Origin of the sequence: Myxococcus sp. SDU36 (genome assembly GCF_030168875.1) — a bacterium.
Classification (GTDB): domain Bacteria; phylum Myxococcota; class Myxococcia; order Myxococcales; family Myxococcaceae; genus Myxococcus; species Myxococcus vastator.
The window spans coordinates 2,633,967-2,864,652 of record NZ_CP077414.1 but is presented as its reverse complement, the minus strand read 5'-3'; the positions used below and the strand labels follow the sequence as shown (position 1 = coordinate 2,864,652).

General features: G+C 70.3%; 173 protein-coding genes, 1 tRNA gene, 6 pseudogenes and 1 riboswitch (2 of these 181 only partly in view). Of the genes and pseudogenes, 92 read left to right on the top strand and 88 right to left on the bottom strand.

Annotated features, from left to right (window positions below; genetic code table 11):
* Positions 1 to 71, bottom strand: partial view of a LysR family transcriptional regulator gene (locus KGD87_RS11080; RefSeq protein WP_284667426.1) — the start only. The gene continues 811 nt to the left of window position 1, outside the view; 71 of the gene's 882 nt are visible here — the first part of the coding sequence; its start codon is at positions 69 to 71; the stop codon falls past the left edge of the window.
* A gap of 134 nt (positions 72 to 205) precedes the next feature.
* Between KGD87_RS11080 and KGD87_RS11075 the strand changes: the two genes are divergently transcribed.
* The 7 genes from KGD87_RS11075 to tsaE all read left to right on the top strand — a co-directional run bounded on the left by KGD87_RS11075 (position 206) and on the right by tsaE (position 6,975).
* Positions 206 to 754: a YceI family protein gene (locus tag KGD87_RS11075; RefSeq protein ID WP_284667425.1), complete on the top strand. Its 549-nt coding sequence runs from the start codon at positions 206 to 208 to the stop codon at positions 752 to 754.
* A gap of 86 nt (positions 755 to 840) precedes the next feature.
* Positions 841 to 2,073 carry a dihydropteroate synthase gene (folP, locus tag KGD87_RS11070; protein ID WP_284667424.1) on the top strand — a complete coding sequence of 411 codons (1,233 nt, stop codon included), beginning with the start codon at positions 841 to 843 and terminating at the stop codon, positions 2,071 to 2,073.
* 261 nt (positions 2,074 to 2,334) lie between these two features.
* The gene (gene glmM, locus KGD87_RS11065) at positions 2,335 to 3,729 is read left to right on the top strand and encodes a phosphoglucosamine mutase (protein ID WP_284667423.1); all 1,395 of its coding nucleotides are present in this window, start codon (positions 2,335 to 2,337) and stop codon (positions 3,727 to 3,729) included.
* A gap of 111 nt (positions 3,730 to 3,840) precedes the next feature.
* A complete protein-coding gene (locus KGD87_RS11060) occupies positions 3,841 to 4,566 on the top strand; it encodes a pyridoxine 5'-phosphate synthase (protein WP_284667422.1) in 726 nt (241 codons plus the stop codon).
* A 6-nt stretch (positions 4,567 to 4,572) separates the two neighbouring features.
* Entirely contained in the window at positions 4,573 to 4,953 is a 381-nt protein-coding gene (acpS, locus tag KGD87_RS11055; RefSeq protein WP_284667421.1) for a holo-ACP synthase, read from the top strand.
* A gap of 4 nt (positions 4,954 to 4,957) precedes the next feature.
* Complete coding sequence (locus KGD87_RS11050; protein ID WP_284667420.1) at positions 4,958 to 6,493, top strand: NAD(P)H-hydrate dehydratase; 1,536 nt, start codon at positions 4,958 to 4,960, stop codon at positions 6,491 to 6,493.
* A complete protein-coding gene (tsaE, locus tag KGD87_RS11045) occupies positions 6,490 to 6,975 on the top strand; it encodes a tRNA (adenosine(37)-N6)-threonylcarbamoyltransferase complex ATPase subunit type 1 TsaE (protein WP_163786187.1) in 486 nt (161 codons plus the stop codon). The genes KGD87_RS11050 and tsaE overlap by 4 nt, the downstream gene beginning before the upstream one ends.
* A 16-nt stretch (positions 6,976 to 6,991) precedes the next feature.
* Here the strand turns inward: tsaE and KGD87_RS11040 are convergent, their stop codons facing one another.
* The 5 genes from KGD87_RS11040 to KGD87_RS11020 all read right to left on the bottom strand — a co-directional run bounded on the left by KGD87_RS11040 (position 6,992) and on the right by KGD87_RS11020 (position 12,773).
* The gene (locus tag KGD87_RS11040) at positions 6,992 to 7,855 is read right to left on the bottom strand and encodes a class II glutamine amidotransferase (RefSeq protein ID WP_284667419.1); all 864 of its coding nucleotides are present in this window, start codon (positions 7,853 to 7,855) and stop codon (positions 6,992 to 6,994) included.
* An 89-nt stretch (positions 7,856 to 7,944) separates the two neighbouring features.
* Positions 7,945 to 9,210, bottom strand: a complete 1,266-nt coding sequence (gene hutI, locus KGD87_RS11035; RefSeq protein WP_284667418.1) for an imidazolonepropionase — start codon at positions 9,208 to 9,210, stop codon at positions 7,945 to 7,947.
* A gap of 3 nt (positions 9,211 to 9,213) precedes the next feature.
* Positions 9,214 to 9,951, bottom strand: coding sequence for a hypothetical protein (locus KGD87_RS11030; protein ID WP_284667417.1), 738 nt, complete (start codon positions 9,949 to 9,951; stop codon positions 9,214 to 9,216).
* A 20-nt stretch (positions 9,952 to 9,971) separates the two neighbouring features.
* A complete protein-coding gene (gene hutU / locus KGD87_RS11025; RefSeq protein WP_284667416.1) occupies positions 9,972 to 11,627 on the bottom strand; it encodes a urocanate hydratase in 1,656 nt (551 codons plus the stop codon).
* Positions 11,628 to 11,735: 108 nt separating this feature from the next.
* Positions 11,736 to 12,773, bottom strand: coding sequence for a BON domain-containing protein (locus KGD87_RS11020; RefSeq protein ID WP_284667415.1), 1,038 nt, complete (start codon positions 12,771 to 12,773; stop codon positions 11,736 to 11,738).
* 248 nt (positions 12,774 to 13,021) lie between these two features.
* Between KGD87_RS11020 and KGD87_RS11015 the strand changes: the two genes are divergently transcribed.
* Genes KGD87_RS11015 through KGD87_RS11005 form a run of 3 tightly spaced genes read left to right on the top strand, consistent with a single transcriptional unit; the run spans position 13,022 to position 19,171 of the window.
* Positions 13,022 to 15,400, top strand: a complete 2,379-nt coding sequence (locus KGD87_RS11015) for an FdhF/YdeP family oxidoreductase (protein WP_350102015.1) — start codon at positions 13,022 to 13,024, stop codon at positions 15,398 to 15,400.
* A 15-nt stretch (positions 15,401 to 15,415) separates the two neighbouring features.
* Positions 15,416 to 17,734 (top strand): hypothetical protein, encoded by a 2,319-nt coding sequence (locus tag KGD87_RS11010; RefSeq protein WP_284667413.1) that lies wholly within the window; start codon positions 15,416 to 15,418, stop codon positions 17,732 to 17,734.
* Positions 17,735 to 17,791: 57 nt separating this feature from the next.
* Entirely contained in the window at positions 17,792 to 19,171 is a 1,380-nt protein-coding gene (locus KGD87_RS11005) for a sigma 54-interacting transcriptional regulator (RefSeq protein WP_284667412.1), read from the top strand.
* 5 nt (positions 19,172 to 19,176) lie between these two features.
* Here the strand turns inward: KGD87_RS11005 and KGD87_RS11000 are convergent, their stop codons facing one another.
* The 3 genes from KGD87_RS11000 to KGD87_RS10990 all read right to left on the bottom strand — a co-directional run bounded on the left by KGD87_RS11000 (position 19,177) and on the right by KGD87_RS10990 (position 24,739).
* Positions 19,177 to 20,439 carry a serine/threonine-protein kinase gene (locus KGD87_RS11000; protein WP_284667411.1) on the bottom strand — a complete coding sequence of 421 codons (1,263 nt, stop codon included), beginning with the start codon at positions 20,437 to 20,439 and terminating at the stop codon, positions 19,177 to 19,179.
* Positions 20,440 to 20,588: 149 nt separating this feature from the next.
* On the bottom strand, positions 20,589 to 24,356 hold the full coding sequence (locus KGD87_RS10995) for a serine/threonine-protein kinase (protein WP_284667410.1): 3,768 nt from the start codon (positions 24,354 to 24,356) through the stop codon (positions 20,589 to 20,591).
* 146 nt (positions 24,357 to 24,502) lie between these two features.
* Positions 24,503 to 24,739: a helix-turn-helix domain-containing protein gene (locus KGD87_RS10990; RefSeq protein WP_013940940.1), complete on the bottom strand. Its 237-nt coding sequence runs from the start codon at positions 24,737 to 24,739 to the stop codon at positions 24,503 to 24,505.
* 267 nt (positions 24,740 to 25,006) lie between these two features.
* Here KGD87_RS10990 and KGD87_RS10985 point away from each other — a divergent pair, with 267 nt between their 5' ends.
* From KGD87_RS10985 to KGD87_RS10960, 6 genes are all read left to right on the top strand, one after another.
* Positions 25,007 to 25,414, top strand: coding sequence for a (deoxy)nucleoside triphosphate pyrophosphohydrolase (locus KGD87_RS10985; protein WP_176415125.1), 408 nt, complete (start codon positions 25,007 to 25,009; stop codon positions 25,412 to 25,414).
* Position 25,415: 1 nt separating this feature from the next.
* Entirely contained in the window at positions 25,416 to 26,342 is a 927-nt protein-coding gene (locus KGD87_RS10980) for an SdiA-regulated/phytase-like domain-containing protein (RefSeq protein WP_284667409.1), read from the top strand.
* A 175-nt stretch (positions 26,343 to 26,517) separates the two neighbouring features.
* Entirely contained in the window at positions 26,518 to 28,539 is a 2,022-nt protein-coding gene (gene ftsH, locus KGD87_RS10975; protein ID WP_284667408.1) for an ATP-dependent zinc metalloprotease FtsH, read from the top strand.
* 112 nt (positions 28,540 to 28,651) lie between these two features.
* Positions 28,652 to 28,897 (top strand): RNA polymerase sigma factor region1.1 domain-containing protein, encoded by a 246-nt coding sequence (locus KGD87_RS10970; protein ID WP_095959442.1) that lies wholly within the window; start codon positions 28,652 to 28,654, stop codon positions 28,895 to 28,897.
* Positions 28,898 to 28,976: 79 nt separating this feature from the next.
* On the top strand, positions 28,977 to 29,606 hold the full coding sequence (locus KGD87_RS10965) for a nucleotide exchange factor GrpE (RefSeq protein ID WP_284667407.1): 630 nt from the start codon (positions 28,977 to 28,979) through the stop codon (positions 29,604 to 29,606).
* Positions 29,607 to 29,701: 95 nt separating this feature from the next.
* Positions 29,702 to 31,135: a trypsin-like peptidase domain-containing protein gene (locus KGD87_RS10960; protein WP_284667406.1), complete on the top strand. Its 1,434-nt coding sequence runs from the start codon at positions 29,702 to 29,704 to the stop codon at positions 31,133 to 31,135.
* A gap of 12 nt (positions 31,136 to 31,147) precedes the next feature.
* Here the strand turns inward: KGD87_RS10960 and KGD87_RS10955 are convergent, their stop codons facing one another.
* The gene (locus KGD87_RS10955; RefSeq protein ID WP_284667405.1) at positions 31,148 to 31,789 is read right to left on the bottom strand and encodes a DUF6066 family protein; all 642 of its coding nucleotides are present in this window, start codon (positions 31,787 to 31,789) and stop codon (positions 31,148 to 31,150) included.
* A 167-nt stretch (positions 31,790 to 31,956) separates the two neighbouring features.
* Here KGD87_RS10955 and KGD87_RS10950 point away from each other — a divergent pair, with 167 nt between their 5' ends.
* Positions 31,957 to 32,316 carry a PilZ domain-containing protein gene (locus KGD87_RS10950; RefSeq protein ID WP_176412092.1) on the top strand — a complete coding sequence of 120 codons (360 nt, stop codon included), beginning with the start codon at positions 31,957 to 31,959 and terminating at the stop codon, positions 32,314 to 32,316.
* A gap of 96 nt (positions 32,317 to 32,412) precedes the next feature.
* Here the strand turns inward: KGD87_RS10950 and KGD87_RS10945 are convergent, their stop codons facing one another.
* Positions 32,413 to 33,963, bottom strand: a complete 1,551-nt coding sequence (locus tag KGD87_RS10945) for a Glu/Leu/Phe/Val family dehydrogenase (protein ID WP_350102005.1) — start codon at positions 33,961 to 33,963, stop codon at positions 32,413 to 32,415.
* Between the two features lie 336 nt (positions 33,964 to 34,299).
* Here KGD87_RS10945 and KGD87_RS10940 point away from each other — a divergent pair.
* Positions 34,300 to 34,374: transfer RNA gene (locus tag KGD87_RS10940), tRNA-Thr, on the top strand.
* A 97-nt stretch (positions 34,375 to 34,471) separates the two neighbouring features.
* Here the strand turns inward: KGD87_RS10940 and KGD87_RS10935 are convergent.
* Positions 34,472 to 34,972 (bottom strand): hypothetical protein, encoded by a 501-nt coding sequence (locus KGD87_RS10935; RefSeq protein ID WP_284667403.1) that lies wholly within the window; start codon positions 34,970 to 34,972, stop codon positions 34,472 to 34,474.
* Positions 34,973 to 34,983: 11 nt separating this feature from the next.
* Positions 34,984 to 35,739: a DUF2381 family protein gene (locus KGD87_RS10930; protein WP_284668614.1), complete on the bottom strand. Its 756-nt coding sequence runs from the start codon at positions 35,737 to 35,739 to the stop codon at positions 34,984 to 34,986.
* 105 nt (positions 35,740 to 35,844) lie between these two features.
* Here KGD87_RS10930 and KGD87_RS10925 point away from each other — a divergent pair.
* Positions 35,845 to 37,261: pseudogene (locus KGD87_RS10925) on the top strand (ISKra4 family transposase).
* A 32-nt stretch (positions 37,262 to 37,293) separates the two neighbouring features.
* On the opposite strand, the pseudogene KGD87_RS10920 reads toward KGD87_RS10925, so the two are convergent.
* A pseudogene (locus KGD87_RS10920) lies at positions 37,294 to 37,473 on the bottom strand (DUF2381 family protein); the annotation flags it as partial.
* A 203-nt stretch (positions 37,474 to 37,676) separates the two neighbouring features.
* Here KGD87_RS10920 and sitA5 point away from each other — a divergent pair.
* The 4 genes and pseudogenes from sitA5 to KGD87_RS10900 form a co-directional block, all read left to right on the top strand.
* Positions 37,677 to 38,711 (top strand): annotated as a pseudogene (gene sitA5, locus KGD87_RS10915) (SitA5 family polymorphic toxin); the annotation flags it as partial.
* 1,102 nt (positions 38,712 to 39,813) lie between these two features.
* Positions 39,814 to 40,203 (top strand): hypothetical protein, encoded by a 390-nt coding sequence (locus KGD87_RS10910; protein ID WP_350101691.1) that lies wholly within the window; start codon positions 39,814 to 39,816, stop codon positions 40,201 to 40,203.
* Between the two features lie 106 nt (positions 40,204 to 40,309).
* Positions 40,310 to 40,621 (top strand): annotated as a pseudogene (locus KGD87_RS10905) (AHH domain-containing protein); the annotation flags it as partial.
* A 9-nt stretch (positions 40,622 to 40,630) separates the two neighbouring features.
* The gene (locus tag KGD87_RS10900) at positions 40,631 to 41,212 is read left to right on the top strand and encodes an imm11 family protein (protein ID WP_284667401.1); all 582 of its coding nucleotides are present in this window, start codon (positions 40,631 to 40,633) and stop codon (positions 41,210 to 41,212) included.
* Positions 41,213 to 41,288: 76 nt separating this feature from the next.
* Here KGD87_RS10900 and KGD87_RS10895 read toward each other — a convergent pair whose 3' ends face one another.
* Positions 41,289 to 42,257: a mechanosensitive ion channel family protein gene (locus KGD87_RS10895; RefSeq protein WP_284668613.1), complete on the bottom strand. Its 969-nt coding sequence runs from the start codon at positions 42,255 to 42,257 to the stop codon at positions 41,289 to 41,291.
* Positions 42,258 to 42,548: 291 nt separating this feature from the next.
* On the opposite strand from KGD87_RS10895, the gene KGD87_RS10890 reads away from it, so the two are divergent.
* Positions 42,549 to 43,556, top strand: a complete 1,008-nt coding sequence (locus KGD87_RS10890; RefSeq protein ID WP_284667400.1) for an SDR family oxidoreductase — start codon at positions 42,549 to 42,551, stop codon at positions 43,554 to 43,556.
* A gap of 6 nt (positions 43,557 to 43,562) precedes the next feature.
* Here the strand turns inward: KGD87_RS10890 and KGD87_RS10885 are convergent, their stop codons facing one another.
* Genes KGD87_RS10885 through KGD87_RS10870 form a run of 4 tightly spaced genes read right to left on the bottom strand, consistent with a single transcriptional unit; the run spans position 43,563 to position 46,014 of the window.
* On the bottom strand, positions 43,563 to 44,105 hold the full coding sequence (locus tag KGD87_RS10885) for a DUF421 domain-containing protein (RefSeq protein WP_176415115.1): 543 nt from the start codon (positions 44,103 to 44,105) through the stop codon (positions 43,563 to 43,565).
* A gap of 28 nt (positions 44,106 to 44,133) precedes the next feature.
* Complete coding sequence (locus KGD87_RS10880; RefSeq protein WP_284667399.1) at positions 44,134 to 44,928, bottom strand: sulfite exporter TauE/SafE family protein; 795 nt, start codon at positions 44,926 to 44,928, stop codon at positions 44,134 to 44,136.
* A gap of 26 nt (positions 44,929 to 44,954) precedes the next feature.
* Positions 44,955 to 45,281, bottom strand: a complete 327-nt coding sequence (locus KGD87_RS10875) for a rhodanese-like domain-containing protein (RefSeq protein WP_284667398.1) — start codon at positions 45,279 to 45,281, stop codon at positions 44,955 to 44,957.
* A 31-nt stretch (positions 45,282 to 45,312) separates the two neighbouring features.
* Positions 45,313 to 46,014 (bottom strand): MBL fold metallo-hydrolase, encoded by a 702-nt coding sequence (locus KGD87_RS10870; protein WP_284667397.1) that lies wholly within the window; start codon positions 46,012 to 46,014, stop codon positions 45,313 to 45,315.
* 94 nt (positions 46,015 to 46,108) lie between these two features.
* On the opposite strand from KGD87_RS10870, the gene KGD87_RS10865 reads away from it, so the two are divergent.
* From KGD87_RS10865 to KGD87_RS10820, 10 genes are all read left to right on the top strand, one after another.
* Positions 46,109 to 46,534 (top strand): YeeE/YedE family protein, encoded by a 426-nt coding sequence (locus tag KGD87_RS10865; protein ID WP_284667396.1) that lies wholly within the window; start codon positions 46,109 to 46,111, stop codon positions 46,532 to 46,534.
* A 12-nt stretch (positions 46,535 to 46,546) separates the two neighbouring features.
* Positions 46,547 to 47,017, top strand: a complete 471-nt coding sequence (locus KGD87_RS10860; RefSeq protein ID WP_284667395.1) for a DUF6691 family protein — start codon at positions 46,547 to 46,549, stop codon at positions 47,015 to 47,017.
* A 94-nt stretch (positions 47,018 to 47,111) separates the two neighbouring features.
* Positions 47,112 to 47,639: an RNA polymerase sigma factor gene (locus tag KGD87_RS10855; protein WP_284667394.1), complete on the top strand. Its 528-nt coding sequence runs from the start codon at positions 47,112 to 47,114 to the stop codon at positions 47,637 to 47,639.
* A complete protein-coding gene (locus KGD87_RS10850; protein ID WP_284667393.1) occupies positions 47,626 to 48,384 on the top strand; it encodes an anti-sigma factor family protein in 759 nt (252 codons plus the stop codon). Before KGD87_RS10855 ends, KGD87_RS10850 begins: the two co-directional genes overlap by 14 nt.
* Before the next feature lie 138 nt (positions 48,385 to 48,522).
* On the top strand, positions 48,523 to 48,879 hold the full coding sequence (locus tag KGD87_RS10845) for a rhodanese-like domain-containing protein (RefSeq protein ID WP_284667392.1): 357 nt from the start codon (positions 48,523 to 48,525) through the stop codon (positions 48,877 to 48,879).
* A 100-nt stretch (positions 48,880 to 48,979) separates the two neighbouring features.
* Positions 48,980 to 50,578: a bifunctional metallophosphatase/5'-nucleotidase gene (locus tag KGD87_RS10840; RefSeq protein WP_284667391.1), complete on the top strand. Its 1,599-nt coding sequence runs from the start codon at positions 48,980 to 48,982 to the stop codon at positions 50,576 to 50,578.
* Positions 50,579 to 50,606: 28 nt separating this feature from the next.
* Positions 50,607 to 51,650, top strand: coding sequence for a YeiH family protein (locus KGD87_RS10835; protein ID WP_284667390.1), 1,044 nt, complete (start codon positions 50,607 to 50,609; stop codon positions 51,648 to 51,650).
* Positions 51,651 to 51,675: 25 nt separating this feature from the next.
* Positions 51,676 to 52,140, top strand: a complete 465-nt coding sequence (locus KGD87_RS10830) for a DsrE family protein (RefSeq protein ID WP_284667389.1) — start codon at positions 51,676 to 51,678, stop codon at positions 52,138 to 52,140.
* A 46-nt stretch (positions 52,141 to 52,186) separates the two neighbouring features.
* Entirely contained in the window at positions 52,187 to 53,248 is a 1,062-nt protein-coding gene (locus KGD87_RS10825; RefSeq protein ID WP_284667388.1) for a hypothetical protein, read from the top strand.
* Between the two features lie 84 nt (positions 53,249 to 53,332).
* Positions 53,333 to 54,142, top strand: coding sequence for a sigma-70 family RNA polymerase sigma factor (locus KGD87_RS10820; protein WP_284667386.1), 810 nt, complete (start codon positions 53,333 to 53,335; stop codon positions 54,140 to 54,142).
* 31 nt (positions 54,143 to 54,173) lie between these two features.
* Here KGD87_RS10820 and KGD87_RS10815 read toward each other — a convergent pair whose 3' ends face one another.
* The 5 genes from KGD87_RS10815 to pigA all read right to left on the bottom strand — a co-directional run bounded on the left by KGD87_RS10815 (position 54,174) and on the right by pigA (position 64,601).
* Entirely contained in the window at positions 54,174 to 57,593 is a 3,420-nt protein-coding gene (locus KGD87_RS10815; protein WP_284667385.1) for a TolB-like translocation protein, read from the bottom strand.
* Positions 57,587 to 58,126, bottom strand: coding sequence for a DUF1318 domain-containing protein (locus KGD87_RS10810; RefSeq protein WP_176410332.1), 540 nt, complete (start codon positions 58,124 to 58,126; stop codon positions 57,587 to 57,589). Before KGD87_RS10810 ends, KGD87_RS10815 begins: the two co-directional genes overlap by 7 nt.
* Positions 58,123 to 61,815 (bottom strand): hypothetical protein, encoded by a 3,693-nt coding sequence (locus tag KGD87_RS10805; RefSeq protein ID WP_284667384.1) that lies wholly within the window; start codon positions 61,813 to 61,815, stop codon positions 58,123 to 58,125. Before KGD87_RS10805 ends, KGD87_RS10810 begins: the two co-directional genes overlap by 4 nt.
* 135 nt (positions 61,816 to 61,950) lie before the next feature.
* On the bottom strand, positions 61,951 to 63,465 hold the full coding sequence (locus tag KGD87_RS10800) for an amino acid adenylation domain-containing protein (protein ID WP_284667383.1): 1,515 nt from the start codon (positions 63,463 to 63,465) through the stop codon (positions 61,951 to 61,953).
* Complete coding sequence (gene pigA / locus KGD87_RS10795; protein WP_284667382.1) at positions 63,462 to 64,601, bottom strand: prodigiosin MBC biosynthesis dehydrogenase PigA; 1,140 nt, start codon at positions 64,599 to 64,601, stop codon at positions 63,462 to 63,464. The genes KGD87_RS10800 and pigA overlap by 4 nt, the downstream gene beginning before the upstream one ends.
* 565 nt (positions 64,602 to 65,166) lie before the next feature.
* Between pigA and KGD87_RS10790 the strand changes: the two genes are divergently transcribed.
* The 12 genes from KGD87_RS10790 (at position 65,167) to KGD87_RS10735 (ending at position 108,286) form a co-directional block, all read left to right on the top strand.
* Positions 65,167 to 66,552: an alkaline phosphatase family protein gene (locus KGD87_RS10790; protein WP_284667381.1), complete on the top strand. Its 1,386-nt coding sequence runs from the start codon at positions 65,167 to 65,169 to the stop codon at positions 66,550 to 66,552.
* 52 nt (positions 66,553 to 66,604) lie between these two features.
* Positions 66,605 to 69,148 carry an NAD(P)/FAD-dependent oxidoreductase gene (locus KGD87_RS10785; RefSeq protein WP_284667380.1) on the top strand — a complete coding sequence of 848 codons (2,544 nt, stop codon included), beginning with the start codon at positions 66,605 to 66,607 and terminating at the stop codon, positions 69,146 to 69,148.
* Positions 69,149 to 69,226: 78 nt separating this feature from the next.
* Complete coding sequence (locus tag KGD87_RS10780) at positions 69,227 to 71,437, top strand: beta-ketoacyl synthase N-terminal-like domain-containing protein (RefSeq protein WP_284667379.1); 2,211 nt, start codon at positions 69,227 to 69,229, stop codon at positions 71,435 to 71,437.
* Positions 71,437 to 75,657, top strand: a complete 4,221-nt coding sequence (locus KGD87_RS10775) for a type I polyketide synthase (RefSeq protein WP_284667378.1) — start codon at positions 71,437 to 71,439, stop codon at positions 75,655 to 75,657. Before KGD87_RS10780 ends, KGD87_RS10775 begins: the two co-directional genes overlap by 1 nt.
* Complete coding sequence (locus tag KGD87_RS10770) at positions 75,654 to 84,572, top strand: non-ribosomal peptide synthetase/type I polyketide synthase (RefSeq protein ID WP_284667377.1); 8,919 nt, start codon at positions 75,654 to 75,656, stop codon at positions 84,570 to 84,572. Before KGD87_RS10775 ends, KGD87_RS10770 begins: the two co-directional genes overlap by 4 nt.
* Positions 84,573 to 84,582: 10 nt before the next feature.
* Positions 84,583 to 90,141, top strand: coding sequence for a type I polyketide synthase (locus KGD87_RS10765; RefSeq protein WP_284667376.1), 5,559 nt, complete (start codon positions 84,583 to 84,585; stop codon positions 90,139 to 90,141).
* 7 nt (positions 90,142 to 90,148) lie between these two features.
* Positions 90,149 to 95,656 (top strand): type I polyketide synthase, encoded by a 5,508-nt coding sequence (locus KGD87_RS10760; protein ID WP_284667374.1) that lies wholly within the window; start codon positions 90,149 to 90,151, stop codon positions 95,654 to 95,656.
* Positions 95,653 to 99,960, top strand: a complete 4,308-nt coding sequence (locus tag KGD87_RS10755; protein WP_284667373.1) for a non-ribosomal peptide synthetase — start codon at positions 95,653 to 95,655, stop codon at positions 99,958 to 99,960. The genes KGD87_RS10760 and KGD87_RS10755 overlap by 4 nt, the downstream gene beginning before the upstream one ends.
* Positions 99,960 to 101,039, top strand: coding sequence for a patatin-like phospholipase family protein (locus tag KGD87_RS10750; RefSeq protein ID WP_284667372.1), 1,080 nt, complete (start codon positions 99,960 to 99,962; stop codon positions 101,037 to 101,039). Before KGD87_RS10755 ends, KGD87_RS10750 begins: the two co-directional genes overlap by 1 nt.
* An 18-nt stretch (positions 101,040 to 101,057) precedes the next feature.
* The gene (locus KGD87_RS10745) at positions 101,058 to 102,221 is read left to right on the top strand and encodes an ArsA family ATPase (protein ID WP_284667371.1); all 1,164 of its coding nucleotides are present in this window, start codon (positions 101,058 to 101,060) and stop codon (positions 102,219 to 102,221) included.
* Entirely contained in the window at positions 102,221 to 102,685 is a 465-nt protein-coding gene (locus tag KGD87_RS10740; RefSeq protein WP_284667370.1) for a hypothetical protein, read from the top strand. Before KGD87_RS10745 ends, KGD87_RS10740 begins: the two co-directional genes overlap by 1 nt.
* A 48-nt stretch (positions 102,686 to 102,733) precedes the next feature.
* On the top strand, positions 102,734 to 108,286 hold the full coding sequence (locus KGD87_RS10735) for a type I polyketide synthase (protein WP_284667369.1): 5,553 nt from the start codon (positions 102,734 to 102,736) through the stop codon (positions 108,284 to 108,286).
* 4 nt (positions 108,287 to 108,290) lie between these two features.
* Here KGD87_RS10735 and KGD87_RS10730 read toward each other — a convergent pair whose 3' ends face one another.
* The 9 genes from KGD87_RS10730 to KGD87_RS10690 form a co-directional block, all read right to left on the bottom strand.
* The gene (locus tag KGD87_RS10730) at positions 108,291 to 108,551 is read right to left on the bottom strand and encodes an acyl carrier protein (protein ID WP_284667368.1); all 261 of its coding nucleotides are present in this window, start codon (positions 108,549 to 108,551) and stop codon (positions 108,291 to 108,293) included.
* Positions 108,548 to 109,336 carry a thioesterase II family protein gene (locus KGD87_RS10725; protein WP_284667367.1) on the bottom strand — a complete coding sequence of 263 codons (789 nt, stop codon included), beginning with the start codon at positions 109,334 to 109,336 and terminating at the stop codon, positions 108,548 to 108,550. The genes KGD87_RS10730 and KGD87_RS10725 overlap by 4 nt, the downstream gene beginning before the upstream one ends.
* 30 nt (positions 109,337 to 109,366) lie before the next feature.
* Entirely contained in the window at positions 109,367 to 110,767 is a 1,401-nt protein-coding gene (locus KGD87_RS10720; protein ID WP_284667366.1) for a hypothetical protein, read from the bottom strand.
* Positions 110,768 to 110,911: 144 nt separating this feature from the next.
* Positions 110,912 to 111,058 (bottom strand): hypothetical protein, encoded by a 147-nt coding sequence (locus KGD87_RS10715; RefSeq protein ID WP_284667365.1) that lies wholly within the window; start codon positions 111,056 to 111,058, stop codon positions 110,912 to 110,914.
* 60 nt (positions 111,059 to 111,118) lie between these two features.
* Positions 111,119 to 112,447 carry a JmjC domain-containing protein gene (locus tag KGD87_RS10710; RefSeq protein WP_284667364.1) on the bottom strand — a complete coding sequence of 443 codons (1,329 nt, stop codon included), beginning with the start codon at positions 112,445 to 112,447 and terminating at the stop codon, positions 111,119 to 111,121.
* 3 nt (positions 112,448 to 112,450) lie between these two features.
* On the bottom strand, positions 112,451 to 112,717 hold the full coding sequence (locus KGD87_RS10705; RefSeq protein ID WP_284667363.1) for a hypothetical protein: 267 nt from the start codon (positions 112,715 to 112,717) through the stop codon (positions 112,451 to 112,453).
* A 192-nt stretch (positions 112,718 to 112,909) separates the two neighbouring features.
* Positions 112,910 to 113,695 carry a hypothetical protein gene (locus KGD87_RS10700; RefSeq protein WP_284667362.1) on the bottom strand — a complete coding sequence of 262 codons (786 nt, stop codon included), beginning with the start codon at positions 113,693 to 113,695 and terminating at the stop codon, positions 112,910 to 112,912.
* Between the two features lie 11 nt (positions 113,696 to 113,706).
* Positions 113,707 to 114,198, bottom strand: a complete 492-nt coding sequence (locus tag KGD87_RS10695) for a DUF6624 domain-containing protein (RefSeq protein WP_284667361.1) — start codon at positions 114,196 to 114,198, stop codon at positions 113,707 to 113,709.
* A 122-nt stretch (positions 114,199 to 114,320) separates the two neighbouring features.
* Positions 114,321 to 115,082, bottom strand: a complete 762-nt coding sequence (locus KGD87_RS10690; protein WP_284667360.1) for a GNAT family N-acetyltransferase — start codon at positions 115,080 to 115,082, stop codon at positions 114,321 to 114,323.
* A gap of 1,147 nt (positions 115,083 to 116,229) precedes the next feature.
* On the opposite strand from KGD87_RS10690, the gene KGD87_RS10685 reads away from it, so the two are divergent.
* The 5 genes from KGD87_RS10685 to KGD87_RS10665 all read left to right on the top strand — a co-directional run bounded on the left by KGD87_RS10685 (position 116,230) and on the right by KGD87_RS10665 (position 118,891).
* Positions 116,230 to 116,688 (top strand): hypothetical protein, encoded by a 459-nt coding sequence (locus KGD87_RS10685; protein WP_284667359.1) that lies wholly within the window; start codon positions 116,230 to 116,232, stop codon positions 116,686 to 116,688.
* A gap of 233 nt (positions 116,689 to 116,921) precedes the next feature.
* Positions 116,922 to 117,332 (top strand): imm11 family protein, encoded by a 411-nt coding sequence (locus KGD87_RS10680; protein WP_284667358.1) that lies wholly within the window; start codon positions 116,922 to 116,924, stop codon positions 117,330 to 117,332.
* A gap of 125 nt (positions 117,333 to 117,457) precedes the next feature.
* Complete coding sequence (locus KGD87_RS10675) at positions 117,458 to 117,964, top strand: DUF3291 domain-containing protein (RefSeq protein WP_163777368.1); 507 nt, start codon at positions 117,458 to 117,460, stop codon at positions 117,962 to 117,964.
* 33 nt (positions 117,965 to 117,997) lie between these two features.
* Positions 117,998 to 118,420: a DUF4440 domain-containing protein gene (locus KGD87_RS10670; RefSeq protein ID WP_284667357.1), complete on the top strand. Its 423-nt coding sequence runs from the start codon at positions 117,998 to 118,000 to the stop codon at positions 118,418 to 118,420.
* Between the two features lie 27 nt (positions 118,421 to 118,447).
* Positions 118,448 to 118,891 carry a hypothetical protein gene (locus KGD87_RS10665; protein ID WP_284667356.1) on the top strand — a complete coding sequence of 148 codons (444 nt, stop codon included), beginning with the start codon at positions 118,448 to 118,450 and terminating at the stop codon, positions 118,889 to 118,891.
* 15 nt (positions 118,892 to 118,906) lie between these two features.
* Here the strand turns inward: KGD87_RS10665 and KGD87_RS10660 are convergent, their stop codons facing one another.
* The 5 genes from KGD87_RS10660 to KGD87_RS10640 form a co-directional block, all read right to left on the bottom strand.
* Complete coding sequence (locus KGD87_RS10660) at positions 118,907 to 120,445, bottom strand: pyridoxal phosphate-dependent decarboxylase family protein (protein WP_284667355.1); 1,539 nt, start codon at positions 120,443 to 120,445, stop codon at positions 118,907 to 118,909.
* Entirely contained in the window at positions 120,438 to 121,328 is an 891-nt protein-coding gene (locus KGD87_RS10655; protein WP_284667354.1) for an MBL fold metallo-hydrolase, read from the bottom strand. The genes KGD87_RS10660 and KGD87_RS10655 overlap by 8 nt, the downstream gene beginning before the upstream one ends.
* A gap of 4 nt (positions 121,329 to 121,332) precedes the next feature.
* Positions 121,333 to 122,409, bottom strand: a complete 1,077-nt coding sequence (locus tag KGD87_RS10650; protein WP_284667353.1) for a fatty acid desaturase family protein — start codon at positions 122,407 to 122,409, stop codon at positions 121,333 to 121,335.
* A 3-nt stretch (positions 122,410 to 122,412) separates the two neighbouring features.
* Positions 122,413 to 122,631: a tautomerase family protein gene (locus tag KGD87_RS10645; RefSeq protein WP_284667352.1), complete on the bottom strand. Its 219-nt coding sequence runs from the start codon at positions 122,629 to 122,631 to the stop codon at positions 122,413 to 122,415.
* A gap of 99 nt (positions 122,632 to 122,730) precedes the next feature.
* Positions 122,731 to 123,801 (bottom strand): iron-containing redox enzyme family protein, encoded by a 1,071-nt coding sequence (locus tag KGD87_RS10640; RefSeq protein WP_284667351.1) that lies wholly within the window; start codon positions 123,799 to 123,801, stop codon positions 122,731 to 122,733.
* 194 nt (positions 123,802 to 123,995) lie between these two features.
* Between KGD87_RS10640 and KGD87_RS10635 the strand changes: the two genes are divergently transcribed.
* A complete protein-coding gene (locus tag KGD87_RS10635) occupies positions 123,996 to 125,558 on the top strand; it encodes a helicase-related protein (RefSeq protein ID WP_284667350.1) in 1,563 nt (520 codons plus the stop codon).
* A gap of 64 nt (positions 125,559 to 125,622) precedes the next feature.
* Here the strand turns inward: KGD87_RS10635 and KGD87_RS10630 are convergent, their stop codons facing one another.
* Complete coding sequence (locus KGD87_RS10630) at positions 125,623 to 126,531, bottom strand: serine protease (protein ID WP_284667349.1); 909 nt, start codon at positions 126,529 to 126,531, stop codon at positions 125,623 to 125,625.
* Between the two features lie 192 nt (positions 126,532 to 126,723).
* On the opposite strand from KGD87_RS10630, the gene KGD87_RS10625 reads away from it, so the two are divergent.
* From KGD87_RS10625 to KGD87_RS10605, 5 genes are all read left to right on the top strand, one after another.
* Positions 126,724 to 127,659 (top strand): glycoside hydrolase family protein, encoded by a 936-nt coding sequence (locus KGD87_RS10625; RefSeq protein ID WP_284667348.1) that lies wholly within the window; start codon positions 126,724 to 126,726, stop codon positions 127,657 to 127,659.
* Between the two features lie 222 nt (positions 127,660 to 127,881).
* Positions 127,882 to 129,099 carry a hypothetical protein gene (locus KGD87_RS10620; protein ID WP_284667347.1) on the top strand — a complete coding sequence of 406 codons (1,218 nt, stop codon included), beginning with the start codon at positions 127,882 to 127,884 and terminating at the stop codon, positions 129,097 to 129,099.
* Positions 129,096 to 129,368 (top strand): hypothetical protein, encoded by a 273-nt coding sequence (locus KGD87_RS10615; RefSeq protein WP_284667346.1) that lies wholly within the window; start codon positions 129,096 to 129,098, stop codon positions 129,366 to 129,368. Before KGD87_RS10620 ends, KGD87_RS10615 begins: the two co-directional genes overlap by 4 nt.
* Entirely contained in the window at positions 129,365 to 129,949 is a 585-nt protein-coding gene (locus tag KGD87_RS10610; RefSeq protein ID WP_284667345.1) for an HMA2 domain-containing protein, read from the top strand. Before KGD87_RS10615 ends, KGD87_RS10610 begins: the two co-directional genes overlap by 4 nt.
* A gap of 7 nt (positions 129,950 to 129,956) precedes the next feature.
* Positions 129,957 to 132,419, top strand: coding sequence for a heavy metal translocating P-type ATPase (locus tag KGD87_RS10605; protein ID WP_284667344.1), 2,463 nt, complete (start codon positions 129,957 to 129,959; stop codon positions 132,417 to 132,419).
* Between the two features lie 3 nt (positions 132,420 to 132,422).
* Here KGD87_RS10605 and KGD87_RS10600 read toward each other — a convergent pair whose 3' ends face one another.
* The 9 genes from KGD87_RS10600 to KGD87_RS10560 all read right to left on the bottom strand — a co-directional run bounded on the left by KGD87_RS10600 (position 132,423) and on the right by KGD87_RS10560 (position 139,103).
* Positions 132,423 to 132,938, bottom strand: coding sequence for an SgcJ/EcaC family oxidoreductase (locus KGD87_RS10600; RefSeq protein ID WP_284667343.1), 516 nt, complete (start codon positions 132,936 to 132,938; stop codon positions 132,423 to 132,425).
* 84 nt (positions 132,939 to 133,022) lie between these two features.
* Positions 133,023 to 133,166, bottom strand: coding sequence for a hypothetical protein (locus tag KGD87_RS10595; RefSeq protein WP_284667342.1), 144 nt, complete (start codon positions 133,164 to 133,166; stop codon positions 133,023 to 133,025).
* A 141-nt stretch (positions 133,167 to 133,307) separates the two neighbouring features.
* Positions 133,308 to 133,712: an HYC_CC_PP family protein gene (locus KGD87_RS10590; protein ID WP_284667341.1), complete on the bottom strand. Its 405-nt coding sequence runs from the start codon at positions 133,710 to 133,712 to the stop codon at positions 133,308 to 133,310.
* 147 nt (positions 133,713 to 133,859) lie between these two features.
* Entirely contained in the window at positions 133,860 to 134,351 is a 492-nt protein-coding gene (locus KGD87_RS10585) for an Hsp20/alpha crystallin family protein (RefSeq protein ID WP_284667340.1), read from the bottom strand.
* Positions 134,352 to 134,494: 143 nt separating this feature from the next.
* Complete coding sequence (locus tag KGD87_RS10580) at positions 134,495 to 135,751, bottom strand: hydroxymethylglutaryl-CoA synthase family protein (RefSeq protein WP_284667339.1); 1,257 nt, start codon at positions 135,749 to 135,751, stop codon at positions 134,495 to 134,497.
* Between the two features lie 49 nt (positions 135,752 to 135,800).
* Complete coding sequence (locus KGD87_RS10575) at positions 135,801 to 136,838, bottom strand: alcohol dehydrogenase catalytic domain-containing protein (protein WP_284667338.1); 1,038 nt, start codon at positions 136,836 to 136,838, stop codon at positions 135,801 to 135,803.
* Positions 136,839 to 136,885: 47 nt separating this feature from the next.
* Positions 136,886 to 137,626 carry a CoA-transferase subunit beta gene (locus tag KGD87_RS10570; protein WP_284667337.1) on the bottom strand — a complete coding sequence of 247 codons (741 nt, stop codon included), beginning with the start codon at positions 137,624 to 137,626 and terminating at the stop codon, positions 136,886 to 136,888.
* Positions 137,623 to 138,420, bottom strand: a complete 798-nt coding sequence (locus tag KGD87_RS10565; RefSeq protein WP_284667336.1) for a CoA transferase subunit A — start codon at positions 138,418 to 138,420, stop codon at positions 137,623 to 137,625. Before KGD87_RS10565 ends, KGD87_RS10570 begins: the two co-directional genes overlap by 4 nt.
* On the bottom strand, positions 138,417 to 139,103 hold the full coding sequence (locus KGD87_RS10560) for a TetR/AcrR family transcriptional regulator (protein WP_176422422.1): 687 nt from the start codon (positions 139,101 to 139,103) through the stop codon (positions 138,417 to 138,419). Before KGD87_RS10560 ends, KGD87_RS10565 begins: the two co-directional genes overlap by 4 nt.
* A 153-nt stretch (positions 139,104 to 139,256) precedes the next feature.
* Between KGD87_RS10560 and KGD87_RS10555 the strand changes: the two genes are divergently transcribed.
* The 4 genes from KGD87_RS10555 (at position 139,257) to KGD87_RS10540 (ending at position 143,739) form a co-directional block, all read left to right on the top strand.
* On the top strand, positions 139,257 to 141,365 hold the full coding sequence (locus tag KGD87_RS10555) for a two-component system sensor histidine kinase NtrB (protein ID WP_284667335.1): 2,109 nt from the start codon (positions 139,257 to 139,259) through the stop codon (positions 141,363 to 141,365).
* Complete coding sequence (locus KGD87_RS10550; RefSeq protein WP_284667334.1) at positions 141,355 to 142,713, top strand: sigma-54-dependent transcriptional regulator; 1,359 nt, start codon at positions 141,355 to 141,357, stop codon at positions 142,711 to 142,713. The genes KGD87_RS10555 and KGD87_RS10550 overlap by 11 nt, the downstream gene beginning before the upstream one ends.
* 122 nt (positions 142,714 to 142,835) lie before the next feature.
* The gene (locus tag KGD87_RS10545) at positions 142,836 to 143,249 is read left to right on the top strand and encodes a DNA-binding response regulator (protein WP_284667333.1); all 414 of its coding nucleotides are present in this window, start codon (positions 142,836 to 142,838) and stop codon (positions 143,247 to 143,249) included.
* A complete protein-coding gene (locus KGD87_RS10540) occupies positions 143,242 to 143,739 on the top strand; it encodes a DUF6232 family protein (protein ID WP_284667332.1) in 498 nt (165 codons plus the stop codon). The genes KGD87_RS10545 and KGD87_RS10540 overlap by 8 nt, the downstream gene beginning before the upstream one ends.
* A gap of 26 nt (positions 143,740 to 143,765) precedes the next feature.
* On the opposite strand, the gene KGD87_RS10535 is transcribed toward KGD87_RS10540, so the two are convergent.
* From KGD87_RS10535 to KGD87_RS10475, 13 genes and pseudogenes are all read right to left on the bottom strand, one after another.
* Complete coding sequence (locus tag KGD87_RS10535; RefSeq protein WP_284667331.1) at positions 143,766 to 144,758, bottom strand: sulfotransferase family protein; 993 nt, start codon at positions 144,756 to 144,758, stop codon at positions 143,766 to 143,768.
* Complete coding sequence (locus KGD87_RS10530) at positions 144,755 to 144,961, bottom strand: Nif11-like leader peptide family natural product precursor (RefSeq protein WP_284667329.1); 207 nt, start codon at positions 144,959 to 144,961, stop codon at positions 144,755 to 144,757. The genes KGD87_RS10535 and KGD87_RS10530 overlap by 4 nt, the downstream gene beginning before the upstream one ends.
* The gene (locus KGD87_RS10525; RefSeq protein WP_284667328.1) at positions 144,951 to 145,532 is read right to left on the bottom strand and encodes an aspartyl/asparaginyl beta-hydroxylase domain-containing protein; all 582 of its coding nucleotides are present in this window, start codon (positions 145,530 to 145,532) and stop codon (positions 144,951 to 144,953) included. Before KGD87_RS10525 ends, KGD87_RS10530 begins: the two co-directional genes overlap by 11 nt.
* A 38-nt stretch (positions 145,533 to 145,570) precedes the next feature.
* Positions 145,571 to 147,355: a GAF domain-containing protein gene (locus KGD87_RS10520; RefSeq protein WP_284667327.1), complete on the bottom strand. Its 1,785-nt coding sequence runs from the start codon at positions 147,353 to 147,355 to the stop codon at positions 145,571 to 145,573.
* Between the two features lie 87 nt (positions 147,356 to 147,442).
* On the bottom strand, positions 147,443 to 148,009 hold the full coding sequence (locus KGD87_RS10515; protein ID WP_284667326.1) for a hypothetical protein: 567 nt from the start codon (positions 148,007 to 148,009) through the stop codon (positions 147,443 to 147,445).
* Positions 148,006 to 148,470 (bottom strand): MarR family winged helix-turn-helix transcriptional regulator, encoded by a 465-nt coding sequence (locus tag KGD87_RS10510; protein WP_284667325.1) that lies wholly within the window; start codon positions 148,468 to 148,470, stop codon positions 148,006 to 148,008. Before KGD87_RS10510 ends, KGD87_RS10515 begins: the two co-directional genes overlap by 4 nt.
* Before the next feature lie 186 nt (positions 148,471 to 148,656).
* Positions 148,657 to 150,099 carry a CHASE2 domain-containing protein gene (locus KGD87_RS10505; RefSeq protein ID WP_284667324.1) on the bottom strand — a complete coding sequence of 481 codons (1,443 nt, stop codon included), beginning with the start codon at positions 150,097 to 150,099 and terminating at the stop codon, positions 148,657 to 148,659.
* A 71-nt stretch (positions 150,100 to 150,170) separates the two neighbouring features.
* Positions 150,171 to 151,331, bottom strand: coding sequence for a FecR family protein (locus KGD87_RS10500; RefSeq protein WP_284667323.1), 1,161 nt, complete (start codon positions 151,329 to 151,331; stop codon positions 150,171 to 150,173).
* Positions 151,331 to 158,371 (bottom strand): annotated as a pseudogene (locus tag KGD87_RS37050) (Ig-like domain-containing protein). Before KGD87_RS37050 ends, KGD87_RS10500 begins: the two are co-directional and overlap by 1 nt.
* Positions 158,372 to 158,731: 360 nt before the next feature.
* A pseudogene (locus KGD87_RS37045) lies at positions 158,732 to 159,808 on the bottom strand (DUF3344 domain-containing protein); the annotation flags it as partial.
* A 485-nt stretch (positions 159,809 to 160,293) separates the two neighbouring features.
* Positions 160,294 to 160,674: a response regulator gene (locus tag KGD87_RS10485; protein ID WP_284667319.1), complete on the bottom strand. Its 381-nt coding sequence runs from the start codon at positions 160,672 to 160,674 to the stop codon at positions 160,294 to 160,296.
* 110 nt (positions 160,675 to 160,784) lie between these two features.
* Positions 160,785 to 162,152: a sigma-54-dependent transcriptional regulator gene (locus KGD87_RS10480; protein ID WP_284667318.1), complete on the bottom strand. Its 1,368-nt coding sequence runs from the start codon at positions 162,150 to 162,152 to the stop codon at positions 160,785 to 160,787.
* On the bottom strand, positions 162,149 to 164,272 hold the full coding sequence (locus tag KGD87_RS10475; protein ID WP_284667317.1) for a PAS domain-containing sensor histidine kinase: 2,124 nt from the start codon (positions 164,270 to 164,272) through the stop codon (positions 162,149 to 162,151). Before KGD87_RS10475 ends, KGD87_RS10480 begins: the two co-directional genes overlap by 4 nt.
* Positions 164,273 to 164,459: 187 nt before the next feature.
* Here KGD87_RS10475 and KGD87_RS10470 point away from each other — a divergent pair, with 187 nt between their 5' ends.
* Complete coding sequence (locus KGD87_RS10470) at positions 164,460 to 165,650, top strand: fatty acid desaturase family protein (protein ID WP_284667316.1); 1,191 nt, start codon at positions 164,460 to 164,462, stop codon at positions 165,648 to 165,650.
* A 19-nt stretch (positions 165,651 to 165,669) separates the two neighbouring features.
* On the opposite strand, the gene KGD87_RS10465 is transcribed toward KGD87_RS10470, so the two are convergent.
* On the bottom strand, positions 165,670 to 166,353 hold the full coding sequence (locus KGD87_RS10465) for a phosphoribosyltransferase (protein WP_284667315.1): 684 nt from the start codon (positions 166,351 to 166,353) through the stop codon (positions 165,670 to 165,672).
* A 145-nt stretch (positions 166,354 to 166,498) separates the two neighbouring features.
* On the bottom strand, positions 166,499 to 166,720 hold the full coding sequence (locus KGD87_RS10460; protein ID WP_284667314.1) for a hypothetical protein: 222 nt from the start codon (positions 166,718 to 166,720) through the stop codon (positions 166,499 to 166,501).
* 236 nt (positions 166,721 to 166,956) lie between these two features.
* Between KGD87_RS10460 and KGD87_RS10455 the strand changes: the two genes are divergently transcribed.
* Positions 166,957 to 168,144: an SRPBCC family protein gene (locus KGD87_RS10455; protein ID WP_284667313.1), complete on the top strand. Its 1,188-nt coding sequence runs from the start codon at positions 166,957 to 166,959 to the stop codon at positions 168,142 to 168,144.
* 120 nt (positions 168,145 to 168,264) lie between these two features.
* On the opposite strand, the gene KGD87_RS10450 is transcribed toward KGD87_RS10455, so the two are convergent.
* Positions 168,265 to 170,196, bottom strand: coding sequence for a DUF5829 family protein (locus KGD87_RS10450; protein ID WP_284667312.1), 1,932 nt, complete (start codon positions 170,194 to 170,196; stop codon positions 168,265 to 168,267).
* Between the two features lie 121 nt (positions 170,197 to 170,317).
* On the opposite strand from KGD87_RS10450, the gene KGD87_RS10445 reads away from it, so the two are divergent.
* The 4 genes from KGD87_RS10445 to KGD87_RS10430 all read left to right on the top strand — a co-directional run bounded on the left by KGD87_RS10445 (position 170,318) and on the right by KGD87_RS10430 (position 174,593).
* Entirely contained in the window at positions 170,318 to 171,022 is a 705-nt protein-coding gene (locus KGD87_RS10445) for an ABC transporter ATP-binding protein (protein WP_284667311.1), read from the top strand.
* 10 nt (positions 171,023 to 171,032) lie between these two features.
* The gene (locus tag KGD87_RS10440) at positions 171,033 to 172,460 is read left to right on the top strand and encodes a DUF3526 domain-containing protein (protein WP_284667310.1); all 1,428 of its coding nucleotides are present in this window, start codon (positions 171,033 to 171,035) and stop codon (positions 172,458 to 172,460) included.
* Between the two features lie 20 nt (positions 172,461 to 172,480).
* Positions 172,481 to 173,896: a DUF3526 domain-containing protein gene (locus KGD87_RS10435; RefSeq protein ID WP_284667309.1), complete on the top strand. Its 1,416-nt coding sequence runs from the start codon at positions 172,481 to 172,483 to the stop codon at positions 173,894 to 173,896.
* A 214-nt stretch (positions 173,897 to 174,110) separates the two neighbouring features.
* On the top strand, positions 174,111 to 174,593 hold the full coding sequence (locus KGD87_RS10430) for a MerC domain-containing protein (RefSeq protein ID WP_284667308.1): 483 nt from the start codon (positions 174,111 to 174,113) through the stop codon (positions 174,591 to 174,593).
* 32 nt (positions 174,594 to 174,625) lie between these two features.
* On the opposite strand, the gene KGD87_RS10425 is transcribed toward KGD87_RS10430, so the two are convergent.
* The 4 genes from KGD87_RS10425 to KGD87_RS10410 are packed head-to-tail and all read right to left on the bottom strand — an operon-like array spanning position 174,626 to position 180,719.
* The gene (locus KGD87_RS10425; protein WP_284667307.1) at positions 174,626 to 176,947 is read right to left on the bottom strand and encodes a di-heme oxidoredictase family protein; all 2,322 of its coding nucleotides are present in this window, start codon (positions 176,945 to 176,947) and stop codon (positions 174,626 to 174,628) included.
* Positions 176,948 to 176,986: 39 nt separating this feature from the next.
* On the bottom strand, positions 176,987 to 178,009 hold the full coding sequence (locus tag KGD87_RS10420) for a beta propeller repeat protein (RefSeq protein WP_284667306.1): 1,023 nt from the start codon (positions 178,007 to 178,009) through the stop codon (positions 176,987 to 176,989).
* Positions 178,000 to 178,497, bottom strand: a complete 498-nt coding sequence (locus KGD87_RS10415) for a hypothetical protein (protein WP_284667305.1) — start codon at positions 178,495 to 178,497, stop codon at positions 178,000 to 178,002. Before KGD87_RS10415 ends, KGD87_RS10420 begins: the two co-directional genes overlap by 10 nt.
* Positions 178,494 to 180,719: an NHL repeat-containing protein gene (locus KGD87_RS10410; RefSeq protein ID WP_284667304.1), complete on the bottom strand. Its 2,226-nt coding sequence runs from the start codon at positions 180,717 to 180,719 to the stop codon at positions 178,494 to 178,496. Before KGD87_RS10410 ends, KGD87_RS10415 begins: the two co-directional genes overlap by 4 nt.
* Before the next feature lie 359 nt (positions 180,720 to 181,078).
* Between KGD87_RS10410 and KGD87_RS10405 the strand changes: the two genes are divergently transcribed.
* Genes KGD87_RS10405 through KGD87_RS10395 form a run of 3 tightly spaced genes read left to right on the top strand, consistent with a single transcriptional unit; the run spans position 181,079 to position 184,060 of the window.
* Positions 181,079 to 182,269, top strand: coding sequence for a sensor histidine kinase (locus tag KGD87_RS10405; RefSeq protein ID WP_284667303.1), 1,191 nt, complete (start codon positions 181,079 to 181,081; stop codon positions 182,267 to 182,269).
* Positions 182,244 to 182,957: a response regulator gene (locus KGD87_RS10400; protein ID WP_284667302.1), complete on the top strand. Its 714-nt coding sequence runs from the start codon at positions 182,244 to 182,246 to the stop codon at positions 182,955 to 182,957. The genes KGD87_RS10405 and KGD87_RS10400 overlap by 26 nt, the downstream gene beginning before the upstream one ends.
* A complete protein-coding gene (locus tag KGD87_RS10395) occupies positions 182,954 to 184,060 on the top strand; it encodes a sensor histidine kinase (RefSeq protein WP_284667301.1) in 1,107 nt (368 codons plus the stop codon). The genes KGD87_RS10400 and KGD87_RS10395 overlap by 4 nt, the downstream gene beginning before the upstream one ends.
* Positions 184,061 to 184,086: 26 nt before the next feature.
* Here KGD87_RS10395 and KGD87_RS10390 read toward each other — a convergent pair whose 3' ends face one another.
* The 6 genes from KGD87_RS10390 to KGD87_RS10365 all read right to left on the bottom strand — a co-directional run bounded on the left by KGD87_RS10390 (position 184,087) and on the right by KGD87_RS10365 (position 190,386).
* Entirely contained in the window at positions 184,087 to 185,961 is a 1,875-nt protein-coding gene (locus tag KGD87_RS10390) for a M56 family metallopeptidase (protein WP_284667299.1), read from the bottom strand.
* Positions 185,961 to 186,356: a BlaI/MecI/CopY family transcriptional regulator gene (locus KGD87_RS10385; protein ID WP_163786926.1), complete on the bottom strand. Its 396-nt coding sequence runs from the start codon at positions 186,354 to 186,356 to the stop codon at positions 185,961 to 185,963. Before KGD87_RS10385 ends, KGD87_RS10390 begins: the two co-directional genes overlap by 1 nt.
* Positions 186,357 to 186,440: 84 nt before the next feature.
* On the bottom strand, positions 186,441 to 187,856 hold the full coding sequence (locus KGD87_RS10380) for a sigma-54-dependent transcriptional regulator (RefSeq protein WP_284667297.1): 1,416 nt from the start codon (positions 187,854 to 187,856) through the stop codon (positions 186,441 to 186,443).
* Positions 187,857 to 187,883: 27 nt separating this feature from the next.
* Complete coding sequence (locus KGD87_RS10375; RefSeq protein ID WP_284667296.1) at positions 187,884 to 188,381, bottom strand: OsmC family protein; 498 nt, start codon at positions 188,379 to 188,381, stop codon at positions 187,884 to 187,886.
* 117 nt (positions 188,382 to 188,498) lie between these two features.
* Positions 188,499 to 189,890, bottom strand: a complete 1,392-nt coding sequence (locus tag KGD87_RS10370) for an SLC13 family permease (RefSeq protein ID WP_284667295.1) — start codon at positions 189,888 to 189,890, stop codon at positions 188,499 to 188,501.
* Positions 189,891 to 189,957: 67 nt separating this feature from the next.
* Positions 189,958 to 190,386, bottom strand: a complete 429-nt coding sequence (locus tag KGD87_RS10365) for a CBS domain-containing protein (RefSeq protein WP_284667294.1) — start codon at positions 190,384 to 190,386, stop codon at positions 189,958 to 189,960.
* 209 nt (positions 190,387 to 190,595) lie between these two features.
* A riboswitch (TPP riboswitch) is annotated at positions 190,596 to 190,703 on the top strand.
* Between the two features lie 49 nt (positions 190,704 to 190,752).
* Between KGD87_RS10365 and thiC the strand changes: the two genes are divergently transcribed.
* Both thiC and KGD87_RS10355 read left to right on the top strand, forming a co-directional pair.
* Positions 190,753 to 192,627, top strand: coding sequence for a phosphomethylpyrimidine synthase ThiC (gene thiC, locus KGD87_RS10360; protein WP_284667293.1), 1,875 nt, complete (start codon positions 190,753 to 190,755; stop codon positions 192,625 to 192,627).
* A gap of 116 nt (positions 192,628 to 192,743) precedes the next feature.
* Positions 192,744 to 193,133, top strand: a complete 390-nt coding sequence (locus tag KGD87_RS10355) for a DUF4870 domain-containing protein (protein WP_020478852.1) — start codon at positions 192,744 to 192,746, stop codon at positions 193,131 to 193,133.
* Between the two features lie 83 nt (positions 193,134 to 193,216).
* Here KGD87_RS10355 and moaA read toward each other — a convergent pair whose 3' ends face one another.
* From moaA to thiO, 3 genes are all read right to left on the bottom strand, one after another.
* The gene (gene moaA, locus KGD87_RS10350) at positions 193,217 to 194,221 is read right to left on the bottom strand and encodes a GTP 3',8-cyclase MoaA (protein ID WP_284667292.1); all 1,005 of its coding nucleotides are present in this window, start codon (positions 194,219 to 194,221) and stop codon (positions 193,217 to 193,219) included.
* 15 nt (positions 194,222 to 194,236) lie between these two features.
* Positions 194,237 to 195,472 carry an HD-GYP domain-containing protein gene (locus tag KGD87_RS10345; RefSeq protein WP_284667291.1) on the bottom strand — a complete coding sequence of 412 codons (1,236 nt, stop codon included), beginning with the start codon at positions 195,470 to 195,472 and terminating at the stop codon, positions 194,237 to 194,239.
* A gap of 176 nt (positions 195,473 to 195,648) precedes the next feature.
* Positions 195,649 to 196,767, bottom strand: a complete 1,119-nt coding sequence (gene thiO, locus KGD87_RS10340; protein WP_284667290.1) for a glycine oxidase ThiO — start codon at positions 196,765 to 196,767, stop codon at positions 195,649 to 195,651.
* 299 nt (positions 196,768 to 197,066) lie between these two features.
* Between thiO and hisG the strand changes: the two genes are divergently transcribed.
* The 10 genes from hisG to KGD87_RS10290 all read left to right on the top strand — a co-directional run bounded on the left by hisG (position 197,067) and on the right by KGD87_RS10290 (position 204,972).
* Positions 197,067 to 197,927, top strand: a complete 861-nt coding sequence (gene hisG / locus KGD87_RS10335; protein ID WP_284667289.1) for an ATP phosphoribosyltransferase — start codon at positions 197,067 to 197,069, stop codon at positions 197,925 to 197,927.
* Entirely contained in the window at positions 197,927 to 199,237 is a 1,311-nt protein-coding gene (hisD, locus tag KGD87_RS10330; protein ID WP_284667288.1) for a histidinol dehydrogenase, read from the top strand. Before hisG ends, hisD begins: the two co-directional genes overlap by 1 nt.
* A complete protein-coding gene (locus tag KGD87_RS10325; RefSeq protein ID WP_284667287.1) occupies positions 199,234 to 200,271 on the top strand; it encodes a pyridoxal phosphate-dependent aminotransferase in 1,038 nt (345 codons plus the stop codon). The genes hisD and KGD87_RS10325 overlap by 4 nt, the downstream gene beginning before the upstream one ends.
* Positions 200,268 to 200,861: an imidazole glycerol phosphate synthase subunit HisH gene (hisH, locus tag KGD87_RS10320; protein WP_284667286.1), complete on the top strand. Its 594-nt coding sequence runs from the start codon at positions 200,268 to 200,270 to the stop codon at positions 200,859 to 200,861. Before KGD87_RS10325 ends, hisH begins: the two co-directional genes overlap by 4 nt.
* Positions 200,858 to 201,574, top strand: coding sequence for a 1-(5-phosphoribosyl)-5-[(5-phosphoribosylamino)methylideneamino]imidazole-4-carboxamide isomerase (locus KGD87_RS10315; RefSeq protein ID WP_163776994.1), 717 nt, complete (start codon positions 200,858 to 200,860; stop codon positions 201,572 to 201,574). The genes hisH and KGD87_RS10315 overlap by 4 nt, the downstream gene beginning before the upstream one ends.
* Positions 201,571 to 202,107, top strand: a complete 537-nt coding sequence (locus KGD87_RS10310; protein WP_284667285.1) for an imidazoleglycerol-phosphate dehydratase — start codon at positions 201,571 to 201,573, stop codon at positions 202,105 to 202,107. The genes KGD87_RS10315 and KGD87_RS10310 overlap by 4 nt, the downstream gene beginning before the upstream one ends.
* Positions 202,107 to 202,868, top strand: coding sequence for an imidazole glycerol phosphate synthase subunit HisF (gene hisF / locus KGD87_RS10305; RefSeq protein ID WP_163776997.1), 762 nt, complete (start codon positions 202,107 to 202,109; stop codon positions 202,866 to 202,868). Before KGD87_RS10310 ends, hisF begins: the two co-directional genes overlap by 1 nt.
* Positions 202,865 to 203,644, top strand: a complete 780-nt coding sequence (gene hisN, locus KGD87_RS10300; protein ID WP_284667284.1) for a histidinol-phosphatase — start codon at positions 202,865 to 202,867, stop codon at positions 203,642 to 203,644. Before hisF ends, hisN begins: the two co-directional genes overlap by 4 nt.
* Positions 203,644 to 204,252 carry a bifunctional phosphoribosyl-AMP cyclohydrolase/phosphoribosyl-ATP diphosphatase HisIE gene (hisIE, locus tag KGD87_RS10295; RefSeq protein ID WP_284667283.1) on the top strand — a complete coding sequence of 203 codons (609 nt, stop codon included), beginning with the start codon at positions 203,644 to 203,646 and terminating at the stop codon, positions 204,250 to 204,252. Before hisN ends, hisIE begins: the two co-directional genes overlap by 1 nt.
* A gap of 267 nt (positions 204,253 to 204,519) precedes the next feature.
* Complete coding sequence (locus KGD87_RS10290; RefSeq protein ID WP_163777003.1) at positions 204,520 to 204,972, top strand: DofB protein; 453 nt, start codon at positions 204,520 to 204,522, stop codon at positions 204,970 to 204,972.
* A 14-nt stretch (positions 204,973 to 204,986) separates the two neighbouring features.
* Here KGD87_RS10290 and KGD87_RS10285 read toward each other — a convergent pair whose 3' ends face one another.
* Positions 204,987 to 206,123 (bottom strand): hypothetical protein, encoded by a 1,137-nt coding sequence (locus KGD87_RS10285; protein WP_284667282.1) that lies wholly within the window; start codon positions 206,121 to 206,123, stop codon positions 204,987 to 204,989.
* A gap of 80 nt (positions 206,124 to 206,203) precedes the next feature.
* On the opposite strand from KGD87_RS10285, the gene lpdA reads away from it, so the two are divergent.
* The 5 genes from lpdA to lipB all read left to right on the top strand — a co-directional run bounded on the left by lpdA (position 206,204) and on the right by lipB (position 212,746).
* The gene (gene lpdA / locus KGD87_RS10280) at positions 206,204 to 207,601 is read left to right on the top strand and encodes a dihydrolipoyl dehydrogenase (RefSeq protein WP_163777006.1); all 1,398 of its coding nucleotides are present in this window, start codon (positions 206,204 to 206,206) and stop codon (positions 207,599 to 207,601) included.
* Positions 207,602 to 207,859: 258 nt separating this feature from the next.
* Positions 207,860 to 208,789 carry a lipoyl synthase gene (gene lipA, locus KGD87_RS10275; protein ID WP_163777008.1) on the top strand — a complete coding sequence of 310 codons (930 nt, stop codon included), beginning with the start codon at positions 207,860 to 207,862 and terminating at the stop codon, positions 208,787 to 208,789.
* A gap of 60 nt (positions 208,790 to 208,849) precedes the next feature.
* Positions 208,850 to 210,106, top strand: coding sequence for a dihydrolipoamide acetyltransferase family protein (locus KGD87_RS10270; protein ID WP_284667281.1), 1,257 nt, complete (start codon positions 208,850 to 208,852; stop codon positions 210,104 to 210,106).
* Between the two features lie 136 nt (positions 210,107 to 210,242).
* Positions 210,243 to 211,676 carry a ClpX C4-type zinc finger protein gene (locus KGD87_RS10265; protein ID WP_284667280.1) on the top strand — a complete coding sequence of 478 codons (1,434 nt, stop codon included), beginning with the start codon at positions 210,243 to 210,245 and terminating at the stop codon, positions 211,674 to 211,676.
* Entirely contained in the window at positions 211,673 to 212,746 is a 1,074-nt protein-coding gene (gene lipB / locus KGD87_RS10260; RefSeq protein WP_284667279.1) for a lipoyl(octanoyl) transferase LipB, read from the top strand. The genes KGD87_RS10265 and lipB overlap by 4 nt, the downstream gene beginning before the upstream one ends.
* On the opposite strand, the gene KGD87_RS10255 is transcribed toward lipB, so the two are convergent.
* The 3 genes from KGD87_RS10255 to KGD87_RS10245 all read right to left on the bottom strand — a co-directional run bounded on the left by KGD87_RS10255 (position 212,736) and on the right by KGD87_RS10245 (position 215,643).
* Entirely contained in the window at positions 212,736 to 213,569 is an 834-nt protein-coding gene (locus tag KGD87_RS10255) for an MBL fold metallo-hydrolase (protein ID WP_284667278.1), read from the bottom strand. The genes lipB and KGD87_RS10255 overlap by 11 nt on opposite strands.
* Positions 213,570 to 213,618: 49 nt before the next feature.
* Complete coding sequence (ribA, locus tag KGD87_RS10250) at positions 213,619 to 214,293, bottom strand: GTP cyclohydrolase II (RefSeq protein ID WP_284667277.1); 675 nt, start codon at positions 214,291 to 214,293, stop codon at positions 213,619 to 213,621.
* A gap of 117 nt (positions 214,294 to 214,410) precedes the next feature.
* Positions 214,411 to 215,643, bottom strand: coding sequence for a molybdopterin molybdotransferase MoeA (locus tag KGD87_RS10245; RefSeq protein ID WP_284667276.1), 1,233 nt, complete (start codon positions 215,641 to 215,643; stop codon positions 214,411 to 214,413).
* Positions 215,644 to 215,838: 195 nt separating this feature from the next.
* Here KGD87_RS10245 and KGD87_RS10240 point away from each other — a divergent pair, with 195 nt between their 5' ends.
* From KGD87_RS10240 to KGD87_RS10230, 3 genes are all read left to right on the top strand, one after another.
* Positions 215,839 to 217,233: a protease inhibitor I42 family protein gene (locus tag KGD87_RS10240; RefSeq protein ID WP_284667275.1), complete on the top strand. Its 1,395-nt coding sequence runs from the start codon at positions 215,839 to 215,841 to the stop codon at positions 217,231 to 217,233.
* A 107-nt stretch (positions 217,234 to 217,340) separates the two neighbouring features.
* Positions 217,341 to 220,898 carry a ribonuclease R gene (gene rnr, locus KGD87_RS10235; protein WP_284667274.1) on the top strand — a complete coding sequence of 1,186 codons (3,558 nt, stop codon included), beginning with the start codon at positions 217,341 to 217,343 and terminating at the stop codon, positions 220,896 to 220,898.
* A 49-nt stretch (positions 220,899 to 220,947) separates the two neighbouring features.
* Positions 220,948 to 221,166, top strand: coding sequence for a DUF3185 family protein (locus KGD87_RS10230; RefSeq protein WP_284667273.1), 219 nt, complete (start codon positions 220,948 to 220,950; stop codon positions 221,164 to 221,166).
* 141 nt (positions 221,167 to 221,307) lie between these two features.
* Here KGD87_RS10230 and fghA read toward each other — a convergent pair whose 3' ends face one another.
* The 5 genes from fghA to KGD87_RS10205 form a co-directional block, all read right to left on the bottom strand.
* On the bottom strand, positions 221,308 to 222,159 hold the full coding sequence (gene fghA / locus KGD87_RS10225) for an S-formylglutathione hydrolase (RefSeq protein ID WP_284667272.1): 852 nt from the start codon (positions 222,157 to 222,159) through the stop codon (positions 221,308 to 221,310).
* Positions 222,156 to 223,268: an S-(hydroxymethyl)glutathione dehydrogenase/class III alcohol dehydrogenase gene (locus KGD87_RS10220; RefSeq protein ID WP_176414996.1), complete on the bottom strand. Its 1,113-nt coding sequence runs from the start codon at positions 223,266 to 223,268 to the stop codon at positions 222,156 to 222,158. Before KGD87_RS10220 ends, fghA begins: the two co-directional genes overlap by 4 nt.
* Positions 223,269 to 223,426: 158 nt before the next feature.
* Entirely contained in the window at positions 223,427 to 224,212 is a 786-nt protein-coding gene (locus KGD87_RS10215; protein WP_284667271.1) for a tetratricopeptide repeat protein, read from the bottom strand.
* A 148-nt stretch (positions 224,213 to 224,360) separates the two neighbouring features.
* Positions 224,361 to 225,560: a metallophosphoesterase gene (locus KGD87_RS10210; protein ID WP_284668612.1), complete on the bottom strand. Its 1,200-nt coding sequence runs from the start codon at positions 225,558 to 225,560 to the stop codon at positions 224,361 to 224,363.
* Between the two features lie 105 nt (positions 225,561 to 225,665).
* Positions 225,666 to 226,187: a hypothetical protein gene (locus KGD87_RS10205; RefSeq protein ID WP_284667270.1), complete on the bottom strand. Its 522-nt coding sequence runs from the start codon at positions 226,185 to 226,187 to the stop codon at positions 225,666 to 225,668.
* A 160-nt stretch (positions 226,188 to 226,347) separates the two neighbouring features.
* On the opposite strand from KGD87_RS10205, the gene KGD87_RS10200 reads away from it, so the two are divergent.
* Positions 226,348 to 227,667, top strand: coding sequence for a lipoprotein N-acyltransferase Lnb domain-containing protein (locus KGD87_RS10200; protein WP_284667269.1), 1,320 nt, complete (start codon positions 226,348 to 226,350; stop codon positions 227,665 to 227,667).
* On the opposite strand, the gene KGD87_RS10195 is transcribed toward KGD87_RS10200, so the two are convergent.
* Positions 227,645 to 228,976: a sensor histidine kinase gene (locus KGD87_RS10195; protein WP_284667268.1), complete on the bottom strand. Its 1,332-nt coding sequence runs from the start codon at positions 228,974 to 228,976 to the stop codon at positions 227,645 to 227,647. The two genes, KGD87_RS10200 and KGD87_RS10195, sit on opposite strands and share 23 nt — an antisense overlap.
* A gap of 19 nt (positions 228,977 to 228,995) precedes the next feature.
* Between KGD87_RS10195 and KGD87_RS10190 the strand changes: the two genes are divergently transcribed.
* Positions 228,996 to 229,550, top strand: coding sequence for a response regulator (locus KGD87_RS10190; RefSeq protein ID WP_284667267.1), 555 nt, complete (start codon positions 228,996 to 228,998; stop codon positions 229,548 to 229,550).
* Positions 229,551 to 229,562: 12 nt separating this feature from the next.
* Here the strand turns inward: KGD87_RS10190 and KGD87_RS10185 are convergent, their stop codons facing one another.
* Positions 229,563 to 230,686, bottom strand: the 3' portion of a protein-coding gene (locus tag KGD87_RS10185; protein ID WP_284667266.1) for an ABC transporter permease. The gene runs 82 nt beyond the window's last position; only the last 1,124 of its 1,206 coding nucleotides appear in the window; its start codon lies beyond the right edge, outside the window — the gene reads right to left on this strand; the stop codon is at positions 229,563 to 229,565.

Here is a 230,686-nt window from a genome sequence, read left to right as displayed (position 1 = left end):
CCACGCGCCGCGGCGGTGAAGCTGCCTGCCTGGACCACGCGTGCGAAGACCAGCAACTCGTTGAGGTCCATCTCCCGTCCCTCCCGGGGCGTTGTTCCATGGGTGGAACAGTTCTTCCAGTCTGGCCCATCTAATCAAGCCCGGGGCGCACCGCTACCTTCCTCCTCGTCGAACACACCGCTTCACGCGAAAAGGAAGGCACGTCATGGCCACCACGACCTGGAACATCGACACCACCCACTCCGGCATCCACTTCTCCGTCCGCCACATGGTCATCGCCAAGGTTCGCGGCAGCTTCCGCAAGTACAGCGGCGCCGTCTCCCTGGACGAGCAGGACGTCACGAAGTCCTCCGTCGCCGTCACCATCGAGACGGCCAGCATCGACTCCGGCGTCGAGCAGCGTGACAACCACCTGCGCTCGCCGGACTTCTTCGACGTGGAGAAGTTCCCCACCATCACGTTCAAGAGCACGAAGGTGGAGAAGGCGTCCGGCGACGGGCTGAAGGTGACGGGCCACCTGACCCTCCGCGACATCACCCGCGAGGTGGTGCTGGACGCCGAGCAGCTCGGCGTGGGCAAGGACCCGTGGGGCAACGTCAAGGCCGCGTTCGAGGCGAAGACGTCGGTGGACCGCCGCGACTTCGGCCTGACGTGGAACCAGGCGCTGGAGACGGGCGGCGTGCTCGTCGGCGAGAAGATTGAAATCACCATCGAGGTCCAGGCCGTGAAGGCGCAGGCCGAGCAGGCCGCCTGAGCCACCCGGGCGCGCGCCGGAGCGGTAGGGTAGGCAGGCGCGTCCCGTCCTGGCGGCGGGGCGCGGCCCCCTTCCTGGAGTTCCCGATGATTCGCGCCCGCCTCGTCACCGCCGAGCACCCCGAAGACCTGGTCCTCGCCTTCCGGCGGATGGGGCTGGCCCCCACCTCGCAGGCGGCGCTCCGGGAGTCGCTCCCTCACACGCGGCTGCTCCTCACGGGGCTGGGGACGCAGGCGCTGCACTTCCTCCAGAGGTTGCAGACTCTTTCTGACGCTCCGGCGGAGTTGCCCACCTGGCTCGAAGGGGAGGCCGGGGTACGGCCTGGAACGGGCATGCTGTCGGGGCACGCCGAACAGTTCCGGCTGTTGGTGGCCCTGGCTCGCGGAGGCCGCGACGAGCTGCCGGCGTTGTCCAAGGCCGTGGCTGCCGCGTTGGCCTCGGGCACCGTGCCACCGGCGCTGGTGCTGGGGGACAAGCGCTTCGAGTGGGGCGCGCGCGCCTACGTCATGGGCGTGGTGAACGTGACGCCGGACAGCTTCTCGGACGGTGGGCGCTTCCTCGACCCGGAGGCCGCCATCGCCCATGGGCTCGCCCTGGCGGAAGCGGGGGCCGACCTGCTCGACGTGGGCGGTGAGTCCACCCGGCCAGGCTCGTTGCCCGTCAGCGCCGAGGACGAGGTGGCCCGCGTCGTTCCCGTCATCGAGGGCCTGCGCGCGCGGACGTCCGTGCCGCTCTCGGTGGACACCACCAAGGCCGCGGTGGCGCGCGAGGCGCTGAAGGCCGGCGCGCACCTCATCAACGACATCACCGGCTTCAGCGCCGATGCCGACCTGCCCCGCGTGGTGGCCGAGGCCGGCGCCGCGTGCTGCCTGATGCACATCCAGGGCACTCCAGCCACGATGCAGCGGGCGCCGCGCTACGACGACGTCGTGGAGGACGTGCTGGGCTTCCTGGAGGCCGCCGTCGCCCGGGCTGGCGCGGCGGGCATCCCCCGCGAGCGCATCCTGGTGGACCCGGGCATCGGCTTCGGCAAGACGTTCGAGCACAACCTCTTCCTGCTGCGCCGCCTCCAGGAGCTGCGCGTCCTGGGGCTGCCGTTGCTGGTGGGCACGAGTCGCAAGGGCTTCCTCGGCCGGCTGGCGGGCGGCAAGCCGGCCTCCGAACGGCTGGCGGCGACGCTGGGCTCGGTGGCCTCCATGGCCGCGCTGGGTGGGGCCGACGTGGTCCGCGTCCATGACGTGGTGGAGGCCCGGGACGCGCTGGCCGTCGCGGACGCCATCCGGAGGGCCGAGGACGGAGGGACGCTCTACGCCCGGTAACAAGGTGTGGCTTACAGCCCTCAGCCCGTGGCCGGAACCTTCACCTTCCGCTGGCCGCTCCCCGAGCCGCCGTGTATGGACGGCGACGGTTCGGTTGGTACTGATTTCGCAACCTCTTTTAGTCTGCGTCGGCCTGCACGCCTGGGAGGTTGCCCAGGGAGCAGTGGGTTCCTAACTTCGAGCCCGGGTGGTGGGCGCGGTATAAGCCCCGACGTCGAGAGGCCGGCGCAGGCCCGGCGTGGGAAAGGCGGAGCGGCACACATGGCGTACAGGATGAACATGCCTCCGAAGGAGGCGCGGGCTTCCCAGAAGCTGTTCGGCACGGATGGTGTTCGCGGGAAGGCGAACGTCTATCCCATGACCGCCGAGGTCGCGATGCAGCTCGGGCGGGCGCTCGCGTTCCTCATCCGCAATGGCCCGCATCGCCACCGCGTCATCGTCGGGAAGGACACGCGGCTGTCGGGCTACATGCTGGAGCAGGCGCTGGCCGCGGGCCTCACCTCCATGGGCGTGGACGTGGAGCTCGTCGGGCCGCTGCCGACCCCGGGCATCTCCAACATCACTACCTCCATGCGGGCGGACGCCGGCGCGGTCATCTCCGCGTCCCACAACCCCTACGAGGACAACGGCATCAAGTTCTTCTGGCGCGACGGCTTCAAGCTGCCGGACGAGACGGAAGGCAAGATCGAGGAGCTGGTGTCCAGCGGCTCCATCGACTCCATCCGCCCCACGGCCACGAAGATTGGCCGGGCCTTCCGCATGGAGGACGCGCGGGGCCGCTACATCGTCTTCCTGAAGGCCACCTTCCCGCGCGAGCTGACGCTGGAGGGGATGACCATCGTCGTCGACTGCGCCAACGGCGCGGCCTACAAGACGGCGCCCGCCGTGCTGGAGGAGCTGGGCGCCAAGGTGATTGCGCTCGGCGTTTCGCCGGACGGCAAGAACATCAACCACAAGTGCGGCGCGCTCTTCCCGGAGAACCTGGCCAAGGCGGTGGTGAAGCACGGCGCGCACCTGGGCATCGCCCTGGACGGCGACGCCGACCGCCTCATCGTCGTGGACGAGAAGGGCAAGGTCGTCGACGGTGACGCCATCATGGCCATCTGCACGGGTGAGCTGGTGGCCCGCAAGCAGCTGAAGAAGAAGATGCTGGTCTCCACGGTGATGAGCAACATCGGCCTGGAGCGCGCGGTGGCGCGCTGGGGCGTGAAGGTGGCGCGCACGCGCGTGGGGGACCGCTACGTCGTCGATGAGATGCGCCGCAACGGCTACAACCTGGGCGGCGAGCAGAGCGGCCACCTCATCTTCCTGGACCACACCACCACGGGTGACGGCACCCTGGCGGCGCTCCAACTGCTGGCGGTGATGTGCCGGGCGGGCAAGCCCCTGAGCGAGCTGGCCTCCATCTTCGAGCCCGTGCCCCAGACGCTCATCAACGTCGTCGTGAAGCAGAAGAAGGAGCTGGGCGAGCTCCCCACGGTGATGAAGGTCATCAAGAGCGTGGAGCAGCGGCTGGGCAACTCCGGCCGCGTGCTGGTGCGCTTCTCCGGCACCGAGCCCAAGGCCCGCGTCCTCATCGAGGGCGAGGACGCCGCCAGGAACCAGGCCTACGCGAAGGAAATCGCGGACGCGCTGTCCAAGGCCCTCAGCGTCTGAGGGTCGCTGCGAACGGCGGTTGACTTCCGGACGCTGGCGGCGTGATGAAGGGCCGGCGCGCACCGGGGCCCCTCGACAATCCCACGGCCGCGCACGAGCGAGGTGCGGTCGATGGGACAGCGACTGGGTGTCAACGTGGACCATGTGGCGACGCTGCGTCAGGCGCGGCGCACCCCGTATCCGGATCCGGTGACGGCCGCGGCGCTGGCGGAGCTCGCCGGCGCGCAGCAAATCACCATCCACCTGCGCGAGGACCGGCGTCACATCCAGGACCGGGACTTGCGCATCCTCCGTGAGACGGTGCAGACGCTCCTGAACCTGGAGATGGCCGCCACCGCGGAGATGGTGAAGATCGCCTACGAGTACAAGCCGGACGTGGTGACGCTGGTGCCCGAGCGCCGCGAGGAGCTCACCACGGAGGGCGGCCTGGAGGTCGCCAATCAGCGCGAGCACATCGCGAAGATCATCAAGAACCTGAAGGACGGTGAGATCGCCGTCTCGCTCTTCATCGACCCGGACCTGGACCAGGTGCGGGCGGCGCACAAGGTGAACGCGGACCGCATCGAGCTGCACACCGGCCGCTACTGCGAGGCGCGCAACGAGAAGGAGCGGGCCCGGGAGCTGGCGCGCATCGTCGACGCGGCCAAGGCGGGCACCAAGCTGGGCATGGGCGTGGCCGCGGGCCACGGGCTCAACTATGACAACGTGCAGCCGATTGCGCGCATCGCTGAAATCGACGAGCTGAACATCGGGCACGCCATTGTCGGGCGCGCGGTGCTGGTGGGCTTCGAGCGCGCGGTGCGCGAGATGCTCGAGCTCATGCGCAACCCGGGGTAGGGCGCCATGGGAATCCGCGGCCTGGGCCTGGACATCTGCTCCATCTCCCGCATCCAGCGCATCCTGGACGGGCCTCGCGCGGAGCCCTTCCTGAACCGCGTCTACACCGAGGCGGAGCGGGCCCTGTGCGGCCGGCGCAGCGACGCCGCCAGTGCCTACGCCGCGCGCTTCGCCGCCAAGGAGGCCCTGGTGAAGGCGCTGGGCGCGCCGCCGGGCATCCGCTGGAAGGACATGGAGGTCCGGCGGCAGGGCGGAGCGCCTTATTTCGCACTGTCCGGCGTGGCCTTGCAGGTCATGGACGCGCGAGGGCTGGAGGCCTTCCTCGCGCTGACCCACGATGCGGACGTCGCCGCCGCCACGGTGGTGCTCCAGTCGAAAGGGGATTGAAGCCATGTTGCGCGTCCTCACCGCCGCCCAGATGCGTCAAGCCGAGCAGGCCGCAGAAGCCCGTCACGGCATGCCCTCCGCGTTGCTGATGGAGAACGCCGGGCGGGGGCTCGCGGACGTGGCGCGGGGGCTCATCGGTGCGGGTGGGCGCTACGTGGTGGTGTGCGGGCCGGGCAACAATGGCGGGGATGGGCTGGTGGCCGCGCGCTTCCTCCGGGAGGGCGGCGCCTGCGTGTCGGTGGTGAGGGTGGGTGACGCCGCGAAGCTGACGCCAGAGTCGCGCCGGAACCTGGATGCGCTGAAGGGCTTCGGTGTGACGCCGCGCACCCTGGAGACCGTGCAGGTGCCGGGGCGGGGTGACGTGGTGGTGGACGCGCTCTTTGGCACGGGCTTGAGCCGTGCGCCCGCGGGGGCCTTCGCGGACGCCGTGGCGGCGATTCGCGGCTGGCGGGCCGCGGGGGCCAAGGTGGTGGCGGCGGATGTGCCGTCCGGGCTCCAGAGTGACTCGGGGGAGCCCTTCTCTCCGTGTGTGGAGGCGGATGCCACCGTGGCCTTTGGTTTCCTCAAGCCGGGGCAGGTGCTGGAGCCGGGGGCCTCGCTGTGTGGCCGCGTGCAGCGGGTGGATATCGGCATGGGCGGCGAGTCCTCGAAGGAGGTCTCCGGTCCCGAGCTCTTCGTGGTGGAGGAGGCGGACGCGCGGCGCACGTTGCCGGCGCGGAAGGCGGACTCCCACAAGGGGACCTTTGGGCACGTCCTGGTGGTGGCGGGCAGCCGGGGGAAGACGGGCGCCGCGGCGCTGGTGGCGAAGGCGGCGCTGCGCTCCGGTGCGGGGCTTGTCACCGTGGCCGCGCGAGCGGACGCGCTGGACACCATCCAGGCGCACTCGGCCGAAATCATGGGCATCCCCCTGGAGGCTTCCGGGCCGCTGGGCCTGGGAGACTTGGACGCGCTGGTGGCGGCGGCGGACGGGAAGGATGCGCTCGTCATCGGGCCGGGGATTCCGCGGGGCCCGGAGACGGGGGCGCTGATTGGCGAGCTGCTGTCGCGCGTGGAGGTGCCCGCGGTGCTGGACGCGGACGCGCTCAACGCGGTGGCCTCGGACCTGTCAGTGCTGCGCCGCGCGAAGGGGCCGGTGGTGATGACGCCGCACCCGGGAGAGATGGCCCGGCTGACGGGCAAGCCCACGAAGGAGGTGCAGGCGCACCGGCTTGACGTGGCGCGGCGGTTCTCCGTGGGGCTGAAGGTGACGCTCGTGCTGAAGGGAGACCGGACGCTGACGAGCGACGCGGATGGACGCGTGTATCTCAACACCACGGGCAACCCGGGCATGGCGACGGGGGGCTCGGGGGACGTGTTGTCGGGGATTTGTGGCGCGTTCCTGGCTCAGTCGCTCCCGTTGCCGGCGGCCATCTGGACGGCGGTGTACGCGCACGGGCTCGCGGGAGACCTGGCGGCGGCGAAGCGCGGCCAGCTGGGGCTGGTGGCGGGGGACATCGTGGAGCAGGGGCTGTGCGAGGTGTGGCTACGGTGGGAACGATGAGCGCGGAAGCGTTGGCGGCGCGTGTGCGGACGGTACGGCTGGAGTCTCCCGAGGAGACGCACCGGCTGGGCGTCCGGCTGGGCGAGTTGCTGCAGCCCGGTGACTTCGTGGGGCTGATTGGCGACCTGGGCGCGGGAAAGACGCACCTGGTGCGCGGGGTGGCGGACGGGGCGAACGTGCCTCGCTCCGAGGTGGCGAGCCCCACGTTCGCGATTGTGTACCCGTATTCGGGCCGCATCCCGCTGTACCACGCGGACCTGTACCGGCTGACGGACTACGACGACCTGTACGCCACGGGCTTCCTGGACCTGGAAAGCACCGAGAGCGCGATGCTGGTGGAGTGGTTGGACAAGATTCCGCAGGCCGCGCCCCGCGACTACCTGCGCGTCACGCTGAAGCACGCGGGCGGCGAGGCACGTGAGCTGACGGCGGAGGCGTTTGGCGCACGGCCGGCGGCCTTGCTCGACGCGTGGATGGGCTGACGCGGAAGTCGAGGCCTCAGGCCACGCTGCGCGACGTGTCCGGCTTCGCGGCGGGGCCGAGGTCCAAACCCGCGAGCTCCGGCACGCGCCAGTGGTGGAACACGAGGTTCGCGTCCACGCCGATGACGTCCTCTTCGGCCACCGGCGCCCAGTACGGCCCGCCGCACAGGGACTCACTGGCCACGACGAGCTGCTCCAGCTTCGTCCCCGGTGCCGGCAGCGTCGACACGTCGTCGCGTGCCGGACCCGTGGACACGAACAGCGTCCGGTTGCGCCGAGACGCGACCATCAGCTCGCCGTCGGACACGAGGAAGTTCATCGCCGAGCGACCCTCCTGACCCGCGACATCCGTGATGGCGGCTACCAATGACATCGTCTCCGCCAGCGCACGCGCCACCGCCTCCACCGGAACCTGCCGGTCAATCGGATGCCGGGCCGCCAGGCGGGTGAGGAACAGGTAGAAGCACCGCTCGCTGTCCGTGGTGCCCTGGATGTTCGCCCGGAGGCTCGGGCAGATGAGCGCCTCCACGGCGGCCCGGTGCTGCGCGAACTCCTTCACCGTCCCGTTGTGCACGAACGCCCAGCGGCCATGCAGGAAGGGGTGGGCGTTGCGCAGCTCGACCGCGCCCACCGAGGCTAGGCGGACGTGCGCCACCACCGTGTGGGAAGACACCCGGCTGCTCACCCGCTCGAAGTCCGGGTCGCAGTGCGCGGGCCCCACACCGTGCGCCACCACGGGCGCGGGTTCGGCGCCGTACGCGGCGATTCCCCATCCGTCCTTGTGCTCGCGCGACTGGATGAGGAGCGAGTTCTTCTCCGTCACCAACGAAGGATGAACGGCGGCGGGAATCGCTGAACGGAATCCAAATAGTCGGCACATGGCTGGCAGCGAAAATCCTTAACGTCCGGCCTGTCGGATGTCGTCTCGTCTTTACCCAGTTGGCGCCGCCGTGTCTCTGCGACGCCGGTTCACGCGCAGCCTTCCATTGGCTGCCGGACAGCGATGCGTCCGGCCTTCACCACCACTCGCGCGTGCGCTACCCCTAGATGGTAGGGCAGATGGCGGTACGAAGCACAGCTGAAGACCACCAGGTCGCCCGCGTCACCCACGGCCAGCCTGCCGTGCTGTTGCAGTCCCAAGGACACCGCCGCGCCGCGCGTGGCTCCCCAATACGCCTCTGCCGCAGTAAGCCCGTTTTCCAGGCACGCAAGTCCCAGTGCGAGTGCCGTGTTTTCACTCATGGCGGAACCCGGGTTCACGTTGGTGCCCAACGCGACGTTGAGCCCCGCATCGCGGATGCGGCGTCCGGGTGCGTAGGGCCGCATGCGCAGGAACAGCGTGGAGGTAGGCACGAGCACCGCGGTGACATTCGCGTCCGCCAGCGCCTTGAGTCCCGCGTCCGTCACCTGCTCCAGGTGGTCCGCCGTGGCGGCCCCCAGCTCCGCGGCGAGCTCGGAGGCGCCACACGCGGTGAGCTGGTCCGCATGCAGCCGCGGAACCATTCCCAGTGCCCGCCCCGCGCTCAAGATGCGGCGCGCTTCGTCCACGGTGAAGGCGCTGTCTTCCACGAAGACGTCACAGAAGCGTGCCAGCCCCTCGCGTGCGACGGCGGGGAGAATCTCCTCGATGCACAGCCGCACGTAGTCCTCGCGCTTGCCGCGGTACTCCTCCGGCAAGGCGTGCGCGCACAGCAGCGTGGGCACCAGCTCCAGCGGCGTCAGCGCGCCGAGCCGCCGCACCGCGCGCAGCATCTTCAGCTCCGTCTCCAGGTTGAGCCCATAGCCGCTCTTCACCTCCGCCGTCGTCACGCCCTGCTCCAACAGGCGCTTCGTGCGGGGCAGGGCGAGCCGCACCAGCTCGTCCTCGCTCGCGGCCCGCGTGGCCCGCACCGTGCCGGCGATGCCTCCGCCCGCCTTGGCAAGCTCCAGGTAGGTGGCGCCCTGGTTGCGCAGGTCGAACTCCGCCGAGCGCTCACCGGCGAAGACGAGGTGTGTGTGCGGGTCCACGAAGCCGGGGCCCACGAAGCCACCCTGGGCGTCCACCACCTCGGTGCCGGGGCCCACCGCGCCGGGGGGGAGCTGCGCCTCGGGGCCCACGTAGGCGATGCGGCCTCCGCGCACACCCACCACGGCGCCCGGGCGCGGGGTGAGGGCGTCCTCCGCGCGCTCGCGGTGCGAGCCTTCCACCGTCAGCACTTCGGAGGTGTTTCGCACCAGCAGGTCCAACACGTCCATGGCTCAACGTCCTCCGCGTGCGCCCATAATGGGCACGTTCCAGCTCACACCCTTGCCGACCTTCGCGCGGCCAAACCCGCCCGACAGCTCGAAGTCATTCAGCGCGCCCCAACTGACGCGCGCCGCCACCACGCCGCCGTAATACAGCGCCTGCTCGTTGCGCCCATGCGAGGCCACCGTGTGCCACGACGCGAAGGGCACCAGGCCAATGGACACGTTCTTCTCCGGCTGCATCGTGAGCGCGCACGACACCTCCGCGCCGAAGATGCTGCCCGGCCCGCCGCGCGACGTGAGCAGGCCGAAGTCCGTGGCCCCTCGCAACGACAGCGCCGGAGCCAGCCCCAGCCGCTCCGAGCCCACGTAGTACGAGGCCCCGGCATACACGCCGTACCCCGGCAGCGGCACCGGCAGGAACATCTCGCCCTGAAGCCCCGTGTGCAGGTGCAGCCGTTCGGACAGCGGCAGCGTCAAGGCCGCGTCGAACGCCACGCCCCACTGCTGCGGGGAGAAGCTCGACTCGTTCCCACGGAACGTGTCTCCGGTCCCGACGCCGGGCTGCGTCCCCGCGATGGGCGCGCTCAGCCGGGGGCCGGAGCGCATCCCCAACTGCATGACGTTGCGGTCGGGAGCCCCGGGCCCCATCCGCATCACCATGGGGCCCATCGCCGTGGGGGCGCACCCCGCCAGTCCCACGACGGCGGCGCCCCCCAGTCCGACCCCTGCCGCGCACAAGCGCTTCACTGCGGCCTCCTGCTTCGGCTTCAGGTGGTGATGCCGGGAATCTTCACGCCGCGCGCTTTCGCCACGTCGATGGCCTCCGGGTAGCCCGCGTCCGCGTGGCGCAGCACGCCCATGCCGGGGTCGCTGGTGAGCACGCGCTCGATGCGGCGCGCGGCCTCCGGCGTCCCGTCCGCGACGATGACCTGCCCCGCGTGCAGCGAGTAGCCCATGCCCACGCCGCCGCCATGGTGGAAGGACACCCACGAGGCGCCGTTCACCGCGTTCACCAGCGCGTTGAGGATGGGCCAGTCCGCCACCGCGTCCGTGCCGTCCTTCATCGCCTCCGTCTCGCGGTTGGGCGACGCCACCGAGCCGCAGTCCAGGTGATCCCTGCCGATGACGATGGGCGCCTTCACCTCGCCCTTGCGCACCAGCTCGTTGAAGGCGAGGCCCGCCTTGGCGCGCTCGCCATACCCCAGCCAGCAGATGCGCGAGGGCAGGCCCTGGAACGCCACGCGCTCCTCCGCCATGTTCAGCCAGCGCTGCAGCGAGGCCTTCTGGGGGAACAGCTCGCGCACCACGCGGTCGGTGACGCGGATGTCCTCCGGGTCGCCAGAGAGCGCCACCCAGCGGAAGGGCCCCATGCCCTCGCAGAAGAGGGGACGGATGTAGGCGGGGACGAAGCCGGGGAACTCGAAGGCGTTCTCCATGCCGCCCAGCTCCGCCTGGCCGCGCAGGTTGTTGCCGTAGTCGAAGACGTGGCTGCCGGCCTTCTGGAAGTCGTTCATCGCCTGCACGTGCAGCATCATCGACTCGCGCGCGCGGCGGACGTACGTCTCCGGGTCGCGCTGGCGCAGCTCGGCGGCGGCCTCCAGCGACAGGTCCGTGGGGATGTAGCCGTTGAGCGGGTCATGGGCGCTCGTCTGGTCCGTGACGAGGTCCGGCTTGATGCCGCGGCGGTACAGCTCGCGGAACACCGACGCCGCGTTGCCGATGACGGCGATGGAGCGGCCCACGCGCTGCTCCTGGGCCTCCTTCACCAGCGCCAGCGCGTCGTCCAGGTCCTTGGCGACGACGTCCAGGTAGCGCGTCTCCACCCGGCGGCGGGCGCGGGTGGGGTCGATCTCCACGCCGAGGAACACGGCGTTGTTCATGGTGGCGGCCAGCGGCTGCGCGCCCCCCATGCCACCCAGCCCGCCGGAGAGGATGAGGCGGCCCGCCAGGTCGTCGGTGCCGAAGTGGAAGCGGCCGGCGGCGGCGAACGTCTCGTAGGTGCCCTGGAGGATGCCCTGCGTGCCGATGTAGATCCACGAGCCCGCGGTCATCTGGCCGTACATCATCAGGCCCTTCTTCTCCAGCTCGTGGAAGTGCTCCCAGTTGGCCCAGCGGCCCACGAGGTTGGAGTTGGCGATGAGCACGCGCGGCGCGTCCGGGTGCGTGCGGAAGATGCCCACGGGCTTGCCGGACTGGACGAGCAGCGTCTCGTCGTCGCCCAGGTTCTGGAGGCTCGACACGATGCGGTCGAAGGAGGGCCAGTCGCGAGCGGCCTTGCCGGTGCCGCCGTAGACGACGAGGTCCTCGGGGCGCTCGGCGACGTCCGGGTCGAGGTTGTTCATCAACATCCGGAGCGCGGCCTCCTGGACCCAGCCCTTGCAGGACAGGGTGGAGCCATGGGGGGCGCGGATGACGCGGGACATGAACGGACTCCTAGGGTGTGGCGGACGGAAAGGCCCGGCACACTACCTGAACCGGCGTGCTTCCGGGCCACCGCGATGTCCGCGTCGCGCCGCGTCGCGTCCGCCCCTTCACGAATGCAGCGTGTCGTCGTCGGAGGCGTCCATGCCCGGGACCTGGACGGGCCTCCGAGACGCGGGCCGGTCCACGACGCCGTCCTCGCGGTCGATGCGAATGTCGTTGAGGACCTCCTTCACCCCCAGCACGTCCCGGGCGAGCGCCTCCGTCGCGCGCCGTTCGTCCTGGCTGCGCACCACGCCGGCCAGCAGCACCACGCCGTCCCGCACGCGGATGTCCACGTCCACGGCGTCCACCCAGCTCTGCATCAGCCGGTCGCAGAGGTCCGACAGGATTCGCTCGCTGGAGCGCCGGTAGCCTCGCGGCGCGCGTCCCCGAGGCGGCGCCCTCACACCGCCTTCGGGCCGGTGGCGTCCACCCGAGAAGCCACCTTGCCCCAGGTCGTGGTCGTCCGGCCGTGACGGGCTGGTGCCGTATCCATCCCACGGTGGCGCCATGTTCTCCACACCGGGGCCGTGGCCCGCGGGCTGCGTGCCTCCGTAGCGGACATCCGTTTCGGCCATGCGTCCGGCGGCGCGCCAGGGCCGGCTCCGGTCCATGCCGCCCGCATCCTGGCGGCGGCGCTCGTGGGCGTCGTCGGCGCCCCGGTGGCCATGGTGGTGGCGCCCGTCGTGCCCCCGGCGCTCTGGCGGCTCAGGGCGGCCCCGGCGACCCGTCCCTGTCCCCACGTCCTCCAGGACGCCCAGGTAGGGGGGCTCCAGGCGCCAGTCCTCCTCGACTTCGCGGAACGTGCCGCTCGGGCTGTAGCCGGGCCGTCTGGCGATGCGCTCCGGGTCGAACTGCCGGGCGCGGCGATCCAACTCCCGGCCCTGGTCCAGGGCGCGCGCGGCCCGTCCGAAGGCCACGTCTTGTTGGAAGTCGCGTGGGTCCCGCTCGAAGTCGGGCCCGCGCTCGTAGCCGTGCTCGTCCCATTCCGGGGCGCGGGCCCAGGTGCCCCTCGGGTGGGGGCGTTCGTCCTCCCAGCTCCTCGAGGGCCGCTGCTCCCGCGCCGTGTCTCCCCATCGCCGGTCGTCATCGCGCCTGCCGTTCATCTGGATGGCCTCCTCGCGTCGTGCGTTCGCCCAGGGCGTGTCTCCTGACGTTCTGGACCGCGAACGTTCCTGGCAACGCAGGCAGGCCCCGTCAGGGGCTCGGCCGGGCATGGGGTCCCCGGAGTGGCCGCCGCATGCTGGGGGAGGCGCCAGGCGTTCCATGAGCATTCCCGCGCGGCCGGAGCGCGGTAGAGTCCACAGCCGCGACCGGCCAGCCAGCCGGCCGCGCGATGCCTGGAGGGCGTGCCATGGACGACGGGAGCCGGAACGCACAGGGGCCAGGCGCGCAAGCGTCGTCCGCGCGCACGAAGGCAACGCCCCGCGCCCAGCCTCCCGAGGAGGCCCGTGGCCCTTCCGTGGGGCCCGTCGAGACGGTGGCGGGCGGCATCCCCGCGATCATCTCCGGCCTGCGGCACGTCTACAGTGAGGTGGACGTGGTGCGCGGGACGAAGCTGCTGCTCAAGGTGAACCAGAAGGCGGGCTTCGACTGCCCTGGCTGTGCGTGGCCGGACCCGGGACACCGCTCCATGGCGGAGTTCTGTGAGAACGGCGCCAAGGCGGTGGCGGAAGAGGCCATGTCCGCGCGGGTGACGCCGGAGTTCTTCCGTCAGTGGAGCGTGGCGGACCTCTCCCTCCAGACGGACCATTGGCTGGGCAAGCAGGGCCGGCTGACACACCCGATGGTGCTCCGCGAGGGCGCCACCCACTACGAGCCCCTGTCCTGGGACGCAGCCTTCGCGCTGGTGGCCGAGGAGCTCAACGCGCTCGACACACCCGACGCCGCGAGCTTCTACACCTCCGGGCGCACCAGCAACGAGGCGGCGTTCCTCTACCAACTCTTCGTCCGGCAGTTCGGCACCAACAACCTGCCGGACTGCTCGAACATGTGCCACGAGTCGAGCGGCTCCGCGCTCAACGAGACGGTGGGCATTGGCAAGGGCACCGTCACGCTGGAGGACTTCGACCAGGCGGAGGCCATCTTCGTCATCGGACAGAACCCGGGGACGAACCATCCGCGGATGCTGTCGTCGCTCGAGGCCGCCGCGCGCCGGGGCTGCCAGATTGTCAGCGTCAACCCGCTGCCGGAGACGGGGCTCAACCGCTTCAAGCACCCGCAGGACGTGCTGCACCTCATCGGGCCGGGGACGGCGCTCAACTCCCTGTTCGTTCAGGTCCGCATCAACGGCGACGCCGCGCTGCTGCAGGGCATGGCCAAGGCGCTGTTCGAGCTGGAGGACGCGAACCCCGGCTCGGTGGTGGCCAAGGGCTTCATCGACGACAAGACGCTGGGCTTCGAGGCCTACGCGGCCCACATGCGCGCGGTGAAGTGGGAGGACGTGGAGGAGGGCAGCGGGGTGCCGCGCGCGCAGGTCCTCGCGGCGGCGGAAATCCTCGCGCGCTCCGAGCGCACCATCTTCTGCTGGGCCATGGGCCTGACGCAGCACCGCAACGGCGTGGCGTGCATCCAGGAGATCGTCAACCTGACGCTGCTGCGCGGCGGTATCGGCAAGCCGGGCGCGGGCCTGTGCCCGGTGCGCGGTCACAGCAACGTGCAGGGCGACCGCACCATGGGCATCTGGGAGAAGCCGCCCGAGGCCCTGTTGACGGCGCTGTCGCGAGAGTTCGGCTTCGAGCCGCCGCGCCGCCACGGCATGGACGTGGTGGACACGCTGCTCGCCATGCACGACGGCCGGGTGAAGGTGTTCTTCGCGCTCGGTGGCAACTTCCTCGCCGCCACGCCGGACACGGAGTTCACCGCCGAGGCCCTCCGCCGCACGCGCCTCACCGTCCAGGTGTCCACCAAGCTCAACCGCTCGCACCTGGTCCACGGACGGCGGGCGCTCATCCTGCCGTGCCTGGGCCGCACCGAGCGCGACGTGCAGGCCGGCGGGGCCCAGTTCGTCACCGTGGAGAACTCCATGGGCGTGGTGTCGTCTTCGCGGGGCGCGGTGCCGCCCGCGTCGGAGCACCTGCTCAGCGAACCCGCCATCGTCGCCCGGCTGGCGACGGCGGTGTTGGGGGCGCGCTCGCGCGTGCCCTGGCTGGCGCTGGTGGAGGACTACGACCGCATCCGTGAGCAGATTGCGCGCGTCATCCCCGGCTTCGACGACTTCAACCGCCGCGTGCGGGAGCCGGGCGGCTTCGCGCTGCCCAACGGTCCGCGCGAGGGACGCTTCACCACGAAGAGCGGCAAGGCGCACTTCACGGTGCACGCGCTGCGGCCCATCGCCCTGGAGCCGGGACAGCTCCTGATGATGACGATTCGCACGCATGACCAGTTCAACACCACGGTGTACGGGTTGGACGACCGCTACCGCGGCATCCGAAATGGCCGCCGGGTGGTGTTGCTGCATCCCGCCGACATGAAGGCGCAGGGGCTGGCCGCGGACCAGCTCGTCGACCTGCGGAGCCACTTCGAGGGTGAGACTCGACTGGCGAGCGGCTTCCGCGTGGTGCCGTACAACATCCCGCGCGGGTGCGCGGCCACCTACTTTCCCGAGGCCAACGTCCTCGTCCCCGTGAACAGCTTCGCGGAGAAGAGCCGCACGCCCACGTCCAAGTCGGTGGTCATCAGCATCACCCCGGCCGGAGAAGCGCGGGCCCTGCCCGCTGGCGCGGTGGCATGAGGCGCGTGAGAGAGCATGCAACCCGTCAGTGAAGCCGGGTGGCCGGAGTCGCTCCGGGCCCTCTATGAGGCGGTGACGGGGACGCCCGCGGCGGAGGCCATGGCCGCGTCCACCCAGTGGCGCGAGTCCTTCGCGAGCTGGGTGAAAGGCGCCTCGCTGGATGAGCGCACCCTGGCGCAGGCCGCGGCCTGGAGCCGGTTGGACGAGGGCGAGCGGACCCTCGGCGAGCTGTTGTTCCTGCTCTCCTCGTGCAGTGAGTTGCTGTGGCCCTACGCCGCGCCGCCCCGGGGCCTGCTGCCGCGCTTGATGGCGCGGCAGGAGACGATGCTGGCGGCGTTGCGGGAGGTGGGGGACGCGGACACGGCCGCGCGGGTGCGGCGTGAGACGGAGGCCACCGTCACCACGGTGCTGACGCGCATCCTGAAGCGGCACCCGGACGCGCTCCAGTCCCTGGTGGGCGACGCGCCGTGTACCTTCGACGGCCGGGCCCTGCGCTTCCACGGCGCGGTGGAGGTGGACCTGCGTCAGGTGCTGGGCACCGGCGCGAAGTCCGTCGCGCTGCTGGAGCAGTTGCGCGCGCTGATGCCCGCGACGGCGGCGGACGGGCGCGACCGGCTGGCGGAGTTCATCCGGACGCGGGCCGCGCGGCTGCCGTGGCGGGAGGCGTCGGAGGTGCTGGCCGAGCGGCTCTTCTCGCTGGCGACGTCGCCGGGGGGCCGCGGCGGCATGAGCGGCTTCCTGGCGTGCTACCCCGGGGGACGCAAGGAGCCGGACTGGTGCGCCCGGGCGGGGATGCTGCTGTCGCGCACGCTGGAGGTCGGCGGTCCTCCCGAAGTGGTGGAGAACCTGTGTGAGCTGCTGTCGCGCTTCGATGCGCCACCGGTGGACGGCTTGCGCGGGGCGCTGGGCGCGCTGGTGAACGGCGACTTCGAGGCGTCGGCGGACCTGGGCCCCGTGCGCTTCGTGCTCGACCACTGCCAGGCCACGCTGCGCAAGGGCGAGCCGGGGCTGGTGCTCACGCTGCTGTGGCTGGAGGAGCGGTTGTTCCGCGCCTCCGTGCGCAAGGGCGCGCCGGATGCTTTCGAGCGCCGCAAGCGCGCGCTGTCGAAGCTCAAGCAAGGGTCGCCGGGCTTCGAGCAGCTCCACTGGCTGGCGGAGGAGTGCGCCGAGCTGTGGCCTCGCTTCATGCCTGGCGCCGTGCGGCCCGGGCTGGACGAGCTGGCGGCGTGGCGTCAGGAGGTCGCCGACCGCGTGGGACGCAAGCCCGTGCTGCGCAAGGCGGCCATCGAGTTCTTCCTCTGGTGCGCGCCGGATGCCGCGTCGTCCGAGGCGGAGCTCACGGTGCTGGCGCTGGTCCGCACCGCGACCGACCGGCGTCAGGTGAAGCGGCTGAAGGAGCACCCGTCGTCGCGCGTTCGCCTCCGCGTCCGGACGCTCCAGTCCTGGTTCCAGGGCCCGCCGGCGAAGGGCAAGCCGGGCGCTCCCGTGGAGCCTTCGCGGGGCTCGGGCCCCGCGACGTTGACGGAGGCGCTGCGGCACCTGCATGTGACTCGCGCGGTGCCGCTCGGCGGGCGGACCTGGCTGCGTGACCGGGACCTGGAGGAGCTGCTGCTGGGCGCCTTGGGCCGCGTGGAGGCGGCGTTCTCCTCGCGCTATCCGGAGCGCTTCCGCGAGGACACCGAGGCGCTGGCGGCGGAGCTGCTCAACGCGCTGAGCGCCGAGCTGGCGCGGGTGAAGGCGGACGTGGCCGCGCTGATGGCCCAGGGGCAGCCCTCGCCGTTCGAGCTGTCGATGACGGTCCGGCGCCGTGAGCCAGCGCCCGAGCCCGTGCCTGTGCCGGTGGACGGCGAGGCGGCTCCGGACGCGGTCCCTCAGCCTTTGGCCACCGCGCGACCTGGCGTGGAGGTGGCGTTCGTCCTCGACGTGGCGGTGGGCGACTTCCTGCGCACGCGGCGCGTGGTGTCCGTGCAGGTGGTGAAGCTCGAACAGCGCGGAGAAGGCCAGTGGCTGCCCGCCTTCCGGTTGGGCCGTGAGCACCTGGACGCGCAGTTGCTGCGGACCGATGCCGCGTTCTGCCTGTTCCTGACGCCTCCGTTTCCTCGGGCCGAGTGCTGGGTGGTGCCGTCGCGCACGGTGCGCGCGCTGATGGAGTCGCAGCGCTCGCTGTCGGGCGTGCCGCGAGACGGGGTGCAGCGCGTGGCGCGCTCGCTGTCCCACTGGCTGCTGGGCGACCTCGTCGGCCTGTGGACGGGAGACGAACGGCCGGCGTCGCTTGCCCGGCTGTCCAGCGCGGAGGACGGGCCGGACTTTGTCGTTGAATGGGGCCTCCGGTAGGTCAAGTGGCCACACGGCCCTCAGGCGCGACGTGCTCGGTGATACCGTTGGGTCCTTATGAGTCACACCGAGCGACCCCAGGGGGCGGGCCGTCCAGCCGAGGGGCCTGATTCCATCCAGCAGACGCGGCCCACGGGGACAGGAAGGCCTGGGACCACGGGCGCTGTGCGCCGCTTCCGCTTCACCGTCCTCGAAGGTCCGCAGCTTGGGCAGTCCAAGGACAGCAACGCGGACACGTTCTCCATCGGCTCGCATGGGCTCAATGACTTCGTCATCGAGGAGCCCACCGTCTCGCGCTTCCACTGCGAGGTGAAGGTTGACCACGACGGCGCCCGCCTGCGGGACCTGGACAGCCGGAACGGCACCGTGCTCGACGGCGTCCACGTGCGCGACGCGTACCTTCGTGGCGGCAGCATCCTGCGCCTGGGCCGGGTGAGCGTCCGGTTCGACTTCAGCCCGGAGACGAACCGGCTGCTCATCTCCGACCGCACGACGTTTGGTGAGCTGGTCGGCGCGTCCCCCGTGACGCGCGCCAGCTTCGCCCTCATGGAGCGCGCCGCCGCGAGCGACGCGACGGTGTTGCTGGAGGGCGAGACGGGCACGGGCAAGAGCCGCGCGGCCTTCGCCATCCATCAGGCCAGCGCCCGGGCCTCGGGGCCTTTCCTCACCGTGGACTGCGGCGCCATCCCCGGCAACCTGCTGGAGAGCGAGCTGTTCGGCCACGAGAAGGGCTCCTTCACCGGCGCCATCCAGCGCCGCGTCGGCGCCTTCGAGGAGGCGGACGGCGGCACCATCTTCCTGGACGAGATTGGCGAGCTCCCCGCGGAGCTGCAGCCGAAGCTGCTGCGCGTCCTGGAGAACAAGGAGATTCGCCGGCTGGGCGCCAACGGGTACCAACCCGTCAACGTGCGCGTCATCGCCGCCACGCACCGGGATTTGCGCGCCGAGGTGAACGCGGCGCGCTTCCGCTCTGACTTGTTCTTCCGCCTCGCGGTGGTGCGCATCATCATCCCCGCGCTGCGGGAGCGGCCCGAGGACATCCCCCTCATCGCGGAGCGAATCCTCACCGCCTTCGGGGCCGGCACCGAGCAGCTCGCGGCGCTGAGCACGCCGGAGTTCATCGCGCAGCTCCAGCACGCCGCGTGGCCGGGGAACGTGCGCGAGCTGCGCAACCACCTGGAGCGGTGCCTCGTCTTCCAGGACGCCATGCCGCCGGACGCCGACGAGGTGAGCGCGCAAGCGGTGCTGCGCAGCCTGGTGGACCCGAAGCAGCCCTACGCGGAGGCCCGCCGCCGCGCGCTGGAGGTCTTCGAGCGCGAGTACCTGGATGCGCTCCTCAAGCTCCACGGAGGCAAGGTGTCCCAGGCCGCCACCGCCGCGGACATGGACCGCGTGTACCTGTACCGCCTGCTGCGCCGGCACCGACTGCGGACGTAGCACGCTCAGCGGCTGGCGAGCGCCTCCGACAGCAGGACCTCGCCCGCCGTGCCCCCCGAAGCCCAGGACTCCAGGCGCAGCAACGCACCTCCCGCCAACCTGGGATGGCCCTGGGCGTCCGTGTTCAGCTCACACGGGGCCGCGTGCGCGTAGACGCGGACCTCCACGCTGTCACCCGCGGCCTCGCGGGCTCGCCGCGACAGCGCGTCCGCCACCTGGCGCGCCTCCTCCAGCGTGGCGGCATGGGCCGTGGATGCGGGAGGCAGTGCGCGCCACGCGAGCACGGCATTGCCACTCTCCATGGCGAGCGCCCAGCCACGGGTCTCCAGCTCGGCGCGCGTCGCGTCCATCGCGGCGTCCCTGGCATCCAGCTCCGCGTCGGTGGGCTCGTCCAGGGCCACCGGGAAGCGGAGGTCCACGAAGACCGCCACGGCCCAGAGCTCAGCCGGGGTGGGGGCCAGCGCCGCGCGCAGGGCATCGAGGAAGGTGGGCACGTCCGGCCAGCGGTCCCCAGGGGCCTTCGCGAGACACCGTTGGACCACGGCGTCCAGCGCTGGCGGTGCGTGCCCCCGTTCCGCAAGGTGCGGCGGCGGCGCATGGAGGTGCTGCTCCTCGACCTCCACCGCGCTGGTGCCTTCGAAGGGCAGGCCTCCGGTGAGGAGTTGGTAGAGGAGCACGCCCATCGCGTACAGGTCGGTGCGTGTGTCCACGGCCTGCCCGCGAATCTGCTCGGGGGCCATGGACACGGGCGTGCCGAGCACGGCGCCGCCGGAGGTCAGGCCGGAGAGTCCTTCCGGTGGCTCCACGCGGGCGATGCCGAAGTCCACCAGCTTCACCGTGAAGCCCTCCGTCCGGGGGAGGACCATCACATTCTGCGCCTTGAGGTCGCGGTGCAGGATGCCGTGCCCATGGGCGAAGTGCAGCGCGGCGCCCAGCTCCTCCATCACCGTGAGCGCCTCCGCGAGGGAGAAGGGGCCCCGGTGCGTGAGCCACTGGTCCAGGCTTTCGCCCTCCAGCCATTCCATGGCCAGCCAGGGGCGTCCGTCGCGAAGGTCGCCGTGCTCGAGCACGTCCACGATGTGGGGATGGCGCAGCGCCCCGAGCGTGTCTGCTTCCTGCTGGAAGCGGCGGAGCACGTGCGTGACGTGGTTGAACTCGGCACGCACCACCTTCACCGCGGCGGGCGCCCGGGTGGACAGGTGCGACGCGCGATAGAGCCACGCCGTCACGCCCGTGTGGACGCATGACTCGATGACCCAGTCGCCCACCAGCGCTCCGGGTTGAAGTTCGTCTCCATACAGGGATACGGCGTGTTCGCGTGGGGGCCCACCGGCCATGGGACGTCCCTCCGATTCATTGGCTGCGACCCCCAGTGCTAACACGGTTCACGGCCCCGGGAGCGGGCGCGGCCGCCACGTCATGGGCTGTCGGCTGGGGCCATCAGCGCGCGGACGCGGTCCGTCCACAGCGGCGCTTCGCGTGCGGTCTCCTCGACCTCCGCGACGCGGGCCCGCAGCGTCACCAGGTCTCCGGCCTTGCGCGCCGCGCGTGCCGCCCAGACGAGAATCTCCAGCCGCTCGTCAGGCGTGGCCAACTGGCGTGACGCTTCCACCAGCGCTGCCCAGGGCTCCGCGCCGTAGGGGAGGGCGTCTTGCGCCTCGCTCACGACGCGCCGGACCACGGACAGCATCAGCGCGTCCGGAGGTGACAGGCGCTCCCGCGTGTCCGGCTCCTCGAGCCAGGCGAGCTGACGTGCGACCTCGGGCAGGTCGTCCAGTTCGCAGCACAGGCGCGCCACCAGCAGGGCATCCTGGGCCATGGACCGGGGGAAGAAGCGCTGGCTGAGCACTCCGGCCCGCCGCGCCAGGGGCAAGGCCTCCGCGGCCCGGCCCTGGTAGCCGAGCAGCAGCGCGAGGTTGAAGGCGGAGGTCCGCTCAATCTGCACGTTGCCCAATTCGCGCCCCAGCGTCACCGCGCGCTCCAGGTCCGCGCGAGCGCCCGCCGCGTCCCGGCGCTGGACATGCAGCACCATCCGGTTGTTGAGGGCCACGCCCAGGTGCAGGGTGTCGCCGGTGGCCTCGCACAGGGCGATGGCTTCGTCGAAGCGGCGCGAGGCTTCGTCCAGCCGGTCGGTCCACGCCAGCATCGCGCCCAGCATGGCCAGGGCGATGGCCTCCGTCTCCGAGTCCTCCCCGGACCGCGCGGCCTCCACGGCTCGCTCCAGCGCGGGCACCGCGCCGGTGATGTCCTCCTGCCGCACGAAGACGCGTGCCTGCGCCAGGGCATGGCGCGCGGCCAGCTCCGGGGGGACGTCGTCCTTCAAGCGCTGCAGGGCCTGCTCCAGCAGCGCGGTGGAGCCTGTCGCGTCGTCCTGCCAGTCGAGGGCGGTGGCTTCTTCCAACAGCAAGTCCGCCTCGCGCACCACGTCGCGGTGGGCCTCGGCCAGCAAGCGGGCGGAGCGCAGGTCCTCCACGGCGTCGTCGATGCGCTGGAGGCGGTAGCGCACGCGGCCTCGGCCCGACAGCAGCTCCAGTCGGACGGCCTCCTCGTCGCGATGCACCAGCGACAGGGCGGCCGAATAATGCCGCTCCGCCTCCAGGAGCCGGTGCGCGTGGCGAGCGGCCTCGGCCAGGCCCCAGTGGAGGGACGTGGCCTGCAGGGAATCTCCAGCGGACTCGGCCAGACGCGCCCTTCGGGCCGTGGGCGTGGCGGGCAGGGCGCGCAAGACGGCCGCGCAGATGCGCCGCTTCAGGGGCGGCGGGAGCAGCGCGGTGAAGGCTTCGCGCAGGGTGGTGTGCTCGAAGCGCCAGCGTCGCGGCCCTCGGGGCTCCAGCATGCCCGCGCGAGCCAGCCGCTCCAGCGCGACGCCCGGGTCCAGTGACAGGTCCAGGGACGGGTCCGCCTCCAGGTGGGCGAGCGTGGCGGTGACTTCCTCCAGCCGCACGTCGTCTCCCAGGAGCGCCGCTATCTGGAGCAGGGCGCGCAGGCCAGGGGGCAGGGCCGCGAGGCTGCGTTCGGCGAGCCGCTCATCCGCGCCCGGGCGGTCCGGAGCCAGCCCGTTCAGCGCGTCCGCCGCGAGGTAGCCCCCCCCATCCGGACGGGTCCGGATGGCGCCCGCGCCGCGGAGGGCACGCACCGTCTCCATCATGCGCAGCGGCGAGCCTCCGCAGCGCTCCACCAGCTCGCGCAGCACGCCTTCGGCAATCAGGTCCACCGGGCGCAGCAACTGGCGAAGCAGCTCGCGCGCGTCGTGCTCCGGGAGGGGAGAGAGCTCTTGCTGCTCGGCGTCTCGCGCGCGCTCGCCCAGGTAGGGCCGCAGGCCCAGCAGCCGGTGCCGGCCGGCGAGCACCACGCACAGCGGGGCGCCCTCGCCGGAGAGCGTCGCCAGCTCCAATGCGTCCAGGGCCGTGGGGTCCAGCGTGTGCGCGTCATCGACCAGGAGGACCAGGGGCTGAGCGGCCGCCAGCCGCCACAGGTGCGTGGCGATGGCCCGCGCCACCCACTGCCTGCGCGCCGCAGGGTGCACGGAGCCCACGTCCACCGGGGGACGCGCGTCCGCGAGCAGCCGGCGCAGGGCTTCATCCGAGGGCGTCTGTGAGGGCAGGCCGAGGACGGTGGTGATGAGACTTCGCAGCCCGCTCTCGCTCGCGCTGCCTTCATCGGGGAGCGCCTCGACGAAGCGCACGGAGACGCCGGGCATGCCCTCCAGCTCGCTCCACCACGCCGTGAGCAGGCGCGTCTTGCCCAGTCCTTCTTCCGCCAGGAGGGTGCGCAGGACGGGCGAACCCTGGGCCCGCGCGCGCGACAGGGCTTCGCGCAGCCACTGCCGTTCCGCGTCCCGGCCCAGGAGGACGTCGGGAGGTATCAGCGCGGCCCCCCGCGGCGTGCTGTAGGGCAGGTCGCCCAGGTGCGCTCGGGCACTGGCCGTCAACGTGACGGACGCCGTGGTGAGGGGGGCGTCCGGCGATGGCCACCACCGCTCGGGGCGCTCCACCGCCGCGCCCCCCACGGTCAGCCGGCCCGCACGCTCGCGGATGCGCAGCGGCGCGGAATGAAGCGCGAGCGTTGCGTGGGGGGAGAGGGCGGCGCTCAGCACCTCTGCTGCCCGGAGCGCGGCGCGCAGCCCGGCTTCCACCGAGGCTTCGTGGGGGAACGCGAGGAGGCAAAGGCCCGGCTCCACGCGCGCGAGGAGGACGCCACTCCCCGCGAGGTGGGCCTGCAAGGCCGGTGCATCCAGCGACGACTTCACGCCCAGGAGCGCCACCTCGTGAATCGCTCGGCGGGTGTCGGGTGTCACGGCGGTTGACGGGCCTGTGCTCGTCCCGGGCGTCGCGTGGTGAGCGTGTGTCGCCGGCATGCCCAGCACATCTCCAGCGTCATGAAGCCCGCGCAGCTCCTCCGCCAGCGACCGCGCACTGTCACCCCGGTCCTCGGGCGCCTTGGCCAGCAGCCGCTGCACCCGTGCTTCCACCGCCGCGGGCACAGGCCACGGCGCGAGCGTCCGTAGCGCCGGAGGCCGCCGCGAGACATGCGCCTGGAGCACCGCCGCCGCCTCTCCGACAAAGGGAGGCCGCCCACACAGCAGCTCGAAGAACATGACCCCAAGCCCATAAAGGTCCGCGCGCGCGTCGATGCTCCGCGCGTCCCGGCACTGCTCGGGTGACATGTACTCATGGGTTCCCAGCCGCTGCCCCGTCCGCGTGAGTCCCGGCGAGAGCCCCTCCGCATCATCCTGGGCCGTCAGCCGCGCGAGCCCGAAGTCCAGCAGCACGAGCCGTTCGTCGGACAGCACGACGTTCTCCGGCTTCAGGTCCCGGTGCACCACGCCCGCGGCATGGACCTGGGCCAGCGCCTCCGCCAGGGCTCGCATCAGCGGAGCCGCATCCGCCCAAGGCAGGGCCCCGGCGCCCGGCAGCGTCATCAGCCGCTGAGCCAGCGTCAGGCCCTTGATGCGCTCCATGATGATGACCCGCTCACCGGCGCGCGTCGTGGCCTCGCCCAGCAGCCTTGGCACGGCGGGGGGGCCGATGCGGCGCAGGGCCTCCAGCTCCCGACCCAGCCGCTCTCCCGCGAGCGGCTCCAACACCTTCAGCGCGACGTCCTGCCCATCCACTTCATGCCGCGCGGCGAACACCCGTCCAAACCCACCGCGCCCCAGCGGCGCTCCCAGGACGTAGCCAGCCACCTCCGGAGGCTCCGGCAAGGGGCCTGGGGCACGCGCTTCGACCGGGCCGTGGAGCGCACAGCGCTCAGCCACACGGCGATGGCAGGTAGGGCAGCGCATGGGCGTGGGAGCTCGGGGCCGGGAGCTTGGACGGCCACGCCCGGACGTCAGTCACTCATCTCCGGCAGCTCGGGCAGCACATCCGGGTCCAGCTTCAGAATCACACACAGGCGCGTCAGGGTGGGGATGGTCGGCACCATCACCCCCCGTTCCACCCGAGCGAGCACCTCCACGGGGATTTCCAGTTGCTCGGCGACCTCCTCCATGCCGAGCCCCGCCTGCTGGCGGGCGGCTTTCAGTGCCGCTCCGAGCACCTCGGCCCTTTCCCTACGACTCGTCGTCATGGGCCGAGCATGACGCCTTCTCGCGTTCTCGTCATCCAATTCACCACATGCCGGTGCGCTGGCGCATGGCCCCGAACACTGCCCGGGGGGGCGGGCAGCCGGGGCAAGCCCCCCGGGCGTCGGCGGCGATTGTGCGGTTCAGGGGGAGGGTGGCCGGGCGGTCCGGACGTGCGCAGGCTGGGAGACGGGGGTTGCGGCATTGGCGCCGGGCGAGGGCTGTGTTAGTTCGCCCCTCCCCCGGTGTTCCGCCAGAAAGAGGAGAAGCGAATGGCCCGCCGTCAGGTCCGTGTCGTCGGTGCGATGCTCCAGAACGAGCAGGGGCGCTACCTCATCACCCAGCGCCCCCCCACCGCGTCGCTGCCTCTGCTGTGGGAGTTCCCCGGCGGGCGCGTGGAGGAGGGCGAAGAGGACGCCGAGGCCCTCGCCCGGGAAATCCAGGAAGAGATGGGCGTGGAGGTGGACGTGCTGGGTCAGGCCATGCACACCCACCACGAGTACCCCAACTACGATATCGACTTCCGCGTCTTCCACTGCCGGCTGTCGCGGCCCTCGGAGAAGGTCCAGCACCTGCGCGTGCATGACCACCGCTGGGTGACGCTGGAGGAGATGTCCGCGTACCGCTTCCCGGACGCGGACGCCAAGACGCTGGCGAAGCTGCTCGACCTGGACAGCTGACGTGCCGCGCCGTCTCCTCCTGGCGCTGTTGGCCGGAGTGCTGGGCGCGTGCTCCCGCTCCAAGCCGCCGCCCGCGCCGCCCCCACCGGAGGCGACGAACCAGGTCGCGGCCCAGGGCGTGCCGGGGTGCGCGCTCTACAGCGAACCCCAGCAGTCCGGCGCCGTGCCCGACGTGCTGCCCGAGCTCTCCGGCCTGGCCGCCAGCCAGCGCCACGTGGGCGCCTTCTGGGCGCACAACGACTCCGGCCACGGCTTCGAGCTGTTCGCGATGGACGCGAAGGGGGCCATCCTCGCCCGGCTGACGCTCACTGGCGCCACCCCGCGCGACATCGAGGCCGTCACGGTGGGGCCCTGCGCCCCGGGGGCGTCGCGCGGCTGCGTCTACCTGGCGGACATCGGCGACAACTTCTCGCGCCGGGAGCAGGTGCGGCTCTACCGGCTGCCCGAACCGGAGGCGCTCGAGGACGCCACGGTGCCGGTGGAGGTGCTGCCCTTCATGTACCCGGACGGGCCCCGCGACGCGGAGTCGGTCATCATCGACGCCCGCTCCGGCAGGTTGGCCGTCATCACCAAGACGCTGGACTCCCTGGGTGAGGTCTTCGCGCTGGACGGCCTGCGCGCGGACACCGCCATCCAGGCCCGGAAGCTGGGGACGCTGACGGCGCCGCTGGGAATGGACCGGGCCACCACCGCGGCCTCCCTGCACCCGTCCGGTGAGCGGCTGCTGCTGCGCACCTACTCGCGCGCGTACGAGCTGCGCCGCCCCGGCGCCGCGCGGCTGGAGGACCTGTTGCAAGGACAGCTCGTCGAGGTCCCGAGCGGGAGCCAGGCCCAGGCAGAAGCCATCACCTTCGTGCAAGACGGCAACGGCTATTTGTTGGGCACGGAGTTCACTGGCCAACCCTTGTGGTTGATCGGGTGTCGCTGATTCGCCGCAAGGGCCCGCACACACCGTGAAGCCCGCCTGGCGGGTTGACGGTATGGCAACGGTGAACATCTTTGGCCCGCCAGGGAAGACGCCTCGCGGTCGCGGTGTCCGCGTGTGCGGGGGAGGGGGAGGGTCGAGCGTGCCGACGATGAAGCCACAGGATTTGCCGCCTGGGATGGGCCCACGCGGAAAGAAGACAGACAAGCCAACGCCAACGGGGAAGGGGTTCAAGTTCGGCTCACCGTTGGGCTACATCCTGTTGCTCGTCCTGGGCTTCTTGCTGTTCCGCAACGTCTTCCAGGACGCGGGCGTGCGGCGTGTGAGCTACAGCCAGTTCCGCGACGGGGTGGAGGCCGGGAACTTCAGCCGGGTCCAGATTTCAAACGAGTGGGTGAAGGGCTTCCTCAAGGACACGGCGCAGCCGCCTCCTCCAGCAAACGGGGAGCGCCCGCTGCGCGGCGAGCCGAGCGCCCTGCCGTGGATGGCCTACCGCGTGGAGGGTGACGAGGGGCTGGTGCCGCTGCTGGAGCAGAAGGGCATCCAGTTCGAGGCCGTGCCGCAGTCCGGGCTGGGCGATGCGCTGTGGATATGGCTGTTGCCCCTGGGCATCTTCTTCCTCTTCTGGAGCTTCATGATGCGCCGGGTGGCCGGTGGCATGGGCCAGGGCCCGCAGAGCGTCATGAGCTTCGGGAAGACGCGCGCCAAGGTGCAGGCCGAGGCCGACACCGGCGTGGGCTTCAACGACGTGGCCGGCGTGGACGAGGCGGTCGACGAGCTGCGTGAAATCGTCGAGTTCCTCAAGACGCCCGAGAAGTTCCGCCGCCTGGGCGGGCGCATCCCCAAGGGGGTGCTGCTGGTGGGCCCTCCGGGGACGGGCAAGACGCTGCTGGCGCGGGCCGTGGCGGGTGAAGCGGGCGTCCCCTTCTTCAGCCTGTCGGGCTCCGAGTTCGTGGAGATGTTCGTCGGCGTGGGCGCCGCGCGAGTCCGTGACTTGTTCGCCCAGGCCACGGCGAAGGCGCCGTGCATCATCTTCATCGACGAGCTGGATGCCATTGGCAAGAGCCGCAACTCGGGCGTGGCCGGTGGACATGACGAGCGTGAGCAGACGCTCAACCAGCTGCTCGCGGAGATGGACGGCTTCGACAGCCGGGCGGGCCTCATCATCCTGGCGGCCACCAACCGCCCGGAGATTCTCGACAGCGCGCTGATGCGTCCGGGCCGCTTCGACCGGCAGGTGCTGGTGGACCGGCCGGACAAGCGGGGCCGGGAGCGGGTGCTGGAGATTCACGCCAAGGGCGTGAAGCTGGGCCCGGACGTGGACCTCAAGGCCATTGCCTCGCGCACCCCGGGCTTCGCGGGCGCGGACCTGGCCAACGTGGTGAACGAGGCCGCGCTCCTGGCCGCGCGCCGCAACCGCGACGCGGTGATGCGGGCGGACTTCGAGGAGGCCATCGAGCGGGTCGTCGCCGGTCTGGAGAAGAAGAACCGCCGGATGAACGAGCGCGAGAAGGAGATTGTCGCGCACCACGAGGCGGGCCACGCGGTGGTGGGGTGGATGATGCCTCACGCGGAGCGGGTGACGAAGGTGTCCATCATCCCGCGCGGCCTGGCGGCGCTGGGCTACACCATGTCGCTGCCGCTGGAGGACCGCTACCTCATGTCGCTGGACGAGCTGCGCGACAAGATGGCGGGGATGATGGGCGGCCGGGCCGCGGAGGAGATCTTCATCGGGGAAATCTCCACCGGCGCGTCCAACGACATCCGCCAGGCCACGGAGATGGCCCGGATGATGGTGCGGGACTACGGCATGAGCACGCTGGGCCCGGTGGCCCTGAGCGCGGACCATGGCCCGGGCTTCCTCCGCTCGGCGGGGATGCCGGAGACGCGCAGCTACTCCGAGCAGACGGCGCGGATGATTGACGAGGAGGTGCGCAAGCTCGTCAGTGAAGCGCTGGACAGGGCCCGCCAGGTGCTGACCACCCACAAGGACAGGGTCCAGGCGTTGGCGGCCCGGCTCCTGGCCGTGGAGGTCGTGGAGGAGGACACCATGGTGACGATTCTGGGTCCCAAGGTGTTCGCGCAGCGCGGCCTGCTGCACCCGGAGGCGCGTCAGGTCATCTCCGCGCACCCGGTGGACGTCGGGAGCAGTGACGACCAGACGCCGCCCACGCAGCACTCGGACGCGCTCGACTCTTGAGCCTTCGGCTGGCTGGGCGCCTGCCCTCCAGCCGACCCGAAGCCCACCGCCACCGCGACGTCCTGCGGTGGCCGGTGGGCGAAATTATCTTCAGGAGAAAGGAGGCGTCGCCGTGGAGAACAGGATCGGCAAGAGCTACGTGGCCCGCAAGGCCCTCTTCGCGAAGGGGCTCAAGGAGGGGCGGCTCACGGTTCAGGAGATTGAGGAGGCGCTGCCGGCGGGAACCCTGACGGCGGCGGAGCGGTGGCTCCTCTACTACTCGCTGCGGGCCGCCCAGGTGGAAATCGTCGACGAGGTGACGGGGCAGGTGGACCACGGCTTCATGGCCGAGTCTCCCGCCGCGCCGCAGGAGCACTAGCTCGCTCCCGCGTTGACAGGGGCCGTCTCGCGGTTAGGTTCCGGTCAGCAGCGACACCCACCATCGCCTCAGGTTCGACATGGCCGGCAACACCCGCACCGACGCAGCCACCGAAGCCCCCCAGCAGCCGCCCTCCGCCAACGGAGAGGGGCCTGTTTCCGCCGCCGAGGAGTCTTCCTCCCAGCAGCAGGCTCCGGAGGAGCACGCGGCTCCCGGTCAGGACGCGGAGCGGGAGCGACTGGTGGCGGAGCTGGAGACGCTTCGCAAGAAGTTCGACACCGCCGTCCGCGCGGTGCAGGCCGCGGAGAAGGACCGCGAGGAGTTCAAGCAGCGCGTGACGCGGGAGCGTGAGCGCATGCTGGACGTGGAGCGCGGCAACGTGGCCGTCACGCTGCTGGAGGCCATCGACGAGCTGGACCGGTGCCTGTCCGCCAGCGCGCAGGACACCTCGCCGCTGGCCGAGGGCGTCCGGATGATCCGCGACGTGCTCCTGCGCAAGGCGCAGGACACGGGCATCGAGCGCTTCAACGTCGTGGGGCAGACCTTCGACCCCAACCTGGCCGAGGCGGCGGACATGGAAATCACCGCCTCGCCGGACGAGGACCAGCGCATCGTCGCCGAGCTGCGCGCGGGCTACCGGCTGAAGGAGCGCGTCATCCGTCCGGCCCGGGTGAAGGTGGCGAAGTACATCGCCCCCGCCCAGGCCTGACGCCGCCGTCCAGGGCGCCCCCGTCTCGGGAAGGGGGCGCCGGGCCAGGCTGTTGAGTCCGCTCGACCCTGGTCCGATGTGTAAGCTGCCACTCCGTGCTCTCCCGATTCTTCTCCCTGTCTTTGGTGCTGGCGCTCGTCCCGGTCGCGGCGGCCGCCGAGGGTCCTCTCGACGCGTGGCTTGCCGCGCGGGCCCGCGAGCATGCCGCGTGGTTCACCGCGCAGGCCGCGGGTGTGGAGGGCCAGGCGGGCGGCCTGGGCCTGTGGCGCGAGCGCGCCGACGGAGACCCGGGCATCCCCGACTTCGTGCCCCCGTCCTCGCTGGCGCCGCTGATCCGCGCGGTGGAGGCGGGCGTCGTCAACATCACCACCGTGGGGCCCCGGGCCGGGGGCCTGGAGGGGATGAAGAAGTCCACCGGCTCCGGCTTCGTGCTGACGCCCGACGGGCTCGTCGTCACCAACAACCACGTGGTGGCCAGCGCGCAGCAGATCGCCGTGCGCCTGGCGGATGGCCGCGAGTTCGCCGCCGCCGTGGTGGGCCGTGACGCCTCCACGGACGTGGCGCTGCTGCGGCTCAGCGGCGTGGACCTGGGCGAGCTGCCCGCCGTCTACCTGGGGGACTCGGACCGGATGGCCGTGGGCGACTGGGTGGTGGCCATTGGCAACCCCTTCGGCCTGGACCACTCCGTGTCGCACGGGATGATCTCCGCCAAGGAGCGCGTGCTGGGCGTGGGCCAGTTCGACGACTTCATCCAGACGGACGCGCTCATCAACCCCGGAAACTCCGGTGGGCCGCTCTTCAACATGAAGGGCGAGGTGGTGGGGGTGAACACCGCCATCATCAGCCAGGGCCAGGGCATTGGCTTCGCCGTCCCCAGCAACCTGGTGAAGGAGCTGCTGCCCAACCTCCGGGAGAACGGCAAGCTGGAGCGCGGGTGGCTGGGCGTCGTCATCAATGAGGACGGGAGCAGCGGTGGGGGTGAGCGCCGGGCCCCGCTGGTGAAGGACGTCTACAAGGGCAGCCCCGCCGCGTCCGCTGGCATCCGCCCGGGCGACAGGCTGGTGGCGGTGAACGGGCGGCCCATCGGCTCCTATCTGCAGCTCTTGCGCAAGGTGGCGCTGCTGGCGCCGGGCACCGAGGCGCGCCTGTCGCTGACGCGTGGCACCCAGACGCAGGAGGTGACGGTGCGGCTGGTGGCGCGTCCCGCGCAGGAGGCCACCGAGGGGCTCATCCAGCGGACGGCCAGCGAGGAGGAGCTGGGGCTGGTGATTCGCGACCTCACGCCGGAGGTGGCCGCGCCCCTGGGGGAGACGGCCTGGTCCGGGGTGCTGGTATCGGGTGTCACCCCGCGCGGCCCGGCGGACTCGGCCGGCCTGCGGGCGGGGGACGTGGTGACGGAGGTGAACCGCCGCCGGGTGAAGGACGCGGCCGGCGTGCGCGCGGCGCTGGGCAAGGGGAGCGCCGGGGCCAGCATCCTCCTGCGAGTGAAGCGGGGCGAGGCGCTCCAGTACATCGCCATCGCCCGGTGAGGGGCCGCCCGGCTAGCGCTTCTTCTTCTTGGCGTCCTGGCCGTTGAGCCACAGGCCCATGGGCTGCCCGCTGCGGCCCTCGGTGAGGAAGATGGCCTCGATGCGCGCCGTCACGCCGTGGCTCTTCCCGCCGCCCTTCTTGGGCAGGCTCCACACGCTCTGCGGGGTGAAGACAATCTGCGCCCGCACCGAGCGCGTGGAGAACAGGCGGTTGAACATCTGCAGGTTCCACCCCGCCGGCATGTCACCCGTGACGGTGAGGTAGGGGAGGATGGGGTTGCCGTTGGCGTCCGTCTTCTTGGGCGCCCCGTGGGTGAGCGCCGAGCCGCCGCCGGGGAAGAACGGGGTGATGTTGATGCTGTACTCCCCCGTGCCCGGCGAATAGGGCCCCGGGCTGAGCATGGTGGCGTCGTCCTCGGTGACGATCATGTACAGCCGCTTGCCCTGGTACTTCTTCCGGAACGCCTCCGCGTTGGCCTTGCACTGCGAGTCCACGAAGGGCCCGTCGCAGGCGCCCACGTACTTGTCCAGGAAGGTTCCCAGCCCGCCCAGGGGCTCGGCCTCGTCGCGCAGCCTGGCGAAGCGAGGGTCCGCGTCCGCCAGGGCAAGCGCGGGCACGAGGAGGAAGGCGGCGGCGAGCAGGATGCGGTTCACGAGCGGGGTCTCCGGGAAACAGGGGGTCAGCCCGGAATCGTGCCATGTCGGAAGGCATCCGGCACCCGTTACATGGGTGTGTGGGGGTGGATGTAGGTGAAGAAGTTGCCTACATCTGGCTACCGTGTAGGTTGCGCCTGTCACCACCTGTTCCGGGAGCTACCCCCATGTTCGAGCGTCCTCACGAGCGCCGGTCCCACCTCCGTTTCGACAAGGCCTTCACCGTCTACCTCACCACCCAGGATGGGATGCTTCGGGGTGTGGGCCGCAACATCAGCGCGCGGGGCATGTTCGTGGAGGTCCGGGACCAGGTGGGCCTGGGTGAGAAGCTGAAGGTGACCTTCGCCGGCGAGGACGGGACGGAGATGACGTGCCTGTGCGAGGTCCGCTACCAGGTGGCCCTGGCCTTCGGGCGCAAGGACGGGCGCGAGGGCAGCAGCCGCGGCGTGGGGCTGCGCATCGTGGCCTATGAGACGCAGGACGACGCGCCCTTGCTCCTGGTGGACCGCGAGCGGGTGATGCACTGACGTCCTCCCCGGGGCCCGGAACAAACGAAAGGGCACGGCCTCCCAGAAGGAGGACCGTGCCCTTCGTGTTTCCAGCGGTGGGCTGCGTGCCCGGGGCTACTGCGAGAAGCCCTCGAGGAGGTAGTGGGCCTCGATGCGCTTGAGCGCGAGAATCATGGCGGCGCAGCGGGTGTCCACCGTCTCACCGATGCAGTACTGGCGGCTGTCGTGCATCTCCGTCTTGCGCGGCTGGTTGCGGGAGATGTCGCGGATGATGCGGTAGTTGCGCTTCATGGCGCGCTCGAGCCGCTGGTCGACCTCGGCCTCGCTCCAGCGCTCCATGCGCTTGTTCTGAATCCACTCGTAGTAGCTCACCGTCACGCCGCCGGCGTTGGCGATGATGTCCGGGATGAGCTCGATGCCGCGCTTCTCCAGGATGCGGTCGGCCTCCGGGGTGGTGGGGCCGTTGGCGCCCTCGGCCACCAGCTTGACGCGCAGGCGCTCCGCCACCTCGGCGGTGATTTCGCCGCCCAGGGCCGCGGGGACCAGGATGTCCGCCTGGACCTCCCAGAGGTCCTTCTTGTCAATGCGCTGGGCGCCCGGGAAGCCGAGCACGCTGTGCTTGAGGTTCTTCGGGTCCTGCACGTAGGCGGAGAGCGCGGCCACGTCGATGCCGTCACCATTGAAGATGGTGCCGTCGGCGTCGTTCACCGCGAGCAGGCGGCCGCCCATCTGCGCCAGGATGCTGGCGGCGTGGCTGCCCACGTTGCCGAAGCCCTGGAGGATGAACGTCTTGCCCTTCACGGACTCGCCGCGGTCGGCGTAGTAGTCCTCGATGCAGAAGGCGACGCCCTGGCCGGTGGCCTTGTTGCGGCCCTCGGAGCCACCGATGCGCACGTCCTTGCCGGTGACGATGCCGCGCAGGTTGTGGCGCTCGCGCTCGCCGTCCGAGTACTGGCGGTAGAGCAGGGCCATGATGCCGGGGTTGGTGCCCACGTCCGGCGCCGGGATGTCGATGTCCGGGCCAATCATGCTCTTGAGCCGGTACATGAAGCGCAGGGTGATGGCCTCAATCTCCTCGCGGCCGTACTCGCGCGGGTCAATCTGGATGCCGCCCTTGCCGCCGCCGAAGGGGACCTCGGAGATGGCCGTCTTCCAGGTCATCTCCGCGGCCAGGGCCTTGAAGAGGTCCAGGGACACCTCGCGGTGGTAGCGCAGGCCGCCCTTGTAGGGGCCGCGCGCCTGGTTGTGCTGCACGCGGTAGGCCTTGAAGCGCTGCGACTCACCGGGGACCAGCTGGTACACCTTGCCGTCGGGCAGGCGCAGGTGGCCCTGGCGGATGTCCACGTCCGAGCCCAGCAGGGCGCGGCCGTTGAGGATGATGTTGCCGTTGGCCAGCAGCTCCAGGCCTTCCTTGTTGCGCACCTGCGTCTCGGGCAGGTTGGAGAAGGTCCGCGCCTTCTCCTCGGAGAGCGGGACGAGGCGGTCCTTCAGCTTCGCCGTCACGTAGAAGATGTGCTCGTAGTCCGGCTCCTCCAGCTCGAGGCGGACGCGCTTGTCCAGCGCGATGAGGTCCGCGGCACGATGGAAGATCTCCATCGCCTCGGTGTAGACGGTGCGCTTGGGCGTAGGGGCCGGGGCACGCATGAAATTCTCTTCGCTGGCCATGACGGAAGATGCTCCTTGTCGCGTCGCCGCTCGTGGGCGAGGCACGTAGGGGTAGCGGCGCCCTTATGTGCATAGGCGCTCCGAGAGTTCAACCGCGCCAAGCACCCGTCCACTCACGAGAATCTGGAAAGATAACGGGCACTTATCGCGACGCGATGTGTCAGCGGCGACAGACGCGGTGTGTCATCCGTGTCAGGGTGGTCAACCGTGGGGATGGTTGGAAAACCAACGATGCGGGCGCGCGGAAACGGGCGGGGTGGCGGGGCGGGTGCGTTCCTGCCTTCATTTCTGCTTGCCGGTCATGAGCCGCCATGGTACTCCCCGCGCACCTGTCGCGCCGACATAGCTCAGCGGTAGAGCAACTGATTCGTAATCAGTAGGTCCCCAGTTCAAGCCTGGGTGTCGGCTCCAAGAAGAGAGAAGGGCTGGTTGCTTCAAGCAACCAGCCCTTTTTCTTTGCCGCGGCGATCAACGCGGGGGCCGCGACACGTTCAGCGGCCCTGCTTCCTCACCGGAACTCGTCCACGATGTAGACCCCTGCGCGGGGCGAATCGATGATGGCGGTCCCTGGCTTGGACTCCGGGTGCTTTCGGAGCTGCCCGAATCCAAGTCGAGCCACGGCGCAGAGGGGCACCTGATCTCCGCCATTCATCGGTTGGGCCGCATGGTAGCGGATGACGACTTGGGGGCCGCCTGTCCACACGCGGCCATAGAGCCGAGCGGGTGCTTCAAGGAGCCCGAGGTTCTCGTCCAGCACGCTCTCGATGTTCCCGTCGTACAAGGTGATGGGCCGCGCCCGGGTCTGGTTCGCGTCGAGTTGCACCCAAGCGGACTCTCCCACGAACATCCGGAGGTAGTTCATCACCTCCCGTGACTTCTCGGGGCACGCCTGTGGCCCCGGGCTGCCATCGGGACGGATAGAGACACCTCCCGTCGCGGAGCCGGGGCAACCGGAGGACACGACAAGCACGACAGCGCAGCCCAGGAGCGCGAACTTGGTGGAGGCCATGCTGCTCGCTCTTAACGCGCAATGAGGGCCGGATCTAGCTGGACGAATGTTTGCCGCAGACCATCGTGCCGGTAGACCTCCAGCCAGAGGCTGGTCAACGCGCCTTCGTCCTCGAATGCGCCACCGTCCGCGACAATGGCGAGCACCCCGGACCCGCCGGGCGTGATTGCGCGGACGGACGTGCGAACGGCGACGGTTCGTTCCTGGCCTGTACCCAGGGTGGCGAGCCGAACCCGCTGCACGCTCCAAGGCTGGTCTGGGGCAAGGTTCTTGACCTTGAAGACGACAGCGGCCTTTCCCTTTCCCTGGTACACCTGCCCAGCAATCTCAGCATCGGTGTCTTTGTTCATGAAGCGGTCCACGACCTTGAACGGCGTCTGCGAAACCGCCCCCGACGCGAGCAGGGCGGCCAAGGCGTGGTCCTCCGAGGTCTCCTCCTTGCGGTAGCGCTCGTTCTCTTCGGTCAGGGCGTCGTTCTGTTTGAGCGCATCAACCAGCGCGGCGTGCATCGAGGCGTAGCTGTCCCGGTTCTCGAACACGTCGATCTGCTGGTCGAGAATCGGGGCCCAATCATTTTCCCTCTTCGGCCAAGGTGGTCTCACAAGGAACGGGACCTCCGTGCCATCCGTCAGGGTCACGACCAACGGAATGCCCTCATCGCGGTCGAGATCCCGGATGGGCTCCAGGATGATCTTGTTGCGGACCACCGTGAGTGGTTCCAGCCGACCTTCCCAGCCGATCATCTTCGTCTTACTCGGGGTCTGGATCCGATCCTGAGCGTTGGATGAGCTGACGGGGAATCGAGCGGTTGGGGACCTGCTCGTCAGCACAGTACGAGGCTTCCAGTGGGTTGCATCAAAGGAGGTGTGCCCATGCCCAAGGTAACGCTCGATGTACCGGAGGAAGTCGCGCAGTTGCTCAAGCGCATGGAGGCGAAGCTGCGGCGGGAGGCCAAGGAGGGTCAGAGCTTCGGGGAGGTGGACCCGGACGGCGCGCTGGAGGCCATCGACGAGGCAGCCGAGGCGTTGCAGCGCGATGCGAAGCGGAGGTTGCTTCGAGGCTACGACGTCGACGAGCCCCGCCTCCACCTCGCGGGCCAGGTCCACGCCCGAGTCGGCCGGTACACGGCGACGTACAAGACGCGGCAAGGCCCCGTCGAAATAGAGCGCAGCCTCTACCGGCAGGTGGGGTGAGAAACGGCCCCACGGTGGACACCGTCAGCATGCGTGCCGGGTGCGTGGCCGACGGCTGGTTACCCGAGGCCGCGGTGCCCATGGCGTACCTGCTGGCCCGTGGCACCTCGCGCGAGGCGCAAGCGACGGCGCGCCAGTTGAGCGTGCTGCCCTACTGCCGCGCTTCGTTTGAGCGCGTGGGCCACGAGGTGGGCGGGCTGTACGGCCACCAGCGGCCCCGGGTGGAGGCCGCGCTGGCAGAGGCCCTGCAATCGCCCGGAGGCACGCACAGCGTGAGCGTCAGCATGGACCGGGTGGCGGTGCCCATGCAGGAGCCGAAGAAGCGCCCCGTGGGGCGGCCTCGTCAGGGCGCGCCCAAGCGCCCGGTGGACGTCGTCTGGCGCATGGCCTACGCCGCCTGCCTCACCTTCCACGACGCCCACGGCGAAGCGCTGGGCACCTTCCGCTACGGGCGGATGCCCCAGGGCGATTGCCGTGCGCTGGCCGAGCGCCTGGCTCGCGATGTCCATGCGCTGGTTTCCAGACAGCCCGCACTGCATGTCATCGTCCTCACCGATGGCGCTCCCGAGTTGCACGCGTTGCTGGACGAGGCCCTCGCCGCTCACGCCCCGGCGGCCGACGAAGTGGTGCGTCTGGTGGACTTCTGGCACCTGATGGAGAAGCTCGGGTCCGCAGCCCTCGTGGTTGCAGGGCAGCCGCACGCCTCCGTGCTGTGTGAGAAGTGGAAGCTTTCCTGCTCAACACGCCTGGGGCGGTGTGGACCATCGCCAGTGCACTGCACGCCTCCGGCAAGCGGGACATTGTCCTCGCAGACCGGCGACCGGTGCACGAGGCACTCACCTACCTGGAGAACCATGGCGAGCGGATGCACTACGCCGAGGCACGGGGATTGGGATTGCCCATCGGCAGCGGCAACGTGGAGGCCACCTGCAAGTCTCTCGTCGCCCTGCGTATGAAGCGCCCAGGTGCCCGCTGGAAGGAGGCGTCTGGCCAGCACATCCTGGACCTGCGCGCCCTGGTGCTCTCGGACCGCTGGGATTCCGCCATGAACCTCACGCTCGCGTCGCAGCGCGCGGAGGTGCAATGCGCCGCGTGATCAGTACGAGAGCCACACCCCTTACTCGGGTCAACGGGCTGCTCGAAGCGCAACGTCGTGATGACCTGCCCTTTCACGTAGACGGAGTGGGTCCCGTTCGCCGGATGCTTGGAGAGCAGGATGGACCGCCGAGCGTGGTCGGCGGCCTGTGCACTCAACGTCGCTAGCGCTACGAAAGTCAGGATAGACCTTGTGAATTGGGTAGGTCCCATGGTGCGGACAACCTACCAGGAGCGTGGTGAGGCAATCCACTCTTCACTCATTGTTGCCTGAAAGGCAGTGCAACCTGAGGGGTATGGAACTTTCGTTCAAATGCGTGTAGTAGGGACTGCCGCGCGAACTCCGCTGAAGTTGTCAGACTCTAAAGCCAGGCTGCTGCGCGTCCTGATTCCCAGGGGCACCTTCGGGGGATGCCATGAGATGGGTTGCAGTCGTGTCGTTGCTGCTTCTTTCGACGGGGTGCGCGACCACTCGCGTTGTCCATATCGATGCTGGAAATGGTCAGCGAGTCGTCCACGAGTCGGTGCATGTTGACCCGGTTCAGGTGAGTGAGGACGAGTTCAAGTCCGCCCTCACGCGCCTCATCCTGGATCTGCGGATGGACGTCGCGTTCCGAGAGGCTGATGAGGTGGACGAGCTCGGGTGGTCTCGGTCCAGATCGCTGCTGGCGTCCTCCCAAGGCATCGTCGATTCAGGCTCGGGCGGTTCGCTGGAGACGCTGTCCTCGCGCATTTGTCCTGATGGGGACGATTGCTTGACCCTGGTGGGCGGAACGGGGCTGACGTTCTCGCGCAAGGACCGGACGTTGATGGCGCTGTCCTTCGCGCTCGACACCGTATGGGAGAGCGTCGAGGTCGAGGTCGGCAAGGTGCTGAACCCGGTGGCGCTGAAGGCCATGGTGACATCGGCCGCGCTGGCGCTGCTCCTCACGCTGGCGTTGCCCGAGCCCGTCACCAAGGTCATCGCCGTGGCCTTGACGGCGGCGATGGTGGCCTACCTGGGCGTGGTGCCCGTCTGGGAGATTGGGCGCGGATTCGTCCGGTTGTGGGATGATGCGGGGACGGCGATGAGCGTCATCGAGCTACAAGACATCGGGCATCGGTTCGGGAGGGTGCTGGGGACGAACGGCACGCGCGTCCTGGTGCTTGTCGTCATGACGGCGCTTGGTGGAAAGAACGCGATGGCGGCCCAGGGGCCGAAGCTCCCGGGTTTTCCTCAAGCCGCGCTTCGAGCGCAGGCTGAGTCGGGATTTCAGCTCGGAGCGGCGATGAGCGGCGACGTCACGTCCATCGCGCTTCCCGCTGCGGGTGTGCTGAACGTTGCCCTGGCGCCCGGGGCCGCTGCCGCCTTGGCGATGTACGGGGAAGGGCGGTATCCGGGAGATGACGAAGGGCCGGTCCATCACATCTGCACGAACAAGAACACCCTTGCTGACACTACCGGAGGGCCCAGGCCTGATGCGTTTTCTCGGGGTCGGATTTGAAGAAGGGTCGTCGGGTCGCGGGGTTGCGCGCGGGAGGGGTGAGCGGATTCGTGCACCACCTGACGGGTGCCCTGGATGATCGCCCCCTGGCGGGTGGGTTGTGCTCGAAACTGAGCGCGGCAGCCGGAGGCGGAGGGACGGGGCCGGCGAGCCCCATCCCCCCTATGCCCCGCTCCGCGAGACGCGTGGACCGGGGCGAGAAGGAGTCGAGCATGGGTGGACTTCGAGGACAACAGCGGCGCGTGCTGCGACAGGCGCGCCTGCAGTGGGATGACGCGGTGAGGGACCCGCGAGACGCGCGTGGCACCCGCCATGAGCACCTGGGCCTGTTGGGGCTGGTGGTGGCTGGCTTCGCGGTGGGCAAGAAAGGGTTGAAGCAGGCCGCGCAGCTGGCGGGGGATGTGGGAGCGCGGACGCGCAAGCGACTGGAGTTGCCGCATTCGGTGAGGGGCTCGACGCTCTGGCGTCTGCTGCGCAAGCAGCAGACGGACGGCCTGCGGGAGACGTTGAGGGCCCAGGCGTGCGAGGTGCTGGAGGATTCGAGCGCCCCCCGCCTGCCATTTCCCTTGGGCGTGGTGAGCGTGGACGGCAAGAGCCTGTGGACGACGCACCAGGGCGAGGTGGAGGGGCTGGAGGCCGTCGCCAACGACGAGGAGGGCCGCGCACTGTGGCGACTGGGCGCGCTGCGGGCCGTGCTCACCAGTGCGCTGGCGGCGCCCTGCCTGGACTTGGAATTCATCGGAGCCAAGGAGGGTGAGTCTCCGGCCTTCCGGCAGTTGCTTCCGCGGGTGGTGGAAGCCTTTGGCGAGCACTTTGGGGTGGTGACGGCCGACGCGGGGCTGACGGCCGCGCAGAATGCAGCCTTGGTGCGAGAGCTGGGCAAGCACTACTGTTTCGGGTTGAAGGCCAACCAGCCCACCCTTCACGAGTACGCCATGCGGGCCATCGCCTCCAAGCAGTGCCCAGCCCGCTCGCGCACCGAGGAGCGGGCGCATGGGCAGACAGTGGTGCGCGAGTTGTGGACGCACGCGCTGACGCCCGACGAGGTGGACTTCCTGGAGCGCGCACGTTGCTGCTGGTGCGTCAGCAGCACTGGGACGACGAGGACAACCTCCGGGCGGAGGACTACCGCTACTTCGTCACCTCGCTGGACACCACCGTCTTCAACTTCCACCAACTGCTGCGGCTGGTGCGGGTGCACTGGGGCATTGAGAATCGCCACAACTGGACGCTGGACGTGGTGCTGGGCGAGGACGCGCGCCAGCCCTGCCGCCCAACGCGCACGGCCCTGGAGGTGGTGGCCTGGCTGCGGGCGATGGCCTTCAATCTGCTCGCCTGCTTCAGAACGCGTCTGCCTCCGCAAGGCCGTCACCTCGTGGAGTGGACACGCGCGTGCGAGCTGCTGCGCGACAGCCTCGTCCATGGACGACGACAGACGGCATTGGCCACACCGGACTGAGGGCTCGCCGGCCCTCCCTCCGCTTCTGGCCGCCACTCTCCTCCATGCGCACGGCGCCCCGGCCGAACGGCGAAGCTTTGCCGCACCGCGCCTCACTCTCACGCGGCCTCCTCACGAAATCGCAGACACCCGAGAACGCATCAGGCCTGCCGGAGGGCCTTGGACGCCGAGGTGCGAGGAGGTCTTCAAGAAGGCCGGAATGACTCTTGAGGACGCTGCAAACAAGGTGCGGCTCAATGGGCACGATGGGCCTCATCCTGAATTTTATCACAATGAGGTGCTGCTGCGCCTCAATCGTTCTGTTGCACGCTGCCGAACGACGGGGAGCTGCCGGGCCAGTTTGATGAAGGAACTCGCGAAGATTGCAGATGAGTTGCTCACACCGGGATCAGAATTGCGCAGCTTCATCGTGAAGTAGGAGGGTAGGGTGGAACGGAACTTCTATTGGGTGAGACTTGGTGATGTGCCGCAGTGGCTTCTTGAGACGCCGATACGGGATTCTGGTGAGGCGTTTGACGAGCCTTGGATGTTCGCGGATGGGCGCGTCCTTCCAGATTCTGGTCCCATCAAGGCCCAGATCTCACATCCCGGGATGAAGCGCGCGTTCGTGTTCGCAGGAGTAGAGGGAACTCCCATCGTCAGCGAAGCACTCGCGAACGTTTTCAGGACGCTGGCTCCCGACGATGTTCAGCTCTTTCCGGTGTCGATTGAGAGAGAGTCCGGGCAGTACTTTGTCGTCAATGCAATCAAGGTAGTTGATGCCATTGACGAGGCACGGTGCCGGGAGGTGCATCACTATGACGAACCGTCCCCTGATTACCCAGGCGAGTACAACTGGATCTACGGACTGCGAATCGACCCCTCGAAGACTGAAGGCGCGCATGTCTTTCGGCTGAAGAAGTTCAAGACCGCGTTCATCGTCTCAGAGGAAGTCAAGGACGCGCTCGAACGGGCCGGCAACCTGGGCGTGTCGTTCGAGCGCGTGACAGAGGCTCCCGACTTCCATTGACGGTCGGTCGTGTTCCTTCGGCGAGCGTGCGTGAAGGGCCCTGTCGCCCCCGTCGAACCACGATGAGGGCTCTGCGTCAGTGGTGCGCGGGCAGGGGTTCTTCGACGGCTTCGGGCGCCTCGGTGGTGCGCACCTCGACGCGCGGCAGCCGCACCAGCTCCATCGTGGCGGACGCCAGGTCGATGCCCTCCTCGCGGAAGCGCATGAGCACGCGCCGGGAGATGTCGTCCTTCACCTCGCGCACGCCGTACGTCTTCACGAGGAAGCGCACGCTCAGCTCCACCCAATTGTCCGTGAGCCGCAGGTAGGCGCGTGGATCCAGCTCGCTGGCATGAATGAGGAAACGCTCGCGCAGGTGGGCCAGCTCCCGGTGGCCCTCCTCAATGATGCCGGCGGTGGCCTCGCGCACGGCCGCCAGCACGATGGCCTCGGCGCGCTGGAGGTCCGTGTCGTACCGCAGGGGGAGCCGGAGCTCCTCCCAGAGGAAGTTGAAGCTGCGCGTATAGTTGTACGTGGGCTGCTTGAAGACCTCCGCGTTGGTGACGGTGACGACGCGCCCGGTGTACTGGCGCGCGGACACCCAGTGGTGCGGGTCGGGGTTCAGCAGCGCGGGCACCCCCATCTCCATCACCGTCGTCTTGAGCAGGCCAATGTCCAGCACGTCTCCGCGCACGTCTCCAAGCTGGATGCGGTCGCCCAGGTCGAACGTCTTGCCAAAGACGATGACGAAGTAGCCCGCCACGGACAGCACCGCGTTCTGCGAGGCGAAGGCGAGCCCGCCGGCCAGCAGGCCCAGGAACGTCGCCAGGCGGTTGGGGTTGTCGAACCAGATGGACAGGAGCAGCAGCGCCCCCAGCGCGCCGAACACGAGCCGGACGCCCTTGCGCGCCCAGATGGAGCGGCGAGACACGCCCGTGCCCAGCCCCACCACCACCGTCAGCAGCGCGCGCACACCCAGCACCACCGCGAGCACGGTCAGCGACAGCACCACCTTCTGCAGCGTCTCGGCGTTGAGGCCGAGGACGCGGACGCCGAACAGCTCCATGCCCACAAGCTGTGTTGGCCTCCAGGGCGCCACAAGGATGCGGGCGTCACGAGGCGGACAACCAGACAGGCGCAGGCCCGGCGCCTGGAGGAATTCGGGCCCGAGGTGAGGTCGGAGCGAAAGCACCTGGGCGACGAGGACCGTGCGTTGCCCGACAGCGCTTCCGCATGGGTGCGGACGGAGCGGGTGATGCACTGTTCTCGAGCCGCCACACGGACGCTCGATGAAGCGCGGCGCATTTCGCGGAGGCGGCGTTCCGTCTACCTCCCAGGCTTGAACTGGAGGCAGACCATGGCTTCGGACGACAACAACCCCCCTTCCCGCCGTCAAGTCGTCGGAGGGCTGGCCACTGGCGTTGCAGCGGCGCTCGCCACGCCAGCGTTGGCCCAGGACGGAGGGACGGCACCCGCCGTCGCGGCGCCGCTCCAGAACCCTGTCACGCTGTACCCGAAGCCTCCGTTCGCGAAGCAGTCGCAGCCCTGGCCGGGGCTGTCGAGCAAGATGCAGCCCCGGCCGGACCATGGCGAGAAGAGCTACAAGGGCGCTGGCCGCCTCGCGGGCCGCAGGGCGCTCATCACCGGCGGAGACTCCGGCATCGGCCGCGCCGCCGCCATCGCCTACGCGCGCGAGGGCGCGGACGTGGCCATCAACTACCTCCCCGCGGAGGAGCCCGACGCGCAGGAGGTGGTGGCGCTCATCAAGGCCGCGGGCCGCAAGGCGGTGACGCTGCCCGGCGACCTCCGGAGCGAGGCCTTCTGCAAGAAGCTCATCGCCGACGCCGTGAGCCGGCTCGGGGGGCTCGACATCCTCGTCAACAACGCCGCCCGGCAGCAGAGCCACGACTCCATCCTCGACATCACCACCGAGCAGCTCGACTGGACCTTGAAGACGAACCTCTACGCGATGTTCTGGCTCACCAAGGCGGCCGTGCCGCACCTCAAGCCCGGGGCGACCATCATCAACACCACCTCCGTCGTCTCGTATGACCCGCCGGAGAACCTGCTCGACTACGCGATGACCAAGGCCGGCATCACGAACTTCACCCAGTGCCTGGCCAAGCAACTGGCGAAGCAGGGCATCCGGGTGAACGGCGTGGCGCCGGGGCCTTTCTGGACGCCGCTCCAGGTGACGGGCGGGCAGACGCAGCAGAACCTCGTCACGTTTGGCGAGAACACGCCCATGGGCCGCCCTGGCCAGCCCGCGGAGCTCGCGAGCATCTATGTGGAGCTGGCGAGCCCAGGGACCAGCTACTCCACCGGGCAGATTTTCGGCGCCACCGGCGGGCGTGGCGGTCCCTGAGCCGCCCTACGACGGGCGGCGGGCTGCGTCCCCGTCATCGTGGCGCGCCTGCCTGGGCCGAGGCAGCGTCTCCGGGGGCGCGTCCTGCCGGCGAATCACGGACATGGAGCCGTCGGTCTCCAGCACGACGGCCTCCACCGCCCCGAGCCGGGCCACGCCCTGGTCGCGCAGCACGGAGAGCACCTCCTCCTCCACCACCCGGGCCCGGCGCATGGCCTGGGGAAGGAAGCGGCCCTGGCGCACGAGCATGACCGGCTCGGACTTCACCAGCGTGTTGAAGGCGGGCCACCTTCCCGACGTCCAGGTGACCAGGAACTGGAGGCCGATGAGCACGGCGAAGGCGAGCAGACCCTCGGTCAGGGCCACGTCCTTGGACAGCAGCACCGTGGCCAGCGTCGACCCCAGCGCCACCGTCACCACCAGGTCGAAGGCGTTGAGCTTGGAGAGGGTCCTCGGACCCGAAAGGCGCAGCATCAGCACGAGGGCCACATAGGCCGCCGCGCCCACGAACAGCACCCGGGCCAGGTCATGCCAACTGTCGAAGAACATCGTCCTCCTCCTGGAGTCCTGCGTGACGTCAGTGGGCATCCTGCGTCGTGGAGGCGCCGCCCCCCAGCCCCAACGCTTCCCGGTTCTTGAAGAAGATGAAGACGCCCATCACGACGAGGAAGCCGGAAAAGGCCGCCTTGAGTGTCGCCTGGGAGATGAAGTGGGACGCCCAGGTGCCCAGCAGGATGCCCACCACGGCGATGGCCGTGAAGATGCCCAGGGAGACCCAGGGCACCTCGACGTGGCCGAGGTAGCCGGCGAAGCCCACGAGGGAGTTGAGGGCGATGACGAGCAGGCTGGTGCCCACCGCCTGCTTCATGGGCAGGCCCACCAGCAGCACCAGCGCCGGGACGATGAGGAAGCCGCCGCCCACGCCGACCAGGCCGGTGAGCCCCCCCACTCCGAGCGCGGCCAGCGCCATGAGGGGGAAGGACGCCTTCCGGGGCTCGGGCGCCTGCGCGGCGTCCTTCCGGCCGTTGCGGAACATGAAGACCGCGGAGACGAGCATCACCGTGGCGAAGAGCAGGAGCTGCGTCGTCCCGGAGATGAGCACGGACAGGCGCGCCCCGGCGTAGGTGCCCGCCATGGCCACCGCCCCGAAGACGAGGGCCGCCTTCCACTGGACGTTGCCCTTGCGCCAGTGGCTCGCCGCGCCGAAGAGGCTGGTGACGCCCACCACGGCGAGCCCCATGGCAATGGACTCCTTGGCCCCGAAGCCCAGGACGTACACGAGGATGGGGACGGTGATGATGGAGCCGCCGCCGCCGAGCAGGCCGAGCGACAGGCCCATGAGCGCCGCGAGGGAGAAGCCGAGGAGGGGCATGGTGTCTGTCCTGTCGCGACGCGCGCTCAGCCCTGGGGCCGGGGCGCGGGCGGCTCACGCACGGCGAGCATCCCGCCCGCCAGGTTGAAGAGGTGTTTGAAGCCGCCACGAGCGAGCAGCTCCGCCGCCTGCGCGGAGCGCCCGCCCGAGCGGCAGATGAGCAGCAGCGGCGCCTCGCGCGGCCACGCGGTGGCGGCGGCCTCCAGCGTGCCCAGGGGGACGAGCTCGGCGCCGGGCAGGTGGCCCAGGGGGCCCGTGTACTCGTCCGGCTCGCGCACGTCGATGCGCCGCACCTCGGGGCCGAGCGTGTCGAGTCGCGAGGGCGCGATGTTCTGATAGGGGCGGGGTGTCATGGTCGGGACTCCTGCGAAGGGGCCAAGGAGCTCAGGCGCCCTGGGGTGAGGGCGCCGTGTGTCCGCAGGCGCGGTTGGCCGGGACGGCGGCGTCAATCAGCCTGGGCTTGGGCAGGTTGAGGTTCTCCATGATGTGGATGAACTCCTCCAGGCTCTTGCCGGCCACGCGGGGGTTGTGCCGCTTCTCCTCGGCGATACTCGTCACCGTGCGGCCCTTGTAGTCGTGGGCGGGGTAGACGAGCGTCTCGTCGGGGAGGGCGAAGAGGACGCGCGTGAGGCTGTCGTAGAGCTGGCTCGCGTCCCCGTTCTGGAAGTCGGTGCGGCCGTTGCCGCGCACGAGCAGGGCATCCCCGGTGAAGACGCGGTCGCCGAGCAGGTAGCTGAGGCTGTCGTCGGTGTGCCCCGGGGTGGCGAGCACCTGGAAGACGAGCTGCCCGACGCGCACCTCGTCCCCGTGACGGACCTGGACGTTGGCGCAGCTGGCGCCGTTCACGCTCCCCACCACCGTGGCCTGCGTGCGCGCCCGCAGCGCGCCCGACGCGGTGACGTGGTCGGCGTGGACGTGGGTGTCGAAGACGTGGGTGAGGGTGAGGTCCAGCTCGGCCACCAACTGCAGGTCGCGGTCGGCCTGCTCCAGCACGGGGTCGATGAGGACGGCCTGGCGCGTGGCCTCGTCGCCGATGAGGTAGGTGTACGTCGAGGACTCGGAATCGAAAAGCTGCCGGAAAATCATGTTGAAGCCTCCTGTCCATGAGAGCCCGAGGCGTGGAAGAAGGATTCAGGCCCTCCTGCTGAATCCTCTCCTGGGCACCTGGCTCTCACTCGACATGACCTCCTCCCTCCTCCTTCCTCTCCTCGGCGGAGCCCTCATCGGGCTGAGCGCCTCCCTGTTGCTCCTGGCCAACGGCCGGGTCGCCGGTATCAGCGGCGTGGTGGGCGCGTTGCTGGCCCCCGTGCGCGGTGACATCGCCTGGCGCGTGCTCTTCTTCGCCGGGCTGCTCGCCGGGGGCCTGCTGCTCGCCTGGCTGCGGCCCGGCTCCTTCCCCGCGCCCTCGGCCCCGAGCGCGGGCGGCGTCTGGCTGCTGGCGGGGGCCGGACTGCTGGTGGGGTTCGGCTCGCGGCTGGGCAACGGCTGCACCAGCGGGCACGGCGTCTGCGGCATCAGCCGGGGCTCGGTCCGCGCCATCTCCGCCACGCTCACCTTCATGGCCACCGGCGTCCTCACCGTCTTCCTGGTTCGCCACGTCCTCTAAAGAAAGCCCCCCATGCGTCCCTCCCTCAGTGCGTTCTTTAGCGGCCTCATCTTCGCCCTCGGCCTGGGCCTCGCCGGCATGACGGACCCGGCCAACGTCCTCGGCTTCCTCGACATCACGGGCGACTGGGACTACCGGCTCGCGTTCGTGATGGGCGGCGCCATCGCCGTTCACGCGGCGCTGCGGCCGCTCATCCACCAGCGCGCGCGGCCCCTGTTCGCCGCCAGGTTCCCCTCGTTCTCCGCCAGCAAGCCGGACGCGAAGCTCCTCGTGGGCTCGGCCCTCTTCGGCGTGGGCTGGGGGCTGGGCGGCTACTGCCCTGGCCCCGCGCTCACCGCGCTGGCGACCGGGGCCTTCCCGTTGCTCGTCTTCGTGCCCGCGATGTTCGCCGGCTTCTATCTCGCGCAGGTGCTGCAGGCGCGCGGCGGCGTAGGTGCATCGCGTTCAGGGGCTCCGAGCGTGGGCGCCGCGCCCGCTCCATAGCCCCACCTACGCCGCGTGGAAGACGAGGGCGCTCCGCCTTCCCGAGCGCCCTCGTCCTTCACCGGGAACCTTTCACCCGCTCCACCGTGTCCTCATGCCCGTGAGCGCCCGCGCCTTCATTGAACGTGCCCTGGAGCACCTGCCCGCCCTGAGACGGGTGGGGCGCCGACTGACGGGCAGCGCCGCGGAGGCGGATGACCTGGTGCAGGAGACGCTGGCGCGCGCCTTGGAGCAGCGCGGGGCGTTGAGAGAGCCCGCGCGCCTGAAGGCCTGGCTGCTCGCCGTGCAGCGCACCGTGCACCTCAACTCCCGCCGGGGCCTGCGGCCTCGCCTGGAGGTGCTGGAGGGCGGCCTGGGCCGGGCGCCGCCACCGGAGCCCTCCGCGGACCTGGAGGAGGAGTTGCACGCGCGCACCCTGAGCGCGGGGATGAAGGCGGCGCTCGAGTCCCTGGCGCCGGAGTGGCGCGACACGTTGTGGCTGCGAGAAGTCGAAGAGCTGAGCTACGAGGAGATCGCCCAGGTGCAGGGCTGCCCGGTGGGCACCGTGCGCTCGCGGCTGGCGAGGGCGCGGCTGGCGATGCTCGACTTCCTCGAGAAGGAGAAGGCCCATGGAAGCCTGTAGCCCCCAGTGGCAGGAGCGTCTCTCCGCGTGGTTCGACGGTGAGGGCCAGGCCCATGAGCAGCAGGCGGTGGAGAGTCACATGGCCCGCTGCGCCGACTGTGCCCGGGAGGCGGCCCGCTACGCCTCGCTGCGCCAGGCGCTGAAGGCGGAGGGCGCCGCGGAGGCGCGAGTGCCGCTCGCGCTGGAGGAGCGCGTCACCCGGCTGGCGCCGCGCTCCCGGCCGTCGTTTCCCAGGCGGAGGCTGGCGGCGGGTCTGGCCGCGGCGCTGATGTCGGTGGGCGTGCTCTGGACGTCCTGGCCCAGCGGCATGGGCATGAATGAAGCGCTGGCGATGGACCTCGAGCGGCACCACCTCAAGGCCTTCTCGCGGGTGACGCCCTGCGAGTTCGAGTCCTCGGACCCGGCCGAAGTGAAGGCGTGGGTGGAGCGGGAGGTGGGCTATGCGGTGGAGGTGCCGGTGGTGCCCGGGGCGACGTTGCTGGGCGCCCGTCGCTGCCGGCTGCACGGGAAGCTCTCCGCCTCGCTGCTGTACCGGCACGAGGGCGGCAAGGCGATGACGCTCTTCCTTCCCCTGCCGGGCTCGCCCGCGGCGCGGGAGGCGGCCCGCTTCGCCGGTGACGGGCCCCGGTGTACGCAGGGGCCCGTGGGTGAGCGCATCTGCGTGGCGCCTCGTGGGGGCGCGCTGGTCGTCTCCGAATTGGAGTCCGCGGTGCTCCTGGCCGCGCTGGCCCGCATTGCCCCCTGAGGCATATGGGTGCTCGGGCAGCGGCCGGGACGCTGGGCGGGGAGGGCGCTGAATCCTTTGGCCGCCGCCGCGGCTCTCACCGGGCTGCACGCACTTTCCGGGGGCCCTCTGGCCTCCGGTGCTGGATGGAGCCTCGCCATGAAGGTCGTTCTCGTCATCACCGTCGCCGCGCTCGTGGGTCTCCTCTTCATCGCCTGCGCGCGCCCGCGGCCAGGTGACGCCGCCGTGGGGGCCGAGGCCCGCCGCCGGGTGGAGGCGGGCGCCACGCTGGTGGATGTCCGCACGCCTGATGAGTACGCCGCCGGGCACCTGCCGGGCGCGGTGAACATCCCCGTGGGAGAGCTGGCACGGCGGCTCGGTGAGCTTGGCTCGCCGGGGACGCCGCTGGTCGTCTACTGCCGCAGTGGCGCGCGCAGCGGACGCGCCGAGCGCTTGTTGAAGGCGCAGGGTTTCCAGGACGTCTTCGACCTCGGGCCCATGTCGGCGTGGCCGTGACGCGCGAGGCGTCCGAGGCGCGCCGCCGTTCGGGAACTCCGCGCGGCCCGCCTCGTGTCTCCTTCGCTGTCTCCTTCCTCCCTTCGTGAGGTGCTCCACGATGTCCCGTCTTGTGTCCGCGCTCGGCGCGCTGCTCGTCCTGGCCTCCGGCTGTGCTTCATCCCGACCCCCGGTCGCCGACAGCGCTCCGACGTCCCAGCGACAGCAGCTCACCGTCCTCTACGTGGCGGACCTGCACGCGCAGTTGCGTTCCCACCCCGAGCTCTTCTGGCGAGACGGGAAGGAGCGCATCGAAGTGGCGGGTGGCTTCGCCCGCGTCGCCGCCGCCATCCAGCAGATTCGGGCCGAGCGCGGTGGGGACGTGCTGGTGCTCGACGCCGGTGACACGATTCAAGGCTCGGGCGCGGCGGCCCTCAGCGAGGGCGGGGCGCTCATCGAGCCGCTCAACGCGCTCGGGTTGGACGGCGCGGTGCCCGGCAACTGGGAGGTGGTGTACGGCCCCGCGGTGCTGGGCCAGCGCGCCCGCGAGCTGAAGCACCCGTTCTTCGCGGCCAACCTGCGCGACGCGGCCAGCGGCGAGCGGCTCTTTCCTCCGTACCTGGTGAAGACGGTGGGCGGGGTGAAGGTGGCCGTGGTGGGCTTCACGGACCCGGACGTCCCGCGCCGTCAGCCCCCGGGGTACAGCCAGGGGCTGCGCTACGACGGCCCGGAGGTGTTGCCGGCGCTGGTGCGGGAGGTGCGCGAGCGCGAGGGCGCCCAGGTGGTGCTCCTGATGACACACGTGGGGCTCGCCAAGGCCGTGGGGCTGGCCGCCAGGGTGCCCGGTGTGGACGCCCACCTCTCCAGCGACACGCATGAGCGCACCTATGCGCCCATCGAGCAGGCGGGTAGCTGGGTGGTGGAGCCCGGCGCCTTCGGCTCCTTCCTCGGCCGGATGGACTTGTGGCTGGAGGACGGGAAGGTGGTGGACCGCCGGTGGGAGCTCATCGAGCTGACCGCGTCGCGCTTCCCCGAGGACCCGGAGGTGGCGCGGCTCGTGGACGCCGCGCTCGCGCCTTACGAGGAGGCGCTGTCCACACCAGTGGGGCACACCGGCGTGACGCTCGCGCGCTACGCGGTGGTGGAGAACCCGCTGGACAACGTGCTGGCTGACGCCATCCGCGCAGCGGGCGGGACGCAGATTGGCCTCTCCAACGGCTTTCGCTTCGGCACGCCGCTGCTGCCCGGGCCCGTGCGCGAGGCGGACCTGTGGAGCTTCTTTCCCATCACCAACAAGCTGAAGACGGGCAAGGTGAGTGGCCGCCAGCTCCGCGCCTTCTGGGAGCAGGAGCTGGAGAACGTCTTCGCGAAGGACCCGGAGAAGCGCTTCGGCGGGTGGCTGCCTCGCCCCTCGGGGATGACGCTGCGCTTCCGCTCGGACGCTCCCAAGGGGCGGCGCCTGCTCGCCCTGGAGGTCGCCGGCGAGCCGGTGGTGGACGAGCGCCTCTACACCGTGACGGCCTGCGAGCGGGAAGGGGACTCGCCGGACATGCTCTGCCGCATCCCCGGCGTCCAGGAGCCACGGGTGCTCGAAGTGGACGCGCACGAGGCGGTGCGCCGCTTCCTCGCCGGCAAGCCGCGACTGCGCGCGTCACTGGAGGGCCGCGCGGTGGGCGTGGACCTGCCGGCCGTGCTCCGCACCCAGCAGATCCATCCGTAGGCGCGACTTCCTCCCACCGCCCCCTGACATGACCGCACCTCTCGCCGCTTCCGACTCGATTTCCTCCGCGCCTCAGCCAGGAGGCTCCTGGCGCCGACGGCTGCCGGGGCTCGGGCTCGCCGCTGGGCTGGCGGTGGTCAGCTACGGGCTGGCCACGCTCCCCGGCCTCAAGGTGGTGGGGCCCCTCACGGTGGCCCTGTTGATTGGCATCTCCCTGCGCACGGCCCTGGGGCTGGCCCCTGGCCTGGTGGAGGGCACGCGCTACTCGGCGCGCACGGTGCTGCGGTTGGGCATCGTGCTGATGGGGGCGCGGCTCGACTTCGGGTTGGTGGCGAAGGTGGGCCCGCGCGTGCTGCTGCTGGCCCTGGCCGTCATCGTCGGCGGCATCCTGGGCATCCGCTGGGTGACGAAGCGCTTCGGCGTGCCGGAGAAGCTGGGCACGTTGCTGGCCGTGGGCACTTCCATTTGTGGCGCCAGCGCGGTGGTGGCCGCCAGCTCCGTCACCGGCGCGGAGGAGGAGGACACCACGCTGGCGGTGGGCCTGTGCGGAATCCTGGGCACGGTGGGCGTCCTCTTCTACGTCTTCGTGGGGCCGCTGCTGGGGCTGAGCACCGCGCAGCTCGCCATCCTGTCGGGCGCCACGTTGCATGAGGTGGCGCAGGTCATGGCCGCGGCCTTCACCTGGGGCACCTCCGCCGGGGACCTGGGCACGCTGGTCAAGCTCACCCGCGTGGTGCTGCTGGCCCCCGCGCTCGTGGTGCTGGGGCTGGTCTCCGGCGCGGGCGAGCAGGTGCGCTACTCGCTGCGGGAGCCGCCCATCCCGTGGTTCGTCATCGGCTTCCTCGCGGTGGGCGTGCTGGGCACGGTGGGCGTGGTGCCCGCCGCCGCCAAGGCGTGGCTCTCCACCGCCAGCGTCTTCCTCATGGTGATGGCCATGGCGGCAATGGGGTTGGGCACCCACCTGCGCATGGTCCGCCGCGCGGGCATGCGGGTCGTCTACGCGGGCCTCGTTGGCTTCGCCGCCCTGGCGCTGTCCGCCTGGGGACTCATCCAGTTGCTGTCCATCCAGTAGTCCTCGAACTGATGCGGAGTCCGTCATGATGAATCGCGTCCTGCCGTTGCTCGTCATCGCGCTTGTCACCGCGCCCCTGGCCTCGCTCGCCGCGCCGCCGTCCCAGCCCGCGAAGCAGGAGGTGCCCGCTCGCCAGGGCAAGCTCGTCTTCGTGGCCACCACGGGCCTGGAGGACCTCGGCACCCTGTCCAGCTCCCTCCGGCACGTGAAGAACGCCAAGGAGTCGGGCTACCTCTCGGACGTGGTGTGGCTCACCTACGGCCGCGCGGTGGTGGCGCTGGACCCGACGGTGAAGGCCGTGCCGGCGGAGGTCCGCGAGGCGGCCCAGGCGGCGAAGGCCGCGGGCGTGCGGCTGGTGGCGTGCGCCTCCGCGCTGCGGAAGTTCGGCATCGACCCGAAGACGCTCCAGCCCCAGGCCGACGTGGTGGACGACGGCGTGGCGGAGCTGTCGCGCCTGGTGGCCGAGGGCTACCAGGTCATCCGTTACTAGCGAGTCGTGGCCACCCATGGAGCGCGCGACACACAGGACGCGGACCGTGCTGTCACTCTGCCTGCTGGCCCTGGCCGGCGTGGCGCGGCGGGGCCGGGCCGAGGAGGTGGTGGAGGAGGAGGCCGCGGAGACCGGGCCGCGGCTGGAGCTCAAGGAGGCGCTCCAGGTCCGAATCGACCAGGGGCTGGGCGCTCCGGGCGCCGCCGCCGTGAGCCTGCGACGTGGGCGGGTGGGGCTGCACCTGGCCGGGTCGCCGTGGGTGCGGGGCGGGCTGGAGGTGTCGTTCGACCGGCTCGTCCTCCTGCCCGGGCCGCTCCAGGGCCCGCCGCTGACCCTCCACGAGGCCAGCGCCACCTTCACCGTGCTGCCCCAGCGCGCCTGGTTGAGCGTGGGGCTGTTCCGTCCGCAGGTGGGCCGGGAGAGCCTCACCAGTGGCTTCGAGGTGGACTCGCTGGACAAGGCCATCACGCAAGGACCGCTGCGTGAACACCTCACCGGCACGGAGTCGGGGCGCGCGCCGGGGGTGGACGTGGGGGGCCTGCTCCAGGGGGAGGGCTGGAGCGTGCGTCATGACTCAGGCCTGGTGGTGTACCGCCCTGGGCCGGAGGGGGCGCGGCGACCGCCGCTGCTCGTGGCCCGCGCCGCGCTCACTCTGGGCGCGCCCGAGGCGGAGGCGTATTCCCTCAGCCTGCCCATGAATGACTTCGGCCTCCGGCCGGGCTTCACCCTGGCGCTGCAAGGGAGCACGGAGCCCGGGGGCGACGCGCGCTCCTGGGGCGTGGACGCGCTCCTGCGCCTGCGTCCGCTGGTGCTCTCCGCCGAGCTCCACCAGGTGGCCTCCCCCCAGGGACACGCGCTGCTCGCGCATCTCCGCGCGGGCTTCAACCTGCCAGGACCAGGGGCCACGGTGCTCGAGCCGTGGGCGCTGGTGGCGCGGGTCGCTGGCGGCGCGCTGGAGGACACCCCAGGCGGCGCGCGGCTGGATGCCGGGCTGAGCTGGTATCTCCAGCGGCAGACGCTTCGCGCCACGTTGGGAGGGAGCTGGCGGCCTCCCGGCCACGGCCCGTCCAGCGGTCAACTCGGCCTGTCGCTTCAGCACCGACGCTAGGTCTGGCGCGAGGTAACCTCCTGGCGCCATCCAGGAAGGCATCCTGGTGACCGGGCGTTCTTCCGATGAGGAGGCGATGGTCGGATGTCGACGCGAACCGATGAGCAGTTGATGGAGGCCGTGCGCGCTGGCGACGACAAGGCCCTGGACGAGGTCCTCGCCCGCCACGAGAAGCAGGTGTACCGCTTTGGCCTGCGCATGTGCGGCTCGGAGGAGGACGCCATGGAGGTCCTCCAGGAGACGCTGTTCTCCGCCTTCCGGGGCCTCCACGCGTTCCGAGGGGACGCGGCGCTGTCCACCTGGTTGTACCAGGTGGCCCGCACGCACTGCTTCCGCCTGCGCCGCCGCCGCGTCGGCGCGCCCGAGGACTTCCAGCCGCTCGACGCGCCGTCAGCCACCCACGTCGCGGCGGCGGAGGCGACGCCGGACATGCTCTCCCACGCGCGGCAGATGGGCGAGGTGTTGCAGGCGGCCATCCTCGCGCTGCCGGAGGCGCACCGCGAGGTGCTCATCCTCCGGGACGTGGAGGGGCTCACGGCCGAGGAGGCGGCCAGCGTGGTGGGCATCGAGGTGCGGGCGCTCAAGAGCCGGCTGCACCGCGCGCGGCTGCAGATGCGCGAGCACCTCGCCACCCTCCTGGGGGAGGGCGCCCACGGGCAGCGCGCGGGGTGTCCGGAGCTGGCGCAGGAGCTGTCGGAGTTCGCCGCGGAGGAGGTGGACCAGGCCGCCTGTGTGCGCCTGGAGGACCACCTGTCACGCTGCCCCCGCTGCAGCGAGGCGTGTGACGCGCTCAAGCGCACGGTGTCTCTGTGCCGGCGCATCCCCGGGGATGAGGTCCCCGCGCCCGTGCGCGCGGCGGTGCGGCAGGCGCTGTCACGCGCGCTGCCCTCCTGAGTCCGCTCCCCTGGAGGCCCTGGGGCGCGGTCTACGGGGCCGCGAGCGCCGAGTAGATTTCGAACCACGCCAGGTATGAGCGCCACGCCGGGTCGCGCAGCTCGACGAGGGAGCGTCGTGCCTTGCCCAGGCGCTGGGACACGTCGAAGGGCAACCCTCCGTCGCCCTTCACATCCAGTTGTGCCGCGAACCAGAGCACGTCCAGTTGCCCCGTATCGACGTCCGCGTGCGTGCGGGCAACCAGCGCGTCGGCATGCTTCAGCGCCTCGCCCAGCCACCGCGCTGCCTGGGCGGGGGCCTGCTGGTCCACGGCATTCTCCGCCAGCCGCAGCTCCGCCAGCGTCACGGAGCGGAGGTCCTCATCGCGGTCCAGTTGGTCGAACTGCGCAAGGTACAGCTTGCGCTGCGTTTCGAGCGCCCGCGCCGCGGCGTCCAGGCGTCCCAGCCGGGTCTCCGCGTTCGCGCGCAGGCCCGAGGCGATGAGGCGATACGAGCGCAGGACGTGCTCCGGCGTGGAGTGGGCCCACTTCAGCGCGCTCCGGACAGCGGGCGTCGCCAGGCCGCGCTCGACGTGCTCCAGGTCTTCCAAGGTCCGCTGTGGCTGGCCGGCACCCAGCGCCGCGGCACCCCGCGCCAATCGCACCACCATCCGGTTGCGCAGGCCCTCTTCGTCCTGGGGACTTGCTTCCACGAGCGGCAGCACCCGGTCATAGAGCGTCAGCGCCCGGTCGAAGCGGCCCGCGGCGAGGTGGTAGAGCGCGGCGCGGTCCAGGGCCAGAGGCAGGAACCTGGACAGCCGCTGCGTGGCCTCCACCATGGCCAGGGCCTTGTCCGCCGCCAGCGCCGCATCGGCTGCACGGTCGACGTGCAGCAGCGCATGGGCCCGCGCCATGGACACGGCCAGCCCCGCCCAGTTGTCCACATAGGGCAGCTGGTCCCGCTGCTCGAGGTACCCCAGGGCGATGTGGAAGTTGCCCACCTGCGTGTGCAGCAGCCCCAGCGCGCCGAGAATCATGGCCCGGTAGCGGACGTTGTTCCGCATCAGGTCCAAGGCCACCATGTAGTAGCGGTTGGCGCGCTCGGCGGCGGCGGGGTCGCGGTTGCGCAGGAAGTCCTCGTGATGGATGGCGCCCATGAGCGCCTGCACCACGCGCTGGTTCTTCAGCTCCGGCCACGCGGCGCGCAGCTCCCTCATGGCCGAGGTGACGGCCTGGGCGTGGGCATCCCCCTCCAGCTTGGAGAGCTGGCGCGCGGTGACGTAGGCCTTCACGAAGTGCGCGAGCGGCTTCGCCCTGTTCGGAGCGGTGGTGGTGACTTCCTTCTCCACCACGTCCGGACTCACGCCGGCTCGCAAGCGCAGGTTCATGGCTTCGACGGCGCTCTCCAGCGAGCCCGTCCGCTGCGTCACCAGGTCGAAGTCCTCACGCGCCCTGTCCTGGCGCTGCCGTGCCAGCCGCCGGTAGGCGCGGCCCATCAGGGCGCGGCGAAAGAGCCGCTCGGCGCGGCGGCGCTCTTCGCTCCCCGGTGGCGTGTCGTCGACGTAGACCATCGCCAGTGATTCCATGATGCCATCGGCGCCGAGCTCCGCCGACCGCTCCACGGCGTCCTGAACCAGGACCCTTCTGCGCAGCGGGTCCTGCTGCTGCCGGTAGAAGCCGAGCAGCGCCTCCCGCACGGCACGAGGTGGCCGGTCGCTTCGGAGCGCATTGATGTGGCGGCCCAGCTCCAGCGCGTACGCGTAGGCCGAACCCGCGGGCGCTGTCGTGAGGGCCTGCGCTATCGCCGCGTCCGCTTCGTCGTAGGGCCGTCCCCGGTACAGCGCGCGAACCGCGGCGCGCGCGAAGTCGAGCTGGTCGTCGGCCGGGAAGATGCGGTGCTCGGAGAGCCGCCGGCCCACTTCGACCAAGGGCTCCCGCTCATCGAGCTCGCGGTACAGCGCGTCCGCTCGCGCGTGGTAGGCCTCCAGCACCGCGCGCGGCGTGGTGTCGGCGATTTCGGCCGCCTCCAGCTCCTTCCGGGCCCGCGTGAAGTCCCCCGCGTCATCCGCCAGCTCGCTGCGCACCACCTGCTGGAAGACCGCGGCCGCGGGGCTGCGCGCGTTCGCGGGCTCCAGCGCGGCCATGCGCTGCTGCTCCGCGACACTCAGCTCCTCCACCATGCGGCCCCGCTCGCGCTCCTTCATGGCGCGCCGGTGGTCGATGAGGACGCGCAGCGGCTCCTCCAGGCCCGCGGTGGTGGGGTCGCTCACCGAGCCCAGGTGGCGGGCGTAGAACTCCGCCGCGCTGAAGTCCTCGAAGGCCAGGTGCAGCATGCTCATGCGCATCATCAGCAGGCGGCGGAGCCTGGGCCGTGTCTCGAGCAGCAGCCGGTGGCGATAGAGCAGCAGCTCATCGGCGCGGCGGCCCACCATCCGCAGCTCGGCGCTGAGCCGGCGCGCATCCCATGCACTGGGGACCTGGCCATCCAGCGGCAGTTGGTACACGTCCAGGGACTTCGAGCGTGAACAGGTCGCCGCCAGAGACGTGGCCGCGGGCGCCGGGTACTGGCAGTTCCAGGACTCGCTGGTGAGCTGGTCCGGATGGGCGGCGGCGGCGCGCTCGGCGGCGTCGTCACGCTCCGTCGCGAAGGGCACCCGGAACAGCACGCCGCTGTCGCTGGCATCAATGACGCCATCCGCGTTCGAGTCCGTGAAGAACTGCACCACGTACAGGTAGCGCCCATCCCGGGAGAACGCCGGCTGTCCCGTCTGCCCCGGGATGTCGAGCGGCAGCGGGACGGGCTTCGCGCCGGGAGCATCCAGGCGCAGCGCCTCCAGGTGGGGCGCGGCGCGCGCGGCGAAGCCGGGGCCTACCTGCCGCACGGAGCGCTCGATGGGGACGTAGACCAGCCAGCGCCCATCGGGAGAAACGGTCGGGCTGGTCAGGTTCCGCTCGAGCAGAGGCGTCACGCGCCACGTGCCACCCAGCTCGACTCGCGACAGGTGAAGGTCGCCCTGGATGGTGGCCCGGCTCACCAGCGCGATGTGCGAGGCGTCCATCCACTCCGCCTGGAGGGCGTTGGCGTCTCCTTCGAGGCACCCGCGCTCCTTCGCGGTGGGCAGCTCGCGCACGCACAGCTGGCCGCCGGCCTGGTTCCGGAACGAGATGTAGAGCAGGTGCTTCCCGTCGGGACTGATGCGCGGCCAGGTGACATCCGCGCCTTCGTCGAAGAGCCGGCGCTCGCGGCCGCGCTCCAGGTCCTGCGTGTAGATTTCGGTCGCGATGTTGCGGTTGGACGCGAAGAGCAACGTGTTGCCATCAGGCGCCAGCTGTCCCAGGAACTGGTCCCCCACGCCCACGGTGAGCCGGGTGGGCATGCGCACGCCGCCGTCGTCCTCATCGTCCTGAGCCCAGGCACTGCCCGCGAGAAGCACGGACAAGGCCACGCAGCACCGCAGCCAGCGCGTCAGCACTGCTTCTCTCCCCAGGTCCCATCCTCGGCCTCGACCCAGCCGCCGCAGACGACACCCTCCGCGTGCACCTTGTGCCAGTTGCGGCGCAGCGTCTCTTCCGGGACGTCGGGGCGGGCCGACCGCATCCACTTCCAAAGCTGCTTGCGTGAGCGGTTCACCCGCTCTACCAGGGCCACGTCATCGGCCGTCATGCGCCCGGCCTGGCAGCGGCGCCGGGTATTCGCCAGCAGCCCGTCCCGCCCCTCGCCCACGCAGTGGCGTCGGAGCAGGTCGTCAACGCGGTCCGCTGGCGTCCTGCCGATGTTCTCCACCAGCGGCGTGGGCTGGATGCCCAGCGCCTCCAGTTGATTGGGAGTGAATGGCACCGGCGTGGGGTTCATGCCCGCGCGAGCCAGCCGCTGCTCCACGTCGTTGAACGAGCCCGAGGCCTGTTCCTCGAGCGCCGTCGCGCGGTCGACCATGACAATCTCCGGCGCGCTGATGCACCCGGACGTGGCGAGGGCGGCCCACAGCAGCAACCCACGGTGTTTCATGGCGTCGTCTCCAGAAGCGTCATGGACTTGATGAGCTGGTCGACGATGGGGCCCATGGGGATGCCCCGGATTTCGTCGATGCTGAGCAGCTTCGCCAGGCCGCCCATGGTGATGCGCAGGCTGCCGAAGCCGTGGTTGAAGCTCACCCGCACGTGCTCCGGGTAGCCCAGCCGCAAGGCATAGCGAACCCGGTTGGTGGCGGGGTCGACATGGCGGGGGTCCTCGATGTCGAGCAGGTCCAGCAGGTGGCGGTTTCCAATGCGCAGAATCTCCGCGCGGCCATCGATGCTGCGGTCCTTCGCGGAGATGACCACCGCGGCGTTGCCGTCGAAGGGCTCACCTCGGGACGACTGGACGCCGGTGGCTCGCACGCGGGCCTCCAGGGTGGAGCGCTTGCCTTGCCAGTCCAGGAGCCACTGCCCGGTGATGCGCCCACCGCGCACCCCCATCTCCAACTGCGTCATGGAGACGACGTGCTGGTCGATGGACAGGTTCCCCGCCAGGGGCGCGACGGTGACGAACGGCGTGCTGATGCGCCTGGCGGACACGTACCCGCTGCGGGAGAGCAGGGGATGCTGGTCGGCGAAGCGAAGCATCGGGTACGGGTTCACGTCGATGTCGCTCAGCAGCCGCAGGTGTCCCTGGTTGAACTCGAGGTTCTCGGTGAGCGGGACGTTGCCGTCCATCCCTTCCACCTCGAACCCCTGCTCGGGCAGGCGCAGGTTCAAGTCCTGGAGGAGCAGGTTGGAGACGGTCCGGAAGACGACGAGGTCGGGCGAGCTCACGCGGAAGCCGACGGTGACCTTGCCGCTTCCCTCCAGGACTCCGGGCTGCGTGAGCCGGGCCATGTCCTGCGCCAGCTCGCCCCGGAGCCCCATGCGGCGCCGGTCCTCGCTGAGGTCGAGCCGCCCCCGGACCTTCAACTGGGTGCCGGTCCCCGCGTGGGTCAATTGGAGCTGGGGGACGTGGATGACGCCCGTGGCCTTGCGCCGCGCGGTGAACGTCGCCTCCAGGTCCTGGACCGGATAGGGCAGCGCCGGGTTCTGTTCGAGCGCGCGGAGCGTCAGGTGCTGCTTCAGCTCGATGTCGCCCGCTTCCAGCGCCTCGGTGAAGCTGGCGGTGGTGTCGCTGGTCAGCTCCGAGAAGGCCAGCCGCCGGTCGCTCATCCCGACGGTGAGCTTCTCCACGCGCAGGTCACTGTGGACGGTTCGCTTAAGACCGTCGACGCGAGACGCCAGCTCCCAACGCAGCGTGGGGACGTTGACGAACAGGGCGTCCTGTCGCCAGCGCAGGCCGCGCGCACGCACAGCCGCCGTTCCATCGAAGCTGGCGGTACGCGCCGGGTCCGGGGCAAGTCGCGGCGTGCCATCGGCTGAGACACCCGTGAGCACGCCGCGCAGCGTGCCATGCAGCTCGAGGCCTACCGCGAGCCGCCCGGCGTTCAGCTCCGGGGGCACCCGCGCCATGGCCAGCAAGGGCGCCAGGGTCTCCAGCGGCGGAATGTCGCCCTTCACGTCGATGCGAAGGGCGCGGGCCTTCCGGTCAAACGCCGCCGCGGCGTCCAGCATGACCTTGGGCCCTTCGTGGCTGGTGAGGCCCAACCGGAGCGCGGGCTCCCGGCGGTTGAGGTCCAGGGTCAGCGTCTGGTGCTGGAGCCCCAGGTCCTTCTCACCGGCCTTGAGCCCTTCGACGCGCAGGTCCACGTCGCCCTGGTGGCGCCAGACGTCACCCCGCGAGCGCACCACGACGGCGACGTTGCTGGCCGTCACGTCGTCCCATGCGGGCCGTTGCAGCTTCAGCTCCGTGCGGTGCTCCAGCCGTGGCGCGGAGGAGAAGAGCGCCTTCACGCTGCCCTGGGAGGCCAGGCTCACGCCCAGGCGCCGCCACGGGATGCGCGCCGCGACCGGGTCGGGAATGAAGGGGCGGGCGGCGGCGAGGTCCGGCGTCCGCGCGGCCAGGGTGTAGGCCACCGCGTCGGTGTCCTTGGTGGCATCCAGGGACACCTGCGCGTCGCCGACGTCGAGCACGATCCGCGCGCGGGCTCGGCTGAGCTGGGGCTCGTCGAGCCGCGGGAACGCGTCCGACGCCTCGAGCTTCACGCGCACGGGGCCCTGCAGCAGCGTGCGCCCATCCGGAGACGACACGTGGAGCGCCCCGACGGGCATGTCCGCGCTCAGCGCGAAGGGAGGCGCTGCCGCCAGCGGCGCGCTGAGCTGGAAGCCCAGCCGTTCGGCCTTCGCTCGGAGGTCGGGGGTTCGGAGGTCCAGGGACTCCACCAGGCCTGACAGGCTCGCGTCTCCGGCGACCTGGAGCGGGGATGAGGGCTCCGGGCGGAGCTGGTGTCCCTTCACTTCACCGTGGGCCTTCGGAATCCTCAGCGCGGTGGGGCCTCTCACGTCGAGCCCATCGACTCCGAACGTCAGCTGCGCGGAGAGCCCCTGCCGCGGATCGGGCGTCGCCACCAGGGTGACGCGCCCACCGCCGAGCGCCAGTTGGACTGGCTCCCCCGTCATCCGGAGCGCCGCGACGTCCACGTCCAGGCCCAGCCTTCCACGGGGCCCCAGTTGAGGCACCGCGCTCAGGGTGACGTCTTGTGCGTCCAGCTTCACGTGGCCGCGCACGAGCGTGAACGGACGCCATTCGGAGGGGAGCGCCGCCAGCAGCTTCCCAAGCTCGACGTCCACCCGGGCGCGTGTCACGACCGGGGGCTCGCCCGCGGCATCCGGGAGCACGGCCTGCGCCCGGAGCTCCGCGCTGTCCGTCAGGTGGGTTCGCTCCAGCTCCACGGCGATGTGGCGCTGCTCGACCTCGAACCGCGCGGCCACCGCGCCGTGAAGCAGCGAGCGGAGCGAGAAGCGTGGGTCGAAGGTCTGCCGGGTGACATCGAGGTCCACCTGCGCGCGAGCGGCCGACGCGCCGGCCTCCATTGAAAGGGCGAACGCCAGCTCCGCGAGGGCCGGGGGCGTGGCGAAGCCTTCGTGGCGCAGCTCCAGCGGCAGCGGGGCGCCCGCCTGGCCCAGGTTCGCGAAGACCTTCCATTCCCCGTCGTGCTGCTTCGCTTCGACCCGTGCCGCCAGCCCACGCAGGGACCACCGCTCGGCGACCTCGCCACGCTGGACGCGGACGTAGCTCAGCGACACGCCCGACACGTCGACGTGCCCGACGGGAAGCGGCGTTCGCAGGAGGTCCGCGACCTGCTGGGAGGCCCCCACCGGCGGCGCTTCAACGGGCGGCGGCGCTGGGGCTTCAGGCTCCGTCAGCTTCGAGAGGGAGGTGGCGCCTGACTCGTCAGCGACCAGGGTGAGCGCCACGTCCCTCGCCACCACCCGCTCAATCCGGAGGGGGCCCGTCACCAGCGCACCGGGCGACCAGTGCGCCTCCAAGGTGCCGACGCGCAGCAGGTCGGGCGCGGCGCCGTGGAACGGAGCGGGGGTCCGGACCACCAGGCCTTCCAGCTTCAACCCCGAGAGCAGCTCGACCTGGGCGACCTGGTAGTCCACCTGGAGCCCGGTGGCCGCCTCCACCTCGGAGACAAGGGGCTGCTTCAGCCAGGGGCTGTCGAGGTTGCGCGACACCACCACGGCAGCGACCAGCGCCAGCGCGGGGAGCACGACCAGGATGGTGAAAACCACGCCCGCGATGACTCGGGCCCACCGCCGGCGAGGCCGTTCAGCTGTGGTGGAATCCATGGGGCTCGGTTGACGCGAGCGGCCATCATGGTCGGGGGCCTGTACGAAGTCGAGGAGACGTTGCGGGCAGGCGCGGGGCGGTTGCTCGGACGGTATGAGGACGGCCGCCAGGCGCCCTGGCGGCCGATGACCGGCTCAGGGCGCCTGCGTCAGCTCCCGAAGCGCGCGCCGGTTGAGCTTGCCGTTCGGAGTCCGTGGCAGCTCGGGCAGGACGCGGACCTCGTCCACAATCATGTAGCGAGGCAGCCGCTCCGCGCAGTGCTTCTTCACCTTGAGCAGCGAAGGGGGCTTGCTGGCGCCGCTGACCACGAAGGCCACCAGCCGCGCTTCCAGGCCGGAGCCGGTGGCAATCACGCCTGCTTCGCGGATGTCCGGGTGCGTGAGCAGCGCCGCTTCGATTTCGCCCGCTTCGATGCGGCGCCCGCGCACCTTCAGCATGTTGTCGCGTCTGCCCAGGTATTCGAACGTGCCGTCCGGCAGCTCGCGGCAGCGGTCTCCCGTGGCATACGGCCCGCTCCCGTGGCGAGGCTGGCCCCAGTAGCCCAGCATCACCGTGGGGCCTTCCACCATCAGCTCGCCCACGCCGTCGCCTTCCTCCCGTGCCTCCTCCGAGTCCGGCGGCGGCCGGGCCAGCCACACGCGGTTGCCGCAGCTCGCGCGGCCGATGGGCACCGGCTCGGTGCGGTGAGGTGAGACGTCCGTCACCTCATGGAAGGTGCAGACGTTGGTCTCCGTGGGGCCATAGAGGTTGAAGAACCGCGCGTGCCCCAGGTGCTCCCGGAGCGGGCGCAGGTGCCGGATGGGAAAGGGCTCGCCCGCGAAGAGCACGGCGCGGAAGGGCAGCGGGCCATGCTTCAGCAGCCCCCCTTCCTGCATCATCAGCATCAGCGCCGAAGGGACCGAGTACCAGCAGGTGAACCGCTCGCGGAGGACCAGCTCCACCAGCTTCTCCGGCGCGAAGGCCAGCGCCTCCGGGATGAGCGTGACGGACGCGCCGCCCCGGAAGGCCGCGTACAGGTCCAGCACCGAGAGGTCGAAGAAGAACGGCGCGTGGTTGCTGAAGCGGTCCTCCGGCGTGGTGCCGAGCAGCTCGTGGCACCACTCGATGAAGGCCATCGCGTTGCGCTGGCTGATGCACACGCCCTTGGGCGCTCCCGTGGAGCCCGACGTATAGAGGATGTACGCCAGGTCGTCGTCACCCGCGCCATGCGGCGGCAGCGGCGCGGAGGAGAAGCCGCTCAGCCGGTTCCAGCAGATCTCCGGCCCCTTGTCGTCCACCAGCAGGTAGCGCATCCGGCTCACGCCCGCGTTGTGGAGCTCGGCCGCGCGCGTGGTGGTGGTCACCATCACGTCGATGCCGCAGTCGTCGAGGATGAGCCGCGTCCGCACCGCCGGGTTCAGCGGGTCCATGGGGACGTAGGCGGCGCCCAGCCGGGCGATGCCCTGCATCGCGGCGACGGCGCGCACGGACTTCTCCGTCCAAAGCCCCACGCGGTCTCCCCGCTTCACGCCCAGCTCCTGGAGCGCGCGGGCGACGCGGTTGGCGTGCGCGTCCAACTGGCCGTAGGTGAGGGTCCCGTCGGGACCCTTGATGGCGATGGACTCGGGAGCCTTCGCCGCTGCACGGATGACGATTTGGTCGAGTGTCATAGGCCGAGCTGGTTGGCGATGATGTCGCGTTGGATTTCGGAGGTACCGGAGAAGATGGCGCTGGGGATGGCGTCACGCAGCACGCGCTCGATGCCCGTTTCAGCCACGTAGCCCATGCCGCCGTGAATCTGGATGGCGTCCAGGCCGCTCTGGATGGCGGCCTCGCTGATGGCCAGCTTCGCCAGGGACACCTCCATGACGGCGTCCTGGCCCTGGTCCATCTTCCAGCAGGCCTGGTACAGCAGCAGCCGGGACGCCTCCATCCGCTGCTTCATGTCCGCCAGCTTGTGGGAGATGGCCTGGTTCTTCCCCAGGGCCTTCTTGAACTGCTTGCGGGTCCGGGCGAAGTCCGCCGTCTGTTCGAGCACCCGCTCCATGACACCCACGTAGGCGGCGAAGAGGCACGCGCGCTCCCACTGCATGGAGCGCTTGAACATCGCCGCGCCCTGGCCCTCCGCACCCAGCCGCGCGGACTCCGGGACGCGGCACCCCTCCAGGTAGATGGGGGCGATGGGCGACGTGGACAGCCCCATCTTCTCGAAGGCGCGCCCGACGGAGAGCCCCGGCGTGTCCTTCTCGACGAGGAAGGCGCTCAGGCCCATGTACCCGTGGGCCGGCTGCGTGGCGGCGTAGACGAGGAAGACGTCCGCGGACGGGCCATTGGTGACGTAGCTCTTGCCACCGTCGAGCACGTAGCCGTCGCCGTCCCGCACCGCCCGCGTCTTCAGGGCGAACACATCCGAGCCCGCCTCCGGTTCGGAGATGGCGTTGGCGCCCACCCACTCCCCCGAGCACAGGCGGGGCAGGTACCGGGCCTTCTGCGCGTCATCCCCGCTCTCCAGGATGGGCATCACGCAGGCGAAGAGGTGCGCACCCACGGAGAACACCAGCCCGGTGTCCACGCAGCCGCGCCCCAGCGCTTCCATCACCCGCGCCGTGGTCAGCGTGTCCAGCCCCAGCCCGCCATGCGCCGAGGGCACGGGGAGCCCCAGGAAACCGAACTCGCCACAGCGCTGCCACAACTCGCGTGGCAGGACTTCCTTGGAGGGCCTGGTGGCCTCGGGCAACTGCGCTCGCGCGAAGGCGAGGGCACGGTCATAGAGCTCCACCTGCTCGTGAGTCCAACTGAAGTCCATGTTTTCCTGACGTTCCAACGGGTGACAGCAACGAGGGAGCGCGCTTCGAACGCCTTGCGCTCGCGCTGCATGGCCCTCGGAGGTGGATGGTGAGACGTATGAGGAGTCAGGCGAAGTCTCGCGTGCGCGGGAACGAGCCGTCAAGAACCTCCGGGATGGTTGTCGGCAAGTGTGTCTTTTGAGGTGATGCTGGATGGGATTGAAGCGCGGGGCCCGGCAATTCCTATCTACTGGGTCTGGCCCGAGGTGGACTCAGTGAGTTACAAATGGGCCAGGACGCGGTTTTCCGCCGCCGCGGAGGACCGGGGCTCGGAGGCCCGCCGAGCGCGCCTGATCCACCCTTCCAGACCCTGTATTCCGTTTCGTCTCACTACCCATTGCACTGGGTGCGGTGTCACTCATTCCCGCCGCGAGCGCGCGCGTCAGCGCTTCTCAGCCTATGGCCGTGGTAAAATTCTACACGCGGCTGACCTGGCCGGACTGGCTGAACGCTCCACTCAGACCTGGGTATGGGACAACCTGGTCGGTGATTGACTGGTTTGCCCGTGAGCAGTTTGCTTCGGGCATGGAACGTTGCGTCGTTTTGGATTTGCCTGGATTGAGCGCGAGGTATGTCGGCCCCTCGACGCCAAACATGCAGGCATTCGTGGAGCGGGGGCGCATGGTGCCGCTCCAGCCCGTCCTGCCGGCGCTGAACTGCACCATGCAGGCGACGTTCCTGACCGGAAGATACCCCAGCGAGCACGGAATCGTCGGAGATGGGTGGCTCCACCGGGAGCTGGGAGAGGTCCGCTTCTGGCCCCAGTCCGACGGGCTCGTGCAGACGCCGCAGCTCTGGGATGCCGCCCGCGCGCTCGACCCCAGGTTCACCTGCGCCCGCGTGTGCTGGTTCATGAACATGTATTCGAAGGCGGACTACGCCATCACACCGCAGCCGTCCTTCACCGCGGACGGGCGGGTGCTGCCTGACGTGTTCACGGAGCCGCTCCACCTGCGCAACCCGCTGGTCGAGGCGCTGGGAAACTTCCCCGCGTATGACTACTGGGGGCCCCGCTACAGCATCCGCTCCTCGGAGTGGATCGCCGACGTCGCCATGTGGCTGGAGCGGCGGCACAGCCCCACGCTCTCGCTCGTCTTCCTGCCGCACCTGGACTACACGCCGCACACGTTCGGACCGGACGCGAAGGAGATCCACCAGAGCCTCCGGGAGATCGACGACGTCGTCGGGAAGCTGATTGGCTTCTACGAGTCGCGCGGCGTGCGCGTCATCATCCTCTCGGAGTTCGGCGCGGTCCCCGTGTCCCGGGCCGTCCACCTGAACCGCCTCTTCCGCCGCCGAGGGTGGCTGGCGATTCGGGAAGAGGGCGGCCGTGACGTCGTCTATCCCAGCGGCAGCGAGGCGTTCGCCGTCGCGGACATGCAGATCGCGCACATCTACGTCCGGAACCCGGCGCTGCTGGATGAGGTCAAGGCCCTGGTCGAGGCGGAGCCCGGCGTGGCCCAGGTGCTCGATGCCGAGGGCAAGCGCACCCACCACCTGGACCACCCACGCTCCGGCGAGCTGGTGGCCCTGGCCGAACCGGACGCCTGGTTCACGTACTTCTACTGGCTCGACGATGCGCGCGCGCCGGACTACGCGCGCACCGTCGATATCTACCGCAAGCCGGGCTACGACCCGCTGGAGATGTTCGTGGACCCGAAGCTGGGTCTGCGGGTGCTGGACCTGGGGGGCAGCGTCTTGAAGGAGAAGCTGGGCGTGCGCGCCCGGCTGGAGGTCGTCTCGATGGACGGCACTCTCCTCAAGGGGGCGCATGGCCTGCCCACCCGCCCGGAGAACGGGCCGGTGCTGATGACACGACAAGCAGAGCTGATCGAGGCAGAGACACTCCACGCCACGCAAGTCCACGACCTCATCCTGGCGCACCTGACCGGACAGCAGGCGGCGGCCTGAGGGCCTTCCGCGAGCAACCCGAGCGTTGACGCTGCAAGAGGCGGGACACGGCATGAATAAACTTCCTGGAAGCGCCATTGTCATTGGTGCCAGCATGGGTGGGCTCAGCGCCGCGCGCGTGCTGGCGGACCACTTCGAGCGCGTCACCGTCATTGAGCGGGACGTGCTCCACGACGGCCCGCGCCAGGGGGCGCCGCAGGCCCATCACATCCACGTCCTGCTGCGAAAGGGCGTGGACCTGCTGGAGCAGTACTTCCCCGGCCTCGTCGAGCAGATGAAGGCGGACGGCATCGAGCCCTTCGACTTCACCCAGGACCTGCGGTGGCTGCAGTTCGGTGACTGGATGCCGCGCTACCGCAGCGGCATCGTCCTGTACCCGCAGACGCGCTTCTCCCTGGAGCGCTACCTGAGAGAGCGGCTTCGCGCCTATCCCAACGTGGAGATCCTGGAGTCGACCGCCGTGCGGGCGCTGCTGGCCACGCCGGATGGGCGGCGGATCCTCGGCGTCCAGACGCATGACCGTCACGGGGACGGCGGCGCGGTGACGAACCGGCTCGCCAACATCGTCGTCGACGCGAGCGGGCGCGGTTCGCAGCTGGGCAAGTGGTTGTCGGAGTTGGGGTTCAGCCCGCCAGAGGAGAGCCGGCTGCCCATCAACCTCTGCTACGTGTCACGCCTCTTCGAGCAGCCCGAGAGCGCCAGGGACTGGCGGGGGCTGTGGATCACCCCGCTGCCGCCCGACGAGCCGCGCGGCGGAGCGATGCAGGGCGTGGAAGGCAAGCGCTGGATTGTGTCCTTGTTCGGCTACGAAGGACACCACCCGCCCCGCGACGAGGACGGGTTCCTGGAGTTCGCCCGGGGCCTCCGCGAGCCGGACATCTACGAAGCCATCAAGGACGCGAAGCCCGCCTCCGACGTCCAGGTGTACCGGGTGCCGGACGTGAAGTGGCGCCACTTCGAGCGCGTCCGGGACTTCCCCGCCGGGCTGCTCGTGCTGGGGGACGCGTGGTGCTACTTCGACCCCGTCTTCGGCCAGGGCATGTCGGTGGCGATGCTGGAGGCGAACCTCCTCAACGAGGCGCTGCACCAGCTCGACAGCCTGGAGGCGGTGACGCAGGCCTGGACGGCGTCCTACCTGCGCACGGGCGCGCAGTGGCTCCAGGGGCTCTGGTTCTTCGTGACGGCGGAGGCCATGCGGCATCCCCACGTCCCCGGCGAGCGGACGCGGCTCATCAAGCTGGCCCAGTGGTACGTGGAGGAGCTCTACGCGCTGAACCACGAGCACCCGGAGATCTACCAGGAGTTCCTCAAGCTGATGCACGTCCAGGCGGGGCCGGAGTTCCTCCTGCGCCCGGACATCGCCATGCGGCTCGCGAAGCGCGCCTGGCGGAAGCAGTCCGTGGAGGGTCCGGGCAACGGGGCGCTGTGGCCCGCCAGCCGGGTGGCGCTGGGTGCGCGCTACGTGGGGCGGGTGCTGGCCAACCTGGTGGCGCCTGGAGTGGTGGGCCCGCGGGATCGCATCTGCCACTTCGACACGGAAAAGCTGAGGAAGCTGGACAAGACGTTGGGGTGGTTCGTCCGCGATGCCCTGCGTGCCCAGGGGGTGCTGAGCGAGGCCGCCGAGGCGCGGCGGTTCCTGGAGTACTGGCTCCCGGTGCAGGGCCTGGGCGTCGCGAAGAGGGCGTTGATTGAGTTCTCCTACAACGTGGACGAGCCCGGCCTGGGCTTCATGCTCTACAGCGACAACGGGACTGTCACGCGGGCCTTCCGGGAGTACATGCGCCAGCTCGGCATCTCCAACGAGGGCGTCGAGCGGTCCGTGGCCATCTGCGAGACGTTCCGCTCATCGGACCTGGGCCTGGTGCGCGCGGAGTTCAAGCCCGGAGGCCCCACCCGGTATTCCATTGCCGCCAGCTGGCACTTCGACCCCATGCGCGGGCACTCCGGCTTCGATGAGGCGATGAGCCGCCTGCCGGAGCGCTTCCGGGCGGGGCCCTTCACGGAGCGGGTGAAGGGCCATGCTTCCTCGCTGCGGACCGAGTACTACCCGCTGTTCCTGGGACTGAGCTTCCTGGAGGACGGGACGCTCGAATCCAAGATGTACCTGGTGCGCTTCGACCACAAGCAGCCTCCGTTCCAGCCCGGCTCGGAGCTGTGGCGCTTCCTCCAGGACATGGGCGTGTCCGCCCCGGAGCTGGAGCGGGTCCGCCAGCTCAACGCGCTGCTCTGGGAGCACTCCGCGGACAAGATGACCCAGGTCGCCATCGAGACCTCCGAGTCCCAAGTCCAGCCCAAGCGCGTCAACCTCATCTACAGCGGGATCCAGACCTCCGCGGTTCTGGAAGCCATCTCCCGGTTCGGGTATCCAGAGTCCTCGAAGCAATCCGTCCGGGACTTCGAGCGGATGCTGCAGACCGACCGCGCGAAGTTCGTCGCGGTGCGGGTGGGCCCCGAAGGATTGAGCCCACGCCTCAAGCTGTACAAGCACGCCCTTTTCGATTTCTGCGATCTGTCCGTGGTGGAGGACGGAGGCCTGGGGCCGCGTGATGCCACGCCGGCCGCGGTAAAAGACGTTCAGGAAGTATGTCTTTATTGATTCTTGTTGGTTGAGAATGAAGTTCAAACAGGTGATGAGTCTGAGCGGCTTTCAGGCCGCCAGCGGAGCCGTGCCCTGATGTGGTGTGAACCCATTGCTGTGATTGGACTGGGGCTGCGTCTCCCCCTGTCGGACTGCCCACGTACGCTCTGGCAAATGCTCTGTGATGGGATTGATGCAACGGGAGACATCCCGTCCGGGCGCTGGCCATCGGCCTCGCTCTTCGACGCGGCGCCTGATCGCCCCGGGACGATTCGCAACCGCAAGGCCGGGCTGATTGACGGCGTGGAGCTGGCCGACCCCGCGGCGTTCCGGCTGTCGAAGCGGGAGCTGCGGCAGATGGACCCGCAGCACCGGCTCCTCTTCGAGTGCGCATGGCATGCGCTGGAGGACGCGGGCCTGCCCTTCGACGCCGTGCGAGGGAGCCGCACGGGCGTCTTCATGGGCGTCAACTTCAGCGACTTCCAGCGGATGCTGGCGCGGGACTGGGCCGCGCTGGATGGCTACTCCGTCCTGGGGACGACGGCGTCCTTCGCGGCCAACCGGCTCTCCTACGCGTTTGATTTCCGAGGGCCCAGCACCGTGTCGAGCGTGGGGTGCGCCTCCTCGACGGTGGCCCTTCATGAGGCCTGCCGCAGCCTGATGCTGGGCGAGGTGGAGATGGCCCTGGCCGGGGGCGTCGAGCTGATGTTGTCACCGGACAGCAGCATCATGCTGTCCCAGGCCGGCGTGTTCTCCGAGCGGGGGCAGTGCCGGACCCTGGATGCCCAGGCGGACGGCTACGTGCGCGGGGAGGGCGCTGGCGTCGTCGTCCTCAAGCCCCTGTCCAAGGTCGACCCCAGCGAGCGCGTGTACGCGGTGATTCGGGGCAGCGCCGTCAACCACAACGGCCGGAATGAGTGGATCATGGCGCCCAGCGCCTCGGCGCAGGCGGACGTCATCCGGCAGGCGTGTGCGCAGGGCGGGGTGGCTCCGGCGAGCATCGACTACATCGAGCTGCACGGCTCGGCGTTCCTCAAGGGCGACGCGGCCGAGGCGGAGGCCATCGGCGAGGCGCTTGGACCGCGGCGGAGGGTGCCTTGCAGGCTCGGCGCCATCAGCAACAACGTGGGTTACCTGGGTGCCGCGGCGGGCATCGCGCAGTTCATCAAGGTGTGCCTGTCACTGCACCACCGCACCTTGCCGCCGACGATTCACGTGGATGCGCCCAACCCGCTGGTGGCGTTCGACGCGCTCGGGCTGAGCATCCAGACGGAGCTGGAGCCCTGGGCCGCGCGGGAGCCTGGCGTGCCTCCGCGGGCGGGCATCGTGTCCACCTCCCTGGGCGGTGCCAACGGCTTCGTGGTCCTGGAGGCCGCTCCGGCGGCGGTGCTGGAGCGGACGCCGGCGCCGGTCCATTTCCTGGCGCTCTCGGCGCTCTCTCAGGATGCGCTCCGTCAGCGGGCGCTCCAGCTTCGGGACTTCCTCGCCGCGACGCCGGACTCGGTGGCGACGCTGGAGGACATCTGCTTCACCGCCGCGCTCAAGCGTCAGCACCACCGTCACCGGGCCGCAATAGTCGCGGGAGACCGGGCTGGGCTCGTGGCGCTCCTGGACTCGCTGGCGACGTCGAGCGGGACGACGCTGCTGGCGCAGGAGGGCGTGCCGCTGGACCAGGTGGAGGCCGGGCGTGTCTTCGTCGCGGATGGGTCCGTGCCGCCCGAGGCGTTTCCGGTGCGTGCGGGCCGCTGCGTGAGCCTGCCCGTCTACCCCTTCCAGCGTCAGCGCCTGTGGCCCGAGTGGCTTTCGCCCGATGAAGTCTGCCGCTCACCCAAGGACGCGCGGCCGGAGGCCTCCTCGCTGCTTCAGGCCGCTGCCGTCGCCGCCGGGGATGCTTCCCGCGTGCCCGATGTGCACGGAGAAGCCCAGATGCGGGCGTTCCTGCGTGGGCACCTCGCGGACGTGTTGGAGGTCGAGCCCGCGACGCTCGACGTGCAAGGGCGGACCTTCTTCGAACTGGGCCTGAACTCCATTGGAGCCACGTTGCTGAAGGAGCGTATCTCGCGGGAGCTCGAGCTCCCGCTGTCGACGACGCTCTTCTTCGAGCTGCCTCGGCTGGAGCCGCTGGCGAAGCGGCTGGTGTCCCTGCTGGAGGCGCGGCGTGGCCGCCTGCCGTCGGACTCGGGCGACGTGAGCACGCCCGAGCAGGAGGAGCAGGGCCTGATGGAGCGCATCGCCGGGCTGTCCGAGGACGAAGCGCGCGAGCAGATCGCCCGGACGTTGGCGGAACTCAGCCTAGAGGTCGCGTGATGAACCGGAAAGACGGATTCATGGCGGAGTTGTCGCCGCTCCAGCAGGCGCTGCTGACCATCGAGAAGCTGCAGAAGAAGCTGGCCGCGGCCTCGAATGGTGAGCGGGAGCCGATTGCCATCATCGGCATGGCCTGCCGCTTTCCGGGGGGCGCCACCAGCCCCGCGAGGTTCCGCGACCTGCTGTGGGGGGCGGGGGAGGCGCTGACGGAAACGCCCAGCGACCGGCGCGCGCTCCAGGGGGAGCTGGCCATGCGCCGCGCGGGCTTCGTTGACGAGGTGGACCGTTTCGACGCGGACTTCTTCCACATCTCCCGGCGTGAAGCCGAGGGGATGGACCCGCAGCAGCGCTTCTTCCTGGAGGTGAGCTGGGAGGCCCTGGAGGACGCGGGCCTTCCCCCGCACCAGCTCCTGGGGACGCGGACCGGTGTCTTCGCGGGCGTCCACGCGAAGGACTACGCGTTCATCACGGGGGGCGGGCTGGAGAAGGTGAGCGCCCACTACTCCACGGGTGTGGACGCCAGCTATGTGGCGGGCCGGCTGTCGTATCTCCTCGGGCTGGAAGGGCCGAGCATGGCGGTGGACACCGCGTGCTCGTCCTCGCTGTCCGCCGTGCACCTGGCGTGTCAGAGCCTGCGGACGGAGGAGTCGACGCTCGCCATCGCCGGTGGCGTGAAGCTCATCCTGGCGCCGCAGCTCAGCGTGTTCCTGTCCAAGGCGGGAGCCCTGTCCCCTAGCGGCCACTGCCGCACGTTCGACCGGGACGCGGACGGGATGGTGCAGGGAGAAGGCTGCGGCGTGGTCATCCTGAAGCGGCTGCGGGACGCCGTTCGGGATGGCGACCGCATCCTGGCGACCTTGCGCGGCACGGGCATGAACCACGACGGCGCGAGCGGTGGTCTCACGGTGCCGAACGTCGGGGCGCAGGAGGCGCTGTACCGGCGCGTGTTGCAGCGCGCGGGCATCGAGCCCGGACAGGTGGACTACCTGGAAGCGCACGGGACGGGGACTCGGCTGGGAGACCCCATCGAACTGGACGGCGTGTCGCGCGTCTACGGCGCGTCGCGGCCTTCGGAGCGCCCGCTGTGGATTGGCTCCGTCAAGCCGAACATCGGTCACACGGAGGCCGCGGCCGGCATCGCGGGGCTCATCAAGGCCGTCCTGGTGCTCCAGTCAGGCGAGGTGCCTCCCTCCATCAACTTCGAACACCCGACACCGGAATTCACATGGGAGGGCTCGGGGCTCGCGGTGCCTCGGGCGCGCACGCCCCTGGCGGCGAAGGACGGCCCGCATCGCGTCGCCGTGAGCTCGTTCGGGATGAGCGGTGTGAATGCGCATGCGCTCGTCGAGGCGTACGCGGAGGCCCCCCGTGCCGCCGTGGCGGCCGGGCCGTATGTGTTGCCCCTCTCCGCGCGCTCGGAGCCCGCGCTGCGCACGCTGGCGGCGTCGTGGCTCAAGTACGTGTCAGCGGCTGGCGCTGGGACGCACCTCCAGGATGCGTGCTTCACGGCGGGCGCTGGACGCTCACACCATGCGCATCGTGCGGTGCTCGTGGCGAGGACGCACGAGGCGCTTCGTGCGGGCCTTCACGCTGTCGCGGAGGGGCGGGATGCGCCGGGCGTCACCCGCGGTTCCCGCGAGGGCGAGCCTGTCTTCCTCTTCGGGGGCGCGGAGCCCGAGGCCGGCCGGTTGCTGCGTGAGCTGCTGGGCCGGGACCTCTTCCGGGTCCACGCGGAGCGAGTGGATGCGGTCGTCCAGCAGGTCGCGGGCTGGTCCGTCATCGAGCAGTCCGGCGAAGGACACCCGGTGGGCGTGCTCCTCGTGCTCCAGCTCGCGTTGGCGGAGCTCTGGCGCTCGTGTGGGCTGATTCCCGCTGTTGTTTCGGGTTCCGGCGTGGGCGCGCTCTCCGCGGGGGTGGTCGCGGGAGCACTCAGCGTGGAAGACGCCGTGCGGCTCGCCTTGCAGTTGGCTCCGGCGCAGCCCGTGCGGCCTCAGCCCGTGAAGTCCCCGTTCTTCTCCACCGTCGATGGCACCTGGGTCGAAGCGGGCGCCACGGTGCCGGCCGCGTACTGGGAGAGACAGCGCACCGCCGTGAGCGACCTGACGTCGTCCGTGGCGCAGCTGTGCGCGCGGAACGCGTCGGCTTTCATCCTGGTCTCTTGTGACGCCTCCGTGGGGGAGGTGCTGGAGGCCGCTGCACGAAGCCGTGGAAGCAGCGCCGCGGTCCTGCGCGCGAGCTTGCCCGGTGATGACGCCTGGATGGGTGTCCTGGGAGTCATCGCGGGGGGGTACTCCGCCGGAGGCTCCGTTCGCTTCGAGGGGCTCTACACCGGGGCGCGCAAGACGGTGGTTCCGACGTACCCGTGGCAGCGTGAGCGCTACTGGTGGGACGGAGAGGTGGCTCCTGCGCCGAGCAGCGTGCGGACCGTCCGGGATGTTTCCCCTCGGGACCTCTACTGCGAGCTCGCGTGGCATGCGCGCGCGGTGGGGCAGGGGCCCGTGGACGCGGAGGGGCGCTGGCTCATCGTGAGCATGCAGCCGGCTGCCGCGGAGGCGCTTCGGCAGGCCCTGTCCTCCGCCGGAGGCACGGTGCGCGTGGCCAGCGTGGGCTCCGAGCAGGCGCCGGTGCTGCGGGAGTGGCTGTCAGAGAGCCCGGCGCCTCGAGGAATCATCTACCTGGCGGGTTCGGAGCACCCTGAGTCACTGGAAGGGCTGCACACCTCGGTCCAGCGAGAGGTCCACGCGGCGGCGTCGCTCGTGCAGACCCTGGCGCGGCAGTCGGTGCCCACGCTGCCTCGGTTGTTCCTGGTCACCCAGGGCGCGCAAGTCGCTGGCGAAGCGGCTGGACCCACGGCGATTGCTGCCGCGCCACTGTGGGGCCTGGGGCGCGTCGTCGCCTACGAGCACCCGGAGCTTGCCTGCAAGCGCATCGACGTCGAGCTCGCGGACTTCGGCGCGCTGGTGACAGAGCTGGCGCGCAAGACTCCTGCTGCCGCTGACGATGACGAGGTCGTGCTGCGCGGCGAGCGGCGGCTGGTGCCCTCGCTCACGCAGACGCAAACGATTCCGGAAGGCGTGGGCGCGTTTCGTCCTCGGGGAGACCGCACGTACCTGATTACGGGTGGGCTGGGTGGAATCGGGCTGCGGCTCGCCTCCTGGTTGGTGGAGCGCGGCGCGCGGCACCTTGCCCTGTGTGGACGAAAGGGTGAGACCGATGAGGCCCGGCAGGCCCTGGCGCCGCTGCGCGCGGCGGGCGCGAAGGTGGAGACCTTCCGCGTCGATGTGAGCCGCCCGGAGTCGGTGGCGGAGTTGCTGGCTGCCGTCCGCGGAGGCGGGGCGCCGCTGGGCGGCATCTTCCACAGCGCGGGCGTGCTGGCGGACAGCTCGTTGTTGCAGTGGGAGCCCAAGGACTTCGAGACGGTCATGGGCCCCAAGGTCGACGGTGCCTGGAACCTCCATGCGTTGGCCACCGACGCCACCCTCGAGCACTTCGTCCTGTTCTCCTCGACGGCGTCGCTGATCGGCTCGCCGGGGCAGGCCAGCTACGCCGCGGCCAACGCGTTCCTCGATGCGCTGGCGCACTTCCGTCGCGCACGGGGCCTGCCCGCCATCAGCCTCAACTGGGGAAGCTGGGGCGAGGTCGGCATGGCCGTCGCGGACGCGCGGCGTGGGGACCGGCTGGCGGAGCGGGGCATGTCGCCCATGTCCGTGGAGGAGGCCCTGGCGGCCATGGCGTGGGTGCTCGCGGAGAACCGCGTCACCCGAGGCATCGCGCGCTTCGATGTGGCGCGATGGACCGCCAGCCATCCCTCCATCGTGGCGTCGTCTCTGTTCCGGCCCGCGTCTGCCACCGTTGACGTCCCTGACGTCGCGGAGGCGCCTCGCAAGCTGCGCGAGGTGTTGCTCGCGCTGGAAGGCTCCGCGCGCCGTGGCGTCCTGGAGGCGCGTCTCAAGGAGATGGTCAGCGAGGTCGGAAAGATTCCGACGGCGAAGCTCTCGTCCACGGACTCGTTCGACGCGCTGGGGTTCGACTCCATCATGGCGCTCGAGCTGCGGGACATGGTGTTGGGCGAGCTCGACGTGAGCATGCCGCTCAAGAGTTTCGTCGATGAACATTCCATCGAGCAGGTGACGGCGGAGCTTCTCGAAAAGCTCGCCGTGGCCAGCGTGCTCGGCGCTGCCTCCTCGGAGCGCAATGACTCGAAGCGGGTCCTGCTATGACATTGAATGAGCTTCTTCAGGCCCTGGCTGGGCACGGCATCAAGCTGTCGGTGGAGGGGGACCGCCTGGCGGTGGACTCGCCCACGGGCGAGATTCCGGGAGCGCTGCGCGAGCAGCTCGTGGCGAACAAGGCGGCGCTGCTGACCCTGCTGTCAGAGCAGCGCGTGCCCCAGGCGGAGACCCTGCCGCAAATCACGCCCCGGCCCGAGGAGCGGCATGAGCCGTTCCCGATGACGGAGATTCAGCAGGCCTACAGCGTGGGCCGGCAGGCCGAGCTCGAGATGAACGCGGCGATGCACGCGTACAACGAGATTGACTGCCACGCGCTCGACCTGGCCCGCTTCGAGGACGCCTGGAACCTGCTCATCGCCCGCCACGAGATGCTCCGGGTGGTGGCGCTCCCGGGCTTCCAGCAGCGCATCCTCCCGGACGTGCCGCGCTACGTCCTCCCCGTGGAGGACCTGCGTGGTCGCGAGCAGGAGGAGACAGAGGCTCGCTTCCAGGCCATCCGGGAGCGGCTGTCGCAGCAGGTGCTGGCGCTTGACCAGTGGCCGTTGTTCGAGCTTCGCGTGTGCCAGCTCGACGGAGGGCGTTCGCGCCTCTTCATGAGCATCGATGGGACCTTCATCGACGGCTACAGCTTCCAGATTCTCTACCGGGAGCTCGTCCACCTCTACAAACACCTGGGTGGGGCGCCCGCGCTTCCCGCGCTGGACCTGTCCTTCCGGGACTACGCGCTGGCGGTGCAGCATGCGCGCGGTGCTCGCTACGCGCGCTCGCTCGAATACTGGCGCTCCCGCCTCCCGAGTCTCCCGCCCGCGCCGGACCTTCCGCTCGACAAGGACCCGGCTTCGCTCCGGCGTCCTCGCTTCGGGCGCGTGTTCGAACGGCTGGGACCGGAGGTCTGGCAGCCGCTCAAGCAGCGAGCCCGTGCGCGCAAGCTGACGGAGCCGGAGCTGCTGCTGGCGGCGTACGCGGAGGTCATGGCGCGCTGGAGCCGCAGCCCTCGCTTCACGCTCAACGTCCCGCACTTCAACCGGCTGCCCCTGCATCCCCAGGTCAACGAGCTTGTCGGCACCTTCGCCAGCTTCACGTTGATTGAAGTGGACCACCGGCCGGAGCGGACCTTCACGGAGCGGGCCCTGGCCATCCGGGACCAGCTCTTCCTGGCGCTGGAGCACCGGGAGGTCAGCGGCGTGGAGCTGCTGCGCGAGCTGTTCCGGGCCCAGGGGCGCATCGCGGGCGCCATCATGCCCGTGGTGATGACGAGCTTCGCGTCTCACTCCAAGAGCAAGGACTCGCACTGGGTCGACTTCCTGGCGGAGGAGTTCGGCGAGCTCATCGAGGCGCTGACGCAGACGCCCCAGGTGTGGATTGACCTGCAGATTGTCTACCAGCGGGGCGGCGTCTTCCTGAACTGGGACGTGGCGGAGGAGCTGTTCCCGCCCGGAATGATTGAAGACATGTTCTCCAGCTTCTGCGCGCTGCTGCGGCGCCTGGCGGAGGACGACGCGGCGTGGGACCAGCAGGGGCTGGACACCCGTCCCGTCCGGCAGGTGGAGCTGCTGGCCCGCGTCAACGACACGGCGCGACCGCGGAGCGGGGAGTTGCTCCACACGGGCTTCTACCGCCACGCCGCCGCGCGCCCGGATGCCCTGGCGCTGGCCTCGTCGAGCGTGAGCCTGAGTTATGGCGAGCTCGCCCGGCGCTCCAGCCGACTTGGGCATGCGCTGCGCGAACGTGGCGCCGCGCCTGGCCGCATCGTCGCGATTGTGATGGAGAAGGGGTGGGAGCAGGTCGTGGCCGCGCTGGGCGTCCTTGGCTCGGGGGCGGCGTACCTGCCCATCGACGCGGGGCTGCCGCACGAGCGGCGCGTCTACATGATGCGCAACGGCGGGGCCGAGCTGGCGGTGACGCAGCCGAAGTTCGCCCAGGAGCCCTGGCCCGAAGGGGTGCAGGTGCTCGTCGTCACGCCGGACGCTTTCAGCGAGTACAGCGAGGCGCCGCTGGCGCCCGTGCAGAAGCCCGAGGACCTGGCGCACATCCTCTACACCTCCGGCTCCACCGGCCAGCCCAACGGGGCCATGCTCACCCACGCGGGGATGGTCAACGGCGTGGAGTGGACGAACCGGAAGTTCGGCGTCGGGCCGGATGACCGCGTCATCGCGCTCAGCGCGCTCCACCACGACTTCTCCGTCTACGACGTCTTCGGCACCCTGAGCGCGGGCGCGGCCCTGGTCATGCCGGACGCCTCGTCGCGCAGGGACCCCTCCCACTGGGCCGAGCTGATGTCCCGTCATGGCGTCTCCATCTGGAGCACCGTGCCGGCGATGATGGAGATGCTGCTGACGTACCTTGAAGGCAGCAGCGCCCGGCTGACCTGCCCGCTGCGCCTGGTGATGCTCGGCGGCGACTGGCTCCCCGTCACCATGCCCGCACGGCTGCGGGCGAAGTTCGGTGACGTGAAGCTGATGAGCGTCGGCGGGCCGACGGAGACGTCCCTGTGGAACATCTCCCACCCCGTCGTTGAAGCCGACGAGCGGCGCCGCAGCATCCCGTACGGCAAGCCCATCTCGAACACGAAGTACTACGTGCTGGACGAGCACCTGGACGAGCGCCCCATCTGGGTGCCCGGCGAGCTGTGCTGCGCGGGCGTGGGCGTGGCGCTGGGCTACGTGGGCGCGGGGGCGGGCTCGAAGAAGTTCACCGTGCATCCGCGGACGGGCGAGCGCCTCTACCGCACCGGCGACCTCGGCCGGTATCTGCCGGATGGCACCATCGAGTTCCTCGGCCGCGTCGACTTCCAGCTCTCCATCCGTGGACAGCGCATCGAGCCGGGTGAAATCGAGGCCGCGCTGCTCCAGGAGCCGAGCATCAGCGCGGCGGTGGTCGGGGCCGTCGGCGAGCACCACGAAAAGCGGCTGGTCGCCTACGTCGTCCCCTCCGACACGAAGCGGGGCGTGGACACCCGGCACGTCCGCGAGTTCCTGTCGCGCAAGCTGCCCGAGCACCTGGTCCCAGCGACCTATGTCGTGCTGGAGGCGCTGCCGCTGACCCGCAACGCCAAGGTGGACCGCAAGGCGCTGCCGCACCCCGACGACGTCGCGCGGCCCACGCAGCGCGAGGAGCGCAAGCCCGCCGCGGTCCGTCCCAGTCGCGAAGCTCAGGCGCTTCAGCAGTCCATCGCGAAGGCCGTGGCGGAGGTGCTGGGAGTTCCAGAGGTTCACCCGGACCGGAACTTCTTCGAGCTGGGCGCCAACTCGGTGCACCTCATCAAGCTCCACCTCGAGCTCAAGGAGAAGCTGGGGCTCGAGGTTCCCGTCACGGACCTGTTCGGCCGGCCCACCGTCAAGGTGCTCGCGGCCCGGCTCGCGGCGGCGGGAGGAGACGCGAAGCCCGAGGTGGCACTCGCGCCGCGCGAAGAGCCGCCGCGGACGGAGGATGCGCGGGACATCGCCATCATCGGCTTGAGCTGCCGCTTCCCTGGGGCGTCGACGCCCGAGCAGTTCTGGCAGAACCTGATGCAGGGCGTGGAGTCGGTGGGCACCTTCACCGATGACGAGCTGCTGGCCGCGGGGGTCAGTCCGGAGGCGTTCCGGAACCCCGGGTACGTCCGCGCGTCAGCGGTGATGGAGGGCTTCGACACCTTCGACGCGGAGTTCTTCTCGCTGACGCCTCGCGAGGCGCGCGCGTTGGATCCGCAGCAGCGGGTGTTCCTGGAGTGCGCCTGGGAGGCGCTGGAGCACGCGGGCTATCCGCCGTCGGAGCGCAACGGGCTCGTGGGCGTGTATGCCGGGAAGAGCGTCAGCCACTACCGCTATCCCTACCCGGACCTGACGCGGCCCATCGGCTTCTTCCAGGACCTGATGGCGCAGGACAAGGACTTCCTGGCCACGCAGGTGTCCTACAAGTTGGACCTGCGCGGGCCCAGCATCAACGTCCAGACGGCGTGCTCCACGTCCCTGGTCGCGGTGTCCGCGGCGTGCGCGGCGCTGAATGAGGGCAGCTGCGACCTGGCGCTCGCGGGCGGCGTGGCCATCAAGGTCCCCCACCGCGTGGGCTACCTGTACGAGGAAGGCAGCGTCTTCTCGCGCGACGGCCACTGCCGTCCCTTCGACGCCGGGGCCAACGGAACCATCCCGGGGAGCGGCGCCGGCATCGTGGTCCTCAAGCGCCTGAGTCAAGCAGTGGCGGATGGGGACCGGGTGCTCGCCGTCATCAAGGGCTCCGCCATCAACAACGACGGCCACCGCAAGGTGGGCTTCATGGCCCCCGGCGTCGAGGGCCAGACGGACGTGGTGCGCCGCGCGCATCAGCACGCGAAGGTGGACCCGCGGACCATCTCCTACGTCGAAGCCCATGGCACCGGAACGTCCATTGGCGACCCCATTGAAGTCTCCGCGCTGACGGAGGCGTTTGGGGGACAGGTTCAGGCGCAGTCGTGCGGCCTTGGCTCGGTGAAGGGCAACATCGGCCACCTCGACAGCGCGGCGGGCATCGCGGGGCTCATCAAGGTCGTGCTGGCGCTTCAGCACCGCACGTTGCCGCCCACGCTCCACTACCAGTCGCCCAACCCGCGGCTGGAGCTCCACAAGACGCCCTTCTACGTGGTGGACCAGGCCCGGCCGTGGACCGCGACGCAGGGTGTCCTGCGCGCGGGGCTCAGCTCCTTCGGCATCGGCGGCACCAACGCCCACATGGTCCTCGAAGAGGCGCCACCTCAGGCGACGCCAGCGCAGGACGCGCAGCGGCTGGACCGCTCGCGGCACCTCCTGGCGTTGTCCGCGCGGAGCCCGGAGGCGCTGCGGGAGCTCGCGGGCCGCTACCGGGCGGTGCTCGAGGCGCCGGACGCATCGCTCGCGGACGTGTGCTTCTCCGCGAACACCGGCCGTGCCGCCTTCGACCACCGGCTCGCGGTGGTGGGCGCGGACGCCGCGCAGGTGGTCGCCGTCCTGGGCGCGGCGGAGCGGAAGGAAGAGCACCCGGGGCTCGTGCGGGGAGAGGCCGACGCGAAGCAGGCGGTGAAGGTCGCGTTCTTGTTCTCCGGTCAGGGCTCGCAGTACGTCGGGGCAGCGCGCGAGCTGTACCAGACGCACCCGGGCTTCCGCCGGCGCATCGACGCGTTCGACGAGCTGCTCCGCGCGTACTGGGACCGCTCCCTGCTCTCCGTCCTCTACGCGGAGCCGGGGACGCCATCGCCCATCGATGAGCTCGACTACGCCCAGCCGGTGGTCTTCGTGCTGGAGTACGCGCTGGCCGAGCTGTGGATGTCGTGGGGCATCCAGCCGGACGTGTTGCTCGGACACAGCACGGGCGAGCTGGCCGCGGCCTGCATCGCGGGCGTGTTCAGCGTCGAGGATGGCCTGAAGCTGGCCGTCCACCGCGGCCGGTTGATTCAGCAGCTTCCGGAGGGCAGCAACATCGCGGTCGCCGCCGCGGAGCCGGAGCTGCGCCAGTTCCTCGCGGAGGGCGGTTGGGCCAGCTCCATCGCGGCCGTCAACGGGCCGGACAACGTCGTCATCTCCGGCATCCCCGCGGAGATTGTGGAGATTGGCCGGGCGCTGGACGCGAAGGGCTACAAGGTCAAGCGGCTGAACATCCCGCGCGCGGCGCACTCGGTGATGATGGAGGCCATCCTCCCGGAGTTCCGGGCCGTCGCCGCGACGCTGCGTTACGCGCTGCCGTCGATTCCCATGGTCTCCGGGATGACGGGCGAGCTCATCACCGACGGGCTCTGCACGCCGGACTACTGGTGCAGCCAGCTTCGCAACCCGGTGCAGTTCGGCCGGGGCGTGGAGGCGCTGTACCGCGACGGCATGCGCGTCTTCGTCGAGGTCGGCCCGAAGGCGACCCTGCTTGGCATGGCGGCGCGCTCGGTGCCCGAGGGCGCGGGGACCTGGCTGCCAAGCCTGCGCGTCGATGACGGGGGCTGGCGGCAGATGCTGGAGAGCCTGGCGGCGCTGTATGTGCGCGGCGCTCCGGTGGACTGGGCGGCGGTGGATGCCGGCTACCCACGCCGGAAGGTGGAAGTCCCCACCTATGCCTTCCAGCGTCAGCGCTACTGGGAGGAGGGCGCGGGTCTCCAGCGGCCCAATGGGCGAAGCGTGTCCCGCGCCGAGCACCCGCTGATTGGCGAGCGCGTGCCCCTGGCCGTCCTGGAGTCCGGTGAGCTGTTGTTCGAGGCGACGCTGGGGCCCGCCTCGCAGGCGTTCCTGGGCCAGCACCGCGTCTTCGGAACGCCCACGCTGCCCGCGACGGGCTACGTCGAGATGGCGCTGGCCGCCGGGGCCCGGTTGTTGGGCACGACCGCGCTGGAGCTGACGGACCTGGCCATCCTCAACGCGATGACCTTCCCGAAGGACGCCGAGCGGAAGGTGCAGTGCGCCGTGCGCCGCGACGGAGAGGGCAGGGCCGCTGTTCGCATCTTCAGCCGGACCGGTGAGGGCTCGGAGCGCGCGTGGAGCCTTCATGCGACGGGCACGCTCGCGGTGCTGGGGGATGGCGCACCGGCCACCGGGGCGCACGACCTCGACAGCGTGTTGAGGGACCTGCAGACCCCGCTCCCCGTCGAGGACTACTACCAGCGGGCACGGAGCGCGGGCGTCGACTTCGGGCCGGAGTTCCAGGGCATCACCGAGCTGCGCCGGGAAGGCGAGCAGGTCCTGGCGCGCATCGAGCGCCCGGCGGGCCTCGGGAGCGGCGGTGGCTACCTCGCGCATCCCGCGCTGATGGATGCCTGCCTCCAGGTGGTGGGCGGCGCCTATCCGGACATGGATGGCACCGAGCTGTACGTACCGGTGCACATCGAGCGGCTTCACGTCCTGGGCAGCATCGATGATGGCGTGTGGAGCCATGCCGTGGTTCGGCCGGTGGATGAAGCGGGGAAGCGGCTGCGTGCGGACGTTCGCATCTTCGGAAGAGATGGCGCGCTGCGGGCCTGGGTACTCGGCCTGGAGCTCCAGCGCACGAGCCAGGAGGCGCTGCGCGCCGCGCTCTCCACCTCGCTGGATGAGTGGCTCTACGAGCGGCAGTGGGAGCCCCTCGCCTTGGAGGGGACTCGTCCGGAGACGCGGGCGCCCGCTAGTAGCGCATGCCTGATTCTCTCGGAGCGCGATGGGATGGGGCAACAGCTCGCGCAGACGCTGACGCGCGATGGCCGCACCTGCTTTGTCGCCATCCGTGGCACGGAGCCGCGCCAGATTGATGAGACCACCTTCGAGGTCCCGGATGCGCCCGACGCGCTCGTGGAGGCCTTGCGAGGACTGCCGCTTCCGGCGTCCCTGTCGGACGTCATCCTGTTGTGGGGCTCCACCAGCCCGGAGGCGGAGTCGCTGGATGCGGAGGCGCTGGGGCAGGCCGCACGCGTGACGGGTGGTGGCGCGCTGGGGCTGCTCCAGTTCCTGCTGGACCGCGGGTACTCCGGCACGGTGTGGCTGGTGTCGCATGGCGCGCAGCCCGTGAAGCCGGGCGTCCCGTTGCCTGGGCTCGCGCAGTCGTTGCTGTGGGGCATGGCGCGGCCTCTGGCCATCGAGGCGTCGGAGCTGGATTGCCGGTGTGTCGACCTCGATGCCCACGGCGAACCAAGCGCACAGGTGGCGTTGCTCGCGCAGGAGCTCCGCCACCGCGCGGAGGTGGCGGAGGACCAGGTGGCCTACCGCGATGGCCGCTACGTCGCGCGACTCCGGAGGGTCGAGTCACGCAAACTGGTCGACGCGTCCGCGGAGCGCGTCGAAGGCTTCCGGGCGGACCGCAGCTATCTGGTGGCGGGTGGGCTCGGACGCCTGGGCCTGCTGACGGCGGAGTTGCTGGCGGGCCGGGGGGCACGCAACCTGGTGCTGACGGGCCGGAGCGCCCCGGGTCCACAGGCGGAGGAGCGTCTGGAGCACCTGCGTCAGCAGGGTGTCCGTGTCGAGTACCGGCAGGTCGACATCGCGGAGGCGGAGCCGCTGGCCGCGCTGCTGGACGAGGTGGCGCGGGACATGGCCCCGCTGAGCGGCGTGTTCCACTCGGCCGGCGTGCTGGATGACGGCGTGCTGCGGCAGCAGCGCTGGGAGCGTTTTGAGACCGTGCTTCGGCCGAAGCTGCGCGGTGCCTGGAACCTGCATCGTCTGACGGCTGGCCTGCCGTTGGACTTCTTCGTGCTGTTCTCCTCCGTCGCGTCGCTTGTCGGCTCGGCGGGACAGGCGAATCACTGCGCGGCGAACGCCTTCGAGGACGCGCTGGCGCACCACCGCCGTGCCATGGGCTTGCCTGCCCTGAGCATCAACTGGGGCATCTGGGCCGGTGACGCGGGCGCCCAGGTGTCGGTGAGCGAGGAGGCCCGGACGCCTGGCCTCGGCGTCATTCCGAAGACGCAGGGCCTGCGCGCGCTGGAGCTGCTCCTCACGTCGCGCGTTCCCCAGGTGGGCGTGGCCGCCATCGACTGGGCTGTCTTCGGAAGCGGCCGGTCCACGCCCTACGTCGCGGAGCTGCGCGAGCGGGCAGGGGGCGAGCGGCCGGTGGAGCGCGCGTCGTTCCTGGACACGCTCACGGCGGCGCCCATCGAGAAGCGCCGGCGGTTGTTGATGGACTACGTGCGCGAGCAAGTGGCGTGGATGCGCGGCGCGGGCTCCAGCGAGTCCATCGACCCGGCGCGTGGGTTCCATGAGCTGGGCATCGACTCGCTGGCGGCGCTCCAGCTCAAGAACCGGCTTCAGGGCGGGCTCGGCGTGTCGCTGCCGGCGACGCTCGTCTTCAACTACCCGACGGCGGAGAAGCTCGCGACGCAGCTCATGGACGCGTTCATCCCCCTGGAGTTCACGGAGGAAGCGGGCGTCACGTCGAAGGCAGACGCCCCGGTCGAGAGCCCACTGGAAGGGCTTGCTGAAGCGAACCTCGCGCACCTGCTCTCCGAGCAGCTGTCGAAGATGAACTAGGGACGGATTGATGTCAGCGCAAGGAAGCGACACGAGCTACGGCGAGCTGATGAAGCGCGCGCTCCTGAAGTTGCAGGAGGCGCAGTCGAAGCTCGATGCCCATGAGCAGGAGAAGCACGGGGCCATTGCCATTGTCGGCATCGGCTGCCGGTTCCCGGGGGGCGTCACCAGCCCTTCCGAATACTGGCGCCTGCTCTCCGACGGCGTGGACACCGTCACCGAGATTCCGTCCGACCGGTGGAACGCGGACAGCTTCTTCCACGCCGACCCGGACCATCCCGGCGGCATCTACACGCGCCAGGGGAGCTTCCTGCGGGACATCGACCAGTTCGAGCCGCGCTTCTTCGGCATCTCCCCGCGTGAGGCGGCGCGGATGGACCCGCAGCACCGGTTGTTGCTGGAGGTCGCGTGGGAGGCCGTGGAGCGCGCCGGCCGGAATCCAACGAGCCTGAGCGGGACGCGGACCGGCGTGTTCGTCGGGATGATGGGGCAGGACTACACGCAGATCGCCACCCAGTCCCCGGAGCTCATCGACGCCCACACCGGCGCGGGGAATGGCGCGAGCGTCGCCGCGGGACGCCTGTCGTATTCCTTCGGGCTCGAAGGGCCCAGCCTCACGGTTGATACCGCGTGCTCCTCGTCGTTGGTCGCGGTGCACCTGGCCATCCGCAGCCTGCGCCAGCGGGAGAGCGACTTCGCGCTGGCGGGCGGGGTGAACCTGGTCCTCTCTCCCATCGCGACGCTGATTGAGTCGCGCACGCACATGCTGTCGCCCGATGGCCGGTGCAAGACGTTCGATGCCTCGGCGAACGGCATCGGACGAGGGGAGGGCTGTGGGCTCGTCTTCCTGCGGCGCCTGTCGGACGCGCTCGCGGACGGGGACCCCATCGTCGCGGTGATTCGCGGCTCGGCGGTGAACCAGGATGGCCGGACCAGCGGGCTCACGGTGCCCAACGGGCTCGCCCAGCAGCGCGTCATCCGGGACGCCCTGCGGGACGGACAGGTGGAGCCCGCGAAGGTGGGCTACGTCGAGGCGCATGGGACGGGGACGTCGCTGGGTGACCCCATCGAGTTGGAGGCGCTCGCGTCCGTCTACTGCGCCAGGACGGGGCGACAGCAGCCGCTGATGGCCGGCTCGGTGAAGACGAACATGGGGCACCTCGAAGGTGCGTCCGGCATCGCGGGGTTGATCAAATCCGCGCTGTGCCTGGCGAACGAGGAGGTCCCGCCGCACCTCCACCTGCGCACGCCCACGCCGCATGTGGACTGGAAGCAGCTGTCCATCGAAGTGCCGACCGCGCGCCGCCAGTGGCAGGGAACGGATTCGCGCTTCGCGGCGGTGAGCTCGTTTGGCTTCTCGGGGACGAACGCGCACGTCGTCCTGGAGTCCGCGCCTCGGCCGAAGGCTCCGGCCCGGGAGGTGGAACGCCCGCGTCACGTCCTGGCGCTCTCCGCGCGCTCGAACGCCAGCCTTCGCAGGCTGGCCGGGTCCATGGCGGAGGAGCTGTCGCTGCGTCCCGCGGAAGGGCTCGCGGATGTCTGCCACACGGCGAACACCGGCCGCGGCGCCATGGAAGAGCGCGCGGCCTTCACGGGCTCGACCCCCGAGGAGCTGACGGAGTCGCTGCGCGCGTTCAGCCGTGGCGCGCCCACCGTCCCCGGAACCTGCGTGGAGGGCCGCCGCGACGGCGAGGCACCGCGCGTCGCGTTCCTCTTCACGGGCCAGGGCTCCCAGTACGTGGGCATGGGGCGGGAGCTGTTCGACACGCAGCCCGAGTTCCGCCGGGAGCTCCTGCGCTTCGAGGGCATCCTGAAGCCGCACCTGGAACGGCCGCTCACCGAGGTGCTCTTCCAGGACACGGAAGGGGCGCTGGACGAGACGCGCTACACCCAGCCCGCGCTGGTGGCGCTGGAGTTGGCGTTGGCGCACCTGCTGCGCGCGTGGGGCCTGCGCGCCGACGCGGTCCTGGGCCACAGCGTGGGCGAGTACGCGGCGGCCATGTTCGCGGGCGTCCTGGAGCCCGAGGCCGGCTTGCCCCTGGTGGCCGAGCGCGCGCGGCTGATGCAGGCGCTGCCCGAGCGCGGCGCGATGCTGGCCGTGTTCGCGGCGCCGGCGAGCGTGCTGCCATTCATCGCCGGGCATCCCCGGGTGACGGTGGCGGCCATCAATGGTCCGCGGAACACCGTCATCTCAGGGGACAGCACGGCCATCGGCGCCGTGGTCCAGGTGCTCGGGGAGGCGGGCATCGAGAGCCGGCGACTGAAGGTGTCACACGCGTTCCACTCCCCGCTGATGCAGCCCATGCTGGCGGAGTTCGAGCGGGCCGCGAGCCGCGCCTCCTTCCAGAAGCCGCGCCTTCCCCTCATCTCGAACCTCGACGGACGCGAGGCAGGCGAGGCCATCACCCAGCCGGCCTACTGGTCCCAGCATGTCCTCCAGCCCGTGCGCTTCGAGGAGGGCATCCGGACGCTCCTCCAGCGCGGGGTGCGGGTGTTCCTGGAGGTGGGTCCCAAGCCTTCGCTGTCCAACTTCGCGCGGGACGTGGTGGCGGGTGAAGAGGCGCTGTGGCTGGAGACGCTTCACCCGCGCCGCTCCGACTGGGCCGGCCTGCTCCGGGCGATGTCGGAGCTGTATGTGCGCGGCGCCAGGCCGGACTGGGAGCGCTTCGATGCGGGCTATGGGCGGACCCGCCGGGCGCTGCCGACCTATCCCTTCGAGCGGCAGCGCTACTGGCTGGATGTGCCCGCGCCGTGGACGCGCACGTCGCGCCGAGCCTCGACCCATCCGTTGCTGGGAACGCGTCTGGAATCCGCCGCCTTGAAGGAGGGGACGACCGTCTTCTCCAATGAGTTGTCGGCGGGAACCGTGCCTTTCGTGGCGGACCATCGGGTGTATGGCAAGGCGGTGGTGCCCGCCGCGGCCTACGTGGAGATGGTGGCCTCGGCGGCGGCGCAGGTGCTCGGAACGGAGTCGCTGCGGCTGGAGGACATCTCCCTGCTTCAACCGCTGGTGCTCCCCGAACAGCAGGCGCGAGTCGTCCAGACGTTGCTGGAGGACCAGGGCGAGGCGGGCCTCGCGTGCAAGGTGGTGAGCCGGGGGGATGAGCGCTCGGAGGACGGCGGCGGCGCGCGCGCGGCCTGGGTCACCCATGTGACGTGCCGGGTGTCGGCGCTGCGCGCCGTGGCTCCATCGGTGGAGCGGGAGGCGTGGGGCCGCGACTGCTCGACGCCTGTTTCCATCGATGAGCTCTCCGCCGTCTTCTCGCACCACGGGCTCGACTATGGGCCGTCCCTGCGCGTGCTGACGTCGCTGCATCGGGGGACTGGGGCCGCGCTGTCGTTGGGCCAGGTGGAGGACCGGAGCGGGTACTACCGCGTCCACCCGGCGCTGTTCGACGGCTGCTTGCGCACGGCGGCGGCGGTGTCGCGGCTCACGACGGAAGACGCGCTGCACCTCCCGGTGGCCTTGCAGACGCTCGACCTGTACCGGCCGCTGCCGGAGCGGGTCTGGACGTACGCGACGCAGCCTCCCCGGGAGGGCCAGGAGGGCTTCTCCGCGACGGACCTGACCCTGTGTGACGACGATGGCGCGGTGGTGGCCGTCGTGTCGGGGTTCTCGGTGCGCAAGGCCGAGCGCGACGTGTTGCTGCGCGGGCTCGACAACGACTTCCAGGACTGGCTGTACCGCCTCAACTGGGTGCCGCGTGACGTCACGGAGGAGGGCCGCTCCGCGAATCAACATTGGGCCGTCTTCACCAGCGAGGACGACTTCGCCTCGGAGCTGGTGCAGGTGCTGTCGCAGCGGGGCGAGCGCTGCACATTGGTTCGCAAGGGTGCGTCGTTCAGCAGCACGTCAGAGGGCTTCCGTATCAACCCCGCCGACCCGGAGGACCACGCACGGCTGGTCCAGACGTGGGCGGCTCAACCTCCGACGGGGCTGCTGTACCTCTGGGGGCTCGAAGCGGGGGCCCAGGCGGGTGACGCAGGCGCCTGGCTCGACGCGGCTCAGGAGTCGGGGTGCCTGGGCGCGCTGCGGCTGACGCAGGCCCTGGCGCATGGGCAGGGAGCGCCGCCCCGGCTGGTGCTGGTGACGCGGGGCACGCAAAGCCTGCCCACCGACACGCACGGCGCGCGCGTCGCGCAGGCGCCGCTGTGGGGCTTCGGACAGGCCGTGGCCACGGAGTTGCCCGAGCTGCGATGCCTCCGCATCGACCTGCCCGCGGAGCCCCGGTCCGAAGACCTGGGCACGTTCGTGCGGGCGCTCGCGCTGCCGGATGGGGAGTCCGGCGCGGCCATTCGTGGCGGCGGTCTCTACACCCCCCGGCTCGAGCGGGCCCGCTCACGGACAGTCGCCGCGAAGAAGGTGTCCGTCGTCGCGGAGGCCACCTACCTCGTCGCGGGAGGCCTGGGCGGACTTGGCCTGCGTGCCGCCACCTGGCTGGCGGCCCAGGGCGCGCGGCACCTGGTCCTGATGGGACGCAGCGCGCCGTCTCCCGAAGCTCGCGCCCAGCTCGATGCGCTCGAGGCTCAAGGCGTGCAGGTGCGGGTCGCGCGGGTGGACATCGCGTCGCATGACGCCATGGCGGACCTCTTCGCGAGCCTGCGCGGAGCCCCGCCGGTGCGCGGCATCATCCATTCGGCGGGCGTCCTCCGCGACGCAACGCTCGCGAATCAGACGTCCGAGCAGTTCCGGGAGGTGCTGGCCCCCAAGCTTCAGGGGGCGTGGAACCTCCACGCGCTCAGCCAGGGCATGGCGCTGGATTTCTTCGTCTGCTTCTCGTCGGCCGCATCACTCATCGGCTCACCGGGTCAGTCGAACTACGTCGCCGCGAATGCCTTCCTCGATGCGCTGGTCCACCTGCGCCACGCGGAGGGGCTGCCCGCGCTGACGCTCAACTGGGGCTCGTGGGCGGAGACGGGCATGGCGGCGCGGCTGGAGCGGGCGGCCTCCACGCGGCCGGGGGCGCAGGGCTTCGGCTCCATTCCCGTCCAGCAGGGCTTCAGCGTGCTGGAGCGGCTCATGGGGACCCCACAGGTCCAGTGGGGCGTCTTCCCCGTGGACTGGACGCGGCTGGCGGAGCAGCTGCCAGGGCTCGCGCGGCAGGCGCTCGTCCAGGGCTTGCTGGGGAGCGAGCCACAGCGGGTGCAAGCGCCGGCCTTCCGCGCGCAGTTGGACGCGGCGCCGACGAATCGCAAGCTGGAGCTGCTGCGTCAGCACGTCGCGGGCCAGGTGTCCGCGACGCTGGGCATGCCGGAGTCGGAGCGGCTGTCTGGCAACGAGCGCCTGTTCGAGCTGGGCGTCGATTCGCTGCTGGCCATCGAAATCAAGAACCGGCTCGCGAGCAGCCTCGGGCGAGGCCTGCGTTCGACGCTGATTTTCGACTTCCCCACCGTGAACGGGCTCGTCGCGCACCTGACCGAGGAGCTGGGGCTGGGGGCCGAGGTTCAGAAGAAGCAGGAAGCATCGCGGGAGGCGCAGGGCGCGCTCTCCGCGGAGATTCAAGGGCTGTCGGAGCAGGAGCTGACGTCCCTCATCGACCAGGAGCTGGAGAGCGCGCTCACCAGATGAGACCCTGATGGCGAAACTATCCTCACGCATTTCTGAATTGCCTGTCGTCAAGCTCGCGTACCTCGCGAGCCAGCTGCGCTCGAAGAAGGAGCTGCTGGCGGCCGAGCCCATCGCCGTGGTGGGCATGTCCTGCCGCTTCCCCGGCGGAGGTGACCTGCCAGAGACGTTCTGGGAGCTGCTCGCCGCGGGCCGCGACGCGACACGGGACGTGCCTGCCTCGCGCTGGGACGTCGACGCGTTCTACGACCCGACGCCCGGTGTCCCGGGGAAGATGTACACGCGCCGAGGCGCCTTCATCGACGGCGTCGACCTGTTCGACCCTGGCTTCTTCGGCATCACGCCGCGTGACGCCAAGGGCATGGACCCGCAGCAGCGCATGTTGCTGGAGGAGTGCTGGCGAGCCCTGGAGCGCGCCGGCATCCCGCCCGCCGGCCTCACCGGGAGCCGCACCGGCATCTTCCTGGGGCTGATGCACAACGACTACAACCTGCTGGGCATCGCCGAGGAGCTGGAGTTCCACTCGGCGTCGCTCAACTACCCGTCCGTCGCCGCGGGACGCATCTCCCACACGTTGGGCCTCCAGGGGCCCGCGGTCTCCGTGGACACGGCGTGCTCGTCGTCCGCCGTCGCCATCCACCTGGCCTGTCAGAGCCTCCGCAACGACGAGAGCGACCTCGCGCTCGCCGCGGGCGTGAACCTGAACCTCTCTCCCGTCACGGTGATGGTGGAGTGCCAGAACCGCATGCTGGCGCCGGACGGCCGCTGCAAGACGTTCGACGCCTCGGCGGACGGCTTCGGGCGCGGCGAGGGCTGCGGCGTCGTCGTCCTCAGGCGCCTGTCGGACGCGCTGGCCCAGGGTGATGCCATCCTCGGCGTCATCCGGGGCTCGGCGGTCACCCATGACGGCCGCAGCAGCGGGCTGATGGTGCCGAACGGGCGCTCGCAGGAGCGCGTCATCCGGGCGGCGCTGGACAGCTGTGGCGTGGAGCCGGAACAGGTGGGCTACATCGAGGCCCACGGCACGGGGACGCTGCTCGGTGACCCCATCGAGATGGAGGCGCTGCGGTCCGTCTTCGGGCGCAAGGGCGCTCGCGGTGAGCCGCTGTACGTCGGCTCGGTGAAGACGAACATCGGGCACCTGGAGGCCGCCGCCGGCATCGCGGGGCTCATCAAGGTCCTGCTCGCGTTGCAGAACGAGGCCATCCCCGCGCACCTGAACTTCGAGCGGCCCAATCCCAACATCCGCTGGGACGACCTGCCCGTCACCATCCCCACCGCCACCCGGCCCTGGCCGCGCGGTGACAAGCGCCGCATCGCCGGCGTCAGCAGCTTCGGCTTCAGCGGCACCAACGTGCACATGGTGGTGGAGGAGGCCCCCGTGCTGGCGCGCCCCCGCGTGGAGGCGGAGCGCCCGGCCCATGTGCTGACGCTGTCGGCGAAGAGTGAAGCCGCGCTCGAAGCGCTCATGGAAGCGCAGGAGCGCGCCTTGCCGGAGGACCCGGCGGTGCTGGGAGACTGGTGCTACACGGCGAACACGGGCCGCTCCCAGTTCGAGCACCGCGCCGCCGTCTCGGGTGCCACCGCCGCGGAGCTGCGCGCGAACCTGACGCGGCTGCGCGAAGAGAAGCTGCGCCCGGAGCGCGAACCCCTTCGCGGCACGGAGCGCCCCCGGCCCGTCTTCCTCTTCACGGGGCAGGGCGCGCTTCGTCCTGGCGTGGGCCGGGAGCTCTTCGAGACACAGCCGGTGTTCCGTGCCGCGGTGGAGCGGTGCTCGAAGGCGCTGGAGGGCCTGCTCGATTGCAGCCTCGAAGCGCTCCTCTTCGGTGAGTCTTCCGCGACGTTCCTGGAGGACACGCGCCATGCGCAGCCCGCGCTGGTGGCCCTGGAGTATGCGCTGGCGGAGCTGTGGGGGGCCTGGGGCGTCACGCCAGCGGCGCTCATCGGGCACAGCCTGGGGGAGTATGCCGCGGCTGCCGTCGCGGGGGTGTTCAGCATCGAGGAGGCGCTGCGCCTGGTCGTGACGCGCGCGCGGCTCATTGGCGAGCAGCTGGGCGCGGGCGCGATGCTGGCGGTCTCCGCTTCAGTCGACACGGTGAACCGGGCCATTGCGCCGCACGCCGGCACGGTCTCCCTGGCGGCGGTCAACGGCCCCGATGACGTGGTCATCTCCGGGACACCCGACGCCGTCACCGAGGTGGAGCAGGCCCTGACGCGCCAGGGCGTCCAGACGAAGCGCCTGCGGATGTCCTACGCGTTCCACTCCACGCAGATGGAGCCCGTGCTGAAGCCGTTCGCGGAGGCCTTCCGAGGACTCACGCTGGCGGCGCCGCGCATCCCGCTGGTGTCCACGCTGGAGGGTCGGCGTGTCGGCGACGAAATCACCCGGCCAGACTACTGGTGCCGTCAAATCCGAGAGCCCGTCGCCTTCGCCAAGGCCCTGGAGGCGTCGCGCGCGGAGGGGCACCGGACCTATCTGGAGCTGGGGCCCGCGCCCATCCTGGCTGGCATTGGCCGCAGGACCTTCCAGTCGGAAACGCTGTGCTGGCTTCCCAGCCTGCGTCCGTCCACTGGAGAGACGGCGCAGCTGCTCTCCAGCGTGGCGGAGCTGTACATGCGCGGCTTCGACGTGGATTGGGCCGCGTTCGATGCGCCGTTCGACCGGCGCCCGCGCTGCTTGCCGACGCATCCCTTCCAGCGTGAGCGCTACTGGCTGGACTTACGAAGCCCCGAGCATCACCGCGGTGAGGTGGCGCGTGACGACGCCGCGCGAGGCGAGGCGCACGCCCACGCCCTGCCGGGGACACCGCTGTCGCTCGCGGGCGCCAGGGAGTCACGGTTCGAGGCCCGGCTGAGCAGGCACGCGCCCGCCTTCATCGAGGAGCATCGCGTGCTGGGCAATCCGGTGCTACCGGCCGCCTGCTACGTCGAGATGGCGCTCGGCGCCGCGCACCACGCGACCTCGGGCGGGAGGCCCCTGGAGCTCACGGCCATCGAGCTGGAGCGGGCGTTGGTCTTCGCGGAGGGGCAGGCACAAAACGTCCAGACGGTCCTGACGCCCGAGGAGCAGGGCTCCCGCTTCGAAATCTACGGCCAGGGGACAGGGACGGCGGACCGGAGCTGGGCCCGGCTGGCGCAAGGTCGCATCACCGAAGGCCGCGCGCACCCGGAGAACGTGGCCCTGGAGTCGGGGCTGTTGCCGGCGTTCTCCCAACAGGGCTCCGTCAGCGCGCACTACGACATGATGGCGCGCGGCGGGTTGGAGTACGGCCCCTCGTTCCGAGGCATCGATGCGCTGCGGTTCGGTGGGGAGGGATGCCTCGCTCACGTGCGGCTGCCGGATGCGCTCGTCCTCGCTCTGGGGGACTATTGGCTGCATCCGTTGCTGCTCGACGCGTGCTTCCAGACGGCGGCGGCGGCGTTCACGGACGGCGGCGCGCAGGTGGCGGGAGACGGGCAGGGGCGCATTCCGGTCGCCATCGAGCGGCTGCGCTGGTTCAAGCGGCCCGGGAGCAGCATCTGGGTGCATGCCCGAACCGGGGCGCGCACCTCGCTCGCGGATGGACTGGTGAGCGCCGACCTCCGCATCCTGGACGAAGACGGCGCCGTCGTCGCCGAGGTGGAGGGCCTGCTGCTGAAGCAGGTCGACCGCCGCGCGTTCCAGGCCGCCTTCTCGGGCGCGACGCAGGAGCTCCTCTTCGAGCTGGCGTGGCGGGAGCAGTCCATGCCCACCGCGCGTGACCAGGTGGCTTCCCAGTCCGGGGCCTGGCTGTTGCTGGTGGACTCGGACCGCGTCGCGGACGAAGTCAGGGCGTTGGCGCGGCAACGTGGCTGGACCTGCGTGGTGGCCACGCCTGGCGCGTCCTACGAGCGCATCGACGCGACCCACCATCAGCTCAACCCGCATGACGCGGCCGGCTTCGACCGGCTGCTCCAGGACGTCTCCGCCACGGGCTCGGCTCCGGCGGCGGTGGCCTACCTGTGGGGGCTCGGTGAGTGTTCTCCCGAAGCCCTCTCCGGCGCGGTGACGGCGAGCACCGTGGGCGCGCTTCACCTCGTGAAAGCGATGGCGCGTGCCAGCTGGGCGCAGCCGCCCGCCCTGTGGATGGTGACGGAGCGCGCGGTGGCCGCCACGCCCACGGATGCGGTGGAGGGCTTTGCGCAGGCCGCGCTCTGGGGCTTTGGCCGCGCGGTGGCCATCGAGCACACGGAGCTCGCGTGCCGCATGGTGGACCTGGAGCCGGGCTCCGAGTCGCTGGAGCGGTTGTTCCACCTCATGGCGCAGCCGCCGCAGGAGAACGTCATGGCCCTGCGCGGCGGCCGGCTCCTGGGCGCGCGCCTCGTGCGCCCTGGCAAGCCACCTGAACGCGCTGCACCCGTGCGAATCCGCCCGGATGGCGTCTACCTCGTCACGGGAGGCCTGGGGGCGCTGGGGCTCGCGACGGCGGAGTGGCTGGTGGGGGCAGGGGCGCGGCATCTGCTGCTGGTGGGACGCAGCGAGCCCACGGACGCGGCGACCGCTCGGCTCGCGGCGCTGACCGCGCGGGGCGTCAACGTCACCGTCGCGCGCGCCGATGTCTCACGTCAGGAGGACGTGCGGCGACTGGTGGCGGGCGTGTCCGAGCGGGGCCAGCCCCTGCGAGGCCTCATCCACACGGCGGGCGTGCTGGAGGACGGCGTCATCCTGCACCAGGAGGCGGAGCGCTTCTCGCGCGTGTTCGCGCCCAAGGTGCAGGGCGCGTTGAACCTGCACCGCGCCACTGCGGGGATGCCGCTGGACCTCTTCGTCATGTACTCGTCCGCGGCCTCGCTGGTGGGCGTGGCGGGACAGTCCAACTACGTGGCGGCGAACAGTGTCCTCGATTCGCTGGCGCACCACCGCGTCCGCCAGGGGCTGCCAGCCCTCAGCATCAACTGGGGACGGTGGGCGGGCGCGGGCATGGCCGCCAGGAGCGCGGACCGGCCGGAGACGTCGGATGCCACCAGCCTCTCGCCCGAAGTGGCGCTGCAGGTCTTCGAACAACTGCTGGAGCAGGGGGCCGTGCAGGTGGGCGTGGTGCCCTTCAGCGTCTCCTCGCTGGAGGCGGGGCCTTCGCCCGGCCATGGCCCGTTGTTCTCCGAGCTGATGCTCCGTGAGCAGGCCCGGTCCGCGGCGGCTTCGCGGATGCACGAGCTGATGGAAGAGCTGAAGCGGGCGGACGCGGAGCGCCGGCGCGCGTTGCTGACGCGCTACGTGCAGAGCCGGCTGGGGCCCCTGCTGGGCTTCGCCCCGGACCACGAGGTCCTCCAGAAGAAGATCTCCCTGAACGAGATGGGGCTGGATTCGCTGCGCGCGGTCGAGCTGAAGAACCGCATTGGCCGCGAGCTGGGCGTGGACCTGCTCATGGCGCGTTTCATCGACGGCACCACGCTCGACGGGATTGTGGATGCGCTGAGCACCCAGCTCGAGCTCAAGGAGCTGCTCGCGCGTGCTCCCGCGGCAGAGGCCGCATCCGACATCGAGGAGTTGACGGTATGAACCTGGGGGAACTGCTCGCCGAGCTGAACCGGCGGGGCCTGGAAGTCCGGGTGGAAGGCGACGCGCTGCGGCTTCGCGGACCGAAGGGCGCCGCCAGCCCGGAGCTTCGACAGGCACTGGCGGAACACAAGCCCGAGCTGCTCGAGCTCCTGCGCGCCCATGACCAGGGCCAGGAGGAGGCGCCCATCGTCCCGGTTCAGCGCACCGGGCCCGCGCCGCTCTCCTATGGGCAGACGCGGCTGTGGTTCCTGGACCGCCTGGAGCCCGGGAGCACCGCCTACAACCTGATGCTGGCGCTGCAGGTCGACGGTCACCTCGACGTGGCCATCGTGAAGCGCTGCTTCACCGAGGTCATCCGCCGCCACGAGGTGCTGCGCACGCGTTATGCCGAGCACGCGGGCGTCCCGGTCCAGATTGTCGACCCGGAGCCCCGGTTCGACTTCCGCGTGCTCGACGAGCGCGAGGTGCTGGCCTCCGAACCCGCGGGCGTGAAGGCCTTCCTCCAGCGTGAGGGCAAGCGGCCCTTCGACCTGGCCACGGGCCCCGTGATGCGAGTGCTCGTGATTGAGCGCGGCGCCCAGGGGCAGTACCTCCAGCTCTGCCTGCACCACATCGCGGCGGACGTGTGGGCGCAGGCCATCCTCGTCCGCGACATCGTGGCGTTGTATGGCGCCTTCGCCAGCGGCCAACCCTCACCGTTGCCGCCCCTGACGCTCCAGTACTCCGACTTCGCCGTCTGGCAGCGGGAGTACCTCCAGGGCGAGGTTCGCCAGAAGCTGGTGGACTACTGGCGCAAGAAGCTGGAGGGGGCGCCGCCGCTGCTCGAGCTGCCCACGGACCATCCGCGCCCCAAGGTGCAGTCGGACCGAGGCGGCGAGGTCCGCTTCGAAGTGGGGCCCGCGCTCACCGCCGCCCTGAAGGCGCGGAGCCACGCGGCCCGCACCACGCCCTTCGTGGGGATGCTGAGCGCGTTCTTCGTGCTGCTGCACCGCCTCACGGGGCGCGAGGACCTGGTCCTGGGCGCGAACTCCATCAACCGGACGCGCACGGAGCTGGAGCCGCTGGTGGGCTTCTTCGTGGACAACCTGGTGATGCGGGTGGACCTCGGGGGCGGCCCGGGGTTCGCCACGGTGCTGGAGCGCGTGCGGGAGACGGTGCTCGGGGCCTTCGCGCACCAGGACCTGCCCTTTGACCTGCTCGTGGAGGAGCTGCGGCCCGCGCGCAGCCTGGGCTTCAACCCGCTGTTCCAGGTGGTGTTCGCCTGGGTCCGCGCTGCCGGTGAGGCCCAGGACGAGACGGGCATCCGGATGCGGCCGCTCGACTTCGAGGCGGAGGCGTCACGCTTCGACCTCAGCCTCTTCGTGGATGACCACGGCGACCGGCTGTCGGCGCGGATGGTGTTCAACCGCGACCTCTTCGAGCAGGGCACCGTCCAGCACTACGTGGACTGCTTCCAGGTGCTGCTCGAAGGGCTCATGGCTGAGCCCGAGCGGCCCGTGGGCGAGCTGCCCGTGCTCCCCGCGGACATCCGCGAGCGCGTGCTCCAGCAGTGGAACGACACGGGGACGCCGGAGGCGGAGGGCGCGTGCCTCCACGCGCTCATCGAAGCCCAGGCGCTGCGCACGCCGGATGCGGTGGCCGTCGTCGTGGACGACTGGGAGCTGACCTACGGCGAACTGGACCAGCTCAGCGACCGGGTCGCCGCGGCGCTCCAGGATTTGGACGTGGGGCCGGAGGTGGTGGTCGGCGTCCACCTGGACCGCTCGCCGGAGCTCATCGTGGGCCTGCTGGCGGTGATGAAGGCGGGGGGCGCGTTCCTCGCGCTCGACGCGGACGAGCCCGCGGACCGGCTCCGTCACATCGTCGCGGATGCCCGGCCCCGGGTGGTGATTTCCTCCGCGAAGCTGTCCGAGCGCCTGTGGGGCATGGGGGGCTTCGTCACGCTCCACGTGGACGAAGGCTACCGGGACATGCCCGCCGCGCCGGGACAGCAGCTCCGCCGCGACGTGCTCCCCGACCAGCTCGCCTACATCCTCTACACGTCGGGTTCGACGGGCCGGCCCAAGGGCACGGAGGTGACTCACCGGAGCATCGTCAACTACCTGCGCTGGAGCGTGGACGCCTACCGGCTGCGCGCAGGCACGGGGAGCCCGGTGATTGGCTCCGTCAGCTTCGACGGCACGCTGACGAGCCTCTTCGCGCCGCTGCTCGCGGGCCGCGCCCTGTTCCTCGTGCCGCGCGGCCATGAAATCGACCTGCTGACGTCCCGGGACTACCCCGAGCAGGGCTTCAGCTTCATCAAGATGACGCCGTCGCACCTGCGCGCCTTCAACGGCCTGGGGCGCACGCGCGAGGTGCTGGGCCGCACCCAGGCGGTGGTGCTGGGCGGGGAAGGGCTGCACGGCGTGGACCTGGCCGCGTGGCGGGAGCAGGGTCTCCCCACGCGCGTCATCAACGAGTACGGCCCCACCGAGGCCGCGGTGGCGTGCTGCTTCGACACGCTGCTGCCAGAGGGCGCGCCGCCTCCGGAGCGGGTGCCCATTGGCCGGCCCATTCCGCACATGCGGCTGTACATCCTGGACCGGTACCTCCAGCCGGTGCCCGTCGGCGTCCCCGGCGAGCTGTACATCGGCGGCGTCGGACTGGCCCGAGGCTACCTGCGCCGGCCGGACCTGACGGCGGAGCGCTTCATCCCCAATCCCTTCGACAGCGGCGCCGGGGGCTCGCGGCTCTACCGCACGGGGGACCACGCCCGGTACCTCTCCGACGGACGCATCGAATACCTGGGCCGCCAGGACGACCAGCTCAAGATTCGAGGTCACCGCGTCGAGTCGGGCGAGGTGGAGGCCGCGCTGGGCCGCCATCCCGACGTCGTCCAGGCCGCGGTGCTCCTGCAGCGGCTCCCAGGCGGGGCGCCGCGCCTGGTGGCCTACGTGCAGCCCCAGTCGATGGAGAACGAGGACTTGAGGGCCGAGCTGCGCAAGTCCCTGCGTGAGGTGCTGCCCGAATACATGATGCCGGAGGTCATCGCCGTCCTCCCGGAGCTGCCGCTGACGCCCAGCGGGAAGATTGACCGCAAGGCGCTCCCGCCCGTGGTGTCCGAGGCCCCGGTGGCCAGCGCGCTGGCCCGCACGGAGGCGCGGACCGAGACGGAGCGGCAGCTCCAGGCGCTGTTCGCCGAGCTGCTGGGGCTGAGCACCGTGGCGCCCACCGACAGCTTCTTCGAGCTGGGAGGCCACTCGCTCCTCGCCGTCACGCTCATCTCACGCATCTCCGCGAAGCTGGGCATCGAGGTGCCCCTCAACGAGGTGTTCGACCGGCCCACCGTGGAGGCCCTGGCGCACTGGGTTGATGAACACGCCAGCAAGGTCACCGCGCTGATTCGCCAGCTCCCTGCCTGTGTGGTGGCGCTGAAGCCCCTGGGGCACAAGCCGCCGTTGTTCCTCGCCCCGCCGTCCGCTGGCAGCCCGGCCGTCTACGTCACCCTGGCCCGCCACCTGGACGCGGAGCAGCCCGTGTTCGGCTTCCAGATGCCTGGCGTCATGGATGACCAACTGCCACCGGAGACCATCGAGGACACCGCCGCGCTGTACGTGGCGGCCCTGCGGCACGTCCAACCGCGCGGGCCCTACCGCATCGCGGGCTGGTCCTACGGCGGGCTCGTCGTCTGTGAGATGGCGCGGCAGCTCGAGGCGCTCGGGGAGCAGGTGGCGCTGCTCGGCTTGATTGACGGCGCGGCGCTGGACCGGCTGGCCGCGCACGACGGTACCCCGCAAGAGCTTCCCGCGGGCTCCCAGCTCATCAAGGTGCTGGGGGAGGCCCAGATGCCGCGGGACTACGCCAGCCTGAGATTGATAGGCGAATGGATGGGCATCAGCCTCCCCGAGGCCTGGGCAGACCTGCTTCGTCGGGATACAGATGGGCAGTATTCATACCTGTGGCGTTTCTTGCGAGACAGCACGCTGACGGCCCGGAATTTCCTGGCAACACGCCGCTCCGAGCAACTCTATACGTTCTCTTCGTACGGAGGCTCCGCCACACTCTTCAGGACGGGTCCGGTGACCATTGGCGGCGACCCGCTCGTCGACAGTGTGCGCAGGTTCGCGCTTGCGGGGACGGAAGTGATACCGGTGCCAGGCAATCACATGACGCTCATCATGGATGAGCGGAACGTGGTCGTGCTTGCAAATGAAATACAGAAATGTCTGGATAGGGTTTTGACGCTCCCGCCAATCGCAGAAGTGTCTCGGGCGGAGATGCCAGCAACGGGGCTGGCTGCGCAGCTCCCCATGGAGGTCATGTGATGCCGCACCGAGTCCTTGCAATGGATGGTACGTCTATTTCCGGTGGTGAGGGGTATGTCACCGCGGGCTTGCTCAAGTCGTTGAAGGAGACGCTGACCAGCCGCGGAGGCGGGCAGAGCCTGCTGAACGACGTGGAGCTGTTCTCCGGCACGTCCGCGGGCTCCTTCAACGCCGCGTTCTTCGCCACCTACGAGAACCCCGACGACGCCTTTCCCAAGATCCTCGACTTCTGGGGTGAGGTCGTCCAGATGAACCGCAAGGCGGTGTCGCTGGGGCGGACCGCCATGGCGCTGACGGGCAACGCCGCGCTGCTCGACTCCAGCTACATGCGCGACTTCTTCTGCAGCTACTTCGGCGCCACGCTGCGCCTGGGAGACCTGAAGCGGAAGGTGGCGCTGCCGTCCTTCCAGCTCGACGGCCACCGCAAGTCGCTGCGGACCTGGAAGGCCAAGGTCTTCCACAACACGGGGCCGGACAACGACACCGACCACAACGAGCTGGTGGTGGACGTGCTGATGCGCAGCGGTTCGCCTCCGCTCTCCTATCCCGTCTACCAGGGCATTCGGGAGCAGGGCAGCGGCTACGTCGACGGCGGCATCTACGCCAACAACCCGTCGCTGGTGGCGCTGGCGCAGATCATCAACAACATCACCCGCAAGAGCCGCGCGGAGAAGGTGGAGACGCTGGAGACGGAGCCGCCCGACCTGACGAACATCCTGCTGATGTCGGTGGGCAACGGCTGCATGTCCTCGTACCTCACGCCGCACTTCTGTCAGGGCGTGGCCAACTGGGGCTTCTCCAAGTGGCTGCTGGACTTCCACGACCCCATGGTGCTCGTGAAGATGATGCTGGAGGCCGGCTCGGACGCGGCGGACTACCAGTGCCGCATGATTCTGCGGAAGAAGTACTTCCGGCTGAATCCGGTGGTGGACCAGACGCTCTCCGCGGCGAACCTCAAGCAGGTGGAGTCCACCGTCCAGAGTCTGCTGAGCACCCAGTCCACCGTCTCGCAGCTCAACCGTGCGCAGACGTGGATCGGGAAGTCGGGCTGGGTGTCGGACGCGGCGAAGGCGGCCTAGCCCCAAAGGTGGATTGAGATGGCCAGGATCATTCTTGTCTCCGGTACAGGCGGCTCCGGGAAGACCACGGTGGCGGCGGCGACGGCGCTCGCGGCCTCCCGCCGGGGGCTCCGGACCCTCGTGCTCTCGTTCGACCAGTCCCACGGCCTCAGCGCCGCCATGGGCGTCGAGCGTCCGCTCTTCTCAGGGCCTCGGGGCGTGCCCGTGGGCGTCAACGACCACCTGTCCTTCCACGAGGTGGACGTTGGGGAAGAGCTCCGCCGGGGATGGAACGAGGGCCAGGGCGGACTGGCCGCGCTCGTGGATGGCGGGCTGGAGCGCGTGAATGCGGGGGAGGTGGCGATGACGGCCGAGGCGGCCCACGTCGTCATGCTCCTCCGGCTGGGCGAGTCCCTCCGCGAGCAGCAGCACGACCTCGTCATCGTGGATTGCCCGTCCACCCGCACGGCCCTCCAGTTGCTCAACACCGTGCCGGCGATGAGCTGGTACGCGCGCAAGCAGCAGGCGCCCGCGCAGCCGGGGCGCAGGGCACGCCTGCTGGCGGCGAGCCTCCACGGCGCGGACGCGAGCCTGGAGGTTCGCGACCGGCTGAACGCCGTGGACGCGCTGCTGCACGACCCGGAGGTGACGACCCTCCGGCTGGTGACCACCGCGGACACGGTGTCCGGGCAGGAGGCGCAGCGGGCGTACACGTACTTCAGCCTGCTGGGCCTCGCGGTGGACTGCGTTGTCATCAACCGGCTCGCACCGGAAGCCGCCGACGCCGGCTCCGACCGGGTCAAGGCGCAGCAGGCACAACTGGAGAAGCTCCAGGGCGCCTTTTCGTCGCTGCTGCTGTTGAAGGTCCCGCACCAGGCCACGGAGGTGGTGGGGGAGAAGCCGCTGGAGGTCTTCGCGGAGCAGCTCTACCAGGGCGAGGACCCCGTCCGTCTCACGGCCCCGCAGCCTGCCCTGGGCATCCGCAAGGACGCAGTGGATGCGTATTCGCTGGAGGTGCGGCTCCCCTTCGTGGCGAAGAGCGAGGTCGAGCTCTTCCGCCGCGGCGCGGAGTTCGTCATCCAGGTCGGGGCCGTCCGGCGCAACGTCGTGTTGCCTCGGATGATTGCACTCCTCCCGACGTCGGGCGCCCGCATGGAGGGTGACCGGCTCATCGTGAGTTTCCAAAAAGAAAGAGGTGTTTGATGTCCACGCAAGATGACCGTTATCCGCAGGGTTCCTTTGGCGCTTCACCGGAGTACGGCGCTCGGTTCGCCGAGCTCACCAACGCCCTGATTCCGGGCGGGCGAGGCCTGGTGCAGCAGCTCTTCCGCGCGAAGCAGGAGGCGCTCAAGGGCGTCGCGCACATCCTCGAAGCGCAGATTCATGAGCTGCAGCACATCGACGCCGCCATCGAGGACCAGGCGAAGCAGGCGCACACGGCTCCGGCGGCGGGCCAGCCGCACCGGTCCGGGGTGTCGTTTAACGACGTGCTCCAGAAGGCGGGGGACCTGATCCTCGCGAAGCGGCCGAAGGGGACGCCGGCCTCCGACGCGTGCGCCCGGCCCAGTGACCGCCGTGCGCCTCCGGCGAGCGTCACGAGCGAGGCTGCGACGGGCACCGCGTCCAGCCCCGCGCCGGAACCGCTGGAGAAGATTTCCATCAGCTAGTCGCAGCGAAAGGGGTGGGCAGTGTCTGATGAATCCATTCGAGTGAGGATGTCCAACGAGGAGAACGCTCTCTCGATGGAGTCGATGACGCCCTTGCAACGGGCGGCATTGGCCATCAAGACCCTCCGGGCGCGCGTGGATGGATTGGAGCGCGCGCGCTCGGAGCCCATCGCCGTCATTGGCATGGGGTGCAGGTTCCCCGGTGGCGCGAACGACCCGCGCGCCTATTGGGAGCTGCTGCGCGGCGGCGTCGACGCCGTGAGCATCGTCCCGCCGGACCGCTGGGACGTGGACGCGTACTACGCGGCGGACCCGGACGCGGGCTGGAAGATGGTGGTTCGTGAGGGTGGGTTCCTCAACCAACCCATCGCCGGCTTCGACAGTGAGTTCTTCGGATTGTCGCCGCGCGAGGCGAACTACGTCGACCCGCAGCAGCGCTTGATGCTGGAGGTGTCGTGGGAGGCCCTGGAGGACGCCGGAATCGCTCCGGGCTCCCTGGTGGGCAGCGACACGGGCGTCTATGTCGGCTTCCTGAGCAGTGACTACGGGCGCGTTCCCTTCAACGCGGTGCAGACGCGGGACCTGCCGTACATGGGGACCGGGAACGAGCTGAGCTTCTCCGCGGGCCGTGTGTCCTACGTGCTGGGCCTCCAGGGCCCGTCCATGGTGGTGGCGACCGCGTGCTCTTCCGCGCTGGTCTCCGCCCACCTGGCCTGCCAGGCGCTGCGGCAGGGGGAGTGCTCCCTGGCGCTCGCGGGCGGAGTGAATGTGATTCTCCGGCCGGACAACAACATCGTCCTGTCGAAGATGCGGGCGCTCGCGCCGGATGGGCGCTCGAAGACGTTCGATGCGTCCGCGAATGGCTACGGACGTGGCGAGGGCTGCGGCGTCCTGGTGCTCAAGCGGCTCTCGGATGCGCAGCGGGACAACGACCGCATCCTCGCTGTCATCCGTGGCTCCGCGGTGAATCACGACGGGCTCAGCGGCGGCCTGACGGTTCCCAACGGGCCCGCGCAGGAGAAGCTGCTGCGCAAGGCGCTGGAGTCGGCGAGCCTGGCCCCAGCGGACGTGAACTACATCGAGGCCCATGGCACGGGGACGCCGCTGGGCGACCCGATTGAGCTGCGGGCGCTGGACGCGGTGCTCCGGCACGGGCGCGGCGCGGACGCCCCGTTGCTCGTCGGCTCCGCGAAGACGAACCTCGGGCACTTGGAGTCCGCCGCCGGCGCCGCGGGGATGATCAAGGTCGTGCTGTCGCTGGGGCAGGATGAGATTCCCCCGCACCTGCACTTCCGCACGCCCAACCCGGCCGTGGACTGGGAGCAGTTGCAGATTTCCATCCCTACGCAGGTGACGCCGTGGCCCAAGGGCGACAAGCCCCGCGTGGCTGGGGTCAGCGGCTTCGGGCTCAGCGGCGTCAACGCGCATGTCCTCATCGAGGAAGCTCCGCCCGCGCCCGCGCGAACGACGGAGGCGACGCCGCGGCCGATGCACGTCCTGACGTTGTCCGCGCGCACCCCCCAGGCGCTGAACGAGCTGGCGCAGCGCTATGCGCAGGTGCTCGGCGGCCCGGGGCTCGCGTCACAGTCACTGGAGGACATCTGCTTCACCGCGAACACGGGGCGGGACGCCTTCCGGCACCGGCTCGCGGTGCTGGGGAGCTCACAGGAGGCCATGCAGGCGCAGTTGATGTCCTGCCTGGCCGGGCAGACGTCATCGTCGGTGCTGTGCGGGAAGGCGGAAGGGGAGCCCCGGCTGGCCTTCCTGTTCACCGGGCAGGGCGCGCAGTGGCTGGGCATGGGAGAGGAGCTCTTCCGCACCGAGCCCACCTTCCGCGAGGCGCTCCTGCGCTGTGACGCCGTGCTGAAGCCGTTGATGGGGCAGTCGCTCATCGACTTGCTGCATCCTTCCGAGCGCGACGCGCAGGCGCGAGCCCGGCTGGACGAGACGGGCTTCACCCAGCCCGCGTTGTTCGCGCTCGAGTACGCCCTGGCGCAGGTGTGGATGCAGTGGGGCCTTCGCCCGGACTTCGTGATGGGGCACTCCGTGGGTGAGTTCGTGGCGGCCTGCGTGGCCGGCGTCTTCACCCTGGAAGAAGGACTGGCGCTCATCGCCACGCGCGCCCGGCTGATGCAGTCCCTGCCCGCGGGCGGGACGATGGCCGCCGTGTCCGCGGAGGCCGCGGAGGTGGAGGCGCTGCTCTCCCGGTATGACGGGCAGGTGTCCATCGCGGCGCTCAACGGTCCTCGCAACGTGGTGATTTCGGGGCGCGAGGCCGCCGTCAACGACTGCGTGGCTGAGCTGACGCGGAAGGGCAAGCGCGGCACGATGCTGCGCGTCTCGCACGCGTTCCACTCCGCGTTGATGGACCCCATCCTCGAAGCGTTCTCAGCGGCCGTGGCGAAGGTGAAGCTCCAGCCTCCGGTCATCCCGCTGATTTCGAACCTGAGCGGGCGCGAGGCGGGGAAGGAAATCCTGACGCCCCGGTACTGGGTGCGGCACCTTCGTGAGCCGGTGATGTTCGCCCGGGGCATGCAGACGCTGGAGCAGGCCGGCGTGAAGGCCTTCCTGGAGGTCGGTCCGAAGCCGACGCTGGTGACCATGGGCCAGTCCTGCATCACGAAGGAGGACACGCTCTGGGTGGGCAGCTTGCGGCCGGAGCGCTCGGACTGGCAGCAGCTGCTGGAGGGGCTCGCGGCCCTTTACGTCGCCGGTGTGCCGGTGGACTGGCGGGGCGTGGACCAGGGCCGTGAGCGCCACAAGGTCGCGCTGCCCGTCTACCCCTTCCAGCGGCGCAATCACTGGATGGACCTCAATGGGTCCACCTGGGACATCCCGGGCGTGAGCACCGCGCCGGAGACAGGGGCCTCGCCAGGGCATCCTCTCCTGGGCATTCCGCACGCGTCGCCTTCCCAGGTGCGGCAGTTCGAGTCCTCCGTGGGGGCCGCGAAGCCGGCCTTCCTGAAGGACCATGGCGTCTACGGACAGATTCTGATGCCGGGCGCGGCCTACGTGGAGATGGGGCTCGCCGCGGGGGCCTCGCTCTTCGGCGCGGCGGGTGGGACGGTGGACGAAATCACCTTCTCGCAGGCCCTCTTCCTCCCGGAGGAAGGGGAGCGCCGGGTACACCTGCTCTACTCGCCGGAAGGCGAACGCGCCGGGCGCTTCGAAATCCACAGTCAGGAGGAGCGCACGGGGGAGGGCGAGCCCGCGTGGATCCTCCATGCCCACGGAAAGCTCTCCTCGACGACGGCCGCAACGGCTGAGCGTGTCGACGTGGAGCGTCTGCGTGCCGCGCTGACGCGCGAGGTGTCCGTGGAGGGCTACTACGCGAAGCTGGGGCAGGCGGGGCTCGCGTATGGCCCCAGCTTCCGAGGCATCCAGGCGCTCTGGCGGGGTGACAACGCGGTGCTGGGGCGCCTGGCCCTGTCAGGCAGCGCGGCGGCGGACGCGGGGCAGTACCAGCTTCAACCCGCGCTCCTGGATGCGTGCTTCCAGATGGTGGGCGCGGTGCTCGACGAGGAAGGGGATGCCGCCTACCTCCCCGTGGGGGTCGGCAAGGTGCAGGTGCGGCGCGGCGGGCTGGGTGAGGTGTGGGCCCATGCGACGCTGGCGCGGAGCGATGACCCGAAGGGCCCGGGCTACGTGTGCGACCTCCAGTTGCTCACGGCGGATGGGGAGCGCGTGGCCACGGTGGAGAAGCTGCTGCTCCGGCGCATCACCCGGGAAGGACTGCTGGGCGCGAAGAGCAAGCGCTACCAGAGCTGGCTGTACGAGCTGGCGTGGCAGCCCCGTCCGCTGGAGGCTCCACCGGAGGCGGCGCACGCTGCTGGGACACAGTGCCTCATCCTCGCTGACGCGGCGGGGCTGGGCGCGCGCCTGGCCGAGCGACTGACGAAGCAGGGCTGGCACGTGGTGACAGTGACCGCTGGCGCGAGAGCCACGGTCGATGGTCGCGATTCGGCGCTCGCGCTCCTGGGCCGGTTGCGCCCGGAGGCGCTGCAAGGGCCGCTGCATGTGGTGGACCTGTGGAGCCTCGACGGTGGTGGAGACGACGTCCCCGCGCGGGCCCTTGGACACGGCGCGCGTGTGCTCGCGCTCGCTCAGGCGCTCGTCGAGGCGAAGGGACAGAGCACCTCGCTCTGGCTGGTGACCCGCGGCGCGCAGGCGACCTCGGAGAAGGAGCGCATCACGCACCTGGAGAGCTCGGTCCTCTGGGGCCTGGGCAAGTCCATCACCCGCGAGCATCCGGACCTCCATTGCCGACGCGTGGACCTGGACGCCAGCGCGCCCGAACACGAAGTCGCCCAGCTTCAGGCCGAGCTGCTCGGTGCGAGCGCCGAGGACGAACTCGCGTTTCGCGGAGCGACGCGCCGGGTGCCTCGGCTGGTGCGCAGCCGGAAGCTCCGTGGGGCGAGCGGCGAGGCCGCGCTGAAGCCGGACGCGAGCTATCTCGTCACGGGTGGCCTTGGCGGACTGGGGCTCATCGTCGCGGAGCGGCTGGCGGAGCGCGGCGCCCGTCACCTGGTCCTGATGGGGCGGCGTGAGCCGGGGCCCGAGGCGCGCACTCGACTGACGGCGCTGGAGCAGCGCGGCGTCACCATTCACTGCGTGCAGGGCGACGTGGCCGTGGCCGCCGACGTGGAGCGCGTCCTCGCCGGGCGCTCCGGGAGCGTGCCGCCCCTGCGTGGTGTCATCCACTCCGCGGGTGTCATCGATGATGGCCTCTTCGTGCAGATGACGCCGGAGCGGCTGGCCAAGGCCTTCGCGCCCAAGGTCTCCGGTGGCTGGAACCTCCACCGCGCGTTGCAAGGCACGGCGTTGGATTTCTTCGTCGTGTTCTCCTCGGCGGCGTCGCTCATCGGCTCGGCGGGACAGGCCAACTACGTGGCCGCGAATGCGTTCCTGGATGCGCTGGCCCGCTCCCGCCAGGCCGACGGCCTGCCCGCCCTGAGCCTCAACTGGGGCGCGTGGGCCGAGGTGGGCGCGGCCGCGGAGGAGCAGATTCGCCGCCGCATGGAGCAGCTGGGCTTCGGCGTGATTCCTCCGGAAGACGGGCTCCAGGTTTTCGAGCAGTCGCTGGGGCTGAGCGGTCAGCTCGGTGTCCTCCCCGTGGACTGGGCGGTGCTCGGGCGGCGCGGACGTTCGCCGCTGTTCGAGGCCTTCATCGAGAAGGCCAGCCCCGCGGCGAGCGAGGGGATTCGTCAGCGACTGGAGCGGCTCGAACTCAAGGAGCGGCGCGGCGCCTTGCGTGCGCACGTGGGCGAGCTGGTCAACGGCGTGCTGGGGCGTCCCATGACGGAGCCGCTGGACCCGAACCAGGGCTTCTTCGAGTTCGGCATGGACTCGCTGATGTCCGTGGAGCTGCGCAACGTCCTGCAGCGGAGCCTGGGCACCTCGCTGCCCGCGACGGTGGCCTTCGACAACCCCACCGTCAACGGGCTGGTGGACTACCTGGCGGCCGAGGTCCTGGGCCTGAAGGAAGCGCCGGCCGCGCCCGTGGAGGAGGCCCCCGAGGACGCGGAGCTGGAGGCCCTCCTGGCGGACGTGGACAGCCTGGACGATGACGCCGTCCAGGCCATGCTGCGTCGGGGCCGCTGAGCGGCTACGGCTGCCGGGGCCTCGCGTCGTAGACGAGGTCGGCGATGGCGGAGATCGTCTGGAGGTTTTCGACCTTCAGCGACTCCGAGGGAATGGTGACGCCGTACTTCTTCTGGACGAAGCCCATCATCCGGGCGGTCTCCAGCGAGTTCAGCACGCCGAGCTCCAGCAGGGGCGTGGAGGAGTCGAGGTCCTCCGCGTCCCCGCCCAGGAGCTCCTCCGCGACATAACGGGTCAGGTCATCGAGCAGGTCGTCTCTGTTCATGGCGCTGGGGTTGCTCCGACTGCGAGTTCGGCATGGACGGCCTGAACCACCTGGGCCGTCAGCTCGTTGAGAAAGAAGTGGCCGCCTGGAAACATCTTCATCGAGAAGGACTGCTGGGTTTGCAGTCGCCACGCGTCGAGCGCGGCTTCCGAGACGCGAGGATCGCGAGTCCCCCCGAAGGCACACAGTCGCACCGGAAGCGGAGGCTCCTCCTGGTAGGTGTAGCGCTCTGAAATCTTCAGGTCGGCGCGCAGGATGGGGAGGATGAGGTCCAGGATCTCCGGCTGCGCCAGGACCTGCCGCGGAATGCCGTCGTAGCGGGCGGACAGCTCGCGGATGAAGTCGTCTCGTCGCAGGCCGCTCAGCGGCGGAAGTCCGCTGCGCCGCGAGGGCGCCTCGGAGCCAGAGACGAGCAGCGTGCCAGGCAGCGGCAGGCCCCGGCGGCGGAGCTCGCGCGTCAGCTCGAAGGCGATGAGCGCGCCCAGGCTGTGGCCGAAGAAGGCGAAGGGGCTGTCGAAGAGCGGCGACAGCTCCCGCACGAGCGCGTCGAGCAACTGAGGGAGCGCTTCCACGGAGGGCTCATGCAGGCGGCTCTCCCGGCCGGGCGGCTGCACGGCGCACACCTCGACGTCCGCCTCCGGGAGCAGGTCCGACCAACGGAAGTAGGGGAGGCTGCCCGCGCCCGCGTAGGGGAAGCAGAACAGCCGGAGGCGAGGCGACGCCTGGGGTTTGCGGCGGACGAGCCAGGGGGACTCGGCCACCGCGATGCTGGATTCAGGATTCATTGACGTTGGATGGGGTGACGGACAGAGGACCTATTTCCTGCAGCCGGCGCGGACTCCGCGGGCCGTCGCCGCGAGCGTCTCGATTCCCAGCGCGAGCCAGTCCGCGCCGTCGCGTGAGAACCGCTCCGCCAGCTCGTCGTCCACCACGGGGCCTCGTCGTGAGCCTGGGCGAAGCTGCTGGAGGAAGTTCTCCCGGGCGGTGACGGAGTTCCGCGCGGTGCGCTCCGCGAGCTTGCGCCCGCTGGCGAACACCTCCGACAGGTTGGGGTCGCGCAGGTTGGACGGAGAGCCCTCGGTCGACTCGCGGCAGCGCCGCGCGAAGTCCGCCGCAGTGTGCTTGGAGGGCGCGGCCAGCAGCACGCGCTCCAGCACGGAGGCCTCCGGCCCGGGCGCGTCGAAGTTCGCCGTGTCCCCCTCCGCCTCGCAGGCGCCCATGACGTCCAGGGCCACTTCGGGCGCCAGCGCTTGTGGGCAGCCCCCGAGCTGTCGCAGCTCCCGCCGGCAGGCCTCCACGTCCACGGGCGGAAGCGGCAGGGCGGCGATGAGGGAGAACAGCGAGTGCAGCACGGGCAGCTTCACCGTCTCCGAGCCCGGCAGCGCCTTCAGGACGCGCTGCACGGAGTCCCAGGGCCTGGGGCTCCCGGGCGGGTAGAGCTTGAGGGAGCCCTGCTGGAGGAAGCTCAGCCAGCCCTCCGCGAAGGACTGGGCGCGCTTGCGGCTCTCCGGCGAGGCGATGCGAGAGGCCTCGTCATACACCGCGAGGAAGTACTCGAGGCAGATGGCCTTGCGCATCTGGATGATGCGCTCCCCCGCGGTGGTGGCCAGCGTCGCGGGCGGCGTCGAGGACAGCCCCAGCAGCTCGAGCTCCTCCGCGCTCAACCACAGGCGCCCCCGGCCGAGGTCCGCCTGGAGGTCCACCCCGTCGTCGAACATCTGCAGTCCCACGGCGGAGAGCTTCGCGATGCGCCGCACCGTGGCTTCGTCCACGTCCGCGAGCTGGAGGCGCTGCGCCATGTAGGCGCCCGGCACGGCCTTCAGGGACCAGAGGGAGAACAGCTCCCGCGAGGTGAGCGGACGGGCCTGCGCCAGCGCGTCCCGCTCCGCGGCGAAGGCGCGAAGCTGCTCCACGAGCCTCCGCTGGCCGTCCATGAGCGGGGGCGCGGCGGCCATGAACGCCCGCAGCGCCACGATGGCGTCCAGGTCCTCGGTGAGGACGGAGGCGTCGTCGAGGACGGCGTACCCGCTCGTGCGGACGGCCTCCTCGATGCGCCGGACGCCGAACCCGTAGTACGTCCAGAGGCGGGCCTCGGACTCCGTGGCGGCAATCTGTGGCAGGTAGCCCAGCACATCCGCTTCGAGGAGCCAGCGCCGCATCGCGGCGAGCGAGATGTCGCTCAGTGGGTTGCCCTGCAGGTCGACAGCGCTTTTCATGTCACGGCTCCTCGGGAGATTCCGGAGGGTGACAGGATAGTGGGAGGGGCTGCGTGCTCCAGAATGCCTTACATCGGTTCCGCGAGGCACACTGCGCAGGTTGGGAAGCGGTCCGCTCGGACGACTTCCAGCGGCCCGAGGGCTTCAGTAGGGGAAGCAGTAGACGCGGATACAGGTGCCGGCCACGGCCGTCGTGGCGGCGGGAACCGTGGTCTTCTCCATGACGTTCATCAGCTTCACGAGCTTCTGCCTGGCCTGCTTGGACGACCGGGGGGCCTTCGCCTTCGTCATGACACTCCTCCATCATGGATGTGGACTGCGGGCCAAGCCTGGGCGCTGACGGCGGATGCGTCAAGCGCTGAGAGTGATTGCGTGAAACGCGTGTAGTTTTTTCAGGAGTTCACGCATTCCCTCACGCGTCGCGGCAATGATTTCTGAGTCATGTCTCGCGGTGCGTCGTGTCCGAAACGGGCTCAGCACCGCCTTGACGCCTACAGCCGTGCCGGAGTTCAGCTTTCGGAAGAGTATTTCAACGGCGCGTCCACCGCCCACGCCGCGCAAGGCATGTCCATTGGCGGAACAAATCCATCGGGTGGCGCCGTCACGTTCGAAGAGGACGGGGAAGCTCGGGTCCACCCGCACGAGGTGTGAGTCACGCAACGGCTTTTCACGGGTGGGAGGTGGCACGGGCTCGAAGCCTCCCGAGGTCAACCGCTTGAGCCAGGTGGCCTGGAGGTGTCGCCGCGCCTCCTTCGGGTGGCTGACCTCGCGAAACGCGCTCACGGCTTCGGTGAGGGCCTGGGGCAGCGCCGTGGCCAGGACACCGCTCTTCGTGAGGGCACCGCGAGCCAGGGGCGACGCTGACACCCGCGCGAGCCGCGTCTGCTTCCACTCCTGGTCAGCGAGCGACGTCTCGTCGAGCATCCCGCGCAGCAGGTCGTCCACGGAATAGATGGCGTGGTGTTCGGTGATGGGGATGCCGACATTCACGCTGCTGGCCACGCCTGTGCCGGCGCTCTCGCCCACGTGGTAGTACGTGGAGGGCCTGTAGAGGATGTCGCCGGGCTCGACCTCCGCGACGAAGGACGACGCCAGGTAGGGCTGGTAGTCCAGGATGGTGGAGACGTCCTCGCGCAACGGCCGCTTGCGCCAGAAGCGCATCCGCTTGCGGCCGCGCAACGCGAACAGGAAGGTGGTGAAGCGGTCCAGGTGGACCCCCACGGGGCTGTGTTCGTACGTCCCATGGAACAGCGTGGTGATGCCGCCCGTCACGGGCAGGCCCACGCGCTGCCACAGCCCGGCGAAGAAGGCGCGCTGCCGTGACCAGAGCGGGAAGCTTGAGGCGTGCAGGGTGGCGATGATGAGGGCGTAGCGGCGCTGTCCGAGTTGTGCGGCGATGCGGGCGTCATACCCGTCCAGGGAGCCATCGGACGCTCGGGGCAGCCACTCCCGGGAGCGGAGCTGCCGCAGCCGGTCCACCGTGAAGGTGACGTCTGGCCGTGATGTCGGCGGGTAGCTGCGGGACAGGTAGCGCCGGGTGGCGCCTGCCGACGCCTCGAAGACGTCTTCGACGGTGAAGGGTGAGGCCCGCGTTCCCTTGAAGAGCACGGGGCGCTGGTTCCAGTAGCGCCTGACGAAGGTGTCCCAATCGAAGCGGGTGGCGATTTCCAAGGCGGGCATCCGTCAGACCTCCGCTCCGGTGATGACGTGAATGCCGCGCAGCCGGACGAGCGCGGCCACAGTGGCGCGGAGGGCCTCGCGGTGAGGACCAGAGCGAGCCAGATTGCACAGCTCATCAACGCGAGGGGGCACTTCCGAGGACAGGGCATTGAGGAGCCGCTGTCCCACGGCCTCGCTGGGACCGGGAAAGGCATGCCCGTTGACGGCCCAGATCCACAGCCCCGACGGGTCCTTCATCCGGATGATGTCCGTGGCAGGCGGCCTTCGCACCCGGTCCGTGTCTGCCAGGGACGGGGCCTGGTCCGGAGGCGGAACGGGCTCGAGCGCGCAGGCGCTGGCTCTCCTGGCCCAGATGAGACGGAGGACCTGCTGGACGTCTTCTTCCCGAGTCAGCGCGTGGAGGGTGTCCGCGGTCTGCTCGACGGACGGAATGGTGGCCTGTGCGCCCTTGCGTGGCCGGCGCTAGGGATAGGGATGGTAGGGCACGCGCTCGTCGTGGGCGTGCCGCGCTTCGAGGAGCCCAACGAGCACGTCCTTGACCGTGTCCGTGGGCCGGCTCCCCTTGACGGGAATCCACACCCGGACGGCCATGCAGTCACCCTGGGCTTCTTCGAGCTGCCAGTAGCGAGAGGCGACGTAGAGGACCTCTCCCGGACCGGCCTCCAGCGTGGTGGCCTTGTCCAGGTGTCGGTCGAAGTCCTCTGTCTCATTGGGGGGCGTGCCCCAGAGCTTCTTCCAGAGTCGGACGCGCAGCTTGCCCTGGAGAACCAGCGTCACCAGCGAATGGTGGGGCCGCTTCGTGACGCCTTGCGGGCCTCGTGTGAAGCGGCCCAGGAGCAGGTCGGTGGCCATGGGCAGCACCGGCACGCCCACGCGCTCCAGGAGCCCCCGGAGGAAGTCGCACAACGCGCTCCAGAGGGCGAAGTCGAACATGAACGGTTGTTCGATGTGGAGCTGGAAGGACGCGCCGTCCAGGTGCGTGGAGGCGCGGCGGGAGAAGGCGGACAGGGTCGCGTCGTCTTCACCGGGGAGGAGCGTTCCTGGGGCGGCGAGCCTGGCGGCCTCCACGAAGAAGCGCGCGTCGGGGAGGGCGCGGAAGCGTGTCCCGTGGCGGAAGGGGGCACAGGCGGAGATCGCGGCTTGGAAGACCTGCTCGGCGGGGAGGACGGGCGCAGGCAGTGCCAGCCGCGCGGGAGTCTTCTCCCAGTGTTGCTTCACGAAGGGCTGCCAATCGAAGGCGCGGTGCATGGTGGCTCCCGTCAGGACGGTTGGAAGGCGCGGCGGAGCTTTCGCGCGTAGGCGGCCAGCGACGGCAGGTTCAGCTCCTTCCTGCGCGAGTCGACCGAGGCCTCTTTTTCAATGGGGTAGGGGACGAGCTCGCCCTTCACCTTGCGGAACTTCGTTCCATACAACTGCTTCTTCCCCTCGCGCATGCGCACCACGTCCGTGAGGTAGGCCACCTGCTGGAGGGGAACGTCGCCGCGCGCCGCCGCGTCTCGCAGCAACTTCAGGCAGCGCTTCTGAAAGGCCAGCGAGCACTCGGCATGTTGAATCAGCCGCCAGGCGGCCGCCGCCCCGCTGCGGCCCACGAGGCGATGTCCGGGCCAGCCGTGGGCCTTGATCGTCTCGCGCAGCCATTCAATGCCCGCGTCGGTGAGGGCCTGGAGCTTGCGTTCGAGGTCGCGGTCCTTGAACTCCGTTGCCACCCACGCCGAACGCAAGGTGCTGTCGATGCGGTCCAGCCGCAGCAACTGCCCGCGGAGTTCGCGATTGACGGTGGGATGGGGATCGACGCCTTGAGTCCGTGCTGCGCTTCGGACGTTCTTAGACGGCCGTCCTTGTCTCTGCTTCGTTGTACTCGTGCGAGTCGACGTCATGGCGACACCTGCGCCGCTCCGGCGTCGACCATGAACAGCATGCGCGTAAGGAACTGGAACCCGGTACGCTCGTAGAGTCGCCCTGCTTCTTCGGTGACGGTGCTGAGAAAGAGCACGTCCACGCCATGGGTGAAGGCTTCCCGGGCCGCGCGAGAGACCAGCGCCGCACCAATGCCCCGCCCTCTCCAGGGCTGGAGCGTCGCAACGCCAGCGAGCTCGGAGGTGCCCTGGTGGGGCGGGGTGACCAGTCCACCGGCAACGGGAACGCCCTCCCACTTCGCCAGCAGCGCGCGGCCGTCCTTGAGGTCCGCCAGCGCCTTGGAGACCTCCGCGTCGCTCACCTGCGCGGGCGCTCCAGGATTGAAGCCTTCCTGGGTCGTGGCGCAGAAGGAGCGCATCTCCTCGAACGGTGCGTCTGAGGTCAGCGCGGAGATGGTGAGCCCTGGTGGGCTCGGAAGCGGCGTGTAGCTCTCTGGCGTGCACACCATCAACCGCGCTTCCGCCTCCACCCTGTAGCCCGCGCCACGAAGGATGTCCGCGAGTTGCGGTGACAGGCTGTCGACGTACTCGAAGCGGGGAACGCGCGCGCGCTGTTCGAACGCGGCTCGGAGTTGCCGCAGTGGCTCGCTCACGTCGCCCGTCACCGGTCCGTCCGGAATGGCGTAGTTCAAGTAGACCAGCGCGTCCGACGGGTGGAAGCAAGCCGTGAAGGGCGGGATGTGGATGGACTCGTAGCGCTCTCTGGCTGCGTGACGCATTGAGTCTTGCAGTCGTTCAACGAGGCTCATGGCGCCTACATTAGCAGTCGGTCGCGCGGGGGCGGTTGTCACGCGAGGGGAGACACTCAGGACGTGGCAAACAAGGTCTCAGCAACCTGTTCACACCCGAGTCGCACAGTGTGGAGGCGGTGGGAGTCGAAGCCGCACGGGTGGACTCGGTCTCTACTCGGGCCAACGGCGCCCGCTCGGCTTTCCCTCTGAAAATGGGGGGGTGATCTTCCGTCCGGGTGAATCCAGGCCGGTCCATTGGATTGGGTCCCTGCGGAGCACTAAACCCGGGCGGCGCGCCACCTTGGGGCCGTGGTGCCTGCCCGGTGCATGGTGGCGGCCAGCATACAAGCCCCGCGCTACTCCGGGCCAGAGTGGCCGCCCACGCCGCGCATCACTTCGGACCTTGGCGCCCGCCCCGTGCCGCCCCCCTCGGAGCCGTGGCGCCCACTATCGATGCGCACGTATAACTTCCTGTGCCATGAATCCACTGTCGAGGAACGAACCAGCGCATCAGTTTACCCCTGGCCAGCTCGCCGTCCGCGAGCGCGTCCAGAGGAGCCTCGAACTCTACGAGAAGCGCCACGTTCCGCGAACCGGACGGATGGAGCTGAGTCAGTTTAGGACGAGCTGACCCAAGCGGTGCGGCGAAGCCACGAACTGCACGAGGCGTGAAACATGCAGAAAGCATGCACATCTGAAAGTATCCGGCGACAGCAGTTGCTGCTCATTGTCGTGAGCGCATTGGCATTCCCTTTGGCCGTGACGGTTAGCGGATGTTCCCATGCCCAACGACCCGAGCGCCGCGTCTATGTCATCTCAGAGGGGGCGAGCGGAATTGGCGGATCTGGCGGACGCAATTGCGACGCCGAGCACATTCATTGTTTCGACAGATGCTGGGACTCCACCCCTCCATTGACGAGCATCAAGAGGGGCTCCGGAAAACATCATGAATACTGCACGGAGGAATGCCGAAGAGAGTATATGGACTGCATCAAAGAGAAAGTGCAGCAAGTGCAAAGAGGCGGAAGTGAGACGATTCAATTCTCGAGCATTGACAGGGCGCTTGACTGGTTGAGGGGACATAAGACGGAGGTGGCCATTGGAACGGTAGTTGTCGTCGCGGGCGTAACTTTCATTGTTGCAACTGGCGGCGCTGGCGCGCTGGTGCTCGCGCCCCTTGCTCTTTGAAGAACCAACGAAAGGCCGACACGCAATGATAATCTCAAAAGACTTTGATATGGATTCAATCCTCCGAACCCTTGATGCGGCAAGCAAAAACTACCCGCCCGGCTCGAAAGAAGAATCAGCAGTCCAGCTCGCCGCCATTTCCCTGCTCTACATACGTCGAATCAAAAAGCTGGATGATTTTCTAGAATATTATCACGATTTTTCCGACCCGACATTCCGTGTCCCTGTTGCTCAGGCATTTTCGACGCAAGAGGAGGCGGATAAATGGCTGGCCAGCGGGCAAGCCTCTGACGGGGAACTTGTCAGAATCGCGGGGCAAGGCTTCCAGGTCATTCAGTTGCCAAGTGGTACGAGGTTTCTTCGGACCCCACTTCCGGAAGAGCTTGGCCCCCCGGGCTCAGAGTAGGGTGTCCTTCCGGCAGACGTGCGTGAAGGACCCTGGCGCCTCCGGTACCGTCCTCGGCCCATTGGAGCGGACCGGGAGAGACACGGTGGCGAGAGGCAGTATAGCAGCGGAAGAGTTGAAGGCGTTGCGCGGGCGCGTGCAGCAGTGGCGGCTGACGCGTGCCCGGCAGGGACGGATGCCGGAGGCGCTGTGGAGGGAGGCGGTTTCGGCGGCGCAGCGTTACGGGGTGTCCCATGTACGGCCTCCCATCGCCTGTCGTCTCCCCTCGGCTGAAGGAGGTACTTGAAGCCGCGGAGCTCCCCGGCGTCCAGTTCGTCCCGGCGGACGTCCAGACGGGTGACGGGGTGTTGCGCTACTGGCTGATGCACATGTGGCGGGCCATCCTCTGCATGGACAGGCAGCGCTCCATCTTCGAGGAGACCGAGGTGGGCCACGTCCTGCTGAGCCTCGACAAGCTCGTCCTCGACGAGGCGGTGCTTCGCGAGGTGCCGTTACACGAGCGGCGTGCCTTCATGCTGGAGGAGGACACCGTTCACCTGTTCCACCGCTCCGTTGTGGAGCAGGTGCTCTCCCTCTCTCCGTCTCCGAAGGGCCTGCGCTTCGTCCCTGTGAGCGAATGGAGCGATGCCTCCGGATTCAGGTGAGGGAGTCCCCATCGATTCTGAAAGGTCCGCAAGGCAATGCCGTGCGTCATGCCCTTAGAATGCTTGGTGCCAGACAGCCCCATGGCTATACTCGCGGCTCCCTTCAACACGCCAAGCAAGCACCCATGACGACCCAGAAATTCCATGTCGCGCAGCTGGCGATTTCGCTGGCACGCGAACCCCTTGACCACCCCCTGATGCAAGACTTTGTCGCGCAGCTCCGGCCGGTGAATGAACTGGCGGACCGCTCACCTGGATTTGTCTGGCGGCTTCAAACGGGCGCTGGCGATGCCACGGGAGTCCGTGGGTTCGACAACCCGCTGATCCTGCTGAACATGTCGACGTGGGAGTCGGTCGAGTCGCTCTTCGACTTCGTCTACAAGAGTGAGCACGTGGTGCCCTTCCGCAGCCGCCGGAAGTGGTTCCTCCCCGTCGAGGGACCGCCGTATGTGCTCTGGTGGGTGCCCGTCGGCCATATTCCCACGGTCGCGGAGGCCAAGGAGCGGCTTGAGCTGCTCGCGAGCGAAGGTCCTTCGTCCCGTGCGTTCGACTTCAGGCGCCGCTTTCCGCCCCCGGGTGAAGCGCATGCGCCGGTGGAGCCCCAAGGCAAGCGCGCGTCAGGCCAGGTCTGACGCCAGGCCACCCTCCAGCGGAGCCCTTGAACCATGTCTGGAATCGTCGAGCTCAGTCGAACGGAAGTCATTGAATTCCACCGTGTCCTCGAAGCGTGGCTTCGAGGGACAGGCCCCGCCGCCGCGTCCGGAACGGCCCGGATGGCGAACGCCTTCGCGCCGGACTGCACGCTGTATGCTCCGGGCGGCGTGGCCGAGAAGAAGCCGGTGTTGCTGGAGCGGCTCTCCAAGGCCCTCGGCGCACAGCCGGACATGAAGATCACCATCGATGATTTCGCTCCGGTGTGGGCCCGGGATGACGTCGCCCTGGTGCGGTACGTGGAGTGGCGCGAGGCGGGCGGGCAGAAGACGGGCAGGTACGCCACGGTGCTGTTCCAGGCGGACCCGGCCGCGCCCGGCGGTGTGGTGTGGCTGCACATCCACGAAACCTGGATGGCCGACCACGGCCCCAGGTAGCGAGCGCGGCCCCCTGAGAGGAATCACATGAGACTGAGCACGCTCGCCGACTTCGACCTGCACTACACCTGGATGGAGTACCTGGACTTCGGCAGTGGAGGCCAGTACCTCGCCATCGTCGACGGGGCCCTCACCGGCGAGCGGCTCGCGGGCCCGGTGCGCTTCTTGAACACGCCGGTGAAGCGGCCTGACAACGTGAACCTGCCCGCGCTGCGCGGCGTGCTCACCACCCCGTCGGGGGGCAAGGTCTACCTGGAGCTGAATGGCGTCTCGCTGCTGCGAGCCCGCGACCAGGCTCGCGTCTGCACCGCGTCCGTGATGTTCCGCAGCAACAGCGCGGAGCACGCCTGGCTGAACGATGCCTTCGGCCTCCTGGAGGGTGTCCTGGATGCCTCCAACCGGGCGCGCGGTCGAATCCACCTGTGTGAGAACACCCTCGGCCTGGATGAGCCCGAAGGGCCGGCCCGCTGACGGGCACGCCGAGGCTCACGCCGTCCGGTGCTGGCGTCCCGGCCGGAGCTCCGCGTCGACCTCGGTGCCCAGTCGCCGCACCAGGCCCGGGAGGCGCTCGATGTCGGCGAGCGTGGTGTTGTTGTTCACGATGCAGACGCGCAGCGCGGCCTGGCCCTCCACGTCCGTATGCGAGGGATAGGCCACGCCGCCGCGCTGCAGCCGCTTGAGCAGCGCCTTGTTCAGGGTGTTGAGGTAGTCGCGGTGCGCCTCCGCCTGGGGCTCGAGGTCCGCCGGGATGAAGCGGAACGTGGTGATGCTCAAGCCGTGGGTCAGCGGCTCCAGCTCGGGCTCGGCCTCGACACAGGTGTAGAGCCGGCGCGCGAGCCGGATGTCGTCACCAATCATCCGCGCGTAGCCCGCCCGTCCCTCGTGTTGCAGGCACAAGCGCACCTTGAGGGCGCGCAGGCTGCGGGTGGTCTGCGGCCCCAGGTCCCGGAGCTGGAGCGTCTCCGGGCCTCCCAGCAGGAGCTGCTCGTCGCTGTCCGCGTAGTAGGAGGCGCCCTGATGGAAGGTGTCATACAGCACGCGCCGGTCTCGCGTGAGCAGGCACCCGACATCCGCGGGCAGGTACATCCACTTGTGCGGGTCGACGACCAGCGAGTCCGCGAGCCGGAGGGCCTGCAGCTCCAGGGGCGCGTCGGGCGACAGCACGGCCAGCGCTCCGTACGCGCCGTCCACGTGGAACCACAGCCCCTCCTCCTGGCAGAGGGCGGAGATGTCGGGCAGCGGATCCACCGCGCCCGTGCCCGTGGTCCCCGCGGTCGCGGCGACCATGAAGGGCCGCAGCCCCGCCTTCCTATCAGCGGCGAGCCGCTGCGCCAGGCTGCTGAAGCGCATCCGGCCGCTTCGGTCGGTGTCGACCTTGCGCACCGCGTTCGACCCGAGGCCGCAGAGGTTGGCGGCGGACACGATGCTCGTGTGGGCCTCGGCGCTGGCATACAGGCACAGGGGCGCGCCCGCTGGCCCCCGCACGCCCTCCGCGCGAACGTCCCAGCCGGCCTTGACGTGCAAGGCCGCGCGCATGGCGACCAGGTTGGCCAGGGAGCCGCCACCGAGGAACAGCCCGCCACAGTCCGTGGGGAAGCCGACGAGCCGGGCGAGCCAACGCACCGTCTGCGCCTCCAGCGACACGGTGAGGGCGCACGTCGGGTAGCTGGTGACGGGCGGGTTGATGACGGACGCGAGCAGATCCGCCAGGGCGCCCAGCGGGCTCGGTGAGCCCATGATGTAGGCCCAGAAGCGAGGATGCGCCGTGGAGACGGCGTGCTCACGCAGGAGCATGAAGGCCCGCTCCAGCGCCACGCCGGGCGCCATTCCCTGCTCCGGGAAGGCGTCCGCGTCCAGGAGCGCGCGGATGCGAGGCGCCGAGTCCTCGGCCCGGACGGGCTGGTCCGGTAGCGCGGTCAGGAAATCACCAAGCTGGTCCACCAGCCGGTGCCCCAGCTCCCGGAACTCGGCCGCGGACATGCCCGCGGCGTGGGAGCGCCCCTTGGCCTCGGCGCCCTCAGTCATCGGCGCGTTCCGTCTCTTCCCGGACCAGCTCCGCGGCGACGGCGTTGGCCCCCGCGGTGATGAACGTCTCCAGGTCGGACGTCGGCAGGTGCTGCTTCATCACCTGGACGAGCCGCGCCTTGGCCTTGTCGTCCAGCGTGCTCTTTCCCTGGGCGAGCTCACGGACCGTCTTCCGGTAGAGGTGCAGGTAGCGGCGCTGGGCCTCCAGGCTGGCCTTGGAGGCGCTGGGCGCGCCGTGCCCCGTGAAGAGCAGCGCGTCCTTGGAGAGCTTCGCCTCCAGCCGGTCCAGGTTCTTCAGCCACAGGGCGGAGTGGCCGTCATTCATGAAGGAGTGGATGCCGCCGAAGACGATGTCCCCCACGAAGGTCACGGACGCGGCGCGGCCGACGACCCAGTAGCTGTCCCAGTGGGACTCGCCTTCCCCCAGCTCCCCGACGGTGAACGGGACGCCGTCGAAGTGCAGCGTCTCCCCCTCCTTGACGAACTGGTTGGGGAAGCGCCGCGTGGCGGGCCAGTCCTCGCCGAAGACGGGCTTCCACTGCTTCTCCTTGGCGTCGTCGATGCGGCGGATGACGGCGTCCACGCCCTGGGTCGCAATCATGGGCACGTCCAGTCCCCGGGTGATTTCGGCCGCGCCGTTGTAGTGGTCCGGGTGCCCGTGGGTGACGATGAGGCCCACGAGCGGCTTGCCCGTCGCCTCGACGCGCGCGCGCACGCCCCGGGCATCGGAGACGCGCATCATCGCGTCGATGACGACCACGGACCGGGCCGTCTCCACGATGAAGGCGTTGGTGAACAGCCCCTCGCTCCCCGAGTTGTGGACGTGGACCTTGAACTCATCCGCGGAGTGGGGGACGGGACGTTCGCGCTGCTGTGGTTTCACGGGTTCACCGAGGGGAAGAAGGCTGGGAGTCCGCGAGCTCCCGCATGAGCGCGGAGAGCCCCGGGGCGGGCTCGGGGGAGACACGGGCCTGGCACAGCAGCGCGCTCAACCGGGGCAGGTCCCGGGCCACGACGCCGGGGAAGACGTGGTGCTCCCGGTGCAGCGTGCGCGGCAGCCCGCTGATGAGCAGCGCTGGCAGCAGCCCCAGCCGGGTGGAGCGCGCGTTCACATTGAGGTCGCCCTCCTCGCGGGTCCACCGGTGCTCCGTGAGGTCCATGAGCGTGAGAATCATGGGGTACACGGTGTACATGGGGAGCAGCCACAGGAGCAGGAAGGGGCGCCAGAGGTCGAAGTAGGCCACCGCGCCCAGCGCGACGGCGAAGAAGAGCAGCTTGAGGCGCCGCTCCCGCTCCATCTCCGCGTCGTCCCGGAACGGGAGCAGCAGCGCCCGCAGGTGGTTGTCCCGCCACTTGACGGTGTGGTTCCCCTGGGGCGGCACGTAGTCCTGGCGGCCCTTGAAGAACTCGAGGACGCTCAGGAGCCCCGCCTTCACGCACGTCCAGAGCAGGCGCCCCGGTGAATAGGGGCGCTGGGTGTCCCCCCGCAGGTGCCTGCCCAGCCAGTTGGGGTCCTCCGGGGTGAACAGGTGTCGGTGGTGCAGCATGTGCACCCGCCGCCACTGGACGAAGGACCAGGCCTCCGGGTGGTGGAACATCACCAGGTTCGAGAACACCGTGCCCACAATGGCATTGGCCTTGTGGGAGCGAAAGAGGCCGTAGTGGCTCGCGTCGTGGTTCAGGATGTAGAGCGAGTGCTGCCGCCCCGCGATGACGACGATGGCGAGCAACGTGACGAGGGGATGCTGGAACCAGGCCTCGGCGGCGAAGGCCAGGGCAATCCCAGCATAGACTTCCAGATAGAGCAGCACGCTGCGCCAGGGCCGGGCCTTGTGCAGCGCACGGACCTGCTGCCAGACGTCCTTGGGGAGCAGATGACTGGCCTGCGCCCCCAGTTCGGGCCAGTCCGGACGCGCCACGGGCGCGGGAGCGGGCTCCCCGGAGATGGGATTGGGTTGACTCATTGCCTAGAGCTTCTCACCCCGAGTGCGGGCCTCGCGGCGCAAGGCCACGCTCGTACCATGAACGCCCCAGTTCTCCGGATCGATTTCCTGGATGACAATGAACGTGGTCGCGGGGTCCTTGCCGAGCACATCCACGAAGACCTTCGTGATGCGCTGGATGAGCTCCAGCTTCTGCTCCGCGGCAAGCCTATCTCCAGTGAGCTGGACATTGACGTATGGCAATTTTGAGCCCTCGGCGTGGCCGCCCTGCTGGGACAAGGGGCGGCCAGGAATGACAGTCGGTACGCGTCGATTCGAGCGTGAGCGCCACGGCGCCCGGCATCAAGGGACGACGTGCGAGCCGCGGTACGGCCCGACGGTGGACTCCTTGAGGCCCTTGAGGTGGGGGTAGAGCCTGTCAATCACGGCCCCCGCGGTATCCAGGCGGAGCAGGATGCCCAGCACGATGTCGGGCATGACGGCCGGGTTTCGCTCCAGGAGCGGCAGGATGATCTCCCCCATCCAGGCGTTGGCGTGCTCCACGTCGACCGTGGTGTGCTCCAGCAGGTACTCCAGCGGCTTGTCGCCCACGCCCAGCCGCCGCCAGCCTTCAATCTGCCATTCGAAGCGCCCGGGAATCATCGTCTCCGTCGCGAGCAGCGCGCCCAGGATCTCCGTCAGACGCGAGCGGTTCGTGGCCATGCTCATGTACATGTTGACGAGCGCCAGCTCCTCCCGCACCAGCAGGTCGAACTGGTGGGTGTAGACATCCTTCGGGAGGTCCAGGAACTCCATCAACCGGAAGCGCATGTTCCGGTGGACGCGCTCGTCCTGTGCGTGGCCGACCTCATCCCAGAAGTTCTTGGCCAGCTCGAGCTTGATGCCGCCATAGACGCCCGGCATCATCAACGCGATGATGTCACCGAAGAGCGATTCGAGCGGCGTCTCCTGGAGGATGAACTCCCGCATCTGCTCGAAGGTGGCCTGGTCACGCAGGAACGCGAAGATGGGGTGCGTGACGTTGGATGGATGGGATTGGACGCGCTGCGTAACCCAATCCTGAAACTGTGACGCGGGAGGCAACGCGTCAAGGACAGAGGCGTATTTCTTCCGCGAGGCCTGGTGCCAACACTTCTCCAGGATGCTCTTCATCTGGCCAAATAGCGGATCGCCCACGTTCAGGCGCTCGACGGACCACGGGGCGGTGAGCAGCGCCATGTTGATGGCGTAGAGCACCCGGTGCGCCTCGGTCAGCGCCGCGTCGTCTCCCTCCAGGAAGGCGCCGCGCGCCAGGAGTTCCACCTGCTCCCGCAACTGGTTCCGGGCCCCCACGGCCACGCTGTCCATGTCATGGGAATAGAGCCACGTCTTGACTTCCAAATGGAGATTCTGAAGATTGGTTTGACCCGACATTTGGCATTCCTCGAGCTGATGAGGTCCAGGGATGATGAAGCGCCCGCTGCCAGCCCCCATCCGGCAGTAATCAGCGAGGCCGCGGCTTGTGTACCAAACTAGACATACTCAGGATAGTGACAATTTTGACTCCCGGAGAACTGGAACATTTCCAAGACACGGCTTCTTGAAGCCTCGTCATGGGCCACTGCGTCATGATTCGGAGCCTCCGGGAGGACAAGCGCGTCTACCGCAGGAGCCACCGCCCCAGGCTGCGCGCCCAGGGAGGAGGGCGTTCCCTTCATGCTCTACGAGCGGTTCATTGCGGAGCTCTTCCGGGAAAGGAGCCGCACCGACAAGGCGGCGGTGCAGATCAACTGGAGGCTGTCGCCCGCGACGAGAAGACGCTCATCTTCTGCGCCCGCATCGAGACGCTCCACGAGCTGAAGCGGAGAATCGAGGCGGAGTGGGAGAAGCCGCTGCTGGAGCGATGGAGGAAGGTGTTTCCGGCCGCGAGCCACGGCGACATCTTCGAGCACGAGGTGGACGGCAAGCGGGTGGATGGGCACCACTCACGCCTGCGAGACCGGTTCGGCCGCGCCCAGGATGCGCTCTATCTGGCGCTGCGGGAGCGGTACGTCGGCACGCTGTTGGAGGGCGTGTCGGTGGAGGGGGCCCACCTCGAGCGCATCATCGCGCGGGCGAACGCGCTTCTGCGCCAGCAGCGCGTCTCGAAGACGCAAGCGGAGCGGATGGACTGGTCCCTGGTCAAGCGCTGTGTCGAGCAGGCCGTGGCCCTCTTCGTGCGAGACGGCGTGTTGGCGGGAGATGTCGACCCGGAGGTGCTGCGGCGCCTGACGGACGCGCGCTTCGTGGCGCTCGGCTTCGACCTGGTCGCCGACGACGTCGAGGACTCCGCCGAGGGAGACAGGACGCCGTCCTGGTCGATTGGCGCCGGGGACGCGGCGCTCGTGCTTCGCCGCGAGCACCTCTGGTCCTATCTCAAGGCACCCTTGCTCGAGGTGCCTCCCGAGCTGCGGGTCCGCACCGTCGAGCGGCTCGCCAGCTACCTCGTCGCGCGCAACGTCCCGTTCCTCTCGGACCTGCTGGCCTTCGCCAGGGAGCAGGGCGTTGACGTGGAGGCGGTGGAGTCCCGGGCGCTGTCGCCCGTGGTGGACCGCTTCTGGACCACGCCTCGGGGACGGCCCTGGTTCGAGTTGCTGAAGCGCTTCCTGGCCTATGCGGGGAAGCTCGACGAGGAGCGGCGGCGCGAGGTACTCGATGACGCTGTTCGCGCGGGTGCGCTTGTCCGTCACACCGTGGAGGGTGTGAGCCGGGAGCGGCTCCGTGAGGCGTTCAACACGCCGCTGTACCCGATGGTGCTCGTGGCCAACGAGGTCATGCAAGAGGGGCTGGACCTGCATCACCACTGCCGCCGGGTGGTTCACCACGACCTGGCGTGGAACCCCGCGCAGCTCGAGCAGCGCGTGGGGCGCGTCGACCGGCTGGGCTCGCTCGTCCAGCGGCTGCGGGCGCGACAGCCGGACACCACCCTGGACGTTCACCTGCCGTTGATTGCCAACACCATCGACGAGCGTCTTGAGCGAACAGTCCGGCGGCGGGAGCGGTGGCTGGAGTTCCTCCCGGGCTCGGCGCCTCGCATCGAGGAATACGGTCTGGCGGACGAGCCACCGAAGCCGTTGCCTGAGGCCTTCGCGCAGGCGCTCCGCGTGGAGCTGGGGCCCGTCGCGAAGGCGCGTCCTCCAGGCGCGGGCTGATTCAAGGCGGAGCCTTTCCCGTGTACGCCGCGACGGGGCCTGACGGAGCCCTCGTGCGCGCCTCCTACCTGACGGCGCTGAGGTTCCTGATCTGCGTGTTGATCCACGGGATGTAATTGGAGACCCGCGCATAGACGCCGGGCAGCCCCGGCCTCGCGCAGCCCACGCCAAAGCTCACGATTCCCTGGAGCACGTACCCTTGGGGGCCCGGTACGACGAGCGGTCCTCCGCTGTCCCCTTGGCATGCGTCCTTGCCTCCTGCTGCGTACCCAGCCCCGAGCATCGCCGACTCGTTGATGGTGATTCCATGGCGGTGGTAGCTATTGGCCACGGACCGATGATTGAGGGTGGGGACGTTCACCTGCATCAAGAGAGGGGAGACATTCCCTTCCTCCTGTGTCAGGCCCCAGCCCGCGACGGTCGTCGCCGTGTTGTCTGGAACCCGCTCCCCGCTGGCAGGGAGACAGACAGGTGCGCGTTTGCCTCCAGAGGCGTACTTCGGGGCCTGACTGGGGCGCATGGTGGATGACTGGCCGCAGGCACCGGCAACGGCCTGGTTGAACTTGATGGGCTGTTCGAGCTTGAGAACGGCGATGTCGTTCATCGTCGTGTCTGGATTGTACTGCGGGTGATAGACCGCCCTCACCACCCGGACCGTGACTTGTCCTGTGCTGGGCCGGTCCAGGTCATGAGCCCCCGCGACCGCGGTGGCGCCGGACAGCCCGTCGTAGACACAATGGGCGGCGGTGAGAACGATATCGCTCTCTTCCTTGGGGCCGACCCGCACGAGGGCGCCACCACAGAAGTGGCTGTTGTATTGCTGCAAGCTGACAATCCAGGGGTGGGAGTGAGGCCGAGCCTCGATTCCTCCCACAATCTCCTGGTCCAAGCCGCCGACCGCACCGACGGGGTCCCGCTCCAGCTCCGGACCACCGCACCCCAGAAGACCCACCGTGACGGCCACTCCGCTCATGAATCGCAATGCATCCTCCGCTTCAAGTGCGGAGGGCATCAGCAAGTCACGTGCCGGGTGGCTGCCCAACCGGGTCAAGGCCTTATCCGCGCGACAGCAGGTCTGGCGCGCGTCATGACACGTCAAGTGGAGGCGCTTGACGCGTCAGTCGCGCAGTCCTGGTGTGGCTGGGGCGGGATAGGATGCCGCGCCATGGGAATGAACATCATCGGCGGCTTCATCGTGGCGCTCGCCGCGCTCGTCGTGGGATGTAGCGGGGATGCGCCGGAGCCAGGTCTGACGCCGGATGCTGGCAGCGAGGTGCCCGACGCTGGCACTCAGGCGCCCGACTCCGGCGTCACCACGACGAAGAGCGCGAAGCGGGGAATCGCCTTCGACCTCTCGACGCCCGAGGACCTGGCGGCCGTCGCTCCCGGCGTGAGCTGGTGGTACAACTGGAGTCCCACGCCGCATCCGGGCGTGCCCGCGGATTTCCAGACGCGCTACGGCATGGACTTCATTCCCATGCTCTGGAACGGGAACTTCGACGCGGCGCGGATTGAGTCCATCCTCCGGGCGAACCCACGCATCCAGTACCTGCTGCTCCTCAACGAGCCCAACCTCACCGACCAGGCCAACATGTCGCCGCAGGCCGCGGCGGAGCTGTGGCCACGGTATGAGCGTGTCGCCCAGAACACCGGCGTGAAGCTGGTGGGGCCGGCGATGAACTGGGGCACCATGCCGGGGCATGGCGACCCTGTCGTCTGGCTGGACGCCTTCTATGCCGCCTATCGCGCAGCCAACGGGAACCGCGATCCGCACATCGATTACCTCGGGTTCCACTGGTACGACTATGGCCTGGAGTACCACCTGGACCGGCTCACGAAGTACGGCAAGCCGTTCTGGGTCACCGAGTTCGCCAACTGCCACAGCCAGCCGGATGGCGCGCAGATTGATTCGGTCGCCAAGCAGCGGGTGCAGATGACGGAGATGGTCGCCGTCTGCGAGCGGCGCGAGGACGTGTTCCGCTACGCGTGGTTCACGGGGCGGTGGACGAACGACCCGTGCTTCGCGAGCCTGCTCGGCGCCGCGGGCACGTTGACCGAATTGGGTGAGCACTACGTGTCACTGCCCACCCGCTCGCAGTAGGGCCACGTTCGGGGTTGTTCCGCGCCCACCGCGGTGAGCCGCCCGCTGAGGCCTCCGTCAACCCGGCGGCGCGGGTGTTGCCCCGCGGGACCGGTTCTCCCGGCCCTCGAATCCCCCTAGCTTGAGTGCGCCGATTCCTGGAAGCCCACCTCGGATGCACCCCCCACCAGCCGTGTCGCGCCCTCCAGGTCTGGCGCGCGCGGCTGTTTCGCACTCATGCCCATGACACGAACCACTCCATTCCACCCGGAAGACGCCGCGATGCCCGCGGCCGCGCTGCACCCGTTGCGAGACTTCGCCGAGAAGCTCGGGCGTGAGCTGCGCTTCGAGGACCTCCGTTCGGGCGCGTGGCACGCCCGCCTGCTGACGGCCTATGTGCGGCACTACGAGGCGCGGCGCGCCGGTACCGCGTCCACCGTCCGTGCCTCCGAGACGGAGGCCCTCATCCGGCGCGCCAGCAAGGAAGCGGCGCTGGTGGGGGCGAGCGCCGCGGGTATCTCCACCAGCGCCGCCGTGTTCACCCTGGACACCGGCTTCGTGGGGGCGCTCGTGGCCGTTCCCGTGGCCGGCGCCGCCATGGGGCTGGACACGATGCTGCGCTCGCTCATCCAGGCCCGGATGATGTGTGACGTGGCGTCCGCGTTCGGCGTGCGCATCGATCCGGATGACCCGTGGGATCTGCTCCACCTGCACGCCATCACGTCGGGCTCGGAGGTGTGGGAGGACGCGGACCGCGGCGGCGCGGGGCTCGTGGGCCGGATGCTGACCGAGGACACGGAGGCGGCGGAGCGGAAGTTGGGCAACCGCTTGATAGGGGAGAGCGTGCTGCGAAACCTCATTCCCTTCGCCAGCGTCGTCACCTCCTCCGTCACCAGTTGGCGGCGCACCCGCCGGCTCGGACATGCCGCAGTGGAGTATGCGCGCTACCGCCGCGCGCTGGACGATGCGTTCGCCGCCGTGCGGACCGTGGACGCGCGGTGCCTGGAGCTGCTCATCGAAGGCGCCTGGTGCCTGTTCAGAACGGATGGGGGGCTGCGAGCCGAGGAGACGGTCATGCTGGCGCACCTGCTGCGCAACAGCCCTTCCGCGGCGCGCAAGCGGGTGCTGGAGCGCCTGGGAGACGATGAGGCGCAGTGGGTTGAACGTCTCCACGAGGTGCCCGAGGCCGCGCGGGATGCCTTCCTGCACGCGCTGGAGGTGATGGTCGCGGTGGACCTGTCGATGTCGAACGCGGAGTGGTTGCTGCTGAGGCAGGCCGCCGCCGCGCTCAACCGCCCGCTGCGCCGCGAGCGGGTGCAGGCCCTGCTGAAGCAGCTCCGGGTCCATGGCGTCGTGCTTGCGCCGTGGGGCGACCAGGCCGAATCGCGCGACGAACGGATTCCGTTGTCCCGGGGTGCCGGGCTGGGCGCGGACGCCCATGGCGCTCCGGGGGCCCTATGAAGGCGACGGTGGCGTTCCTGGCGGGCGTGGCCACCGGCTGGATGGCCCGGAGCACCGTGGACAACTCGCGCGGCGCGGTCGTCTCCGTGGCGACGGCGGCGTTCGACCTGGTGGGGTGGACGCGGCGGGTCATCGCCACCGAGCGCGAGTTCCTCTCCGACCTGCTGGCGGAGGCGCGCTCGCGAGCGAACCTCCATCAGGCCCACGGTCGGCGTGCGGCGGACACTGGGGCGCGGCCCGTCGCGGACAGCCGTGAGGGGCACGCATGAGGCTCGACCCGGACTCGGGCGCCATTGAAGGGGAGTGGTTGTTGCTCGTGCACCACTCCCCGGGCCGGCTTCGTGTGCGCGCGCGCTGCTTCCTGGCAGAATCGGACCTCGCGGACCGCGTGCGCGGTGAGCTGGGGGAGACGCAAGGGGTGTTCGGCACCGTCCATTCCCCACTCACGGGCAGCCTGCTCATCGAATACAGCCCCGAAGCGGCCGACGTGGAGTCGCTGCTGGCGGCCATCGTCGACACGGCGGGCCTGGACGGCATCGTCGACGCCAAGTTCATGGCGAAGTCGCGCGAGGCCCCGGCCGAGCACGTGGTGCGTGGCGCCCGGTGGCTGGACGGACTGGCCCGTGAGGTGACGGGGGCCAGCCTCTACGAGCTGATTCCCGTGGTGCTGACGGCCACGGGCATCTACTCGCTGGTGGCGAACCCTTCGCAGAAGGGCTGGCTGCCGCGCTGGGACAACGCGCTGTACTGGGCCTACAGCGTGTTCCGTGACGGTGTGCGAGCGCAGGAGCAGGAAGACGCCGCGCGCGTCAGCGGGACGGTGGCCTTCCGGCCCCGGCCCCACGCGTGAGGCCGCGGTGGCACTGCGTTCAGCTCGGGGGGCGTTCATGCGGGCGGAGGTGGAGTTCCTGAGTGGCATGGCGCGCGGCTTCAAGGGGCGCGCGCACGAGGCCCTGGATGGGCATCAGCGGCCCGTGTCCGTCCACGTCACGGACGTGGCTCCGGGCCGGCTCCTCATCCGGGGCGCGGCGGAGGACTCCAAGACGCTGCGCCAGGTGCTCGGCTGGTTGGAGTCCCGCCCCGAAGTCCAGGTGGCCACGTGTCAGCGCAGCACGGGCCTGGTCAAGGTTCACTACCAGGAGGCGTCGCGCCTTCCGGGCGCGTTCGCGCTGCGGGTGCGGGACTTCGTCTTCACGTTGCACCAGCTTCCGCCCAAGCCGTTCCAGGTGGAGGTGCAACACGCGCTGCCCGGACGCGTGCGGCTGCGCGTCCGCGGGCTGGAGGACGACGACATCCTCAAGCTGGCGGCCTGGGCCGCGACGCTGCCGGGCGTGCACAAGGCGAGCGCGTCGCCGGCCATCCATTCGCTGGTGGTGAGCTTCGACCCGGAGGTGCTCAACGCCAGCCAGTTGATGACGGCCCTGCGCACGAGCGAGCCGTCCACCTGGCCCGCCGCGCCCCAGCCGCCCCGGCGGGAGTGGGCCGCCACCGCCTTCAATTCGGCGGTGCTCGCCGCGTGCGTCGTGAACGCGGCGCCCATGCCCATGTTGACCGCCGGCGTCGCGTTGACGAGCCTGCCGCTGGCCCAGCGCGCCTTCCAGGCCGTCGCGGAGCGGCGCATCACCGTGGACCTGCTCGACCTGGTGGCGGTGGGGGTGTCCCTGGCCACGGGGCAGGTGCGGACGGCGGCGCTCATCACCTCCCTGCTGGGCATTGGTGACTTGCTGATTGAGCGCAGCGCGGACCGCGCCCGGTCCGCCATCTCCCGGTTGATGCGGTTGGAGGTGCTGTACGCGTGGCGGCTGCGGGTGGACGGAGAGGTGGAGCAGGTCCGGGCGGACCGGCTCAAGGAGGGCGACCTCATCGTCGTGCACACGGGGGAGAGCGTGCCCGCCGACGGGACGGTGTTGTCCGGCACCGCGTGGGTGGATGAGAAGGCGCTCACGGGCGAGTCGGAGCCCCGCGTGCGCGAGGCGGGAGGCCGCGTGCTGGCCGCGTCCGTGGTGGGCGAGGGCAGCCTCCGGGTGCGGGTGGTGCGCGCGGGCGTGGAGACCACGGCGGCCAAGATTCTCCACATCCTGGAAGGGGCGGGCGCCAAGCCCATGACGCTGCAGGCGAAGGTGGACTCGGTGGCGAATGGCGTCGTGCTGCCGACCTTCGGGCTCGCCGCGGCGACAGGGCTGTGGACGCGCGAGGCGTCACGGCCCATCAGCATCCTCATCACGGATTTCGGGACGGGGGTCCGCATCGTCGTGCCCGCGAGCGCGCTGGTGGCGATGACGCTCGCGGCGCGCCAGGGCATCCTCATCAAGGGGGCCCAGTACCTGGAGCGGCTGGCCCAGGCGGACACCATCGTCTTCGACAAGACGGGCACGCTGACGTTGGGTGTCCCGGAGGTGGTGGACGTCATCCCCGCGAGGGGCTGGGATGCACGCCAGGTGTTGTCGCTGAGCGCCGCGGCCGAGCTGCGTCAGTCCCACCCCGTGGCGGAGGCGGTGCGCCGGCATGCCCTGGCGCAGGGCGTGGAGGTGCCGCGGCCGGAGGCGGGCCTGGAGGAGGTCGTCCTGGGGCGAGGCGTCTGCGCCCAGGTGAACGGGCGCCGCGTCTGTGTGGGCAGCGCGCGTTGGATGCAGCAGCAAGGCGTGGACGTGACGGACGCGGGCGCGGCGCTGTCCCGGTCCGTGCCGCGCGAGGTCTCCACCTTGTGGGTCACCGTGGATGGGGCGCTGGCCGGGTGCATCCGCTACGTGGAGACGCTGCGGCCGGAGAGCGCGGGCGTGGTCCATGCCCTGAAGGAGAACGGGCGCCGGCGCATCGTGCTGCTGTCCGGGGACGCTCCGGCCCGGGTGGCGGAGGTCGGGAGCCGGCTGGGCGTGGACGAGGCCATCGCGGAGCTGCTCCCCGAGGACAAGGCCACGCATGTGCGCGCGCTCCGGCGCCAGGGGCGCATCGTGGCCATGGTGGGGGATGGCATCAATGACGCCCCGGCGCTCGCGCTCGCTGACGTCGGCATCTCCCTGCGGGGCGCGACGGACGTGGCGTTGGAGACGGCGGACGTGGTGCTGCTGCGTGGCAGCCTTGATGACCTGTTGCTGGCGTTCGACGCGGGCCGCGACACCCTGGCCCGCGTGCACCGGGGGCTCGGGCTGGTGCTGGTGCCCAATGCCGTGGCCATGGTGCTCGCGGCGCTGGGGTGGCTGCCGCCTGTCGCCGCCGCCGTGGTCAACAACGGCTCCACGGTGGTGGCGGGCTTCGCCGCGCTGGCGCCGCTGTTCCGCCAGGCGCGCGCCGCCCAGCGCGAGGACGCCAACACCCACTGAGCCTCAGGGCTGCTGGGGCGCGGCCGCCTGGGGCCTGGGCTTCACGTCCGTGTTCTGGCCGGCCAGGATTTGCCACTGCCCGTTCGCGTGCTTCATCACGTAGCGCATCTGCGTGCGCAGCAGGCCGGGCTCGGTGTCCTGGACGCCAGGGGGCAGGCCGGGGTGGCCCGTCACCGCGTGCGTGGCGTCGACAATCGCCAGGTCCTCCCGGATGAACTGGACCTTGCGCACCGTGACCTGGCTCTGGCTGCCTTTGAAGATGCTGGCGAAGATGCCCGCGTGGCGCTGCTGGATTTCATCGCGGCCCTCGAAGACGGTGCCCACGATGTTGATGAAGGAGGCGTCCTGGGCGAAGTCCTTGGACCAGGCCACCGCGTCCTGGCGGTTCCAGGCCTCCGTCTGCTCACTCACGAGCTGAAGGATGTCCGCCTCCGCTGGCGCCGTGCCGGTGGTCGCGCACGCGGACGCCAGCAGGAGGAGGGTGGCCAGCGAGGGCAGGGGAAGGGCACGGCGCATCATTCGGTAGCCTTCTTTCGGGAAAAGCCGGTTGTCGTGTCCAATCCCATAACACGGCCGGCTTCTCCCGAGCGCCCTCCCAGTGCCTCAGGCGTCTGGCCTGGTGTGTTCGCCGCCCTTCTTCAGCTTCTCCCGGAGGCTCAGCCTCGAGCTCCACATCGCTGGCGTCACCACCACGATGAGAAGGGTCAGCACCACGGTTCCCAGCATCAGCTCCCAGAGCATGTCCACGTCGCGACTCCTGTCGTCATTGATTCGAGAAAACAGCGCGTTCGGCATGGGGCTCGACGGCGGACGTGTCCCGTTGGCGCGCGCTTCGCGCGGGCGGTGCGAGGACAGCCGACATCGAGCGTCAACGCGGAGGCGCTCGGCTCAAATCAGCAACGTGCGGCTGCGGAGGAAGACTGGGGGGCCCTGACCTTGAGGTGCGTCCCTGCGCGCGAGGGAAGGCTGTGGCCCGCTCAGGCGCGGCGGGTTGGGCAGCCAGGCGGCGGGGACAAGGACGGCAGGGGCTTGGATGAAGGGGGCGTGACGGGTGGCGCCCGCTTCGGTGGGCGCGGGCAAATCCCAGTGCGGCGCGTCGCAGCAGTGCGCGTGCAGCACCGGCAGCCCCTGGTCCGCCGCCTCCGAGTGCACGTCTCCGTGGGGACACTTGCACTGGGAGGCCCGCGACTGGACCTGCTTCTCGCAGTAATGCCCGAGCCCGGCCGCGCCGCTGGCGACAGCCTGCCAGAGGAGCAACAGCGCGAGTGCGAGGATTCGCGAAAGTCCAGACACGATGTCCGGTGTATATGCCGCGGCCGTGCGGGTCGCAATGCGCGGGTGCCCGGCCGCTTCCAGCCGGCTGTTGGCCTTGACGCGTCGATTCGCTGGGCTCATCCGCCGGGGGCCCACGAGGCCCCCGGCATCACCCACCGACGCGGCTCAGGCCTTCGCCTTCTCACTGCGTTCGCCGCCGCCGCCGACCTTGATGCGCTTGGGCTGCTCCTCGGACTTCTTGGGGATGCGCACGTTGAGGACGCCGCGCTTGAAGTCCGCCTGAACGTCGTCCGCATTCACGCCGCGGGGGAGCGTGAAGGTGCGGTTGAACGAGCCATAATCGCGCTCGTAGGCGTAGTAGCGGTCACCCTCCTCGCGGCGCTCCTCTTCCCGCTTGCCGCTGATGGTCAGCCGGTTCTCCGCGAGGGTGATTTCCAGGTCCTTCTCCTCCACGCCCGGGACATCGGCCTTGAAGATGAAGGCGTCCTGGGTCTCCTTCACCTCGAAGTCGGGCGCGAAGCCGCCCTCCCGTGCGCCCTGGGGGCCGAGCATCCGGCCGAGGTCGAATCCCAACAGCTCCTGCATGCGCTCGAAGGGGTCCCAGCCGCGCGGGGCTCCGAGCATGCCTCCGCCTCTACGGGCAGGTAGGTCCGCCATGATTCCGTCTCCTTTCCACCGCGCCCCGGTCGTCGAGGCGGGGGTCCGAGGTTCACGGTAGGGAGACAGCGGCGGAAGGGGAGGCACCGGGAGGCCTGCCGGTGCCTCGTCACGCGCCAGGGGTGGGCGCCCGGCGCCCTGCCTCAGGTCCCTTCGGCGTAGAGGCGGCGGTGGTCGCGAAGCTCCGTCAGCCGGAAGGCCCCGGGCGCCGGGGCCACGGCCTCGGGCGCATCCGCCGGCAGCTTCATCAGGCGCTCGTACTCCTCGATGGAGACGCGCTCACGCCGGGCCAGCACCTCCTCCAGGTCCGACTTCGCTATCCGCTCCGCGGCCTTTTCACCCACCGTGCCGGAATAGAATTCCGCCGCGCAGCCGCTGCCGTAGGACAGCAGGCCCATGCGCTGTCCCGCCAGCGCGCCGGCCTCGCGGTGCAGCAGCCCCGCCAGCGCCAGGTAGAGGGACGCGGTGTACACATTGCCGATGCGCGAGTTGAGCCCCAGGGACGTCGCCACCTGGGCGTCATAGCTGGCGGCCGACTTCGCCTGCGCCTCCCGCGACTCTGGCGTCGAAGCCGCCGCGCCCGCCGCATCCTCCAGGTCGCAGAGACGCAGCTGGGTGTGCGCCTTCCGGGCCATCTTGCAGAACGGTACGTGGTAGGCGATGCGCGCCAGCTGCTCGCCGGGCAGCGTGTCCGACCAGCGGACCAGTCCCGCCGCCAGGGCCTTCTCGCGCCAGCCCCGGTAGGCGCCGGACAGGGCCTCCAGGTAGCAGGTGATGGAGTAGTGCCCGTCCACCAGCGCCTCCCGCCGGCCCACGGGCCGCCAGAAGTCATACACGTCCATGGTGCACACGCCATTGAGGCCCACGTCCATGGCGAGCAGGTCGGGCTGCTCGGAGACCAGCAGCGCCACCGCGCCGCCGCCCTGGGTGGGCTCGCCCGCGGTGTTCAGCCCGTAGCGCGCGATGTCCGAGCACACCACCACGGCCACCTTGCCCGCGCCGGCGCCGGACGCAATCCACTCCACCGCCGCCATCAACCCGGCGGTGCCGCCGTAACACGCGTGCTGCGTGTCATAGGTCCGCATCGCCCGCGGCAGCTTCAGCAGGCCCTGAACGTGCGAGGCGACGGGCTTCGAGTGGTCGATGCCCGTCTCCGTGCCCACCACCAGCATGCCGATGCGAGAGGGGTCCACGTCCTGTTGACGGATGAGGCGGGCCGCCGCGGTGGCCGCCAGGGCCACGGTGTCCTCGCCGGGGTCGTTGACGGCCATCTCCCTGGCGCCCAGGCCCGCCGTGTACTTGGCCGGGTCCACGCCTCGGGCCCGGGCCAGGTCTTCGATGTCCACGTACCGGGACGGCACCGCGACCGCCAACGCTTCGATTCCCACGCGCTTCTTCATTCGACTCCTCGATTCCTGGTCGTGCTCTGGATTCCAGCCGCCGCTTCGCTCACGCCTCGGGGGGCACCAGCACCAGCCGGCCCGCCACCTCGCGGTTCTCCAGCCGGAAGTGGGCCTTCGCGGCCTCGGCCAGGGGCACCGCGTCCGTCACGAACTGCCGCACGCCGCCGGTGGCCGTCAGGCGCAGGGCTTCGTCCAGCTCCGCCTGCGTGGTGGCGTAGGCCCCCAATATCTCCAGCTCCTTGACGATGACGAGCCCCGGGTTGAGCTGCACCATCCCCGACTCCAGGTTGCCCACCACCACCACGCGGCCTCCGGGCGCCATGGCCTTCAGCGTCTGGTCGAACGTGGCGCTGCCGACGATTTCGACGGCCACGTCCACGCCCGCGCCCTGGGTGCGCTTGCGGACGGCCGACGCGAAGTCCAGTCCGCGCGACACGATGACCTCGTCCGCGCCCGCCTCCTTCAGCGCCTGCACCTTCACCTCGCTGGACGTCACCGCGATGACGCGCGCGCCGTCCAGCCGCGCGAGCTGTACGGCGGACAGGCCCACGCCGCCGCTGGCGCCGGTGATGAGCACCGTCTCGCCCGCGCGCACCTTGCCGCGCGTGCGCACCGTGTGGACCGCCGTGCCCGTGGTGCAGCACACCGTGGCCGCCTCGTTCCAGGGCAGCGACGCGGGCACCCGGCCCAGGCCGCCGACGGGGGCCACCATGAACTGGGCGTAGCCACCGGCCAGCTCCTCGCCGAAGAAGCGGTTGTCCGTCTTGCAGAGGCTGTTGCGACCGCCGCGGCACAGGGCACAGTCGCCACACGACATGCGCTGGAGCGTCGCGGCGCGGTCTCCCGTCTTCCAGCCCGGCGTGTCCGGGCCGACTTCAATGACTTCACCGGCGGCCTCGTGGCCGAGAATCGCCGGCACGCTGGTGCGGGGCAGGTTGCCGCGGCGGTTGATGACGTCGTGGTAGCAGACGCCACAGGCATGCACGCGGAGGAGGACCTCGCCACGCCCGGGACGAGGCATGGGGACGCTCTCCATCTTCAGGTTGCCCGCTTCACCAAAGCTGCGCAGTACGACGGCTTTCATCTGGGTGCCTCCGTGCATCTGGATTCGTGGAAGGGGAAGGGCCCGGCTCAGGCGCCGACGAGCGCGTCGCGGTAGCCGTGCGGGTCGATGGCGCGAATGGCCGCCACCGTGCGGGCATCCGGCAGCGGGGTGACGGGCAGCGCTTCGGGGACCTGGAAGGCGAAGCCCGTGCGCTCCGCGATGTGCGCTTCCGAGGCCCACGGGTGCCGCGCGAGCAGCCGCGCGCCGGACGCGCCCAGCTCGAACACCCCCAGGTCGGAGATGAGCGTCACCGGCCGGCGCGGGTCTCGCGTGGTGGCGACCTGCACCTGGGGCACCAGGTTGCGGCGCGACTGGCGCGGCACCAGCAGCACCGGCCTGCGCACCCACTGCCGCAGCGTCGCGGCGCCCGCCACGCCAGGGAACTTCGTCCGCGGCTTGTCCAGGCTGCCGCTGGCCGTCATGTTGGTGCGGCCCTCGGCATCCACCTCGGCCGCGCCGAAGAAGACGGTGTCCACCCGGCCGCGCCGCGCGTGGTCGAACAGGTCCGGAATGGTGATCTCCGCGGACCGGCCAGCCAGGTAGCCCAGGTCCTCGGAGGAGGGCAGCAGCGTGGGAAGCTCCGGGTCCAACGCGCCCACGCAGGCCAGGTACGTCAGGTCTGGCGCATGGGTCGCGCGCGCCACGGCGATGGCCAGGATGGCCAGCGGTGACGCCACGCCCGTGGCCACCACGCCGCCGTCATCAATCTGCCGCGCCAGCAGGGCGACCACAATCTCCGCCGGGGTGATGTCCAGCGCCGCGCTCATGCCGCCCTCCGCGTCAGCAGCGTCTCCAGGAACTCCGCCTCGCGGCCCGTCTCCGCCAGCGACAGGTAGCGGGCCAGCATCGCGTCGTCGTGCGGGTAGAGCCCGGCGCAGCCGGTGGGCAGGGCGCCGCCGGGTGCCAGGATGATGCGGTCCACCTGGAAGCCGGGCAGGGTGGCGCGAGGCAGCTTCGCCACCCGCTCCTCCACCGTGGCAATCACCCGCTTCGCCGCGCCCGCCACCAGCAGGTCCGTGGTCGGGTCCTCCATGTAGAGGTTGCCGCGCTCGTCCGCGGCGCGCGCGTGGATCAGCGCCACGTCTGGATAGAAGGCTGGCTCCACCGCCACGCGCAGTCCGGTGAAGGGGTCCTCCACCATGGGAGGCGGCTCCGCCTGCGCCAGCCCGGACACGTCCGCGTCTGGCGCGGGGATGAAGGGCAGGCCCATGGACGCGGCGCGCAGCCGCTGGACGACGCGGTAGCCGTCATGCTCTCGCCAGGCGAGGGTGCCCTGCTCCATGGCCCGCTTGAGACACGGCATGGGACGCACGCGGCCCTGGAGGCTCAGCGCGCCGAAGGCAAGCTCCAGCTTGCCCAGACAGCCGCCCGCCACGAGGAACTCCGCGGGCAGCGGGTTGGGGAGGGAGATGAGGCCCAGGTCGCGCTTGCCCTGGGCGATGATTTCCATCACCAGCGCCATGGGGGCGCGGCCCAGCATGAAGCCGCCGGTGGCCAGCGACGCGCCATCCGGAATGGAGGCCACCGCCTCCTCCAGCGAGCACCAGCGCGCCGTCTTCATGCGTCCTCCGAATCCGTGCCGGTGGCCGGCACGCCCGGCACCATGCGCAGCGGGGAGGGCCCGGCCTGTCCGGCGGTGTCACCCGCGGCGGCGAAGGGCGGGAACAGCATGTCCACCATGCCGTCGGCGATCTGCTCGTCCGTGAGGCGCCCGTCCGGCTTGAACCACTTGTAGATCCACAGCACCATCCCCAGGAACGAGAAGGCGCCCACCGTCGGGTCCACGGGGCGGATGAGGCCCTGCTGCGAGGCCTGAGCGAAGGCCTCCTCCAGGAAGGCCACGTACTTCTTCTTCCGGGCGTCGATGAAGGCGCGCGTCTCGCCGGTGAGCGTGGCGTGCTCGTGGAGGATGATGATGACCTCCTTGCTCCACCCCCGCGTCACCAGCAGGATGTTGTGGCGCATGCACGCGCGAAGCCGCTCCAGCGGATTCGCGATGTCCTGCACCCGCGAGAGGACCTGCTCCTCGAACAGGTCCATCCCGTAGTTCATGATGGCGAAGAGCAGCTGCTCCTTGTTCTGGATGTGGTGGTAGAGGCCCGCCTTCGTCATCCGGCACGCGGCAGCGATCTCCTGCATCGACGTGCCCTCGTACCCCCGGTCACAGATGAGCCGCGCCGCCGTTTCCAGGATGGCGCGGTAGCGCTCGCCCTCGTCCGGCTTCCGTCCTCCGGTGTTCGTCACGTCTGCTCCCTCCTTGAGACCTACCGACCGGTAGGTAGCAGCGCACGACGCGGGGTGTCAATCGCCAAAGGAGGCCCCCAGGGCGACGGTCCTCTTGGTTCCCCTGCTATTTCAAGGGGTTGGAGAGGAGCTGGCGGTTAGACTCGGCGGGCCATGCGGTACGCGCTCGTCCCCATCCTGCTGCTCTGTGTTGCCCTCACGACGGTGGGGGTGGGGGTGTTCACCCTGTTGGAGCGCAACCGGGAGGCCCAGTGGCACCAGTTCGCGGTGGAGCGCCAGGCCCAGTTGGATGAGGCCACACGCGGGGTGGCGGAGACGCTGGAGGACGTGGCGGAGGACCTGCGCTTCGCGGGGGAGCTGATGTCCCAGCCCGGCACGCTGGCGGAGCACCGGCGGGAGATGCGTGCCCTGTTGGAGGCGGTAGGCCAGTACAAGGTCCTCATCGCCTACAACGCCAGCGGCAAGGAATGGCTGCGCATGTTGGACCGGCGCTTGGGCAAGCAGGTGGCGCGAGCGCCCGTGCTGGCGCAGATGGCGGAAGCGGGCCGGCGGGCCCTGCTGCGGCCGCCAGGGGACGTCACGCTGTCACCTCCCATGGAGGATGGCGGCTTTGACTCGCTGCGGGTCATGGCCACGGCGCTGCCCGTGGATGCGCAAGGCCGGCCCGAGGGCGCGGTGGCGGTGCTGGTCGACACGACGTCCTTCTTCACGCCGCTGCGCATCGTGACGTCGGACCCGGACGCGCGGCTGCTGCTCCTGGGCACGTATGGCCAGCCGACCTCCGCGAGCGACCCCACGCTGGCGGACTGGTTCCGGCGGCTGGAGACGGAGGGCTCGCGGGTGCCGGGCTTCATGGCGCTGGCGGCGCGGATGCGCGAGGGCGAGCGCGGCGCGTTGCCGCTTCGCGCGGAGGAGGCCGAGCGCCTGGGGCTGGGCCACTCCGAGGCCATCGCCGTGTTCACCCCCATCCGCGTCCGCGGCGGCAGCCACTGGGCAGCGGCCACGTTGGTGTCCACCGCGACGCTGCGCTCGCATCAGCAGGCGCTCATCTGGCGGCTCATGGCCGCGGCGTTGCTGGTGGCGCTCTTCCTGGTGACGTTCGCCGTGTACGTGGTGCTGGCGCAGCGCCGCGCGGCCGCCTTGCGTGAGAGCCGTCAGCACGCGGACCAGCTGGCGCACCTGCAGGACAAGACGCAGAAGATTCTCGACCACATTCCTTCCGGAGTGCTGGCGCTCACGGTGGATGGGCGCATCAGCGCGGTGAACCAGGTGCTCCGCGAGCGCATGCCTCCGGACGCCATTGGCGCGCCGTTGGAGACGGCGTTCCCCCAGGCGCCGGCGCCGGTGGTGTCCCGGATTCGCTCCCTGGTGGCGGCCGCCGTGAGCGAGTCGCGCGCCCACGGCATCCTGGGCGAGACGCTGGTGCTCTTCGGCGAGGAGGGCCGGTTCAACCTCCACGCGGTGCCGCTGGAGGCGCGCCACCCGGAGGTCCACACGCTGCTGGTGGTGGAGGACCTGAGCAACGTGCGCGCGCTGGAGACGCAGTTGCTGCGCGCGGAGAAGCTGGCCACGGTGGGCGTGCTGGCCGCCGGCATCGCGCACGAGATTGGCACGCCGCTGGGCGTGGTGCGCGGGCGCGCGGAGTACGTGCTGGGCAAGCTGGGCAAGGAGCATCCGCAGGGGCCCGGCATCGCCGTCATCATCGAGCAGATTGACCGGGTGAGCCGCACGCTGCGGCAGCTCCTGGACTTCTCGCGCCTTCAGCCCACGGCGGTGCGGCCGGTGCCGCTCAGCTCCCTGCTCCACGACGTTCAGGAGCTGCTGCGCATGGAGGTGGAGCGGCGCGGGGTTCGCTTCGAGGTGACGGTGCCGCAGACGCTGCCTCCGCTGGCGGCGGACCCGGACCAGCTCCAGCAGGTGCTGGTGAACCTGGCGCTCAACGCCTGCCACGCGTGTGGTGAGGGCGGACAGGTGACGTTGACCGCGGCGGTGCCGGAGGCGGAGCCGTGGGGGTTGGTGGCGCTCACCCTCCGCGACGACGGCTGCGGCATTCCGCGGGAGCATCTCAATCAGGTCTTCGACCCCTTCTTCACCACCAAGAAGCGGGGACAGGGCACGGGGCTGGGCCTGACGATGGTGGCCCACGTCGTGCGCAATCATGGTGGCCGGCTGGAGCTGGAGAGCGAGGAGGGCCGGGGCACCTGCGTCACCGTGCTCTGGCCCATCGCGAAGCCCAGCGCGGAGGAGCGGAATGTCGGTTGAGGGACGCATCCTGGTCGTCGATGACCACGTGGACATGGGCCTCATGCTGCGCGAGCCCCTCACGGACGCGGGCTACGCCGTGGAGCTGGCCACGGGCGGTGAAGAGGCCATCCAGATGGCGCGCGCGCGGGCCTACGACGCGGTGCTGTGTGACTTGCGAATGGAAGGGGTGGACGGCCTGGACGTGCTGGAGGCCGTGCGGGCGCTCGACGCGGACACCCCCGTGTTGATGATGACGGCCTTCGGCGGCGTGGAGAGCGCGGTGGAGGCGATGAAGCGCGGCGCGTACCACTACTTCACCAAGCCCTTCCGTCTGGATGAGGTGCTGCTCTTCCTCGAGCGGGCCCTGAAGGAGCGCCGGCTCCAGGTGGAGAACCGGGCCCTGCGGCGCGCCGCCGCCGAGCGCAGCGGGCTGGGCGCATTGGTGGGCCGCAGCGCGGCGATGCGGAACCTCTACGCGCTCATCGACCGCGTGGCCCATGCCCAGGCGGCGGTGCTGCTGCGGGGCCCGAGCGGCACGGGCAAGGAGCTGGTCGCCCGCGCGCTGCACTTCCAGGGGCCTCGCGCCTCCGGGCCCTTCGTGGCGGTCAACTGCACGGCGCTGCCGCACGACTTGCTGGAGAGCGAGCTGTTCGGTCACCTCAAGGGCGCCTTCACCGGCGCCACCCACGCCCGTCGCGGCCTCTTCGTGGAGGCGGATGGGGGCACGCTGTTCCTGGACGAGATTGGCGACATGCCGCTGGAGCTCCAGGCCCGCCTGCTGCGCGTGCTGGAGGACGGCGAGGTGCGAGCGGTGGGCGCCGACGGCAGCCGCACCGTGGACGTGCGCATCATCGCCGCCACGCACCAGGACCTGGACGCCCGTGTGCGCGAGGGCCGCTTCCGCGCGGACCTGTTCTACCGGCTCAATGTCGTGAGCCTGCTGTTGCCGCCGCTGTCGGAGCGGCGCGAGGACATCCCCTTGCTGGTGGAGCACTTCATGGCTCGCGCCCGCGCGCGCAACCCTCGCTCCCGGATGCAGTCCTTGTCTCCGGAGGCGGTGGCCGCGCTCGCGACCTTGCCCTGGCCGGGAAACGTGCGTGAGCTGGAGAACCTCATCGAGCGGCTGGCGGTGATGGTGGCGAGCGAAGTCGTGAGTCTGGAGGACTTGCGCCCACACCTGCCACCCGAGGCGCCGGAGGTGCAGCCGTTGGTGATGGCGCAGCACGCGCTGTGGCCCCTGCGGCGGCTCGAGGCGGAGTACATCGCGTGGATGGTGACACGCTGCGGCGGGAACAAGACGCGCGCGGCGGAGGTGCTCGGCATCGATGTGTCCACCATCCATCGGCGCGAGCGGGAGCGCGGGTAGGGGCGCGTGGGACACCGTGGTAATCCGCCAGGGGCGTCTGGCGTGATGCAACGGTTCGCCCGCATGTCGCCTGGGCGCTCGGGGCGGGGCCAGCGGGCATGGGCATTGCTTGATGTCGCGACGTGAGGTCTTCGTCCATCGCCCGTGCCCTCCTGCTCGGAGGGGATGCGTCGCTCAGCTCGCTCCTGAGGGACGTGCTGGCGGAGCTGGGCATCGCGCTGGAGTCGGGCGCGCCGGCCGGTGGGTGTCCGGACCTCGTGCTCGTCCACGTCGAGCGGGGTGAGAGTCTCCAGCGTCGGCTTCAGCGCGCCCGGGAGCTTTCGCCGCAGCGGCCCATCATCGCGTTGGTGCCCTTCGCCGATGAGCGGCTGATGGGACTCGCCCTGCGGCTGGGCGCCCGCGACTGTTTCGCGTTGGGCCGCCCGCTCGGTGAGCTGCGCCGGGTGTTGCTGGCCCACGTTCCAGGTCACCCGAGCTCCGTATTCATCTCTCCCGGCGGGGCCGTGCCGCCGTCGACCGAGTCGCCCCATGATTGAGCCTCTCGCCGTGTCCTTGGTGCCCGCCACTCCCGCGTTTCCGGACCGCCCGCTCGTCGCGCCGTCCGCTCCTTCCGAAGTGTCGCTCTTCCAGGACGCCGGTCTGCGAGTGACGACCGAGCGGGTCGTCGCCCGGGGCAGGACGCTGCTGCTCGCGGACGTCCAGCGGGTGGAGACGGTGCGGCGCACGCCTCGCATGGTCCCCGTGCTGGCCACGCTGGCGCTGTGCATGAGCGTGGGGTTGCCGGCGCTGTCCGCGCTGTCCGTCTCCAGCAGCACGGCGAAGGGTGTCTACGAGGCGGCGCTGGTCGCCGTCGTCATGGTCATCTTCGGGTGCATCGCGCGGCTCGTCCTGGCCGAGGAGTCGTACCGGCTGGTGCTGCATACCCGCGCTGGCTCCTGGCGCGTGCGCGCGAGCAAGGACCTGAAGTCCCTCGTGCTGCTCGCCGGGCTCATCCAGGACGCCGTCGCGGCGCGGCGCCGGCACTGAGCGGGCGCAGGTGGCCCTGGCCCATGCTACAGCCCGTCATCCCCGCGCAGGCGTTCGGCTTCCAGCGCGTCGTGGATGGGACGGCCCCACTGCTCCGCCAGGGCCCGTCCATGCGATGAGACGCGGCGAGCCTTCTCCTCCGTGTCGTCCTCGAAGGGCAGCACGGGGTTCTTCGCGTTCCGCTCCAGGACGTCGCGCAGGCGCGAGGCGTCCTCGGCCGTCGGCTCCAGACCGAACAGCGCCGTGAGCACTCGCAGCCCCTCCGGCTGGAGCTGCCGGTAGTCCATCAGCCGCGCCGTGCCTGTCCGCGCGCGATAGCCTCGCAGGCCCGCGTCGCAGATGGCCGCGAGGACGCGCGCGCCGTACTCGTCCATCGGCATGCCTTCCAATTGCCCGGCCTCCAGGCCCAGGTGCGCGGGGTTCAGCAGTCCCGGCAGCATGTGCGCGCCCCGGTGATTCTGATGCGACGCCATCACCTCCACCGGGTCCCGGTAGAGGAACATCCACGGCACACCGGGAAAGGCGCGCTGAAGCAGCGGAAGCTCCAGGATGTGCCACGCGTCCAGCTTGAGGAACACCGCGCGCTCCTCTGGATGGCGCTGCTGTCCCAGGGCGCCCACCACCGCGCGCAGCCATTCGATGCGCTGGGTGTCCGTGACTCCTGGCAGGAGTTGGTGCGCGCGCAGCACCGTGTCCACGGGGCCGGCTTCGGACAGCACGATGTGGCGTGGCAGCGCGGCCAGCAGTTGCGCCACCAGCGTGGAGCCGCAGCGGGACATGTGGAAGACGAGCCCGCGCACCGGCAGGCCGGGCTGCCGGGCGTGTCGTTCCATCAGCGCGTCCATGGACGTCTGATGCCGGAAGAGCAGGGCGAAGGGGTGTCGAAGCCGCCGCTCCAGCGTCTCGTCGAAGAACGGGTCCGTGAAGCGCTGGCCCCCCAGGTGGCACCAGTCCACGCGCGGCTGCCCGTCGTCCACATGGATGCGCGCGGGCACCCAGCCCTCCAGGTCCGGTGTCATATCCACCGCTCCCGCCAGACCCGGCGAGCGGCGCGCAGGGCTTCGTGGAGGTCCTCGGCGGTGAAGTAGTAGCCGTGCGCGGCGCCCAGCTCGATGGCGCGTGACATGAAGGCCGCGGTGTCCGACGTCTCCCGCAGCGCGTCCTGGAGCGTGACGTCCTCCAGGACGCGGAGACGGAAGCGCTCGAAAGCCTCAGCGCCCATTCACGGCCCCCGTGAAGACGCCTCGCAGCCAGTCATTCACGTCGCAGTCCAGCACCAGGTGGACGCGGTCGGTGTCGCTGGGGTTGTCCACCCGGTGGGGACGGTTGAAGTCCAGGTACCAGCACTCACCGGGCTGGAGGACGACGCGCTCGCCTCCGAGGAAGAAGGCCACGTCGGGGTGCGTGGTGATGGGGACGTGGAGCCGCACCTCGCCGTCCGCGTAGCCCAGGTTGTAGTCCGTGTGCTCGCGGATGCGCGCGCCCGCCGCGAGCTTCAACAGCCGCGCGGCGCCGATGGGACACTGGAACGTGGCGAGCACGGCGCGCAGCGCGGGGCAGCGCGCGAGCAGCGGCGTGTCGGCGTAGCGCTCGCGCCCCGTCGGGTCCGGATAGATGCGGCCTTCCATTCCGCCAATGGAGCGCAGGGGTACGCCGCTCCACTCGCCCTCGTATTCGCGCTTGTTGAAGTGGGGAACCCAGGCCTCGGTGGGCAGGGCCGCGAGCTCTTGCTGGAGCGGCGCGGCGTCGAAGTGGAAGGGCAGGCGGAGGCGGTCGGGCACGGGCGTCGACATGCGGTGCTCCTCGTCGCGGTGAAGGGTTCCAGCGTGGCTCATGCCAGCCGCGGAGGCCGGTGCTCCGTCTTGGCCCGGATGAGCGCCGTCTGGGCGCGGGCCAGCGTCCCCTGCGGGTCCTCCTCGCCCTCGACAGTCACGGTCGCGGACACCAGCTCAGGCGCGCCCGAGGTGTCGTGCAGCTTCTTGCGCTGCGCTTCGGCCCGCGTCGCGTCCACGCCAGGAAGAGCCAGGAGGAACGTCCCACCTTCCCAGCGCACCGCGAAGCCTCCAGGGACGCCCAGGGCTTCGATGATGTGTGCGCCGTCTCGCAGGGTGGCGTCTCCCGCGTCGAAGCCCTTTGTCGCGTTGATGTGTCCCAGGCCCACCAGGTCCGCGAGCAGCACGCTGAAGGGCTTTCCATCCCTGCGGCAGCGGCCAATCTCGCGCAGCACCCGTTCTTCGCCCACGCGCCGCGAGTCCAGTCCCGTCAGCGCGTCCACCCGGTGCTGTCGCTCCCGCTCCTCACGGGCTGGCCGGCTGTGTCCGGTGTCGGCGAGCGCCAGCATCTGCGCCATGCCGCCAGGGATGGGGAAGGGCCGGGCCACCCAGCGCAGCCGGCGCGGCTGGGGACGCTCCAGGACGAGCGTGAGGCGGAGGCCTCGGGACGACTCTGAGGCCAGGTCGAGCTGCCGCAGCGTGCTCGCCGGGTCCGCGGTGAGTCCCGCGACGTGCTGGCAGAAGGCCTCGAACGTCATGGCCGGGAAGGGCTCTGGCGGCAGGCCGAGCAGGTCCGTCATCGCGGCGTTGCACGCGTGAGGCTTGCGCCCAGGCGCCACCAGCAGCGCCGCCACGTCCAGGGCCTGCACCGCATCGCGCAGGAGTCCCAGGGCCGATGCTTCGGTGAGCGCGGGCTCCGCCTGGGACTTCTCGGCGGCCTGGTTCACCCGGGCCCGCTGTTCCAGGTCCTCGGCGACGCGGTTCGCGAGCTCCCGCAGCGCGGCCAGGTCCTCGGCGCCGAGGACGAGCGGTCGCGTGTCGATGACGCACAGCGAGCCCAGGACCTCGCCCGTGGAAGTCAGCAGCGGCGCGCCCGCGTAGCTGCCCACGACGCCGTCGCGCACCAGCGGGTTGTCACGGAAGTACGGATGGCGCCGGGCGTCCGGTACGACGAGCGGCTCGCGCCCCTGCACCACGTGGTGACAGAACGCCCAGTCGCGCGGCGTGCCCCGGTCCTTCGCGAGAGCGGGTGGCAGGCCGACGTGGGCCTTGAACCACTGGCGCTCGCCCAGCACCAGCGTCAGCAACGCCACGGGAACACCGAAGGCCTGGGCGACCTCCTTCACGAGCTGCTGGAGCTCCGCCTCGGGGGGGCCGTTGTCGACCAGGTGCATGGCCGCGATGCTCGCCAGCCGTTGCCGCTCCTGCTCGCCGGACACCTCCGTCGCGGGGGGCTGTGACGCGAGCTGTCCGGTGAGCACGCGCCGCAGGGTCTCCCGCATCAGCTCCGAGGAGGCCCGGCGGCTGAGCAACGCGTGGATGCCCAGCGCCTCTTTGAGCTGCCATGCGCGGACGCGCAGCTCGTCGAAGGCGGTAATCACCACGACCTGCGTCTCGGCGGAGTCTTCCTGTTCCCGAAGCCACGTCAGCAGCGTGAAGCCGTCCAGCCGGGGCAGCGCCAGGTCCGTGACGAGCAGCAGGGGCGCCCCGCGCTGGCGCACGACGTCTTGGGCCTCCGCGCCATCCTTGGCGACGACGCCTTCCAGGCCCTCCTCCGCCACCAGGGACAAGAGGCCAGCGGCTCGCTGCGGGTCGGGCTCGGCGATGAGGGCGTAGCGGCGCATGCGGGAGCGGGGATGCTGCCACGGCTGCTGGCTGGCTCAAGGCTCCGTGTGACGCAGGGGGGCCTGGAGCCGCTGTTTGGCTGTCCGCTAGTCCTGGCGCATCGCGTCGTGCGTCGGCGGCGCCGAAGACGTGAGGCGCTGCCACGTCGGCTCATCGACGACCTGTTGCTTCCACGCCGCGTGGCATGAGGTGCACGTTTGCAACGTCGCGCCCAACTCCGTCAGCACCTGAGCGCGGTCGCGATCCCGAGCCGCCGCGGAGATGCGGTCGGCGGTGTGATGGAAGTTGAGCGCCTGCGCCGTGAAGCCCGGCGCGCCGGCCCCCATGTGCGTGCACATCTGGCCCATCTGCTCGGAGAAGCCGATGCGCCCCGCAGCTTGCTCGACGCCAGCGAAGTCATCGGTGGCGAGCGCCGCGACGATTTCCTGCACGGCCACGAGGTGGTCGCGCATGTTCTGCTTCTGGTGGTTCGCCATCATCGGCAGGAGCGGCACCGGAGCGCGCGTGTCCATCCGGTCAAGCGCGCCAGCCGCCGAGGCAGTGCCTGGCGCCGTTGCGGCGCTGGAGGTCGTCGCAGGTGCTGGCGGTGACTCGCGCGAGCACGCGCCGAGGACGGCGAGGATGTAGGTCAATGCAAGCACGGCGCGGCTCATTCAGGAGGCCTTTCTTCGAAGGGAACGGCAGGTGAAGCCTTGAGGGCGTCGACGAGGTACTGCAACGCGGCGATGACGTCGGCGCGACGGGGCTCGGGGATGCCTCCGAGCAACGCGCCGAAGCGGGCTCGGCTCGCGCCGTCGACTTCCTTCGCGAGGCGAGCGCCGCGTGAGGTCAGCGAGACGAGCCGGCTGCGGCCGTCGCGCTCGCTCGGGCGCTGCTGGAGGTGGTTCGCGCGGACCATCTTCGCGCAGAGCCGCGCGACATTGCTCTTGTCAATGCCCAGCTCGGCCCCGAGCGCCTGCTGGGTGAGCTCCCCCTGCACGAGCAGCACCATGAGCGCGTGCGCGTGAGCCATTGAGAGCGGCTTGCCACACGGCGTGCTCTCCGCCGCGAGCGCGCCGAATCGGCGGAAGAATCGCTGGGTGATACGGCGGAGCTCGTCGACAGCGTCTGGCATCGAGCCTTTGCTAGCATGAAACTGGTTGTGTACGCAATTAGTTGCTTTTGGGGCCTCTGAGCCGAGCAGATATCTCAAGCGCCTGAAAGCCGTCGGGAATCGGCCACGCGCTGCGCGCCCAGCACTGTGTCCAGGACGGGTCAACGCCCGCGTCGTGTGTCGAAGTCTTGGGTTGGGTGAGACGGCTCAGTCGGCCGTATCGGGTTGCGCAGGCGTGCTTTGAGTTCTGTCTGGTACAGAGGCCTGGGGGTAGCGGATGAAGAGCCGGCGAAGGGCGCCGCGCTGCCGGCCCATCTCCTGCGCGCGCGACGCCGCGTCCACCACCAGCATCAGCGTCAGGCCCACCCACGAGGGGACCAGGGGAAGGACCCAGCCCGGGTCCGACGCCAGCCACGCCACCAGCGCCGTGTGCAGGACGGCGAGCGTCACCGCCCACCGGAGGACCGCGCCGGACGTGCGCGCGCGCCGGCAGAACCAGGCGAAGGCCGCGAGCACCGCCGCGGTCTCCAGAACGCCCAGCAGCGCCACCCGCCCCGACGAGCGCATCAGCCGACCCGAGCGCAGGTTGTCCAGGGCGAAGGCGTGAATCTCCACGCCGGGCACGGCCACCTGGCCGGGCAGGGTGCTCTGTCCATGCAGCCCCGTGGCGGTGACACCCACGAAGACTGTCTTGCCGCGCAGCGCCAGGTCCAGGCCCACCGAGCGCGGGTCCGCGTGCAGCAGGTCCGCCAGGCTCACCCGGGGCAGCCAGTTGGGCGCGGGCAGCCGCATCAGCGGTGCGCCATGGTCCACGGCCGCCCGTTCGCGCAGGGGCTCCGCCCGTTCGGGCATCAGGTGCAGCGCGGTGGCCAGCGCCAGGGAGGGCCAGGCCTGCCCGCTGACGCCCACGGCGTAGGGATAGCGCCGGATGACGCCGTCGCCGTCCACCAGCATGTTGAGGGTTCCACTGCCCCGGGCCGCCATGCGCAGGGGCGCGATGCTCCCCGCCACCTCCTGGGCCTGGAGCCGCAGCGCCTGGGCGGGCAGGGCCAGCGGCGTGCCCAGGGCGCCATCCCCGAGGGGCGCCATCACCGGGACGTCGTCCGTGAGCGCGGCGGCTCCCAGGACGACACCGTGCCCTTCTGAAATCGCCTCGGCCAGCCGGGCATCGCCGTCACGCGCGCGGAGCCGTGCCTCCAGCTCCGCCGCCAAGGCTTCGCCCGCGGGCTGCTCCGTCAACCCCGAGCGGCGCAGCGCCTCCAGGATGTCCTCACCCAGCTCCAGCGCGTCACGCGGCCCGGGCTGGTCGAAGACGACGTCCACCGCCACGGCCGCGGGGCGCTGGGCGGTGAGCGCCTGGAAGGCGCGGGCCCACGTGGTGCGTGACAACGGCCAACGCTCACCCAGCGTCGCGAGGGCGCGGTCATCCACTTCCACCAACACCAGGTCCGCGCTGGGCGGCACGGCGGGCAACAGCCGGCTCACCGCCTGGTCGTAGAGCGAGCGCTCCAGGAAGCCGGGCGCGCCACCCGTGGCCGCCGTCACCACCGCCAGCGCGAGGCCCACGCACGCGCCCAGTCCCCGCGCCACGGCGGGCGAGGGCGGACGGAGACCGTCGCGGCGGTGGGGCTCGGCGGGACTGGAGTCCATGGGCGGTCCCTGCTAGCAGGCAGGGCCCGGCCATCATGCGTGCGCGGATGGGCGCACGCAATGCAGCAGGCTCAGGGCCGGACGTCGAAGGCGTAGATCTTCGAGGGGAAGCCCACGAAGCCATCACCATCCACGGCCATCACCCGCCAGAACCACTTGCCCTGACGGGGCCTGGGAAGCGCCAGCTCCGCGCTGGCGGTGTCATACGTCTGGACCCCCGAGGCGAAGTCCGCCGTGCGAGCCACCTCCACGCGGTACGTCGCGGCGCCCTCCAGCGTCCGCCAGGACACCTTCGGGGTCGTGGCGAACGCGCCACCCCGAGGGCCCACCAGCGTGGGCGCCGGCAGCAGCGGGCGAGGCGGCTCCGGGGGCGAGCCCGGCTTCGCGCGCGAGCCATGTCCGCCAGAGACTTCGACCTCGGCCTGCTCAGCGCTGAGGGCCACCTTGCCTTCCAGCGTCTCCAGCCGGCTGGTGCCGTCGTCCTGGGCCGACACGCGGAACCGGGTGCCCCGCACACCGGCCACCGCGCCGCGCGCGCGGACCTCGAAGATGGAACCCGCGCCACCCGGCGCCGCGTTCGTCTCCACGGCGCCGCGCAGCAGGTCCAACTGCACCTTGCGCTGGAGGTTCGCCATCAACTCGATGGCGCCCACCTTGATGAGGCTGTTCTCCGCCACGCGCACCGAGCTGCCGTCCGCCAGGGCCAGCTCCGCCTGGGCGTCCGCGCCGGTGCGCAGCAGCTCACCCGGGTAGAGCGAGTCACCCACCGTCCGCGCGCGGAGCTGGGCTTCCGTCGCGCCGGCCTCCACCGCGCCGCTGGCCGCCCGCAGCCGGGCCACCGCGGGCTGGGCGGGCCGCTCCACGTAGGCGAGCTGGAGCTGCGCGGGCTCGCCCTCCGCGGACGGCGGCGCCATGGCGGACACGCGCGTGCGGGGCACGCCCGCCGCCACCAACACGTCCGCGGCCCGCTTCGCCGCGGCCAGGCCCCGGCCGTCCAGCCGGTCCGCGTCCGGGAGCTTCGCCGCCACCGTCACGGAACGGATGGCTGGGCGCGCCAGGAGCGCTTGGGCCACGTGCGCCAGGCACGCGTCCGTCTCCGCGCCCTGGGGCGCCATCGGCCGGCCGAACACCATCCGGCCGCTTTCGAAGCGCAGCCCGCCGCACGGCGCTTGCGCGGCGAACGCGGGCGCACCCGCGAGCACCACCGCCATCATCCAAGGGGCTGTCCGCATCAACGCGTGCCTCCTCCCGTCGAAGGCTCGGCGACCTTCACGATGTTGAACTCGACGCGACGGTTGTTCTCGCGCCCCTTGGCCGTCTTGTTGGTGTCCACGGGCTTCGCCTCACCATAGCCCACCGCGTCCAGCCGCTCCGCCGCGATGCCTTCCTTCACCAGGAAGGCCACCACATTCTTCGCCCGCCGCTGGGACAGGTCCAGGTTCTTCGCGTCGTTGCCCTGGGCATCCGTGTGGCCTTCCACACGGACCACCTGAATCCGCGGGTTCGCCTTGAGCGTGGAGGCCACCTGCCGCAGCAGGCCGTGGGACCTGGCCAGAATCACGTCCCGGCCCGTGCCGAAGTACACCTTGTCCAGGATGACGATGCGCGCGCCCTCCACGCGCACCTGCGCCTTGCCCTTGTCCGGGCAGCCGTCGTCATCCTTCACGCCGTTGATGGTCTCCGCCTCCAGCGGGCACTGGTCCACGGCGTCCGGGATGCCGTCCTGGTCGTTGTCGGGGTCGGGGCAGCCGTCCTCATCCTCGAAGCCGTCCAGGTCTTCCGGTGCGTTGGGGCACAGGTCCTCCGAGTCGACGATGCCATCCTGGTCGGTGTCCACCGGCGCGGGCGGCAGCGCCAGGGGGGCGGGGGCCGGCGCGGGCTGGCCCGCCTCGGAGGGCGGCTGGTGGGCGTTCGGGTCATCCGGGCAGCCGTCCTCGTCCTGGAAGCCGTTGAGGGTCTCCGGCTCGGTGGGGCACACGTCGACGACGTCGGGGATGCCGTCGCCGTCGTCGTCCGGGTCCAGGCAGTTGTCGTCGTCCTGGAAGCCGTCGTAATCCTCCGGCCCCAGGTCGCAGACCGGCGCCGCGGCGGCGGGGCCTGCCTTGGACTCGAACGGCGTGAAGGCCACACCCGCGAGCACGCGGAAGGACGGGGTGCCATAGCCCCGCGACAGGCCCGGGCCCGCGCCCACATGCGCGGCCAGGCCCGGCGTGAAGCGGTACTTCAGCGCGGCCAGGACCTCCAGGGGCCGCTCCTCGGAGCGCGTCTCCTTCAAACCCAGCGCACCCGCCAGGGTGGCCTGCGCCGTCAGGGCCTGCGTGAGGGGCACCTCGGCGCCCACCGCGTAGGCGAACTCGTTGCCCACGCGCAGGTTGCGCAGCTGCTCCTCGCGGCGGACGTTGAAGCCCACGTTGGCCAGCAGGCGGACGGCGGTGGTGGCCCACTCCGCCACGAAGCGCGGCTGGAACGTCACCGTGTCCGAGCCCAGGAACTTCGAGCCGCCGCCCGTGGGCAGCGTCAGGGGCGCCGTCACGGCCAGGTGGAGGCCACTGTCGGTGGAGAGCAGGCGGACCTTCGGCACCAGCCGCAGGTCACCCACGCCGGTGGTCCCCACGCCGTTCGACAGGTCCGGTGCCACGGCGGCGGCGGGCTCGGACGTCGTATGGGAGATGGGCAGCGCCACGCCAAGCTCCACCCGGTCGAACAGGGAGATGGCGCCCATCAGGTCCAGCGTGAGCTGGCTGTCCACGATGCGGTAGAGGAACCGGTCCGCGCGTGGGTCCACGAGGTTGAGCGGGTCATCCGCGTAGTTGAGCGACGCGCCCAGGTTCCAGGACAGATGCGGCGCGATGCGCGCGCCCTGCATGCCGAGCACGTCATAGGCGCCCGGGGCCGGCTTGTACTGCTGCACGTCGATGGCCTGCGACGCCGCGGGTTGGGCGCTGGCGGTGGCCGAAGCCACCAGCAGCAACGGGGCGGCGAGCCGTGTCACGCGGCGAAGGAAGCTGCGCGGTGCGGATGGTGTGTAGTCGGAAAGGGGCATGGCAGGTCGAGGCTGAGACGGGCCCCGTCGAGGAGCCGCGAAGGTTGTCACCGGCGGATGACCGACTCAAGAAACGATGAGCAGGAACATCCGCCGGCGTCGTGACAGAGCGGCGGCGCTGAGTCAGGCGGCCCGGACGGAGCGGCTTCCCGTGCGGCGCAGGCGGCGCAGCAGGGGCAGGGCGAGCAGCCACAGCGCCAGCGGAGCGAAGGTGCCCGCGCCGCCGGTGCTGCAGCCGTGGCCCGCGATGGTGAAGTCGTCGTTGGCGTCCAGCGGGTGGGTCCCGCCGGAGACTTCCTCGCCATCGCTGGCGCCGCCGCCATCCGTGTCGGCGTTGTTCGGGTCCGTCTCGCCGTGGTCGAGCGCGCCGTTGTGGTTGGCGTCCTCCACCCCGTCGTTCAGGCCGTCACCGTCCGTGTCCGGGTCGAGCGGGTCGGTGGGGTTGGTGCCCTGCACCTCCACACCGTCGCTCAGGCCGTCGTCATCCGTGTCCGCGTTGTTGGGGTCGGTCTCCGTGGCGTCGACTCGGCCGTCGTGGTTGGCGTCCTCCTCGCCGTCCATCAAACCGTCGCCGTCCGTGTCCGGGTTCTTCGGGTCGGTGGTGGTGGCCGGGTCCGCGTCCGGAAGGAAGTGGGGCGAGTCGCGGTCCGTGTCCGCCGGAGCGCTCTCCCGCGTCACGCCCAGCTCCGTGCCGTCCAGGATGCCGTCGTTGTCGCTGTCCGGATCCAACGCGTCGATGAGGCCGTCATCATCCGTGTCGGTGATGCCGTCGATGCCGTCCGGAACGCCGTCGGAGTCACTGTCCGCGTTGCGGGGATCGAGCCCCAGCGCGATTTCAGTCGCATCGTCGATGCCGTCGAGGTCGGCGTCGAGGTCGTCCGCGGCCAGCAGCGGATCCGTCTCGTCCGGGTCCACCCGGCCGTTGTGGTTGGCGTCCTCGATGCCGTCACGCACGCTGCCTCCGTCCGTGTCCGGGTTGAGCGGGTCCGTCACCGTCGCCGGGTCCGCGTCCGCCACGAAGCGCGTCATGTCCGTGCCCGTGCCCTGGGGCTCGGTGAGGCCCCGCTCCAGGCCGTCCGACAGCAGGTCGCCGTCGGTGTCCCAGCGCTTCGGGTCCGTCTCTCCCTCGTCGACGATGCCGTCGTGGTTGGCGTCCTCGTTGCCGTCCAGGAGGCCGTCGTCGTCCGTGTCGTCGTCGAGCGGGTCCGTCCCGGCGACCTGCACCTCGATTCCGTCCGGCAGGCCGTCACCGTCCGTGTCGGGGTTGTTCGGGTCGGTGCCCAGCGCGAGCTCCTCCGCGTCCGTGAGGCCGTCGTTGTCCGCGTCGGCGGTGACCACCCAGGTGTAGGTGGCCGGCGTGGCGTCCACGTTGCCCACCGCGTCCACGGCGCGCACCTGGAGCGTGTGCGAGCCCAGCGCCAGGTCGTTGAACGTGGCTGGGTCCGTGCACGGCGCATAGGCCGCGCCGTCCAGGCTGCACTCGTAGGTGACGTTCGGCTCCGAGGCGTCGAAGTCGAACGTGGCCACGGCTGGGGCCTCCGTCAGCGGCGGGCCGCTGGTGATGACCGTCTCTGGCGCCGTGGTGTCCACCGTCCAGGTGTAGCTGGCCGGCGTCGGGTCCACGTTGCCATCGGTGTCGCGGGCACGGACCTCCAGGACGTGCTCGCCGTCAGTCAGGCCGGTCAGCTCGGCCGGGTTGTCGCAGGCCGAGAAGGGCGCACCGTCCAGGCTGCACTCGTAGGTGACGGGAGCCTCATCCGACGCGAAGCCGAAGGTGGCCGTGTCGGAGGCGCTCAGCGCCGGCGGCGTCTGGGTGAAGGTCGTCTCGGGCGGCTCGGCGTCCACGGTGAACGTGTGCGTCACCGCGTCGCTGCTGTTGCCGGCCTCGTCCGTCGCGGTGACGGAGACGGTGTGCGGCCCCTCCGCCAGCGTCGTGCCGACCGGGAGTGTCCACTGGCCGGAGGCATCCGCCTCCACCGTGCCGACGGTGTTGCCGTCGACCACGACCACCACCGTGCCGTGCGGCTCCGCGGTGCCCGTGTACGTCACCGTCGCGGTGTCGAGCACCTCGCCGCTGGCGGGGGCGGTGATGGCCACTGCCGGCGCTTCGGTGTCCACCTCCCAGGCGTGCGTGGCTGGCGTCGTGTCCACGTTGCCCGCGGCGTCCACCGCGCGCACCGCCAGGGTGTGGCTGCCATCCGCCAGCGGACCGAACTGCGACTGCGCCGTGCACGCCGTGAAGGCCGCGCCGTCCAGGCTGCACGCGTATGTCACCGGGGACTCGTTCGAAGAGAAGACGAAGGACGCGAAGGTCTCGTTCGTCAGCGCCTCCGGGCCACTGTCGATGGCCGTGTCCGGCGCCGTGGTGTCCACCGTGAAGGTGACGCTCGCCGGGGCGCTCTCGTTGCCCGCGGAGTCGGTCGCCGTGACGACGGCCGTGTACGTGTCATCACCCAGCGACACCGGCGGCGTGAAGCTCCAGTTGCCGGAGCCGTCCACGGCGATGGGGCCGTAGGTGGTTCCGCCCAATGTCACGTGGACGGACACCGCTCCCTGCGCGGTGCCGGTGAGCGTCACGGTGCCCTCATCGAGCACCGCGCCAGAGGTGGGCGACACGATGACCGGCGCGGCCGGCGGCGTCAGGTCCACCGTCCAGATGTAGTTGGCAGGCGAGGCATCCACGTTGCCCGCGCCGTCCACCGCGCGGACCCACAGGGTGTGCTCGCCCTCGGAGAAGCCCTGGAACGTCACGGGGCTGGCGCAGGCGGCGTACGTCGCGCCATCCACGCTGCACTCGAAGGTGGAGCCCGCCTCGTTGGCCGCGAGCTCGAACGTCGCGGACGTCGCGTTCGTCGGCGAGGTGGGGCCGGACACGATGACGGTGTCAGGCGCCTCCGTGTCCACGGTCCACGCGTGCTCGGCCGGCGTCGGGTCCACGTTGCCCACGGCGTCCACCGCGCGCACGAGGAACAGGTGCTCGCCATCCGCCAGGCCGGTGTATGTCACCGGCGAGGCGCAGGGCGCGAACGACGCGCCGTCCAGGCTGCACTGGAAGCCCACGCCGCCCCCTTCGGAGCGCAGCGCGAAGGTGGCCGACGTCTCGCGCGTGAGCGCCGCCGGAGCGGCGTCAATGAACGTCTCGGGCGCCGTCAGGTCGATGACGAAGCCGTGGGACACCGGGCTGGAGGCGTTCCCCGCCGCGTCCACGCCGGTGGCGATGACAGTGACTGGGCCTTCCGGCTGCGCATCCGGAAGCATGAAGGTCCATTCGCCGTTCGCATCCACCGGGATGGGGCCATACGTGGCGCTGCCCACCTCCAGGTAGACGGAGCTGCCCGCGTCACCCGTGCCGGTGAGGGTCGGCGTCGCGGTGCCCACCTCGGCGCCGCTGGCCGGCGAGACGATGGCCGGCGCCGACGGCGGCACCAGGTCCACCGTCCATGCATGGCTCGCAGGTGTCGGGTCGACGGTGCCCAGGGCATTCACGGCCCGCACCGCCAGCGTATGAGGGCCTTCCGCCAGGCCGCTGAACACCACGGGGCTGACGCAGGACGCGAAGGCCGCGCCGTCCAGGCTGCACTCGAAGCCGACGCCGCCGTTCTCCGTGCGGAGCGTGAAGGTCGCGGACGTCTCGCGGGTGAAGGCCGCCGGGGCGGAGTCGATGAAGGTCTCCGGCGTGGACAGGTCGATGGAGAAGTCATGTGACGCCTCCTCGCTGGTGTTGCCCGCCGCGTCCGTCGCGGTGGCTTCCACGGTGTGCGGTCCCTCGTCGAGGGCCTCCGGGCTGGCGATGCTCCAGTTTCCGTCGCCATCCGCCGTCACCGTGCCCACCACGTCACCGTCCACCACCACCGTCACCTGCGCGTAAGGCTCCGCGGTGCCCTCGAAGACAGGCGTCGCGATGGCAAGGGTGGTGCCGTCGCCGGGCAGGGTGATTTCCGGAGCGTCCGGAGCCACCGTGTCCACGGTGAAGGAGGTGGGGGCGCTCGGGTCGCTCACGTTGCCCGCGGCGTCCGTGGCCGTCACCGTGACGGTGTGAGTCCCCTGGTCCAGCATCACGGGCGGCGTGAAGGTCCAGTCGCCATTCGCATCCACGGGGGCGGTGCCCAGCACGTCGCCATCCACCGTCACCGTCACCAGGATGCCCGGCTGCGCCGTACCGGAGATGACAGGCTGCTGCGTGGGCACCGAGACGCCGTTGGCCGGCACGTCGATGGCGGGCGCGTCCGGCGCGGTGGTGTCCACCGTCCAGGTGCGAGTGGCGGGCGTGGGGTCCACGTTGCCCGCGGCATCCACCGCGCGCACCGCGAAGGTGTGCGCGCCGTCCGCAAGACCCGTCATCGTCACGGGGATGGTGCAGGCGGTGAAGGGCCCACCGTCAAGCGAGCACTCGAAGGTGGCCGGCGTCTCGCTAGAGGTGAAGCTGAACGTCGCCTCGGTGTCCGTCGTCGCGCCCGAGGGGCCACCGGAGAGGGTGGTGTCCGGCGCGATGCTGTCGATGGTCCACGAGTAGACGGCCGGCGTCGGGTCCGTGTTTCCAGCCGCGTCCACGGCGCGGACCTCCAGCGTGTGGTTGCCCTGCGCCAGCGCCGGGAAGGTCATCGGGTCGGTGCAGGGCGTGAACAGCACCGCCCCGTCCAGCCGGCATTCATACGTCACGTCGCTCTCGTTGGCGCTGAAGTCGAACGTCGCGTCCGCGGAGCTGGACAGCAGTGGCGGCGTGCTGGCGAAGGTCGTCTCCGGCGCCACCGTGTCCACCGTCCACGCGCGGGTGGCGGGCGTGGCGTCGACGTTGCCGGCGGCGTCACGGGCGCGCACCGCCAACGTGTGGTTGCCCTGCGCCAGGGACGCATAGACAGCCGGCGAAGCGCAGGACGCGAAGGCCGCGCCGTCCAGGCTGCACTCGTAGGTGACGGGGCTCTCGTTGGACGCGAAGGTGAAGCTCGCGCTGGTGGAGGCCACCGCCCCGGTGGGCCCGGTGAGGATGCTCGTGTCCGGGGCGACGGTGTCGACGGTGAAGCTCACCTGCGTGGGCGGGCTGACGTTGCCGGCCGGGTCACTGGCCGTGACGATGGCGGTGTGCGTGCCCTCCGGAAGCGTCGCGCTGGTGCAGGACCAGGCGCCGGTGGTCGCGTGCGCCGTGGCGCTGCAGACCTCGACGCCATCAATCACCACGCTCACGGTGCTGCCGGGCTCGGCCGTGCCAGTGAAGACGGGCGCGTTCGTCACCACGGTGCTGCCGGGCGCCGGGGCCGTCACCTCGGGCGCGTCCGGAACGGACACGACGATGGTCGTCGGACCGGTGGTGCTGGGGGAAGGGGAGCTGGTCGCGGAGCTGGCGGGCGCGCCGCGCTCACCCTCCGCGGTGATGGTGGCCTGATTGGCGACGACACCCGAGGCATCCGCGTTCACCACGGCGCGGAAGCGGATGCTCGTGCTCTGGTTCAGCGCCAGGCTGCCGCCCAGGGTGGCCGTCGCGCCGGTGCCCAGGCGCACGGTGATGACGCCCGCGGCGCTGACCTCGCCCACGTCGTCTCCCGAAGCATCCGTCACCGCGCCCGCGTTGGGGCCGGAGACCACCTCCAGCGAGTTCGGCACGTAGGTGAGCTGGGAGGGGAGCGGGTCGGTAAGGACGGTCTCGACGCTGACGTCGTCACCGGTGTTGGTGGTGTCGATGGTGTATTCAATGACGTCGCCGCCGCGCAGTGAGCCGTCCGCGCGGGGATTCACGGGCGACGCCGTCTTGTACGTGTTGGTGAAGTCCGGCCGGAGCGTGGCGATGGACGTCGCGAAGGCGCCCAGGATGTAGGAGTCCCCGGAGGACGTCGCGGTCACCGTCATGGAGGTGGCACCGCCCGAGACACGGTCGGTGATGTCCACGATGTCCAGGTCCACGCCGGACATGCTCCCCTGCGCGCCCGTCAGCCGGGGCAGGTCATTGGCATGGGTGGCCGAGCTGCCCAGCTCCGAGCGCGTGCTGTTGAAGAAGTTGTTCGAGGGGTTGCTGCCATCGGAGATGGCCACGCCGTTGACGCGGAGCTGGTCGCCGGTGCGCGTGGCATCCCCTTCGAAGGCCAGCACGCCCAGCTTGGCGTCGAAGCCCGACGGCGGGACGTTGAAGCCGGACAGCGTCACCGTCTGGGGATTGCCGTTGCTGACGTAGTCCATTCCATCGAAGAGCGTCAGGTTGCGGATGGGCGAGTCCGGGTGCCGGTAGAAGACGACCAGCGCCCAGGCGCTGAACGGGTCGGTGCTGTTGAGGCTGCTGATGGGGGCCGCATCCACGTCACTCACCTCGAAGACGCCCGTGCCATGGGCGGCGACCAGGCTGGTGACGTCCGCGGAGGACTCGTAGATGTACCGGCCATTCGGGGAGTAGGTGTGCGTGACGTCGGCGGTCAGCAGTTGTGAGAATGCTCCCGGCCGGCTGAACTCCGCGGTGGTGTCCGGCGTCCGGTTCGACGTGGTGGTGGACAGGTGCGCCGCCCAGTACAGGCGCGCGTACGTCACGACGGCGCCCGCGGGAATCTGCAGCGAGGCCCGCGTCCGCGCCTGCGTGGCCGTCACGGACGTGTCTGCGAAGGCCGCGCCCGACTGGAGGGTCCAGTACACGTCCACGGAGTCGTCCGACGTGTTCGACCCGCAGCTCCCCACGGTGCCCACCATGGGGCCGGGAACGTCGTTGGAGCAGTCCTGGGCCAGCGTGTTGCCAACCATGAGGATGTCGCCGCGCTGATTCGCGGTGTGGCGCAGGACGGGTGCCGCCGTTGCCTGGGCCGCCGATACGGCCACCAGCAGGGCAAGTGCCCAGGGCAGACGTGCGGCAAGAGCCGGGGAATCGCCGTGGGGCGTGAAATCCCTGACAAGTAACTGCCGCCGGGGAGAAGGCTCGCTGGGGGACGGGGCTCGCTCAGTCACGCCGAGGTGCCAGAGCAACCGGGGTGCCAACGTGAAAAAGTAAAATCTCAGCCGAATTGTCTGCGTTTGAAGCCAGCTTGAAACACAACAGCGTGGTGATTGTCCGAAGCCTGGATCTGGTTTCTGGAATCTGGAAACGCGCGCGGTGGGGCGCTTCGCGGCCACGGCGAACGAAAGTCAGGGATTGCTGATTTGGAGCCCGGGTGGACGCGCGCGCGGCGGCAGGGCGCGAACTACACCGCGGTGGCGGCGAGCAGGCGTGAGACGTGCTCGGCCAGCGCGGGCAGCGGCTGCGGCTTGGAGAGCACCAGGTCCACGCCCAGCACCTGCGCGCGGTCGGTGAGCTCCTGGGTGGCGAACGCCGTCAGCAGCACCACCCGCGTCTGGGGGGTGAAGCGGCGCACGAAGTCCGCCAGCATCAGCCCTTCTTCGGAGAGCGTTCCGCTCAAGCGCAGGTCGCTGATGACCAGGTCGTAGCGGCCCGTCGTCATCAAGTCCAACGCTTCATCCAGCGCGCTCGCCGAGTCCACGCGGTAGCCGGCTCCGGAGAAGAACTGGCCCAACACCCAGCAGAGGGAAGACTCGTCGTCGACGATCAGGATGTTCTGGGCCACGGGGCGGGCCCACAAGCAAGCTCAGGGCCAGGGACGGGCTTGTCTCGGTTCCATGTAAATTCCGGTGCTTGCTCCCGCGCTCCGGCCCGTGACGCCGTGCTGCGTCCAGGCTACGGATCCGGCTTCTGGAATCCGGACCGGTTGATGCCCAGGCGCTTGAGCCGCTCGTAGAGGGATGAGCGGGGGATGCCGAGCCGCGCGGCGGCGCGCTCCACGTGCCCGTGCTCGCGGCGGAGGATGCGCTCGATGTGACGGCGCTCCAGCTCCTCGAGGGTGAGGTGGTCGTCGGCATCGGAGGCGGCCTCGCTGGCGACGGCCTCGAAGCGCAAGTCCCCCCGGGACAGGGGCCCGCCGCCGGACAGCAGCACCGCGCGCTCCAGCACGTTGCGCAGCTCGCGGATGTTGCCAGGCCAGGCGTAGCGGGTCAGGGCCGTCTGGGCGTCGGGTTGCAGCCCCACGCCGCCGCGTCCCCGCGCCGCGCCCAGCTCCGCCAGGAAGTGGTGCGCCAGCTCGACGATGTCCTCGGGCCGCTCCCGCAGCGGGGGGACATGGAGGATGAGCGTGCTGACGCGGAAGTAGAGGTCGCTGCGGAACCGCTTGTCGCGGGCGGCCACGCCCAGGTCCTGGTGTGTGGCGGCGATGAGGCGCACCTCCACGCGGCGGTCCCTCACGTCGCCCAGCCGCCGGAAGCGCTTCTCCTCCAGCACCTTGAGGAGCTTGGGCTGGACGGCCGAGTCCATGTCTCCAATCTCATCCAGGAACAGGGTGCCCCGGTCGGCGACCTCCAGCAGGCCCTGCTTGGCGGCCACCGCGCCGGTGAAGGCGCCCTTCTCGTGGCCGAACAGCTCCGAGTCGAGCAGGTCCTTGGAGAGCGCCGCGCAGTTGAGGTCCACGAAGGGCGCGTCCTTGCGCGGGCCGCCTTCATGCAACCAGCGCGCGAGCACGCTCTTTCCGCTGCCCGTCTCCCCGGTGATGAGCACCGGGCTGTCGCTTTCGATGATGCGCTCGGCCTGCGCCTGGAGCGCGCGGATGGCCGCGCTGCCACCCACGAAGGGGTCCACCGCCCCACGGGCGATGCGTGAATGCTCCGCCAGCAGCCGCTGCCGCTCGCGGCGCTGCGCCACCAGCCGGTCCAGCACCACCTTGAGGACGGCCAGCTCCACCGGCTTGGTGAGGAACTGCTCGGCGCCTTCCTTCACGGCCTGGACGGCCAGCTCGATGGAGCCATGGCCGGTGAGCACCACCAGGGGCACCGAGGCGTCGATGTCCTTGAGGCGCGGCAGCAGCTCCAGCGCGGTGCCGTCCGTGAGCCGGTAGTCCACCACGGCCACGTCCGGACGCGTGGCGCGGAACGCCTCCTGCGCCTCGGCGAGGCTGGTGGCCTCGTCCACGTCGAACCCATGGGCGGTGAGGAAGCCCCTCATGCCCAGGCGGATGCCGGGCTCGTCGTCCACGAGGAGGATACGGGTACGCGTCATGAAGCCAGGGAGTCTACGTGCTGGGTTGATACAGGCGAAGAAACAGCTGGAAGCAGCAGGGTGACCTCCGCGCCGCCCTCCGGGTGATTGCGCAAGCGGATGACACCCTGGTGCTCCTCCAGGATGCGCTGGACGATGGACAGGCCCAGGCCCGTGCCGCCGCGCCGCTTGCTGAAGAAGGGCTCGAAGACATGGGGCAGGTCCTCCGAGCGAAAGCCCGGCCCGCCGTCCCGCACGGTGCACCGCACCCAGGCCCGTCCCGCCTCTTCCACCTCCTCCGTCGCCACCCGCACCGCGCTGCCCGACGGGGAATGCTGCACCGCGTTCTCCACCACGTTGCGAAACACGTGAAACAAACGCCGGGCGTCCATGCGAACGCGGGGCAGCTCCGCCGCCAGCTCGCGGTTCACCTGCACACCGGCCCGCTCACTGGCCAGGGCGCACGCGGAGAGCGCATCCGCCACCACCGGGAGCACGGGGCCTTCCACCCATTCGCCGCGGGTGGGGCGGCCGTACTCGAAGAGCTCCTGCGTGAGGTGGTTGAGGCGCTTCACCTCGCCGCGCAGCACATCGACGTAGGGCTTGAGCTCCGCGCGCGCGCCGAACGTCGCCTCCACCGCGTCCACCACCGCGGAGATGGAGAAGAGGGGGTTGCGGACCTCGTGGGCCACGCCCGCGACGATGGCGCCCATGGCGGCCATCGTCTCGCTGCGCCGCAGGCTGGCCTGGAGCTCCAGCAGGCGCGTCACCTCCGTGGCCACCAGGATGATGCGCGAGTCCTCGCCGCCCGCTTCCTCCACCCAGGTGGCGGACACCTCCCACGTGCGGCGGGACACCGGGTCGCCCAGCTCGCGGGTGGCGCTGGCGTGGGTGCGGCGCAGCTCCTCCACCAACGGCAGCGCGTGGGACCAGGGTGGGGCGCTGGCCGCGGTGAACAGCGGCTGGCCGGACGGGTCCATGCCTCCGAAGAGCGCGATGGCGGCGGCGTTGAGGCGCTGGACGGTGCCATCCGCGCCCAGCACCATCAGCGGCGAGGCCACCGCGTCGAAGGTGCGGCGCCATTCCTGGGCGGAGCGGCGGAAGCTGTCATGCAGGCGCTGGCGCAGGTCATCCGCGAGCCGCCGGTCGGTGATGTCGGTGACGACGCAGCCGACATGCAGCTCACCTTGCGCATCCAGCGCGGACGCGGCGGCGCGGCTGCGCACCCAGCGCACGCGGCCGTCGGCGCAGATGAGCCGGTGCTCCAGCTCCGCCTCGGCGCCGGGGGCCAGGCCCTCGATGCGGGCGCGGTAGCGGGCGCGGTCCTCGGGGTGGATCATCTCCGCCCACAGCGGCGGCGGTCCGCCATCCGGCGCGGGCTGGACGAACGCGGAGGCGGCATAGCCGGTGGTGCGCTCGATGACGGGCGTGCAGTAGAAGTCGCGCAGCCTCCCGCCGCGCAGCTTGCCGCCCCACAGGTAGTCCGGCAGCGAGCGCGTGAGCACGTCCAGCCGGCCCTCATGCTCCTGGAGGCTCTTCTCCGCGCGCATGCGCTCGGTGAGCTCGGACATCGCGGCGATGACACCCAGCACCTCGCCGTTCGCGCCGCACACGCGCAGGTAGCTGCCGAACCAGAAGCGGCTCTCGCCCGGCGCGGCGGGCGTCTCCACCTGGAGCAGGGTGTCCTGGATGGAGGCCCCCGTGCTGAGCGCCTGCTGGAGGCGCGGGGCGATGCGCTTGCCCAGGTCGGGCATCACCTCGGTGACGTGCCGGCCCAGGTGGCGCTCCGCGGGCAGGCCATGCATCGCCGCCAGGGCCGCGTTGACGTGAACGTAGCGCAGCTCTCGGTCGAAGAAGGCGAAGCCCACGGGCGTCACGTCCATGACGGCTTCGCGAAGCGCGCTGGCGTCATCCGCGCTGCGCAGGGCGGCGTCCCGTGCGCGGTGCGCGCGCTCCTGGGTTCGCAGGAGCAACAGCGCCAGGGTGCCGCTGACGAGCAGCCCCACCGCGGCGGTGAGGAGGACGCGGGCAGGGGTGCTCACCACCCCGGAGTAGCGCCAGACCCCCTCGACGGCCGCGGAGAGCGTCGTGGCCACCAGGACGGCCAGCAGCAACTGTCGACGGGAAGGGGACTCGTGCATGTGGTGGCCGCGGCAGCTTAACCGCAATCCTCGGCCGGACGGTGGCTCGTCTGGCATTGGCGTGCCGCCCTGGTGGCGTGGCGGACGAGAGAACGGGCCCATGGATTTCCACATCCGGAATTTCAGGTCCTGGGACTAGATTGGAGGTCGCCAACCTGGATGCCCTCACCGAGATGCCAAGCCCACCATGACCCTGGCAGTTCCCCTGCTCGTCGACGAAGCGCCGCGCACGTCTCTTCCCACCTCCCACCCCCACGCGCTCGTCGAGCTGGAAGCCTTCGCCCAGGACCTCCAGGCGCTCAAGCAGGAGCTGGAGTCCTCGCTCGGCGAGGAGGACCTGGCGCACGCGCGGAAGATTGAGCGCTGGGGCCGGGCCTGCTCCGTGCTGGGCTACGCGACGGCGTGGCTGATGCCCAATCCCGTGTCGGCGCTGCTCATCGCGCAAGGCAACACGGCGCGCTGGACGATGATGGCCCATCACGTCACGCACCGAGGCTACGACAAGGTGCCGGGCGTGCCGGCGCGCTACACGGGCAAGCGCTTCGCCACCGGGTGGCGCCGCTTCCTGGAATGGCCGGACTGGATTCATCCCCAGGCGTGGCGGCACGAGCACAACGTGCTGCACCACGGGCACACGGGCGAGACAGCGGACCCGGACCTGGTGGAGATGAACACGGAGTGGCTGCGCCAATCGCGCATGCCCCTGCTGGCCAAGTACGCGCTGGTGGCGTTGTTCGCCTGCACGTGGAAGGTGACGTACTACGCGCCCAACACGTTCCTGGAGTGGCGGCGCTTCGAGCGCAAGCGCGCGGGGGGACCCGACGAGGCGGGCACGCTGCCCCTCATCACCGCCTTCAACCCGTTCAACGCGGAGGGCCGCGCCTTCTGGTGGACGTGCCTGCTGCCCTACGCGGGCCTGCGCTTCGTGCTGCTGCCCGCGCTCTTCGCGCTGCTGGGCGCGTGGGCCGTCCTCAGCGTCTTCGCCAACAGCGTCTTCGCGGAGGTGCTCACCAACATCCAGAGCTTCGTGCTCATCGCGCCCAACCACGCGGGGGACGACCTCTACCGCTTCGAGGGCCGGGCGCGCAGCGGCGCGGAGTTCTCCGTGCGGCAGGTGGTGGACTCGGTGAACTACGCCACCGGCAATGACGTGGTGGACTTCCTCCACGGCTGGCTGAACTACCAGATTGAGCACCACCTCTGGCCCAGCCTGCCCATGACGCGCTACCGGCAGACGCAGCCCAGGGTGAAGGCCTTGTGCGAGAAGCACGGCATCCCCTACGCGCAGGAGAGCGTCTTCCGCCGCGTGAAGCGGCTGGTGGACATCATGGTGGGGCGGACGTCCATGCGCGCGTGGGGGGCGGCTCCGCGCGGCTGAGGTCCGCGGGGGCCCAGACTCAGGCGGAGGAGGGCGGGGCCTCGGTGGAGGACTGTTCCCGGGTCGCCTGGGCGAGCAGGGCGCGCACCTCGTCGTCCTCCGTCTGCGCGAAGTCGCGGTACCAGAGGCCCACGGAATAGAAGGGCGCGGGCACGCGGACGCAGACGACCTCGTCCGCCACCTGGTCCAGGCTTTCGCAGGACTCGGCCGCGCCCACGGGCACGGCGACGATGATGGCCGCGGGCGCCAGGAGCCGCAGCGCCGCCACGGCCGCCCGCATCGTCGTGCCGGTGGCCAGCCCGTCGTCCACCAGGAGGACGGTTCGCCCACGCACGTCGGGGAGCGGCCGGCCTTGCCGATAGCTGTCTTCACGCCGCTGGAGCTCCCAGGCCTCGCGGCGGGCCGCGGCTTCAATCTGTTCGCGGCCGATGTTCAGCGCGTCCACGACTTCACGGTTGAGCACGCGCACGCCCCCGGAGGCGATGGCGCCCATGGCCAGCTCCTCATGGCCGGGCGTGCCGAGCTTGCGGACCCCGAAGATGTCGAGCGGCACCCCGAGCTTCCGCGCGACTTCAACACCCACGGGCACGCCGCCTCGTGGCAGGGCCAGCACCAGGGTGCCGGGTTGCCGCGCGTGGCGCCGCAGGTGGTCCGCGAGCACGCGGCCTGCCTCATGGCGGTCCTGGAATTGGGGCCCTCGCATGCCGCCGCTCCTCGCCGCTCCCTGGCGTGGAACGGGCGCTCGTCAGGAGAAAGCTGGACACGTCGGTGGCCTCGTGGAACGGGGCGGGCGTGGGGGCTGGCACCAGGCGCGCGGCATGCTCGTCCGGACGCGCACCCGGTGGCGCTCACGCGATGATTGCCGGCTGTCCAGGCTGATGGGGCACCGGCGGGTCATGAATGCCGGGCGGCTTGATTTCGGGCGGCTGCGGCGGCTCGATTTCCGGCGGCTGCCGGGTGGGCGGCTCCTCCTTCGGCGGCGCCTGGGGCCCGGGAGGCTCACGCCCGGGCTGCTTGTCGGGGTCGGGGTCCTTCACGGGCGAGTCAGGGGTCGTCGGTACCTCGGGCATGCCGTCTTGCTCCTCTCGGGTTCACCAGCACCCAAGACAGTGGGCACGCCCGAGCTCGCGGGCACCGGCCCCGTTGCCCAGTCAACGCGAGGACCTCCGGGCCCTGGGCCGCCCGGCTGCTGGACAGGCATCCCCCACGGACGCGAGCGGGGCAGCCCCTTCCCGTCTGCTGCACCGCGCCATCGCCGCCTTCACGTTCCGTGGAGCGAAGGACACGAGCCAGAAGGAGGCGGACGATGAAAGCTGCCCTATGGGGAATCGGTGGCGCGGGGCTGGGCCTGGGGCTGATGTACTGGACGGATCCACGCAGTGGCCGCTGGCGCAGGTCCCATCTGCAGGGGAAGGCTGTCCACGCGGCGCATGAGGCGGGAGGCGCGGTGGGCGTCGTCGCTCGGGACCTCTCGCAGCGCTCGCGCGGCGTCTATTTCGAATCGCTGCGCAAGCTGCACCGGGAACCGGTGGAGGACCTCATCCTGGAGGAACGGGTGCGCTCGGCCCTGGGCCGGGTGTGCTCGCATCCCGGGGCGATTCGCGTGATGGCTCGGGACGGCCTGGTTCGGTTGGAGGGCCCCATCCTCCGCGAGGAGCTCCGACGCGTGCTGCCCCGCATTGGCAAGGTGCAGGGGGTGCATGGGGTGGACAACCAGCTTGTTCCGTACGCGGAGGGTTCGGCGCACCCGGCGCTTCAAGGAGGCAACATGCGCTCGGGTGAGTCGAGGCTCTTCTTCCAGGAGCACTGGTCTCCGACCGAGCGGCTCTTCGGGGCGTTGGGCGGCCTGACGCTGACGGCCTGGGGGCTGGGACGCCGGGGACTGTCGGGCACCCTGGCGGCCCTGGGCGGCGTGGTGCTGGGCACGCGGGCCTTCACGAACCTGGGGCTGCGGCGGCTCACGGGGATGGGCGCGGGGCGGCGGGCCATCACCCTTCACAAGGACATCAACGTGAACGCGCCGGTGGAGGAGGTGTTCGCCTTCTGGCGGGAGATGCAGAACTTCCCCCGGTTCATGACGCACGTGGATGAAGTGATTCCGGGCATCGAGGGCCGCTCGCACTGGAAGGTGCGCGGGCCCGCGGGGCTGCACTTCGAATGGGACGCCGTCGTCACGAAGTTCGTACCCAACAAGGTGCTGGCCTGGAAGAGCGTGGAGGGCACGGCGGTGGAGAACCTGGGCGTCATCCACTTCGAGTCCACGCCGCGCGGCGGCACGCGGGTGGACATCCGGCTGTCCTACAACCCGCCGGCGGGAGCCATTGGCCATGCCTTCGCGAAGCTGCTGGGCGCGGACCCCAAGAAGCAGATGGATGACGACCTGCTGCGCTTCAAGTCGCTGCTGGAGCGAGGCAGGGCCACCGGCCGCGAGACGGTGACGCGTGAGCAGGTCGCGCCCCGTCATATGGCGTACCGGGGCACCCTCACGCACTGAGCGCGAGCGGGCGCTGCCTGCGCTCCCCGCGCGGTCATGACCCATGGGACGGCCCGTCTTCTCCCGTTCGTGAGCTGCTGGAGTCGCTGCTCGATGGGGGAGAATGACGGCGCGCCCGTGTCATGGGCGCCCGGTGTTCCCTCGCGGCGCACGCCCAGGGCTCGCGAGCACCCAGCGGGCCTCCGGCGCGTCCTTGGAGAACTCCAGCATCGCGCCGTGGCCCAGGTCGTAGATGTGCGGCCCCGTCTTCACCCGGTTGAGTGAGAAGCCAACCTCCAGGAGTCCCCGAGGCTGAGCGGCCTCACGCACCTGCCAGCGCAGGCCATCGCCTTGGAGGACGAACACGTCTCCAGGCGAAGAGACCTGCTGGTAGCCCAGCGCGACCAGCTCGCGGATGAAAGTGTGGGCGCGCCGTGGGGAGAGCTCCAGGGAGATGCGCTCCACGTTGCGCAGCAAGCGCTCGGGCTTGAAGCGGGGACCCAGGAGGGCACGCCGGCTGACGTCATGGGCATTCCACGGGCGGTCGGGATACAGGGCCTGGAAGAACTCGGGGATGTACTCGCTCACCCACAAGTCCAGCGACGCGTCGGGTGCGGAGGGCTCGCGGTAGAGGACGTCGTACCAGGGGACCTCACCCCGGCCTTCGAACCTCCGCCGCGTGCGGGTCTGTTGCACCTTCTGCCCCAACGCGCTCCGCAGCGGCCCTGCCAGGCGCGACAGCGTGCCCGCTTGCTCCACGCTCAGGCCCACACCGACCTTGCCCACGGGTTCTCCAAAGGCGTTTTGGGGCCCCAGCAGCTCCAGGTACGTGTCCTGGCCCCGCACGTAGAGGGCTTGAGCGCTGGCCTCGGGCACCTTGAATTCGGGCAGGCCGCCATCCACCTGGGCGAACGTGTCTGAAAGGAAGTCCAGCGCCCGCAGCGACTCGAAGGCCTCCGCGGGGAGGACGACATAGAAGTGGTTGAGGACCACCGGAGGCGCACGAGGTGGCGCCGCCGCGGGTCGCGTGGGCAGCGTGTTCGTCACCTGCCCCAGGGACACGAGCGGTTCACCCGGATTCACGGGTGGCGTCGTGACCACGTACAGGACCACGCCCGTGAAGGGGGCCACGGGAACCGCGAGCGTGCGTCCGAAGGCATCCTTGATTTCGCCGAGCCGAGCGCCGGCCTCGACGCGTTGGCCCGGCCGCACGCCGGGCGTGAAGAGTCCATGCACCGGGCTCATCACCGACTCCGACCAGGTGACGAAGCGGGGCTTGCCCGGAGCGGCCGCGCCTCCCGGGACGACGCCGAGCTGCTTGAGGACGCGAAGCAGGCCCGCCTCCACCCGGTTGAGTTCTTCCGGGGAGGCGCGCGCCTCGCCGCCCCATTCGACGCCGATGGCGGGGACGCCTCGCGCCGTGGCGGTCGCGGAGGTGTAGCGGGTGGGGCCCGAGAAGTCCGGCCAGAGCGGCTTCACTGTCGGCGCGCCAAAGGCCATCGCCATGGCGCGCGAGCGCACTGTCACGCTCGCGTCTGGCGCGTTGGCGATGAACGCGACATAGGGCGAAAGCGCCTCGTTGCCATCACCGCAGTGCACGTCCACCACCGCGTCGACCCGGTCGAACACCTCGTGGGTGAGCACATGCGCGATGCGCTCCGTGGGCGTGCCAGAGGCGTTGCCAGGGAAGACGCGGTTGAGGTTCTTCCAGTCGTCCGGGCCGTAATACACGGTGCGCCGCTGGAAGGACGGCACGTTGGCGATGTGGACGATGACCACCGTGCCACGCATCGTCTCGGGCTGGAGCTTCGCGGCGAGGCGCTGGAGCGTGAGGATGGGCACGTACTCCGCGCCGTGGATTCCCGCCATCAGCGCGACCACGGGCCCTGGCTTCGCGCCCCGTATCACCGTGACGGGTAACGGCGGTACGTCCTCGGCTCCACCTGGAACGGGCAGGTAGCCGTGGGCACGCTGGCCAGGTGTCGCCACCGCGCTTCCCCAGGTCGCCGCCGTAGCGTCCGGAGCCGCCTGCGCGGCCAACATCAGGTTCAAGAGCACCATCACCGTCAGCACGTCCGACCTCCCGGGTCCGGGAATCCCCGAGCCCTGTCGCATGCCAGGAATGCTGTCAGCGGGAGCCTTATAATGCAATCGAGTTGCTTTTGATGTCGGGTCTTCGTTATGGGGATTGCCCATGCTTGAAGCGAAGAATCTGTCCAAACGCTATGGCGACCACCTGGCCCTGGAGCGCCTGGACCTGTCCATCAGGGCGGGCGAGGTGTTCTGCCTGCTGGGTGCGAACGGGGCGGGGAAGACCACCACGCTGAACCTCTTCCTGGGCTTCATCACCCCCACGCAAGGCGAGGCCCGCGTCGCGGGGTTGGAGGTCCAGCAACACGAGGCCCAGGTGCGCGGGCTCCTGGCGTACGTGCCCGAGCTGGTGATGCTCTACCCTCGGCTGACAGGCCGGGAGAACCTGGCCTACTTCAACACCCTGGCGGGCCGCCCGGCGCTGTCCATCCAGGAGTCCAGCGGGTGGTTGGCGCGAGCGGGGCTGCAACCGGGGGCGATGGACGTGCCCGTTGGCCGCTATTCGAAGGGCATGCGGCAGAAGGTCGGCATCGCCATCGCGCTGGCGAAGGGCGCGCGGGCCTTGCTGCTGGATGAGCCCACGTCCGGGTTGGACCCGCTGGCGTCCAACGAGCTCTCCGAGCTGCTCCTTCGCCTGAGTGGTGAAGGCATGGCGGTGCTCATGGCGACCCATGACCTGTTCCGCGCGAAGGAGTCCGGCACGCGGGTGGGCATCATGAAGTCGGGCCGGCTGGTGGAGACGCGCGCCACGCGGGACCTGGGGCACGCGGAGCTGGAGCAGCTCTACCTGGCGCACATGCGTGGCTGAGGACCGACGAATGATTCGAGCCATCGCCCGAAAAGAGTGGATGGAGCTGTCGCGCGACGGACGCTTCCGTGTCGCGGGAGCCCTGGTATTCTTGCTGGTTCTCGTGGGCATCGCGGTCGGCGCGCTCCATGTCCGGGACTCCCGTGCCGAGCGTGAAGCCGGTGCTCGCCTGACGCGCCAGCATTGGCTGGAGCAGGGAGAGAAGAACCCGCACTCGGCCGCGCACTACGGTGTCTGGGCGTTCAAGCCCGAGTCCGTCCTGGCCGCGTTCGACCGCGGCGTGGAGCCGTACCTGGGCGTCGCCGTCTACCTGGAGGCGCACAAGCGGAACGCCACCCAGTACCGGCCCGCGGCGGACGCCACGGCGGCGGCGCGCTTCGGAGAGCTGACGGGCGCAGGGGTCCTCCAGCTCCTGGTGCCGCTGCTCATCATCCTGCTGACCTACTCCGCGTTCACCGCCGAGCGGGAGCAGGGGACGCTGCGCCTGCTGCTGAGCACCGGCGTGCGCCGTCATCAGCTCGTGTTGGGCAAGGCCCTGGGCGTAGGGCTGGCGCTCGCGGCGCTGCTGGTGCCCCTCTTCGTCGTGGCCGTGGTGTTGGTGGTGGGCCTGGGCCGCGGAGCGGGCGTCTCGTCGGGCGAGCTGCTGGGGCGTCTGTCGGGGCTGGCGCTGGGGTATGGGCTGTACCTGGCGGGCTTCGTGTTCCTGGGGCTGGCGGTCAGCGCGTGGGCGCGGACGTCCCGAGGGGCGCTGGTGGCGCTGCTGGGCGTGTGGATGGTCAACGCGCTGCTGGTGCCCCGGCTCGCGGTGGACGCGGCCCGGGCATGGGCGCCGGTGCCCACGGCGCAGGACTTCGCGCGGCAGCTGGCGGAGGACTACGAGAAGGGCCTGAGCGGTCATGACCCGGCGGACCAGCGACAGGCGGCGCTCGAGCGCGAGACGCTGGCGCGTTACGGAGCGGCGTCCCTGGAGGCGCTCCCGGTCAACTTCCGGGGCATCGCGCTCCAAGCGGGAGAGGAGTACAGCAACCGCGTGGGCGCGCAGCGCTTCGGTGAGCTGGAGGCGCGTTACGGCGAGCAGGAGCGACTGCACCGCTTCTTCGCGCCGCTGTCTCCCATGTTGGCGCTGAGGCACCTGTCGGCATCGCTCGCGCGGACGGACCTGTCCGCGCACCTGCGCTTCACGAGGCAGGCGGAGCAGTACCGGCAGGGGCTGGTGAAGCAGATGAATGACACCCTCACGTTTCGCTCGAAGTACGGCGACGCGGACTACAAGGCGGACGCGTCGCTGTGGCGTGAGGTGCCGGAGCTGAGCCTGGATGAGGAGCGGCTCCCGGAGGCGCTGGGCGCGCAGGTGCCGGGGCTTCTGCTGCTGGGACTCTGGCTGGCGTGGACCACCCTCTTCGCGCTGCGCGCCTGCGCGCGCCTGAGCGCCGTTTGAGGCACGAGGAGACCCTGAACATGTCCTTGCTTCGACACGAGTGGTTCCTGCTCCGGAAGGACCGGATGCTCGCCTTCTCCGCCGCGCTCCTGCTCGGCTTGATGGCGTTGGGCCTCTACAACGGCTGGCGTTTCACCCGGGACCTGCGGACCTACCAGCAGCGCCTCGTCGCACAGGAGACGGAGCGGCGCTCCCGTCTGGCGGAGGAGGCGGAAGCCTTGCGCCAGGGACGAGGACCGGCGCTGCCGCCCTGGAAGAGCCCGGCCATGCCGGTGCCGGTAGGCAACACGCTCGTCCAGCCCGAAGCCTTGCTGCCTCCGGGGCCGCTGGGCGCGTTCACAGTGGGGCAGATGGACCTGTTGCCGTCCGCCTACCAGGTGTCGCTCCAGGGGCGCCTCACGGACTTCGCGCGTGACACGCTGGAGCACCCGGTCCACCTGGCGACCGGAACGTTGGACCTGTCGTTCGTGCTGCTCTACCTGCTGCCCCTGTTCGCGCTCGCGTTCTCCTTCGACCTGGTGTCGCGCGAACGGGAGGACGGAACGCTTCGGCTGGTGCTCGTGCAGGCCACGGGCCTTCGCGGCTGGGCGCTGCGAAGGCTCGCGGTACGCGCGGGTGTCCTGCTGGGCCTGTGTGTGCTGGCGGGCGTCGCCGGCTACGCGCTGACGGGCGGGGAGGGGGGCGTGGGCCGCCTGGCGGGCTGGCTGACGCTGGTGGTCGGGTACGGCGCCTTCTGGTTCGCGCTGGCGTTGGCCGTGAATGCGCGGGCCCTGAGCTCCGCCACCAACGCGCTGGTGCTCGTGGGGGCGTGGCTGGTGCTGGTGGTCGTGGTGCCCGCGGTGGCGCAGTTGGGCGTCAGTGGCCTGTACCCGGTGCCGTCTCGCGTGGCGCTGGTGGGGGCCACGCGAGAGGCGTCCCTGGAGGCGCAGAAGCGCGGCAGTGAGGTGCTGTCCGCCTACTTCGAGGACCATCCGGAGCTGGCGCCCAAGGGGGCCAGGGCGGAGGGGTACTGGCCCACGGCGCTGGCCGTGCAGGACGAGGCGGCTCGGGCGACCGCGCCCGTGGTGGCGGCCTTCCAGTCACAGTTGGCGCGGCAGCAGGATGCGCTGGGGGTGCTGCGCTTCCTGTCCCCCGCGCTGGCGTTCCAGCAGGCGCTCCAGGACGTGGCGGGCACGGGAGGCGCACGGCACACGCACTTCTTGCGGCAGGTCGACCAATTCCACACCACGTGGCGTGAGGCACTGCTTCCTCGCGTCTTCTCGGGCGCCACCTTGGGGGCCGCGGAGCACGCGCGGCTGCCGCGATTCGCATATGTCGAGCAGCCTGGCGCCGACGTCGTACCCAAGGTGGCGCTGGGGTTCCTCGCGCTCGTGCTGCCGACGCTGCTGGCGTTGGGGCTGGGCCTGGCCTGGTTGGGACGGCCCCGCATCGCTTGAGCGTGTGGCGGACGTCGTCAGGAATCCAGCGCGGTTCGCGGCCCGCGAGGAGGGAATCCTCGCGGGCCGTTGCCGTGTGTGGGCGCTCTTCACGCCTTTTCGCTGCCGAACGTCCGCGCGCTGACCCGCCGCGCACGGGCACGTGTGTCGCTGGATTGTCGAACAACTCGGCTCCGGAATTCACCGGGGCCACCTTCTCCCTGGAATGACCGTGATGCGCTCCTCCTCTTCCTCCGTCCCTGATGCGGCCTGCGACTGCGCTCATCACCGAGGGCAAGCCGCTACCGACCCGACCGAGCCCGTGAAGGTGCCGGGAGGCCGCTGGTCGATGCTGGTGCCGTTGCTGGCGTGTGCGCTGTGCCCCACCTGCCTGGCGGCCTACGCGCAGGTGCTGTCGTTCCTCGGCGTGGGCCTGTCGCTGACGGAGTCCGTGCACCAGATGATGCTCGCCGTGGCCGTCACCGTGTCATTGGCAGTGAGTGGCTGGCGGTCGCGGCGGCTGCGGCGGGTGGGCCCGCTGCTGGTGACTGCCGCGGGGTGCTCGCTCCTGGTGCTGGGGCATGCACTGGAAGAGGACCCGGTGCTGACGTGGAGCGGGGTGGTGGTGTTGCTCGCGGGGGGCCTGTGGGAGCGCCGTGTCTGGCGCCAGCTCTTCACCCGCGGTGCTGCTTCCGAGCGCCCCGCCGTCCAGCCCTGAGCGGGCGGGACGGCGGGACTCCGGAGCGGCGTTCAGAGCGTCTGGAGGAACGCGAGCAGGGCGTCTCGCTCCGGCGCGGAGAGGGCTTCGTAGGCGCGCCGTGAGGACTCCGCCTCGCCGCCATGCAGGGTGATGGCGCTGGCCACGGTGCTGGCGGCGCCGTCGTGGAGGTAGGGCGCCGTCTGGGCAAGGCCCCACAGCGGCGGGGTGCGCAGCTCGTTCACCTTGGCGTCCCCGTCCTCCACGCCCCGGCGTCCGTCGCGCATCACGTCATGCAGGAGCAGGTCGCTGAAGAGGCGGACGTCGCGGCCGTCCGTCGTTGGGAAGGCGGGGACATGACACTTCGCGCAGCCCACGTCATGGAACAGCGCGAGGCCCGCGTCGTCCAGGTCCGGTCGGGCACCGGTGCGAGGCGGAGGCGCCAGCGAGGCCAGATAGAAGGTGAGGGTTTCAATGGTGGGCAGCCCCACCTCCGGGTCCGCGACGTCGTCGTCATCCCGCGCGGTGCCGAAGGTGAGCCCTGGCTCGTCGACCAGCGTCAGTCCCAGCTCGTTGCTGAGCGCGTCGCGGACGAACTCATGCACGCTGGGCACATTGGCCTTCCAGCCGAAGCGCCCCAGCCGACCGTCCGCCAGGCGATGGGCCCGGCCGCGAATCCCGTCGCCGTCGACGTCATCGGGGTCCTCGTTGGCGAGGATGCGCGCTTCGGGGATGCGCTCGATGAGGCCCAGGCCCAGCAACGAGGGGGTCTGACGCCGCTCGAAGAAGTTGCTGCGCGGGTCCAGCGGCGGCCGAGCGTCCACCGCGCCGTGCCGGTGCGCCATGGTGCCGGGCATGGGATAGACGAAGGTGCCGTCCACGAAGATGCCCTGGCGCGTGACATCCAGGTCCAGGCCTCCCGCGCCCCCCGGTACCGGGTCGAAGTGACAGGCACGGCATGAGTCGCCATTGAAGTGGGGGCCCACGCCTTCGCGGAGGCCGAAGTCCCGGTCGAACAGGTGCTGGCCCTGGCGGAAGCGCTCCTGGTCCTGCGCGTTGAGCGCGACCGCTGGACCGCCCCAGTCGCCGGTGGGGGGCACCGGCGCGTCTTGCGGCAACATGCCATCGCTGCGTTGTTCGCGCCCGCCCAGGGACTCCAGGAAGTGGATGACGCGCGCCTGCTCCGCGTGGCTCAGGGCGACGTAGGCGTCCCGCGAGCGTTGGCCTTCACCCCCGTGGAGCCGGATGGCCTCGTCCAGGTCATCCGCGCGGCCGTCGTGCAGGTAGGGGCCCGCGGCGGCGATGCCCCACAGCGGCTGGGTCCGGAACTCCGAGCCACCCGCCAGCTTCATCACGATGCCGTCGTCCAGCGCCGGCCCCATGTCATGCAGGAGCAGGTCACTGTAGAGCGGGATGAGCCCACGAGGTCCCTCCAACGCGGGCACGTGGCAGGCATCGCAGCGAAGCTGGGTGAAGAGCTGCTGCCCGGCCTCCGACTCCGGCGTGGGCGCGTCCGGCCGAGGCGCCGCCGTGAGCATGGAGAAGGACACCAGGTCGAACAGCTCCTGCTCGCTCATCTCCGGGTCTGTCACCCCGTCATCATCCAGGGTGGGCTCGTCGGGGGCCGCCGCCTGGGCCTGGCGCACCGTGCGCAGGCCGTCCGCGAACCGACTGGCGCCCGGCAGTCCATCCAGCGCGCTGGGCACCGGAAGGCGTGCCTTGGCTTCCTCCGACAGGGGGTTGGAGGTGAGGCCCATGTGGTTGAAGACAGGGCCACGGATGAAGCCCTCAATGGACACCGTCTGCGACTTCCGGCCGAAGCGCCCGACGAAGCCGCGGTCGTAGTTGGGCCGGCCACTGATGCCGTCGCCGTCCGCGTCGTCAGGGTCCGCGTTGCGCAGGATGACTTCGTCGGGAATCTCCGCCAGCAGGCCCACGCCAAAGAAGGGGATGGGGTTGCGGGTGGCCAGGGTGTTGGTGGCGTCGTCGGTGGGACGGCGCACGCCCTCCAGCGTGAAGTGTGGCTGCACGCCATTGACGCCGGTGGGGACGAAGGAGCCATCCGGCAGGGTCTGGCCCACCAACAAGAAGTTGCGGTACCGGCCAGCGCCGCCACCGACCACGGGCTTCTCGTGGCAATTCACGCAGCTCGCGACGTTGAAGGAGGGGCCCAGGCCTTCCTCCGGCGTGAAGCGGCGCAGCATCACCTGGCGTCCCCGCTCGAAGCTCGCCCGTTGCTCCGGCGTCGCGAAGGGAATCACGTCCCCCAGGGCGCCGAAGATGTCCGGGGCAATCCGGGGTTCTTCGGGCAGGGGTGTCTCGGAGGCCGTGGGCGAGCACCCCACGAGCCCCAGTGCGCAACCCAGCCCACGCATCCAGCGTGTCATCTTTGTCATCGTCGTTGTCTCGGGTGATTACTCGTTGGGACCCAGCGGCCGGGTCCAGGCAAGGCCCTGGTATGCATCCGCCAACGCGCCCAGGTTGCCGCCCACGGCGGTCAGGTCTCCGGACGCGTCGCCGAACACACTGTGGAAGGTGAGGCGCGTGGTGGCGGGCACGGGGTGGGCGGTGAGCGTGTCCACGTCCAGCACGGCCAGCGTCCCTTCGATGCCCACCACGTGCGCCACGGAGGGCGTGCGCATCCACACCCCATTGAGGCCGGGCAGCGGTGCCAGCTCGCGGGAGGTCCAGGCCTGGCCATCCCAGCGGGCCACGACGCCGTTGCTGCGTCCGCCCACGACCATCACTCGCTCCCGCCCGGCTCCCCAGACGGAGATGAGGTCGTCGCTGATGCCCACGAAGTGCTCGCTCCATGCCGTGCCGTCCCAGTGCAGGACGGCGCCCTTCTGGCCCACGACCCAGACGTCATCGTGCGCGCTGCCCCAGACCTTGTAGAAGGCGTCCACGCGGTCGCGTTGGAGCGGCGGCGCCTGCACCCCCGTCCACGCGCGACCGTCGAAGTGGAGCAAAGTGGCATCGCCCGCCTGGCGGCCGCGACCGCCGACCGCCCAGAGGTCATCCGGCGCGGCGCCCCAGATGCCCCAGAGGTCCTGGGTCGTGGGCACCGGCACGCGCCGCCACTGCACGCCATCACCGTGCAGCACCGTGCCTTCGTTGCCCACCACCCAGACGTCATCCGGGCCGAAGCCGTGGCTCCAGTTGAGCAGCGGCACTGGCTCGGTGAGCGGCACGGGGGCCCAGCCGTCGGCGCGCCGCTGATAAATGGCTCCCTGGTCGAAGCGTCCCCCCACCGCGAGCAGCGGGCCGCCGGGAGGCGCGGAGACGTTCATCAGCCAGCCCGCGTCCGTCGCATCGAACGCGGGTGCCCAGCCAGCGGGCGCGGACGGTTCCGGCGCTGGCGCGGGCTCGCCACAGCCGGTGGCGAGCGCCCACCCCAAGGCGGCCCCCATGAGGCCGGACAGGCGCTTCACGGGCATGCGTCTGGCCCCCACTGAACGATGCCTTCCCGGGAGGCGGTCGCGGACTGGCCGCCCGCGTCTTCCAGCCGCGCCTCCAGGGTGACGCGCTCCCCCAGCGCCTCGGAGGGCTCTGGGATGACGAGCAGCAGGCCGGAGAGCATCGCGGGGCGTTGCTCCGTCGCGGGCTCGAACGGCAGGCGCAACTGGTAGGGCAGCGACACCCGCTGGCCATCCGACTGGCGCGTGAGCGACAGCGACACCGTGGCGGTGAGGGGCTCCAGGCTCCAGGCCTGGAGCGACACGAAGACGTGCTGGCTGCCCTGACAACCGCGCTGCAGCCGCAGCGTGTCACCGGGCTGCACGGGGACATATTGCCCCGGCCGCCCGACGCCAACGGCCACGCGCGGAGTCCGCTCCGTGGGGGGCTCCTCGGCGGGGCCGCTCTGCCCGCCGCAGCCCGCGAGCCACGCCGCCGTGGCGACGCACAAGAGGCGCGGCGTCCTCACGGCGCCGCCTGGGGCCGCGCCAGGTAGACGCCGTGGTCGGAGAGGAGCGCGACGTCCTGCTCGCCCACCGTCACCGCCTGCGGGAAGTAGAGCGTCGCCTCGCGGAAGGCCACCCGCTGCCCGGGGCCAATGCCCCCTCTGCGCACGGGATTGCCCAGCCACGTGGACACCGTGCCCGCCTCCAGATTCACCGACCGGATGACGTGATTGCCGCTGTCCGCGACGTAGAGGCGCGTGCCCGCCGCGTTCAACGCGACTCCGGAAGGCCCCTTGAAGAGGGCCTCCGCGACGGCGCCGTCCACCACGCCCGTGGTCCGGTCCTGCCCGGCGACGGTCGTCACCTCGCCGGTGGCCAGGGTGATGGCGCGCAGTGTCTGGGCGGTGGCGTCGGCCACGTAGAGGCGGCCAGCCGTCGCGTCCAGCGCGAGGCCGGAGGGCTCCCGGAAGCGCGCGGCGGCGCCCACGCCGTCCACGGTGCCTTGCTCGCCCGCCGTTCCGGCCAGCGTGGTCACCCCGCCCGTGGCCGTGGCGATGGCGCGCACGGTGCCGTTTCCCGAGTCCGCGACGTACAGCGTGAGGCCGTCCGGTGACAGCGCCAGGTGCTGCGGGCTGGAGAAGCGCGCAGCGGAACCTTCACCGTCGGTGGCGCCGGCCTCGTCCACCGCTCCCGCCAGCGTTCGCACGGTCCGGGTTGGCAGGTCGATAGCGCGCACGGTGTGAGCGCCCATGTCCGCGACGTAGAGCCGCTGCGTGGCCGCGTGCCAGGCGAGCCCCACCGGATAGCTCAGCGTCGCCGTCTCCACGGGGCCGTCCTCGCCGCCGGACGTCCTGGGCCTGCCCACCAGGGTCCGCGTCTCCCCGGTGCCGAACGCCACCGCGCGCACCGTGTGGTTGTACGTGTCGGCGACGAACCAGGCGCCGTCTCCCGCGATGATGGCGGAGGGGCTGTCGAAGCGGGCCTGGCTACCCGGGCCATCGCCGCTGCCGGACGGCTGCGCGGCGCCCGCGAGCGTCGTCATCTCCAGCGTGCCCAGGTCCAGCCGGCGCAGGGCATTGGCGTCGCGGTCGTTGTAATAAAGGATGCCTCGCACGGCGTCGAGCAGCGGCGGACCGAAGGCGATGCCCAGCCGCACCGCTTCACCGATTCCATCCACCGGGCGCACGTCGTCCGCGTCGCCAAGCAGCGTGGTGGTGCTCCCATCCGCCAACGCCACGCGCCGCAGCAGCCCGTCCCAACCGGTGACGTACAGGAAGGAGGCGTCGCCCGTCAGCGACTGGGGCGTGTCGAAGCGCGCCGCGGCCCCCACGCCGTCCTGCGCCCCAGCCTCTCCCGCGGTGCCCGCCAGGGTGGCGACGTCGAACGTCGTCAGGTCGACCCGGCGCACCGTATGGTTGAACGTGTCCGCCACATAGAGGCTCGTGCCCACGCGGACGATGCCGCCCAGTCCGCTGAAGCGCGCCGCCGCGCCGCGCGCATCCACGCTCTGCTCCGCGCCGGTGTAACGGGTCCCCGCCACGGTGCTCACCCGCCGGCTGGCCAGGTCCAGTGTCCGGAGCACACGGTTGGTGCGGTCCGCGATGTAGAGCGTGCCGCCGTCCTCGGAGATGGCCAGGCTGTGGAGGAGCGAGCCCAACCGCGCCTCGTCACCCACGCCGTCCACGTTCCCCGGTGAGTCCGGGCTGCCGGCGAGCGTCGTCACCTGCGCGTCCGGCAAGGAAATCTTGCGGAGGGTGGGGCCGTCCGCCAGGTACAGCGCGCTGCCGTCCGGGGCGTAGGCCAGGGCGCGCGGACTCTTGAAGCGTGCCTCCGTGCCCGTGCCGTCCACGGCGCCCATCTGCTGCACGCGACCCGCCAACGTCACGACGTCGCCCGTGGTGGTGTTGATACGCCGCAGCAGGTTGTTGAACGTGTCCGCCACGTAGACGAACGCGCCGTCCGGCGTCAGCACCGCTCCCGCCGGGCCGCTGAAGCGCGCCGCCGTCCCCAGGCCGTCCACGAAGCCCGTGGCCGTGTTGCCCGCCAGCAACTCCAGTGTGTCGCGTGTTTCAACCACGCCGCCGTCCGGCAGCGAGCCTGCGTCTGGTGTCGTCCCAGCGTCCGGTCGAACGCCGGCATCGGGCTCCGCGGGAGTGGAGGTGTTGCTGCACGCCGAGCCCAGCAGGAGCAGGGCCGAGGTGAGCGTCCACCGGAAAAGCCACGTCCTCGTGCTTTTGAAATTCATGGTGCCTCGTAGGTGAGGCATCCTGGTTATTGTAATCGTGTTTCATTTGCAATGCTGATGGTGAATTGGAGCGGTGTCGTTCCCGCGCAAGCCTTGCGCGCGGCGGAGCTGGGCGCGGGATGCGCGCACATCTTGCGTGCGTCATCATGTCTTCCCACGCGCACAGGTCCTGGCCTGGGGCTTGCTGACGAGTTCCCGCCGGGCCGGAGTGGCCAGGCTCGCGGTCCAGGTCATGTCCCCGGCGGAGTCCTTGGGCTCGCGGGCGGTGACCCCTGGGCGGCGTGCCGAGCCGGCACGAGACAGGGAGGAAGTTCCTGCTCTCAAGCGTTCAGCGCGGATAGGCTCACACCCCAGGACTCATGGCGGAAACCTTGTTCGAGGAATTGAAGCGGTACGTGGGGTTCAGCTCGGTCGACGAGCAGGCTCTCGTGACCTTGCACGCCACCGCGAAGCCCCACTTCCCGCGCTTCGCTCGCGTCTTCTATGACCGCATCCTGGAGCATGAGGGGGCTCGGCAGGCGCTCGAAGGGGGAGAGAGCCAGGTGGGCCACCTGCGCGGCACCCTGCAGGTGTGGATGGACCAGCTCCTCCGCGGCCCCTGGGACGAGGCCTACTACGCGCTGCGCTGCCGCATTGGCCGCATGCACGTGCGCATCGCGTTGCCACAGCACTACATGTTCGGCGCGATGAACGTCCTGCGCCAGGAGTTCAACAGCCACATCGACGCCACCTACCTGGAGCAGCCCGCGGCGCTCCGGGCGGCCCGCTCCGCGGTGGGGAAGATGCTCGACCTGGAGCTGGCCATCATGCTCCACACGTACCGGGAGGACCTGCTGGCGCAGCAGGCGCGCAGCGAGCGGCTGTCGACGTTTGGCCAGCTGGTGGGCTCCATCGGTCACGAGCTGCGCAATCCGCTGGGCGTCATCGAGACGTCGCTCTACATCCTCCGCGGCCGCCCGGGGGCCATGGACGAGCGCACGACGAAGCACCTGGACCGCATTGGCGACCAGGTGGGCATCGCCAACCGCATCGTCTCCGACCTGCTGGACATGATTCGCGACCGGCCCCTGCACCGGCAGGAGGTCTGGCTGGACGAGGTCTGGCAGGAAGCGCTCAAGGCCGTGCAGCGGCCCGACACAGTCACCGTGAGCGCGGAGGGCCTGACCTCATTGCCCGCGGTTCAAGGAGACGCGGGGCAGCTGCGCCAGGTGTTCGTGAACCTGCTCGACAATGCCGTCCAGGCCTTGGAGGAGACGGGCGGGACGGTGTCGCTGTCCGCCGCCACGAGCGAGCCGGGGATGGTGGAGCTGGTGCTGGAGGACTCCGGGCCGGGCGTCAGCGACGTCATCCGCCGCCGCCTCTTCGAACCGCTGATGACGACGAAGGCGCGCGGCATCGGGCTCGGGCTCCCGCTGGTCAAGCGCATCCTGGAGCGGCATGGGGGGGGCATCGCGTATGTCCCCCGTCCCGGGGCGGGAGCGCGCTTCGTGATTCGGCTTTCCCTCATCGCTTCGGAGGAGACGCATGCGCCAATACCTCCTGCTGGATGACAACCGGGCGTTCGCGGAGAACCTCGCGGAGATCCTGCGCGACGCCGGGGACGCGGCCACCGTCGTCACGAGCGGCGACGAGGCCGTGCGGCTGGCCCGCACCACGCGCTTCGACGCCCTGCTGACGGACATGCGCATGCCCGGCATGAGCGGCGCGGATGCCGTGCACCACCTCCGCCGCGTGGACCCGGGCCTGGCCGCGGTGGTCATCACCGCGTACCCACGCCAGGATGATTTGGAGACGGCCCGGCGCGAAGGCCTGCTCGCGGTGCTGCCCAAGCCCGTGCCCATCCCCACGTTGGTGGAGCTGCTGTCCGGTGCTCGCCGGGATGGGCTGGTGGTGCTGGTGGAGGACGACCCGGCGCTGAGCGATAACCTCGCCGAGCTGCTGCGCGGGCGCGGCTTCTCCTGTGTGACGGCGGCCTCGGTGCTGGACGCGGACCGCATCCTCTGTGTGCACCCCTTCGCGGCGCTGGTGGACCTGCGCGTTCCCGGTGGCCCGGATGGCGAGGCCCTGCGCCGGCTTCGCGCGCGCTATCCGCGCCTGCCCACGTTCGTCATCACCGCCTATCCCGACGCGGCCCCGCTCGAAGGGGCCACGGGAGTCTTCTCCAAACCTTTTGACCCGGGCGCGCTGCTGGAGGTGCTGGAGACGGCGCACGCGGCACGCCCCACCCACGCCTCATGAGCGAGCCCACCCCTCCGTCCCTTCCGTCCGTCCTGGTGGTGGATGACAACGCGGCCTTTCTGGACAACTTGGAGGAGCTGCTCGGGGACGCGGGCTACGCCGTCCGAGGCGCGTCCAGTTGCAAGGCGGCGCACGCGCGGGCCCGGGAGGGCTTCGACGTGGCCCTGGTGGACCTGCGCCTGCCGGACGGAGATGGGACGGCGCTGGCCGCCGAGCTGAAGGCCGCGTCGCCGGACTCGGAGGTGGTGCTGCTCACGGGCTTCGCCACGCTGGAGACGGCGGTGGCCGCGGTGCGGGCGGGCGCGTGCGCGTACTTGATGAAGCCGTGCGCGCCGCAGGAGCTGCTGCTGACGCTGGAGCAGGCGATGCGGCAGGTGCGCCTGCACGCGGAGAAGCGCGAGCTGGCTCGGCGCGCCCAGGTGACGGAGAAGCTGGCGGCGGTGGGGACGATGACGGCGGGCCTGTCCCATGAGATTCGCAACCCGCTGAACGCGGCGGCGCTCCAGCTCTCCGTGCTCGAGCGGCGGCTGCGGCGGCTGCCGGACGGACAGCAGGCGCCCTTGCTGGAGCCCCTGCTGTTGGTGCGCGATGAAATCCGCCGCCTGGACCACGTCCTGGAGGACTTCCTCCAGTTCGCGCGGCCTCGGGAGTTCCGTCCCGCCGCCGTGGATGTGAACGAGCTGCTGCGGCGGGTGGTGGACCTGCTGAGCGGACAGGCCGCGTCCCGCAAGGTGTCGCTGGAGCTCACGCCGCGCGAGGCGCCGGTGCCGTCGGTGGCGGGCGAGGAGGAGCGGCTGCGTCAGGTGCTCATCAACCTGTGCCTCAACGCGCTGGAGGCCACGCCCGCGGGAGGTCGCGTGACGCTGTCAGCGGGGCACGAGGGCGGGCGCGTGTGGCTCACCGTGGACGACAGCGGCCCGGGCGTTCCCCAGGAGGTCCGGGACCGCATCTTCGAGCCCTTCTTCACCACGAAGGCCCAGGGCTCGGGGCTGGGGCTGTCCATCGTCCATGCCATCGTCACGCAGCATGGCGGTTCGCTGGAGGTGGACACGGCGCCCGGTGGGGGCGCCCGCTTCATCCTCAGGCTGCCGCTGGCGGGGTAGGGCCACGCAGCGGCACGCGGGACGCGCTACCGCTGCGCCGTCGGGCTGTGGAACTCGAAGGCGTCGCAGTCGTCGCACGTCCCTGGGTTCGCGGCGCCCACCACGTCGGAGAGGTCGAGCCCCGCGAGCTGTCGGGACTCGCTCGTTCCGCCACCCGGATCCTTCGTGAACCAGATGTCGAAGACGTAGCGCACGGCCACGGGCTTCCCGTTGAGCGTGGCGGGCTCGTAGCGCCAGGTGGAGAGCGTGCGGATGACGCCTTGCTCCAGGCCCCGCAGGCCCTGGATGGGCTGGCACTCGGTGACGGAGCCCTGCGCGGTGATGGTGCAGCGGGCCACCACCGCGCCCTTGGGGAAGCCCCCGAAGTGGGACTGAATCCCGTAGGCGATGTTGGGGAGGTGGATGCGCTCGCCCGAGAGGAACCGGGGCGGGGTGATGCCGGGCCGGAGCCTCTTGACGGGGGCTGACGCCTTCATGGCCTTGTAGACGGCGTCGAACGCGGACGCCCGTGAAGGAGCGGGCGCGGAGACGACCACCCGGGGCAGCTCGGCGGCGTGTTCATCGGCGTGCGCGGAGGCGGCCTCGGCCAGGGCGGCGTCGGGCGACTCCTGGGCGGGCGCGGCCGGCTCACCGTCGAGCGAGTAGGGCACGCGCGACAGCTCCGTGCGGGCAATCGTCCCCGTGTCCGGGATGAGCAGGGGCGCGGGCTGCGTGGAACGGGGCCTCGCCGCGGGTGCTCGCTCCGCCTTCGCCGCCGCCTTCGGGCGCTCGACGGGCGCGGGGGCCTGCCGGGCCTGGGCGGAGAAGGTCGCCGGGGCCACGAGCAGATGGTGCATGGGAAGGGTGCTGGGCGTTGCCTCCACGAGGAGGGACGGCGCGTTCACAGGCTCCGTGGCGTGGGCCGTCTCCGGCAACTGCGACGACCCCAGGGCCACGGCGAGCACGGCGCTGCCCAGCCCGCTGGCGAGCCGCCAGGACCGGCGCGGCGTCATGCCCTCGGACACGGACAGCAGGCGGCGCACGCGCATCAGCAGTGAGCCATCGCTGACGCCCAGGGCGGGGTGGGGGGACGGGGCCAGGCGCAGCTCCTCGATGTGGGCCAGGGCGCGGGCGTAGAGCAGCACATCCCCGCAGCACTGGACGGCCAGGTCATCCGCGCAGTGCTCACGCTCCTCGCGGATGCGGTGGGACAGCCACCAGACGGCCGGGTGGTAGAAGAGGAGGGTTTCCACGAAGGACTGGAGGAGGTTGACCAGGTAGTCGTGGCGCCGGATGTGGGCCAGCTCATGGGCGAGGATGGCCTCCAACTGCGCGGCGGACAGCCCGGTGAGGGTACCCGCTGGCACCAGGATGAGGGGGCGCCACAGGCCGATGACCATGGGCACGTCGACGCGGGCGGAGGCCAGCAGGCGCACGGGCCGGGAGAGGCGGACGTGGCGCAACGCACGCGCCAGCGCCTCGCGCCAGGGGGCGGAGGGGGCCTGCGTCTCCTGCCGGGCCAGCCGGTGGGTGATGACCCACGCGACCACGGTCCGGGCTGACAGGAGCAAGACGCCGCAGCACCACGCCGGCAGCAGCCAGGGCCGGAGCACCTCCGTCCAGTGCGGCGCCGCCAGGGCCGCGGTCTCCGTCGTGACCACCGTCAGCATGCTGGACTGGGCCAGCGACTCGAAGGCGCCGAACGTCACGGCGCGCGAGGCCTCCGCCAGCGCCGTCAGGAACGTCACCACGGGCAGCACGGCCATGGCCACCAGCCCCAGGCACGCGGTGGCGTAGCGCGTCCGCGCGGCGCGCTGCGGCGTCAGGGCCAGGATACCGGCGACAGCCAGGGACACCACCGCGCCCTGCCACAGGAAGCCGAGCAGGGCCTGTTCCAAGGCGTGGAGATAACGCGCGTCCATCACTTCCCCCGCTTTTCGTGTGCGTCGAGCAGCCTGCGAATCTCCGCCAGCTCCTCGGCGGAGGCGCGCTTCATGGACAACGCCTGGGCCACGACCGACGTGGCCGACCCCCCGAAGGCCCGGTCCATCAAGTCGCGCAGGAGGTCGCGCTGGGTGCGCGTCTCGCTGAGGGCGGCTTCATAGACATGGGTCCGCTCGCTCTCGTCACGCTGGACGATGCCCTTCTCCGTCATGTTCTGGAGGAGCTTGAGGACCGTGGTGTAGCCGGTGTCCTTGTCCTGGGTGCCCCGGAGCAGCTCGTGCACCTGCCGGACGGTGCTGGGGCCCTGCTTCCAGAGCACACGGAGGATGGCCAGCTCGGCACGCGTCGGCTGCGGGAGGGCGTGGGTGGTCATCTCGCGGAGTATTACGACGGTCGTCGTAAGAGTCAACGACGCCCGTCGTAGATGTCCGGTCCTGGAAGACGCCGCCCGAAGCCGCTACGACTCCGCGGCCAGGTCATCCGCGTCGTCGGTCACGGCCTTCAGCGGCGCGCCGCCCGGCGTGCCGTACTCCTTGAGCCGGTACTGAATCTTCCGCACGCTGATGCCCAGCACCTCGGCGGCCCGTGACGTGGAGCCCTGCACCATCTCCAGCGTGCGCAGGATGGCCTCGCGCTCAATCGCCGCCAGCGTGGCGCCCGGGATGAGCGCCCCCGTGGACGTCCCATGCGGCCGGGGGCCCCGCAGCACGGGCGGCAGGTCATCCGTGGACAGCTCCTGCCCCTGTGCCAGCACCACCGCGCGCTCGATGGCGTTCTCCAGCTCGCGGATGTTGCCCGGCCAGTCATGGGACAGCAGCGCCTGGAGCGTCCCGGGCGCCAGGCCCCGCACCTGCTTGCCGTACGAATCGCTGTACTTCTCCAGGAAGTGATTCACCAGCGCGGGCACGTCGCTCTTGCGGTCCCTCAGCGGCGGCAGCGTCACGCTCACCACGTTGAGCCGGTAGTAGAGGTCCTCGCGGAACCGGCCCGCCTTCACCTCGGCCACCAGGTCCCGGTGCGTGGCCGCGACGATGCGCACGTCCACCTTCAGCGTCTGGGTGCCACCCACGCGCTCGAACTCACGCTGCTGGAGCACGCGCAGCAGCTTCACCTGCACGGCGGGGGAGATTTCTCCAATCTCGTCCAGGAACAGCGTGCCGCCGTCCGCCAGCTCGAAGCGGCCTTCCTTCCGGGCCAGCGCCCCCGTGAATGAGCCCTTCTCGTGACCGAACAGCTCGCTCTCCAGCAGGTTCTCCGACAGGGCCGCGCAGTGCACCCGGATGAAGGGCTTGTCCTTGCGTGGCGACTCCTGGTGCAGGGCCTGGGCAATCAGCTCCTTGCCCGTGCCCGACTCACCCAGGATGAGCACCGTGGCGCGCGTGCCCGCCGTCCGGCGGATGACGTCGTAGATGCCCTGGAGCTGGGGCGACTCGCCGATGATGTCGTGGAAGCGGCGCACGCGCGAGCGCACCTGATCTCTCAGGGCCTCGGCCTCCTGGCGCAGGCTGCGCTTCTCCAGCGCCTTGCCCAGGGTGACGAGCACCTGGTCCGCGTCCAGCGGCTTGAGCAGGAAGTTGTCCGCGCCGGACTTCATGGCCTCCACGGCCGTCTCCACGCTGGCGAACGCCGTCATCATCACGAAGGTGGCGTCGCTGCCCTGCTCGCGCGCCGTCTTCAGCAGCGTGAGGCCGTCCATCTGCGGCATGCGCACGTCGGTGAGCACCACCGCGGGGGAGAACTCGCCGATGCGGACCAGGGCCTCGGCCCCGTTGGCGGCCTCGGCTACTTCGTAGCCTTCCTCATTCAGGATGGTGGCAATCGCCCGGCGGGCATTGTCCTCATCGTCGACGACCAGGATGCGCTGTGGGGACATGGGGGAGGTGGAGCCTTTGCGGTCAGGTCAGGAGGCGGGGGCAATCGCGGCGGGTACGCTTCGCCCACTGCTACGCGCGTGCCACGCTTCGACCACCGGTTCGATGCGTGGAGTGATGTGGATGACGGAGCTGGGGAAGCAGTGCGCGGGGAGCTCGGTGAAGATGAGGCGGACGGCCTCCGCGTCGGCCTCGGTGGCCACGGCCACGTGTGGGCGCACGATGAGGTCGGTGAGGTGCGGCGGCCCGTCCACGCCACACACCACGCGGGCCACCGCGGAGCTTTGGTAGAAGAGCACGCGCACGTCCGCCTCCCGCGCGTGTTCCAGGAACGCCAGCAGGGTGCGTCCCTCCACCGCGCCCACGAGCAGGGCCTCCGGGGACCAGGGGCCCACGGCCACCGCTTCCTGTCCGGTCAGCGGCTGGCCAATGGGCACGGGCGGCGCACGGTCGCTCGTCAGCACGGCGCCGCGCGCTCCCTGCCAATAGAGGCGCGTTTCGTACTCAGTGATGGTCACATTCGTCACGAGCTCACCTCCGCCGAAGCCTGAGCAGGCAGTGCCTCTTCAACGCGCATGCCGCGCGACTGCTTCTTCCGGGACGTCGCGTTCGTACCGGGGTGCCGAGCAGGCGGGGAGAGAAACTCATGGCAAGCCAAAGAGGCGCAACACAGCCGGGCCCGAGAGGCTCACCAGCAGACAGCCGCCCAACATCAGGGGAACCCCCAACTTCATCAGCTCGGAGGAGGCCAGTCCTTCGCCCACCGCCATCGCATTGGGCGGGGTGCTGATGACGAAGGGCATGCCCAGCGAGCAGCCCAGGGCCACGAGGACCGGCGTCGACGCGGCGGGATGCAGCTGCGTGGCCAGGGGGATGAGGAGCGCCGCGGTCCCGGTGTTGCTCATCAGCGCGGAGAGCACCGCCGCCGCGGCCACCAAGACCCCCAGCTGCACCGGCACCGGCCAGCCCGCGAGGTCCGCGCTGGCCAGCGCGCGAGCGACGAGCCCGGAGTGTTCCAGCAGCCGGCCCAGGGCGATGCCACCGGCGATGAGCAGCAGCGTGGCCCAGTCCAACCGGCCCAGGTCCTCGCGCTTCAGCAGGCCGCTGCCGAAGAGCAGCGCGGTGGCGGCCAGCGCCACCACGGGCGCGGGCACGCCGTGGAGCGGCTCCGACAGCCAGGCCACCACGCACGCCGCGCTCACCCAGAGCACGCGGCGTCCCGAGCGCGCCAGGGACACGGGCGCCTCGGTGGGCAGCGTCAGGCTGCCGCCCACGCGGAAGCGCAGCAGCACCAGGCCGAAGCCCACCATCAGCAGGAGCAGCGTGAGCGGCAGGGCGAAGGACATCCACTTCGCGAAGGTGACTTGCGCATGCCCGGACGCGGCGGAGACGGCGAGCGCATTGGGGCCGCTGCCCACGGGCGTGGCGATGCCGCCGAAGTTGGCGCCCAGGGCCACGCCCAGCAGCAGCGCGGGCCGCAGCGGCGCGCCCGCGGGCATCGCCTGGAGCAGGGGACGCAGCGCGGCCAGCATCATCGCCGCCGCGGCCACGTTGGACATCCACATGGAGAGGAAGGCCACGCCCGCCATCACCCACAACACCAGCCGCCGCGGCCGTCCACCCGACAGCCGCATCACGTGCCGTGCCACCGAGGCGTCCAGGCCGTGCCGCATGGCGGCCACTTCCAGCGTGAAGCCACCCAGGAACAGGATGAGCACCGGGTCCGCGCACCACGCGAGCACCGAGGGCAGCTGATAGGCACGGTCCAACGGCCCCAGGAGGACGGGCGTGGCGCCCAGCAGCAGCAGCGTGGGCACGAAGGATGGCACCACCTCCGTCAGCCAGAGCACCAGACACGCACCGCCGATGAGCACCGTGCGCGTGGCCACCGGGCCCTCGACGCCGAGGAGCGCCACCAGCGCCACCCCCGCGAGCCCGGCCAGCGCGAGCGCATGCCGGGACGCGGAGACGCCGGGGGGCGTCGCGGAGAGGGGCGCCTCGGCGGAGGCCGCGCCGGCAAGGGGAGTGGGGGACATGGGATGGGGGAACGCGCGCCAGGCGGAGCGGGGACGTGGGGACGCCGCTCACGCGCTGGCAGCGACGTCAGGTGTATTCGGCGGCCAGCTCGCGGCGGTCCTGCTCTCCGATGAGGTGCTGGGCGTAGCGGACCAGGTCCGCCTCGGTGAGGAGGCCCTGGAGGACGCCGCCCTCATCCACCACGGGCAGGCAGCCGTACTTGTGATCGAGCATCAGCGTCACCGCCCGGCGCAGCGGTGTGTCCGGACGCACCGTCTGCACGTCGCGCGTCATGATGTCCGCGGCCCAGAGCGGCTGCGCGGCCGGATCCGTGGCGTGGGTGGCGGCGGCGCGCAGCAGGTCCCGGTGGGTGATGAGGCCCACCAGCTTGTCTTGCCGCACCACCGGCAGGTGACGGATGCGGTGCAGCCGGAGCAGCTCATCCGCCTTGGCCAGGTTCTGCGTTTCCTTGAGCGTGACGACGTCACGGGTCATCAGCTCTCCGACAATCTGCATGGCGGTACTCCTGGCGCGTGGAAGACGTCTACGTCCCTTCGTCACTGCATCTCCAAGGCCAACCGGTCTGCCCCTGGGAACTGTGTTTCCCGGCCTGGGGGCGCGCAAGTTTTGCGTGGAGGCTCGCCGCTCCGCAGACATTGCGCGGTCGACAAGCGCCTGGTCCCGCGGCCGGGTTGAAGCCGGCCTCGCTGTGCGCTAAATGCTCACCCTGTCGCTAGGGGTGCCCCGGAAGGGGCTGAGACGGCCGTGGTTCCGGCCAACCCTTGGAACCTGAACCGGTTCGTACCGGCGGAGGGAAGCGGCCCGGGAGGCTTGCCGCCCTCCGAGCGTCTGCCCGTCCGCCCTCTGAAGAGGAGATGCGTGATGAGCGGAGCGTCCAGAAGCCTGAAGGTCGACGGGAAGGTGCTGGAGGGAGTCAGCCGGGGCCCGCTGCCAGCCTCGCGCAAGGTGTACGTGCCCGGCGTGCTGCACCCGGACCTGCGCGTGCCGCTGCGCGAAATCAGCCAGACGCCCACGCGCCACGGCCACGGGCCGGACGCGAAGGAGACGGCCAATCCGCCCGTGCACGTCTACGACTCCAGCGGGCCGTACACGGACCCGGCGGCGGAGCTCGACCTGCGGCAGGGCCTGCCCGCGCTGCGCGAGTCCTGGATTCTAGGCCGCAACGACACCGAAGCGCTGTCCGGCGTGAGCTCCGAGTATGGCCGCGCCCGTGAAGTGGACCCGCGTCTGGCGGGGCTGCGCTTTGCCCACCGCCGCGCGCCGCGCGTGGCGAAGTCCGGTGCCAACGTCACGCAGCTGCACTACGCGCGCAAGGGCATCATCACCCCGGAGATGGAGTACGTGGCGCTGCGGGAGAACCTCCAGGTGGAGGCCGCGCTCGCGGCCCAGCACCCGGGCCAGTCCTGGGGCGCGGCGATTCCGCGGGTGATGACGCCCGAGTTCGTGCGCGACGAAATCGCGCGGGGCCGCGCCATCATCCCGGCCAACATCAATCACCCGGAGCTGGAGCCGATGATCATCGGCCGCAACTTCCTGGTGAAGATCAACGCCAACATCGGCAACTCGGCCGTCACGTCTTCCATCGAGGAAGAGGTGGAGAAGATGGTGTGGTCCATCCGCTGGGGCGCGGACACGGTGATGGACCTGTCCACGGGCCGCAACATCCACGAGACGCGCGAGTGGATTCTCCGCAACGCGCCGGTCCCCATCGGCACCGTGCCCATCTACCAGGCGCTGGAGAAGGTGGGCGGCAAGGCGGAGGACCTCACCTGGGAGCTGTACCGCGACACGCTCATCGAGCAGTGCGAGCAGGGCGTGGACTACTTCACCATCCACGCGGGCGTGCTGCTGCGCTACGTGCCGTGGACGGCGAAGCGCCTCACCGGCATCGTCAGCCGCGGCGGCTCCATCATGGCCAAGTGGTGCCTCGCCCACCACCGGGAGAACTTCCTCTACACGCACTTCGAGGAGATCTGCGAAATCATGAAGGCGTACGACGTCAGCTTCAGCCTGGGGGACGGGCTGCGGCCGGGCTCCATCGCGGACGCCAACGACGCGGCGCAGTTCGGCGAACTGGAGACGCTGGGCGAGCTGACCCAGATCGCCTGGAAGCACGACGTGCAGGTGATGATTGAAGGCCCGGGCCACGTGCCCATGCACCTCATCCAGGAGAACATGACGAAGCAGCTGGCCGTGTGCGGCGAGGCGCCGTTCTACACGCTGGGGCCTCTGACGACGGACATCGCGCCGGGCTACGACCACTTCACCAGCGGCATCGGCGCGGCGATGATCGGCTGGTTCGGCACGGCGATGCTCTGCTACGTGACGCCCAAGGAGCACCTGGGCCTGCCCGACCGGGACGACGTGAAGGAAGGCGTCATCACGTACAAGATCGCCGCCCACGCCGCGGACCTGGCCAAGGGACATCCAGGCGCCCAGGCTCGGGACAACGCGCTGTCCAAGGCCCGCTTCGAGTTCCGCTGGGAGGACCAGTTCAACCTGTCGCTGGACCCCGAGCGCGCCCGCGCCTTCCACGACGAGACGCTGCCGGCGGAGGGCGCGAAGGTGGCCCACTTCTGCTCCATGTGCGGTCCGCAGTTCTGCTCCATGAAGATCACGCAGGAGGTGCGCGACTTCGCGGAGAAGCAGGGCATGAGCGACGACGCCGCGCTCCAAGCCTCGCTCGAGGAGAAGAGCGAGGAATTCAAGAAGGCGGGGAGCCAGTTGTACCGCTAGGCGGGTGACCCGTCAGATCACCTGTCCTGGACGTGACAATCAGCGCGGGTGCGTGTCATGGTGAACCCCAATGGGCGCGGTGTGCGCGCCCGAGACATCTTTGGAGGGGATTTTCAATGGAGACTCCGCCGCAGGAGCAAATGGGTTCGTTCATCAGTGGCACGCCGATGCCGACCCAGGATGAGAAGACGATGGGCCTGCTCGCTCACATGGGCACCATCCTGGCCAACTTCGTGGGCCTGGGCTTCGCCGTGCCGCTGGTGTTGATGCTGACGAAGGGCAAGGAGTCCTCCTTCGTCCGCGCTCACGCCGTGGAGTCGCTGAACTTCCAGATCACGGTGTTCATCGCGGCCTTCGTCAGCGCCATCACCGTGTGCATCGGCATTGGCGCCGTCCTGCTGCCCATCGTCGGCATCGTGGCCATCGTCTTCGCCATCATCGCGGGCCTGAAGGCGAACGAGGGCCAGCTCTACAAGTACCCGGTCAACATCCGACTGGTGAAGTAGCGCGCCGCTTCGGGCCCAGCGGACACGGGCCAGGAACACTCGGGCGGGCCAGGCGCGAAGGCGCGGGCCCGCCCGTCGTCTTTTCAGCCGCCGATGCCCATCATGGACAGCAGCGTGGCGCCGTTGCCGGGCTCGGTGAAGCGGTGGCCCTCCGGCTTGTCGCCCAGCGCCCGGCGGATGGCCACGGCCAGCTCCACGTCGCTGGCGCCGCCGCGGATGAGCTGGTGCAGCGGCGCCTGCGCCCGGCCGCCCAGGCAGCTGCGCAGGTCGCCATTGGACGCCACGCGCACGCGGTTGCAGCTGCCGCAGAAGTTCTGGGTGAGCGGGGAGATGAAGCCCACGCGGCCCCCGGGCGCGCGCCAGTAACGGGCCGGTCCGGCGGCGTCGCCCGTGTCATCGGGCTCGGGCTCCAGCGGCAGGCCCGAGGCCTGGAGCCGCTCCACCAGCTCCGCGGTGGGCACCGGCGTGCCCTGGCCAAAAGGCATCAGCTCGATGAAGCGGGGCGTGACGCCGCGCGCGTGCGCATAGGCGACCAGGGCGGGGGCTTCCGCGTCATTCACGCCGCGCATGACGACGACGTTGAGCTTGAGAGACGCGTAGCCGGCGCCCGCCGCCGCGTCCAGGCCTCGCAGCACCGCGTCGAAATCCCCCTGCTTGGAGATGCGGCGGAACGTCTCCGCCAGGAGGGTGTCCAGGCTCAGGTTGAGCTGGGTGACGCCCGCCTCGCGCAGGGGGAGGGCGAGCCGCTCCAGGTGGCTGGCATTGCTGGTGATGGCCAGGTGCTGGATGCCGGGCACCGCGGCGATGCGCCGGGCGATGTCCAGGATGTCCGGGCGGATCAACGGCTCGCCGCCGGTGAGCCGCACGCGGCGGATGCCCATGCGAGCGAAGACGGAGGTGATGCGCTCCAGCTCCTCGGGGCCCAGCAGGTCCCGCTTGCCGCCCCACGAGGCGGGCGAGCAGTAGCCGCACCGGAAGTTGCACCGGTCGGTGATGCTCAGCCGCAGGTACGTCATCCGCCGCCCCTGCGCATCCAGCAGGGGCGGCGCCAGCACGGAAGGCGGAGGCTGGAGGGCGGGAGCGGTCATCTCATCCAGCCAGGCTCACCCCTTGTTGCCAGCCGCCGAACGAACGACGCCCGACTTGGGCGCGTCATCGTCGCTGGCGGGGTGGCCGGGAACGGCGGCGTCCACGTCGTCGTCCAGGTCCGTGAGCCGGGCCAGCTCCGCCTCGGCGTCATGGGCGTCCTGCTCGGCCTGCGGGAGCTGGAGCTTCTTGAGCGCCATCTCCTGCTTGATGCGGATCAGCCCCTCCTCGCCAATGTCGAGGAACGCCCGGACGACCTCCGGATCGAACTGCGTGTTGGCGCAGCGCTTGATCTCCTGGATGGCGTTGGTGAACGTCGTCCCCTTGCGGTACGGCCGGTCGCTCGTCATCGCGTCCAGCGTGTCCGCCACGGCGAAGATGCGCGCGCCAATGTGGATTTCGTGCCGCTGGAGGTTGCGCGGATAGCCGGCGCCGTCCCAGCGCTCCTGGTGCGACAGGACGATGGAGGCGGGCGTGTCCAGGAACGGAATGGCCTGGATCATCTGGAAGCCGATGTCCGGGTGCTTGCGCATCTCCAGCCACTCGTCCGGCGTGAGCTTGCCGGGCTTGAGCAGCACCGCGTCCGGCACGCCAATCTTCCCGATGTCGTGCAGCAGCGCGCCGCGTCCAATCTCCTCCATCTCCTTGCCCTGGATGCCCATGCGCTGCGCGATGGCGGACGTGTAGCTGACCACGCGCTGGGAGTGGTCGCTCGTCTCGTGCTCGCGCGCGTCCAGGGCGGCCACCAGGGCCAGCAGCGTGTTCTGGTACGTGTTGGCGATGTCGCGCAGGGCGCTGCGCAGCTCCGCCGTCCTGTCCCGGACCTTGCGCTCCAGCTTCTTCTGGTAGCGCTTGCGCGCCATCTCGATGCGGCGCTTGGCCAGCGCCCGTTCAATGGCCCGGATGAGGTCCGTGAGCTTGGGGGGCTTGAGCAGGTAGTCCACCGCGCCACGGCGCAGGCAGTCCACGGCGGACTCGGTGTCACCGTAGCCCGTGAGCATGATGACCGAGGTGTCGGGGAGCCGTTCGCGGAGGTTCTCCAGGAGCCAGAGGCCGTCCTTGCCCGGCATCTTCATGTCGCTGATGACGAGCGGAGTCTCCTCCTCGCCCGCCAGGTCCAGGGCCATCTCGGCCCCGTTGGCGACGACGCAGTTGTAGCCTTCCTCACGCAGCAGGACGGAGATGACGTCGCGTACGGAGTCGTCATCGTCGACGATGAGGATTCGGGGTGGGGCAGGGGGGATGGCTTCCACGGCGAGCGATTCTAGAGGTTTCCGGGTTTCATTGGCCAACGACTACGGGAATTTACCATCGGATCAGGCTCCACGGCTGAGCGAACGGGCGGCCTGGCGAGGGGACGGCCCCTGTCGGGAGGTGGGACAGGCAGTCACAGCGCCCCGTCCGCCCTCCGCCCCTTGACGCCGGGGGCTCAGGTGCGGGGTTGGGTGGGCGCGCGGTCGTACCGGAAGGGCGCCAGGTCCACCGCGGGCCGCTCGCCCAGCACGGCCTGTGCGACGAGCTTCGCGGTGATGGGGGCCAGGAGGATGCCGTTGCGGAAGTGGCCCGTGGCCAGGAAGAGCCCGGGGACGGGGCCTTCGCCCAGGAAGGGCCGCTGGTCCTCGGTCCACGGACGGAAGCCCGCCCACGTCTCCGTCACGGGCGCCGAGCCCAGCTCCGGGCACAGCTCCAGGGCCATGTCGAGGATGCGCGCCAGCCCCGCCGCGGTCACCTGCTTGTCGAAGCCCACCAGCTCCATGGTGCTGCCCGCGATGACCCGGCCGTCCGCGCGCGGCACCAGGTAGCCCTTCTCGGACGTGACGACACGCTCCAGCAGGGGCAGGCGTGTCTGGAATTGAACCATCTGCCCGCGCGCGGGCCGCACCGCTCGGGCGTCCACACCAGCGCCGTGGACCAGGGCGGACCAGGAGCCCGCGGCCAGCACCACCGCGTCGGCGCGCAGCAGCTCGCCGTCCAGGTCCACGCCCACCGCGCGGCCACCTTCCCGCACCACGCCGCGCACGTAGCCGCCGCGGAACTGCGCGCCCACCCGGGCGGCGGCCATCGTCAGGGCGCGCACCAGGAGCCGGTTGTCCAGCTGATGGTCGTCCGGGAAGTGCGCGGCGCCCACGGCCTTCGCGGAGAGGCGCGGCTCCAGCTCGCGGGCCGCGGCGCCGTCGAGCAGCTCGGCCCGCAGGCCCATGCCGCGCTGCCATGCCACCGTGGCGTCCAGGGGGGGCAGGCTGGCCTCGTTGAAGGCGACCTTGAGGATGCCGCAGGGCCGGTAGGCCACGTCCACGCCGGACAGCTCGCGCAGCTCGGCGGCGAAGGCGGGGTAGAGGCCGCGGCTGCGGAGGCACAGCTCCAGGAAGGGGCCCGGACCGTCGGACTCCATCTGGGGCGCGAGCATCCCCGCCGCCGCGCTGGAGGCCTCCGCGCCTGGAATGGAGCGCTCCAGCACGACGACGCGAACGCCGGCCTGCCGCAGCCGCAGCGCGATGCCGCAGCCCATGATGCCCCCACCCACGATGATGACGTCCGCGACTCGCATGGGCGCTTCCTGCTCGCCCGCGAGGGTGTTTGCAAGCGTCGCGCGGGCTCTATTCCGGGCCCGGTTGACGGCGCGGCGGTTTGTCGTTACTCATACGGCGATGCTCTTCGCGTCCCTTCACCATCACCATGCGCATCATCGGCTCGGCCCCGACGGGACCGTTCGCCATGCGCATGCCTGGGTGAGACGCTAGACGCACCCACCACGGCACCTGCCGCAGCGACCGAAGGCCCGTCCCCCCAGGACGGGCCTTTTTTCGTTTCCGCGTCGTTGTCTCCTCGCAGTCTTGAAGGTTCCCCATGCTGCTGAAGATTGCTCTGCCCAACAAAGGCCGCCTCTCGGACGAAGTACGGGAGTTGTTCAATGACGCGGGCCTGGAGGTGCGGGCCCGGGGTGAGCGCGCGCTCACCGCGTCCCTGGGCGGAGAGTTCGAGGCCATCTTCGTCCGCGCCCAGGACATCCCGGAGTTCGTGGCGGATGGCGCCGCGCACGCGGGCGTCACCGGTTGGGACCTGGTGTGCGAGTCCGGACGCGAGCTGGACCTGCTGATGGACCTGGAGTTCGGCAGGTGCCGCCTGGTGGTGGCGGCGCGGGAGGAGGGCGGCTTCGCCTCGCCGGAGGACGTGAAGGAGGGCATGCGGGTCGCGTCCTGCTTCCCCCGGTTGACGCAGGAGTACTTCGCCCGGCGCGGGCAGCGGGTGGCGGTGGTGCCGGTGTCGGGCGCGGCGGAGATCGCGCCCCACCTGGGCATCGCGGACATCGTCGTGGACCTGACGTCCACCGGCTCCACGCTGAAGATGAATGGCCTGCGCGAGGTGGCCACGGTGCTGGAGTCCAGCGCGCGGCTGGTGGCGTGCAAGGGCAACCCGGTGGACGCGCAGCGGAAGCTGGACGAGCTGAAGCAGGCGCTGGGCTCGGTGCTGGCGGCGCGCGGCAAGCGCTACCTGATGGCCAACGTGCCAAGGGACTCGCTCGTCCGGGTGCGCGAGGTCCTCCCGGGCCTCAACGGCCCCACCGTGGTGGACGTGCTGGACGGCGGCGACTTCGTGGCCGTGCACGCGGTGGTGCCGGCGAAGACCATCTACCGCACCATCAACGCGCTGAAGGCCCTGGGCTGCGAGGGCATCCTCGTCACCCGCATCGAAAGGTTGATGGCGTGATGGCCGCCCTTGCTTCGTCGACCCTGAGGTACCGCGGTCCTTTGTCCTCTCTGGCCCGGGAGGACTTCCGGCGCCTGCTGGACCGGGCGAGTGGCTCCGATGCCCGCGTCGCGCTGCGCGTGCGGGAGCTCATCGCCCGCGTGCGCGCGGAAGGAGACCAGGCGCTCTTTGAACTCGCGCGGCAGCTCGACCGCGTGGAGCTGACGGCGCTGGAGGTTCCACGAGACGTCTGTGCCGCGGCGCTCGCCGGATTGGAGCCATCGGTCAGGGACGCGCTGGCTCGGGCGGCTCGCAACATTGCCCTGGCGCACGCGCCGCAGAGGCCGCGGCTGGTGGAGGTTGAAACGGAGCCCGGCGTGCTCGTGGGCCGGCGGCCGGATCCGCTGGGCCGCGTGGGGGTGTATGCCCCGGGAGGCCGCGCGGTGTACCCCAGCAGCGTCCTGATGGGCGTGGTGCCCGCGAAGGTGGCGGGCGTGGGCGAGGTCATCGTGTGCTCGCCGCCGGGGCCTGATGGCTTGCCGCACCCCAGCGTGCTGGCTGCGGCGTCCCTGGCGGGCGCGGACCGCGTCTTCTCGCTGGGCGGCGCGGGGGCGGTGGCGGCCATGGCCCATGGCACGGAGAGCGTACCGCGCGTGGACCGCATCGTGGGGCCGGGCAATGCCTACGTGGCCGAGGCCAAGCTGCAGGTGGTGGGCGCGGTGGCGATTGAAGCGCCCGCGGGCCCCAGTGAAATCCTGGTCGTGGCCGACGACACGGCGAACCCGGCCGCGGTGGCGCGAGAGATGTTGGCCCAGGCAGAGCATGATCCGGAGGCGGCCTGCGTCACGCTGGCGCTGGGCGACGCGCTGGCGGACGCCATCGCCGCGGAGGTGGAGCGACAGGCCGAGCGCGCGAAGCGGTGGGAGATTGTCACCTCGGCCCTGGGCTCGCGCGGCGCGGTGCTGACGGTGGCGTCCCTGGAGGAAGCCTGGCCCTTCGTGGCGGACTTCGCGCCGGAGCACCTGCTCATCGCCACGGCGACGGCGCAGGAGGACCTGGGACGGGTGCGCAACGCGGGCACCGTCTTCCTGGGAGAGCGTTCGTCGGTGGCCTACGGCGATTACATGACGGGCTCCAACCACGTGTTGCCCACGGCGGGGTTGGCGCGGGCGTACTCGGGACTCAACCTGCTCGACTTCTACCGGTGGACCACGTACCAGCGCGTCACGCCGGCGGCGGCGGCGGCCCTGGCGGAGGACGTGGGGCGGCTGGCTGACAGTGAAGGCCTCTTCGCGCACGCGGACGCCGCGCGCGCCTGGGGGCGGCCATGATTCCCAGGCGGGCTTCGTATCGGGACATTCCGCTGTACGCGCCTTCAAAGCGGCCGTGCCGGGTGGACCTGAGTGACAACACCAACCTCTTCGGTGTTCCTCCTGCCGTGGAGCGGGTGCTTGCCTCCACCGTGTCCGGCGTACCGCGCTATCCCCAGGGCTATGCGCCGGAGCTGCGCCGGGCGCTGGCGGCGTCCATTGGCGCGGCGCCCGACGAGATAACGACGGGCTGCGGCTCGGATGACGTCATCGACTCGGCGCTGCGCGCCTTCCTGGAGCCCGGGGACACACTGGCCTTCCAGGACCCGACCTTCGTCATGGTGCCGCTGTTCGCCAAGGTGAATGGGCTCAAGGCCGTGCCCGTTCCGCTGAAGCCGGACTTCGACGTGGATGCGGACGCGCTGCTCGCCACGGGGGCGAAGGTCATCTACCTGTGCTCGCCCAACAACCCCACAGGCACCGCGCTGTCGCGGGCGGCGGTGGAGCGTATCGCCGAGGACGCGCCCGGCATCGTCATCATTGATGAAGCCTATGCGGACTTCGCGCCGGGGAAGGACTTCCTCGGCCTGGCGCGACGGCGGTCGAACGTGCTGGTGACGCGCACCTTCTCCAAGGCCTTCGGGCTGGCGGGGCTGCGGGTGGGGTGGGGCGCCGGCTCGCCCGAGCTGGTGTCGGAGGTGGAGAAGGCTCGCGGACCCTACAAGCTCACCAGCGTCGCGGAGGCGGTGGCCGTCTCGGTGCTGAACGATGACGCGGACTGGGTGCGAGCCCGTGCGGAGGAGGCCGTCGCCTGTCGCGAGCGGCTGCGTGGCGAGCTGGTGTCGCTGGGCCTGTCGCCGCTGCCATCGGAGGCCAACTTCCTGATGGTGCCGCTTCCGGGCGCGCTGGCGGTGGCGGAGCGGATGCGGGAGCGGGACGTGAATGTGCGGGCGTTCCAGTCGCTGACGGGCGTGGGCGACGCGCTCCGCGTCGGTGTGGGGCCCTGGCCCTTGATGGAGACAGCGCTGGCGGCGCTGCGGGAGGCGTTGCGATGAGAGTCACCTTGTTCGACTACGGCGCGGGCAATCTCCACTCGCTGGCCAAGGCCCTGGCCACGGTGCCGGGCGCGGAGGTGCGCGTACAGGAGGACCCCTTGCGCGCGCTGGACACCGACGTCCTGGTGCTGCCGGGTGTGGGCGCCTTCGGGGCGGCGGTGGCGCGGCTCGAGCCGGGGCGTGAAGCCATGCGCGCGGCACTGGAGCAGGGCCTGCCGTGCCTGGGCATCTGCCTGGGCATGCAGTTGCTCTTCGAAGGCAGTGACGAAGGCGAGGGCGCCGGCCTGGGCTACTTCGCGGGCCGGGTGACGCGACTGGCAACGAAGCGGGTGCCAGAGATTGGGTGGAATCAGGTGGAGGACGAACGCACGCTGGCGGGAGCGCGGCTGGACACCGTGTACTACGCGCACAGCTTCGTCTGCCGCGCCGCGGATGCTTCGGTGGTGACGGGGTGGACGACGCACGAGCAGGACCGCTTCCCGGCGGCGGTGCGCAGGGGGAGGGTGGTGGGCGTGCAGTTCCACCCGGAGAAGTCCTCCACGGCGGGCGTGCGCTTCGTGCAAACGTTCCTGCGGGAGGTGGCGTCGTGATTGCGATTCCCGCCATCGACCTGCGCGAGGGCGCGTGCGTCCAGCTCGTGGGCGGCTCCTACGCGGAGGAGAAGGTCCGGGTGGAGGACCCGCTGGAGGCGCTGAGGCAATGGCGCAGCCACGGCTTCCGCGCGTTCCATGTCGTGGACCTGGACGCGGCGCTGGGCAAGGGCTCCAACTCGGACGCCATCTTCCAACTGACGGCCTACGAGCGCGGGCTCACCTTCTCGGTGGGCGGCGGCGTGCGCGACTCCGACCGGGTGGAGGCCGTCCTGGCGGGAGGCGCCGAGTTCGTGGTGGTGGGGACTCGCGCCATTGAAGACGCCGCCTGGCTGGCGGACATCGCGAACCGCTTCCCCGGCCGGGTCGTCGTCGCCGCGGACGTGAAGGGGCGCGAGGTGGTGACGCGAGGCTGGACGGCGGGGAGCCACCGCGACATCCGCGAGGTGCTGGCGTCCTTCGAGCCCTTGCCGCTGGGGGGCCTGCTCGTGACGGCGGTCCACAAGGAGGGGCAGCTGTCGGGCGTGGACCTGCCGCTGATGCGGGAGGTGGCGAGCACCAGCCGACACCGCCTGTACGCGTCGGGTGGCGTGACGACGATGGAGGACCTGAGGGCCCTGGCGGCGGCGGGCGCCTACGGGGCCGTCATTGGCATGGCGCTGTACACCGGAAGGCTGGATGCGAGCGCAGTCGCTCAGGAGTTCGCGGGATGACCACTGTCGTTCGAGAGACGAAGGAGACGCAGGTCCGGGTGGCGTTGTCGCCGGGCAAGGGCGTCACGGACGTGGACACGGGGCTGAAGTTCTTCGACCACATGCTGGCCACCTTCGCGCGCTACGCGGGGCTGGACCTCACGCTGCATGCGCGGGGGGACCTCACGCACCATGTGATGGAGGACGTGGCCATCACCCTGGGCACGGCGGTGCAGCAGGTGATTCCGGCCACGGCCGCGCGCTTCGCCGAGCGCACCATTCCCATGGACGACGCGCTGGTGCAGGCCTGCCTGGATGCGGGGGGACGCTTCTATTACCAGGGCCCGCTGAAGAACCGGCTCTACGAGCACTGGATGCGTTCGTTCAGCGAGCACGCCCGGGTGACGCTGCACCTGCGCGTGCTGCGCGGAAAGGACAGCCACCACGCGACGGAGGCGGCCTTCAAGGCGCTGGGGCTGGCGCTGCGGGATGCCATGGTGGATTCGGGAACGGTGTTCAGCATGAAGGGCGCCGTGTCCCTGGAGGTGAAGTGATGCTCACGCGACGGCTCGTCGTCTGTCTGGACGTGAAGGGCGGACGCGTGGTGAAGGGCGTCCAGTTCGAGGGACTCCGCGACGTGGGCGACCCGGTGGAGCTGGCCCGGCGCTACGAGGCGGAGGGCGCGGATGAGGTGACGTTCCTCGACATCTCCGCCAGCGCCGAGGAGCGCGGCACGTTGTGGGAGTTGGTGCGGCGCACCGCCGAGCAGCTCTTCATCCCCCTGGCGGTCGGCGGCGGGGTTCGCACGGTGGAGGACGTGGGCCGGGCGCTGCGGGCGGGCGCGGACAAGGTGAGCATCAACTCCGCGGCGGTGGCCAACCCGGCGCTGCTCACCGCCTGCGCGGAGCGCTTCGGCGCCCAGTGCGTGGTGGCCAGCATCGACGCGAAGCGGGACGGCGACCGCTGGCGCGTCTACACCCATGGCGGCAGGAAGCCCACGGACCTGGACGCGGTGGCCTGGGCGCGCGAGTGCGTGGCGCGAGGGGCCGGGGAAGTGCTCCTCACCAGCATCGACCGGGATGGCGCGCGGACGGGCTATGACCTGGCGCTGACGCGGGCCGTGTCGGAGGCGGTGGCTGTGCCCGTCATCGCCTCGGGCGGCGCGGGCAGCGCGGCGCACGTCCGGGAGGCGTTCCAGGAGGGCGGCGCTGACGCGGCCCTGGTCGCGGGCATCCTGCACGACGGCCTCACCACGGTGGGGGCCATCAAGGCGCTGCTCCGCGAGGGCGGCCTTCACATTCGGAGCGTGGCATGACGGACTCGGGAACGCTGATGCAGGCCGCCGCCGAGGTGGCGCGGCTCGCGGGTGACGTGGCGTTGGGCTTCTTCCGCGGTGGCCTCGCGGTGGACACGAAGTCGGACGGCTCTCCGGTGACGGTGGCGGACCGCACGGCGGAGTCCCGTGCGCGCGAGTGGCTGGAGGCGCGCTTCCCCCAGGACGGCATCCTGGGCGAGGAGTTCGGCGAGACGCGTCCGGGCGCGAAGCGCCGGTGGATTCTGGACCCCATCGACGGGACGAAGACGTTCATCCGCGGCGTCCCGCTGTGGGGCACGCTGGTGGCGCTGGCGGAAGGCGAGCGCATCCTCGTGGGGGCCGCGTACTTCCCCGCGGTGAGTGAGTTGCTGGTGGCGGCGCCAGGACAGGGCTGCTTCTGGAACGACCGGCGCGCGGCCGTGTCCACGCAGGCGGAGCTGTCCCAGTCGGTAATGCTGTCCACGGATGCGCGCTTCCCGGTGTACCCGGAGCGCGGGGCGGCCTGGCGCGCGCTCGCGCGGGACGCGGCCGTGGAGCGCACCTGGGGGGATTGTTACGGCTACCTGCTGGTGGCCACCGGGCGCGCGGAGGTCATGGTGGATGAGCTGCTGTCCCCCTGGGATGGCGCGGCCTTGCAGCCCATCATCGAGGAAGCGGGCGGTGTGTTCACCGACTGGACGGGCCGGCGGACCGCGTTCGGCGGAAACGGTATCGCCACCAACGCGGCCATGGCGCGCGGGGTGCGGGAACGGCTTGGCGCCGTGGAGGCACGTTGATGCTCGACCTGGATGCGCTCGACTTCGCGAAGGGCAACGGACTGGTGACGGTCGTCACGCAGGACGCGGGCACGGGTGACGTGTTGATGGTGGCGCATGCCGACCGGGAAGCCCTGGCGCGCACGCTGGCCACGGGAGAGATGCACTACCGCTCGCGCACGCGCGGCCTGTGGCACAAGGGCGCCACCAGTGGAAACGTCCAGCGCGTGGTGGCGCTCCGCGCCGACTGTGACGGTGACGCGGTGCTCGCGCGCGTGGAGAAGGCGGGCCCCGCATGTCACACGGGGACGGAGACCTGCTTCGGCCCTGGCCGCTGGGATGCGCTGAGCGCGCTGGATGACACGCTCGCCCGGCGCGCCGCACCCGTGGACCGGCCCGATGATGCGCCCCCGAGCTACACGCGCCGCCTGCTGGAGGACCGCAACCTGCGCTTGAAGAAGCTGGGCGAGGAGGCCGCGGAGCTGGTGACGGCATGCGCGGACGCGGATGCCTCACGCGCCGCGGAGGAAGCGGCGGACGTGCTCTACCACGTGCTCGTCGCCGTCCGGCCGCTGGGCCTCTCGCTCGACGATGTGAAGGCGGTGCTCGCCCGGCGCGCTTCTCGCTGATCCACCACACACGTCCGCTTCACGACAGAATCCGGCGAATCCTGGAGATGACGCAGGTGTATACGTGTTTTCCCTGAGTATCGGTGTCGGTGCGGTTGGATTTGTCCGTTTCCGCTGCAGGGTAGGGCCACGGGGCCGGGCGAAATGAAGGCCGGTTCAAGTGTCGCGCACTTCAACGAATGGAGTGTTCCTGCTACAGATCCGACCGCACGGCAGCGTGGCAAGCCGGGCGGGTGCCGGTCAGGCGCTCGCCTCACCGGAGGCATCGTGAACGGCCCGACCTACAAAGCGGAGATCATCGACCGAGTCATCTTCTCCCGCTGGGAGAATCCTCCGACGAAGGAGGACGTGACGCTGGTGCTGGCGCAGATGCAGGAGGCGGCGACGCGGCTCAACACGAACCTCATCTACGTGGGGTCGGTGAGCTCGAAGTCGAAGGTGCCTGACGCGAACGAGCGCGCCGTACTCAATCAGTTCCTCATGGATGCCCGCCGCACCTGCGTGGAGCAGGCGTGGCTCATCTACGAAGGCACGGACCTGCAGCACAACCTTCAGCGCGTCATCATCTCCGGCGTGCTCATCCTCACGCGCACCTTCGACAACTTCCTGTCGGTCGCGAAGTCGGGTGACTCCATCGTCAAGGACGTGAGCGCGGTGCTGAAGAAGGACGCCGCGCCGCTCTTCACGTTGGCCAAGGAGCGCGGCCTCATCGCCGCCTGACCTCGGCGGCGCCTTCAACGGGCGCCGTGGACCTCCAGCTCCATCAGCTCGGTGTCCGCGCGCTCGGGGAAGACGCTCACTGCGTCCACGTCGCGCAGCGGCACCTGGAGCGGGCACTGCTCCCACTGACCCGTGCCGTTGAAGCGGCACACGGTGGGGTTGACGAAGGCGAAGTCCTTCTCCGGGTCCTTCAAGCCCACGCCCCGCGGCGTCCGGACGATGGCCCGCACCGTCCCCGGTCCCGTGGCGCGGACCGTCACCGACACGAGCTGCTTTAACGTGGGCGCGTAGCTCGCGCGCAGCGCGCCGTCCGCCTCCCAGCGCTTGCTCTTGAGCGCCTGGCCTACCGGGACGCCTGTGTTCTCGTCCCGGTCGAACGCCTGGAAGCCGGGCTCGGTGCCTTCAATCTGGTCCGGCTTCATGGCGCTCGTCTCCGGAGGCGTGGGGCCCGCGGCCAGGGCGACCAGCGCGGGCGTGGGCGCCACGAGGTTCGCGGCGGCGGCGCGCAGCAGCGCGTCATCCAGGAGTCCGGCCTGCGAGCAGCGAGGCGCCAGCGCTCCGGTGAGCGCGAGCACCGGTGGCCGCACTGTGAGGCCCGACTGGGCCGCGGGCGCGAGCCCCAACTGGACGAGCGAGGCACAGGCCCCTCCCAGGCCCGCCCCCGCATGCTCCAGGTTCCACTTCGCGCTCGCGGTGTCGGAATGCGGACCCACCGCGGCGCTCAGCAGGGCCTGTCCCACGGCCTGGGCGCACGAATTGGCGGCGGGCGGGCAGCGCTCACACAGGCTGGCCAGCAGGCCACGCAGCGGTGTGGCTTCTCCTTCGGATAAGGGCGAGCGGGCGTCCAGGGCCGCGCCCAGCGCGCAGGCGCGGACGGGCGGCTGACGGCATGCGTCGAGCTGCTGGCGGGCCTCCGCCAGGACCCGGGGGTCCTGGGGCGTGCGGAGGGCGCTTTCGAGGGTCCGCTCCAGCGTGCGGCACTCAGGGGTGGAGAAGGGAACGGGGGCTCCAGCCGGGGCGTCACCCGCCTGGGCCATTCGCGCTGGCCTTGGAACGGGCGCTTCCTCCTGGTGCGTCACACACCAGAGGCGTCCGAAGGCGATGAGTGCCACCAACATCAAGAGGAGGGTTCGGAGCGGGAAACGGCGCACGAGCAAACTCCTTGATTCCAACCGGGACCGGGGGTTATCAGCCCCACCGGGTTCCATCCGCAATAATTACGGAGGCGTGCGTGGCTGAGACGTTCGACGTGGTGATCATCGGTTCGGGCCCCGGCGGCTACGTGGGCGCCATTCGCGCGGGTCAGCTGGGCCTGAAGACGGCCATCATCGAGAAGGACAAGCGGCTGGGTGGCACCTGCCTCCACCGCGGCTGCATCCCGACCAAGTCCCTGCTGTGGACCGCGGAGCTGTTCCACCACGTCCGCGAAGCGGCTGACTTCGGCGTTGATGTGAGCAGCCCGGCCATCAACTGGCCCAACGCGATGAAGCACAAGGACAAGATTGTCACCAAGGGTGCCAACGGCATCGACTTTTTGATGAAGAAGAACAAGGTGACGGTGGTCAAGGGCCACGGCCGCATCGCCGGCAAGGGCAAGGTGGAGGTCACCGCCGAGGACGGCTCCAAGCAGGTCCTGGAGGCGAAGAACATCATCATCGCCACGGGCTCGGTGCCCAAGTCCCTGCCCAACGTCCCCGTGGACCACAAGCGGGTGCTGAACAGCGACTCCATCCTGCAGATCGACCGCGTCCCCAAGAGCATCATCGTGCTGGGCGCTGGCGCGGTGGGCTGTGAGTTCGCCTCCGTATTCAACCACGTGGGCAGCAAGACCTCCATCGTGGAGTACCTGCCCGCGCTGCTCCCCATCGAGGACGCGGACATCTCCAAGGAGCTGGAGAAGATCTTCAAGCGCCGCGGCATCGACGTGCACACCGGCTCCGCGGTGGAGAAGGTGGAGCACACGGCGGACGGCGTGCGCGTCACCATGAAGGTGGGCAACGAGACCAAGACGCTGGAGGCGGAGATCCTCCTGTCGGCGGTGGGCCGCTCGCCCGTCACCGAGGACGTGGGCCTGAACAAGACGAACATCCAGGCCGAGCGCGGCTACATCAAGGTCGACTCGATGCTGCGCACCTCCGAGCCGAACGTCTACGCCGTGGGCGACATCATCCCCACGCCGATGCTGGCGCACATGGCCAGCGCGGAGTGCGTGGTGGCGGTGGAGCACATCGCCGGGAAGAACCCGCAGCCCATCAACTACGACCTGACGCCGTCGGCCACGTACTGCTACCCCGAGGTCGCCTCGGTGGGCCTGACGGAGAAGAAGGCCAAGGAGCGGGGCTACGACGTGAAGGTGGGCATCGCGCCGATGGGCGCCGTGACGAAGGCCGCCATCTCCAACGAGGCCACCGGCATGATCAAGATCGTGTCGGACCGGAAGTACGACGAGGTCCTCGGCGTGCACCTCATCGGGCCGCACGCGACGGAGCTGCTGGCCGAGGCGTGCGTCGCGCTGAAGCTGGAGATCACCACCGAGGAGCTGGCCAACACCATCCACGCGCACCCGACGCTCTCGGAAATCGTGCACGAGGGTGCCGAGGCCACGCTGGGCCACCCGCGCCACTTCTAAGGCGGCGGCGCCTCGCTTGAAGTCCCAGGGGCCGTCCCGGTGTGCCGCGGACGGCCCCTCGTATTTCCGGCCCACGCGTCCGCGCGAGGTGCCCCTCTCCTGACTGGCCGCTCTCACGGGGGCTGCTGGCCTGTCCCCAGGCGCCGGGGGCATTAGTAGAGAGGCGACAACTGGCGGACGACTGGTGGATGCTGACGCCTCGCGTCAGTGGCTTCCGCTTGAACGTCCTCCGTCCAACCCATAGAAGGCCCGCGATCCATGGCGACTCCCGACCGGTTCCCTCTCCCCCAGGTGACTGAGACCACCCGCAAGCCGGAGTGGCTGAAGGTGCGGCTCCCGCACGGAGAAGGCTACGAGCGGGTCAAGGCCATCGTGAAGCGGACGAAGCTGGCCACGGTGTGCGAAGAGGCCCGCTGCCCGAACATCGCCGAGTGCTGGGGCGGTGGCACCGCCACGGTGATGCTGATGGGCGAGGTGTGCACGCGCGCGTGCCGCTTCTGCCACGTGAAGGTCGGCGCGCCTCCGCCGTTGGATCCGATGGAGCCCATCCACCTGGCCCAGGCGGTGAAGGAGATGGACCTGGAGTACATCGTCGTCACGTCCGTGAACCGGGATGACCGGCCGGACGGCGGCGCCAGCCACTTCGCCTCCGCCATCCGCGAGCTGCGCCGGGAGAGCCCGCGCACCATCGTCGAGGTGCTCATCCCGGACTTCAAGGGCGTGGAGCAGGACCTGGCCACCGTGGCGGAGGCCAGGCCCCACGTGGTGGCGCACAACGTGGAGACGGTGGAGCGCCTCACGCCGACGGTGCGTGACAGGCGCGCGAAGTACCACCAGTCCCTGCGCGTGCTGGAGTACCTCAAGCACCGCCCCGAGGGCCTGTACACCAAGACGTCCGTCATGGTGGGCCTGGGAGAGACGGACGCGGAGCTGGAGCAGACGTTCAAGGACCTGCGCGACGTGGGCGTGGACGTGCTGACGCTGGGCCAGTACCTGCAGCCGTCGCAGTACCACCTGCGCGTGGAGCGCTTCGTGACGCCCGCGCAGTTCGAGGCGTACAAGACGCTGGCCGAGTCCTACGGCTTCCTCTACGTGGCCTCCGGTCCGCTGGTGCGGTCCAGCTACCGAGCCGCTGAGTTCTTCATGAAGGGCCTGATGGAGCGCGAGCGGCTCGAGCGGCTCGGCTGAGCGGTGACGCTCCGATTCATGGCTTGACCCCACACCCCTGCTTCCCGGAAAGACGACTCCATGGCGATCTTCGAATTCAAGCTCCCCGACCTTGGTGAAGGCGTGATGGAGGGTGAGCTGGTGAAGTGGCACGTGAAGGCGGGGGATTCCGTCAAGGAAGACCAGGTGCTCGCCGAGGTGATGACGGACAAGGCCACCGTCACCGTCCCCGCTCCCAAGGCGGGCCGTGTCGTGAAGACGCACGGCAATGAAGGCGACCTGGCGAAGGTGCACCAGCTCCTCGTCACCCTGGAGGTGGAGGGCGACGCGCCGGCTCAGGCCGGTGGCCATGCCGAGGCCAGCGCGGCGCCCGTGGCCGCGGCGCCCGCGGCGGGTGGCCAGGGCGGTGGGGCGCCTGCCTCGGCGTCCAAGGTGCTGGCCACGCCGGTGACGCGGCGGATGGCGCGCGAGCACGGGCTGGACCTGGCGGCGATCTCCGGCACGGGGCCGCAGGGCCGCGTGACGAAGGCGGACGTGGTGGCGGCGCTGGAGGGCGGCGAGAAGAACGTCGTCGCGGCTCCGGCCGAGCAGAAGGCGCGTCCCGCGGCTCCGGCGGTCAGCTCGGGCGCGGCGGACGAGCGCGTTCCGCTTCGGGGCCTGCGCAAGAAGATCGCCGAGAAGATGGTGCGGTCGAAGTTCACGGCGCCGCACTTCGCCTTTGTCGAGGAAGTGGACGCCACGGAGCTGGTGGCCCTGCGCGCGCGGCTGAACGCGCAGCTGGCGGCGGCCGGTGAGAACATCAAGCTCAACTACCTGCCGTTCATCATCAAGGCGACGGTGGCGGCGCTGAAGAAGTTCCCGCACCTGAACGCGAACTTCGATGAGGCGGCGCAGGAGCTGGTGGTCCGCGGCGAGTTCAACATCGGCATGGCGGCGGCGACGCCGGACGGCCTCACCGTGGCGGTGGTGAAGAACGCGGACCGGCTGACGCTGGCTGACCTGGCGCGTGAGACGGCTCGCCTGGGCGCCGCCGCGCGTGACCGCAAGCTGAAGATGGAGGAGCTGACGGGTGGCACCTTCACCATCAGCTCGCTGGGGCAGAGCGGCGGTCTGTTCGCCACGCCCATCATCAACCACCCCGAAGTGGGCATCCTGGGCGTGCACCGCCTCAAGAAGCGCCCGGCGGTGGTGGGGGACCAGGTCGTCGTCCGCGACATGATGAACCTGTCGCTGTCGTGCGACCACCGCGTCATCGACGGCTCGGTGGCGGCGGACTTCACGTATGAGATGATCAAGTACCTGGAGAAGCCGGACCTGTTGTTCCTGGCCATGGCGTGAGGTGATCGCCGTGGCAGGTCCACGCCCCTGACGTGAGGGGCGTGGTGGCCCTGGAGCCGGGCCGGGAAGCGCCTGACGCTGGGGTTCGCGTCAAGGGCCGCGCGCGGTGGCTTCGAGCCGGTTAGGCTCTCTCCGTATGGCCGAGAACCCTCGCGAGCTGATCCGCGCCGCGCAGTCCGCCGAGACACAGGGGGACGTGGCCCGTGCGGTGGAGTGTCTGCAGAGAGCGGCGGAGCTGTACCGTCAAGCGGGCAACCCGTCCCGCGCGTTGCAGTTGCTTCGTCATGCGCAGCGCCTGGACGGCAGCCGCGCGGACATCGCGGATGCGGTGAACCGGCTGAAGTGGATGCCGGAGCCCGTGCTCGCGCGGTCGGGGACGGACACAGACGACGAAGAGGACTTGTCTGTGTCCGGGCTGGTGCGTTCCCTGGAGTCGGAGCTGCTTCCGGACGTCGGCCACCGGCAGCGGCTCATCGAGGACGCGCTGCGAGAGGCGGCCCTGCACGCCGGTGACGACGCGCCCGGCGACGCCGCCCAGGCCTGGGTCATCGAGACGGCGGTCGCGGAGGATTCGCAGCGGCTCGAAGCGCAGCTTGCGCGCGTCGCGGGCGCGGTCGAAGGCGCCGAGGCGGCCTCGAGCCAGACGGATGCGCCGCCTCGGCGTCGCAGAGAGGCCCGGCTCATCGAGCGCGGCCCCACGCGCGCGGATGCGGCGCTCGACGCGTGGTGCTCCTTCTGTTGCCGTCCGCGCACGGACACGGGGGACCTGGTCGCGGGGCCCGCGGGCGCGTTCATCTGCAAGAGCTGCCTGCTCGATTCGCAAGCCCTGCTGGGAGACGTCACCCCGGTTCCTCCTCCGACAGTGTCGCGGCCGGAACGGCCCGTGGTGCCCGGCATGGGGCTCGTGGGGCAGGGCGCGACGCAGGCGCTGCTGACGCAGTCGCTCGAGGCCCAGGCGCGGACCCTGCTGGTCGTCGGGCCCGAAGGCAGCGGCAAGAGCGTCTGGTTCCAGCAGCTCCAGCGAGAGGGCGTGGGCGTCATCACCCCCGTCGCGGACCTGGACGCGACGACTCGCTCGCGCGCCCTGCTGGTGGAGGACGTGGACCGCCTGGATGCGTCATCACACGCGGCCCTGCGAGCCTTCCTGGCCCAGGACAGCCGGCCTGTCGTCGTGCTGAGCGCGAGAGGCGTGGGCACGGAGGCTCGGGGCCTCAGCCTGCGCGGGGCTTCCCACTGTGTTCCCGTGCCCACCACCGCCGCGCTGGCTCAGGCCGTGCGCGGCACCGTGCCCTCGGACCTCCTGGAGCACGTGCAGGTGCTCCTGCCGCTCCAGGTGCCCACCCACGCTGAATTCGTGGAGATTGCCCGCCAGCGCCTGTCCTCGCGCGCGCCCGCGGTCTCCGTCTCCGAGGACGTGCTCATGGCGCTGGCCCTGGAGGCCAGCCGCTCGCCGCGCGCGGGCCATGAGCTGCACGCCCTCCTCAACCGGGTGCCCACGGGCGCGTGGAGCCTGTCGCCCACCGTGAAGCCCGCGTCCGCGCGGAAGGCCCGAAGGAAGCGAACGTCATGAACACCATCACCGTCTACCGGCTGGGCCGAGTGGAGTACGAGGACGGGCTCGCGCTGATGCACCTCTTCAGCGAGTCCCGCCGCCAGGGGCTCTGTGGAGACGCGCTGCTCCTCTTGGAGCACCCGCCCATCCTCACCCTCGGCCGGGCCGCGAAGCGCGAGAACATCGTCGCCAGCGACGCGCGGCTGGCGAAGGAGGGCGCGGAGGTCTTCGAGACCAACCGTGGAGGCGACGTCACCTACCATGGCCCCGGCCAACTGGTGGGCTACCCCATCTTCCTGCTGCCGGAGGGGCGGCACGACGTGCGCCGCTACGTGCGCGACGTGGAGCGCTCCGTCATGCAGGTGCTGACCCAGTGGGGCATCACCGCGGGCCCCATCCCCAAGTGGCCCGGTGTCTGGATTGGCGAGGAGGGCGCTCCGGACGCGCGGAAGATCGCCGCCATTGGCGTCCACCTGTCGCGCTGGCTCACCACGCACGGCTTCGCGCTCAACGTGAACACGAACCTGGACCACTTCCAGCTCATCGTCCCGTGTGGCATCCGCGAAGCGGGCGTCACGTCCATGCAGCGGGAGCTGGGCCGCGCACTTCCCATGGCGGAGGTGGAAGAGGCCATCGCCAGCAGCTTCTGCACCGTGTTCGACAGCGAGCGCGTGGACGCGCCGCCGCCGATGAGGACGGTGAGCATCGCGGTGGTGAAGGGCCGTGGCCCCGAAGCGCGGGTGCTGCTCGTGCGCCGCCGCCCTGAGCGGGGAGGCTTCTGGCAGGTCCTCACCGGGAGGCTCGAAGCGGGTGAAGCGCCAGCGCGGGCCGCCGCGCGGGAGCTGGAGGAGGAGACAGGCCTCCGCGTGCCGCTGGTGGACCTGGACTACCGCCACGCCTTCGCCCTGGGGGAGGTGCTGCCACCTCGACTCGTGGAGGAGAACGGCTTCGCCGCCCACGTGACTTCGGACGCGGACGTGCGCCTGAGCGCCGAGCATGACGCCTTCGAGTGGGTCGACGTCCCCACGGCCCTGGAGCGGTTGCCCTTCCGGGGCCTGCGGGAGACGGTGAAGCGCGCTACAGCTTGATGACCAGGGACTCGCGAGCGGCGATGGCGTCGGGGCGGTGCTTGCGCACCTGACGCACCAGCCGGTCCATGCCCACGTCATCGCGTGACGGGTCGTGGTGGAAGAGCACCAGCTTCTTCACCCCGGCCTTGTCCGCCGCGTGCACCGCGGCCTGCCAGGTGGAGTGGCCCCAGCCGGTGCGAGCCGGCCCGGTGCGGCCGTGGTATTCGTCCTCGGTGTACATGGCGTCGTAGATGAGGACGTCCGCGTCCTGGGCGAACGCGTAGAAGGCCGCGTCCATGTCGCTGCCATGCTCCAGGTCGGTGGCGTACACCACCGAGCGGCCCTGGCACTCGACGCGGTAGCCCATGTTGCCACCCGGGTGGTTCAGCTCGATGGTGCGCACCGTCGCCGGGCCCAGCCGCAGCGTCTGCGTTGCGGCCAGGTCCGTGTACGTGAGCTGCGCCCGGAACACGCCGTCCGCCGTCACCGGGAAGTACGGCGGCACCATCTGCCCGCTGAGGAGCTGCTTCACCGACTGCCCATGCCGCGCCGGGCCGTAGACAGTCAGGGCGCTCGTGGGCAGGAACATGGGCCCGAAGAAGGGCAGGCCCTGCAGGTGGTCGTAGTGGTAGTGCGAGATGAAGATGGAGCCCGTCACCGGCTTCTTCTTCGCCACCAGCGCATTTCCCAGCGCGCGCGCGCCGGTGCCCAGGTCGAAGATGAGCAGCTCGTCCCCGCAGCGGACCTCCACGCAGGGGGTGTTGCCGCCGTAGCGCTTCGTGTGCGCGCCCGGTGAAGGAATGGAGCCGCGCACACCCCAGAAGCGCACCTCGAAGGGCACGCGGGCCTGGTTGCGCGTGACGGTGTTCCGCCGCCGCGCGGGGGGCTTCTCAGCCGGCTTTGGCTTCCGTGTCGTCGTCCTCGGCGAAGAGCTCAATCAGGTGCCCCGTACGCTCGCGCTTCGTCCTCAGGTAGTCGACGTTATGCGGATTGTGCTCGGTCCGGGAAGGGATTCGACGCCGGACGGGAATGCCTTCTTCGACAATGCCCGCGATCTTCAGCGGGTTGTTGGTCATCAGGTCCACCGAGCGCACATCCAGGCTCCGCAGCATCTCCGCCGCGATGTCATAGGTGCGCAGGTCGTCCGCGAACCCCAGCTGCCGGTTGGCTTCGTAGGTGTCCAGTCCCTTGGACTGCAGCGCGTAGGCCTTGATCTTGTTGCCCAGGCCGATGCCGCGCCCCTCCTGCCGCAGGTACAGCACGACGCCCTGTCCCGCCTGGGTGATGAAGTCGAGCGAGCGGTCCAGTTGCTGGCGGCAGTCGCACTTCAGGCTGCCAAAGACCTCGCTCGTGAGGCACTCGGAGTGGATGCGCACCGGCACACCCTCGTGTCCTGAAACCTGTCCCACCACGAGCGCGACGTGCTCCCGCCCGTTGCGCTTGTCCCGGAACACGACGGTTCGCAGCGAGCCGCGCTCGGTGGGGATGTCCGCCTCCGAAAACCGCTCCAGGTGCTGCGTGGGCTTGCGGGTCGGAAGGACCTGAGGTGAGCGTGTGTCCGACATGTCGAGTCCTCTCCAGATGCGGGCCCCTGTTTGGAGTCCTCAGGTTCTCAAGTCAAGGCGGGCTCGAACTTTCGAACACGAGCCCCTACAAGGATGCTCCACGGCGTCCTTCGTTCCTCAGGCCACCCATGAGAGCGGAAGCAGTTCTACCGCGTCCCCATCCGTCAAGCTGCTGGCTTCCCGGGGGAAGCGCAGCAGATGGGTGGCCGCCGCGGCAGAACGCAGGGCACCGGACGTTTGTGTCGCCAGAGGACGGGCCCACAGGTTGCCTTCTCGCCAGGCAGCCGTGACGCGGACGAAATGCGCCAGTCCGGAGGGCTTGGACAGCTTGCCTTCCAGGCGCCCGGCCACGCGTCCGGGCCCCACCTGCGCATGCCCCAGCAGCTTGCGTAGAGCCGGGCGCACGAAGAGCTCGAACGTCACCAGGGAAGACGTGGGATTGCCCGGAAGTCCGAAGAAGAGCGTGTCGCCACGACGGCCCACCACCAGCGGCTTTCCTGGCTTGATGGCGACGCGCCAGAAGTGCTGTTCCACGCCCAGGGCGGCCAGCACTTCCTTCACGTAGTCGCGCTCGCCCACGGACACGCCCGCGCTGGTGAGCACCACGTCGAACCCGTCCAGCCGGGAGAGGGCGGCCAGCACGGCGTCGCGCGTATCCCGAGCGATGCCCAGCCGCGTGGGAAGGCCGCCCGCGCGGCGAACCGCCAGCGCCAGTGACGGCGCATTGGTGTCCACGATGCGACCGTTGGGTGGCTCGTCCGCGTGGCACAGCTCGTCCCCAGTGGAGAGGATGGCCACCCGCGGTGCGCGCGACACGGGCACGGTCTGTCGGCCCTGGGCCCAGAGGAGGCCCAGCTCGGGGATGCCCAGCGGCGTGCCGCATGCCAGCAGCAGCTGCCCCTCCCGAGCGTCCTCCCCCCGGGGCCGCACGAACTGTCCCGGAGCCACCGCTTCGAGGACGTCGACCTGATCCGCGCCGCCCTGGCCCACGGGCCGCGTCCGCTCCCGCATCACCACCGCGTCCGCGCCCGCGGGGAGGGGAGCGCCCGTCATGATGCGAGCGCACACCCCGGGGACCAGCGCCTGGTGGCCCGCCGCGCCCGCGTAGAGGGTCTCCCCGACGTCGAGCCGGACGGGCAGGGGACCCGCCAGGTCCGCGCTGCGCACCGCGTAGCCGTCCATGGCCGAGTTGTCCCAGGGAGGGAGCGTCCGCTGCGCCGTCACGTCTGCGGCGAGCACGCGTCCCAGGGCGTCATCCAGGGGCAGCCATTCGCTGGGAAGGGGCGCGCACAGGGCCAGGATCCGCGACCGGGCTTCTTCTTCCGGCAGCAATGTGGCGGAGTCGTTCATGCCCGGCTTATAGCCATGCCGTGGACCTGTGGCTTCGACGCGTTCACGAACAAAGTCCGTGAGATAATCAAGTGTTAGTTTGACAGCCTACCTGATCATCGTTACAAGCAACGGTGATCGCGAGGCTTGCCTGCCCTCTGGGTAGGTCCGCCAACCCGTTGAAAGGACACGGGACCTCTCAAGGAGACTGCGTCGATGGCCAAGCCCAAGTCCGGGGCCAAGAAGACGACTCCCGCTGGCAAGGCTGGCGCAAAGCCCGCTGCGAAGAAGAACTCCGCTGCCCGGCTGGATCTGATCAAGAACGCCTCCAAGCGGGCGGCGAAGGCGGCGACGAAATTGGCGAAAGCGGCATCGGACGTAGCGAAGGGGGCCAAGAGCGCGGTGAAGAAGGCCGTGCAGGAGAAGGCCACCGCGAAGAAGGCCGCGCCCGCTGGGAAGACGGCCTCGGCCGCCAAGGCGGCGCCACCGGCCGCGAAGGCCCCGAAGGCACCTCCGGCGAAGGCACCTCCGGCGAAGGCGCCTCCCGCGACGAAGTCCGCCGCGGGCGCCAAGACGGGGAAGGCGAGCGCGGTACCCTCCGCCCCGCCGGTGGAGAGGCCCCGTCCTCGCGCCACCAAGCTCCCGCCCCCGGGCGAGCCGCTCACCAAGCGTGAGATGGAGCAGCTGCTGACGGCCGGCGAAGGCCGCGGCGTCACGGGCGAGGGCAGCCTCAAGGGCCGCCTGGTGGTCACCAACGACATGCCGCATCTGGTGGTCGTCGGGCGCGACAAGCGCGAGCTGACCTTCCTCCTCCAGGGCCCGGATCAGGAAGTGCTCCCGGCCTACCTGGACCACAAGGTCTCCGTCAGCGGCCTGATCCGCAAGACGACCAACCACGCTGGCGTGGTGGACGTGCGCAAGTACTCGGCGAAGAAGCCGGACGCCGAGGTGGTGGAAGCCACCCCGGTGGAGACGGAGGCGCGGCTGCGCTACCTGTCGCCCGGCGAGGTCTCCATGGTGACGGCGGCCGGCATGGGCGCGGGCATCAAGGGCTTCGCGGGCGTGCGTGGCAACCTGGAGATGACGGGCGAGGAGTTCGTGCTCGTCGTGTCCAACGGCGGCACGCGCCAGCAGGTGTCATTCATCATCGAGGGCAAGTTCGCCACCAAGGCCCTGCGCAAGCACGTGGGGCACACGCTCCAGGTGCAGGGCGTCGTCGACAAGACGTCCGGCTGGGGTGGTCGCATCCACGCGGAGAACGTGGAGCCGCGTCCGTCCGAAGCGCGCGCCGTGTCCCGCGACGAGATGGAGTTGGTGCACATCGAGGGAGAGGTTCCCGCGTCCGTGGACGTGCGCCTCAACCACGGCCTCACCGTGCGCCTGCCAGAGCATCCCGGCTTCACCTGGGCCATTGAGCCCACGGTGGCCAAGCGCGTGGGCCTGCGCGAAGCCAACTTCGAGCCCGCGCCCGAGGACGGTGCCGGCACCCGCGAGTTCTTCTTCACTCCCCGCAACCCGGGCACCTTCGAGGTGGAGTTCTTCCTGGCCAAGGCGCTGTCGCCTGGCCTGGTGGACCGCTCCTTCAAAATCAACGTCACGGTCAAGCCCTGAGGGTCGCCGCCCGGAGCAGGTTCCGGGGGGCGGCCGGTCGCCGGGGGGTTCCCGTTCGGCCGTTTCGGGCTTACCCGTTCCCGTAGCGGCTGAGCCGCGACCCCACCGTGAGCCTTTCTCCAGAACACCTCAAGCAGATCCTCTCTGACGCAGACCACCCGCTGGGCATCAAGGAGCTCCTCCGGCTCGCGGGCCTGCACCCTGGACAACAGACGGAGCTCAAGCGCACCCTGCGCGAGCTCGTCCGTCAGGGCGACATCCTCAAGGACGGCAAGCGCTTCGTGCCTCGGCAGCCGACACGGCGCGACGCAGACGTGCGCGTAAAGGAGCAGGGCGCTCCCGATGCCTGGCGTCAGCGCGGCGTCGAAGGGCCTCGCGAAGGCGGTCCGAATCGAGGGCCACAGCAGGCCGGGCCGCGTGCGGCGGGCCCTGGCGGCTTCGCGGGCCGTCGGCCTGAGCCGGGGGCGCGCGGCAAGCGCGCGGGTTGGCAGGAGCGGGGCCCGGGGAGTGATCGCCGGGGCGCCTCGAAGCATGGAGGGGGCTTCCGGCAGGAGCGGGCGCAGTGGCCCGGCCGCCGGGGCAGCGCCGCCAGCGAGGCCGAAGGTGATGGCCTGCTGGAAGGCATCCTCCACGTCCACCGGGATGGCTTCGGCTTCGTGCATCCGCTGTCGGCCGAAGGTGGGGACAACGTCTTCCTCCCGCCGCACGAGGCCCAGCGCGCGCTCGACAATGACCGGGTGGTGGTGGCTGTCTCGGGGCGGCCTCCGCGCCTGGAGGGCCGGATCATCCGGGTGGTGCAGCGCCGTCGCGAGCTGGCGGTGGGCACCTACGTCGTGAAGGGCCGCTACGCCGTGGTGTACCCCACGGATTCGAGCCTGCCTGGCCCCATCCGCGTGCCGCTGACGCAGATGGCGCGCGAGGGGGACCTGGTGAAGGTCCAGTTGGGCATCGGTGCCCAGATGCTGGACCCGGACCGGGGGCTGCACGGCGAGGTGGCCGGCTCCCTGGGCAAGCCCGGCACGCCGAGCTCCGAGGTGCTGGGCGTCGCCTACTCGCAGGGGTTCTCCGACGAGTTCCCGCCGGAGGTCATGGGCGAGGCGGACCGCTACGCGGTGACGGTGTCGGAGGAAGAGGCCCGCGGCGAGCACCGGCGCGACCTGCGCGCCATGCCCCTCATCACCATCGACGGTGAGGACGCGCGCGACTTCGACGACGCTGTCTACGTGGAGGAGCGCGCGGACGGGTGGCGGCTGGTGGTGGCCATCGCGGACGTGACGCACTACGTGTGGGAAGGCAGCGCGCTCAACACGGAGGCGCTGCGGCGCGCCACGTCCGTGTACCTGCCGGACCGGGTGCTGCCCATGCTGCCGGAGCGGCTGAGCAACGGCATCTGCTCCCTGCGCCCGGACGAGGACCGGCTGTGCATGGTGGCGGACCTGACGTTCGACCGCCGGGGCCACCGCCGCTCCTACGACTTGTACCCGGCGGTGATGCGCAGCGTGGCGCGGTGTACGTACAACGAGGTGCAGGACGTCCTCGACGGCAAGGACGTGCCGCACCGCAACGCGCACAAGCCCCACTTCGAGCGGCTGATGTCGCTGGCTCGCGCGCTGATGAAGATGCGCAAGGAGCGCGGCGCCATCGACTTCGACCTGCCCGAGCACAAGGTGGTGCTGGACGAGGAAGGCCTGCCCGCGCGCATGGACAAGCGCGAGCGCAAGGACAGCCACCGGCTCATCGAGGAATGCATGCTCGCCGCCAACGAGGCGGTGGCGACCTTCTTCCAGGACGAAGGCCTGCCCACGGTGTACCGGTTCCACGGCGAGCCGGACCCGGAGAAGCTGGCCACCTTCGCCGCGCTGGCGGAGGCCTATGGTTTCAAGATGCGCGTCGAGGACGGCGTGTCGTCGAAGGAGCTGGATGCCTTCGTCAGCCAGCTCCAGGGCCACCCGGAGCAGCGGGCGCTGAACCAGCTCCTGCTGCGCTCCATGATGCAGGCCGTGTACACGTCGTCGCGCGTGGGCCACTACGGCCTGGCCGCCGAGCACTACCTGCACTTCACGTCGCCCATCCGCCGCTACCCGGACCTGCTGGTGCACCGGCTGCTCAAGGCGCACTGGGCGCGCAAGGGGCGCAAGCCGACCCCGTCGATGCTGGAGCGCGAGGAGGACCAGCTCGAGGACATGTCCGCGCAGTGCTCCGAGCGCGAGCGCGCGGCGATGCAGGTCGAGCGGGAGGTGGTGTCCTTCTACGCGTGCCTGCTGATGAAGGACCGCGTGGGCGAGGAGTTCGCCGCCACCGTGGCGGCCATCACCGACTTCGGGTTCTTCGTCGAACTGGACGAGGTGCACGTCGAAGGCCTGGTGAAGGCGGAGACGCTGGGGCCGGGGGCGAAGCTGGACAAGCTGACGCACTCCCTGGTGTACGCGAATGGTCGCCGGGTGCGCGTGGGACAGAAGCTGCGGGTGCGGCTGACGTCCGTGAACGTGACGGCGAAGAAGATCGACTTCGAGGCGCTCCAGTTCGAGGGCGAGGCGCTGCTGACCCGTGTCGCGACGCGGGGCGAGCAGCCGCAGCGGCGTCGGGCGTGGACGGCCGAGGCGCCGCCGCACCGCGAGCGGGATGAGCGGCGGGAGCGGGCAGGGCGCCCGGGCCGCCGCGAACACGAAGCCGCCGCGGGCCGGAGCGGGCCCGCGCCCCAGGAGCCTCGCGAGGAGACAGGCGCGGGACGTCCCCGTGGGCGCTTCTCCCGCGAGGGCCGTCGTGAGGAGGCCGCGCCGCACCGGAAGGAGCCTCGGTTCCCGCCCAGGGCACCGGAAGGACAGGCGCCTCCACGCTCCGAGTCGCCCGCGTGGCCCAAGCGCAGGACGTTCATCCGCCCGGAGCCGCAGGCACCGGCGCCCGTGTCCGCCGAAACGGCCGAGCCGCTTCCTCCCGAAGCGCCTCCCGCGCCCGCGCCGTGGGACGTGCCGACAGGGGATGACGCCGCCCAATCTCCGCACCCGGGTTTCGACCGGATTCGCGCGTTGGCGTCCCAGCGTCAGCCTGGGCCCGAAGCCCGAGGCGCCTCCCACGGCCGGTCGTTCCAGAAGCAGAAGCCGCGGGGCGGACCGGGACCCCGGTTCCCCGCGCCCAAGCCCAGGAGCGAGCCCGAGGACGACAAGGCCTTCTCGATGGAGCCCCCGCGCCCTGCTCAGCCCGAGGCGCCCGTCGAAGCGCCCGAGCGGGCCCACGACAAGCCCGTCACGGCGGCGCCCCCGCAGACGACGCCGGAGCCCATCCGGGCCGCGCCTGTGGCCGTTGACACGCCCGCGCCCGCCGAGGCTGCATCCGCGGTGGCTGCGCCGAAGCGGAAGGCGACGCGGAAGAAGGCCGTGGTGAAGGCGGCGCGGCCCCCGGCGCGGAAGAAGACACCGGCTGGAAGCGCCGGGAAGGCCACCGCCAAGAAGGCAGAGAAGCCCAAGAAGGCCACGGCCAAGGCGAAGAAGGCCGTGCCCGCTCGGGCAGCGAAGGCCACCAAGGTGGTCGCGTCCAAGCCCAAGGCGAAGGCGAAGGCGCCGTCGAAGAAGGCCGCGAAGCCGTCCGTGGCACGTGCCGCGAAGTCAGCGAAGGCTTCGGGGACCGCCGCGAAGAAGAAGACGCCTTCAGGGCGCAAGAAGCGCTGAGACCGACGCGGGCCTCACCTTCATGGGGCCCGCGACTTCAGGAGGCAACGTGAGCGTCGTCCGGTTGCTGGGTGTCATGCTCGCCATCGCGGGCGCCGTTTTGCTCTGGTCTGGGCTCAATGCTCGGGACTCGCTCGCGGAGCGGGCCACGGAGTTGTTCACCGGCCGGAACACGGACCGCACCACGCTGTATCTGGCGGGTGGCGGCGCGGCGTTGGTGGGCGGAATCCTGATGGTGCTCGCGGGCGGAGGCAGACGGCGGCGCTGAGCCGGGCGTCGCGCGGCGATTCGTAGCGGATCGTCGAGCCACCGGAGCGGTCCTCCTCGACGACGGCGTGGGCCCCGTGGCGACAGTGGACATGCGCCGTCACCGCGCGCACGGGGCTCAAGCGAAGGACTGGCGTTTCGCCTACGCGTTCAGCAGCGCGGCGTGGTGGCGGAGGTGGTCCTCCATGAAGGTGGAGACGAAGTAGTAGCCGTGGTCGTACCCTTCCTGGATGCGCAGCGTGAGGGGCTGGCCCACCGCGTCGCAGGCCTCACGCAGCAGCTCCGGCCGGAGCTGTTCCGCGAGGAACTTGTCCGCCGTTCCCTGGTCCACCAGCAGCGGCGGCAGGCGGACCTTGCTGGACCGCAGCAGCTCCGTGGCGTCGTAGTCCCGCCACGCCTCCGGGTTGTCGCCCAGGTAGCCGGTGAAGGCCTTCTGCCCCCAGGGCACGCGCATGGGCGCGGCGATGGGCGCGAACGCGGACACGGAGCGGTAGCGCCCCGGGTTGCGCAGCGCCGTCACCAACGCGCCGTGGCCACCCATGGAGTGACCGAAGATGCCCTCACGGTCCGCCTGGGCGGGGAAGTGCGCGGCGATGAGCGCCGGCAGCTCCCGGGTGATGTACGTCCCCATGCGGTAGCGCGCCGACCACGGCTGCTGCGTGGCATCCAGGTAGAAGCCCGCACCCACGCCGAAGTCCCATGACGCCTCCTCGCCCGCATAGCCCGCGCCACGCGGACTGGTGTCCGGTGCCACCAGCATCAACCCCAGCTCCGCGGCCACGCGCTGGGCGCCGCCCTTGATGAGGAAGGTCTCCTCGGTGCATGTGAGGCCGGCGAGGTAGTAGAGCACCGGCACCTGCCGCTCCCGCGCCTGGGGCGGAACGAAGATGCCGAAGCGCATGTCGCCGCCGCACGCCTCGGAGGCATGCCGGTAGAAGCCGACGGTGCCCCCATGGGAGCGGTGCTCGCTCAGCAGGGTGGGGGCCGCCGTCATGAGTACTTCACCACGCTGCGGATGGACTCTCCGCGGTGCATCAGGTCGAAGCCCTTGTTGATGTCCTCGAGCTTCAGCGTGTGGGTGATGAGGTCGTCGACGTTGATCTTCCCGTTCATGTACCAGTCGACGATCTGCGGCACGTCCGTGCGGCCACGCGCGCCGCCGAAGGCGCTGCCCTTCCACACGCGCCCGGTGACGAGCTGGAACGGACGGGTGCGGATCTCCTGCCCCGCGCCGGCCACGCCGATGATGATGCTCTCACCCCAGCCGCGGTGGCAGCACTCCAGCGCCTGGCGCATGGTGTTCACGTTGCCAATGCACTCGAAGCTGTAGTCCGCGCCGCCGCCCGTGAGGTTGACGAGGTACGGCACCAGGTCCTCGCCAATCTCCTTCGGGTTGACGAAGTGGGTGAGGCCGAACTTCTCCGCCATCGCCTTGCGGCCGTTGTTGATGTCCACGCCGACAATCATGTCGGCGCCCACCATGCGGGCCGCCTGCACCACGTTCAGGCCGATGCCACCCAGACCGAACACCACCACCTTGGCGCCGGCCTCCACCTTCGCCGTGTACACGACGGCGCCAATGCCCGTCGTCACGCCGCAGCCGATGTAGCAGACCTTGTCGAAGGGGGCGTCCTCGCGAATCTTCGCGACGGCGATCTCCGGCAGCACCGTGAACTGCGCGAAGGTGGACGTGCCCATGTAGTGGTGCACCGGCTTGCCGTGCAGGCTGAAGCGGCTGGTGCCGTCCGGCATCAGGCCCTTGCCCTGCGTGGCGCGGATGGCCGTGCACAGGTTCGTCTTCTGGGACAGGCACGACTTACACTGGCGGCACTCGGGCGTGTAGAGCGGGATGACGTGGTCGCCCTTCTTCACCGACGTGACGCCGGGCCCGACGTCCACGATGATGCCGGCGCCCTCGTGGCCCATGATGGCGGGGAACAGTCCCTCCGGATCCTGCCCGGACATGGTGAAGTCATCCGTGTGGCAGAGGCCGGTGGCCTTCAGCTCGACGAGCACTTCGCCCGCCTTGGGGCCTTCGAGCTGCACCGTTTCGATGCTCAAGGGCTTGCCTGCCTCGAGCGCTACCGCTGCGCGGACGTCCATGGTTCTTCTCCTCGAATCGTTGAGGCGGCGCAGGTTAGGTCAGCGAGCCCTGGACCGCGGGCCAAAAAGTCAGCGGGCCGCCATAGGCTGAAACACGAAGGGCCCGGAACCGGCTCGCGGTCCCAGGCCCCGTGGACTGTCCAGAAGGTCGCGGTGGGCTACGGCGCGGGCGCCGCCGCCTTCGCGGCCTTCTGTGCCTCACCGAACTTCTTCGTCATCTCCGCGAACTGCAGCTGGTACTCGTCCATGCGCTTCTGGTGCTCCTCGGCGCGGGCGGTCGCTTCGGCGACGACTTCCTTGTTCTTCGCGTTCTCAGCCACCTCGGACAGCGCCATCTCCTTCTGCTGCCGCTCGAACTCCATCAGCCGGCCCATCACCACGCGCTTGTTGAGATAGGTGTTGGCGGAGTTGGGGTTGATGGCGAGGACCTGGTCGTAATAGCTGAGCGACTTCTCCAGGGACTCCTTGAGGATGGGCGCACCCATGGAGCGGGCGCCGCCGCGCTGCGCGTAGATCTCCGCGATCCACCCGAGCGACGCCTCGTCCTTCGGCTCCAGCTTGAGGGCCTCGTTGAAGTACTTCTCGGCCTCCTCGGTGGTGCCGCCGGTCATGTGCATGCTGGCCAGCGTCCGGTAGATCTCCGCCTTCTCCGCGGGCGTCGTCTTGAACTCGCCCATCTTCAGGACGGCCTCGGAGGCCTCGTTCATCTCCCCCAGCTGCATGTGGGCGAAGGCCTTCTTCTCCCAGACCTTCTCCTGCTTGGGGTCCGCCTGGAGCGACAGCGCGTAGGCCGCGGCGGCTTCCTTGAACTCCTTCTTGCTCAGGTGGTTGCTGCCGGCGATGCGGTGCTTCTTCGCGGTGTCGTCCTCGGCCTTACACCCGACGACGGCACCACCCAGCGCGAGCGCTCCGACCAGCAGACCCACTTTTCCCAGGCGCTTCATATGTGTGCCTCTCAAGATTTTTGGAGGACCCACCCTCACGGGTCCTGATTTTGCGGGGAGCATACCCGAAGTCGAGCCGCCGGGGCCCTTCGCCCGCTGGCCTGCTCCCTGGTGAGCAGGCAGGCCGCGCATGGGATGTCCCAGTGCGTCATGCCGTCAGCACGAGCTTCACCAGCTCCGGCGGGCTGCCGACGCGCATGGGCGGTCCCCAGAAGCCGCAGCCTCGGCTGACGTAGATGTTCGAGCCACCGTGCGCGTACAGCCCCGCGGAGTGCTCCCACGCCAGACCAATCAACAGGGTCATGGGCATGAGCTGTCCACCGTGGGTGTGCCCCGAAATCTGCAGGTCCACGCCGCGTTCGGCCGCCACCTTGAAGTTCGCCGGCTGGTGCGCCAGCAGCACCGCGGCGCGGTCGGGATTCCGCCCCGCGAGCGCCTGGTCCAGGTCGTAGCCCTTCTTGTTGCGCCGCCGGCCGCCGCTCCAGTCGTCCACGCCCACCAGGTCGAAGGAGGCGCCCTTGTCACCAATGGAGACGTGCCGGTTGCGCAGCACCTCGATGCCGAGTGACTCCAGGAACGCGGACCACTCCTCGTCGCCGGAGGAGTAGTCGTGGTTGCCGGTGACGAAGTAGCTGCCGTAGCGGGACTTCAGCGCGGCGAGCGCGGCGACGTGGCCGCCGAGCGAACCCACGTCACCGTCCACCAGGTCTCCGGTGATGGCGAACAGGTCCGGGCGCAGCGAGTTGGCCTGCTGGACCAGGGCGTCCATGTAACGCCGCTGGATGAAGTGGCCCACGTGGATGTCGGTGAGCTGCACGATGGTGAGCCCGTCCAGCGCCTTGGGCAGCTTGGGAATCTTCACGGCCAGCTCGGTGACGAGCGGCGGTGAGAAGGCACGCCAGCTTCCATAGGTGGCCAGTCCGCCGCCCGCGATGAAGGCGCTTCCCGCCACGGCCTGCCCCAGGAAGCGGCGCCGGTCTTCGTCCATCTCGGTGCTGGGCACGGGCGTGACAGGCGCGGGCGAGGCGTGAGGCCGCAGCCGCCTCGTCAGGGCCGCGAGTCCCTGGCCCACGTCCGTCATGAGCAGGGCGACGACGAGGCAGAGCGCCACGCCCATCCACGTGTACACCGCCATGGTGAGCAGCCCCTCGGCGCTCTCCGGAAGCAGGTCCAGCACGGTGCGCCGGTTCCCCAGCACGCCCGTCATCAACACGAGCGCGCCGATGGACAGCAGCCGAGGCAGGCGGCCAGGCAGCAGGCGCCGCACCAGCCGACGGTACAGGTACAGATGGCCCAGCACCGCGCCGAGCCCGATGAGCATCGAAAAGGAGAAGAGTCGCACCGGCAGGAATGAGGGACCGCGGGAGAAGCCACACGGTACCACGGCTCGGCTCACGGTCAGCGGGGCTCCTGGGGGACCGCTCGGCGCAGCGGAGCCGTCCCCTCGGCGACGTCAGAGCACCCAGGCTCGCCGGGTGTTCACGTCGCTCTTGAAGCGGTAGTAGGGGTTGCCCGAGTCCTGCACGATGAGGGTCTCCGTCCCGTCGTCCAGGATGGCGGTGACCCGGATGTCGTTCAGGTTCCAGTTGTCACCGGTCTCAAAGGGGTTCGACTGCCCGGATTGAAACCGGATCGCGAACTCGCGCATGTTGCTGTAGAGGACGAGCGCGGGGAGCTCGACGTCCACGGTGCGCGTCGACCCGTTGGGCCAGCTCACGCCGTTGTTCAGGTTCTGGCTGATGGAGACGTGGCTGCCATTGAGCGCCGTGTAGCTGAACTCGGCGAAGGCGTTGCTCGCCTGGCGCAGGTCGTCGCTTCCAGTGACGATGCGCACACGAAGGTGCGTCACCTGCCGGTCCCCATCCACGGCGTGTGCCTTGCCAGGAGTCATGACGAGCAGGGCGATGGCCAGCGTGGCCGTAAAGGCCGCCGCGAAGCGCCTGGAATACGTGTTCGGAGTGTGGGTCGTGTTCATGTGGGACTTCTCCATGCCAATTCGGAGCTGGGGTGTGTGTCATTGACTCGGTGCACGAGGCTCGCGAGCCGATGGGGACCCTGCCTTGACGCGCTTCGCGTGAACACTGCCAATCTTTTTGCACTGCCCGGACCCCGCTGGCGTGGGGCATTGCGCTGGGATGGCGAGACACGCGGTGCTCATCCTGGTCGTGGCCCTGCTTCGCGCGGCGGCGTTCGCCGCGCCCCCACCCGAGGGCTTTGGCGGGCAGCCGGAGTCCCTGCGCATCCGGCTGGTGACCATTGGCCCCGGCGCGGACGTGCACCAGCGCTTCGGTCACAGCGCGCTGTGGGTCGAGGACACGCGCCTGGAGACAGGCCTCCTCTACAGCTATGGCACGACGTCCATCGCGGATGGGGGGCCGGTCCGCTTCCTCCTGGGCCAGCCGACGTTCTGGGCGGCGCGCCTGCCTGTGGAGCGGACCTTCCTGCTGTACCGCGCGCTGGCGCGGTCCATTGACGTGCAGGACCTGTCGCTCACGGTGGCGCAGCGTCAGCGGCTCCTGGCGCGGCTGGAGCGTGACGTCCAGCCCGCCTCGCGTGAATATGCCTATCACCCGCTCAGGGACAACTGTGCGACGCGGGTGCGGGATGTCCTTGATGAGGCCTTGGGTGGCGCGCTCCGGGAAGCGCTCACGGCGCCGGCGCGCGCCACCCAGCGAGCGCTCCTCCGGCGATATGTCCAGACGCAGCCGGTGTCGGAGCTGCTCCTGATGTCATGGCTGAACGACGCCGTGGACGCGCCCGCGACCCAATGGGAGGCGGCCTTCCTTCCTCGGGAGCTCGCCAGGCTGCTCATGGGGGTGTCCTACGTGGATGGCTCTGGCAGGCGCATCCCGTTGGTAACGCGCGAGGGGGGCTCGTCCCCGTCTAGTGACGGGTCCGCTCCTGTTGGCGCCGGCTGGGAGGGGGCCGCCGCCTGGGGACCTGGGGTTGGAGGCGCGGCCCTGGCCGTCATCCTCGCGCTCCTGCGCGGGCGCGGCACGCACCGGATGTTCCAGGTTCTCTTCGGCCTCTATCACGCCGTGTTCGGGCTCACGCTCGGCGCGGCGGGCGTGGCGCTGGGTGGGTTGATGCTGCTCTCCAGGCTCGACGTCATGCAGCGCAATGAGAACCTGCTGTTCGCCAATCCGCTTGCCTTCGCGTTGCTTCCGCTGGGCATCCTCATGATGTCCGGCAGCGAGCGCGCGGAGCGCTGGGCACGCGGATGCGTCTGGCTGCTCGTGGCGGGCTCGCTGCTCGCGGTGGTGCTCAAGCTCTTGCCCTCATTCGACCAGGACAACCGCGGGCCCATGGCCTTGTGGCTGGTGGCGAACCTGGGACTGGGGCTCGCTCACGTCTGGCGGTTGCGCCGGCTGTCCGTTGCGCCTGTCTGCGCGGTGGGGCCCGCCGCGGAGGAGAGGGAAGGGGCCCGCGGAGCTACCCGCTGGAGGGCAGCGTGACTTCGACCCGTGCGCCTCCCTCGGGCGGGTTGCAGGCGCGCAAGGTGCCGCCGCTTGCCTCGACGAGCCCGCTCACCAGGAGCATGCCCAGTCCAGACCCCTCTGGCTTGGTCGTGCCGCCTCGGGGGCGCTCCCCCTCCAGCAGCCCTGGCTGGAAGCCCGGTCCGTCATCGCTCACGCTGAGCAGGACGCGGTGCAGCGCCGGGTTCGGAGCCACGCTGATTCGCACCGTGCGCGCGCCTTGCTGGCCATCGCCTTCACAGGCGTTCACGAACAGGTTGGTGACCACGTGCGTGAGCCCGCGCTCTCCGCCAACAACGCGGACGCAGACGTCGTTGGCGGCACGCGCCAGTCCCGCTGTTCCTTCCAGTTCGAACCGGACCCGGGCGAACCTCGTCTGGACGACCTCCACGGCGCGGCGCAGCGTGGCGCTCACGTTCACCGCCGTCGCATCTTCAATCAGGGTCAGCTCGCCCAGCGTCCGGGTCTTCACGCTCTCGATGAAGCGGGTCAGCTCACCCAGGTCCTGGACCAGGGCGCTCGCATGGCCGGGCGCGCTGGCGCCCATGGGCTCGCGGAGGAGGAGGTCGGCGCGCAGCCTCGCCGCGGACAGCAACGTGCGCACGTCGTGGTGCTCGCGCAGCAGCGCCCGCAGGTTCGTGCGCGCACGCTCGATGTGGGCGCTCGCGGTCCCGGCCTCGAGCACCAGCCGCCGTGCGATGCCACAAATCACCGAGGCGACGACGCCCGCGCTGCCGATGAAGATGAACAGGAGCAGCAGTTCCTTCGCCCCGTAGGTGGCCTTCCCGGCATTGACGTGGAGGTCGAGCGCCGTCAGGCCCCCCATCAACAGGAGGTTGGCCGCCGTCCCAATCCACGCGGCCGGGGGCGACAGCCGCAGCGCGGTGATGAAGGCCACCGCGATGGCCGCCGCGGGGTCCGGCATTCGCAGCAGTCCGGTGTAGTGCGGGCCGTGCCAGAGCACCGTGGAGAGGAGGGACGCGTGGGCGAAGACGGCGTCCAGCACCGTGGAGGCCACGAGCAGCTTCGCGCCAAACATCCGCCGCCGGGCCGCCCACAGCGCCATCGCCGACACCGCGATGCTGCCCAGCAGCAGGGGAAGCTGGAGCCATGCCGCCGCGGCGCCGCCCTCGGCGCGGGCTCCACCCAGCGCCAGGAAGCGCGCCAGGATGAGGGCACAGAAGACCATCCGGACCCCGCTGACCAGCGCTTCGCCCACGTTCGAAGCGTCGGACAGGACCCGCCGCGCCATCTGCTCCAGCGTCGGCGGTCGAGGACTCAAGGGCATTCATGGTAGGTTGCCATGGGTGGGGCGAATCCGACATCTCCTGGTCGTCGAGGACGCCTCGTGTCTGGCGCGTGCGATCGAGGAGGCGCTGCGCGCTCGCGTCGAGCGGTGCACCCATGCGGCTTCGCTCGCCGCGGCGCGTCAGGTCCTCCAGCATGATGCGCCCGACGCCGTCATCCTGGATGTCAGCCTCCCGGATGGAGAGAGCATCGAGCTGCTGGCGCCGCTGTGTGCGCTGGAGCCGCTGCCGCACGTCATCGCCATCAGCGGGACGGCGACGGCGGAGCAGGCCTTCCAACTGGCGCAGGCGGGCGTGCGTGCCTTCCTTCCCAAGCCGCTGGACCTCGCGCGGCTGGAGTCCGTCTGGCTGGAGACGTTGGCGCGTCCCCCCGACCTGGTCACCGCGCTCCGGGCGAGCGCGGGACGGGTGCCGCTGCACGGCTTCGAGAGCCTCGTCCGCGACACGTTGGTGGACGAGGCCCTGGCGAAGTCCGACGGGAGCGTGCGCGGGGCCGCGAAGCTGCTCCGCATCTCACGTCAGCTCCTCCAGCACATCCTCAGCGGCCGGAAGTAGGACGCCAGGTCGCTACTCGTACCGGAGCGACTCGATGGGCGCGAGGCTCGCCGCGCGGCGCGCTGGCCAGATGCCGAAGAACACGCCCACTGTCGCGGAGAAGGCGATGGCCACGATGATGGCCTCGGGCGCCACCACCACCGTCCAGCCCGCCATGCGCTGGAGCATCGCCGCGCCGCCAATGCCCAGCAGGAGGCCCAGCGTCCCTCCGGCCAGGCACAGCACCAGCGACTCCACGAGGAACTGGAGCATGATGTCCATGCCGGTGGCGCCCAGCGCCTTGCGCAGGCCAATCTCGCGCGTGCGCTCCGTCACCGACACCAGCATGATGTTCATGATGCCAATGCCTCCCACCAGCAGGGAGATGGCGGCGATGCCGGCCAGCAGCAGGGAGAACGTCTGCGTCGTCTCCTGCATGGTGTTGAGCAGCGAGGCCTGGTCGCGGATGTTGAAGTCCGCGGGCTGCTCCGGGCGCAGCCGGTGCTCCCGCCGGAGCTTCTGGTCTATCTCCGCCATCGCGTCGTCCATGGACGTGTCGCTCACGGCCTGCACGGCGATGGAGCGGATGCGGTCGCTGCCCATGACGCGGAACTGCGCGGTGGACAGCGGGATGTAGAGGCTCTCATCCGGGTTGTTGAAGCCCTGCGCGCCCTTTTCGGCCAGCACGCCAATGACCTCGAAGGGAATGCCCCGGATGCGGATGGACTCGCCCACCAGGGACGCGGTGTCCGTCAGGCCCAGCTGCGCGCCCGCCAGCGCGCCCAGCACCACCACCCGGCGGCGGCCCTTGTCCTCCGCGTCCGTGAAGAGCCGGCCAGTCGTCATCTCCCCCTGGTTGACGCGGAAGTAGTCCGGCCAGGTGCCCACGACGGACAGGTTCGCGTTCTTCGCGCCGTGCTCCACCTGGAAGCGCGATTCGATCTCCGGCGCGACGGCCTGGATGTGGCGCGCGTTCTCCCGAAGGGCCTCCGCGTCGTCGATGGTCATCGACGCCTGGGCGCGAATCATGCCGCCCGTGAAGGCCTGACCTGGGCGCACCGTGAGGACGTTGGTGCCCAGTCCCTGGAGCCGCTGGGCCACCGAGCGCTGCGCTCCTTCGCCCAGCGCGACCATGGTGATGACGGCCGCGATGCCGA

Bases quoted from the DNA above. Each gene is read 5' to 3' on its own strand.
- KGD87_RS10895 (WP_284668613.1), bottom strand. From the start codon at position 42,257: ATGGAGCTGTTCGGCGTCCGCGTCCTCGGCCTCAACGCCGAGACGCTG.
- KGD87_RS10600 (WP_284667343.1), bottom strand. From the start codon at position 132,938: ATGATGCGCCGTGCCCTTCCCCTGCCCTCGCTGGCCACCCTCCTCCTG.
- KGD87_RS10820 (WP_284667386.1), top strand. From the start codon at position 53,333: ATGTCGACGCGAACCGATGAGCAGTTGATGGAGGCCGTGCGCGCTGGC.
- KGD87_RS10680 (WP_284667358.1), top strand. From the start codon at position 116,922: ATGTACGGCCTCCCATCGCCTGTCGTCTCCCCTCGGCTGAAGGAGGTA.
- KGD87_RS10530 (WP_284667329.1), bottom strand. From the start codon at position 144,961: ATGGGCGCTGAGGCTTTCGAGCGCTTCCGTCTCCGCGTCCTGGAGGAC.
- lipA (WP_163777008.1), top strand. From the start codon at position 207,860: ATGGCGACTCCCGACCGGTTCCCTCTCCCCCAGGTGACTGAGACCACC.
- KGD87_RS10650 (WP_284667353.1), bottom strand. From the start codon at position 122,409: ATGAGTCAACCCAATCCCATCTCCGGGGAGCCCGCTCCCGCGCCCGTG.
- KGD87_RS10730 (WP_284667368.1), bottom strand. From the start codon at position 108,551: ATGAACAGAGACGACCTGCTCGATGACCTGACCCGTTATGTCGCGGAG.
- KGD87_RS10755 (WP_284667373.1), top strand. From the start codon at position 95,653: ATGAACCTGGGGGAACTGCTCGCCGAGCTGAACCGGCGGGGCCTGGAA.
- KGD87_RS10865 (WP_284667396.1), top strand. From the start codon at position 46,109: ATGACCTCCTCCCTCCTCCTTCCTCTCCTCGGCGGAGCCCTCATCGGG.
- KGD87_RS10790 (WP_284667381.1), top strand. From the start codon at position 65,167: ATGGAACGTTGCGTCGTTTTGGATTTGCCTGGATTGAGCGCGAGGTAT.
- KGD87_RS10775 (WP_284667378.1), top strand. From the start codon at position 71,437: ATGAACCGGAAAGACGGATTCATGGCGGAGTTGTCGCCGCTCCAGCAG.
- KGD87_RS10660 (WP_284667355.1), bottom strand. From the start codon at position 120,445: ATGACTGAGGGCGCCGAGGCCAAGGGGCGCTCCCACGCCGCGGGCATG.
- KGD87_RS10860 (WP_284667395.1), top strand. From the start codon at position 46,547: ATGCGTCCCTCCCTCAGTGCGTTCTTTAGCGGCCTCATCTTCGCCCTC.
- KGD87_RS10630 (WP_284667349.1), bottom strand. From the start codon at position 126,531: ATGAGCGGAGTGGCCGTCACGGTGGGTCTTCTGGGGTGCGGTGGTCCG.
- KGD87_RS10965 (WP_284667407.1), top strand. From the start codon at position 28,977: ATGGCCGGCAACACCCGCACCGACGCAGCCACCGAAGCCCCCCAGCAG.
- ribA (WP_284667277.1), bottom strand. From the start codon at position 214,293: ATGTCGGACACACGCTCACCTCAGGTCCTTCCGACCCGCAAGCCCACG.
- ftsH (WP_284667408.1), top strand. From the start codon at position 26,518: ATGGGCCCACGCGGAAAGAAGACAGACAAGCCAACGCCAACGGGGAAG.
- KGD87_RS10810 (WP_176410332.1), bottom strand. From the start codon at position 58,126: ATGAAACACCGTGGGTTGCTGCTGTGGGCCGCCCTCGCCACGTCCGGG.
- KGD87_RS10750 (WP_284667372.1), top strand. From the start codon at position 99,960: ATGCCGCACCGAGTCCTTGCAATGGATGGTACGTCTATTTCCGGTGGT.
- KGD87_RS10760 (WP_284667374.1), top strand. From the start codon at position 90,149: ATGGCGAAACTATCCTCACGCATTTCTGAATTGCCTGTCGTCAAGCTC.
- KGD87_RS10780 (WP_284667379.1), top strand. From the start codon at position 69,227: ATGTGGTGTGAACCCATTGCTGTGATTGGACTGGGGCTGCGTCTCCCC.
- KGD87_RS10555 (WP_284667335.1), top strand. From the start codon at position 139,257: ATGCGGTACGCGCTCGTCCCCATCCTGCTGCTCTGTGTTGCCCTCACG.
- KGD87_RS10670 (WP_284667357.1), top strand. From the start codon at position 117,998: ATGTCTGGAATCGTCGAGCTCAGTCGAACGGAAGTCATTGAATTCCAC.
- KGD87_RS10455 (WP_284667313.1), top strand. From the start codon at position 166,957: ATGAAAGCTGCCCTATGGGGAATCGGTGGCGCGGGGCTGGGCCTGGGG.
- KGD87_RS11040 (WP_284667419.1), bottom strand. From the start codon at position 7,855: ATGTGCCGACTATTTGGATTCCGTTCAGCGATTCCCGCCGCCGTTCAT.
- KGD87_RS10270 (WP_284667281.1), top strand. From the start codon at position 208,850: ATGGCGATCTTCGAATTCAAGCTCCCCGACCTTGGTGAAGGCGTGATG.
- KGD87_RS10675 (WP_163777368.1), top strand. From the start codon at position 117,458: ATGACGACCCAGAAATTCCATGTCGCGCAGCTGGCGATTTCGCTGGCA.
- KGD87_RS10785 (WP_284667380.1), top strand. From the start codon at position 66,605: ATGAATAAACTTCCTGGAAGCGCCATTGTCATTGGTGCCAGCATGGGT.
- KGD87_RS11020 (WP_284667415.1), bottom strand. From the start codon at position 12,773: ATGAACGGCAGGCGCGATGACGACCGGCGATGGGGAGACACGGCGCGG.
- KGD87_RS10515 (WP_284667326.1), bottom strand. From the start codon at position 148,009: ATGAGCCGCGCCGTGCTTGCATTGACCTACATCCTCGCCGTCCTCGGC.
- KGD87_RS10475 (WP_284667317.1), bottom strand. From the start codon at position 164,272: ATGCACGAGTCCCCTTCCCGTCGACAGTTGCTGCTGGCCGTCCTGGTG.
- KGD87_RS10385 (WP_163786926.1), bottom strand. From the start codon at position 186,356: ATGACCACCCACGCCCTCCCGCAGCCGACGCGTGCCGAGCTGGCCATC.
- KGD87_RS10855 (WP_284667394.1), top strand. From the start codon at position 47,112: ATGCCCGTGAGCGCCCGCGCCTTCATTGAACGTGCCCTGGAGCACCTG.
- KGD87_RS10700 (WP_284667362.1), bottom strand. From the start codon at position 113,695: ATGCACCGCGCCTTCGATTGGCAGCCCTTCGTGAAGCAACACTGGGAG.
- KGD87_RS10400 (WP_284667302.1), top strand. From the start codon at position 182,244: ATGCGCCAATACCTCCTGCTGGATGACAACCGGGCGTTCGCGGAGAAC.
- KGD87_RS10430 (WP_284667308.1), top strand. From the start codon at position 174,111: ATGCGCTCCTCCTCTTCCTCCGTCCCTGATGCGGCCTGCGACTGCGCT.
- KGD87_RS10830 (WP_284667389.1), top strand. From the start codon at position 51,676: ATGATGAATCGCGTCCTGCCGTTGCTCGTCATCGCGCTTGTCACCGCG.
- KGD87_RS10805 (WP_284667384.1), bottom strand. From the start codon at position 61,815: ATGGATTCCACCACAGCTGAACGGCCTCGCCGGCGGTGGGCCCGAGTC.
- KGD87_RS10240 (WP_284667275.1), top strand. From the start codon at position 215,839: ATGGCCAAGCCCAAGTCCGGGGCCAAGAAGACGACTCCCGCTGGCAAG.
- KGD87_RS10885 (WP_176415115.1), bottom strand. From the start codon at position 44,105: ATGTTCTTCGACAGTTGGCATGACCTGGCCCGGGTGCTGTTCGTGGGC.
- thiC (WP_284667293.1), top strand. From the start codon at position 190,753: ATGAGCGGAGCGTCCAGAAGCCTGAAGGTCGACGGGAAGGTGCTGGAG.
- KGD87_RS10500 (WP_284667323.1), bottom strand. From the start codon at position 151,331: ATGCGGACAGCCCCTTGGATGATGGCGGTGGTGCTCGCGGGTGCGCCC.
- KGD87_RS10635 (WP_284667350.1), top strand. From the start codon at position 123,996: ATGATTCGGAGCCTCCGGGAGGACAAGCGCGTCTACCGCAGGAGCCAC.
- tsaE (WP_163786187.1), top strand. From the start codon at position 6,490: ATGAGCGCGGAAGCGTTGGCGGCGCGTGTGCGGACGGTACGGCTGGAG.
- KGD87_RS10990 (WP_013940940.1), bottom strand. From the start codon at position 24,739: ATGACGACGAGTCGTAGGGAAAGGGCCGAGGTGCTCGGAGCGGCACTG.
- hisIE (WP_284667283.1), top strand. From the start codon at position 203,644: ATGCTCGACCTGGATGCGCTCGACTTCGCGAAGGGCAACGGACTGGTG.
- KGD87_RS11010 (WP_284667413.1), top strand. From the start codon at position 15,416: ATGCAACCCGTCAGTGAAGCCGGGTGGCCGGAGTCGCTCCGGGCCCTC.
- hisN (WP_284667284.1), top strand. From the start codon at position 202,865: ATGACGGACTCGGGAACGCTGATGCAGGCCGCCGCCGAGGTGGCGCGG.
- KGD87_RS10465 (WP_284667315.1), bottom strand. From the start codon at position 166,353: ATGCGAGGGCCCCAATTCCAGGACCGCCATGAGGCAGGCCGCGTGCTC.
- hisH (WP_284667286.1), top strand. From the start codon at position 200,268: ATGAGAGTCACCTTGTTCGACTACGGCGCGGGCAATCTCCACTCGCTG.
- KGD87_RS10505 (WP_284667324.1), bottom strand. From the start codon at position 150,099: ATGGACTCCAGTCCCGCCGAGCCCCACCGCCGCGACGGTCTCCGTCCG.
- KGD87_RS10770 (WP_284667377.1), top strand. From the start codon at position 75,654: ATGACATTGAATGAGCTTCTTCAGGCCCTGGCTGGGCACGGCATCAAG.
- KGD87_RS10620 (WP_284667347.1), top strand. From the start codon at position 127,882: ATGACACGAACCACTCCATTCCACCCGGAAGACGCCGCGATGCCCGCG.
- KGD87_RS10875 (WP_284667398.1), bottom strand. From the start codon at position 45,281: ATGACACCCCGCCCCTATCAGAACATCGCGCCCTCGCGACTCGACACG.
- KGD87_RS10740 (WP_284667370.1), top strand. From the start codon at position 102,221: ATGTCCACGCAAGATGACCGTTATCCGCAGGGTTCCTTTGGCGCTTCA.
- KGD87_RS10570 (WP_284667337.1), bottom strand. From the start codon at position 137,626: ATGAGCGCGGCGCTGGACATCACCCCGGCGGAGATTGTGGTCGCCCTG.
- KGD87_RS10640 (WP_284667351.1), bottom strand. From the start codon at position 123,801: ATGTCGGGTCAAACCAATCTTCAGAATCTCCATTTGGAAGTCAAGACG.
- pigA (WP_284667382.1), bottom strand. From the start codon at position 64,601: ATGGACTTCAGTTGGACTCACGAGCAGGTGGAGCTCTATGACCGTGCC.
- KGD87_RS10870 (WP_284667397.1), bottom strand. From the start codon at position 46,014: ATGATTTTCCGGCAGCTTTTCGATTCCGAGTCCTCGACGTACACCTAC.
- KGD87_RS10725 (WP_284667367.1), bottom strand. From the start codon at position 109,336: ATGAATCCTGAATCCAGCATCGCGGTGGCCGAGTCCCCCTGGCTCGTC.
- KGD87_RS10985 (WP_176415125.1), top strand. From the start codon at position 25,007: ATGGCCCGCCGTCAGGTCCGTGTCGTCGGTGCGATGCTCCAGAACGAG.
- KGD87_RS10365 (WP_284667294.1), bottom strand. From the start codon at position 190,386: ATGCAGATTGTCGGAGAGCTGATGACCCGTGACGTCGTCACGCTCAAG.
- KGD87_RS10935 (WP_284667403.1), bottom strand. From the start codon at position 34,972: ATGGCCTCCACCAAGTTCGCGCTCCTGGGCTGCGCTGTCGTGCTTGTC.
- KGD87_RS10445 (WP_284667311.1), top strand. From the start codon at position 170,318: ATGCTTGAAGCGAAGAATCTGTCCAAACGCTATGGCGACCACCTGGCC.
- KGD87_RS10710 (WP_284667364.1), bottom strand. From the start codon at position 112,447: ATGCCCGCCTTGGAAATCGCCACCCGCTTCGATTGGGACACCTTCGTC.
- KGD87_RS10845 (WP_284667392.1), top strand. From the start codon at position 48,523: ATGAAGGTCGTTCTCGTCATCACCGTCGCCGCGCTCGTGGGTCTCCTC.
- KGD87_RS10510 (WP_284667325.1), bottom strand. From the start codon at position 148,470: ATGCCAGACGCTGTCGACGAGCTCCGCCGTATCACCCAGCGATTCTTC.
- KGD87_RS10460 (WP_284667314.1), bottom strand. From the start codon at position 166,720: ATGCCCGAGGTACCGACGACCCCTGACTCGCCCGTGAAGGACCCCGAC.
- KGD87_RS10520 (WP_284667327.1), bottom strand. From the start codon at position 147,355: ATGCGCCGCTACGCCCTCATCGCCGAGCCCGACCCGCAGCGAGCCGCT.
- KGD87_RS10540 (WP_284667332.1), top strand. From the start codon at position 143,242: ATGATTGAGCCTCTCGCCGTGTCCTTGGTGCCCGCCACTCCCGCGTTT.
- KGD87_RS11005 (WP_284667412.1), top strand. From the start codon at position 17,792: ATGAGTCACACCGAGCGACCCCAGGGGGCGGGCCGTCCAGCCGAGGGG.
- KGD87_RS10405 (WP_284667303.1), top strand. From the start codon at position 181,079: ATGGCGGAAACCTTGTTCGAGGAATTGAAGCGGTACGTGGGGTTCAGC.
- KGD87_RS10575 (WP_284667338.1), bottom strand. From the start codon at position 136,838: ATGAAAGCCGTCGTACTGCGCAGCTTTGGTGAAGCGGGCAACCTGAAG.
- KGD87_RS10890 (WP_284667400.1), top strand. From the start codon at position 42,549: ATGGCTTCGGACGACAACAACCCCCCTTCCCGCCGTCAAGTCGTCGGA.
- hutI (WP_284667418.1), bottom strand. From the start codon at position 9,210: ATGGACGTGTTGGACCTGCTGGTGCGAAACACCTCCGAAGTGCTGACG.
- KGD87_RS10395 (WP_284667301.1), top strand. From the start codon at position 182,954: ATGAGCGAGCCCACCCCTCCGTCCCTTCCGTCCGTCCTGGTGGTGGAT.
- KGD87_RS10610 (WP_284667345.1), top strand. From the start codon at position 129,365: ATGAGGCTCGACCCGGACTCGGGCGCCATTGAAGGGGAGTGGTTGTTG.
- moaA (WP_284667292.1), bottom strand. From the start codon at position 194,221: ATGACCGCTCCCGCCCTCCAGCCTCCGCCTTCCGTGCTGGCGCCGCCC.
- KGD87_RS10425 (WP_284667307.1), bottom strand. From the start codon at position 176,947: ATGCGTGGGCTGGGTTGCGCACTGGGGCTCGTGGGGTGCTCGCCCACG.
- KGD87_RS10720 (WP_284667366.1), bottom strand. From the start codon at position 110,767: ATGAAAAGCGCTGTCGACCTGCAGGGCAACCCACTGAGCGACATCTCG.
- KGD87_RS10470 (WP_284667316.1), top strand. From the start codon at position 164,460: ATGACCCTGGCAGTTCCCCTGCTCGTCGACGAAGCGCCGCGCACGTCT.
- KGD87_RS10715 (WP_284667365.1), bottom strand. From the start codon at position 111,058: ATGACGAAGGCGAAGGCCCCCCGGTCGTCCAAGCAGGCCAGGCAGAAG.
- KGD87_RS10690 (WP_284667360.1), bottom strand. From the start codon at position 115,082: ATGCGTCACGCAGCCAGAGAGCGCTACGAGTCCATCCACATCCCGCCC.
- KGD87_RS10850 (WP_284667393.1), top strand. From the start codon at position 47,626: ATGGAAGCCTGTAGCCCCCAGTGGCAGGAGCGTCTCTCCGCGTGGTTC.
- hisG (WP_284667289.1), top strand. From the start codon at position 197,067: ATGCTGCTGAAGATTGCTCTGCCCAACAAAGGCCGCCTCTCGGACGAA.
- KGD87_RS10205 (WP_284667270.1), bottom strand. From the start codon at position 226,187: ATGAACACGACCCACACTCCGAACACGTATTCCAGGCGCTTCGCGGCG.
- hutU (WP_284667416.1), bottom strand. From the start codon at position 11,627: ATGTCCCGCGTCATCCGCGCCCCCCATGGCTCCACCCTGTCCTGCAAG.
- thiO (WP_284667290.1), bottom strand. From the start codon at position 196,767: ATGCGAGTCGCGGACGTCATCATCGTGGGTGGGGGCATCATGGGCTGC.
- KGD87_RS10390 (WP_284667299.1), bottom strand. From the start codon at position 185,961: ATGGACGCGCGTTATCTCCACGCCTTGGAACAGGCCCTGCTCGGCTTC.
- KGD87_RS10200 (WP_284667269.1), top strand. From the start codon at position 226,348: ATGGCGAGACACGCGGTGCTCATCCTGGTCGTGGCCCTGCTTCGCGCG.
- KGD87_RS10580 (WP_284667339.1), bottom strand. From the start codon at position 135,751: ATGAAGAAGCGCGTGGGAATCGAAGCGTTGGCGGTCGCGGTGCCGTCC.
- KGD87_RS10950 (WP_176412092.1), top strand. From the start codon at position 31,957: ATGTTCGAGCGTCCTCACGAGCGCCGGTCCCACCTCCGTTTCGACAAG.
- KGD87_RS10325 (WP_284667287.1), top strand. From the start codon at position 199,234: ATGATTCCCAGGCGGGCTTCGTATCGGGACATTCCGCTGTACGCGCCT.
- KGD87_RS10585 (WP_284667340.1), bottom strand. From the start codon at position 134,351: ATGGCGGACCTACCTGCCCGTAGAGGCGGAGGCATGCTCGGAGCCCCG.
- KGD87_RS10765 (WP_284667376.1), top strand. From the start codon at position 84,583: ATGTCAGCGCAAGGAAGCGACACGAGCTACGGCGAGCTGATGAAGCGC.
- KGD87_RS10265 (WP_284667280.1), top strand. From the start codon at position 210,243: ATGGCCGAGAACCCTCGCGAGCTGATCCGCGCCGCGCAGTCCGCCGAG.
- KGD87_RS10410 (WP_284667304.1), bottom strand. From the start codon at position 180,719: ATGAATTTCAAAAGCACGAGGACGTGGCTTTTCCGGTGGACGCTCACC.
- KGD87_RS10745 (WP_284667371.1), top strand. From the start codon at position 101,058: ATGGCCAGGATCATTCTTGTCTCCGGTACAGGCGGCTCCGGGAAGACC.
- KGD87_RS10945 (WP_350102005.1), bottom strand. From the start codon at position 33,963: ATGGCCAGCGAAGAGAATTTCATGCGTGCCCCGGCCCCTACGCCCAAG.
- KGD87_RS10195 (WP_284667268.1), bottom strand. From the start codon at position 228,976: ATGCCCTTGAGTCCTCGACCGCCGACGCTGGAGCAGATGGCGCGGCGG.
- KGD87_RS10880 (WP_284667399.1), bottom strand. From the start codon at position 44,928: ATGCCCCTCCTCGGCTTCTCCCTCGCGGCGCTCATGGGCCTGTCGCTC.
- lipB (WP_284667279.1), top strand. From the start codon at position 211,673: ATGAACACCATCACCGTCTACCGGCTGGGCCGAGTGGAGTACGAGGAC.
- KGD87_RS10215 (WP_284667271.1), bottom strand. From the start codon at position 224,212: ATGAAGCGCCTGGGAAAAGTGGGTCTGCTGGTCGGAGCGCTCGCGCTG.
- KGD87_RS10550 (WP_284667334.1), top strand. From the start codon at position 141,355: ATGTCGGTTGAGGGACGCATCCTGGTCGTCGATGACCACGTGGACATG.
- KGD87_RS10535 (WP_284667331.1), bottom strand. From the start codon at position 144,758: ATGACACCGGACCTGGAGGGCTGGGTGCCCGCGCGCATCCATGTGGAC.
- KGD87_RS10380 (WP_284667297.1), bottom strand. From the start codon at position 187,856: ATGTCCCCACAGCGCATCCTGGTCGTCGACGATGAGGACAATGCCCGC.
- glmM (WP_284667423.1), top strand. From the start codon at position 2,335: ATGGCGTACAGGATGAACATGCCTCCGAAGGAGGCGCGGGCTTCCCAG.
- KGD87_RS10665 (WP_284667356.1), top strand. From the start codon at position 118,448: ATGAGACTGAGCACGCTCGCCGACTTCGACCTGCACTACACCTGGATG.
- KGD87_RS10245 (WP_284667276.1), bottom strand. From the start codon at position 215,643: ATGAACGACTCCGCCACATTGCTGCCGGAAGAAGAAGCCCGGTCGCGG.
- KGD87_RS10420 (WP_284667306.1), bottom strand. From the start codon at position 178,009: ATGCCCGTGAAGCGCCTGTCCGGCCTCATGGGGGCCGCCTTGGGGTGG.
- KGD87_RS10310 (WP_284667285.1), top strand. From the start codon at position 201,571: ATGACCACTGTCGTTCGAGAGACGAAGGAGACGCAGGTCCGGGTGGCG.
- KGD87_RS10835 (WP_284667390.1), top strand. From the start codon at position 50,607: ATGACCGCACCTCTCGCCGCTTCCGACTCGATTTCCTCCGCGCCTCAG.
- KGD87_RS10370 (WP_284667295.1), bottom strand. From the start codon at position 189,890: ATGTCCCCCACTCCCCTTGCCGGCGCGGCCTCCGCCGAGGCGCCCCTC.
- hisD (WP_284667288.1), top strand. From the start codon at position 197,927: ATGGCCGCCCTTGCTTCGTCGACCCTGAGGTACCGCGGTCCTTTGTCC.
- KGD87_RS10800 (WP_284667383.1), bottom strand. From the start codon at position 63,465: ATGACACTCGACCAAATCGTCATCCGTGCAGCGGCGAAGGCTCCCGAG.
- fghA (WP_284667272.1), bottom strand. From the start codon at position 222,159: ATGACGGCGGCCCCCACCCTGCTGAGCGAGCACCGCTCCCATGGGGGC.
- KGD87_RS10480 (WP_284667318.1), bottom strand. From the start codon at position 162,152: ATGACGCGTACCCGTATCCTCCTCGTGGACGACGAGCCCGGCATCCGC.
- KGD87_RS10565 (WP_284667336.1), bottom strand. From the start codon at position 138,420: ATGAAGACGGCGCGCTGGTGCTCGCTGGAGGAGGCGGTGGCCTCCATT.
- KGD87_RS11075 (WP_284667425.1), top strand. From the start codon at position 206: ATGGCCACCACGACCTGGAACATCGACACCACCCACTCCGGCATCCAC.
- KGD87_RS10355 (WP_020478852.1), top strand. From the start codon at position 192,744: ATGGAGACTCCGCCGCAGGAGCAAATGGGTTCGTTCATCAGTGGCACG.
- KGD87_RS10625 (WP_284667348.1), top strand. From the start codon at position 126,724: ATGGGAATGAACATCATCGGCGGCTTCATCGTGGCGCTCGCCGCGCTC.
- KGD87_RS10440 (WP_284667310.1), top strand. From the start codon at position 171,033: ATGATTCGAGCCATCGCCCGAAAAGAGTGGATGGAGCTGTCGCGCGAC.
- KGD87_RS10525 (WP_284667328.1), bottom strand. From the start codon at position 145,532: ATGTCGACGCCCGTGCCCGACCGCCTCCGCCTGCCCTTCCACTTCGAC.
- KGD87_RS10735 (WP_284667369.1), top strand. From the start codon at position 102,734: ATGTCCAACGAGGAGAACGCTCTCTCGATGGAGTCGATGACGCCCTTG.
- KGD87_RS10220 (WP_176414996.1), bottom strand. From the start codon at position 223,268: ATGGACGTCCGCGCAGCGGTAGCGCTCGAGGCAGGCAAGCCCTTGAGC.
- folP (WP_284667424.1), top strand. From the start codon at position 841: ATGATTCGCGCCCGCCTCGTCACCGCCGAGCACCCCGAAGACCTGGTC.
- KGD87_RS10435 (WP_284667309.1), top strand. From the start codon at position 172,481: ATGTCCTTGCTTCGACACGAGTGGTTCCTGCTCCGGAAGGACCGGATG.
- acpS (WP_284667421.1), top strand. From the start codon at position 4,573: ATGGGAATCCGCGGCCTGGGCCTGGACATCTGCTCCATCTCCCGCATC.
- KGD87_RS10840 (WP_284667391.1), top strand. From the start codon at position 48,980: ATGTCCCGTCTTGTGTCCGCGCTCGGCGCGCTGCTCGTCCTGGCCTCC.
- KGD87_RS10615 (WP_284667346.1), top strand. From the start codon at position 129,096: ATGAAGGCGACGGTGGCGTTCCTGGCGGGCGTGGCCACCGGCTGGATG.
- KGD87_RS11050 (WP_284667420.1), top strand. From the start codon at position 4,958: ATGTTGCGCGTCCTCACCGCCGCCCAGATGCGTCAAGCCGAGCAGGCC.
- KGD87_RS11015 (WP_350102015.1), top strand. From the start codon at position 13,022: ATGGACGACGGGAGCCGGAACGCACAGGGGCCAGGCGCGCAAGCGTCG.
- KGD87_RS11060 (WP_284667422.1), top strand. From the start codon at position 3,841: ATGGGACAGCGACTGGGTGTCAACGTGGACCATGTGGCGACGCTGCGT.
- hisF (WP_163776997.1), top strand. From the start codon at position 202,107: ATGCTCACGCGACGGCTCGTCGTCTGTCTGGACGTGAAGGGCGGACGC.